The sequence below is a fragment of the Mesorhizobium sp. M0968 genome (assembly GCF_040319065.1).
Classification (GTDB): domain Bacteria; phylum Pseudomonadota; class Alphaproteobacteria; order Rhizobiales; family Rhizobiaceae; genus Mesorhizobium.
The window spans coordinates 1-222,088 of record NZ_JAMYNL010000009.1 but is presented as its reverse complement, the minus strand read 5'-3'; the positions used below and the strand labels follow the sequence as shown (position 1 = coordinate 222,088).

General features: G+C 63.0%; 217 protein-coding genes, 1 tRNA gene and 3 pseudogenes. 133 read left to right on the top strand and 88 right to left on the bottom strand.

The features are described from left to right. Positions 1-317: 317 nt before the first annotated feature. The 3 genes from NKH67_RS18715 to NKH67_RS18705 all read right to left on the bottom strand — a co-directional run bounded on the left by NKH67_RS18715 (position 318) and on the right by NKH67_RS18705 (position 3,506). Positions 318-1,499 (bottom strand): cystathionine gamma-synthase, encoded by a 1,182-nt coding sequence (locus NKH67_RS18715; RefSeq protein WP_352458589.1) that lies wholly within the window; start codon positions 1,497-1,499, stop codon positions 318-320. Further along, positions 1,496-2,920 (bottom strand): pyridoxal-phosphate dependent enzyme, encoded by a 1,425-nt coding sequence (locus NKH67_RS18710; RefSeq protein ID WP_352473972.1) that lies wholly within the window; start codon positions 2,918-2,920, stop codon positions 1,496-1,498. The genes NKH67_RS18715 and NKH67_RS18710 overlap by 4 nt, the downstream gene beginning before the upstream one ends. A 187-nt stretch (positions 2,921-3,107) precedes the next feature. Further along, on the bottom strand, positions 3,108-3,506 hold the full coding sequence (locus tag NKH67_RS18705) for a RidA family protein (RefSeq protein WP_352473973.1): 399 nt from the start codon (positions 3,504-3,506) through the stop codon (positions 3,108-3,110). Between the two features lie 157 nt (positions 3,507-3,663). Here NKH67_RS18705 and NKH67_RS18700 point away from each other — a divergent pair, with 157 nt between their 5' ends. Further along, positions 3,664-3,993, top strand: coding sequence for a hypothetical protein (locus NKH67_RS18700; protein WP_352458586.1), 330 nt, complete (start codon positions 3,664-3,666; stop codon positions 3,991-3,993). Further along, a complete protein-coding gene (locus NKH67_RS18695) occupies positions 3,990-4,637 on the top strand; it encodes a cysteine hydrolase family protein (protein ID WP_352473974.1) in 648 nt (215 codons plus the stop codon). The genes NKH67_RS18700 and NKH67_RS18695 overlap by 4 nt, the downstream gene beginning before the upstream one ends. Before the next feature lie 114 nt (positions 4,638-4,751). Here the strand turns inward: NKH67_RS18695 and NKH67_RS18690 are convergent, their stop codons facing one another. From NKH67_RS18690 to NKH67_RS18675, 4 genes are all read right to left on the bottom strand, one after another. After that, the gene (locus tag NKH67_RS18690; RefSeq protein WP_352473975.1) at positions 4,752-5,105 is read right to left on the bottom strand and encodes a winged helix-turn-helix transcriptional regulator; all 354 of its coding nucleotides are present in this window, start codon (positions 5,103-5,105) and stop codon (positions 4,752-4,754) included. 328 nt (positions 5,106-5,433) lie between these two features. Then, positions 5,434-6,780, bottom strand: a complete 1,347-nt coding sequence (locus NKH67_RS18685) for an FAD/NAD(P)-binding protein (RefSeq protein ID WP_352473976.1) — start codon at positions 6,778-6,780, stop codon at positions 5,434-5,436. A gap of 49 nt (positions 6,781-6,829) precedes the next feature. Continuing rightward, positions 6,830-7,282, bottom strand: a complete 453-nt coding sequence (locus NKH67_RS18680) for an RrF2 family transcriptional regulator (RefSeq protein ID WP_023675902.1) — start codon at positions 7,280-7,282, stop codon at positions 6,830-6,832. 147 nt (positions 7,283-7,429) lie between these two features. Next, positions 7,430-7,621 carry a hypothetical protein gene (locus NKH67_RS18675; RefSeq protein WP_352458582.1) on the bottom strand — a complete coding sequence of 64 codons (192 nt, stop codon included), beginning with the start codon at positions 7,619-7,621 and terminating at the stop codon, positions 7,430-7,432. A 338-nt stretch (positions 7,622-7,959) separates the two neighbouring features. Between NKH67_RS18675 and tauA the strand changes: the two genes are divergently transcribed. The 4 genes from tauA to NKH67_RS18655 all read left to right on the top strand — a co-directional run bounded on the left by tauA (position 7,960) and on the right by NKH67_RS18655 (position 10,923). After that, on the top strand, positions 7,960-8,973 hold the full coding sequence (gene tauA / locus NKH67_RS18670) for a taurine ABC transporter substrate-binding protein (RefSeq protein ID WP_352473978.1): 1,014 nt from the start codon (positions 7,960-7,962) through the stop codon (positions 8,971-8,973). A gap of 108 nt (positions 8,974-9,081) precedes the next feature. Then, the gene (locus NKH67_RS18665) at positions 9,082-9,855 is read left to right on the top strand and encodes a taurine ABC transporter ATP-binding protein (RefSeq protein ID WP_352473979.1); all 774 of its coding nucleotides are present in this window, start codon (positions 9,082-9,084) and stop codon (positions 9,853-9,855) included. Beyond that, entirely contained in the window at positions 9,852-10,715 is an 864-nt protein-coding gene (locus tag NKH67_RS18660; protein ID WP_352473980.1) for an ABC transporter permease subunit, read from the top strand. The genes NKH67_RS18665 and NKH67_RS18660 overlap by 4 nt, the downstream gene beginning before the upstream one ends. Before the next feature lie 19 nt (positions 10,716-10,734). Further along, positions 10,735-10,923, top strand: a complete 189-nt coding sequence (locus NKH67_RS18655; protein WP_352473982.1) for a hypothetical protein — start codon at positions 10,735-10,737, stop codon at positions 10,921-10,923. A 44-nt stretch (positions 10,924-10,967) separates the two neighbouring features. On the opposite strand, the gene NKH67_RS18650 is transcribed toward NKH67_RS18655, so the two are convergent. Continuing rightward, on the bottom strand, positions 10,968-11,153 hold the full coding sequence (locus NKH67_RS18650) for a hypothetical protein (RefSeq protein ID WP_352473983.1): 186 nt from the start codon (positions 11,151-11,153) through the stop codon (positions 10,968-10,970). Between the two features lie 305 nt (positions 11,154-11,458). On the opposite strand from NKH67_RS18650, the gene NKH67_RS18645 reads away from it, so the two are divergent. The 3 genes from NKH67_RS18645 to NKH67_RS18635 all read left to right on the top strand — a co-directional run bounded on the left by NKH67_RS18645 (position 11,459) and on the right by NKH67_RS18635 (position 14,182). Further along, positions 11,459-11,818 (top strand): septal ring lytic transglycosylase RlpA family protein, encoded by a 360-nt coding sequence (locus tag NKH67_RS18645; protein ID WP_352473985.1) that lies wholly within the window; start codon positions 11,459-11,461, stop codon positions 11,816-11,818. A gap of 256 nt (positions 11,819-12,074) precedes the next feature. Beyond that, positions 12,075-13,352, top strand: coding sequence for a polyhydroxyalkanoate depolymerase (locus NKH67_RS18640; RefSeq protein ID WP_352473986.1), 1,278 nt, complete (start codon positions 12,075-12,077; stop codon positions 13,350-13,352). Positions 13,353-13,564: 212 nt separating this feature from the next. Further along, positions 13,565-14,182: a transglutaminase-like cysteine peptidase gene (locus NKH67_RS18635; protein WP_352473987.1), complete on the top strand. Its 618-nt coding sequence runs from the start codon at positions 13,565-13,567 to the stop codon at positions 14,180-14,182. A gap of 27 nt (positions 14,183-14,209) precedes the next feature. On the opposite strand, the gene NKH67_RS18630 is transcribed toward NKH67_RS18635, so the two are convergent. Genes NKH67_RS18630 through NKH67_RS18615 form a run of 4 tightly spaced genes read right to left on the bottom strand, consistent with a single transcriptional unit; the run spans position 14,210 to position 17,002 of the window. After that, positions 14,210-14,578: a helix-turn-helix domain-containing protein gene (locus NKH67_RS18630; protein WP_352473989.1), complete on the bottom strand. Its 369-nt coding sequence runs from the start codon at positions 14,576-14,578 to the stop codon at positions 14,210-14,212. A gap of 53 nt (positions 14,579-14,631) precedes the next feature. After that, positions 14,632-15,168, bottom strand: a complete 537-nt coding sequence (locus NKH67_RS18625; protein ID WP_353031449.1) for a Smr/MutS family protein — start codon at positions 15,166-15,168, stop codon at positions 14,632-14,634. After that, positions 15,165-16,271 (bottom strand): murein transglycosylase A, encoded by a 1,107-nt coding sequence (gene mltA / locus NKH67_RS18620; protein WP_352500824.1) that lies wholly within the window; start codon positions 16,269-16,271, stop codon positions 15,165-15,167. Before mltA ends, NKH67_RS18625 begins: the two co-directional genes overlap by 4 nt. 23 nt (positions 16,272-16,294) lie before the next feature. Next, the gene (locus tag NKH67_RS18615) at positions 16,295-17,002 is read right to left on the bottom strand and encodes a Tim44/TimA family putative adaptor protein (protein ID WP_352697412.1); all 708 of its coding nucleotides are present in this window, start codon (positions 17,000-17,002) and stop codon (positions 16,295-16,297) included. Positions 17,003-17,201: 199 nt separating this feature from the next. Between NKH67_RS18615 and NKH67_RS18610 the strand changes: the two genes are divergently transcribed. Both NKH67_RS18610 and secB read left to right on the top strand, forming a co-directional pair. Continuing rightward, positions 17,202-17,693: an FxsA family protein gene (locus NKH67_RS18610; protein ID WP_023675916.1), complete on the top strand. Its 492-nt coding sequence runs from the start codon at positions 17,202-17,204 to the stop codon at positions 17,691-17,693. 113 nt (positions 17,694-17,806) lie between these two features. Beyond that, positions 17,807-18,307, top strand: a complete 501-nt coding sequence (gene secB, locus NKH67_RS18605; protein ID WP_023675917.1) for a protein-export chaperone SecB — start codon at positions 17,807-17,809, stop codon at positions 18,305-18,307. Between the two features lie 254 nt (positions 18,308-18,561). Here the strand turns inward: secB and dnaQ are convergent, their stop codons facing one another. From dnaQ to NKH67_RS18580, 5 genes are all read right to left on the bottom strand, one after another. Further along, positions 18,562-19,284, bottom strand: coding sequence for a DNA polymerase III subunit epsilon (gene dnaQ, locus NKH67_RS18600; RefSeq protein ID WP_352473994.1), 723 nt, complete (start codon positions 19,282-19,284; stop codon positions 18,562-18,564). Between the two features lie 86 nt (positions 19,285-19,370). Continuing rightward, positions 19,371-19,973 carry a dephospho-CoA kinase gene (coaE, locus tag NKH67_RS18595; RefSeq protein ID WP_352473995.1) on the bottom strand — a complete coding sequence of 201 codons (603 nt, stop codon included), beginning with the start codon at positions 19,971-19,973 and terminating at the stop codon, positions 19,371-19,373. Beyond that, positions 19,970-20,812: a shikimate dehydrogenase gene (locus NKH67_RS18590; RefSeq protein ID WP_352473996.1), complete on the bottom strand. Its 843-nt coding sequence runs from the start codon at positions 20,810-20,812 to the stop codon at positions 19,970-19,972. Before NKH67_RS18590 ends, coaE begins: the two co-directional genes overlap by 4 nt. After that, positions 20,805-21,404, bottom strand: a complete 600-nt coding sequence (locus NKH67_RS18585; protein WP_352473997.1) for a Maf-like protein — start codon at positions 21,402-21,404, stop codon at positions 20,805-20,807. The genes NKH67_RS18590 and NKH67_RS18585 overlap by 8 nt, the downstream gene beginning before the upstream one ends. A gap of 164 nt (positions 21,405-21,568) precedes the next feature. Further along, positions 21,569-22,387: a pyruvate, water dikinase regulatory protein gene (locus NKH67_RS18580; protein ID WP_254817949.1), complete on the bottom strand. Its 819-nt coding sequence runs from the start codon at positions 22,385-22,387 to the stop codon at positions 21,569-21,571. 401 nt (positions 22,388-22,788) lie between these two features. On the opposite strand from NKH67_RS18580, the gene hemE reads away from it, so the two are divergent. The 3 genes from hemE (at position 22,789) to rho (ending at position 25,797) form a co-directional block, all read left to right on the top strand. Then, the gene (gene hemE / locus NKH67_RS18575; RefSeq protein ID WP_352473998.1) at positions 22,789-23,817 is read left to right on the top strand and encodes a uroporphyrinogen decarboxylase; all 1,029 of its coding nucleotides are present in this window, start codon (positions 22,789-22,791) and stop codon (positions 23,815-23,817) included. Positions 23,818-23,819: 2 nt separating this feature from the next. After that, on the top strand, positions 23,820-24,365 hold the full coding sequence (gene hemJ, locus NKH67_RS18570; RefSeq protein WP_502893764.1) for a protoporphyrinogen oxidase HemJ: 546 nt from the start codon (positions 23,820-23,822) through the stop codon (positions 24,363-24,365). 166 nt (positions 24,366-24,531) lie between these two features. Next, positions 24,532-25,797, top strand: a complete 1,266-nt coding sequence (rho, locus tag NKH67_RS18565) for a transcription termination factor Rho (protein WP_023675925.1) — start codon at positions 24,532-24,534, stop codon at positions 25,795-25,797. 49 nt (positions 25,798-25,846) lie between these two features. Here rho and NKH67_RS18560 read toward each other — a convergent pair whose 3' ends face one another. Beyond that, complete coding sequence (locus NKH67_RS18560; RefSeq protein ID WP_353031446.1) at positions 25,847-27,865, bottom strand: thioredoxin domain-containing protein; 2,019 nt, start codon at positions 27,863-27,865, stop codon at positions 25,847-25,849. Between the two features lie 60 nt (positions 27,866-27,925). Here NKH67_RS18560 and mnmE point away from each other — a divergent pair, with 60 nt between their 5' ends. From mnmE to NKH67_RS18535, 5 genes are all read left to right on the top strand, one after another. After that, on the top strand, positions 27,926-29,254 hold the full coding sequence (gene mnmE, locus NKH67_RS18555; RefSeq protein ID WP_352474001.1) for a tRNA uridine-5-carboxymethylaminomethyl(34) synthesis GTPase MnmE: 1,329 nt from the start codon (positions 27,926-27,928) through the stop codon (positions 29,252-29,254). 383 nt (positions 29,255-29,637) lie between these two features. Next, positions 29,638-31,527, top strand: coding sequence for a tRNA uridine-5-carboxymethylaminomethyl(34) synthesis enzyme MnmG (mnmG, locus tag NKH67_RS18550; RefSeq protein ID WP_352474002.1), 1,890 nt, complete (start codon positions 29,638-29,640; stop codon positions 31,525-31,527). Beyond that, positions 31,524-32,165, top strand: coding sequence for a 16S rRNA (guanine(527)-N(7))-methyltransferase RsmG (gene rsmG, locus NKH67_RS18545; RefSeq protein WP_352474004.1), 642 nt, complete (start codon positions 31,524-31,526; stop codon positions 32,163-32,165). The genes mnmG and rsmG overlap by 4 nt, the downstream gene beginning before the upstream one ends. A 33-nt stretch (positions 32,166-32,198) precedes the next feature. Then, positions 32,199-32,999, top strand: coding sequence for a ParA family protein (locus NKH67_RS18540; protein WP_084642633.1), 801 nt, complete (start codon positions 32,199-32,201; stop codon positions 32,997-32,999). Positions 33,000-33,039: 40 nt separating this feature from the next. Then, complete coding sequence (locus NKH67_RS18535; RefSeq protein ID WP_352474005.1) at positions 33,040-33,921, top strand: ParB/RepB/Spo0J family partition protein; 882 nt, start codon at positions 33,040-33,042, stop codon at positions 33,919-33,921. A 230-nt stretch (positions 33,922-34,151) separates the two neighbouring features. On the opposite strand, the gene holA is transcribed toward NKH67_RS18535, so the two are convergent. Next, a complete protein-coding gene (gene holA, locus NKH67_RS18530; RefSeq protein ID WP_352500823.1) occupies positions 34,152-35,198 on the bottom strand; it encodes a DNA polymerase III subunit delta in 1,047 nt (348 codons plus the stop codon). A gap of 433 nt (positions 35,199-35,631) precedes the next feature. On the opposite strand from holA, the gene NKH67_RS18525 reads away from it, so the two are divergent. The 4 genes from NKH67_RS18525 to lpdA (NKH67_RS18510) all read left to right on the top strand — a co-directional run bounded on the left by NKH67_RS18525 (position 35,632) and on the right by lpdA (NKH67_RS18510) (position 40,939). Further along, complete coding sequence (locus NKH67_RS18525; RefSeq protein ID WP_352474007.1) at positions 35,632-36,864, top strand: 3-methyl-2-oxobutanoate dehydrogenase (2-methylpropanoyl-transferring) subunit alpha; 1,233 nt, start codon at positions 35,632-35,634, stop codon at positions 36,862-36,864. A 2-nt stretch (positions 36,865-36,866) separates the two neighbouring features. Then, complete coding sequence (locus NKH67_RS18520; protein WP_352474008.1) at positions 36,867-37,880, top strand: alpha-ketoacid dehydrogenase subunit beta; 1,014 nt, start codon at positions 36,867-36,869, stop codon at positions 37,878-37,880. 9 nt (positions 37,881-37,889) lie between these two features. Continuing rightward, the gene (locus NKH67_RS18515) at positions 37,890-39,281 is read left to right on the top strand and encodes a dihydrolipoamide acetyltransferase family protein (RefSeq protein WP_352500822.1); all 1,392 of its coding nucleotides are present in this window, start codon (positions 37,890-37,892) and stop codon (positions 39,279-39,281) included. Between the two features lie 263 nt (positions 39,282-39,544). Then, positions 39,545-40,939 (top strand): dihydrolipoyl dehydrogenase, encoded by a 1,395-nt coding sequence (lpdA, locus tag NKH67_RS18510; protein ID WP_352500821.1) that lies wholly within the window; start codon positions 39,545-39,547, stop codon positions 40,937-40,939. A gap of 168 nt (positions 40,940-41,107) precedes the next feature. Here the strand turns inward: lpdA (NKH67_RS18510) and NKH67_RS18505 are convergent, their stop codons facing one another. Beyond that, positions 41,108-42,211 carry a saccharopine dehydrogenase family protein gene (locus NKH67_RS18505; protein ID WP_352474011.1) on the bottom strand — a complete coding sequence of 368 codons (1,104 nt, stop codon included), beginning with the start codon at positions 42,209-42,211 and terminating at the stop codon, positions 41,108-41,110. Between the two features lie 123 nt (positions 42,212-42,334). Between NKH67_RS18505 and NKH67_RS18500 the strand changes: the two genes are divergently transcribed. The 3 genes from NKH67_RS18500 to NKH67_RS18490 all read left to right on the top strand — a co-directional run bounded on the left by NKH67_RS18500 (position 42,335) and on the right by NKH67_RS18490 (position 44,750). Continuing rightward, entirely contained in the window at positions 42,335-42,763 is a 429-nt protein-coding gene (locus NKH67_RS18500; RefSeq protein WP_352474012.1) for an Lrp/AsnC family transcriptional regulator, read from the top strand. A gap of 369 nt (positions 42,764-43,132) precedes the next feature. After that, positions 43,133-43,498, top strand: a complete 366-nt coding sequence (locus NKH67_RS18495) for a RidA family protein (RefSeq protein ID WP_023675940.1) — start codon at positions 43,133-43,135, stop codon at positions 43,496-43,498. Positions 43,499-43,520: 22 nt separating this feature from the next. Continuing rightward, entirely contained in the window at positions 43,521-44,750 is a 1,230-nt protein-coding gene (locus NKH67_RS18490) for an amidohydrolase/deacetylase family metallohydrolase (RefSeq protein WP_352474013.1), read from the top strand. A gap of 155 nt (positions 44,751-44,905) precedes the next feature. On the opposite strand, the gene NKH67_RS18485 is transcribed toward NKH67_RS18490, so the two are convergent. The 6 genes from NKH67_RS18485 to NKH67_RS18460 all read right to left on the bottom strand — a co-directional run bounded on the left by NKH67_RS18485 (position 44,906) and on the right by NKH67_RS18460 (position 53,208). Continuing rightward, positions 44,906-46,687 carry an NAD(P)-binding domain-containing protein gene (locus NKH67_RS18485; protein WP_352500820.1) on the bottom strand — a complete coding sequence of 594 codons (1,782 nt, stop codon included), beginning with the start codon at positions 46,685-46,687 and terminating at the stop codon, positions 44,906-44,908. Positions 46,688-46,826: 139 nt separating this feature from the next. Then, a complete protein-coding gene (locus tag NKH67_RS18480; RefSeq protein WP_352470903.1) occupies positions 46,827-48,860 on the bottom strand; it encodes an aldo/keto reductase in 2,034 nt (677 codons plus the stop codon). Between the two features lie 56 nt (positions 48,861-48,916). After that, positions 48,917-50,014, bottom strand: coding sequence for an ABC transporter ATP-binding protein (locus tag NKH67_RS18475; RefSeq protein ID WP_352470902.1), 1,098 nt, complete (start codon positions 50,012-50,014; stop codon positions 48,917-48,919). An 8-nt stretch (positions 50,015-50,022) separates the two neighbouring features. Further along, the gene (locus NKH67_RS18470; protein WP_023675945.1) at positions 50,023-50,874 is read right to left on the bottom strand and encodes a carbohydrate ABC transporter permease; all 852 of its coding nucleotides are present in this window, start codon (positions 50,872-50,874) and stop codon (positions 50,023-50,025) included. Beyond that, complete coding sequence (locus NKH67_RS18465) at positions 50,871-51,731, bottom strand: carbohydrate ABC transporter permease (RefSeq protein WP_254817930.1); 861 nt, start codon at positions 51,729-51,731, stop codon at positions 50,871-50,873. Before NKH67_RS18465 ends, NKH67_RS18470 begins: the two co-directional genes overlap by 4 nt. A gap of 205 nt (positions 51,732-51,936) precedes the next feature. Beyond that, the gene (locus tag NKH67_RS18460) at positions 51,937-53,208 is read right to left on the bottom strand and encodes an extracellular solute-binding protein (protein WP_352470901.1); all 1,272 of its coding nucleotides are present in this window, start codon (positions 53,206-53,208) and stop codon (positions 51,937-51,939) included. Between the two features lie 106 nt (positions 53,209-53,314). On the opposite strand from NKH67_RS18460, the gene NKH67_RS18455 reads away from it, so the two are divergent. Then, entirely contained in the window at positions 53,315-54,187 is an 873-nt protein-coding gene (locus NKH67_RS18455) for a helix-turn-helix domain-containing protein (protein ID WP_023675948.1), read from the top strand. 9 nt (positions 54,188-54,196) lie between these two features. Here the strand turns inward: NKH67_RS18455 and NKH67_RS18450 are convergent, their stop codons facing one another. Together NKH67_RS18450 and NKH67_RS18445 are read right to left on the bottom strand one after the other, a co-directional pair. Beyond that, a complete protein-coding gene (locus NKH67_RS18450; protein WP_352470900.1) occupies positions 54,197-55,435 on the bottom strand; it encodes a M24 family metallopeptidase in 1,239 nt (412 codons plus the stop codon). A gap of 190 nt (positions 55,436-55,625) precedes the next feature. Beyond that, entirely contained in the window at positions 55,626-55,964 is a 339-nt protein-coding gene (locus NKH67_RS18445) for a hypothetical protein (RefSeq protein WP_352470899.1), read from the bottom strand. A gap of 401 nt (positions 55,965-56,365) precedes the next feature. Between NKH67_RS18445 and NKH67_RS18440 the strand changes: the two are divergent. The 4 genes and pseudogenes from NKH67_RS18440 to NKH67_RS18425 all read left to right on the top strand — a co-directional run. Further along, positions 56,366-56,670: pseudogene (locus tag NKH67_RS18440) on the top strand (ferritin-like domain-containing protein); the annotation flags it as partial. A 491-nt stretch (positions 56,671-57,161) separates the two neighbouring features. Then, a complete protein-coding gene (locus NKH67_RS18435) occupies positions 57,162-58,376 on the top strand; it encodes a glycosyltransferase family protein (protein WP_352470898.1) in 1,215 nt (404 codons plus the stop codon). A gap of 1 nt (position 58,377) precedes the next feature. Further along, positions 58,378-59,622 (top strand): glycosyltransferase, encoded by a 1,245-nt coding sequence (locus tag NKH67_RS18430; RefSeq protein ID WP_352470897.1) that lies wholly within the window; start codon positions 58,378-58,380, stop codon positions 59,620-59,622. Next, the gene (locus NKH67_RS18425; RefSeq protein ID WP_023675953.1) at positions 59,619-60,797 is read left to right on the top strand and encodes a glycosyltransferase family protein; all 1,179 of its coding nucleotides are present in this window, start codon (positions 59,619-59,621) and stop codon (positions 60,795-60,797) included. Before NKH67_RS18430 ends, NKH67_RS18425 begins: the two co-directional genes overlap by 4 nt. A 210-nt stretch (positions 60,798-61,007) precedes the next feature. On the opposite strand, the gene NKH67_RS18420 is transcribed toward NKH67_RS18425, so the two are convergent. After that, positions 61,008-61,676: a class I SAM-dependent methyltransferase gene (locus NKH67_RS18420; protein WP_352470917.1), complete on the bottom strand. Its 669-nt coding sequence runs from the start codon at positions 61,674-61,676 to the stop codon at positions 61,008-61,010. 85 nt (positions 61,677-61,761) lie between these two features. On the opposite strand from NKH67_RS18420, the gene NKH67_RS18415 reads away from it, so the two are divergent. The 4 genes from NKH67_RS18415 to NKH67_RS18400 all read left to right on the top strand — a co-directional run bounded on the left by NKH67_RS18415 (position 61,762) and on the right by NKH67_RS18400 (position 66,447). Next, complete coding sequence (locus NKH67_RS18415) at positions 61,762-62,127, top strand: hypothetical protein (RefSeq protein ID WP_352470896.1); 366 nt, start codon at positions 61,762-61,764, stop codon at positions 62,125-62,127. 17 nt (positions 62,128-62,144) lie between these two features. Then, a complete protein-coding gene (locus NKH67_RS18410) occupies positions 62,145-64,859 on the top strand; it encodes an ABC transporter transmembrane domain-containing protein (protein ID WP_352500819.1) in 2,715 nt (904 codons plus the stop codon). Between the two features lie 157 nt (positions 64,860-65,016). After that, the gene (locus NKH67_RS18405; RefSeq protein WP_023675957.1) at positions 65,017-65,466 is read left to right on the top strand and encodes a cyclic nucleotide-binding domain-containing protein; all 450 of its coding nucleotides are present in this window, start codon (positions 65,017-65,019) and stop codon (positions 65,464-65,466) included. Between the two features lie 126 nt (positions 65,467-65,592). Further along, on the top strand, positions 65,593-66,447 hold the full coding sequence (locus NKH67_RS18400; RefSeq protein ID WP_352470894.1) for an MBL fold metallo-hydrolase: 855 nt from the start codon (positions 65,593-65,595) through the stop codon (positions 66,445-66,447). Between the two features lies 1 nt (position 66,448). Here the strand turns inward: NKH67_RS18400 and NKH67_RS18395 are convergent, their stop codons facing one another. Next, positions 66,449-67,273, bottom strand: coding sequence for a polysaccharide deacetylase family protein (locus NKH67_RS18395; RefSeq protein WP_352470893.1), 825 nt, complete (start codon positions 67,271-67,273; stop codon positions 66,449-66,451). Continuing rightward, complete coding sequence (locus tag NKH67_RS18390; protein ID WP_352470892.1) at positions 67,270-68,358, bottom strand: glycosyltransferase family 4 protein; 1,089 nt, start codon at positions 68,356-68,358, stop codon at positions 67,270-67,272. Before NKH67_RS18390 ends, NKH67_RS18395 begins: the two co-directional genes overlap by 4 nt. A 74-nt stretch (positions 68,359-68,432) precedes the next feature. Here NKH67_RS18390 and NKH67_RS18385 point away from each other — a divergent pair, with 74 nt between their 5' ends. From NKH67_RS18385 to NKH67_RS18350, 8 genes are all read left to right on the top strand, one after another. Further along, positions 68,433-69,611, top strand: a complete 1,179-nt coding sequence (locus NKH67_RS18385; protein ID WP_352470891.1) for a DUF3095 domain-containing protein — start codon at positions 68,433-68,435, stop codon at positions 69,609-69,611. A 104-nt stretch (positions 69,612-69,715) separates the two neighbouring features. Beyond that, complete coding sequence (locus tag NKH67_RS18380) at positions 69,716-71,059, top strand: nucleotide sugar dehydrogenase (RefSeq protein ID WP_352470890.1); 1,344 nt, start codon at positions 69,716-69,718, stop codon at positions 71,057-71,059. Between the two features lie 51 nt (positions 71,060-71,110). Then, complete coding sequence (locus NKH67_RS18375) at positions 71,111-72,451, top strand: adenylate/guanylate cyclase domain-containing protein (RefSeq protein ID WP_352470889.1); 1,341 nt, start codon at positions 71,111-71,113, stop codon at positions 72,449-72,451. A gap of 149 nt (positions 72,452-72,600) precedes the next feature. Next, positions 72,601-74,496, top strand: a complete 1,896-nt coding sequence (locus NKH67_RS18370; RefSeq protein WP_352500818.1) for an ABC transporter ATP-binding protein — start codon at positions 72,601-72,603, stop codon at positions 74,494-74,496. Beyond that, positions 74,493-76,391, top strand: a complete 1,899-nt coding sequence (locus NKH67_RS18365; protein WP_352470887.1) for an ABC transporter substrate-binding protein — start codon at positions 74,493-74,495, stop codon at positions 76,389-76,391. Before NKH67_RS18370 ends, NKH67_RS18365 begins: the two co-directional genes overlap by 4 nt. A 2-nt stretch (positions 76,392-76,393) precedes the next feature. Next, the gene (locus tag NKH67_RS18360; protein ID WP_023675966.1) at positions 76,394-77,392 is read left to right on the top strand and encodes an ABC transporter permease; all 999 of its coding nucleotides are present in this window, start codon (positions 76,394-76,396) and stop codon (positions 77,390-77,392) included. Further along, the gene (locus NKH67_RS18355; protein ID WP_352470886.1) at positions 77,389-78,570 is read left to right on the top strand and encodes an ABC transporter permease; all 1,182 of its coding nucleotides are present in this window, start codon (positions 77,389-77,391) and stop codon (positions 78,568-78,570) included. Before NKH67_RS18360 ends, NKH67_RS18355 begins: the two co-directional genes overlap by 4 nt. Positions 78,571-78,745: 175 nt before the next feature. Continuing rightward, the gene (locus NKH67_RS18350) at positions 78,746-79,225 is read left to right on the top strand and encodes a class I SAM-dependent methyltransferase (protein WP_352470885.1); all 480 of its coding nucleotides are present in this window, start codon (positions 78,746-78,748) and stop codon (positions 79,223-79,225) included. Positions 79,226-79,277: 52 nt separating this feature from the next. Here the strand turns inward: NKH67_RS18350 and NKH67_RS18345 are convergent, their stop codons facing one another. Beyond that, positions 79,278-80,693, bottom strand: coding sequence for an adenylate/guanylate cyclase domain-containing protein (locus NKH67_RS18345; RefSeq protein WP_352470884.1), 1,416 nt, complete (start codon positions 80,691-80,693; stop codon positions 79,278-79,280). A 203-nt stretch (positions 80,694-80,896) separates the two neighbouring features. On the opposite strand from NKH67_RS18345, the gene NKH67_RS18340 reads away from it, so the two are divergent. The 3 genes from NKH67_RS18340 to NKH67_RS18330 all read left to right on the top strand — a co-directional run bounded on the left by NKH67_RS18340 (position 80,897) and on the right by NKH67_RS18330 (position 83,909). Further along, on the top strand, positions 80,897-81,703 hold the full coding sequence (locus NKH67_RS18340; protein ID WP_352470883.1) for a hypothetical protein: 807 nt from the start codon (positions 80,897-80,899) through the stop codon (positions 81,701-81,703). A gap of 91 nt (positions 81,704-81,794) precedes the next feature. Further along, positions 81,795-82,319, top strand: coding sequence for a GNAT family N-acetyltransferase (locus NKH67_RS18335; protein ID WP_352470882.1), 525 nt, complete (start codon positions 81,795-81,797; stop codon positions 82,317-82,319). Positions 82,320-82,523: 204 nt separating this feature from the next. Continuing rightward, positions 82,524-83,909, top strand: coding sequence for a hypothetical protein (locus NKH67_RS18330; protein WP_352500817.1), 1,386 nt, complete (start codon positions 82,524-82,526; stop codon positions 83,907-83,909). 78 nt (positions 83,910-83,987) lie between these two features. Here the strand turns inward: NKH67_RS18330 and NKH67_RS18325 are convergent. Next, a pseudogene (locus tag NKH67_RS18325) lies at positions 83,988-84,192 on the bottom strand (adenylate/guanylate cyclase domain-containing protein); the annotation flags it as partial. A 177-nt stretch (positions 84,193-84,369) separates the two neighbouring features. On the opposite strand from NKH67_RS18325, the gene NKH67_RS18320 reads away from it, so the two are divergent. Both NKH67_RS18320 and NKH67_RS18315 read left to right on the top strand, forming a co-directional pair. Further along, positions 84,370-87,669, top strand: coding sequence for an adenylate/guanylate cyclase domain-containing protein (locus tag NKH67_RS18320; protein WP_352470880.1), 3,300 nt, complete (start codon positions 84,370-84,372; stop codon positions 87,667-87,669). 19 nt (positions 87,670-87,688) lie between these two features. Next, positions 87,689-88,369, top strand: a complete 681-nt coding sequence (locus NKH67_RS18315; RefSeq protein ID WP_352470916.1) for a peroxiredoxin-like family protein — start codon at positions 87,689-87,691, stop codon at positions 88,367-88,369. A gap of 86 nt (positions 88,370-88,455) precedes the next feature. On the opposite strand, the gene NKH67_RS18310 is transcribed toward NKH67_RS18315, so the two are convergent. Beyond that, complete coding sequence (locus NKH67_RS18310) at positions 88,456-91,428, bottom strand: trifunctional glycosyltransferase/class I SAM-dependent methyltransferase/polysaccharide deacetylase (RefSeq protein ID WP_352470879.1); 2,973 nt, start codon at positions 91,426-91,428, stop codon at positions 88,456-88,458. Positions 91,429-91,508: 80 nt separating this feature from the next. Beyond that, on the bottom strand, positions 91,509-91,640 hold the full coding sequence (locus NKH67_RS18305) for a glycosyltransferase (protein ID WP_352470878.1): 132 nt from the start codon (positions 91,638-91,640) through the stop codon (positions 91,509-91,511). 150 nt (positions 91,641-91,790) lie between these two features. On the opposite strand from NKH67_RS18305, the gene NKH67_RS18300 reads away from it, so the two are divergent. From NKH67_RS18300 to NKH67_RS18275, 6 genes are all read left to right on the top strand, one after another. Further along, entirely contained in the window at positions 91,791-92,009 is a 219-nt protein-coding gene (locus NKH67_RS18300) for a hypothetical protein (protein WP_352500816.1), read from the top strand. Between the two features lie 38 nt (positions 92,010-92,047). Further along, complete coding sequence (locus tag NKH67_RS18295; RefSeq protein ID WP_352470876.1) at positions 92,048-92,713, top strand: DUF3450 domain-containing protein; 666 nt, start codon at positions 92,048-92,050, stop codon at positions 92,711-92,713. A 7-nt stretch (positions 92,714-92,720) separates the two neighbouring features. After that, positions 92,721-95,378: an OmpA family protein gene (locus tag NKH67_RS18290; protein WP_352470875.1), complete on the top strand. Its 2,658-nt coding sequence runs from the start codon at positions 92,721-92,723 to the stop codon at positions 95,376-95,378. Between the two features lie 15 nt (positions 95,379-95,393). After that, complete coding sequence (locus tag NKH67_RS18285; protein WP_254818889.1) at positions 95,394-95,885, top strand: Rab family GTPase; 492 nt, start codon at positions 95,394-95,396, stop codon at positions 95,883-95,885. 3 nt (positions 95,886-95,888) lie between these two features. Then, entirely contained in the window at positions 95,889-96,959 is a 1,071-nt protein-coding gene (locus tag NKH67_RS18280) for an adenylate/guanylate cyclase domain-containing protein (RefSeq protein ID WP_352470874.1), read from the top strand. A 439-nt stretch (positions 96,960-97,398) separates the two neighbouring features. After that, positions 97,399-99,624 (top strand): mechanosensitive ion channel family protein, encoded by a 2,226-nt coding sequence (locus NKH67_RS18275; RefSeq protein WP_352470873.1) that lies wholly within the window; start codon positions 97,399-97,401, stop codon positions 99,622-99,624. Positions 99,625-99,756: 132 nt separating this feature from the next. On the opposite strand, the gene NKH67_RS18270 is transcribed toward NKH67_RS18275, so the two are convergent. Beyond that, a tRNA-Gly gene (locus tag NKH67_RS18270) sits at positions 99,757-99,831 on the bottom strand. Between the two features lie 230 nt (positions 99,832-100,061). On the opposite strand from NKH67_RS18270, the gene NKH67_RS18265 reads away from it, so the two are divergent. From NKH67_RS18265 to NKH67_RS18250, 4 genes are all read left to right on the top strand, one after another. Next, positions 100,062-100,559 (top strand): prolyl-tRNA synthetase associated domain-containing protein, encoded by a 498-nt coding sequence (locus NKH67_RS18265; protein ID WP_352470872.1) that lies wholly within the window; start codon positions 100,062-100,064, stop codon positions 100,557-100,559. 85 nt (positions 100,560-100,644) lie between these two features. Then, entirely contained in the window at positions 100,645-101,637 is a 993-nt protein-coding gene (trxA, locus tag NKH67_RS18260) for a thioredoxin (RefSeq protein ID WP_352470871.1), read from the top strand. Between the two features lie 163 nt (positions 101,638-101,800). Further along, positions 101,801-102,472 (top strand): LON peptidase substrate-binding domain-containing protein, encoded by a 672-nt coding sequence (locus tag NKH67_RS18255; RefSeq protein ID WP_352470870.1) that lies wholly within the window; start codon positions 101,801-101,803, stop codon positions 102,470-102,472. Positions 102,473-102,678: 206 nt separating this feature from the next. Next, positions 102,679-102,915 (top strand): Trm112 family protein, encoded by a 237-nt coding sequence (locus tag NKH67_RS18250; RefSeq protein WP_352470869.1) that lies wholly within the window; start codon positions 102,679-102,681, stop codon positions 102,913-102,915. 41 nt (positions 102,916-102,956) lie between these two features. Here the strand turns inward: NKH67_RS18250 and NKH67_RS18245 are convergent, their stop codons facing one another. The 3 genes from NKH67_RS18245 to NKH67_RS18235 are packed head-to-tail and all read right to left on the bottom strand — an operon-like array spanning position 102,957 to position 108,755. Then, a complete protein-coding gene (locus NKH67_RS18245; RefSeq protein ID WP_352470868.1) occupies positions 102,957-106,265 on the bottom strand; it encodes an error-prone DNA polymerase in 3,309 nt (1,102 codons plus the stop codon). Continuing rightward, positions 106,262-107,740 carry a DUF6504 family protein gene (locus NKH67_RS18240; RefSeq protein ID WP_352470867.1) on the bottom strand — a complete coding sequence of 493 codons (1,479 nt, stop codon included), beginning with the start codon at positions 107,738-107,740 and terminating at the stop codon, positions 106,262-106,264. The genes NKH67_RS18245 and NKH67_RS18240 overlap by 4 nt, the downstream gene beginning before the upstream one ends. Continuing rightward, on the bottom strand, positions 107,673-108,755 hold the full coding sequence (locus NKH67_RS18235) for an ImuA family protein (protein WP_353031435.1): 1,083 nt from the start codon (positions 108,753-108,755) through the stop codon (positions 107,673-107,675). Before NKH67_RS18235 ends, NKH67_RS18240 begins: the two co-directional genes overlap by 68 nt. Before the next feature lie 183 nt (positions 108,756-108,938). On the opposite strand from NKH67_RS18235, the gene NKH67_RS18230 reads away from it, so the two are divergent. Together NKH67_RS18230 and NKH67_RS18225 are read left to right on the top strand one after the other, a co-directional pair. Further along, a complete protein-coding gene (locus tag NKH67_RS18230) occupies positions 108,939-109,361 on the top strand; it encodes a metallopeptidase family protein (RefSeq protein WP_352470865.1) in 423 nt (140 codons plus the stop codon). A 7-nt stretch (positions 109,362-109,368) separates the two neighbouring features. Further along, positions 109,369-109,794, top strand: a complete 426-nt coding sequence (locus NKH67_RS18225) for a hypothetical protein (RefSeq protein ID WP_352470864.1) — start codon at positions 109,369-109,371, stop codon at positions 109,792-109,794. A gap of 11 nt (positions 109,795-109,805) precedes the next feature. On the opposite strand, the gene NKH67_RS18220 is transcribed toward NKH67_RS18225, so the two are convergent. Both NKH67_RS18220 and NKH67_RS18215 read right to left on the bottom strand, forming a co-directional pair. Next, on the bottom strand, positions 109,806-110,012 hold the full coding sequence (locus tag NKH67_RS18220) for a DUF1737 domain-containing protein (protein WP_352470863.1): 207 nt from the start codon (positions 110,010-110,012) through the stop codon (positions 109,806-109,808). A gap of 28 nt (positions 110,013-110,040) precedes the next feature. Continuing rightward, the gene (locus NKH67_RS18215; protein ID WP_352470862.1) at positions 110,041-110,922 is read right to left on the bottom strand and encodes an HpcH/HpaI aldolase/citrate lyase family protein; all 882 of its coding nucleotides are present in this window, start codon (positions 110,920-110,922) and stop codon (positions 110,041-110,043) included. A gap of 278 nt (positions 110,923-111,200) precedes the next feature. On the opposite strand from NKH67_RS18215, the gene NKH67_RS18210 reads away from it, so the two are divergent. From NKH67_RS18210 to NKH67_RS18195, 4 genes are read left to right on the top strand one after another with little or no spacing between them, the layout of a single operon-like run. Beyond that, entirely contained in the window at positions 111,201-112,751 is a 1,551-nt protein-coding gene (locus NKH67_RS18210; RefSeq protein WP_352470861.1) for a DUF4153 domain-containing protein, read from the top strand. A gap of 4 nt (positions 112,752-112,755) precedes the next feature. Further along, positions 112,756-113,448 (top strand): response regulator transcription factor, encoded by a 693-nt coding sequence (locus NKH67_RS18205; protein WP_352500815.1) that lies wholly within the window; start codon positions 112,756-112,758, stop codon positions 113,446-113,448. Continuing rightward, entirely contained in the window at positions 113,436-115,022 is a 1,587-nt protein-coding gene (locus NKH67_RS18200) for an ATP-binding protein (protein WP_352470859.1), read from the top strand. Before NKH67_RS18205 ends, NKH67_RS18200 begins: the two co-directional genes overlap by 13 nt. A 30-nt stretch (positions 115,023-115,052) precedes the next feature. Continuing rightward, entirely contained in the window at positions 115,053-116,219 is a 1,167-nt protein-coding gene (locus NKH67_RS18195) for an NAD(P)/FAD-dependent oxidoreductase (RefSeq protein ID WP_352470858.1), read from the top strand. 36 nt (positions 116,220-116,255) lie between these two features. Here NKH67_RS18195 and NKH67_RS18190 read toward each other — a convergent pair whose 3' ends face one another. The 4 genes from NKH67_RS18190 to NKH67_RS18175 all read right to left on the bottom strand — a co-directional run bounded on the left by NKH67_RS18190 (position 116,256) and on the right by NKH67_RS18175 (position 118,058). After that, the gene (locus NKH67_RS18190; protein WP_352470857.1) at positions 116,256-116,744 is read right to left on the bottom strand and encodes an SRPBCC family protein; all 489 of its coding nucleotides are present in this window, start codon (positions 116,742-116,744) and stop codon (positions 116,256-116,258) included. 38 nt (positions 116,745-116,782) lie between these two features. Further along, a complete protein-coding gene (locus NKH67_RS18185; protein ID WP_352470856.1) occupies positions 116,783-117,229 on the bottom strand; it encodes an SRPBCC family protein in 447 nt (148 codons plus the stop codon). After that, positions 117,229-117,540 carry an ArsR/SmtB family transcription factor gene (locus tag NKH67_RS18180; protein ID WP_352450226.1) on the bottom strand — a complete coding sequence of 104 codons (312 nt, stop codon included), beginning with the start codon at positions 117,538-117,540 and terminating at the stop codon, positions 117,229-117,231. The genes NKH67_RS18185 and NKH67_RS18180 overlap by 1 nt, the downstream gene beginning before the upstream one ends. Before the next feature lie 92 nt (positions 117,541-117,632). Then, positions 117,633-118,058 carry a GNAT family N-acetyltransferase gene (locus NKH67_RS18175; RefSeq protein WP_352450225.1) on the bottom strand — a complete coding sequence of 142 codons (426 nt, stop codon included), beginning with the start codon at positions 118,056-118,058 and terminating at the stop codon, positions 117,633-117,635. Positions 118,059-118,225: 167 nt separating this feature from the next. Here NKH67_RS18175 and leuD point away from each other — a divergent pair, with 167 nt between their 5' ends. From leuD to NKH67_RS18145, 6 genes are all read left to right on the top strand, one after another. Further along, entirely contained in the window at positions 118,226-118,831 is a 606-nt protein-coding gene (leuD, locus tag NKH67_RS18170; protein WP_292663076.1) for a 3-isopropylmalate dehydratase small subunit, read from the top strand. A gap of 54 nt (positions 118,832-118,885) precedes the next feature. After that, the gene (locus tag NKH67_RS18165) at positions 118,886-119,797 is read left to right on the top strand and encodes an Ivy family c-type lysozyme inhibitor (RefSeq protein ID WP_352470854.1); all 912 of its coding nucleotides are present in this window, start codon (positions 118,886-118,888) and stop codon (positions 119,795-119,797) included. A gap of 318 nt (positions 119,798-120,115) precedes the next feature. Further along, on the top strand, positions 120,116-120,499 hold the full coding sequence (locus NKH67_RS18160) for a RidA family protein (RefSeq protein ID WP_352470853.1): 384 nt from the start codon (positions 120,116-120,118) through the stop codon (positions 120,497-120,499). Positions 120,500-120,547: 48 nt separating this feature from the next. Further along, complete coding sequence (locus NKH67_RS18155; protein ID WP_352470852.1) at positions 120,548-120,901, top strand: VOC family protein; 354 nt, start codon at positions 120,548-120,550, stop codon at positions 120,899-120,901. A gap of 136 nt (positions 120,902-121,037) precedes the next feature. Then, entirely contained in the window at positions 121,038-122,141 is a 1,104-nt protein-coding gene (leuB, locus tag NKH67_RS18150; RefSeq protein WP_352470851.1) for a 3-isopropylmalate dehydrogenase, read from the top strand. 7 nt (positions 122,142-122,148) lie between these two features. Continuing rightward, entirely contained in the window at positions 122,149-122,505 is a 357-nt protein-coding gene (locus NKH67_RS18145) for a hypothetical protein (protein WP_352470850.1), read from the top strand. Between the two features lie 20 nt (positions 122,506-122,525). On the opposite strand, the gene NKH67_RS18140 is transcribed toward NKH67_RS18145, so the two are convergent. Both NKH67_RS18140 and NKH67_RS18135 read right to left on the bottom strand, forming a co-directional pair. Further along, a complete protein-coding gene (locus NKH67_RS18140) occupies positions 122,526-123,242 on the bottom strand; it encodes a DUF805 domain-containing protein (RefSeq protein WP_352470849.1) in 717 nt (238 codons plus the stop codon). An 88-nt stretch (positions 123,243-123,330) separates the two neighbouring features. Further along, positions 123,331-125,163 carry a DEAD/DEAH box helicase gene (locus tag NKH67_RS18135; RefSeq protein ID WP_352470848.1) on the bottom strand — a complete coding sequence of 611 codons (1,833 nt, stop codon included), beginning with the start codon at positions 125,161-125,163 and terminating at the stop codon, positions 123,331-123,333. 201 nt (positions 125,164-125,364) lie between these two features. Between NKH67_RS18135 and NKH67_RS18130 the strand changes: the two genes are divergently transcribed. Then, on the top strand, positions 125,365-125,514 hold the full coding sequence (locus NKH67_RS18130; protein WP_352450216.1) for a hypothetical protein: 150 nt from the start codon (positions 125,365-125,367) through the stop codon (positions 125,512-125,514). 105 nt (positions 125,515-125,619) lie between these two features. Beyond that, positions 125,620-126,654, top strand: coding sequence for an aspartate-semialdehyde dehydrogenase (locus tag NKH67_RS18125; RefSeq protein ID WP_352470847.1), 1,035 nt, complete (start codon positions 125,620-125,622; stop codon positions 126,652-126,654). Positions 126,655-127,050: 396 nt separating this feature from the next. Here NKH67_RS18125 and NKH67_RS18120 read toward each other — a convergent pair whose 3' ends face one another. Continuing rightward, positions 127,051-127,458 carry an ACT domain-containing protein gene (locus NKH67_RS18120; RefSeq protein WP_352470915.1) on the bottom strand — a complete coding sequence of 136 codons (408 nt, stop codon included), beginning with the start codon at positions 127,456-127,458 and terminating at the stop codon, positions 127,051-127,053. A gap of 255 nt (positions 127,459-127,713) precedes the next feature. Between NKH67_RS18120 and NKH67_RS18115 the strand changes: the two genes are divergently transcribed. Together NKH67_RS18115 and NKH67_RS18110 are read left to right on the top strand one after the other, a co-directional pair. Further along, positions 127,714-128,124, top strand: a complete 411-nt coding sequence (locus tag NKH67_RS18115; RefSeq protein WP_352470846.1) for a DoxX family protein — start codon at positions 127,714-127,716, stop codon at positions 128,122-128,124. A 190-nt stretch (positions 128,125-128,314) separates the two neighbouring features. Further along, positions 128,315-128,578, top strand: coding sequence for a YMGG-like glycine zipper-containing protein (locus tag NKH67_RS18110; protein WP_023680734.1), 264 nt, complete (start codon positions 128,315-128,317; stop codon positions 128,576-128,578). A 72-nt stretch (positions 128,579-128,650) separates the two neighbouring features. Here NKH67_RS18110 and rpsP read toward each other — a convergent pair whose 3' ends face one another. The 7 genes from rpsP to NKH67_RS18075 all read right to left on the bottom strand — a co-directional run bounded on the left by rpsP (position 128,651) and on the right by NKH67_RS18075 (position 134,672). Beyond that, the gene (gene rpsP / locus NKH67_RS18105; RefSeq protein WP_352470845.1) at positions 128,651-129,052 is read right to left on the bottom strand and encodes a 30S ribosomal protein S16; all 402 of its coding nucleotides are present in this window, start codon (positions 129,050-129,052) and stop codon (positions 128,651-128,653) included. A gap of 50 nt (positions 129,053-129,102) precedes the next feature. Beyond that, positions 129,103-129,429 (bottom strand): chorismate mutase, encoded by a 327-nt coding sequence (locus NKH67_RS18100; RefSeq protein ID WP_254817890.1) that lies wholly within the window; start codon positions 129,427-129,429, stop codon positions 129,103-129,105. Between the two features lie 7 nt (positions 129,430-129,436). Next, positions 129,437-131,065 (bottom strand): signal recognition particle protein, encoded by a 1,629-nt coding sequence (gene ffh / locus NKH67_RS18095; protein WP_352470844.1) that lies wholly within the window; start codon positions 131,063-131,065, stop codon positions 129,437-129,439. Positions 131,066-131,474: 409 nt separating this feature from the next. Beyond that, positions 131,475-132,443 (bottom strand): CPBP family intramembrane glutamic endopeptidase, encoded by a 969-nt coding sequence (locus tag NKH67_RS18090; protein WP_352470843.1) that lies wholly within the window; start codon positions 132,441-132,443, stop codon positions 131,475-131,477. Between the two features lie 147 nt (positions 132,444-132,590). Beyond that, complete coding sequence (locus NKH67_RS18085; protein WP_352470842.1) at positions 132,591-133,193, bottom strand: DUF1236 domain-containing protein; 603 nt, start codon at positions 133,191-133,193, stop codon at positions 132,591-132,593. A 63-nt stretch (positions 133,194-133,256) separates the two neighbouring features. Continuing rightward, complete coding sequence (locus NKH67_RS18080; RefSeq protein ID WP_352470841.1) at positions 133,257-134,351, bottom strand: zinc-binding metallopeptidase family protein; 1,095 nt, start codon at positions 134,349-134,351, stop codon at positions 133,257-133,259. Positions 134,352-134,441: 90 nt separating this feature from the next. After that, positions 134,442-134,672, bottom strand: a complete 231-nt coding sequence (locus tag NKH67_RS18075; RefSeq protein ID WP_352470840.1) for a hypothetical protein — start codon at positions 134,670-134,672, stop codon at positions 134,442-134,444. Between the two features lie 184 nt (positions 134,673-134,856). Between NKH67_RS18075 and NKH67_RS18070 the strand changes: the two genes are divergently transcribed. Then, positions 134,857-135,657 (top strand): lytic murein transglycosylase, encoded by an 801-nt coding sequence (locus NKH67_RS18070; protein WP_352470839.1) that lies wholly within the window; start codon positions 134,857-134,859, stop codon positions 135,655-135,657. Between the two features lie 108 nt (positions 135,658-135,765). Here the strand turns inward: NKH67_RS18070 and NKH67_RS18065 are convergent, their stop codons facing one another. Both NKH67_RS18065 and NKH67_RS18060 read right to left on the bottom strand, forming a co-directional pair. After that, positions 135,766-135,966, bottom strand: coding sequence for a hypothetical protein (locus tag NKH67_RS18065; protein WP_352470838.1), 201 nt, complete (start codon positions 135,964-135,966; stop codon positions 135,766-135,768). 736 nt (positions 135,967-136,702) lie between these two features. After that, complete coding sequence (locus NKH67_RS18060) at positions 136,703-137,926, bottom strand: argininosuccinate synthase (protein ID WP_352500814.1); 1,224 nt, start codon at positions 137,924-137,926, stop codon at positions 136,703-136,705. Between the two features lie 168 nt (positions 137,927-138,094). On the opposite strand from NKH67_RS18060, the gene NKH67_RS18055 reads away from it, so the two are divergent. Then, on the top strand, positions 138,095-138,736 hold the full coding sequence (locus tag NKH67_RS18055) for a LysE family translocator (RefSeq protein ID WP_352470836.1): 642 nt from the start codon (positions 138,095-138,097) through the stop codon (positions 138,734-138,736). On the opposite strand, the gene NKH67_RS18050 is transcribed toward NKH67_RS18055, so the two are convergent. From NKH67_RS18050 to NKH67_RS18035, 4 genes are all read right to left on the bottom strand, one after another. Next, on the bottom strand, positions 138,708-139,187 hold the full coding sequence (locus tag NKH67_RS18050) for a hypothetical protein (RefSeq protein ID WP_352470835.1): 480 nt from the start codon (positions 139,185-139,187) through the stop codon (positions 138,708-138,710). The genes NKH67_RS18055 and NKH67_RS18050 overlap by 29 nt on opposite strands. Continuing rightward, positions 139,184-139,609 (bottom strand): hypothetical protein, encoded by a 426-nt coding sequence (locus tag NKH67_RS18045; RefSeq protein WP_352470834.1) that lies wholly within the window; start codon positions 139,607-139,609, stop codon positions 139,184-139,186. Before NKH67_RS18045 ends, NKH67_RS18050 begins: the two co-directional genes overlap by 4 nt. Further along, positions 139,606-140,838 carry a dual-specificity RNA methyltransferase RlmN gene (rlmN, locus tag NKH67_RS18040; protein ID WP_352470833.1) on the bottom strand — a complete coding sequence of 411 codons (1,233 nt, stop codon included), beginning with the start codon at positions 140,836-140,838 and terminating at the stop codon, positions 139,606-139,608. The genes NKH67_RS18045 and rlmN overlap by 4 nt, the downstream gene beginning before the upstream one ends. Before the next feature lie 144 nt (positions 140,839-140,982). Beyond that, the gene (locus NKH67_RS18035) at positions 140,983-141,489 is read right to left on the bottom strand and encodes an invasion associated locus B family protein (protein WP_023721899.1); all 507 of its coding nucleotides are present in this window, start codon (positions 141,487-141,489) and stop codon (positions 140,983-140,985) included. A 360-nt stretch (positions 141,490-141,849) separates the two neighbouring features. On the opposite strand from NKH67_RS18035, the gene NKH67_RS18030 reads away from it, so the two are divergent. Further along, positions 141,850-142,458 (top strand): methyltransferase family protein, encoded by a 609-nt coding sequence (locus NKH67_RS18030; protein WP_352456357.1) that lies wholly within the window; start codon positions 141,850-141,852, stop codon positions 142,456-142,458. A 40-nt stretch (positions 142,459-142,498) separates the two neighbouring features. Here the strand turns inward: NKH67_RS18030 and NKH67_RS18025 are convergent, their stop codons facing one another. The 4 genes from NKH67_RS18025 to NKH67_RS18010 form a co-directional block, all read right to left on the bottom strand. Then, complete coding sequence (locus NKH67_RS18025) at positions 142,499-142,861, bottom strand: YkvA family protein (RefSeq protein ID WP_031212728.1); 363 nt, start codon at positions 142,859-142,861, stop codon at positions 142,499-142,501. Positions 142,862-142,953: 92 nt separating this feature from the next. Beyond that, entirely contained in the window at positions 142,954-143,250 is a 297-nt protein-coding gene (locus tag NKH67_RS18020; RefSeq protein WP_352470832.1) for a 4a-hydroxytetrahydrobiopterin dehydratase, read from the bottom strand. A 6-nt stretch (positions 143,251-143,256) separates the two neighbouring features. Further along, entirely contained in the window at positions 143,257-143,853 is a 597-nt protein-coding gene (thpR, locus tag NKH67_RS18015) for an RNA 2',3'-cyclic phosphodiesterase (RefSeq protein ID WP_352470831.1), read from the bottom strand. Between the two features lie 137 nt (positions 143,854-143,990). Further along, positions 143,991-144,635, bottom strand: coding sequence for an arylesterase (locus tag NKH67_RS18010; RefSeq protein WP_352450197.1), 645 nt, complete (start codon positions 144,633-144,635; stop codon positions 143,991-143,993). 107 nt (positions 144,636-144,742) lie between these two features. Here NKH67_RS18010 and NKH67_RS18005 point away from each other — a divergent pair, with 107 nt between their 5' ends. From NKH67_RS18005 to NKH67_RS17990, 4 genes are all read left to right on the top strand, one after another. Beyond that, positions 144,743-145,453, top strand: coding sequence for an ABC transporter ATP-binding protein (locus NKH67_RS18005; protein WP_352470830.1), 711 nt, complete (start codon positions 144,743-144,745; stop codon positions 145,451-145,453). Further along, positions 145,453-148,002, top strand: coding sequence for an ABC transporter permease (locus tag NKH67_RS18000; RefSeq protein ID WP_352470914.1), 2,550 nt, complete (start codon positions 145,453-145,455; stop codon positions 148,000-148,002). The genes NKH67_RS18005 and NKH67_RS18000 overlap by 1 nt, the downstream gene beginning before the upstream one ends. A gap of 219 nt (positions 148,003-148,221) precedes the next feature. Then, positions 148,222-149,001 carry a Bax inhibitor-1/YccA family protein gene (locus tag NKH67_RS17995; RefSeq protein WP_254817871.1) on the top strand — a complete coding sequence of 260 codons (780 nt, stop codon included), beginning with the start codon at positions 148,222-148,224 and terminating at the stop codon, positions 148,999-149,001. A 110-nt stretch (positions 149,002-149,111) separates the two neighbouring features. Next, entirely contained in the window at positions 149,112-149,681 is a 570-nt protein-coding gene (locus NKH67_RS17990; RefSeq protein ID WP_352470829.1) for a GNAT family N-acetyltransferase, read from the top strand. 4 nt (positions 149,682-149,685) lie between these two features. Here NKH67_RS17990 and NKH67_RS17985 read toward each other — a convergent pair whose 3' ends face one another. Both NKH67_RS17985 and NKH67_RS17980 read right to left on the bottom strand, forming a co-directional pair. Then, positions 149,686-150,072, bottom strand: coding sequence for a DUF2794 domain-containing protein (locus NKH67_RS17985; RefSeq protein ID WP_031212724.1), 387 nt, complete (start codon positions 150,070-150,072; stop codon positions 149,686-149,688). Positions 150,073-150,679: 607 nt separating this feature from the next. Continuing rightward, the gene (locus NKH67_RS17980) at positions 150,680-151,429 is read right to left on the bottom strand and encodes a DUF1223 domain-containing protein (protein WP_352470828.1); all 750 of its coding nucleotides are present in this window, start codon (positions 151,427-151,429) and stop codon (positions 150,680-150,682) included. Between the two features lie 175 nt (positions 151,430-151,604). Between NKH67_RS17980 and NKH67_RS17975 the strand changes: the two genes are divergently transcribed. Beyond that, complete coding sequence (locus NKH67_RS17975) at positions 151,605-152,285, top strand: ceramidase domain-containing protein (RefSeq protein ID WP_352470827.1); 681 nt, start codon at positions 151,605-151,607, stop codon at positions 152,283-152,285. Positions 152,286-152,377: 92 nt separating this feature from the next. On the opposite strand, the gene acnA is transcribed toward NKH67_RS17975, so the two are convergent. After that, entirely contained in the window at positions 152,378-155,068 is a 2,691-nt protein-coding gene (acnA, locus tag NKH67_RS17970; protein WP_352500813.1) for an aconitate hydratase AcnA, read from the bottom strand. Between the two features lie 282 nt (positions 155,069-155,350). Between acnA and ccmA the strand changes: the two genes are divergently transcribed. The 6 genes from ccmA (at position 155,351) to NKH67_RS17940 (ending at position 158,931) form a co-directional block, all read left to right on the top strand. Continuing rightward, on the top strand, positions 155,351-155,950 hold the full coding sequence (gene ccmA, locus NKH67_RS17965) for a heme ABC exporter ATP-binding protein CcmA (protein ID WP_352491649.1): 600 nt from the start codon (positions 155,351-155,353) through the stop codon (positions 155,948-155,950). Positions 155,951-155,987: 37 nt separating this feature from the next. Continuing rightward, positions 155,988-156,653 carry a heme exporter protein CcmB gene (gene ccmB, locus NKH67_RS17960; RefSeq protein WP_352470824.1) on the top strand — a complete coding sequence of 222 codons (666 nt, stop codon included), beginning with the start codon at positions 155,988-155,990 and terminating at the stop codon, positions 156,651-156,653. Next, on the top strand, positions 156,653-157,030 hold the full coding sequence (locus tag NKH67_RS17955; RefSeq protein ID WP_352470823.1) for an Imm50 family immunity protein: 378 nt from the start codon (positions 156,653-156,655) through the stop codon (positions 157,028-157,030). The genes ccmB and NKH67_RS17955 overlap by 1 nt, the downstream gene beginning before the upstream one ends. Before the next feature lie 102 nt (positions 157,031-157,132). Further along, complete coding sequence (gene ccmD, locus NKH67_RS17950; protein WP_352456348.1) at positions 157,133-157,300, top strand: heme exporter protein CcmD; 168 nt, start codon at positions 157,133-157,135, stop codon at positions 157,298-157,300. Further along, a complete protein-coding gene (locus tag NKH67_RS17945) occupies positions 157,297-157,872 on the top strand; it encodes a DsbE family thiol:disulfide interchange protein (protein ID WP_352491647.1) in 576 nt (191 codons plus the stop codon). Before ccmD ends, NKH67_RS17945 begins: the two co-directional genes overlap by 4 nt. A 15-nt stretch (positions 157,873-157,887) precedes the next feature. Then, positions 157,888-158,931, top strand: a complete 1,044-nt coding sequence (locus NKH67_RS17940; protein ID WP_352500812.1) for a DUF2332 domain-containing protein — start codon at positions 157,888-157,890, stop codon at positions 158,929-158,931. Positions 158,932-158,947: 16 nt separating this feature from the next. Here the strand turns inward: NKH67_RS17940 and NKH67_RS17935 are convergent, their stop codons facing one another. After that, complete coding sequence (locus tag NKH67_RS17935) at positions 158,948-159,115, bottom strand: hypothetical protein (protein WP_023721879.1); 168 nt, start codon at positions 159,113-159,115, stop codon at positions 158,948-158,950. A 264-nt stretch (positions 159,116-159,379) separates the two neighbouring features. Here NKH67_RS17935 and NKH67_RS17930 point away from each other — a divergent pair, with 264 nt between their 5' ends. Both NKH67_RS17930 and NKH67_RS17925 read left to right on the top strand, forming a co-directional pair. Beyond that, a complete protein-coding gene (locus NKH67_RS17930) occupies positions 159,380-160,297 on the top strand; it encodes an SMP-30/gluconolactonase/LRE family protein (RefSeq protein ID WP_352470820.1) in 918 nt (305 codons plus the stop codon). Positions 160,298-160,329: 32 nt separating this feature from the next. After that, positions 160,330-160,539, top strand: a complete 210-nt coding sequence (locus tag NKH67_RS17925; protein ID WP_352470819.1) for a tautomerase family protein — start codon at positions 160,330-160,332, stop codon at positions 160,537-160,539. 286 nt (positions 160,540-160,825) lie between these two features. Here NKH67_RS17925 and NKH67_RS17920 read toward each other — a convergent pair whose 3' ends face one another. From NKH67_RS17920 to NKH67_RS17885, 8 genes are all read right to left on the bottom strand, one after another. Further along, the gene (locus tag NKH67_RS17920) at positions 160,826-161,359 is read right to left on the bottom strand and encodes an NADPH-dependent FMN reductase (RefSeq protein ID WP_352470913.1); all 534 of its coding nucleotides are present in this window, start codon (positions 161,357-161,359) and stop codon (positions 160,826-160,828) included. Between the two features lie 40 nt (positions 161,360-161,399). Next, the gene (locus tag NKH67_RS17915) at positions 161,400-162,020 is read right to left on the bottom strand and encodes a pyridoxamine 5'-phosphate oxidase family protein (RefSeq protein ID WP_352470818.1); all 621 of its coding nucleotides are present in this window, start codon (positions 162,018-162,020) and stop codon (positions 161,400-161,402) included. Between the two features lie 90 nt (positions 162,021-162,110). Beyond that, positions 162,111-162,776 (bottom strand): septation protein A, encoded by a 666-nt coding sequence (locus NKH67_RS17910; RefSeq protein ID WP_352470912.1) that lies wholly within the window; start codon positions 162,774-162,776, stop codon positions 162,111-162,113. Between the two features lie 60 nt (positions 162,777-162,836). After that, positions 162,837-164,426, bottom strand: a complete 1,590-nt coding sequence (ftsY, locus tag NKH67_RS17905; protein WP_352470817.1) for a signal recognition particle-docking protein FtsY — start codon at positions 164,424-164,426, stop codon at positions 162,837-162,839. A gap of 11 nt (positions 164,427-164,437) precedes the next feature. Beyond that, positions 164,438-165,739 carry a tRNA (N(6)-L-threonylcarbamoyladenosine(37)-C(2))-methylthiotransferase MtaB gene (gene mtaB, locus NKH67_RS17900; protein WP_352470816.1) on the bottom strand — a complete coding sequence of 434 codons (1,302 nt, stop codon included), beginning with the start codon at positions 165,737-165,739 and terminating at the stop codon, positions 164,438-164,440. Next, entirely contained in the window at positions 165,739-166,623 is an 885-nt protein-coding gene (gene dapF, locus NKH67_RS17895) for a diaminopimelate epimerase (protein ID WP_352470815.1), read from the bottom strand. Before dapF ends, mtaB begins: the two co-directional genes overlap by 1 nt. A gap of 73 nt (positions 166,624-166,696) precedes the next feature. Continuing rightward, on the bottom strand, positions 166,697-166,858 hold the full coding sequence (locus tag NKH67_RS17890) for a DUF1328 family protein (protein ID WP_031195454.1): 162 nt from the start codon (positions 166,856-166,858) through the stop codon (positions 166,697-166,699). A gap of 70 nt (positions 166,859-166,928) precedes the next feature. Continuing rightward, positions 166,929-167,939, bottom strand: a complete 1,011-nt coding sequence (locus NKH67_RS17885; RefSeq protein ID WP_352470814.1) for an MBL fold metallo-hydrolase — start codon at positions 167,937-167,939, stop codon at positions 166,929-166,931. A 304-nt stretch (positions 167,940-168,243) separates the two neighbouring features. Here NKH67_RS17885 and NKH67_RS17880 point away from each other — a divergent pair, with 304 nt between their 5' ends. Continuing rightward, positions 168,244-168,783, top strand: coding sequence for a protease inhibitor Inh/omp19 family protein (locus NKH67_RS17880; protein ID WP_352470813.1), 540 nt, complete (start codon positions 168,244-168,246; stop codon positions 168,781-168,783). Positions 168,784-168,928: 145 nt separating this feature from the next. Continuing rightward, positions 168,929-170,131: a cell division protein ZapE gene (gene zapE, locus NKH67_RS17875; protein WP_352470812.1), complete on the top strand. Its 1,203-nt coding sequence runs from the start codon at positions 168,929-168,931 to the stop codon at positions 170,129-170,131. Here the strand turns inward: zapE and NKH67_RS17870 are convergent. Then, positions 170,099-170,590 carry a GNAT family N-acetyltransferase gene (locus tag NKH67_RS17870; protein WP_352470811.1) on the bottom strand — a complete coding sequence of 164 codons (492 nt, stop codon included), beginning with the start codon at positions 170,588-170,590 and terminating at the stop codon, positions 170,099-170,101. The genes zapE and NKH67_RS17870 overlap by 33 nt on opposite strands. 232 nt (positions 170,591-170,822) lie before the next feature. On the opposite strand from NKH67_RS17870, the gene mdh reads away from it, so the two are divergent. The 11 genes from mdh to lpdA (NKH67_RS17815) all read left to right on the top strand — a co-directional run bounded on the left by mdh (position 170,823) and on the right by lpdA (NKH67_RS17815) (position 182,390). Then, positions 170,823-171,791, top strand: a complete 969-nt coding sequence (mdh, locus tag NKH67_RS17865; RefSeq protein WP_352456335.1) for a malate dehydrogenase — start codon at positions 170,823-170,825, stop codon at positions 171,789-171,791. A gap of 41 nt (positions 171,792-171,832) precedes the next feature. Beyond that, positions 171,833-173,026 carry an ADP-forming succinate--CoA ligase subunit beta gene (gene sucC, locus NKH67_RS17860; protein WP_352470810.1) on the top strand — a complete coding sequence of 398 codons (1,194 nt, stop codon included), beginning with the start codon at positions 171,833-171,835 and terminating at the stop codon, positions 173,024-173,026. Positions 173,027-173,042: 16 nt separating this feature from the next. Beyond that, a complete protein-coding gene (locus NKH67_RS17855) occupies positions 173,043-173,426 on the top strand; it encodes a hypothetical protein (RefSeq protein ID WP_352470809.1) in 384 nt (127 codons plus the stop codon). Between the two features lie 4 nt (positions 173,427-173,430). Continuing rightward, positions 173,431-173,802 carry a cupin domain-containing protein gene (locus tag NKH67_RS17850; protein WP_352470808.1) on the top strand — a complete coding sequence of 124 codons (372 nt, stop codon included), beginning with the start codon at positions 173,431-173,433 and terminating at the stop codon, positions 173,800-173,802. Between the two features lie 2 nt (positions 173,803-173,804). Next, entirely contained in the window at positions 173,805-174,302 is a 498-nt protein-coding gene (locus tag NKH67_RS17845; protein WP_352470807.1) for a DUF1579 family protein, read from the top strand. Positions 174,303-174,314: 12 nt separating this feature from the next. Then, entirely contained in the window at positions 174,315-175,217 is a 903-nt protein-coding gene (gene sucD / locus NKH67_RS17840; RefSeq protein ID WP_352450172.1) for a succinate--CoA ligase subunit alpha, read from the top strand. Positions 175,218-175,343: 126 nt separating this feature from the next. Next, the gene (locus tag NKH67_RS17835; RefSeq protein ID WP_352470806.1) at positions 175,344-178,331 is read left to right on the top strand and encodes a 2-oxoglutarate dehydrogenase E1 component; all 2,988 of its coding nucleotides are present in this window, start codon (positions 175,344-175,346) and stop codon (positions 178,329-178,331) included. Between the two features lie 29 nt (positions 178,332-178,360). Continuing rightward, a complete protein-coding gene (gene odhB, locus NKH67_RS17830) occupies positions 178,361-179,662 on the top strand; it encodes a 2-oxoglutarate dehydrogenase complex dihydrolipoyllysine-residue succinyltransferase (protein ID WP_352470805.1) in 1,302 nt (433 codons plus the stop codon). 41 nt (positions 179,663-179,703) lie between these two features. After that, positions 179,704-180,213: a hypothetical protein gene (locus tag NKH67_RS17825; RefSeq protein ID WP_352470804.1), complete on the top strand. Its 510-nt coding sequence runs from the start codon at positions 179,704-179,706 to the stop codon at positions 180,211-180,213. Next, complete coding sequence (locus NKH67_RS17820) at positions 180,210-180,965, top strand: SDR family oxidoreductase (RefSeq protein ID WP_352470803.1); 756 nt, start codon at positions 180,210-180,212, stop codon at positions 180,963-180,965. The genes NKH67_RS17825 and NKH67_RS17820 overlap by 4 nt, the downstream gene beginning before the upstream one ends. A gap of 18 nt (positions 180,966-180,983) precedes the next feature. After that, on the top strand, positions 180,984-182,390 hold the full coding sequence (lpdA, locus tag NKH67_RS17815; RefSeq protein ID WP_352470802.1) for a dihydrolipoyl dehydrogenase: 1,407 nt from the start codon (positions 180,984-180,986) through the stop codon (positions 182,388-182,390). Between the two features lie 913 nt (positions 182,391-183,303). On the opposite strand, the pseudogene NKH67_RS17810 reads toward lpdA (NKH67_RS17815), so the two are convergent. Together NKH67_RS17810 and NKH67_RS17805 are read right to left on the bottom strand one after the other, a co-directional pair. Next, positions 183,304-184,370, bottom strand: a pseudogene (locus NKH67_RS17810) (TraB/GumN family protein). A gap of 85 nt (positions 184,371-184,455) precedes the next feature. Beyond that, on the bottom strand, positions 184,456-185,394 hold the full coding sequence (locus tag NKH67_RS17805; RefSeq protein ID WP_352470801.1) for a tyrosine recombinase XerC: 939 nt from the start codon (positions 185,392-185,394) through the stop codon (positions 184,456-184,458). 114 nt (positions 185,395-185,508) lie between these two features. On the opposite strand from NKH67_RS17805, the gene rimM reads away from it, so the two are divergent. After that, positions 185,509-186,108 (top strand): ribosome maturation factor RimM, encoded by a 600-nt coding sequence (rimM, locus tag NKH67_RS17800; protein ID WP_352470800.1) that lies wholly within the window; start codon positions 185,509-185,511, stop codon positions 186,106-186,108. Then, on the top strand, positions 186,105-186,803 hold the full coding sequence (gene trmD, locus NKH67_RS17795; protein WP_352470799.1) for a tRNA (guanosine(37)-N1)-methyltransferase TrmD: 699 nt from the start codon (positions 186,105-186,107) through the stop codon (positions 186,801-186,803). The genes rimM and trmD overlap by 4 nt, the downstream gene beginning before the upstream one ends. Here the strand turns inward: trmD and NKH67_RS17790 are convergent. After that, positions 186,785-187,537, bottom strand: a complete 753-nt coding sequence (locus tag NKH67_RS17790; RefSeq protein WP_352500810.1) for a sulfite exporter TauE/SafE family protein — start codon at positions 187,535-187,537, stop codon at positions 186,785-186,787. The two genes, trmD and NKH67_RS17790, sit on opposite strands and share 19 nt — an antisense overlap. Positions 187,538-187,903: 366 nt before the next feature. On the opposite strand from NKH67_RS17790, the gene rplS reads away from it, so the two are divergent. From rplS to leuC, 5 genes are all read left to right on the top strand, one after another. Then, complete coding sequence (gene rplS, locus NKH67_RS17785; RefSeq protein WP_254817835.1) at positions 187,904-188,443, top strand: 50S ribosomal protein L19; 540 nt, start codon at positions 187,904-187,906, stop codon at positions 188,441-188,443. 262 nt (positions 188,444-188,705) lie between these two features. Beyond that, positions 188,706-189,503, top strand: coding sequence for a transporter substrate-binding domain-containing protein (locus NKH67_RS17780; RefSeq protein WP_031212709.1), 798 nt, complete (start codon positions 188,706-188,708; stop codon positions 189,501-189,503). 266 nt (positions 189,504-189,769) lie between these two features. Next, positions 189,770-190,585: an amino acid ABC transporter permease gene (locus tag NKH67_RS17775; protein ID WP_352470797.1), complete on the top strand. Its 816-nt coding sequence runs from the start codon at positions 189,770-189,772 to the stop codon at positions 190,583-190,585. 52 nt (positions 190,586-190,637) lie between these two features. Then, positions 190,638-191,273, top strand: a complete 636-nt coding sequence (locus NKH67_RS17770; RefSeq protein ID WP_352470796.1) for a class I SAM-dependent DNA methyltransferase — start codon at positions 190,638-190,640, stop codon at positions 191,271-191,273. 249 nt (positions 191,274-191,522) lie between these two features. Continuing rightward, complete coding sequence (leuC, locus tag NKH67_RS17765; RefSeq protein ID WP_352470795.1) at positions 191,523-192,932, top strand: 3-isopropylmalate dehydratase large subunit; 1,410 nt, start codon at positions 191,523-191,525, stop codon at positions 192,930-192,932. Between the two features lie 58 nt (positions 192,933-192,990). On the opposite strand, the gene NKH67_RS17760 is transcribed toward leuC, so the two are convergent. Further along, entirely contained in the window at positions 192,991-193,302 is a 312-nt protein-coding gene (locus NKH67_RS17760) for a hypothetical protein (protein WP_023679773.1), read from the bottom strand. A gap of 160 nt (positions 193,303-193,462) precedes the next feature. On the opposite strand from NKH67_RS17760, the gene NKH67_RS17755 reads away from it, so the two are divergent. Continuing rightward, positions 193,463-194,659 (top strand): GGDEF domain-containing protein, encoded by a 1,197-nt coding sequence (locus NKH67_RS17755; RefSeq protein ID WP_352500809.1) that lies wholly within the window; start codon positions 193,463-193,465, stop codon positions 194,657-194,659. A gap of 75 nt (positions 194,660-194,734) precedes the next feature. Beyond that, positions 194,735-195,955 carry a GGDEF domain-containing protein gene (locus NKH67_RS17750; RefSeq protein ID WP_352470793.1) on the top strand — a complete coding sequence of 407 codons (1,221 nt, stop codon included), beginning with the start codon at positions 194,735-194,737 and terminating at the stop codon, positions 195,953-195,955. Here the strand turns inward: NKH67_RS17750 and NKH67_RS17745 are convergent. After that, positions 195,939-196,298, bottom strand: a complete 360-nt coding sequence (locus tag NKH67_RS17745; protein ID WP_352450158.1) for a hypothetical protein — start codon at positions 196,296-196,298, stop codon at positions 195,939-195,941. The two genes, NKH67_RS17750 and NKH67_RS17745, sit on opposite strands and share 17 nt — an antisense overlap. A 256-nt stretch (positions 196,299-196,554) precedes the next feature. On the opposite strand from NKH67_RS17745, the gene NKH67_RS17740 reads away from it, so the two are divergent. The 7 genes from NKH67_RS17740 to NKH67_RS17710 all read left to right on the top strand — a co-directional run bounded on the left by NKH67_RS17740 (position 196,555) and on the right by NKH67_RS17710 (position 201,950). Then, positions 196,555-196,935, top strand: coding sequence for a hypothetical protein (locus NKH67_RS17740; protein WP_352470792.1), 381 nt, complete (start codon positions 196,555-196,557; stop codon positions 196,933-196,935). A 242-nt stretch (positions 196,936-197,177) separates the two neighbouring features. Further along, complete coding sequence (gene sdhC, locus NKH67_RS17735; RefSeq protein WP_292663224.1) at positions 197,178-197,597, top strand: succinate dehydrogenase, cytochrome b556 subunit; 420 nt, start codon at positions 197,178-197,180, stop codon at positions 197,595-197,597. Position 197,598: 1 nt separating this feature from the next. Then, entirely contained in the window at positions 197,599-197,994 is a 396-nt protein-coding gene (sdhD, locus tag NKH67_RS17730; RefSeq protein WP_292663226.1) for a succinate dehydrogenase, hydrophobic membrane anchor protein, read from the top strand. Positions 197,995-197,998: 4 nt separating this feature from the next. Then, positions 197,999-199,837 (top strand): succinate dehydrogenase flavoprotein subunit, encoded by a 1,839-nt coding sequence (gene sdhA / locus NKH67_RS17725; protein WP_352470791.1) that lies wholly within the window; start codon positions 197,999-198,001, stop codon positions 199,835-199,837. A 1-nt stretch (position 199,838) separates the two neighbouring features. Continuing rightward, the gene (locus tag NKH67_RS17720) at positions 199,839-200,279 is read left to right on the top strand and encodes a DUF3052 family protein (RefSeq protein ID WP_352470790.1); all 441 of its coding nucleotides are present in this window, start codon (positions 199,839-199,841) and stop codon (positions 200,277-200,279) included. Then, the gene (locus tag NKH67_RS17715; protein WP_292663232.1) at positions 200,279-201,058 is read left to right on the top strand and encodes a succinate dehydrogenase iron-sulfur subunit; all 780 of its coding nucleotides are present in this window, start codon (positions 200,279-200,281) and stop codon (positions 201,056-201,058) included. The genes NKH67_RS17720 and NKH67_RS17715 overlap by 1 nt, the downstream gene beginning before the upstream one ends. A gap of 250 nt (positions 201,059-201,308) precedes the next feature. Then, on the top strand, positions 201,309-201,950 hold the full coding sequence (locus NKH67_RS17710; protein ID WP_352470789.1) for a YceH family protein: 642 nt from the start codon (positions 201,309-201,311) through the stop codon (positions 201,948-201,950). Positions 201,951-201,997: 47 nt separating this feature from the next. Here the strand turns inward: NKH67_RS17710 and NKH67_RS17705 are convergent, their stop codons facing one another. Beyond that, positions 201,998-202,423 (bottom strand): OsmC family protein, encoded by a 426-nt coding sequence (locus NKH67_RS17705; RefSeq protein WP_352470788.1) that lies wholly within the window; start codon positions 202,421-202,423, stop codon positions 201,998-202,000. A gap of 222 nt (positions 202,424-202,645) precedes the next feature. Between NKH67_RS17705 and NKH67_RS17700 the strand changes: the two genes are divergently transcribed. The 3 genes from NKH67_RS17700 (at position 202,646) to NKH67_RS17690 (ending at position 203,915) form a co-directional block, all read left to right on the top strand. Next, entirely contained in the window at positions 202,646-202,885 is a 240-nt protein-coding gene (locus NKH67_RS17700; protein WP_352450153.1) for a hypothetical protein, read from the top strand. A gap of 2 nt (positions 202,886-202,887) precedes the next feature. Next, a complete protein-coding gene (locus NKH67_RS17695; protein WP_352470787.1) occupies positions 202,888-203,244 on the top strand; it encodes a YciI family protein in 357 nt (118 codons plus the stop codon). Positions 203,245-203,387: 143 nt separating this feature from the next. After that, a complete protein-coding gene (locus NKH67_RS17690; protein WP_352470786.1) occupies positions 203,388-203,915 on the top strand; it encodes a hypothetical protein in 528 nt (175 codons plus the stop codon). Positions 203,916-203,946: 31 nt separating this feature from the next. Here NKH67_RS17690 and NKH67_RS17685 read toward each other — a convergent pair whose 3' ends face one another. Continuing rightward, entirely contained in the window at positions 203,947-205,191 is a 1,245-nt protein-coding gene (locus tag NKH67_RS17685; protein WP_352470911.1) for a ubiquinone biosynthesis hydroxylase, read from the bottom strand. Between the two features lie 100 nt (positions 205,192-205,291). Between NKH67_RS17685 and tesB the strand changes: the two genes are divergently transcribed. The 6 genes from tesB to NKH67_RS17655 all read left to right on the top strand — a co-directional run bounded on the left by tesB (position 205,292) and on the right by NKH67_RS17655 (position 212,855). Beyond that, positions 205,292-206,167 (top strand): acyl-CoA thioesterase II, encoded by an 876-nt coding sequence (gene tesB, locus NKH67_RS17680; protein WP_031212697.1) that lies wholly within the window; start codon positions 205,292-205,294, stop codon positions 206,165-206,167. A gap of 219 nt (positions 206,168-206,386) precedes the next feature. Beyond that, the gene (locus NKH67_RS17675; RefSeq protein ID WP_023679755.1) at positions 206,387-206,725 is read left to right on the top strand and encodes a P-II family nitrogen regulator; all 339 of its coding nucleotides are present in this window, start codon (positions 206,387-206,389) and stop codon (positions 206,723-206,725) included. 49 nt (positions 206,726-206,774) lie between these two features. Next, the gene (locus NKH67_RS17670; protein WP_502893763.1) at positions 206,775-208,097 is read left to right on the top strand and encodes an ammonium transporter; all 1,323 of its coding nucleotides are present in this window, start codon (positions 206,775-206,777) and stop codon (positions 208,095-208,097) included. A gap of 343 nt (positions 208,098-208,440) precedes the next feature. Beyond that, on the top strand, positions 208,441-211,098 hold the full coding sequence (locus NKH67_RS17665) for an FtsK/SpoIIIE family DNA translocase (protein WP_352470784.1): 2,658 nt from the start codon (positions 208,441-208,443) through the stop codon (positions 211,096-211,098). Between the two features lie 132 nt (positions 211,099-211,230). Further along, positions 211,231-211,914, top strand: a complete 684-nt coding sequence (locus tag NKH67_RS17660) for an outer membrane lipoprotein carrier protein LolA (RefSeq protein ID WP_352470783.1) — start codon at positions 211,231-211,233, stop codon at positions 211,912-211,914. A 134-nt stretch (positions 211,915-212,048) separates the two neighbouring features. Then, positions 212,049-212,855 (top strand): exodeoxyribonuclease III, encoded by an 807-nt coding sequence (locus tag NKH67_RS17655; protein WP_353031422.1) that lies wholly within the window; start codon positions 212,049-212,051, stop codon positions 212,853-212,855. A 12-nt stretch (positions 212,856-212,867) separates the two neighbouring features. Here the strand turns inward: NKH67_RS17655 and NKH67_RS17650 are convergent, their stop codons facing one another. Genes NKH67_RS17650 through NKH67_RS17640 form a run of 3 tightly spaced genes read right to left on the bottom strand, consistent with a single transcriptional unit; the run spans position 212,868 to position 216,047 of the window. Beyond that, positions 212,868-213,719: a TIGR01459 family HAD-type hydrolase gene (locus NKH67_RS17650; RefSeq protein ID WP_352470781.1), complete on the bottom strand. Its 852-nt coding sequence runs from the start codon at positions 213,717-213,719 to the stop codon at positions 212,868-212,870. Continuing rightward, the gene (locus NKH67_RS17645) at positions 213,716-215,002 is read right to left on the bottom strand and encodes an FGGY-family carbohydrate kinase (protein WP_352470780.1); all 1,287 of its coding nucleotides are present in this window, start codon (positions 215,000-215,002) and stop codon (positions 213,716-213,718) included. The genes NKH67_RS17650 and NKH67_RS17645 overlap by 4 nt, the downstream gene beginning before the upstream one ends. A 1-nt stretch (position 215,003) precedes the next feature. After that, positions 215,004-216,047, bottom strand: a complete 1,044-nt coding sequence (locus NKH67_RS17640) for a class II aldolase/adducin family protein (RefSeq protein WP_352470779.1) — start codon at positions 216,045-216,047, stop codon at positions 215,004-215,006. Positions 216,048-216,276: 229 nt separating this feature from the next. Here NKH67_RS17640 and NKH67_RS17635 point away from each other — a divergent pair, with 229 nt between their 5' ends. The 5 genes from NKH67_RS17635 (at position 216,277) to NKH67_RS17615 (ending at position 221,999) form a co-directional block, all read left to right on the top strand. After that, positions 216,277-217,059, top strand: coding sequence for a DeoR/GlpR family DNA-binding transcription regulator (locus NKH67_RS17635; RefSeq protein WP_023680486.1), 783 nt, complete (start codon positions 216,277-216,279; stop codon positions 217,057-217,059). Beyond that, entirely contained in the window at positions 217,056-218,435 is a 1,380-nt protein-coding gene (locus tag NKH67_RS17630) for an FGGY-family carbohydrate kinase (RefSeq protein ID WP_352470778.1), read from the top strand. Before NKH67_RS17635 ends, NKH67_RS17630 begins: the two co-directional genes overlap by 4 nt. Then, positions 218,432-219,976 carry a sugar ABC transporter ATP-binding protein gene (locus tag NKH67_RS17625; protein WP_352470777.1) on the top strand — a complete coding sequence of 515 codons (1,545 nt, stop codon included), beginning with the start codon at positions 218,432-218,434 and terminating at the stop codon, positions 219,974-219,976. Before NKH67_RS17630 ends, NKH67_RS17625 begins: the two co-directional genes overlap by 4 nt. A 20-nt stretch (positions 219,977-219,996) precedes the next feature. Further along, positions 219,997-220,974: an ABC transporter permease subunit gene (locus NKH67_RS17620; protein WP_502893762.1), complete on the top strand. Its 978-nt coding sequence runs from the start codon at positions 219,997-219,999 to the stop codon at positions 220,972-220,974. 86 nt (positions 220,975-221,060) lie between these two features. Then, positions 221,061-221,999, top strand: a complete 939-nt coding sequence (locus NKH67_RS17615) for an ABC transporter substrate-binding protein (protein WP_352470775.1) — start codon at positions 221,061-221,063, stop codon at positions 221,997-221,999. The last annotated feature ends 89 nt before the right edge of the window (positions 222,000-222,088 follow it).

Genomic DNA, 222,088 nt, shown 5'->3' with positions numbered 1-222,088 from the left:
ACTTCCATTGTGGACGCTCCCTCTCTTACGGTGGCTGTCAAACACCACCATTCTGGCACATCGATGCCGTCGAGGGGGCGTCCACCCCATCACTATCGATGCAGAATAAGCGCCGCTCGTTCGCGATCCTTCACGCCCCCTCTGTCCTGCCGGACATCTCCCCCACAAGCGGGGAGACGGCAGCTTCGCCGTCCCGTCCGTGTTTCAGCGTTGGAGGTTGGCGAAAGCGCAAGATGACGGCCAAATTCCCCCCTCGTGGCCGAGATGCCCGGTAGGGCGGAGGGGGGCGCTGTCCCGCCGACGTCTCGCTATCCGGCTCAACTGGCCAGCGCCTGATCCAGATCCGCGATCAGATCGTCGCCATCCTCGATCCCGGCCGACAGCCTTACCAGCGAATCCGAAATCCCGATCTCGGCGCGTTTTTTCGCCGGGATCGAGCCGTGCGTCATCAGCGCCGGGTGCTCGATCAGGCTTTCGACGCCGCCGAGGCTTTCGGCCAGCGTGAACAGTTGCGTATGTTCGAGGAAGCGTTTGGTGCCGGCGAGGTCGCGGTCGAGCTCGACCGTGATCATGCCGCCGAAGGCGTGCATCTGCCGCCTGGCGATGGCGTGCTGCGGGTGGCTGGGCAGGCCGGGATAGATGACACGGCGGATGTCGGGACGGCTTTCCAGCCAGTGCGCGATCTTCTGGCCGTTCGACGAATGACGCTCCATCCTCAGCGCCAGCGTCTTCAGTCCGCGCAGCGCCAGGAAACTGTCGAACGGCCCGGAAATGGCGCCGATGGCGTTCTGCAGAAATTTCAGCCGGTCAGCGAGATCCTTGTTGTCGCCGACCACGGCGACGCCGCCGACCATGTCGGAATGGCCGTTGAGGTATTTTGTCGTCGAATGGACCACGATGTCGATGCCGAGCTCCAGCGGCCGCTGCAGATAGGGGCTGCAGAAAGTGTTGTCGGCGACTGAGAGCACGCCTTTGCGCCTGGCAAGTGCTGCGACGCCTTCGAGGTCGACGACACGCAGCAGCGGGTTGGTCGGCGTCTCGACCCAGAGCATTTTGGTTTCCGGGCGGATCGCCGCCTCGACCGCGGCAAGATCGGTGAAGTCAACGAAGTCGACCTGGAGGTTGGCGGAGCGCTTGCGCACCCGCTCGAGCAGCCGAAACGTGCCGCCATAGATGTCGTCGGTGGCGACGATGTGGGCGCCGGAATCGAGCAGTTCGAAAATAGTGGCGATCGCTGCCAGCCCCGAAGCGAAGGCGAAGGCGGCTGTGCCGCTTTCGAGATCGGCCACAGCGCGTTCGAAGGCGAAGCGGGTCGGGTTCTGGCTGCGGGCATATTCAAAGCCCTTGTGCACGCCCGGGCTCTGCTGACCGTAGGTCGAAGTGGCATAGATCGGTACCATCACCGCGCCCGTCGTCGGGTCGTGGCTCTGGCCGCCATGGATGGTGCGCGTCGAAAAGGCGAGGCGGTTTTTGCCCGATACGGTGGCTTTGACGGTCATCGGGCGCGCCTCAGATGGTTGATCAGGTCGATGCGTGTTATCAGCCCGATGAATTCGTCGCCGTCGAAGACGATGGCGACCTCGTTGCGATCAAACACCGGCAGCAACGCGTCCAGCGTCTGGCTGGCTTGCAGCGTGTGCAGGGTAGAGGTCATGGCCGTACTGACCGGAGCCTTGAAGCGGTCCCAGCGGCTGTCATAGGGGCCTTCGACCTTGGCGAGGATATCGCTTTCGTCGATGATGCCGACGAGCTTGCCCTCGTCCAGCACGGGCAGCTGCGAAACGTCCGAGCGGCGCATGCGGCCATAGGCGTTGAGCAGGCTTTCGTCCGGACCGACATACACGGTGTCACCGGTGCGGTGCGAACGCATCACCAGATCGCGCAAATCGCCATGCTGCTCCTGCTCGGCAAGGCCCTGCTCGGCCAGCCAGAAGTCGTCGAACACTTTCGACAGATACTTGTTGCCGCTGTCGCAGACGAAGGTGACGACGCGCTTCGGCACGGTCTGCTCGCGGCAATAGCGGAGCGCTGCCGAAAGCAGCGTGCCGGACGACGAGCCGGCGAGGATGCCTTCCTTCGAAAGCAGGTCGCGCACCGCCAGCATGCTCTGCTTGTCGGGGATGGAATAGGCCTTCCTGACCAGCGACAGATCGGCATTGGGCGGGACGAAATCCTCGCCGATGCCTTCGACGGTCCAGCTCCCGGCCTCTATCATCTTGCCGGTCTTGATCAACGGCGCCAGCACCGAGCCGACCGGATCGGCCAAAATCATCTCGGTCTTCGGCGAGACCTTTGCGAAATAGCGGCCAAGCCCGGTCAGCGTGCCGCCGGAGCCGACACCGACGACAACCGCATCTACGTCGCCTTCGAGCTGTTGGAAGATTTCCGGTCCGGTCGTGGTTTCATGAGCCAGCGGATTGGCCGGATTGGCAAACTGGTTGGCATAGAAGGCGCCGGGCAGCTCGGCGGCGATCTTTTCGGCCATGTCCTGATAATATTCGGCATGACCCTTGCCGACATCGGAACGCGTCATCCGCACCTCCGCGCCGAGCGCCCGCAAATGCTGGATTTTTTCGCGCGACATCTTGTCGGGGACGACCAGGATGATGCGGTAGCCCTTGGGAATGCCGACCTGAGCGAGACCAAGACCGGTGTTGCCGGCGGTCGCCTCCACAATCGTCCCGCCGCGCTTCAGTTTGCCCTGTTTTTCGGCGGCGGCAATCATCGACAGCGCGATGCGGTCCTTGATCGAGCCGCCGGGATTCTGGCTTTCGAGCTTGATGAACAGCCGGCACTTGCCGATGTCGAATTTGGTCAGCTCGACGACCGGCGTCTGCCCGATCAGGTCGAGAACCGAGGCATAGGGCGGGCGCAGGCGGGACGATGCATCGTCCGGTGCCACGATCTTGTGCTTGCTCATGTCAGATGCTCCGTTGCCAGAATGAGCAACCGCCCTGGAAGACGGCAACCTACCGTCTTTTCCAGCCGTTTGCAGTTGGAAAGAAGATAGATCGTGCCAATCCGGCCGCCAGCAGGGGAATGGAATTTCGCGAAAGCTTCGTCGGCCTGCAGGCAGGGGCAAAAGATTTGCAGAACCCGCTTAGGGTTCAGGCGATCGCGGCCTGAGCTTCGATCTCGATCAGAAAATCCGGATTGCCGAGGCCGGCGACGCGCAGCACCTTGATGATCGGCGGCGCGCCACGGTTTGCCCAGAACGCCATCCAGGCGCCGAAGGCCGGCCCTATGTCCAGGTCGCCGGCGATATAGACCGAGAGGCTGACGAGGTCTTCAGGCTTTGCCCCACCGGCTTCCAGCACCTTTGCCAGGTTGGAAAGCGCCTGAGCGGTCTGCGCAGGGAGATCGTCCCTGGCGACGGTCCGGCCTTGCGCGTCGACGCCATTCTGGCCGCCGACCAGCACGATGCGCGCGGATGCCGGCAGCGACACGCCTTGTGAATAGGCCGGATTGCTGTGCATGCCCTCGGGGTTCAGCCTTTCGATGGTCACCGCACTTTTTCCTCCTCTTCAGCAAAAATTATCCCGCGGCCGCCCATAGGATCAACGGCAATCGTGCGGGCGTTTCAACGCACCATCTCGTTCGTTGCGGCCGCCGATTCGGCCATGCTACCCGGCGCTGGGCGAACAGCAATACAAGGAACGGCCGATGAAGATTCTTGCCTATGACAATTTCAAGCCCGGCGTCACGCTCGACGATTTGCGGCCTTATCTGCGCGACGAAGTGTCGAATGTCTGGCGGCTCTGGAAGGCGGGGATCGTGCGCGAGAATTATGCGCGCGCCGATATTGGCGGCGTCATCATCGTCTTCGAGCTCGACAGCGTCGCGGAAGCGCGGCGCTACACCGAGGACTTCCCGCTGTCCAAGGCCGGGCTGCTAGAATGGCACTTCATCGCCTTCGACGCGCCATTGCCGCTGGAATTCCTGTTCGATCCGACGGTCGATATCGCCAAGCCATGGGACCGGACTGCGGCATGATCCGGTCGAGCGACGGGATCGAAATCCCGGCCAGCCTGGCTGAGTGGTGCGATCCGCGCCGCACGGCGCTGGTGGTCTACGACATGCAGGTCGGCATCTGTCGGCAGGTGGCCGGCGCCGCCACCCTCGTCGAGCGCACCGGCACGGTGCTGGAAGCGGCGCGCGGGGCCGGAATGCGGGTGGCGTTCACGCGCCACCTGTCGCTGCCGCGCAAATGGATGGGCGCGACGCAGCTGCGCACCGCCATGGCCTGGCAGCGGCGCGACAGCCCCGACACGGTCGAGCCGTGGTTCCTGCGCGACGCCGAAGCGACGCGGATCGTGCCCGAGCTGGACCCCCGCGCGGACGAGGCGGTATTCGACAAGCTCACGATGTCGGCGTTCGATTCCACCGCGCTCGGCTTTGCCTTGCGCGACTGCGGCGTGCGCACGATAGCGCTCGCTGGCATCGCCATGGAGATCGGCATCGAGCCGACCGTTCGCCAGGCGACCGACAATGGCTTTGTCGCCGTGGTAATCGAGGATGCCTGTGGCTTCGGCAACCGCGAAGCGCGCGACCGCTCGATGGCAACGCTACGCTTCCTCGGCGAAGCCGTCGTCACCGACATCGCAAGCTTCTGCAGCGCGCTTGCCGGCGCGGGTTGAGGGCAATCGGCTTGCCGCGCGACCCACCGTTTCACGGCAACGCCGAACCGCTCCATCGCTTTGTCTTCACACATTACGGACGGAAAACCGCTCCGCGCTTTTCCCGGAATTGATCTAGGTGGTGGCTGCGCTGTCGGTGCGAAAGCGCACGCCTTCGGCGCGACCGTGCACGCTGCCCCAGTCGTAGAGCGCCTGGAGCGCGGCGGCGAGATCTTCACCGCGCCCGGTCAAGGCGTAGCGCCCCTTGCCGTCGGGCGACGTCTGGAGCGTGACGAAGCCGATCTCGACAAGCTCGGCCAGGCGCTGCGTCAGCATCTTGTCCGAGAGTGAGGGAATCAGCCGGCGCAGGTCGGAATAGCGCATCGGCTGTTCCTTGATGCGCGCCAGGATCACCGTCTTCCATTTGCCCCCGAGCGCGTCGAGCGCGAACTCGACCGGACAGCCGTAGAGTCTTCCGCGTTGGGTCATGCGCCATGGTAGGCAAGGCACGGTGACGACGAAAGCAGAATTTGCCCGGCCATCTGGCCAGGGTCGCGGCTCACGGCCTCGCCGACTACAAAATCCATGGAGGAGAACGAAGACGAGCGTGCGCGACATCAATCCGGTCGATGCGAGACGGCCGAAACGTGTGGCGTCATCGCCTGGCTGTCTCGACCACCACAGGCTGCTGGTCGGCTCTGGTGGAGCGAGCTCCCGCACCCTGGTTCGCCTTCACCGAACGCGGCTATGCGGTCGAGATCTTTTCACCCGGCGACAGCGGTCTTGCATCCGAGATCGCGTCAAGACAGAGGCGGCCTCATCCGAGCAAGCGCTTGCTCAGCCGCGCGCACTGCACGCGAATATCGGGAATGGCGTCGATTTCGAAGAAGGTGCCGCGCGTCAGTGGACCGACGGCGAGGATATTGGCGAATACCGTGCCGTCGCCGGCGATGACCTCGCAGTTCGCGGTCACGTCGAGGCCGAGGCGCAGCGGATCCGGCCGTGCCAGCCCACGCTCGACCAGCGACCGCACCACGCTGTTCGAGGTGGTCGAGATGTCCCTGGCGATGCCTGTGCAATCATAGATGCGGGTGACGTCGAACCTTTCGAGCTGCTGCGTGTGGCGCGACTGGACCTGTAGGCTGAAGCCGTCGCCGGCGGCGATCTCAACGACGCGGCCGGCGACAAGGCGGATGCGGCCCGCTTGCACCGCCTCGGCAACGCGGGCGTAGACTTCCGGCGCCATGCGATGGCGGTGGATGTCCCACCAGGCCTTGGTGTGCTCGACGAAGCGGCGCTTGGCCGAGGACGGCCAGTTCTGCCAGATCTTCTGGTTGAAGGGTCTCAGACCGTCGACGACGTCGCGCCAGTCGATGCCGGCCTTCTGGTTTTCCCGGATCAGGTCGCGGAACCAGCCGACGAAATAGGAAAGCTGGGTGCCGAGCGGAATGTCGGCAACGTCGAGCTTGATCGGATTGCCCTTGCGATGCGGCGAAGGCAGCAGGCCGCGCCGCGACACCGCGACGATCGCGCCGCGGTGGCCGCGCTGCTCGAGCGACAGGAAGGCATCGACCATGCTCAAGCCGGTGCCCAGCACCAGGACTCGGGCTTCGGGGTCGAGCGCAGTGTCCGCCTCGGATCCCATCCTGATCGCATGCCCCTGCCCCGCCCCCGGCTCTTCGTCGTGGCCGGTGGCGAGCACGGCAAGATGCGCAACCACGCTGGTGCCGTTGGCCAGCGCCACTTCGACGCCTGACGCGGTCGGCGAGATCGACAGGCTCTCCTCGCGGATCAAGCGCAGCCGGCCCGTCTGCTGCTCACGCGCCTCGAGCTCGTCGAGCAACTCCTTGAGATAGCGGGCGTAGACGCTGCGCGGCGCATAGACCGGCGCCTGTTCCGGCGTTGCCAGGCCGCGTTCAAGCAGCCAGCGCGAGAAATTGCCGGGATCGTCGGCATAGGCGCTCATGCCCGACGCGCTGACATTCAGCACATGCGCCGACAGCAGCGTTGAATAGGCCATGCCTTGCCCAAAATGCGGGCGTTTTTCGATCAGGCTGACACGTAGATCGGGATTGGGCGACTTCAGCAGATGAGCGGCAAGCACGACACCGCTGGCGCCGCCGCCGACAATGATGATCGAACTTGGCGTAGCGCGCCCGGTCATGCGCACACCAGCTGTCCTGGCGATCGTCGCCGGCTCAGGAGAGATTGGTTCAGGCCTGGATTTTCAACGCCGCCGAAAAATCCTCGTCGCCGGCGATGTCGCGCATTTCCGCGAGGCTGCGCTGATCCAGCACCTCGGCGATGGCCTGCCGGACCTCCAGCATCAGGTGTCGGACTTGGCATGTCGCCTCGTTGCAGTCTTCGCAGCGCTGATACTGGGTGCGGCTGGCGCAAGGAATGGGGGCAAGCGGCCCGTCGAGCACGCGCACGACGTGGCCGACCTTGATCTCGTCCGCTGGGCGTGCCAGCCGGTAGCCGCCTTCCTTGCCCTTGCGGCTCTGAACGAAACCGGCATTGCGCAATTCGCCAAGGATGGCATCGAGGAACTTCTTCGGAATATTGTTTCCTGTGGCGATGTCGTTGACGAAGGCGAGCTGTCCAACCGGCAGGCGCGCCAGATGGACGAGCGCCTTGAGGCCGTATTTACCTTTTTTCGTGAGCATAACCCGCACGTTTCTCTGTCATGCGATGGCGCAAGGCCACCGGTTGCGAAACGCCTGGCGTGCCTCCCCGCCGCGTCCAAGCTGTCACTACAGATAAATTCTAGTGACATGATATACAAGCCGAGAAACGTTGATTTTGCTTCGTTTTCACGCCGCAATGGCCATTTTGGCCGGGGCTTGTGCTCTTGCGAGCACAGGAGCCACCGCGAATGACACACCGGCAAACTGGCCGGCGGCAGGAATGTCCCGATCGGCGAGAATACCAACAGCAGCTTCTGCCCCTGAATTTGAAGGCCAAAGCATGCCGCGCGCGGCAACAAGGAGGGTGGCGTCGCTCATCGTCCTCTCCAATCCTTCAATGTCGATAAGGATACTAGACTTAACCGCGAACACAGGGAACTTGTTTCCAATTTCTTGGCTATCCACAGTATGGATTTGCCGATGCAGGGCGAAAACGGGAAAATCCTTGTTGCGCGCGAGGACGACGTGGAAGAGGTTCCCGGGCAAGGACGATGGTTCTCACCCGAGCCGTCACCCAGAAGCGCGCGAACTGCCATAGCCAGATGACTTTTTCTAACAAGACCGCACCGATTGGAAGGATTTAACTCTACAAGAACTATAGAGTTAGATGACTATGAAACGCAATCCGGGTTTTCCTCGTTTCCAAGGAGCGTTTCATGTCCACCATTTCGCGACGTATCGTTCTCTTGTCCTCGGCGGCCTTGGCTGGCGCCGCCTTTCTCGGCCCAGCCGATGCGCAGGACCTCAAGATCACTATCGGCTACCAGACGGTCGTCGAGCCCTCGAAGGTGCCGCAGGCCGACGGCGCCTATGAGAGCGCGACCAAGGCGGCAATCGACTGGCGGAAATTCGATTCCGGCGCCGACGTGATCGCCGCCATCGCTTCCGGATCGGTCGACATTGGCTATGTCGGTTCGAGCCCGCTGGCGGCGGCGGCGAGCCGCGAGCTTCCAATCCAGACAATCTTCATTGTCGGGCTGATCGGCGAATCCGAGGCCCTTGTCGCCCGCAACGGCGCCGGCATCGAGAAGGCCGCCGACCTTGCCGGCAGGAAGGTGGCGGTGCCCTTCGTTTCGACGACGCATTACAGCCTGCTTGCCGCGCTGAAGCATGAGGGTGTCGACCCGAAGTCGATCGATATTCTCAATTTGCGGCCACCGGAGATCGCGGCGGCATGGGCGCGCGGCGACATCGACGCCGCCTATGTCTGGGATCCGGCACTCGGCCAGATCAAGACTTCGGGCAAGGTCGTGCTGGATTCCTCGCAGGTCGCCGCCTGGGGCGCGCCGACCTTCGACGCCTGGATCGTGCGCACCGACTTCGCCGAAAGGAACCCGGAAGCGGTGCGCGACTTCGTCAAAGTAACGGGCGCAGCCTATGCCGAGTTCCTGGCCAAGCCGGACGCCTGGTCGGTGACGTCGCCGCAAGCGGCCAAGATCGCCACGATCACCGGCGCCAAGCTGGAGGACGTGCCGCAACTATTGAGGGGCTATGTCTTCCCGACGCTCGAGGAGCAAGCCTCGGACAAGTTCCTCCGTGGCGGCACGGTCAAGGCGGTCGAGGCGACATCGGCCTTCCTCAAGGAGCAGGGCAAGATCGACGCCGTGCTGCCGGATTATTCGAAATACGTGTCGTCGAAATATGTCAGCGAAGCGCTTGCCTCGAACTGACGCCAACGCGCGCGGTTCTCCTTCCCTGACGCCGCGTGCTCCCTGCCCCGAACCGCTTGCGAGGAGCGGCTTCGGGGCAGACAGATTCGGAATATCGGCGAGGTTCCCATGACGCATCTCGTGCTCGACAAGGTCTCGGTCCACTATGACGGTCAGCCGGCGCCGGCGGTCGAAAATGTGTCGATTGAGATCGCCAAGGATGACTTCGTTGTCCTGGTCGGCCGCTCCGGCTGCGGCAAGACCTCGTTGCTCAACGTCGCTGCGGGCCTGGTCGAGCCTGTGCGCGGACGCGCCACGATTGGCGGCCGGCCGATCACGGCGCCAGGCTCTGACCGCGCCGTCGTGTTCCAGAACGACGCGCTGTTTCCGTGGCTGACCGCGCGGGAAAATGTCGCCTTTGCGCTCAGGCTGCGCGGTGTCAGGGCCGCGGAACGGGCGCGGACTGCCGACGACCTTCTGGCGCTGGTGAAACTCGACGGCGCCGGCGACAAGCGCATCTGGGAGCTTTCCGGCGGCATGCGCCAGCGGGTCGGCCTGGCCCGGGCGCTGGCGGCCGAGCCGCAATTCCTGCTGCTCGACGAGCCGCTGGGCGCGCTCGATGCGCTGACACGCGAACGCATGCAGACAACGCTGCTCGATCTGTGGACGGCAAGCCAGGTCGGCGTGCTGATGGTCACGCACGGCATCGAGGAAGCCCTGGTGCTGGCAACCCGTATCATTGTGCTCGCTCCCAGCCCTGGCCGGGTGGTGTGGAGCTTCGAGACCGGCTTCAGCCGGCGCTATGCAGCCGGCGAGGCCATTCGCAGCATCAAGGCCGATCCCGCCTTCGCCGCAGCGCGCGGCGAGCTGACCGACGCGATCTTCGAAGGGGAGGCAGCATGACCGTTACCTCCTATACCGAGCGGCCGCAGCGCAAGGTCGACGACGGAGCCGACGCGCTGTCGGTGCCATGGTCGCGGCCGCGGCCGAGACGCAGCCGCGTTTCGGCCCGCGTGGTTAGCGCGATCACCATTCTGATGATGCTGGCGGCGTGGACGGCATCGGCCCGCCTGCAATTGGTGTCGCCGGTTTTCCTGCCGTCGCCTGTGGCAGTCTGGAACAAATTTGTCGTCGTCGCCCGTGACGGCTTTGTCGACGCAACGCTGCTCCAGCATATCGCCGCCAGCCTGTGGCGGGTGTTTGCGGCGCTGGTCGCGGCCGTTTTCGTCGGCGTTCCCATCGGGCTGGCTATCGGCATCAGCACGATCGGGCGCGGCATCTTCGATCCGCTGCTCGAATTCCTGCGGCCGATCCCGCCGCTCGCCTATCTGCCGCTGATCATTATCTGGTTCGGCATTGGCGAGCCGTCCAAGATCCTGGTGATTGCCATTGCCATGCTGGCGCCGGTTGCGCTGTCGACGGCATCGGGTGTTCGCGGCGTCTCGCAGGAGCGCATCAATGCAGCGCGCTCGCTTGGCGCCACGCAGCGCCAGGTGATCAGGCACGTCATCCTGCCCAGCGCGCTGCCCTCGATCCTGACCGGTCTGCGCATCGCGCTTGGCGCCGGCTGGTCGACGCTGGTCGCCGCCGAGCTGGTGGCCGCGACGCGCGGGCTCGGATTCATGATCCAGTCCGCTGCCCAGTTCCTCGTCACCGACGTGGTGGTGATGGGCATACTGGTGATCGCGGCCATTGCCTTCGTCCTCGAATTCATCATCCGCAGGATCGAGCGGGTTCTCGTCCCGTGGGCGGGGCGGGAGTAACCGGACCGGAGACGTGACGATGCCCCATTCCACCGCTGTACTGTTTGCGCATTTCGGCCATTGGCTCCGCCTGATCAAGGCCGGAGACAAACAGCCGCCTGAAGACGAACGCAAAACGCCGACGCCGGTGCATCTGGACGCCGAGCGCAACCGCCTGCCGCCGCGCGACGAAAGTTTCTACTGGGGTTGGCAGTACTGGTCGCGGTGAGCGGCCGCCACGGGTCCGCTGTGTGCTGCTCCGGCGGGCGCTGTTCAACCACGCGAGCGGTTTGCCCAGGCCAGGCCGACCAAGCCAACCAGCGCGGTCACGATGCCGGCATAGAGCCATTGCGACTGGCCGGTCATGAAGCTGCCCTGGACCCAACCGATGCCTTGCAATGACCACAGCACGCCGATGGCGAGCACAATCAAGGCCAGCAGATTTTTGATCAATCTCATCGCTAGAACTCCCTTCCAAGTCGATCATCAGCCGCATTCCGGCCGAAATGGAACAGCTAAAAGAAGCAGCCCAATCACGCCAACTTCTACTTAGATGCTAACCTCTGATCCTGCGCAAGACATGCGGAGATCGGTGAAAAGATCATCAAGGAAGCTGTGCCGCGCTGCGGGAAATCTCTGACAAATTGTTTCGCGTCGACTCCAAACGTGTAACATTGCCATGGAACCGACAGATCATTGCCGCATTTGCTGCCTCATTCGTCCCTAACCGCTGCGGGTCTGTCAACGGAGCCAGTCCCCAACACATGAACAAAAGCAACCAGACCGCGCTTGTCGCGGCCACGATCGCGGCTGGCCTGATGGTCGGCGCATCCACTGCCAGCGCCGCCGCTCAGTGCGGCCGTGCGTCCTGGTACTCACTGCATTCCAGAACCGCTTCCGGCGAACGCATGAACCCGTCGGCGCTGACCGCCGCGCATCGCAGCCTGCCGTTCGGCACCAAGCTGAAGGTGACCAATCGCAACAATGGCCGCAGTGTCGTCGTGCGCATCAACGACCGCGGCCCGTTCATCAAGGGGCGGATGCTCGATCTGTCGAAGGGCGCCGCCAGTCAGCTTGGCTTCATCAGCTCGGGCCATACGGCTGTCTGCATGGCACGGGTCTAACGGCCGCGACGGCCGGACACCGCCTTCGACGCTCGTCGCCAATAGCCGTGCTGCCTGCCAGGCCTTCGCAGGTGCACATTGAGCCGGCTGTTGCCGTTCCAGGCGGATTCTCAACGCCTTGGACGAAAGAACGAGCCTAAATCACGCAAGTTGACGTATTGCATCGCAGCAGATTGTTGCTAACTTCCCCGCAAAGGCATTCAAGGCTCGGCGCTGCTCGTCGGCCCTTCGATCGCAGTCGGCAGCGGGGTTCTCGATGTTCTACCAGCTCTACGAACTGAACCACGCCGCCTTGCAGCCGGCGCGCCTCTATGCCGATGCGGTGCGCCTGTTCTACTCCAATCCGCTCAATCCGGTCTCACACACGTCCTGGGGTCGCTCGGTTGCGGCAACGGCCGAACTGTTCGAGCGCACGACGCGCCGCTACGGCAAGCCGCAATTCGGCCTGACCAAGACCGTGGTCGACTGGAAAACCGTCGAGGTCAGCGAACATACCGTCTGGTCGCGGCCGTTCTGCAACCTGGTCCGTTTCGAGCGGGCGGTTCCTGCTGGGCGCCGGCCGGATCCGAAGCTGTTGATCGTCGCGCCGATGTCGGGCCACTACGCGACGCTGCTGCGCGGTACGGTTGAGGCGATGCTGCCCTATGCCGACGTGCATATCACCGACTGGGTCGACGCCCGCATGGTGCCGCTGGCCGACGGCAGCTTCGATCTTGACGACTATATCGACTACATCGTCGACATGCTGCATGCGCTGGGTCCCGACACCCATGTGATGGCGGTGTGCCAGCCTTCGGTGCCGGTGCTGGCGGCGGCGGCACTGATGGAAGCCAAGGGTGATCCGTTCGTGCCCTCGACGATGACGCTGATGGGCGGGCCGATCGACACGCGCCGCAATCCGACGGCGGTCAATCTGCTGGCGCAAGAAAAGGGCATCGACTGGTTCCGCGACAACGTCATCATGCGCGCGCCCTGGCCGGTGCCGGGCTTCGGCCGCGAGGTCTATCCTGGCTTCCTGCAGCTTTCGGGGTTCATGAGCATGAACCTCGACCGCCACATCATCGCCCACAAGGACTTTTTCATGCATCTGGTGAAGCATGACGGCGACAATGCCGAGAAGCACCGCGAGTTCTACGATGAATATCTGGCGGTGATGGATCTGACGGCGGAATTCTACCTGCAGACCGTCGACACCGTGTTTGTCCGCCAGGCCTTGCCCAAGGGCACGATGACGCATCGCGGCGTGGCGGTCGACCCTTCGGCGATCCGCAATGTCGCCCTGTTCACGGTCGAGGGCGAGAACGACGACATCTCCGGCCTCGGCCAGACCAAGGCTGCGCACGACCTGTGCATCAACATCCCGGCCGACAGGCACGCCCATTACATGCAGCCGGCGGTCGGCCATTATGGTGTGTTCAACGGCTCGCGCTTCCGCTCCGAAATCGTGCCGCGCATCGTCGACTTCATTACCAGCTACGGCCGTCAGAACCGTGTTGCGGTCAAGCCCAAGCTGGTCAGGACCGGCAAGAAATAGGCGACCAGTGATGATGCCTGTCAATCCGCATCAGGTCGGTCAATGCCAAAATCATCGGTTGGCGGGGCCGTGCGGCCGGTCGACCTGTTGCACAATAGTCGCGTTGGCGCCACGCGGGTAACCATGCCGCAAAAATCAATCCATCCTCATAATTGACACGGACTGTAAATACCCCTTAACGTTTCGTTAACAACAAGGGACAAGCGGGGACAATGATTTCCTCACCAATGGCGAGAACGCTGCGCCTGTGTGCGCTGGCCGGACTTACTGTGGCGGCAGGTTGGGCCGGTTCGGCCTCGGCAGCCAGCCCGATGATAACAGGTGGCCCGACCTCGCAGCCGATCGGCCATTATGATTTCTGCAAGAGCTACGCGTCCGAATGTTCGATCCGCCCGAAGGATCTGTCGCCCGCCAGCCTGACCGGCTCGCTGTGGCGCAAGCTGCTCAGCGTCACGACAAGGGTCAACGCCGCCGTCAAGCCGGAGAGCGACTTCGACATCTACGGCAAGGACGAGGTCTGGGCCTATCCCGACAAGGGCGTCGGCGATTGCGAGGACTATGTCCTGGAAAAGCGCCGTGAGCTGAATCGGCTGGGCGTCTCGTTTTCCGATCTGCTGATGACCGTCGTGCGCAAGCCGGATGGCGAAGGCCACGCCGTGCTGACGGTGCGCACCGACAAGGGCGACTACATCCTCGACAATCTGACCGACCAGGTCCGTTCCTGGGATCAGACCGGCTATCGTTTCCTCAAGCGGCAGGCGATCGACAATACCGGCCGCTGGGTGTCGATCCGCGGCGGCCAGCAGGTGCTGGTCGGCTCTGTCCAGTAACTCGGCTCTGTCCAGTAACAAGGCAGCTCATTTCGGTCGTGCCAGTGCGGCGCGGAGCGACGCAATGATGCGGCGAAGCTCGGCTTCGTCGAGCTTTTCGATGTTGTCGGCCAGGAGATTGGCAAGCTCGGTCGCCGCCGGGCTAAGGCCCGACGTGTCGAGCTTGACACGCGGATGCGAGGTTTCGGCCAGCCGCGCCAGTTCCTCGGCGTCGTCCCAGATGATGTTGAAATAGCCGATGATCTTCTGGATCAGCGTCCAGCTCGGCGCACCGCGGCGGCCGTGTTCCAGCGCCGAGAGATAGGCTGCGCTGACGCCGATCGCCTTGGCCATGTCCTTCTGGCTGACGCCGCGCTCGTTTCGCAGCACGCGAAGCTTTTCGCCGAACGGGGTCACAAGTGCACCTTCATGGGTGCATCCTCATAGGTGCGTCCCTCATCGGCGTGTCCTCATGAGCGCGCCCGCCGCAAGCGGATATAGAGCGCACCCGAGCCGCCATGTTTGCGGGCGGCATGGTCGTGGCTGGAGACGAGGGGCCGGAAGGCGGGTGTCGACAGCCATGACGGCACGGCGCGCCGCAAGACGCCATCGCCGCCCGACGAAGAGCCCTTGCCGGTGATCACCAGGACGTAGCGGATGCCGCCGGCATGCGCCCGGTGCAGAAAGGAAAACAGCAGCGAATAGGCTTCGTCCTGCGTCAGGCCATGCAGGTCGACGCGGCCCTCGATCGGCAGCCGGCCCTTCGACAGCTTGTCCAGCGTCGGTTCGTCGAGTGCGTGGGAGACATGCTGCGCCTTCGGCTTTGCAGCCGTGGCAGCATTGCCCGCGACCTGTGCCGGCGGCGGCGCCTGCCTGGTCTCGTCGATCTCCGGCCCGACGTGCGGAATTTCGACGGCGGTTCTGCCCTTCACCGGTTTTGCCGTGTGCGCCACCAGGTTCCACAGCACCCGGTCGTCCTCGCTCAGCCTGTCGATGCGCCGGGTCATCGGCCTGCTCCTGAAACCAGCGGCCGGGGGATCAGCGCATAAAAATCTGCGGCGTTGCGGATAACGCCGGCGATCTCGCCGGCAGCATCGCCCGACCCGGCAAACAGATCGCCGCGGGCCGGCCCGGTGATCGCCGAGCCGGTGTCCTGCGCGATCATCAGCCGCCGGAACGGTTTTCCGTCGAAAGCGGTCAGCGACGGCGCATCGATATGGAAGGGCGTGCCGAACGTGTGCAGCAGTCGGTCGACGGCGATCGAGCGGCCGGGGGTCAGCGCCACCTTGGCGGCAGCGATCGGGCCGAGCTCTGGGTCGTCGACGCCCATCTCGCGGAAGAAGATGTAGGAGCGGTTGCGCCAAAGGATCTCGTCGACGCGTTCCGGATGCGCCTTGAACCAGGCACGGATCGACTGCATCGTCACTTTCTCCAGCGGGATCTCGCCTTCCTCGCTCAAGATCTTGCCCGGTCCGGTAAAGCGCTGGCCGGATTTGGCGGCATAGGTGATGCGGCGAAGCCTGCCGTCGGTCATCTTGAGGCGTGCCGCGCCCTGCACGTGAATGAAGAAGGCGTCGACCTTGTCGGCGAGCCAGGCGATTTCCAGCCTTTTTCCGGCAAGCGCGCCGCGTTCGATCTCGCCGCGGTCGAAATATTCGACCGGGCCGTTCGGCGCCGCACGTGCGAAGGCGAGATAAGGATCCATGCCGGAAGGACGATTGCCGTCGTCGATGTCGACAAGGTCGGCCGGGCGGGCCAGCAATGGCACCGGAAACTGCTCCGTTCGCACCGGCGAGGCTTCGACCTCCGGCTCATAAAAGCCGGTGACCAGGCCGGGGCCACCATCTTCGGCATCGATACGGGCCGGAACGAAATGGCGCTCGAAAAAGCTTCGGGCCTGCAACCGATTCGCCGGCGAAACGGTGCGCGCTTCGGCATAGGCGTCGGCAAAGCCATTGTAATCGACGCCGAGCGCGCCGGAGCGGTAGGATTTGGTCAGGATATGAAAGGCCGACCGGCGAAAGGCGTCAAAGGCAGGGAGATGGTCGTCCTCGCCCCAGCCCGGCAATTCGCCAAAGGATTTTTCGCTGAAGGCTCGAGAAAGCGACACGACAGCCTCCGCCGCCGTCCAGTTCAGTCTTCTTCTTCGGTGGCGACGAGCTTCCAGTTCGGATCGCGCGAGCGCGCGTCACGAGCGAAGGTCCAGACATCCTTGACCTCGGCGACGGTTTCGGGATCGCCGTCGATGACGGCGCCGGCCTTGTCGCGGGTCGCCGAAATCAGTTCGCTGACGATGCGCAGCGTGATGTGCGCCTCGCTGCCCTTCATCTCGGCCGAAACGATGTCGGCCTTGTCGATGCCGACGAAGGAGGACTGGATCTTTTCGGCCTTCGCCTCGCGGTCGCCGATGGCCGCGACGAAGCCGTCATAGACCTCGCGCGACAAAAGGTTCTTCAGCGTTTTACGGTCGCCATCGGCGTAGGCCATGACGATCATCTCGGAGGCCATCTTGGCGCCGTCGACGAAGGTCTTCGGATCGAAGGTCGGATCATTGTCCTTGATCGCCCGCAGGCCCCGATTGAGATCGGTGTCCGGCTTGGCAAAGGCATCGATCGCCACATAGGCATCGGCCGCCGGCTCTCCCGCCAGGCGCTTGCGCGGCAGCGAGACCACGTTCTCGGGTTTCTGGGCGGCATCCTTGTCGTTTTTGCGCGCTGCCGTATATGGATCGAAGGGTGGGCGCTCGTTGCCCGTGCGTCGGCCAAGCACGTTGCGCAGCTGGAAGAAGATCACCACCGCCGCAATCAGAAAGAAAATCGTGCCGAAGTCGAAGAAGCCCATATCTTGCGCCAATCAATCCCTGCTTTGGCCGGACCAGCGGCCAAGCAAGGGCCGCGATCACATAGCGTTCAGTATCCAAAGCATATAGAACGCATGGCGCAATCATTCAAATCAAAGGCAGCCATACCTATCTAACAGCTCTGGTGCCAGCGGCGATTGCTCGCCGGCCGGCAAAACATCGAAAACGATCGGTCAAGATTTGCGTATTTCGCTGCTTCCCCTGTTCATTCTCGCGCTTCCGCTGCTGGAGATAGCCGGTTTCGTTATTGTCGGCCGCCAGGTCGGCGCGCTGGCGACAGTCGGCTTGGTGCTGGCCTCGAGTGTCGCCGGCGCCCTGCTGCTGCGGCACCAGGGTTTTGGCGTCATGGCCAGGGTCCGTGCCGAAATGGATGCCGGGCGTGATCCGAGCGGCCAGCTTGCGCATGGCGCCATGATCGTGCTGGCAGCGATCCTTTTGATCATCCCCGGCTTCATCTCGGATATTTTCGGCCTTCTGCTGTTCCTGCCGCCGGTGCGCGATCTTGCCTGGCGGATGCTGAAAGGCCGCATCGTGCTGGCAACCGATTTCAGCAGTGGTTTGCGGGCAAGGCAACGCGGCAAGACCATCGATCTCGACGACGGCGACTATTCGCGGGCCGACGACCATACGCGCGGGCCGGGTTCTCCCTGGCGCCGCCTCAAGGACGAGTAGCTGCAAGGCAACCGGCGTCTTTTGCAAACTTGTCTTGTCGGGCCGGCCATGATAGCGAACGCCCGAATTTCAATCCGGTCAGCAACGCTGCCCAGGCAAAAGGACCACAGCTTATGGCCAGCAACGACGACGCGCCGACCGGCGCAGCCAACGGTAATGGAAATGCGGCGCAGCCTTCGCTCAACGTGCTTGCGCAATATGTGAAGGACCTGTCCTTCGAAAGCCCCGGCGCACCGAACTCGTTGCGCGGCCGCGACAAGGCTCCCGGCATCGCCATCAATGTCAACGTCAACGCCAACCCGCTTTCGGACAAGCAGTTCGACGTCAATTTGACGCTGAACGCAAAAGCGTCGTTCGACCAGGAAGTGCTGTTCAACGTCGAGCTGGTCTATGGCGGCGTCTTCTCCATCAGCGGCTTCCCGCAGGAGCACATGCTGCCGATCCTGTTCATCGAATGCCCGCGGCTGCTGTTCCCGTTCGCCCGGCAGATCATCGCCGAGGCAACACGCAACGGGGGCTTCCCGCCGCTGATGCTAGACCCGATCGATTTCGCGCAGATGTTCCAGCAGAAGTTGGCCGAGGACCAGGCTGCCGCCAAGGTCAAGGTGAGCTGAAGCTGGTTAGCTCGCAGCGTTTGAAAAACCCGGCGCGAAGCCGGGTTTTTTGTTTGAGACGCCGGCGGGGCAGTACCCCCCTCTGGCCTGCCGGCCATCTCCCCCTCAAGGGGGGAGATCGGACTTCACGTCAGCCTTCGCCAATCCTTCATCGCCGCAGGAATGAGCGAGACGCTGGGTCTGCCAATCTCCCCCCTTGAGGGGGAGATGTCCGGCAGGACAGAGGGGGGCGCGAAGGATCACTCCGGTCAAAATCACTGTGCCGCGGAACTCGCTTCCGGGGGGACGCGCAGCCACAGCGCTTTTTCGCCGAGGCTGCCAACCATGCCTGCGTGTGCTGCGCGCTCGGCATCGGTCAGGCGCGACGGCAAGGCGATCGGCCGCACACCGATCGAAATATCGATGTCGTCGACATTCTGCCTGCCGCCCGCCGGAGTCAGGATGCTGTCGAGGATAAGGCTTGCCTGCTTGCCGCCGATGAGCTCGATATAGACCTCGGCCAGCAATTCCGAATCGAGCAGCGCGCCGTGCTTGGTGCGGCGGCCGTTGTCGATGCCGTAGCGGCGGCAGAGCGCGTCGAGCGAATTGGGGCCCATCGGATGCTTGCGGCGCGCCAGCGCCAGCGTGTCGACGATCCGTCCCGGATCGATGGCCGGATGGCCAAGCCGGCCGAATTCGAGATTGAGGAAGCCGATGTCGAAGCCGGCATTGTGCGCGACCAGTTTGGCGCCGTCGATGAAGGCCAGAAACTCCTCGGCGATCTCCATGAAAGTCGGCTTGCCCTGAAGATCGGCGGCGCTGATGCCGTGCACGGCCTGCGCCTCGTGATGGATCTGGCGGCCTTGCGGGTTGATGTATTTGTGGAAGGTTCGGCCGGTCGGGAAGCGGTTGACCAGCTCGACGCCGCCAAGCTCGATGACGCGGTCCTCGCGCGTGTCGAGGCCGGTGGTTTCCGTATCGAAGATGATCTCACGCATCGAATCAGTCCACTGGTGCCGGCATCATTCTAACCGAATCACACCAGGAACAAAATGGCAACAAGTAATGTGGGTCTGCAAGCCTCTTAACCAGGCCTGGCTGCCTTATCCACGACTAGTTCGGCGATGATGGCCTTGACGGCCGCGCGAGTGGCGTCAAAGCCCTGACCGGTGTCGATGACAAAGTCGGCGCGCCGGCGCTTTTCGGTGTCGGGAACCTGCCTGGCCAGGATCGACGCCAGTTTCTCCTCGTTCATGCCCGGCCGCGCCAGCACGCGGGCGCGCTGGACTTCGGGCGGCGCGGTGACGACCACGACCTTGTCGACGCGGTTGCGGCCGCCGGTCTCGAACAGCAGCGGTATATCGAGCACGGCAAGCGGCGCGCCGGCGGCACGATGTTCAGCCAGGAAGGCATCGGCGTCGGCACGGACCAGCGGATGGATGATCGCTTCCAGCCGTTTCAGCGCGGCGGCGTCGCCGAGCACCCGCTCCGCCAGTGCCGCGCGGTCGACCGCACCGGATCGGGTGGTGCCGGGAAAGGCCGCCTCGACCAAGGGCGCGGCCTTGCCGGCATAAAGGCGATGCACCGCCTCGTCGGAATCATGGACCGGCACGCCGGCCTCGGCGAACATCTTGGCCGCGGTCGATTTGCCCATGCCGATCGATCCGGTGAGGCCGAGCACGATCATTTTATCGCGCCGATATCGGCAGTAATTATTTGCCGCAGTTCGGCGGTGACTTCTGGCCTGATGCCGAACCACCGCTCGAAGCCGGGCACCGCCTGGTGCAGCAGCATGCCGAGCCCATCGACGGTTCTCAGGCCGCGCGCTTTGGCGGTAGCAAGCAGCGGCGTCTCCAGCGGCACGTAGACGATGTCGGTGACGATGGCGCGGTCCGGCAGTCTGCCTGGATCCGCGGACAGGCCTTCATTGCCATGCATGCCGAGCGCTGTCGTGTTGACCAGCAGGCCGGCATCTTCGAGCAATTCGCCGGTCGCCGCGAGGTTGTGGGCGGAAACGCCGGCACCGAAGCGGTCGCGCAGCTCCTGCGCCCTCGCAAGCGTCCGGTTGACGATGCGGATGTCGCTGACGCCGCGCTGCTTCAGCGCATGGATGACCGCGCGAGCGGCGCCGCCGGCACCGAGCACCACGGCGGGGCCGTTGGCCGCCCAGCCCGGTGCATATTCGTCCAGATTGGCGGCAAAGCCATGGGCATCGGTGTTGCCGCCGCACAATTCGCCATTCTCGAACCACAGTGTATTGACCGCACCGATCTGTTCGGCGTCGGCGTCACGCCGCTTGGCCAAAGCGAAGGCGGCTTCCTTGTGCGGGATGGTGACGTTGCCGCCGCGATAGCCTTGTGCCTGCAGCGTCTGCAGGAATTCGGCAAAGGCCTCCGGTGCAACGTCGATGGCCTCGTAGACGCCGTCGATGCCGTATTTCGCCAGCCAGTGGCCGTGGATCTTCGGAGACCTGGAATGCGCGATCGGGTGGCCGGTGACGAAGGCTTTTTTCGGGGCCTCAGCCATCGATCGCCCCGAACTCACGCAGCTTGGCCAGCACCGGCAAAAGTGGCAAGCCGACAATAGTAAAATAGTCGCCTTCGATTTTTTCGAACAGCTGGATGCCTTCGCCTTCGATCTGGTAAGCGCCGACGCTGGACAACGCTTTGGCGCCGACGCGCGCCAGATGGCGGCCGATGAAGGCCGGATCGAGCTTGCGCATGGTCAGGCTGGCGATGCCGACATGCCGCCACAGAACCTGGCCGTCACGGCCGAGCACGACGGCGCTGTTGAGATGATGCGTCTTGCCCGACAGCGCCAGCAGATGACGGCGCGCCCCTTCCATGTCGGCCGGCTTGTGGAACAGCTCGTCGCCGAGCGACAGCGTCTGGTCGCAGCCGAGCACCAGGGCGCCGGGCTTGCGCTCACTGACGTCGGTGGCCTTGGCTTCGGCGAGCACCAGGGCGACGTCCTCCGGCGACACGCCAGTATTCTGCAGCGGCGCCTCGAGCGCGCGCTCATCGACAGAGGCCGGAACCGCTTCGACAGTGACGCCGGCATTGACGAGCAGCGCCTTGCGGAACGGGCTGCCCGAGGCAAGGATGATTTTTTCAGCCATTTTTTCACCCGGTTCCTGACACTAGGGTGTGTCGAGATTCAGGTCAGGCCGAGCCGAAAACGGTGGCTTCCGAGAACCGGAGCGGAGCGTACTTTTCGTACGTGAGCACCGGAAGCGCAGGAAACCGCCGTTTGCAGGCCGGCATCACCTGAATATCACACGCCCTACCGCGTCTTGCCGCGCAGGGCAACGATGGCCGCCGCCGTCTCCTCGATCGAACGGCGGCTGACGTCGATCATCGGCCAGCCGTGCCGCGTGCATATCTGGCGGGCATAGGCGAGCTCTTCGGCGATCGCGGCGCGGTCGACATAGTCGGTCGGTTCGTAGGCGCTGGTGCCGAGAATGCGGTTCTGCCGGACCTGCGAGATCCGTTCGGCGGTGGCGACCAGGCCGACGATCAGCGGCCTCGTGGCATTGACCAGGCTTTCGGGCACCGGAACGCCGAGCACGATCGGGATGTTGGCGGTCTTGATGCCGCGATTGGCGAGATAGATGCTGGTCGGCGTCTTCGAGGTGCGGGAGATGCCGACGAGCACGATGTCGGCATCATCCATATTGGCCGGCAGCTGGCCATCGTCATGCTCCATGGTGAAGTTGAGCGCGTCGATGCGGCGGAAATATTCGGCGTCCAGCACATGCTGGGCACCGACGCGGCGGCCGGCCGGCGTGCCGAGATAGGACTGGAACACCGTCAGCACCGGTTCCAGCACCGAGACGCAAGGCAGGCCCATGGCCGCGCAGCGTTCGTCGATGCCGCGGGCAAGCTTCTGGTCGACCACCGTATAGAGGATGATGCCCGGCTCCTCCTCGATATCCTCGAACACCTTCGTCACCTGCTTTTCGGTGCGGATGAGCGGGTAGATATGTTCGATGGCGCGCGCGTCCTTGTATTGCGCGGAAGCCGCGCGGCCGGCGGCCAGCAGCGTTTCGCCGGTGGCGTCGGAAATCAGGTGAAGGTGAAAGAAGCTCTGCGGTTTGTTCACAGGATACATTCCAGGCTGTGGGCCGATGTGGATAAGCCGGGCGGGAAACTCGGCCACCGCAAAGCGACTGTATCAGATGGCGGTTTGTCCACAATTCGATGTGCTGTCGGCTTCTCCGGGCGGTTGGGGACAAGTCCGGGGACGGAGCTTTTTGCCTTCGCTTCATCCACAGGGGCAATTTCCCTGGCCTGGCGGCAACGCATTGACTCCAGTCGTAAATTCCCGACTTTCCACAAAGTCCTGCAATCCCGTTGGAGAAGCGCGCGACAATATGCTGGCTGGTCTTTTCGAGGGCAAAGCGGGACAGGAGACAACCACCACAACCAACAGACTCTTAGAATCATAAGATTCCTAAAAATAGAATATTTAATTATAGGGAAGCCTGGAAAGGCGAGCGCTCAATGCCTCAAGACCGGATCGTGCTGGACGTGTTGAGAGGCAAGGCGGCGTTTCCGCCGCCGCTCTGGATGATGCGCCAGGCCGGCCGCTATCTGCCGGAATACCGGGAGACGAGGAGACGGGCCGGATCCTTCCTCGATCTTTGCTACGACCCGGATCTCGCCGTCGAAGTGACGCTGCAGCCGATCGAACGCTTCGGCTTCGATGCATCGATCCTGTTTTCCGATATTCTTGTCGTGCCGCATGCGCTTGGCCGCGACGTGCGCTTCGAGGAAGGACGCGGCCCGCTGCTGACGCCGATCACGGCTGCGGAAATTGCGGCTCTCGACGGCGAAACGTTTCACGTGAATCTCGAGCCGGTCTACGAGACGGTGCGGCGGTTGCGCGCCAGACTGCCTGATGAAACGACGCTGATCGGCTTCTGCGGTGCGCCGTGGACGGTGGCGACCTACATGATTGCCGGCCACGGTACGCACGACCAGGCGCCGGCCAGGCTGTTCGGCTATCGCGAACCGACGGCGTTTCTTAGGCTACTGAAGGTGCTGGCCGATCATTCGGCTGCCTATCTGATCCGCCAGGTCGAGGCCGGCGCCGACGTGGTGCAGATCTTCGATTCGTGGTCAGGCGTGCTCGACGAAGCGTCTTTCGAATTGTTCTGCGTCGAGCCGGTGGCCTCGATCGTCCGGCAAGTGAAGGCTGTCCATCCCAATGTTCCGATCATCGGCTTTCCCAAGGGCGCGGGAGATCACTATCGAAGCTATCGCCAGAAGACCGGCGTGACCGGGCTGGGCCTCGACTGGACCGTGTCCTTGTCGAGCGCGAAGGAATTGCAGCGTGACGGCGCCGTGCAGGGCAATCTCGATCCGCTGAGGCTTGTAGCCGGCGGCAAGGCGCTTGACGACGGCGTGGGGGCGATCCTGAAGGCGCTGGGCGACGGGCCGCTGATCTTCAATCTCGGCCACGGCATCACGCCCGAGACGCCGCTCGCTCATGTCGAGCGGATGGTCAAGCTGGTGCGGAGCGCATCGTGACGATGATGGGCGCGGACAATGCGAACGGCACCAACACCGGTAAGGGCGCGATGCGCCGCGCGGCAATCGCGATCGTCATTTTCCTGGTGCTGGCCGGGCTGCTGTTGCTGTTCGGGCCCGATGATTTCTATCCCTGGGCGAAGGCGATCCATGTGATTGCCGTCATCTCCTGGATGGCTGGCATGCTCTATCTGCCGCGCTTGCTGGTCTATCATGCCGATGCCGAAAAAGGCTCCGTCCAGTCGGAGACTTTCAAGGTGATGGAGCGCCGCCTGCTGCGCGGCATCATCAATCCGGCAATGGTGATCACCTGGGCATTCGGCCTGTGGCTCGCCTGGAAAGGCTTTGGTTTTCAAGGCGGCTGGCTGCATGCCAAGATCGCTGCGGTGGTGGGCCTGTCGGCCGTGCATGGCTATCTCGCCGGCGCCGTCCGCAAATTTGCCGAAGACCGCAATGAAAAATCGGCAAGGCACTGGCGGATCGTCAATGAGATCCCTACATTGCTGATGATCGTCATCGTCGTCCTGGTAATCGTGAAACCGTTCTGACGTCTTCGGTTGCCCGCAAAAGGCGGCTTGCTCTTTCAACCGACCGACGATAAAAGACGGGTCTTCCTTCCCGTCATGCGCCGCCCATTTGTCGCTTCGGCCGCGCCCGGCATTTGTCGCATCCCGCCGATATTTTTCCCAAAGCTTACTCAGAGTCCGTCTAATGATGCAAGAAATGAAGCTCACAGAGTTCAAGAACAAGAAACCGCCAGAGCTGATCGCTTATGCGGAATCGCTCGAAGTCGAGAATGCCAGCGTCATGCGCAAGCAGGAGCTGATGTTCGCGATCCTGAAGAGGCTGGCGACCCAGGATATCGAGATCATCGGCGACGGCGTCGTCGAAGTGCTGCAGGACGGCTTTGGCTTCCTGCGCTCCGCCAATGCCAACTATCTGCCGGGTCCCGACGACATCTATATTTCACCGTCGCAGATCCGGCGGTTCTCGCTGAAGACCGGCGATACGGTCGAAGGGCCGATCCGCAGCCCGAAAGAGGGCGAGCGCTATTTCGCGCTGCTCAAGGTCAACACGATCAATTTCGACGACCCGGAAAAAATCCGCCACAAGATCCATTTCGACAATCTGACGCCGCTTTATCCGACCTCGCGGCTGAAGATGGAGATGGAGGTTCCGACCTCGAAGGACATTTCGGCGCGCGTCATCGACCTGGTGGCGCCGCTCGGCAAGGGCCAGCGCGCCCTGATCGTGGCGCAGCCGCGCACCGGCAAGACGGTGCTGCTGCAGAACATCGCCCATTCGATCACCACCAACCATCCGGAATGCTATTTGATCGTGCTTCTGATCGACGAGCGGCCGGAGGAAGTCACCGACATGCAGCGCTCGGTGAAGGGCGAGGTGGTGTCCTCGACCTTCGACGAGCCGGCGGTGCGCCACGTCCAGGTTGCCGAAATGGTCATCGAGAAGGCCAAGCGCCTGGTCGAGCACGGCCGTGACGTCGTCATCCTGCTGGATTCGATCACCCGCCTCGGCCGCGCCTACAACACCGTCGTGCCGTCATCCGGCAAGGTGCTGACCGGTGGTGTCGACGCCAACGCGCTGCAGCGGCCGAAGCGCTTCTTCGGTGCTGCCCGCAACATCGAGGAAGGCGGCTCGCTGACCATCATCGCCACGGCGCTGATCGATACCGGCAGCCGCATGGACGAGGTCATCTTCGAAGAGTTCAAGGGCACCGGCAATTCGGAAATCGTGCTCGACCGCAAGGTGGCGGACAAGCGCATCTATCCGGCCATGGACATCCTCAAATCCGGCACCCGCAAGGAAGACCTGCTGGTTCCGCGCCAGGACCTGCAGAAGATCTTCGTGCTGCGCCGCATCCTGGCACCGATGGGAACGACCGACGCCATCGAGTTCCTGATCGACAAGCTCAAGCAGACCAAGACCAACGCGGATTTCTTCGATTCGATGAATACGTAAAGGGGGCAAGGCGCTGTCCCGCCGGCGTTCCGGTTCTGTGCACCTCGACCTATCGACGGCGCAACTGCCGCTCGAGTTCCTCAGCGTCGGTTATCACCGGCAGGCAGACCTGCCCCGTGCAGAGCCAGGCGCCGGGCTCGGCCGTTGGCGGCAGGACGCCGCCTGGCAAGGCCGGCAGATTTGTCGCCGAGCCAACAGGCACGACGATGTCCACCCGGCGCGGGTCTGGATTTCGATTCGCAACCGGAACAAGCCTTAGAGTCTCGGGTCTATCCACGATCACCAGCTTCAGCGGTTCAAGCGCCAAGGCACAGGCATTGACTATACCCGCCTGGCCATAGCCCTGGTGCTCCGCCCGCCCGCCCGCGTGCTCTGCGACTGTCCAGGCTTTTTCCCAGAGATCGAGATCGCCCGAAAGCGACGACAATCGGACCAGAGCCTCGATGATCTGGCCGGTAGCGGAAGGAATGGCTTCGTCGACATCGCCGCGGATGCGGATCGGCACATCCGCGCTGTCGGACGCGGTCAGATAATAGCCGGTCTTGTCGCTGTCCCGGTGCCAAAGATCGAGTTGCTCAATGAAGTTCCCGGCGCGATCGATGTAGTCGGGATTGCCGGTCGCCTCGAACAGTGAGATGGCGGCGTTGGCCATGGCGGCATAGTCGCTCGACAGAGCCGGAAACAGCTTCTTTGCGCCGAGCATCGAATGCGGCAGGCGGCCGTCACGTCCGGCAGCCGCAATCGCGGCAAAGGCCGTTGCCGCCGCTTCGATCCAGTCGGATCGGCCAAGCGACCGTCCGGCCTCGGCAAGGGCTGCGATCATCAAGCCGTTCCAGTCGGTCAGGGCCTTGCCGTCACGCCCGGGCCGCACGCGCTGTTCCCTCGCTGCCAGCAGCCTTTGCTTGAGCGGAACCAGAAGGTCACGATCGACGACGCTCTGCGCCTGTTGAGCATCAGTCTGGCAAATGATCGGCTTGCCTTCCCAACCATGCGGATCGGCAAGCGTGAAGTATTTGAAAAACAATGCTGAATCGTAGCCAAAGGCTGCTTCTAGCTCATCCCTGCTCCAGGTGTAGAACAACCCCTCCTCGCCCTCGCTATCGGCATCAAGGCTGGCGGCGAAGGCATCGCCCTCGACTCGCATTTCGCGGAACAGCCAGGCAATCGTCTCTTCGATTCGCAGCCGGAACAATTCCTTGCCGGTTGACGCGTAGGCCCAATTGCACAAGCGGATGAGCTGGGCATTGTCGTAGAGCATTTTTTCGAAATGCGGGACCAGCCATTCGGCGTCGGTCGAGTAGCGGCTGAGTCCGCCGCCAATATGGTCATAGATGCCGCCGGCCAGCATCTTTTCGAGGCTGAGGAGAACGGCGTCGCGGTGCGATGCGGTGCCGTCGCGCAGCCAGGACAGCCAGAGGCTCTGCATGAACGGCGCGTTGGGGAATTTCGGCGCGCCGCGCAGACCGCCCAAATCGCGGTCGATCATGCCGTCAATGCCATTGGCGAGGTTCGCCAGCATGCCGCGGTCGAGCACGGCCTTGCCATGGCTGCCCGCCAGCCGCGTCTCGACATGCGTGGTCAGGCCGTCGGCACTCTGGTTAACGCTTTCTTTCTTCTCCCGCCAAGCCTTGTCAACCGCCTCCAGCACCTGGACGAAACCCGGCCGGCCGTAGCGGGCTTCGCGCGGAAAGTAAGTGCCGCCCCAGAACGGCTTGCCCTCCGGCGTCAGGAACATGGTCAGCGGCCAGCCGCCCTGCTCGCCCATCGAGGACAGCGCCGCCATGTAGATCTGGTCGATGTCGGGGCGCTCCTCGCGGTCGACCTTGATATTGACGAAGAGACGGTTCATGACGGCGGCGACGTCGTCGTTCTCGAAGCTCTCATGCGCCATGACGTGGCACCAATGGCACGCGGCGTAGCCGACAGAGAGCAGGATCGGACGCTGCAGCACCTTTGCTTCGGCCAGAGCGGCGGGCGACCATGGCCGCCAGTGCACTGGATTGCCGCTGTGCTGCTGCAGATAGGGGCTGGCCTCTTCGGCAAGCAGGTTTTGTGCAGGCAAGGTCACGGCGCTACTCGATGGCGGATTGAACAGGGCATAGCTAGGGCGCTTCGGCAGAGCGGGCAAATGATTTCAAAAGACTCCATCGTGGCGCTGTCGAGCGGGCGCCTGCCGGCCGGCATTGCGGTGATACGCATTTCCGGGCCGCAGAGTCGATTCGTAGTCGAAACGATTTCCGGATCGACTGTGCCAAACCGTGTTGCCACCTATCGCAAGTTCCGGGCGCCCGACGGATCGGTGCTGGACAGCGGCCTAGTCGTCTTCTTTGCTGGCCCCGACAGTTTTACCGGCGAGGACGTTGCAGAGCTCCATGTGCATGGCGGGCGCGCCGTTGTGGCGAGGATGCTGGAAACGATCGCCTCCTTCGACGGCGTCAGGCATGCCGAGCCTGGCGAATTCACCCGCCGCGCCTTTCTCAACGGCAAGCTCGATCTGGTCGAAACCGAGGCGCTGGCCGATCTCATCAACGCCGAAACGGAGGCGCAGCGGCGCTTTGCCGTTCACAACGCCCAAGGCGTGCAGAGCGAACTCTATCTGGGCTGGCGCCGACGGCTGATCCACGCCCGCGCGATGATCGAGGCCGAGATCGATTTTGCCGACGAGGACGACGTGCCGGGCTCGGTCGCCGACACAGTCTGGTCGGATGTTCAGGCCGTGATCGACGAAATCGAGCGCCATGTCGCAGGCTTCCGGGCTGCCGAGATCATCCGCGACGGGTTCGAAGTGGTAATCCTCGGCGCACCGAATGCCGGCAAGTCCAGCCTGTTCAACGCCTTGGCGCGGCGCGAAGCGGCCATCGTCACCGACGAGCCGGGCACGACCCGCGACCTGCTCGAGGTGGTACTGGACCTGGAAGGGGTGCGGGTCAGGGTAACCGACACCGCCGGTCTGCGCGAGGCGCCCGGCAAGATAGAGGCGATCGGCATCGAGAAGGCCAGGACCAAGGCGCACAGCGCCGATCTGCTGTTGCTGCTTGAGGATCTGGCGGAGCCAATCGCGATCGGTGTGCCGCCGGGCGACATTCAGGCGCTGAGGGTTGGAACAAAAATTGACCTGCTGGGGGGTAAATCGCCCTCGCCTGCGGTGCACTATGATTTCGCTATCTCGACGCGGGACGGCACGGGTCTGGCCGAACTGCTGGACGAGATCGGGCGTCGTGCCGCAGTCCAGATCGGCAAGGCCGGCGATATCCTGCCGTCGCGGCTGCGGCACGTCGAGCTGCTCAACGAGACGAAACGCTTCCTGCTCGCAGCAGTGGCCAGTGGTGATCGCGGGCAGGAGCTACGGGCCGAGGAACTGCGCCTGGCGGCGGATCGGCTTGGACGAATCGTCGGTGCGGTCGATGTCGAGGACATGCTCGATGTTATTTTTTCGCAGTTTTGTATCGGCAAATGACTCACGTGAAACATAGGGGAAGGGCCACACCGGGGTGATTCACGTGAAACACGGGCCCAGGAATAGGGGGATTGTTTCACGTGAAACGATCCCGCTCGTAGCGTCTCCCCTTCTCCCCTTGTGGGAGAAGGTGGCCGAGCGAAGCTCGGTCGGATGAGGGGTGTTCCAGCTTGGCAAAACCGCACTTCGTCCAGCACCCCTCAACCGTCTTGGCGCTGCGCGCCAATCCACCTTCTCCCACAAGGGGAGAAGGAAGACAGGGCGGCGCCAGGCAATCTCTGTCTGCATTGTCGGGAGCAGTCATGCGTCTGAAGCGCCCTGCATCCTTGACAGCGCGTGCCTCCAGGGACATGTGTCGGTCCACTTAAATTCGGGATTCTGAAATGACCAATCACTATGATGTGGTGGTGGTGGGTGGCGGCCATGCTGGGTGCGAGGCGGCCAGCGCTGCCGCGCGGGCTGGCGCCAGGACCGCGCTGGTGACGCTGCGCTTCGACACGATTGGCGTGATGTCCTGCAATCCGGCGATCGGCGGCCTCGGCAAGGGCCATCTGGTTCGTGAGATCGACGCCATGGACGGGCTGATGGGCCGCGTTGCCGATGCGGCCGGCATCCAGTTCCGTTTGCTCAACCGCCGCAAAGGGCCGGCGGTGCGCGGGCCACGGACGCAGGCCGACCGAAAACTCTATCGGCTCGCCATGCAGGCGGCGATTCGCGAACAGGCTGGCCTCGATGTCATCGAAGGCGAGGTGCTGGATTTCGAAATCAACATCCGGGAAATCGACGACGGACGCATCGCGGCGGTGCTGCTGGCGGATGGAAGCCGGCTCGCCTGCGGCGCCGTGGTGCTGACGACCGGCACTTTTCTGCGCGGGCTGATCCATATCGGCGAGAAGAAGATCGTCGCCGGCCGCATGAACGAGCAGGCGAGCATCGGCCTGTCGGCGACGATGAGCCGCGCCGGCTTCAAGCTCGGGCGGCTGAAGACCGGCACGCCGCCGCGGCTGGACGGCAGGACGATCGGTTGGGCGTCACTGGAGAGCCAGGCGGCGGACGAGGACCCCGTGCCGTTCTCGCTGCTGACCGATCGCATCGAAAATCCGCAGATCCATTGCGGCATCACCCGAACGACCAATGCGACGCACGAGCTGATTCGCGCCAATCTCGGCCGCTCGGCCATGTATTCGGGGTCGATCGAAGGCGTCGGGCCGCGTTATTGCCCGTCGATCGAAGACAAGATCGTCAAGTTCGGTGACCGCGAAGGCCACCAGATCTTTCTGGAGCCCGAAGGGCTGGACGACGACACGGTGTACCCGAACGGCATTTCGACCTCGCTGCCCGAGGACGTGCAGCTCGACATCCTGAAGACCATTCCGGGGCTGGAGCGGGCAACGATGCTGCAGCCGGGCTATGCCATCGAGTATGATCATGTCGATCCACGCGAGCTCAAGCCGACGCTGGAAACCAGGCGGATCGCCGGCTTGTTCCTCGCCGGACAGATCAACGGCACCACCGGCTACGAGGAGGCCGGTGCGCAAGGGCTGCTTGCCGGCTTGAATGCAGCGCGCAAGGCGTCGGCGAGCGAGGAAATCGTGCTCAGCCGCACCGAAGCCTATATCGGCGTGATGGTCGACGATTTGACCAGCCGCGGCATCGCCGAACCGTACCGCATGTTCACCTCGCGGGCCGAGTTCCGGCTATCGCTGCGAGCCGACAACGCCGATGAGCGGCTGACGCCACTGGCGATAAGGCTGGGGATTGCCTCGCCGGAGCGGATGCAGCGGTTCAACAATAGTATGCAAGACCTTGAGAAGGCGCGACAGCTCGCCCTCGGCACCACCATGACCCCCAATGAGGCAGCGCGCCATGGGCTCGAAATCAACCGGGACGGCGTCCGCCGCTCCGCCTATGAGTTGCTGGCCTATCCCGGCGTCGACATCGCCTGGCTGGCGCGGGCCGAGCCGGCTTTCGCGGCGATCGACAGCAAAACGGCCGAACGTCTTGAAACGGAAGCCAAATATTCTGTCTATCTCGACCGCCAGCAGGCCGATGTTTCGCAGATCAGGCATGAGGAGAGCAGGCTTATTCCCAAATCGCTCGACTTTGCTTCTGTTCCCGGCCTGTCGAACGAGTTGAAGCAGAAGATGCTGGCACGCCAGCCGCGCTCGATTGCCGATGCGCAACGCATGGAAGGCATGACGCCGGCGGCGCTGGCGATTATTGTCGCCCATGTCCGCAATGCCGAGGCGGCCGCGCGAAAGCAGGTCGCGTGAGCGCAGCGTCCTGGGCAAACCTCCAGGCGGCAGCGGGCCCGGTTTCACGTGAAACATTCGATCGCCTGGTCGAGTTCGAGGCCGTCTTCCAGAAATGGAACCGCCGGATCAATCTGGCCGCGCGATCGACGCAGGACGATGTCTGGCGCCGCCACATCCTCGACAGCGCGCAGCTGGCGCGAATCAAACCAGAGGCGAAGCGCTGGGTCGATCTCGGCTCCGGCGGTGGGTTTCCCGGCCTTGTGCTGGCCTTTTTGCTTGCCGAGCGGGACGGCGCCGGTATCGACCTGGTTGAAAGCAACCGGAAAAAAGCATCGTTCCTGCAAGCGGTCATCGGACAGTTCAGCCTGCCCGCCAAGGTTATCGCGCGCCGCATCGACGACAGCTATCCGCTTGTTCCTGCACCGCAAATCGTCACAGCCAGGGCACTCGCCTCGCTGCCCGACCTGCTCGACCTGGCGGCACCGTGGCTGACCAAGGGGTCGCGCGGCCTGTTTCACAAAGGCCGGGATTACCGCGCCGAAGTGGCAGAAAGCGCTCAACGATGGTCTTTCGATCTGGTAGAACATGCCAGTGCAACCGACGCACAGGGCGTCATTCTCGAAGTATCCGACTTGCGACAGCACCCTGGCTTGTGACCGGCGACCCAAATGAATTTCTGGCATAGACCCATGATGAAGAACGGCCCCCGAATCATCACCGTCGCCAACCAGAAGGGCGGCGTCGGCAAGACGACGACCGCCATCAATCTGGCCACCGCGCTGGCGGCCATAGGCGAACAGGTGCTGATCGTCGATCTCGACCCGCAGGGCAACGCCAGCACCGGGCTTGGCATCGACCGGCGCGACCGCACCGTCTCGTCCTATGATGTGCTGACCGGCGAGCTGGATCTCGAAGCGGCGGCGATCCCGACGGCGGTGCCTGGCCTGTCGATCGTACCGTCGACGCTCGACCTGCTCGGCATCGAGATGGAAATCGCCTCGGCGCCGGATCGAGTGCTGCGGCTGCGCAACGCGCTGCGGGCTTCGGCTGAGCGCTCGGCCAATTTCGGCTATGTGCTGATCGACTGCCCGCCGTCGCTCAACCTGCTGACACTGAATTCGATGGCTGCGGCCGATTCGGTGCTGGTGCCGCTGCAGTGCGAGTTTTTCGCGCTGGAGGGCCTGAGCCAGCTTTTGGAGACGGTCGAGCAGGTGCGCCGCTCGATCAACCCCGACCTGACGATCCAGGGCATCGTGCTGACCATGTTCGACGGGCGCAACAATCTCGCCAACCAGGTGGTGCAGGATGTGCGGGCGCATATGGGCGACAAGGTCTATGAAACCGTCATCCCGCGCAATGTCCGCGTTTCCGAGGCGCCGTCCTACGGCAAGCCGGCGATTCTCTACGACCTCAAATGCTCGGGCAGCCAGGCCTATCTGCAGCTTGCTTCGGAAGTCATCCGCCGCGAGCGCAAATTGCGTGCTGCCTGAACAATAAGCCGATTCGATACCGAAACGATCTGGACGGACAATGAACGAAGACCCTTCGAGAAAAAGACTGGGCCGGGGACTGGCGGCATTAATCGGCGAAATCGATCGCCCGGCGGCTCCGGAAAAGCCGGGCCTGGCGGCCGACGGCAAGGTGCCGATCGAGTTCCTCAGCCCCAATCCCAAAAACCCGCGCCGGCATTTTGGCGACGCCGACCTGACCGACCTCGCCCAGTCGATCCGCGAACATGGCGTGGTGCAGCCGGTGGTGGCGCGGCCGTCGAAAACCCAAACGGGCCGCTACGAGATCATCGCAGGCGAGCGTCGTTGGCGCGCGGCGCAACGCGCCGGGCTGACCGAAATCCCGATCATCGTACGCGACGTCAACGACCGCACGGCGCTCGAACTGGCGATCATCGAAAACGTCCAGCGCACCGACCTCAACCCGGTCGAGGAGGCGCTCGGCTACCAGCAGCTGATCGACGACCACGGCTATACCCAGGCCGATCTCGGCCAGGTGATCGGCAAGAGCCGCAGCCATGTCGCCAACACGTTGAGACTGCTCAAGCTGCCCGACGTCATCCGCGACATGCTGGTCGACGGCGCGCTCTCGGCCGGCCACGCCCGTACCCTGGTGACGGCCGACGACCCGGCCGGGCTCGCCAAGCGGATCATCGATGAAGGGCTTTCGGTGCGCCAGGCCGAGGCGCTGGCGCAAATGCCGGTCGGCGCGCCGTCGGCAAAACGCCAGCCCGCCGCACCGCCGCAAAAGGATGCCGACACGCTGGCGCTGGAGCGGCTGATGACCAGCACGATCGGCATGATCGTCACGATCGAGCACAACCAGCGCGGCGGCGTGATCAGCGTCGCCTACCGGACGCTGGAGCAGCTCGACGAGCTTTGCCGAAGGCTGAAGCGGGAGTAGGTAGGTTGCTAAAATTAACCGGCAAATAACGTTTTTGCTGCCGCGCGGTGATTGGCGAAATCGTCGAAGTAGTTGATCTCCCCCCTTGAGGGGGAGATGGCCGGCAGGCCAGAAGGGGTCGTCAAATTTCAAGCGCCCACCTCCTCTGTCTTCGCGGAAGGAGCTGGTGTTCTACGCGCTGTAACCCCCCTCTGTCGCCTTTGGCGACATCTCCTCCTCAAGGGGGGAGATCAGGTGCGCTGCGCCAGCCTGGCGCTCTCCACGGCGATGCCGAGCAGGGCCTGGCGTGCCAGCGCGACCGACAGATCCGGCCGCCGGCGTGTCTGCAGGACCGCCGTCTGCAGGCGGTTGAGGGCGCGCCCGAGCGCCTCGCTGCTCCAGCGTTCGAGGGCTTTCTCGACCAGCTTGCGCCTGGAGAAAAACACCGGCGGGCGCGCCGCGGCAACGACCGAAGCGGCATTGCGGCCGCCGGCGTCCATCTGGCCGCGCATCGCCTGGATCGCCTGCAACTGCCGCATCGCCGATGAAAGTACCAGAAAGGGCTGGCCGCCGGACTGGCAATGGCGGGTGAAGGCGGTGTCGAAATCGGCGATCCTGCCTTCGAGCAGGGCGTCGACCGCCGCGTCGAAGGAGAGGCCCGAGACATCGCCAGACGTCGCCTTGACGTCGTCGAGGCCGATTTCGGCCTGGCCATGCGCATAAAGCACAAGCTTTTCGATCTCGCCACGCGAGGCCAGCCGGTCGCCGCCGAGATTGCGGCGCAGCGCCTGCCGCGCCTCCAGCGTCATCGACATGCCGGCCTTGCGCAGTTCGTCGTCGATGACCGTGTCGATGTCCCTGGCCTCATCGGCGTAGCAAGGCAGAGCCATGGCATTGTCCGCCGCCTCCACCACGGCGCGCAGGCCGACGCCCTTCTTCAAGTCGCCGGCCTCGATGAGGATGATGGCGTCCCGCGCGGGCTCCGACGTCAGCGCCTTGACGTCATCGGCAAGCGCCTTCTGAGCGCCGGCGTTGCGCACCCATAGCAGGCGCCGCTCCGAAAACATCGGCACGGTGCGCGCCTCGTCGAGCAGACGGCCCTCGTCGCGATCGACTTCCGATCCGTCCAGCCTGACGACCGAGAACGGATCGTCGAGCGGCAGGCCGGTCTTGCCGGCAAAGGCCTTTGCCCGCTCGGCAACCAGCCCGCGATCGGGACCGTAAAGCAGCACGATCGAGACGCGCGGATCCGGCTTCGCGAGCCATGCATCGACCTCGTATGCTTTCTTTTGTGCCATGGGCGCTGATTAGCATGACACGGGCGCGGGGTGAACGGCGCCGCCCTCCTTTCCTTCTCCCCCTTGTGGGAGAAGGTGGATTGGCGCGCAGCGCCAAGACGGTTGAGGGGTGCTGGCCGGAGCGCTGTTGGTGCCAAGCTGGAACACCCCTCATCCGACCGAGCTTCGCTCGGCCACCTTCTCCCACAACAAGGGGAGAAGGAGGTGCTCGCGCCGCCCAACCCGACGCATTGCCTTATCTGGCGGGAAACCCGGCGCAATCATCTCCGAAATTGCGCGCCGGCGCGGAAGATCGACAAGAAATTTCGCCGACATATCTCCATCCTGTCTGCCGCGGGCAGCAGCCAGCGGCAGCGAAGCCTCGCCCGACGAATTGGCACTGGTCTGGCGGTGTGCAAGTATCCTGGCCGGGCAACAGTGGAGGACCGAGATCATGGCCGATGCCGGAATGCTGCGCTTCCATGTTCCGGAACCGGAAGTGCGGCCGGGCGGGACGCCGGATTTCTCCAATGTGAGCATTCCAAAAGCTGGCTCGGTGCCGCGCCCGAAGATCGACGTCGACCCGCGCGACATCCGCGATCTGGCCTTCTCGATCATCCGCGTGCTCAACCGCGCCGGCGAGGCGGTCGGGCCGTGGGCAGGGCTGCTTTCGGACGACGAGTTGCTGGAGGGGCTGCGCCATATGATGACGCTGCGCAGCTTCGATGCGCGCATGCAGATGGCGCAGCGCCAGGGCAAGACCTCTTTCTACATGCAGCATCTCGGCGAAGAGGCAGTGAGTTGCGCCTTCCGCAAGGCGCTGTCGCGGGGCGACATGAATTTTCCGACCTATCGGCAGGCCGGCCTGCTCATCGCCGACGGCTACCCGATGGTCACGATGATGAACCAGATCTATTCGAACGAGGCCGATCCGCTGAAAGGGCGGCAATTGCCGATCATGTATTCGTCGAAGGAGCACGGCTTCTTCTCGATCTCCGGCAATCTGGCGACGCAGTACATCCAGGCGGTCGGCTGGGCGATGGCTTCGGCGATCAGCAACGATTCAAAGATCGCCGCCGCGTGGATCGGCGACGGCTCGACCGCCGAGTCCGACTTCCATTCGGCGCTGGTGTTCGCCTCGACCTACAAGGCGCCGGTCGTGCTCAACGTCGTCAACAACCAGTGGGCGATCTCGACCTTCCAGGGCATCGCCCGCGGCGGCTCCGGTACTTTTGCCGCCCGTGGGCTCGGCTTCGGCATTCCGTCACTGCGCGTCGACGGCAACGACTATCTCGCCGTCCATGCGGTGGCCAAATGGGCGGCGGAACGGGCGCGCAGCAATCTCGGGCCGACGCTGGTCGAATACGTCACTTACCGCGTCGGCGCCCATTCGAGCTCCGACGACCCGTCGGCCTACCGGCCGAAGGCCGAGTCCGATGCCTGGCCGCTCGGCGACCCGATCGTCAGGCTGAAGAACCATCTCATCCAGCGCGGCGTCTGGTCGGACGAACGCCACGCCCAGGCCGAGGCGGAAATCCTCGACACGGTGATTTCGGCGCAGCGGGAGGCCGAGCGCCATGGCACGCTGCATGCCGGCGGCAAGCCCTCGACGCGCGACATGTTCGAGGGCGTCTATGCCGAGATGCCGCCGCATCTCAAGCGCCAGCGCCAACAGGCAGGGGTCTGACCATGCCGCGGCGGACCATGATCGAGGCGATCCGCGACGCCATGGACGTGTCGATGGCGCGCGACAGCCAAGTCATCGTGTTCGGCGAGGATGTCGGCTTCTTCGGCGGCGTCTTCCGCTGCACGCAAGGCCTGCAGGCGAAATACGGAAAGAGCCGCTGCTTCGATGCGCCGATCAGCGAATCCGGCATTGTCGGCGCGGCCATCGGCATGGCCGCCTACGGGCTGAAGCCTTGCGTCGAGGTGCAGTTTGCCGACTATGTTTATCCAGCCTATGACCAGATCGTCTCGGAAGCGGCGCGGCTGCGCTACCGGTCGAACGGCGATTTCACCTGCCCGATCGTCGTGAGAATGCCGACCGGCGGCGGCATTTTCGGCGGCCAGACCCACAGCCAGAGCCCGGAGGCGCTGTTCACCCACGTCTCCGGCCTGAAGGTCGTGGTGCCCTCGAACCCGCACGACGCCAAGGGCCTGCTGATCGCGGCGATCGAGGATCCGGACCCGGTGATCTTTCTGGAACCGAAGCGGCTTTATAACGGGCCGTTCGACGGTCATCACGAGCGGCCGGTAACGCCGTGGTCGAAACATGAGCTCGGCGAGGTTGCCGACGGCCATTACACGGTGCCGCTCGGCAAGGCGGTGATCCGACGGCCGGGTGCGGCGGTCACCGTGCTTGCCTACGGCACGATGGTCTATGTCGCCCGGGCGGCGGCCGAGGAGACCGGCATCGATGCCGAGATCATCGATCTGAGAACGCTGCTGCCGCTCGACCTCGAGACGATTGTCGCCTCGGTCAACAAGACCGGGCGCTGCGTGGTGGTGCACGAGGCGACGCTGACATCGGGGTTCGGTGCCGAACTTTCGGCGCTGGTCCAGGAGAACTGCTTCTACCATCTGGAAGCGCCGGTGGCGCGGGTCACCGGCTGGGACACGCCCTATCCGCATGCGCAGGAGTGGGACTATTTTCCTGGTCCTGCCCGGCTAGGCCGCGCGCTGGTCGAAACGGTGGAAGCCTGAGGGGGAACGATGGGCGAATATGTCATCAAGCTGCCCGATGTCGGCGAAGGCGTCGCCGAGGCCGAGCTCGTCGAATGGCAGGTCAAGGTCGGCGATCTCGTGCGCGAGGACGCCGTGCTTGCCGCTGTCATGACCGACAAGGCGACAGTCGAAATTCCGTCGCCCGTCGATGGCGAGATCGTCTGGTTGGGCGCCGAGATCGGCGACACGGTGGCGATCGGCTCGCCGATTGTCAGGTTGAAGGTGGCCGGCGAGGGAAATGTGAACGCAGGCGCGAAATCGGCGGAGGGTGAGGCGGCACCTACCCCCACCCCTAGCCCCTCCCCACAAGGGGGAGGGGGACGAGCTTCGGCCGCCAAAGCCGAAGCCAGGTCCAGCTCGCCCTTGGTCGGGCATGTGCCAAGAACCGAGGGCGCACGAACGGCGGATACGGAGTCCCCCTCCCCCTTGTGGGGAGGGGTTAGGGGTGGGGGTATTGCGCCGGCTTTCGGGGGTATAGCGCCGGTCGGTGCGCCGCGCCCCGAGGGCGAAAAGCCACTGGCCTCGCCGGCCGTCCGCCTCAGGGCGAAAGAGGCCGGCATCGACCTTCGGCAGGTCCCGGGAACCGGCCCGGCCGGCCGCATCCGGCACGAGGATATCGACGCCTTCCTGGCACGCGGACCGCAGCTCGCGAAGGCTCCTGGCCTCGCCCGCAACGAGGCGGTCGAGGACATCAAGATAATCGGGCTCAGGCGAAAGATCGCCGAGAAGATGACGCTGGCCAAGTCGCGCATCCCGCATATCACCTATGTCGAGGAGATCGACGTCACCGCGCTCGAGGATTTGCGCGCCGCGCTCAACAAGGAGAAGCGGCCCGGCGCGGACAGGCCGAAGCTGACGCTGCTGCCGTTCCTGATGCGGGCGATGGTCAAGGCAATCGCCGACCAGCCCAATGTCAACGCACTGTTCGACGACGAAGCCGGCATCGTCCACAAGCATGGCGGCGTCCATATCGGCATCGCCGCGCAGACGGCTTCCGGGCTGATGGTGCCGGTGGTCAAGCACGCCGAGGCGCGCGACATCTGGGACTGTGCAGCCGAGGTTGTCAGGCTGGCCGAGGCGGCAAAATCCGGCACGGCGACGCGTGACGAACTGTCGGGATCGACCATCACCATCACTTCGCTGGGCGCCATGGGCGGCGTGGCGACGACGCCGGTGATCAATCATCCGGAAGTGGCGATCGTCGGCGTCAACAAGATGATGGTGCGGCCGGTATGGGACGGCAGCCAGTTCATCCCGCGCAAGATGATGAACCTGTCCTCCAGCTTCGACCACCGCGTCATCGACGGCTGGGACGCGGCGGTGTTTATCCAGCGGATCAAGACGCTGCTGGAGACGCCGGCGCTGATTTTTGTGGACTGAGGAGATGAGAACGGTCGCAAAGGCCCCCTCGCCCGGCAGCATGGGGCGCCGGGACGCTGGCTCCCCCTTCTCCCCTTGTGGGAGAAGGTGTCGCCGAAGGCGACGGATGAGGGGTGCTCCAGCTTGGCACCTACCGCACTCCGTCCAACACCCCTCATCCGTCTCGGCGCTACGCGCCGATCCACCTTCTCCCACAGGGGGAGAAGGAAAGGCGCGCAGCGGCCGGATGGTGGGGCATTTATCCCCGAAAGGACGCAGCTGACATGAAGGAAATCTCCTGCAAGCTGCTGGTCATCGGCGCCGGTCCGGGCGGCTATGTCTGTGCCATCCGCGCCGGGCAGCTTGGCATCGACACGGTGATCGTCGAGGCAGGCAAACCGGGCGGAACTTGCCTCAATGTCGGCTGCATCCCGTCAAAGGCGCTGATCCATGCAGCCGAAGAGTTCGAAAAGCTCTCGCACATGGCTGGCGGCAAAAGTCCACTCGGCATAACGGTCGCGGCACCGTCGCTTGATCTCGCCGCGACCATTGCCTGGAAAGACGGCATCGTTAGCCGGCTGAACAACGGCGTCGCCGGCCTGCTGAAGAAAGCTGGCGTGAAGACGGTGCATGGCTGGGCGACATTTCGCGACGGCAAGACCGTTGCCGTCGAGACCGAGATCGGCATGCAGGTGATCCGAGCCGAAACGGTGGTGATAGCGACCGGCTCGGCGCCGGTCGAGCTGCCGTCGCTGCCGTTCGGCGGGCCGGTCATTTCGTCGACCGAGGCGCTGGCGCTGAGCGAAGTTCCGGAGAGGCTGGCGGTGGTCGGCGGCGGCTATATCGGGCTGGAACTCGGCATCGCCTTTGCCAAGCTGGGCGCCAAGGTGACCGTGGTCGAGGCGTTGCCGCGCGTGCTGGCGCAATATGATGCGGAACTGACCCGGCCGGTGGTGAAGCGGCTGGCCGAACTCGGCATCGAGGTGCTCGTGAACGCCAAGGCCAAGGGGCTGTCCACTAAGCGCGACGCGCTGCTGGTCGAGACGAATGGCGGCAAGAACGGCAAGATCGCTGCCGACAAGATGCTGGTCACGGTCGGTCGCAAGCCGGTGACCGAAGGCTGGGGGTTAGAGCAGATCGACCTCGACATGGCCGGACCCTTCATCCGCATCGACGACCAGTGCCGCAGCTCGATGCGGGGCATCTTTGCCATTGGCGACGTCACCGGCGAGCCGATGCTGGCGCATCGGGCCATGGCGCAAGGCGAAATGGTCGCCGAGATCGTTGCCGGCCACAAGCGCAGCTGGGACAGACGAGCGATCCCGGCTGTCTGTTTCACCGATCCGGAGCTGGTCACCGCAGGCCTGTCGCCGGAGGAGGCCAAGACCCGTGGCGAGATCAAGGTCGGACTGTTTCCCTTCACCGCCAATGGCCGGGCGATGACAAAGTTGGGCGAGGACGGATTCGTTCGGGTAGTGGCGCGGGCGGACAACCATCTGGTGCTTGGCATCCAGGCCGTCGGCCAGGGCGTGTCGGAGCTGTCCACTGCGTTTGGGCTGGCGCTGGAGATGGGTGCGACGCTGGAGGATATCGCCGGGACGATCCATTCCCATCCGACACAGGGCGAGGGTTTTCCGGAAGCGGCGCTGAAGGCGCTGCGGCGGGCGGTGCATGTCTGATGGCTCGCGCTCTCCCCCCTTGAGGGCGAGATGGCCGGCAGGCCAGAGGGGGTCGGTTCGACTGGATGCGACCTCCCTTGCGACAGATGGAGGTTGGCGCTCTACGCGAGGCGACCCCCTCTGTCGCCTTCGGCGACATCTCCCCCTCGAGGGGGGAGATTACGCAGCTCACCCTGCAAGCCGGCTAACCATTTCGTGCTGCGCATAGGCGCGGCCGAAGCGGTTGGCCAGGAACGCGTCGAGCGCGATGTCCTCCTGTTTGATGAAACCGCTTGCCGGCAAGGTGCCGTCGGCGAGCATGTCGAGCACGGCGCAGATCGCCGATGCGGTGGTGATCTGGATGGCGCTGCGCACCATTTCGCCGTCGCGCCTGGCGTAGATCTTGTTGGCGTAGGTTTCCTGCAGCAGACGGCCGTTCTTGCGGCCGCTGACGGTGACGAAGACTATGACGACGTCCTGCAGCGTCGCCGGCAGGGCGCTTTCGAAAATGTCCTTCAGCACGTCGCGGCGGTGGCGCAGGCCGAGGTCGTTGAGCAGCGCCTTCATGATCGCCGCATGGCCGGGATAGCGGATGGTGCGGTAGTTCAGCGTGCGCACTCTGCCCTTCAGCGTTTCGGCCAGCGTGCCCAGCCCGCCCGAGGTGTTGAACGCCTCATAGGTGACGCCGTCGAGCGAGAATTCTTCACGCTCCTCGAGCGGCGGCACTTCGATCAGCTCGCCTTCGACGATCGCCTCGCAAGGCTCGCAATATTCGTTGATGACGCCGTCGGTGCTCCAGGTCAGATTGTAGTTCAGCGCATTCGACGGGTATTGGGGCAGCGCGCCGACCCGCATGCGCACGCTTTCCAGCGTGTCGAAGCGGCTGGCGAGATCGTTGGCAACGATCGAGATGAAGCCCGGCGCCAAGCCGCATTGCGGGATGAAGGCGCTGCTGCCGGAACGAGCCAGTTCCTTGACCCGCCTGGTGCTGACGACGTCCTCGGTCAGATCGAGATAGTGCACGCCGGCGCTGGCCGCCGCCTCGGCGATGCGCGTGGTCAGATGGAAGGGCGCGGCGCTGAGCACCGCGAACTTGCCGGCCAAGGCCGCTTCGAGGGTGCCGGCGGCTTCGATGTCGAGTTCCAGCGTCTCGACCGTTTCAGGCAGTTCGGCCGCGCCGAGCTGCGCCGCCGAGCGGTCGACGAGCGTGACATGGTAGTTGCCCGTGGAAGCCAGCATCTCGGCAATGGTCGAGCCGATCTTGCCGGCGCCGACGACGATGATTTCCTTCATGACCGGTCCCTCGCGCCAATGCTAAATTCACGGTTAGAATCGCAGCTTGCCTGTCGAAAGGAAGCGTGAGATTGTACGAAACGCAGCCTCTCTTTGGGCAATGTGCCGGTAAGGTTCGTCGAAATGCTCAGCGATGCCGACCAGGCTCTGCTTTCCCTGCTGCGCACCAATGCGCGCGCCTCGACCGCCGAACTGGCGCGGCGGCTCGGCGTCTCACGAACCACGGTGCAAAGCCGGATCGAGCGGCTGGAACAGCGCGGCATCATCGCCGGCTACGGGGTCAGGCTGTCGCCGGATTACGAGCAGGGGCTGGTCAGGGCGCATGTCCTGCTCACCGTCACCCCCAAGCTTGCCGACAAGGTGGTGCGCAGCCTGCAGGCGCTGGCACCGGTTCGCACGCTGCACTCGGTCAGCGGCAATTTCGACATGATCGTCATCGTCGAGGCGCCGTCGATCAGGGATCTCGACACGCTTCTCGACCAGATCGGCGCCATGGACGGAGTCGAGCGCACGTCGTCGTCGATCATCCTGTCGACGCGGATCGACCGCTGAGCCGGCTGGTGTCGCGGGCCCAGACGCTGGCGGGACAGCGCCCAGGACAGCGCCCCCCCTCTGCCCTGCCGGGCATCTCCCCCTCCAGGGGGAAGATTGGATGTCACCGCGGCTTTCGCCAATCTCCAAGGTGGCTGAATGGATGCTATCGGCGAAGCTGCCGATCTCCCCACTAGAGGGGGAGATGCCAAGTGATCGCAAAGAGGGCAGGACAGAGGGGGCGCGAAGGATCACCAAGGGCGGTGATCGTTCTGGCGTTACCGCAGCAAAGCGATATAGGCTTTCAAAATGTGGATCGATGGCGTGCAGCCGCCCCCTATCTCTCGCAGCATCGCGCGTTCACCCAAAGAACCTAGACAGGAGGCCTCCTTGCCCAAGCAGTGTTTTGGAAAATCCCATGTGCCGTTGTCGCCGGCGGTCAGGGCCGGCGATTTCGTCTATGTCTCAGGCCAGGTGCCGGTCGGCACAGACGGGCTGGTGGTCAAGGGCGGCATCGCCGAACAGACCGAGCAGGTGCTGTCGAACGTCAAGGCGGCACTGGCGCTGGCCGGCTGTACCCTCGACGACGTAGTCAAGACGACCGTCTGGCTCGAAGACGCCCGCGATTTCGGCATTTTCAACACCGTCTATGCCAGGCATTTCCCGAAAGACCCGCCGGCGCGCACGACAGTGGAGTCGCGGCTGATGATCGACATCAAGATCGAGGTCGAGGCCGTTGCCTACAGGCCGGCCTGACGGGAAAGTGGAGACAGGCGCGATGCAATTCGATCTCCTGATAAAAGGCGGCCGCCTCATCGATCCGGCGTCCGGCCTCGACGCGCAGCGCGATCTGGCGATTGCCGACGGCCGTATCGCCGCGATCGACACCGAAATCCCCTTCGAACGTGCCGCCCGCGTCATCGATGCCACGGGCTCGATCGTCGCGCCGGGCCTGATCGACCTGCACAGCCATGTCTATTGGGGCGGCACGTCGCTCGGCGTCGATGCCGACCGGCTCGCCGCAAAGAGCGGCACCACCACCTTCATCGATGCCGGAAGTGCCGGCGCCGGCAATTTCCTCGGCTTTCGCTGCCACGTCATCGAGCGCTCGAAAGTCCGCATCCTGGCCTATGTCAACATTTCCTTTGCCGGCATATTCGGCTTCTCGCAGACCGTGGCGGTCGGCGAGTGTAGCGACCTCCGGCTCTGCGAACCGCGCGAGACGGTAGCGGCGGCTCGCGAGCACGCGGACGTGGTTGTCGGCGTCAAGGTCCGCTCGGGTCGCCATGCCGGCGGCACCAGCGGCATCGCGCCGGTCGATCTCGCGCTCGAAGCCGCCGACAAAGCCGGCCTGCCGCTGATGGCGCACATAGACGAGCCGCCGCCGGGCCGCTCGGAAGTGCTGCCGCGGCTGCGCAAGGGCGACATCCTCACCCACTGCTTCCGGCCGTTTCCCAACGCGCCGATCTTCGCCTCGGGGGCGGTGCGGCCAGATATGCGGCTGGCGCGCGAGCGCGGCGTCATCTTCGACATCGGCCACGGCATGGGCTCGTTCGATTTCGAAGTGGCGAAAGCGATGCTCAGCGAGGGGCTGGCGCCGGACGTGATCAGCAGCGACGTGCATCTCTACTGCGTCGACGGGCCGGCCTTCGACATCCTGGTCTGCATGTCGAAGCTGCTGGCGCTCGGCATGCCGCTGGTCGAGGTGCTGCGCGCCGCCACGCAGCGCCCTGCCGAAGCGATCGCCAGGCCCGATCTCGGCAGGCTGGCGGTGGGTGCGGTCGGCGACATCGCGGTGCTGCGGCTGCGTCCGGGCCGCTTCACCTTTGTCGATTCGGTCGGCGCCTCGCTGGTCGCCGAGCAAAGGCTGGTCTCGGACGGAATCGTGGTCGGCGGCAGCTGGTGGCCGAACGAGGCGGTGGACGATCTCGGCGAGACCGAACGCTTCGAAGCGCATGCGCACGACACGCATGTCGATGTTGTGAGCCGGCATTTCGGGCGTGGGTGATCTCCCCCCTTGAGGGGGAGATGTCGCCGAAGGCGACAGAGGGGGTCGGTTCGACCGGGCTCGTCTTCCTGCAACGGATGGAGGTTGGCGCTCGACGCGCGGCGACCCCCTCTGGCCTGCCGGCCATCTCCCCCTCAAAGGGGGAGATCACAGCTTCACCGCCCCGCCGCTCCATAAACCGGCGTCGCAATGCCTTCCATCCTCGCCTTGATCTGCAGCGCGACGAACTTCGAATAGAAGCGCGACAGCGCCAGGTTGCCGCCGTGGAACCACAGCGCTTCCTGTGCCGTCGGCTTCCACATGTTGCGCAATTCGCCTTGCCACGGACCCGGGTCGCCTTTCACGCCCGAGCCAATCCCCCAGCACGGGCCGACCTTGTCGGCGACTTCGCGCGAGACGATCGCCGCCACGGTTTCGTTCATCGAGAGATAGCCGGTGCAGGCGATGATTGCGTCGGCCGCCAGTTCGGTGCCGTCGTCGAAGAGGATGCCTGTCGGCGTCAGCGACTTGATCCCGACGCCGCTGCGGATGCCGATCTCGCCATCGATGATCAGGTCGCAAGCGCCGACATCGATGTAGAAGCCCGAGCCGGTGCGGTAGGCCTTCATCAGGAGCCCGGTCTCGTCGTCGCCGAAATCGATGGCGAAGCCGGCGCCGCGCAAGCGGTCGTAGAAGGCCGCGTCGCGCGCCTTGATGATGTCGTAAAGCGCCCGCTGGCCTTGCGGCAGCAGCGCGAACGGCGTCGAGGCGACGATCATGTCGGCCTTCTCGGTGGTAATGCCGCGGGCCAGCGCCTTTTCCGAAAAGATCTCGAAACCGATCTCCATCAGCGTGTCCGACTTGACCACCGTCGTCGGCGAGCGCTGGACCATGGTCACCTCGGCGCCGCTCTCCCAAAGATCGACGCTGACGTCATGGCCGGAACTTGCGGCGCCGATGACGGCGACCTTTTTGCCGCGGAATTTCTCGCCGCTGGAATACTGGTTGGAATGCAGGATCTCGCCGTTGAAGACATCGGCACCCGGCAGGTCGATGCGCCTGGGCGGGCCATAGGCGCCGGTCGCAAAGACGATATGCTTCGGCCTTAGCGTGATGCGCTCGCCGGCGCGATCGAGCTCGACCGTCCAGACCCTTTCGGTCTCGTCATAGGACGCGCTCACGCATGTCGTGGAGGTCCAGTAGTTGAGCTCCATGACGCGCGTATACATCTCCAGCCAGTCGCCCATCTTGTCCTTGGGCGTGAACACGGGCCAGTTCTCGGGAAACGGTATGTAGGGCAGATGGTCGTACCAGACCGGGTCGTGCAGCACGAGCGAGCGGTAGCGATTGCGCCAGGAATCGCCGGCCTGGGCGTTCTTCTCGATGACTATGGCCGGCACGGCCAATTGCCTGAGCCGGGCGCCCAGCATGATGCCGCCCTGGCCGCCGCCGATGACCAGGCAATAAGGCTGCTGGCCGGCGCCGAGTTCACGTGTCTCGCGCGCCCTCGCCTCGAGCCAGGTCTCGCGCTCCGGATCGGCCTTGTGGCGGACGCCCAGCGGCCGCGCCGGGCCCTTGCGCTCCTCAAACCCCTTGAGATCGCTCATCGCGGTAAACAGTGTCCGGCACTTGCCGTCCCTGAGACGCATGACGCCATGGCCCCACGCCGATGACGTCTCGAAAGAAAACCAGGCTTCGATCGTGCCCTCGTCCGAAGTCGCTTCGCCGCTGAGCTGCCACCGGGCAGGTTTTGTCGTTGCCACCGTCGCCGCCAGCATGTCGCGGATCGCGGCGCGGCCCTCCATCGTCCTGACGTTCCAGGTGAAGGTCAAGAGATCGCGCCAGTAGCAGTCCTCGACGAACAAATTGGTTGCCGCCTCGACGTCGCTGGCCTCGAGCGCCCGGGCAAAGGAATCGAGCCAGGTGGCCGCCTGTTTCGTCGGTGCGATGTCGAGCATCTGTCTTTCCTAACTTCCAGTGGCCTTTGCGCTGCCCTCATTCTTACCCTTTCCCGGATCTTTGCGGGAGAGGGTGAGGGCAGCGCAAACAGTCCGGAAGCTAAGGGCGCAGCGTAGGCCGAAGCGACTGCCGCTGCCGTCAGGCCCGCGCGCGGGCCTGATCCGAACCGCTATCCAGCCATGCAAGATCGTCCGGCGAAAGTGAAATGTCGAGCGCCTGGAGGCTGTCTTCCAATTCGTCGAGCGTGCGCGGCCCAATCAGCGGGACGGACGGAAAGGGCTGCGCCAGGACATAGGCGAGCGCGACGTGGATCGGGCTTTTGCCCAACCGTTTGGCGAGCTCGATGGCGCGGTCGCGACGGCCGAAATTCCTCTCCGAATACCAGACCCGGACCAGCTCCTCATTGTCGCGCCGGTCGCGGCCGGCGCGGTCGGTGAAGAAGCCGCGGCCCTGGCTCGACCAGGCGAAATTCGGCATCTGCCGGGCGGCGAGCCAGGCCTTCCATTCGTCGCTGGAGGAGGTGACGCAGCCTGCCCAGATCGGCTCCAGCATCTCGGCCAGCGAGAAATTGTTGGAAAGCGCGCCGGGCTTCTGCTTGCCGGTGCGCTCGGCGTAGGCAATCGCCTTGTCCATGCGTTCCATCGTCCAGTTCGAGCCGCCGAACGGACCGCGAATGCGGCCGGCCTTGACCTCGCGGTCCATCGCATCGACGAATTCGTCGACCGGCACATCCGGATTGTCGCGGTGCATGAAATAGACGTCGATATGGTCGGTCTGCAGCCGTTCGAGCGACTGGGTGAGCTGCTTGCCGATGACGTCGGGATAGCAGAGCGGCGAGTGCGCGCCCTTGCCGATGACCACCGACTGCTCGCGCACGCCGCGGTTCTTCAGCCACTGGCCGAGCAGCGTCTCGGTATAGCCGGAACCGTAGACGAAGGCGGTGTCGAACAGATTGCCGCCGGCCTCGAAATAGGCATCGAGCAGGATGGCGCCCGACGAAAAGGTGCGGAAATCCTCGAAGCCGAGCGCCAGGCACGAGGCCGGCCGCGGCAGGCCCGGAATGCTGCGCTTGGGGATGGCGGTTCCGCCGGAGCGCAGCTTCCGTCCGGAGATCGTGTTGACGCGCTTTGCCGGTTTCTCGATGTCGTATTCGAGCCCGATCGCGGCCCGCCATTTGTCGAGCACGCGCAGATTGCCGAGACTGTCGGCCCAGCCCATGCCGGGCCAGGCGAACTCCTGCTTTCCGCCGAGAATGGCCTCGCCGGCGGCGTCGACCTCAAATGCGTACAGCCAGCCGTCCTCCGTGACCTCGACCACCTCGGTGTCACCCGGACGGATGATGCGGATTTCGCCGGTGCCGCCTTGCTGGCCGCCGGCATACCAGAAATCCGCCACCTCGATGCGGCCTTTGCTGCCGACAATACGCAAGACATTGTCCTGAGCGAGCGAGATGCTGCAGGACACTTCCGCGACGATGCCGCTCGGAAAATGCAACAGCGCCGACGCCCATTCGTCGACGCCGGATTGGCCGAGATGCGCAGCGCCGACGACTTTGTCCGGCTCGGCGAAGGGCTTTCCCACTGCTGCGCCGGCAATCAGCCGCGCCATCGAGACGGGATAACCGCCGACATCGAGAATGCCGCCGCCGGCGAGATCCTTGGCGTAAAGCCGGTGCTCCGGCATGAAGCCCGGCATGGCGAAGCCGAAGCTGGATTTGATCATCTTGATGTCGCCGATCGCGCCGGCCCTGATCAGCTCGACCAGCCTGGCCGTCTGCGGATGCAGCCGGTACATGAAGGCTTCGCCGAGAAAGGTGCCGGCCTTGCGCGCGGCATGGATCATGGCGTCGGCTTCGAATGCGGTCAGGCCAAGCGGCTTTTCGCAAAGCACGTGCTTTCCGGCCTCGGCCGCCTTGATCGCCCATTCGGCATGGCTCGGATGCGGCGTCGAAATATAGATCGCGTCGACATCCGGATCGCCAACCAAAGCCTCGTAGCCGTCCAGGATGCGGGCGCCGGGGAAAGCCTCGGTGAGCCCCGACTTGCCGGGATTGCGCGCCCCTAAGGCGACCAATGTGCCGGTGCGCGAATGGGCGACGCCCCCGGCAAAAGCCTTGGCGATGTTGCCGGGCCCGAGAATGCCCCAGCGAACTTTTTCTGGTTTGGACGTCATGTCAAATCTCCGTGGGGTGGCCGCGAGCAATCGCGATCGGACAAAAGAAAGATGGGTTAGCGAATGCGTGCGCCGGTGGCGTCGAAGAGAAGCGAGCGGTCGGCTTTGATCGACACCACCAGGTCGTCGCCGTTCGCGCGATGCCGCGAGGCCTCGCGCTCGATGATCAGTTCCTCGCGTCCGCCACCGGTACCGGAATTGGCATAGACATAGCTCACCGATCCCAAGTGCTCGGCGACGTCGGCCTTGAGGGTAAGGTCGCAATCGCCCTGGCCGGCGTCGAAGAAATGCTCCGGCCGCACGCCAAGCACAACATCGCCGCCTGTTGCAGGCAAGGCATCCGAAAGCGGCTTGCGCAGTCGCGCGCCGCGATGATTGACCAGTTCGACGACCGCCGCACCGTTGTCGGCCCCGACCATTTTTGCCGCCAGGAAGTTCATTTTCGGCGAGCCGACGAAGCCGGCAACGAAGCGGTTGGCGGGGTCGTCGTAGAGATCGAGCGGCGCGCCGATCTGCTCGATATTGCCGGCGTTGAGCACGACGATCCTGTCGGCCAGCGTCATTGCCTCGGTCTGGTCGTGCGTCACATAGACCATGGTAACGCCGAGCTCCTTATGAAGGCGCGATATCTCGACGCGCATCTGCACCCGGAGCTCGGCATCGAGATTGCTGAGCGGTTCGTCGAACAGGAACACTTGCGGCTCACGCACGATGGCGCGGCCGATGGCGACGCGCTGGCGCTGGCCGCCCGACAATTGCCGCGGCCGCCGCTTCATCAGCTCGGCGATGCGCAGGATTTCGGAAGCCCGCTTCACCCGCCGCTCGGTATCTCCCTTGGGGTTGCCGGTCATTCTCAGGCCGAAGCTCAGATTCTGCTCGACCGTCATGTGCGGATAGAGCGCGTAGGACTGGAACACCATGGCGATGCCGCGATCGGCCGCCTCGACGTCGTTCACCACCTTGCCGCCAATGGCGATCTCGCCGTCGCTGATGTCCTCGAGCCCGGCGATCATCCGAAGCAGCGTGGACTTGCCGCAGCCGGAAGGGCCGACGAAGACGACGAATTCGCCGTCATCGATGTCGATATTGGCACCGTGGACGATCTCGAAGACGCCGAAGCGCTTGATGACGTTTTTGAGTGTGACTGCCGCCATGCTGATCCTTACTTGATGGCGCCGGCGGCGATGCCGGCAACGAAATGGCGCTGCAGAAGCACGAACACGACGAGCATTGGCGCCGTCAGCATCACCGCGCCCGCCATGATGCCGCCCCAGGACACCTTGGTGAGACCGATCAGCGTGCCGAGCGCCACGGGCGCGGTCATCGCGCCCGGCTTGGAATTGATCAGCAGCGGCCAGAGATAGTTGTTCCAGGAGGCAAGGAAGAGGATGATGGCGAGCGCCGCCAGCATCGGCCGCGCCAGAGGCAGTGCGACGAACAGGAATATCCGCCATTCCTTGACGCCCTCGACCTTGGCGGCGTCGAACAGCTCGTGCGGCATCATCGAAAAACTCTGCCGCATGAAGAGCACGCCCAGCGAATTGAACAGCGGCGGCACGATCAGCGCCACCCAGGTGTTGGCGAGCTTGAAGTCGCGCGCCACCATGATGAATTGCGGGATCAGCACGACCGCATAGGGCAGCGTGATGGTGCCGAAGATGATGGCGACGACCATGCCCTTGCCGAAGAAGTTGTAACGCGCCAGCGCCCAGCCGGCCATCGAGGTCAGCATCACCGACAGGAAGGTATAGGTCACCGCCACCGAGACGGAGATGCCGATGGCGCCGATGAAATTGGTGCCGCGCTGCAGATTGCTGACATTGTCGAGGAAATTGCCATGCGGCAAAAGCTCGATATCGGGGCTGAAGATGCCGTTGTCGGGCATCGTCGAAAAAACCACCATCATCCACAGCGGAAACAGCCAGACCAGTGCCAGCGGCGTCAGGAACAGATGCAGCGCGATGCTGCGTCCCAATCTGGCCTGGGAGCGGCTGACTCTTGAGTGCGAGGTCATTTCGGTTCCCTCGTCAGCCATATCTGCACCAGCGAAATGGCAATCGCCAGCCCGGCCATGGTGTAGGCGACGGCCGAAGCGTAGCCGAAATTGAGCGACCGGAAGCCCTGGCGGTAAAGCAGCAGCCCGAGCGTTTCGGTGCCGCCGCCCGGCCCGCCGCGCTCGGTGATCAGGAAGGGCTCGGTGAACAGCTGCATGGTGCCAATGATCGACAGCACGGCGCAGAACACGATGATCGGCTTGAGCAGCGGCAGCGTGATGTAGAAGAACTGTTTGACCTTGCTGACCCGGTCCAGGGTCGCCGCCTCGTAGACATCCTCGGGAATCGACTGCAGGCCGGCGAGCAGGATGATGGCGTTGTAGCCGGCCCAGCGCCACGTCACCGCCATCATGATCACCGCCATCGCCGGGGTGACATTGGTAAACCAGTCGACACTGGGCAGGCCGATGCTGTTCAGCAATTTGTTGATGATGCCGTAGTCGAGATTGAACATCAGCCGGAAAACCGCCGAATAGGCGACCTCGCCGACCACGACCGGCGCGAAGAAGGCAAAGCGGAACAGGCCACGGGCCTTGAGCAGTGGCGAATTCAAAAGCACCGCCATCACAATCGCCAGCGAAATCATCACCGGGACCTGGATGACAAGGATCAGCAATGTGTTCTTCAAGGCATTGAAGAAGGCCGGATCGCCGATCAGCCGGCCCCAGTTGAAGGTCGGCGCGAAGCGCCACGGCACGGTGCGCGTCGCCTGGAACGAGATCAGGAAGGAATCGATGATCGGCCACAGCCAGAAGATCGAAAAAATCAGCAGATACGGCGCGAGAAAGCGATACGCCGTGGCGTTCTGGTAGCGCATCGTTTTCCTCCTTTCTGCTTTCAAGTTCTTGCCTTCTCCCCTTGTGGGAGAAGGTGGATCGGCGCGTAGCGCAGAGACGGTTGAGGGGTGATGGCCGGAGTGCCGCCGGCGCCAAGCTGGAGCACCCCTCATCCGTCGCCTTCGGCGATACCTTCTCCCACAAGGGGAGAAGGGGAGCCGCGCGCTCGGAGCCGCCTCGTCTAGATCACGACTTGACCGGCAGGCCGGTCGCCGCGGCGATCTGGCTTGCGGCATCGTCGAGCGCTGCCTTGGCGTCGGGATAGCCGCCGGCCAGATATTTGGTCTGCACCGCGCGGATGATGATTTCGGCGTCGCTCTGGAACGGCGTGCCGCGGCTGGGGACGACCTTGGGCAAGGTGCCGAGGATGTCCTTCCACACGGCTTGGCCACCCCAATAGGGCAGGCCTTCGGAGACATAAGGGTCGTTGAGCGCCGAGATCAGCGACGGCACCAAGCCGAAGCCTTTCAGCATGGTGATCTGGCCCTCATTCGTCCCTAGCGTGTATTTCAGATAGGCGTAGGCGGCTTCCTTGTTGTTCGACACCGAGGTGATGGCGAGCGAGGAGCCGCCGAGATTGGCGGCGCGCGGACCGTCGGCGGTCAGGCTCGGCATCAGATAGACGCCCCATTTGCCTGCTCCATCGGGCGATTCGGTGCGCACGGTGCCTTCATACCAGCCGCCATACATCTGCGTGGCGACCTTGCCGGCGGTGTTGTTGGTGATCTTGGTGCTCCAGTCGGCAGAGGAAATGATGCCGGCATCCTTCATCTCCTTGATCTTGGTCATGGCATCGACGCATTTGGGCTGGTTGACCGTGATCGATTGCCCGTCGGCGGAGAAGTAGGCGCAACCCTGCTCGTTGGAGATCATGCGGAAGAATTCGGAATCGCCGTTGAAATCGGCGTTGGTCATCGTGACGCCGGGATTGGCGGCCTGGATTTTCTTGGCGGCGGCGATGAAGTCGTCCCAGGTCTTGATCGAGGACGGATCGACGCCAGCCTTCTCGTAGAAGTCGCGGCGGTAGAACATCGCCACTGGACCGGAATCCCAGGGCATCGCATAGGCCTTGTCGTCAACCTCGAGCTCGGTACGCTTGAAGTCGGGGAATTTTGCCTGGTCTTCCGCGGTGTAGCCGAGCGTATGCAGGTCGACGAAGCAATCCGGGAACTGGCTCCAGTAGTTTTCGGCTTCGCCGTTCTCGATCGTAACGATGTCAGGCAGCCCCTCGCCGCCGGCGGCACAGCCGGCGATTGATTTGTCGTAGGTCGGCTGGTTGCCAAGGTCCTCGACCGTCACCTTGATGTCGGGATACTGCTTGTTGAAGCCCGCTATGGTGGCCTTCAGCGACGAAGCGGCGATATTCCAGCTCCAGATCGTGATTTCACCGGACTGCGCAAAGGCCGGGCTGGAGCCCAAGGCAAGCGCGAGCGCGGCGCAGGTCAATTTTATGCGCATTGAAATCCTCCCATTTCAGTTGCTCTCTGTTTGCGAGCGTGGCTAGACTAGGCCTCGGGAAAGCCTTGTCCGCGACAAAGGGAATAAGAAATGAGCGGAAAGTAAGATGCCGGAAAGGCCGTTTTACCAGCCTGGCGCCAGCAGCGTGGAGGGCCTGCCGCTGCTGCTGCAGATGTTCCACACCCAGCCCCTGGTGATGCTAAAGCCGCATTGGCACGCCCAGGTCGAGGTGAATTTCATCGTGCGTGGCGCCGTGCATTACCGCATGGATGGGCACGGGCTTTCGCTTTCTGCGGGCGACATGTGCCTGTTCTGGGGCGGCCTGCCGCACCAGATGGACGAAGCCTCCGACGATGCCATCTATGCCGGCGCGCATTTGCCGCTGGTGCATTTCTTCCGGCTGCATTTGCCCGTCGAGGTCCGCAACAGACTGATGACCGGCGCGACACTGGTGACCGACGCCACCGACCGGTCGGACGACCACAATTTCGAGCGCTGGAACCGCTATGCCCGCTCCGGCGACCCGGTCAAGGCCGAGCATGCCGTCAACGAGCTTTTGCTGCGGCTGGAGCGGGTGCGCTTCGAGCCTTACCGGCTGGTGCCCGAAACCCCGGTCGAACAGGAGATAGGCAGTCCCTTCGATCAGCAATCGCTGCGCAATGTCGGGCGCATGTGCGACTTCATCGCCGAGAATTTCCTCTACGAAATCGATTGCGTCGACATCGCCGCGGCGGCCGATATCCATCCCAAATACGCCATGAGCATCTTCAAGAAATCGACCGGCATGACGCTCAATGAATATGTGAACTTGCTGCGCCTCAGCTACGCGCAGGCGCTGCTGATGCATCAGGATGCCAATGTGCTGCGCGTCGCCATGGAATCGGGCTTCGGCTCGCTCAGTGCCTTCAACAAGTCGTTCCGCAAGCTTTCCGGCATGTCGCCGTCGGATTTCCGCAGGGGCGTGGCCGGCGCCAGATAACGGCTGGATTCAAGCGATAATATCCAGGCGCCTCGGCAGGCGGTTCATCGGCGACGGCCCGTTGGCGGTGATCAGGAACTGGTCCTCGAGATTGAAGCTGGCGAGACCGTCGATGTAGAGCGGGATTTCGAATGCCAGCACCATGCCGGCCTCGATCACGACATTGCTGTCGGCCGAGATGAACGGCCATTGCTCGGAAAACACGGAATTGCCGACGCCGTGGCCGAAATGGCCGCGGCGATAGGAACGCAGGCCCTGGCGCGCCAGGCTTTCGCTGGCGGCGCGATGCACGGCGGCTAACGGCTTTCCGGGCATAAGCGCGGCAAGCCCGTCGGCGAAGGCGCGTTCGGCTATCGCATGCAATTCGGCCTGTTCGGGCGACGGCGGCCCGAAGGTGAAATTCCGCGACATATCCGAGGCATAGCCGTTCACGCTGCACACCATGTCGGCCCTCAGCGGATCGCCGGCGGCGGCGACGACGTCGGCGCCTTTTGGGCGAGCGCCCAGCGTGACGTACTCCGCCGTCGAGATTTGCTGCGACGACCCGGCGGCTGCATCCGCGACGCCTTGCCGGTAAAGCGCGACCAGCTCAGACTGACGCATGCCGGTCGTCGCATGCTGCTGCAGCCGCGACAGGCCGGCCTCCGACAGGGCGATGCCCTGCTGCAGAAGGTCGATCTCGCTCTGCGATTTGATTGCCCGCAGCCTGTCGAGAACCGGCGAGCCGTTGACCAGGGCAGTGCCCGGCAACATTGCCTGCATCGCGGAAAAATCGCTGGCCGAGACGAAATCCAGCTCGATGCCGAGCGTCGCACGCTCCAGCCCGAATTCTGCGAGGATCGTTTTCAGCTCGCGGACGGAGCGGGCAAGCTCGAAGGTCGCCGGACGTGAAAAACCGGGGGCGCGGCCAACCAGGCCGGCCTCGATGCGCTGCGCAACAGGCCGGTCGGCCGTCGCCGGCTCGAGCGACACCGATTCGATCCAGATCGCATGCGTGCGCAGCACGGCGCCGGCCATCGCCGCCCGGAGCTGGGCAGCCTGGAAATCCGCCACCACGACGCCGATCGGCAGGTCGCCTCGCTTGGGAATAACGACGAAACCGGCGCCGGCCCGCCGGAACAGGCCGGCCGGGCCGATCCAGGCACCGGTGGCATATTGGAACGCCTCGGGCTCGCAAAGCACCAGCGCCTCGATGCCGGCGCGCTGCATCAGGTCAGTTGCGCGCTCGCGGTCGACAAAGCCGGCCATGGGATCTCCTCGAATGCACTCGAATCCGACGCCGATGCGGCGGCGTTTGGCCTTAGCGTAGCTTCAGTGCCGCCGTGGAGCAGCTTTTTTCTGGAAGCGCTGTTCACCTTGAGAGTTCGTCGTCGGGAAACGAAAAAAGCCGCGGCGAACCACGGCTTTCAACGCGACAAGTGGTCTGTTTTTGGAATGCTTACTGGGTTTCGTCAGAGGTGTCGTCGGCAGTGTCTGCCGCGTCTTTCGCGGCCTTCCTGTCCAGCGCTGCCTGCAAGGCCAGCGTAGCCTGCGGTGAGGCCGGCGTCGTGGCAACGACCGCCATTGCATGAGCAACGCCGGTCGTCGACTTGTCCTTGGCCGCGGCGGAAGTGGCGGCTCCGTGTCCCTGCGAGCCGGCCCCGGCCGAGTTTCCGCCGTTACCGTTGCTGCCGCCATTGCCGTTGCCATTGCCATTGCCCCCGGGGGCAGCGAGTACCGGAGATGCGAGAAGGGTGAGAGCGGCTACGGTCGCGAATAGACAGGTGCGCGTTTTCATAGTTCCTCCTTCGAGTCGCCCTCCCGCCAGGATGGGTTTCAGATGAAAAACGTCAGGACTTTCGAATCCGAAAGTCGGCTGTTACCTAGCTTTGTTCAAATACAGTATTCTACAAGACGGACCTTGGTCCGAAATCGATACGCAAAAGTCCTGGATTTTATCGACAGCGTACTTCGGACGACCGCAGCGGCGGGATTTTTGCTGCCGGCAGATCCGGCGCCGCTACAGCGCAGTGTGCGTCAGCTGTCATCAGGCTGGGGTCGAGGAAACCTAGCTGCTCGGCCATCGGTGAGATCATTCAAGGCGATTGAGGAACATTCCACATTTCGTGAAGTTGGGAGCGCAGGTGCGCTTTTGAGGTGCCAAAATGTTTGATGCCGGCGGGCTTTTGGGAGGAAGCCATGATCCGCGTCACGCCTGCATTTCGTGTTTCGCGCCGCCGCGCGTTGCAGTTTGGCCTGGGAGCAACGCTCGCTTCGGCCACCGGCCTTGCCCCGATTTCCCGGGCCTATGCGCAGGATGAGGTCAAAGACGAAGACATTTTTTTCCGGTTCGCCCTCAATCTCGAATATATGCGGAAGCCGAATATTACCTGCGCGGTACAACCGGAAAAGGGATCGAAGACTCGGATACTGGCCCGAAGGCCGGCGCTGTCGTTGGCGGTAAACAGGTCAGCTTTGACACGCCTGCAATCGGCGAGTTCATGTGCCCATGGCGTCCAAAAAGCTAGTGAGTTCAATTGGCTCGCCCGAAAAGAGTCGAACTCCTGACCCTTAGATTCTGGTCTGAGAAGTCAAGATCTAGGCGGTTCGAACGTGTCCCATACTCCGTCAACGCTCCGGCTTCCCACCGCCAAGGCACATCATGGTTTAGGAGCTTGGCTTAGACGCTCGAAGTGAAGTACCCAGCCCATACCTTATTCCATTCTGGAGTTTCCACGTTTTTCGCAGCGGTCAAGGCCGCCGAGAATCCGAGATGGTCAATACCAGTGAAATGATGCAGGTTCTTCTGGACCACGTGGCAAGCAGGCCGCTGAGCAGACGTAGCTTCCTGGTTTCAGCATATGGACCCTCTTTGTAATACGAATTGAAAATTGCGCCCTCATGTTTCAGAACAGGTCGGTAGACCCGCGAGGATGATTTCGAATCCTGCGGGTCGCACGGTCCTCAAGGCGAGAATTCTAAGAGACGTTCAACAATGACCCAGCACGCAGAAAACGCTCGAATTCTCATGTACAGCCACGACACGTTCGGGCTCGGCCATTTGCAGCGCTGCCGGACTATCGCGCATTCGCTGGTCGAGGATTTCCGCGGACTTCAGGTGCTCATCATTTCGGGTGCGACTATCGCTGGCGCCTTCGATTACCGCGCCCGTGTCGACTTCGTGAAGATCCCCAGCGTCATCAAGCTGCGCAACGGCGAATACACCTCGCTGGAAAAGGACATCGATCTGCATGAGACGCTAAGGATGCGCCAGTCGATCATCCGCCATACAGCTGAGACCTTCCGGCCCGATATCTTCATCGTCGACAAGGAACCGCTCGGCCTGCGCGGTGAGATTGAGGACACGCTGTCCTACCTCAAGACGCGGGGCACCACGCTGGTGCTTGGCCTGCGCGAGGTGATGGATGCGCCGCATCTGCTCGAAGCAGAGTGGGCGCGCAGAGACGTGATGCGCAAGATAGGCGTCTTCTACGACAAGGTCTGGGCCTATGGTCCGCCGGATTTCTACGATCCGTTGACGGGCTTGAATGTGCCCCCGGCTGTCAGGGCAAAGATGAGGTTCGTCGGGTTCCTGCAACGGAGCCTGCAGCGGAACGAGTTGCCCGGCCACCGGCCCGAGGGCGACTATATCCTCGTTACTACCGGTGGCGGCGGTGACGGCGCCGATCTGATCCACGACGTCATCGATGCCTATCAGCAGGATCCGCAATTGCAGCATAGAGCCCTGATCGTGCTTGGGCCTTACATGCCGGCGCGCAAGCGCAACAAGCTGCTCAAGAAGGGGTCCAAGATCCCTTACATCAAGATCATCGAGTTCGACAACCGCATGGAAGACCTGATTGCCGGCGCCAAGGCGGTAGTGGCGATGGGCGGCTACAACACCTATTGCGAGATACTGTCTTTCGACAAGCCGGCGCTGATCGTGCCGCGCGTCGAGCCCCGCCGGGAACAACTGATCCGCGCACGGCGCGCAGCCGAACTCGGCCTCATCGAGATGCTTTTGCCGGAAGAAGCCGAGGATTCCCGGCGGTTTGCCGATGCACTGAAGGTGCTGCCGGACCGGCCCCGCCCATCGCAGAGCAATCCGCATCTGACGCTGGAAGGGCTGCCTCATATTTCCGAAATCGTCGCGGAACTGCTCGACCGGCGGGCCGGCCATCACCTTTCGGTCATTGAAGGAATGACCTGAGTTGCAACACCGCAAGATCGTCGTGGTTCTGAAGGGTTACCCGCGGCTGTCCGAAACCTTCATCGCGCAGGAACTGCTTGGTCTTGAGCGTGCGGGGTTCGACCTGATACTCGTCGCGCTCAGGCGGCCGACCGACGAAAAACGCCACCCCGTGCATGACGAGATCAAAGCGCCCATCCATTATCTGCCGGAATATCTGCATGAAGAGCCGCTGCGCGTGCTTCGCTCGCTGTTTGCCTATCTGCTGCGTCCGGGCTTCTGGCGCGCGCTCGGATCGCTGGCTGCCGATATGCCCCGCGACTTTACGCGCAATCGCGCACGGCGCTTCGGGCAAGCGCTCGTGCTGGCGGCCGAATGGCCGGAAAACGCAGGCTGGCTGCATGCACATTTCGCGCACACGCCTGCATCGGTGACGCGCTATGCCAGCCAGCTTCGTGGCCAGCCCTGGACCTGCTCTGCCCATGCCAAGGACATCTGGACTTCGGCGGACTGGGATCTGGCCGGCAAGCTTTCCTCGGCGCGCTGGACGGTCACCTGCACGAAAACCGGCTTCGACCGTCTGAAAAAACTCGCTAACGGCAACTCGTCTGTGCATCTGAGCTATCATGGGCTCGACCTTGATCGCTTCGGCAGTTTCGGCGAAGCGCGAAAGCAGCATGACGGCTCGGCTCCGGACGAACCGGTTGTCGTTCTGAGTGTCGGGCGAGCCGTTGAAAAGAAAGGTTACGATACGTTGCTGGAGGCCCTTGCCCTGCTGCCCGGCGATTTGGCGTGGCGTTTCGAGCATATCGGCGGCGGCGAAGAACTGGAACGGTTCAAGGCGCTGGCGCAAAAGCTCGGCCTGGATGGTCGCGTCTCTTGGAAAGGCGCGCTTGCGCAGGAGGAGGTGCTTGAGCACTACCGCCGCGCCGACATCTTCGCCCTGGCCTGCAGGATCACCGCAAATGGCGACCGCGACGGTCTGCCGAATGTTCTGGTGGAGGCGGCTAGCCAGCGGCTTGCCTGCGTGTCGACCGATATTTCCAGCGTGCCGGAGCTTTTATCGCCGGATGAAACCGGGTTGCTGGTTCCGACGGAAAACCCGATTGCCCTGGCACAGGCGCTGGAGCGCCTGATCCGAGATCCCGTGCTCCGCGACCGCCTCGGCGACGCCGCAGAGCGGCGCGTGCGCGCCAATTTCGATCACATGGCAAGCATTGGACAGCTCAAGGAACTGTTCGAGCGGGAGTGGCGGGCCGCCGAATGAAGCGGCTGCGCGCTTTCTTCTATGTCCAGCACTTGCTCGGCATCGGCCATCTCGCGCGCGCCAGCCGCATTGCGGCGGCTCTGGTCGATGACGGGTTTGACGTTACCGTCGTGACCGGCGGAGCGCCGATCGCCGGGTTTCCGGGATTGGGTGTACAATCTGTAACCCTGCCACCTGTCACCTCCGGTGATGAAGGATTTTCGGGACTTGTCGACCTGCAAGGCAACCCGATCGACGATGATTTCAAGAAATGGCGTTCAGAGATGCTGCTGCAGGCATTCCGGGATTGCAGGCCTGATATCGTCATTGTCGAGGCGTTTCCATTTGGACGCCGGCAGATGCGTTTCGAACTCTTGCCGCTGATCGAGGCGATCGACGCGACGTCGCCCAGACCGCTGCTGGCGACGTCCGTCCGTGATATCCTCCAGGAGCGCGTCAAGCTGGGCCGAAACGAGGAAACGGTCGATCTCATCAACAGGCATTTCGATCTTGTTATGGTCCACGGCGATCCGGCTTTCGCAACCATCGACAAGACATTTCCACTGGCTGGGGCGATCAGGGCCGAGGTCACCTACACGGGGCTCGTTGCCGCGCCGCCATCGCCCGCGGCCTCCGAGCGCTTCGACGTTCTGGTGTCGGTTGGCGGCGGGGCTGCCGGAAAGAGCCTTGTCAGATCCACCATCGCAGCGGCGCGGAATGCCAACAACGCTTGGAAATGGTGTTTGATCACCGGCCCAAACCTGCCGAAAGACGAGTTTGACGCGATCGCACGCGATGCCACGCCGGGCCTGTCCATCTTCCGGTTCCGCGAGGATTTCGCCAGCCTGCTGACCGGCGCCCGCCTGTCAGTCTCGCAGGCGGGTTACAACACGGTCTGCGATGTCCTGCGCGCGGGTTGTCGCTCCCTGCTCGTCCCATTTGCAGCCGGCGGGGAAACCGAACAGACGGTTCGCGCCCTGATGCTCGAAGAACTCGGTCTTGCAACGGTGCTGATGGAAAAGGACCTGACGCCTGAAGGTTTGGCGCAAGCGATCGAACAAGCGCTTGTGGAACCGACGCCATCCGCGCATCGTCTCGATCTGGAAGGCGCGCGTCGCTCCGCGCAAATCCTGCGCGAGCGGCATCGAACATGGTCCCTAAATGTGGGGCCCGGTTTCGGAAAAGTTCATGATTGAACAGACGATAGATCCTAGAGCGCTTCATCGTTTCACGCAGAACCGCTCTGTCTCTTTGTTTTGACGCAATTCCGGACGGAAAGCCGTTTCCACACTCCTGCAAATGCTCTAACGCGCGCCGCGCCTGGTGAGATTCGTGCGACGCGCTTCATGTCCTGTTTTTATGCGTGTCGTTGTCCCAAACCGCTACGCGCTTTTGGGCGAAATGCATTAAACAGTTCCAATCAGCATGAAGCGCGTATAATTTTTTGTCGGCAGTTCGCCGGAGAACCGCACCTCCCGTAGCGCCGCCATTTCCTCGAAGGCTGCAAGCGAAGCCACGCAGTTGATGTGCGTCGGCTCGCTGAAATAATCGTTCGATTGCAGCAGTACATTCGTGCCCGGCGGAAGCAGAGCAAGCCAGGCGCGCAGATCGGCTATGTGTTCGCAGCTCGTATTGATCATCAGATCGGGCCGCCCGGCCGCATAGTCGAGTGCGTACATATCTGCCGTCAGCGCCCGGAACCGGTCGCCGGCTTCCCGGTTGAGGGTCCGGGCGACCGGCGCGACTTCGGGATCGATGTCGATACTATCGACCGCCGCGATGTCGAAGCGGGCGTCGTTGAAAAGCATTGCCGGCAATACGCCGTACCATCCACCCAGAACCCATATGCGTCCGAAGCGGCCGCCGCCGCTTTCGAACAGCCTGTCGAGCGCCCACATCTTGCAGGCGACCTGCTTGTGGTTGAAGGCGTTGGCGATATCGGCCTTCGGATGCTTGGCGACGACCCGCGCCAGCCCTGCCACGAGAGGGCAGTTGACATAAGCAGCAATTCCCCGCGTGAGGTCTAAGGCTTGCTCGTGCCAGTCCATGGCATTGCGTGGTTGCGTGACATCCATCATAATTCGTCTTGTATGTTGGGATTTTGGGCGACACAACGCAATCTTGCCTCCCGCAAGACTGTTTGATTCCGCGGACGTGATCATGCTGCAAGCCGCTTGGCTATTGCCCGGTGCCGGAGAGAGCCTGTTGCATCTGTCCGGATCATCGGCGTCCATCCGCCAGCACCAGCCGCGCAGCTGCGGCCTCGTGCCGCTCGGCTGTTCGCCAAAGCCCTACGAAAGCCGCGGACCGTTTGGCCAGCCGCTGTCTTCGCCGATCAACAATGCCCATGTCGATGCCATCGACCATGCGTCGGAACTGGATCGCGCCGCCTCGCAGGTTTCTTGCATCGTTGAGCGCAGGACAATGTCCGTGCACAGCAGCTTCGAGCTTGTCGTTGGCGATGAAGAAATTGCCGATACGCCATTCGCCAGCAGGTGCTTTTACATCCTGCATCCTTCCAACTGAAGGGTCCACAGTCGCATATGGAAGCCAGCCTAGCCCGCTATATCTGGACGCACACCAAGAAGCAGCAACTCTGGATATTGATGATCGTCGTGCTTTCGATGATCCCGTATTTCATGTCCTTCGACCTGCCGAAGCTGATCGTCAACGGACCGATCCAAGGTCGCGGCTTCGAGCAACCGGGCGCGACCCAGCCATTCATGAGGCTACACTATAACCTGCCGTTCGTTGGAGAGGTCCAGTTCTTCTCCGGTTTTCAGCTCGACCGCAAGGAGACCCTGTTTGCCCTGAGCCTTGTGTTCCTCTTGCTAGTCGTCATCAACGGCCTGTTCAAATTCTACATCAACACCTACAAGGGCCGCCTCGGCGAACGCATGCTGCGGCGTATCCGCTTCGATCTGGTCGACCGTGTGCTGCGTTTTCCGCCGGTTTATTTCAAGCGGGTGAAATCCGCCGAAGTGGCGACCATGGTGAAGGACGAGGTGGAGCCGCTGGGCGGCTTCATCGGCGACGCCTTCCTGCAGCCGGTACTGCTCGGCGGCCAAGCGCTGACGGCCATGCTGTTCATCATGATCCAGAACGTCTGGCTCGGAATGATAGCGGTCGTGATCGTGGCGATCCAGATCGTGCTCATCCCGCGAATGCGGCGGCGGCTGATCGTGCTCGGGCGCCAACGGCAGTTGACCGCGCGCGCGCTTTCGGGCCGGGTTGGCGAAATCGTCGACGGCATCGGCGCGGTTCACGTCCACGATACATCAAACTACGAGCGCGCCGACATAGCTGCCCGGCTCGGGCTCATCTTCAAGATCCGCTTCGATCTTTACCAATGGAAATTCATGGTGAAGTTCCTCAACAATTTTCTCGCGCAGCTCACGCCCTTTCTGTTCTACATGATCGGCGGGTATCTGGTCCTTGAGGGGCGGCTGGACGTCGGCCAGCTCGTGGCCGTGATCGGCGCCTACAAGGACCTGCCCGGACCGATGAAGGAACTGATCGACTGGGATCAGGATCGGCAGGATGTCCAGGTCAAATATCAACAGGTCGTTGAACAGTTCACCGTCGAAGGTCTCATCGCGCCGAAAATCGGGGCATTGACGATCGACGATCCCGATCCGATGACCAAGCCGCTGTCGGCGATCAATCTGTCCGTAGCAGACGATGGTGGTGCAATGCTCCTCAACCGTATCTCCCTCCAGGTCAAGCCGGGTGAGACGGTGGCACTGGTCAGTACCGCAACAGGTGGAGCGGAGGCGCTTGCAGAAGCCTTCGCGCGGCTGACCTGGCCGGACAGCGGAAGGGTCGCTTCGGGCACCGACGACCTGCTTGAACTCCCCGAAGCAGTAACCGGCCGGCGCATGTCGTATGCCTCGTCGGATGTTTTCCTGTTCCAGGCAAGCCTCCGCGACAACCTGCTCTACGGGTTGAAGCATGCACCGCTGACATCGGTGCCTTATGACGGTGCTGCGGCAGATCAGCAACGCTGGAACATTCACGAGGCGCGCCGGTCGGGCAATCCGGATCTTGATATCCACAGCGACTGGATCAACTATGCTTCCGCTGGCGCTACCGGCCCGCACGACCTCTTTGAAGCCGTGCGCCGGGTGCTCGACGCGGTTGTTCTGTCGCGTGACATTCTGGATCTCGGCTTGCGCTCTTCGGCCGACCTCACGCGTCACACGGAGCTTGCCAGGCGGATCGTCGAACTGCGTGCGGCGCTGCGGACCCGGCTGGAACAAGAGGGGCTGAGCGGACTGGTGGTTCCTTTCGAACCGGGCGCCTACAACAAGGAAGCAACGATCGGCCAAAACCTGCTCTTCGGTGCTGCCGCCGGCCCCGAACTGGCCGACAGGGCCCTGGCGGCCAATCCCTATTTTGCTTCCGTGCTGAGGCAAGCCGGCCTCGACCGAACGCTCTACGAAATGGGCTTGGAGATCGCCAAACAGGCGATCGAGCTGTTTGCCGACCTGCCGCCCGATCACCAGTTCTTCCAGCAGCTCGCCTTCATGAGCGCGGAGGAGATACCCGCCTACGAAACCTTGCTGCAACGACTCAAGAACCGTCCCTACGAGGCGGTTTCGGAAAACGATCGCGCCATGATCGTTACCTTGAGCTTTGCCTACATCGAGCCCCGGCACCGCTTCGGCCTGCTGAGCGACGAGCTGATGAGCAAGATCGTCGCTGCACGCAACCGGTTCTATGAAGACCTGCCGCCCGAGCTGCACAATGCGGTCGAACGGTATGATCCTGCCAAATACATTGCCGCGGCCACCGTCATGGATAATGTCCTGTTCGGGCGTGTGGGCAACAATCATCCGGACGCGCCCGACCGCATACGCTCCATCGTCTATGACATTCTTGACGAACTGGGGCTTTATGGCGAACTTCTGGATGTCGGCCTGGACTTCAACGTCGGCTCCGGCGGCAGGCGCCTGACCGGTGGACAGCGACAGAAGCTCGATGTTGCCCGGGCCTTGCTCAAGCGTCCCGATTTTCTCATTCTCAACCGGCCGCTGTCGGCGCTCGATCAGCGCATGCAGGATAAGGTGCTGCGAAATGTGCTCGAGGAAGCCAGGCGCGACGGCCATTCGCCGGCAATTGTGTGGGTCGTGACGAGTCCGGCAATGGCGATGATGTTCGATCGCGTTATCGTCTTCGACTCGGGTCAATTGGCGGAAGACGGAACACACGAGACACTTTTGGCAGGGAACGGTATCTTCAAGGAACTGTTGTCATAGAGCAACGGATATTCAGATGGGATCATTCTGCCGGTGCACGACATCCGGCTCGCCACCTTTCGCGTGGTTTGTCTCGCCATCCCGGAAAGAGAATTGATTCCATCGGGGCGTCCGTTGCTCTAGTCTGGCAAACGCGAATTTTGGAAGGTTTGCGACAATGCTGCTCAAGGATGAAGTTGGAATGCTGCAACGCGTTCCCTTGTTCTCTGCCATCGAGCCGACAAAGCTCAAGCTGCTTGCGTTCACATCCGATCGTGTGAGCTACAGCGCCGGCCAGATCCTTTTCCGGCAGGGCGACGAGGGAGACGCCGCCTATGTCATCCTTTCAGGCAGAGCGGATATTCTTGTCGATTCCGACAGCGGACCGATAAAAGTTGCCGAACTGGAGCCAAATTCGATCGTTGGCGAGATCGCCATATTGTGCAACAGCTCCCGCACTGCCACCGTCAGAGCGGCAAGTCCGCTGGAAGCCCTGAGAATCCGCAAGGATCATTTCCTGAGGCTTATGAGGGAGTTCCCGGAAATGACCATCGAGATATTGCGGGTTCTTGCCGATCGCCTAAGCCATACGACCGCGGATCTGATCGACGCACGAAGCGCCAAATAACGAAGGACGTGCGCTCGATCCTCGCCGTCGTGACGGCACTGTCCTCTCGCTGAGAAGATCACCCGGAGAAAGCCTGTCTGTCTCGCCTAGCAGCAGTTGTTTGGATATGATGGGCGAAGGGGTAGCATGGACGACAACGTTTTCCTGGTCAGGTTTTGGGGTGTCCGCGGCAGCATTTCGGTATCAGGCCCAGAATTCTCTCGCTATGGCGGCAACTCAATCTGCGTCGAGATGCGATGCGGTAAGCACACGCTTCTGTTCGACGCAGGCTCTGGCCTACGGCCTGCCGGCGCGGCGCTTCAGGCGTTGGGCGTGACCGATTTCGACCTGCTTTTCACCCATTGCCATTACGATCACATCATCGGGCTGCCGTCTTTTGCGCCGATCTATGATCGGGGCGCCAAGGTTACGCTTTGGTCCGGGCATCTTGCAGGACACATGACGACCCGGCAGATGGTCGATGAGTTCATGCGGCCGCCGTGGTTTCCGGTGAAACTGGAGGCCTGCAAGGCAAGCCTCGACTATCGCGATTTCGTATCCGGAGACGTGCTTCGCCCGCGCGAAGGGGTGGTGGTCCGAACCGGCAGTCTTATGCATCCGGGCGGCTGCATAGGCTACCGGGTCGAATGGGGTGGCGGCGTCGTGGCGGTGATCACAGACACTGAGCACGACCCGGACAAACTCGATCAGACGGTGCTCGGCCTGATCGAAGATGCCGACCTTGTCATCTACGATTGCACCTACACCGAGGAGGAAATGGAACGCCGCCGCGGTTACGGGCACTCGACGTGGCAACAGGGCGTCAAACTCTGTGAGGCGGCAGGTGCGCGGAGGCTTGCGCTGTTTCACCACGATCCGACACGCACCGACAAGGAACTGGACAAGATCCAGAAACTGGCCAAGGACAGGTTTACCGGCGCTTTTGCCGCGCGGGATGGCCAGACGCTCAACATTCCAGTCTCATTGCGCAAAAAGCGCTGAGCTATTTTCCTCTATCTCTTTGTCTTGACGCAATTCCGGACGGAAACCGTTCACACTTTCCTGGAATTGTTCCACCGGCGCTGCGCCCGATCAATGTCCTGATCGGAAGCCATGCGCAGGCTTCAGTCTTTGCGGTGACTGTGAACAGCCGTTCGAGGAAGAGCCAGGCCGATTCATCATGTACGAGATGGTGGGTGAGCAGGCCCACCGGTTCGCCCCCATCGAATGCATGCTGCAATTGCGCGATGATAGCCTGAACCAATAGGCCATGATCGCGGCAGCCGTGCGTGCCATGCCAATCCATGATGTCGACATTGCTGTTGATGACCGCAAGTGAAGCCGGCCTTGGCGGCCCATAGACCGACAATGCCGAAAATCCTATCGATCCAAGGTCGGATACCAAGCCGGCGTCGATCCTGTTCCAGGGTGGTACCAGCATCGGAACAGCACGTGCGCCGTGCAGGCCGGTTACGTGCGCCAGCCCGCGAGCCAGATCATCGAGCACCGCCTCGCGTGGCCGATGCGCGCCGAGCTCCTGCTTCTTCTGGCCCTCGGGCGCATGATTTCGGTGCGCCCAGCCATGGATGGCGACCGTGGCATGCGGCGCCTCGTCAAGCCGAACGACAAGCTTCTCGTCAGTCAGGGCGGGAATGACGGCCAGAGTCACCGGAACCGCGAATTCACCAGTGAGGTCGAGCAACCGATCAAGCGCAGGCGTCGGATCCACGGCGTCATCGTCGCGCAGCCAGAACTCTGCCTTACGGTCCGCCCGTTGCCGGCTCGCCAGTTCCTCCACCAAGGGTTGCCAGATCTGATCGGATGTCATGAGACCGGGATCTTTGCAAGAAGTTCGGCCAGACGCGCCGCCGCAGCACCGATAGAACGTTCTTCGAGGATGAAACGTCTGGCTTCTGCGGCCATGATGGATCTTTCGTCGTTACGGGCCAGAAGCCTTTCAATGGCAGAAGCGAACGCCGCCACATCGCCCGGCGGGGTGAGAAACCCGGCCTGGCCATCCCGCACGACCTCCGGCACGCCGGCGATGTCCTGAGCCACAACCGGAAGGCCGGCGGCCTGTGCTTCAAGATAGGCAACACCATAGGCCTCGCCGAAACCCGGCCAGACGTAAATTCCCCCACTGTAGAGGACATCCGGCACGGCGGCTGGCTCAATCGCGCCAAGCCATTCGATGCGCTCGGCGGGCAAGCCGGCGAATTGCGCTTTGATCTCCTCGCGGGCAGGTCCGTCCCCGACGACCGACATCGTCCAGGGCAGGTGACCGATCGAACCGAGCGCCTGCGCCAGCATGCCATAGCTTTCGACTTTGTCGCCCGGGCGCATCATGGCGACGGTAACGAGGCGCGACGGACAACCCCGTGCCGGCGTTTCCCGGAATAGCGATGTGTCGATGAAGGGCGAAAGCATGCCGAAAGCGGCGTCGGGTACCGCATCTGCCAGTCCCTGACGATCCCTTTGCGTGAAGCAGATGTTCAGCGCCGCCTGTTCGACGGCTCGCGCCACCAACGCTTGCGTATCGGCCCACAAACCGGTGTTGCGCCGCCTCGAATAGGAGGCTTCCGCTGTCACATAGGGGACACCAAAGGCCAACGCCAGTTCGGGCCCGATCAGGTCGGGTGCCTTGTAATAGGGATGATAGGTGAACCACAGATCGGGCTTGCCGTCACGATCCCAAAGCCTTGCCAGCCGCGCGGCTTCCTCCCGGGCCTCGATCTTGAGCGCATCGAAACTTTTCGAATCCGGTTCGCGTAGATAGAAGCGCAATTCGGATGCCAATTCGACGCTATGCCTTCCATGCTCCAGTGCCTTGACCAGCATCCGTGCCATCTGGCGGTCGCCGGAGGCAACGGGATGATTGGGCGACTTCAGCGGCGCGTAGAAGGCAATTCGCATCGCCGGACCCTATCATCGGAAAGCCTGCGCAAGTCAATTTCGAAGCATGATCGACTTCACCCTCAAGCACTGGAATGTGCTATTTGATGCTCATGGAAACAGCTGCCGCGTCCGATCCGTTTGTCGCTTCTCTGCCGGTCTTCGCAAAGTTCGAAAGCGTTGCCGATATCGATAACTATCGGCCTCTCCCCGATGGCTGGGCGCTGGCCACCGCAGACATCGTCGGCTCGACCAAGGCGATCGAGGCGGGGCGCTATAAAACCGTCAATATGGCCGGTGCTAGCGTCATTTCGGCGCTGCTCAATGCGCTGGGTAGGCAAGATCTTCCCTTTGTCTTCGGCGGCGACGGTGCGCTCGTGGCGTTTCCCGGCTCGGCGCTGGAGATCACCCGCAACGCGCTGGCGGCTGTCCAGAGATGGGTGGCGGACGAACTGGACCTGACCTTGCGTGCCGCAATCGTGCCGATAAAGGATATAAGAGCGCAAGGCCTCGACGTTCGCGTGGCGAGGTTCCAGGCCTCCGATGCGGTCTTCTATGCCATGTTCGCCGGAGGTGGTGGCAGTTGGGCGGAAGCCGAGATGAAAGCGGGGCGCTACCGCATCGATCCTGCGCCGGCCGGCGCGCGGCCGGACCTGACCGGCCTCTCGTGCCGCTGGAACCCGATCGAAGCCCGCCATGGCGAAATCGTCTCGATCATAGCCATACCGGGGGCGTCGCGCGACTTGCGCGGTTTTCAGTTTCTGGTTTCCGACATCATCGCCCTTGCCGGCAGGCAGGAACGCGATGGCCACCCGGTGCCGGTGAACGGGCCGGACTACAGTATGCTGCCCGCCGGCCTCGATATCGAAGCGCGAGCCACGGCGCCGGCAGGACGGCGGTGGCTGTCGAAGCTGTGGATAGTGTTCCTGATGACTCTTACGGCTGTTACGGATAGATATGGCTGGACGATCGGCAGATTCGATCCGAAGATCTACAAACGCGAAGTGGCCAGCAATTCGGATTTCCGGAAGTTCGACGATGGCTTGAAGATGACCATCGACGTTGACGCGGATGTGTTGCAACGGATCGAGGACCGGCTGAAACAGGCGGAAGAGGCGGGCATCTGCAACTATGGCCTGCACCGCCAGAAATCGGCCTTGATGACATGCCTCGTCGCATCGCCGCTGCAGCGCGATCACGTTCATTTCATCGATGGCGCCGCCGGCGGCTATGCGATGGCTGCCGCAAGCCTTAAGGCGAAGGTGCCGGTCTGACGCTTGCGGACATCGATTTTCCGCAATATGCCTCGGGGCTCTTGTGAGCGGTGAGCCTCACCATGGAAGCGGACGGCCTGTCCGAATTGACGGGAAGCAGATTTTTGGACGCCTCACGATCGACATATGACCGTCTTCTGAACCGGATTTCGACGCGTGCCGCGCAAGTCGGCGTGATCGGACTGGGCTATGTCGGGTTGCCGCTGGCGGTTGCGATCGCACGCGCCGGCTTCCCGGTTTCCGGCTTCGACATCGAAGGCCAGAAGGTCGAGAGCCTGAACAACGGCCAATCCTACATCGAGGCGGTGACGTCGACAGCTCTTGCCGGCCAGGTGGCAAGCGGACAGTTCCGCGCCACTGCGGATTTTGCCGAACTGGCCGTCTGCGATGTCATCATCATCTGCGTTCCGACACCACTGACGAAACACCGCGAGCCGGATCTCTCCTTTGTCAGGAACACCGCAGGCACCATCGCGAAGCATCTGCGTCTCGGCCAGCTGATCGTGCTGGAATCGACCACCTATCCCGGCACCACCGACGACGTGATCAAGCCCATCCTGGAAAAAACCGGCTTGCAGTCGAGGATAGATTTCTTCCTCGGCTTCTCGCCCGAACGCGAGGATCCCGGCAACCGCAGCTTTGAAGTCGCGACGATCCCCAAGGTCGTGGCAGGTGACGGCATTGAAGCGGCGACGCTCGTGCAGGCTTTCTACCATGGCGTGGTCAAGACCGTCGTTCCGGTTTCCACCACGGCGACCGCCGAGGCGGTCAAGCTGACGGAAAACATCTTCCGCTCGGTCAACGTCGCCCTCGTCAACGAGTTGAAGATCGTGCTCGGTGCGATGGGAATCGACATCTGGGAGGTGATCGAGGCGGCAAAGACCAAGCCCTTCGGCTACATGCCTTTCTATCCCGGCCCTGGACTTGGCGGGCACTGCGTTCCGATCGATCCCTTCTACCTGACGTGGAAGGCTCGCGAATACGAACTGCCGACCCGCTTCATCGAGCTGGCGGCAGAGATCAACACGGCCATGCCGCGTCATGTGGTCGATGAACTGGCGAAGGCGCTGGACCGGCGCTGCGGCAAGGCGCTCAGCCGCTCGAGCATTCTCATCATCGGGCTCGCCTATAAGAAGAATGTGCCCGACATCCGCGAAAGCCCCTCATTGCGGCTCATTGAACTCATCGAGGAATGGGGCGGCAAGGCGGAATTCCACGATCCGCATGTTACCGAAATCCCGGCCACACGGGAGCATATGGCGATCAAGGGGCGTCGCTCGGTCGAATTGACCGAGGTGGCCTTGAAGGATTTCGACGCTGTCGTCGTTGCAACCGACCACGACGCGATCGACTATCAGGCGATCGCGGATCACGCTCTACTGATCGTCGACACACGCAATGTTTTTGGCCGCCTCGGGCTAGCCCGAGAGACGGTGGTGAAGGCCTGACGGCGTCCGAGCCGGCGAATTTGTGGCGGATCAAGGAGATTTCGAGATAGCATGAGCACAGCGCAAGCAGAAATTTCTGCCATTCTCATGGATAAGGTTGCCGATTGGCTGACCCAATCGGCGTTGGCGGGCAACGACCTGGAAACATTGGTAAGGGGCTTTTGTGAACGGCTGGCTGCTGCCGGCCTGCCGTTGAAGCGGGTGCATTTGAGCTTTTCGATGCTTCATCCGCTTTATGACGCGCTCGGCTTCACCTGGCTCCGCGGCCAGGGCCTGGAAGTGGAAGGCTTCCGCAAGGAGAACGGCGTTCATTCCGACAGATTCCTGACCAGCCCATACTACCATCTGCTCAGCCACAAGCTGGACCATCTGCGGCGCCGGCTCGACCCGTCGGTGCCGTCGGAATTTCCTGTTTTCGATGACCTCAAGCTGATGGGCGTCACCGATTACATGGCTTTTGTCCATCCCTTCAGCGGCAACACCAGTCAGGGCATGATCGGGTCTTGGTCCACCGACAGTGCTGCAGGCTTCAGCGACAGCATGATTTCGGCGCTGCTGCGCATCCAGAACCATCTCGCTATCGCAACCAAGATGGCGGTGCTCACCAAGCTTGCCGACAACATGATGACCACTTATCTCGGCGGCGACGCCGGCAGGCGCGTGCTCGAAGGCCAGATCAAGCGCGGCGAGGGTGATACAATCCGGGCGGCACTGGTCATGGGCGACATGCGCGGGTCGTCAAGACTTGCCGAAACCTCCGGCCGCGAAGTCTATATCGATACGCTGAACCAGTTTTTCGACGCCGCTGCTGCACCTTTCAATCGCAAGGGCGGGCAGATCATGAGTTTCATAGGTGATGGCTTCATTGCCGTCTACCCTTGCGCAAGGCACCGTTCGCAGTCCGAGATCGCCTGCCAGGCTGCTCTTGCGGCAGCGCACAAGGCCACCGCGCGCATGATGGATCTCAATCTGCGCAGAAAGCAGCAGGGATTGAGCGACATAAACTATGGTATCGGCCTGCATGTCGGCAATGTGATGTTCGGCAATGTCGGGCTTACCGACCGGCTCACATTCTCTGTCTTCGGCTCGGCTGTAAACGAGGTCCAGCGCCTCCAGACCCTGACCAAGAAATATCCGCACAGCGTTCTCGCCAGCAAAGACTTCGCCAGCTATTGCGGCGCCAACAACTGGCTGGCGCTCGGCATGGAGGAACTGGCGGGCATCAGGCAGAAGCTAACGGTGCTTTCACCCGATTTGTCGGGTGCTCTGTCGCTCGACGAAGATGGTGCGCTGGAGCCGATTTACGACCGAATATCGGACGCCGAGCAGGTCATGCTGCTTCATCGCAATGCCGCGCGGCCGTCCGCGGGCGACCCGAGGAAGCTCCAGTAACCGCCACGATCTGATCCGAACGCGTTTGGTATGCAGTCCGGTCGCCGGTTCCGCCAGGGAACTGGCGACTGTTCGAATCCAAGTTGCTCTAGGCTGGCAATGCGTTAGTCTCGCCTTCTGGACGTGCCAGAGTGGGGGCTGGTGTGAGAATGAATTTGGGCGTTGATCTGCTGCGGATCGAGGATGTTGGCATCTCTTTTGCCATTATAGGGGGACCGTTGCATGCTGTCAGGCGTGCAAATCTTCGCGTCCTGCCCGGCAAGGTTACCGCGCTTGTGGGCGAGTCCGGCTCCGGAAAATCGGTTCTCAGCCAGGCAGTGATGGGCATTTTGCCGAACACAGCCCATGTTCGCGGCCGTATCCTGTTTTCCGATCCAAAAAAGCCCGGTACGACGCAGGATATCCTGCAGATGCCGCGTGACGGAACCGAAATCCGGGCGTTGAGAGGCAGCCGCATCGGCAAGATATTTCAGGAGCCGATGACATCGCTGTCGCCGCTGCATACGATCGGCAATCAGGTCAGCGAATCACTGCAGATTCATACGCCCATGGCCCGGGTGGAGCGCAAGGCGCGGACCGAGGAAATGCTCGGCCTTGTCGGCTTTCCCAACCCCAAGCGCGCCTATGACATGTATCCCTTTGAACTTTCGGGAGGATTGCGTCAACGCGCCATGATCGCCATGGCGCTTATCTGCCGGCCCGCCCTGTTGATCGCCGACGAGCCGACGACGGCGTTGGACGTGACCATCCAGGCGCAAATCCTGCAATTGCTGCGCGAGCTTCAGACGAAGCTGAACATGGCGATGCTGCTGATCACGCACGACCTTGGCGTAGTCGCCAATGTCGCCGACGAGGTGGTGGTCATGTACCATGGCGAGATCATGGAAGCGGGACCCGTGGAGGCGATATTCCGCCGGCCGGGCCACCCTTACCTGAAGGGCCTGATGGCAGCCGTTCCGCATTTCGACCTGAAGCCCGGCGAAAGGCTAAAGGCGCTCCGCGAGGTGCCGGTGAATGTCGGGAACCTGCTCGGCAAGCAGACGGCGCCGGCATCGAAGGGGCCGAACGACCTCCTGCTATCGGTCAGCGATCTGACAAAGACCTTCACGATCCGCAAGTCCGGATGGTTCGGCGGAGATCATCAAACCTCTGTTCGCGCCGTGGACGGCGTGAGCTTTGATATCAGGCGGGGTGAGTGCCTGGGTCTTGTCGGCGAAAGCGGCTCCGGCAAAACCACCGTCAGCAAGATCCTCATGCGGGCTGTCACCCCTACCGGCGGCTCTGTGATCTTCAATGGCCGCGATGGCCCGATCGACGTCTTGGAAGCCGAGGGAGACGCCCTGCGCATGCTGCGCGCGAAAATCCAGATGGTATTCCAGGATCCGGTTTCGTCGCTTTCACCCCGCATGACGGTGGAGAACATTTTGAGCGAGCCGCTGGAAATCCATCGACGTGGCAATGCCGCGTCCCGACTCGCCACGGTCAAGAGCCTGATGCAGGCAATCGGGCTCGACCCGCGCTTCATAAAGCGTTATCCGCATAGTTTCTCCGGCGGGCAGCGTCAGCGTATCGGCATCGCGCGCGCGTTGGCGCTGGGGCCTGAACTCCTGATCTGCGACGAGCCGGTTTCGGCACTCGATGTCTCTGTCCAGGCGCAGATCCTGAACCTTCTGAAGGACCTGCAGAAGGAACTGGGCCTGACCTACCTGTTCATATCCCACAACCTCGCGGTGGTGGACTACATGGCAGACCGTATCGCGGTGATGTGCGGCGGGCGTATCGTCGAGCTCGCGCCGCGCGAAATTCTGCTTAGGAAACCGGTCCACCCCTACACGCGCTCATTGGTCGCCGCAGTACCTTTCCCCGATCTCGACAGGCCGATGGATTTCAAGACGCTGAAACTCAGCGGCGCTTCCGACACCAGCGCATGGGGACGGCAATTCCGCGACGAGGGCGACGAGGATATGCTGTCGCCGCTCGATCTTGGCGGCGGCCACGTCGTGCTGGCCCGACGTTCGGCCGATTTCAGCGAGCTACGCCATTGATCAGCCGGCGCACCGTCCTTGGACTCATGGCTTCGGCATTTCTGCCGGGCACGTTGCGCGCCGGCGATCTGGAGCCGGAATTTCTTGAGCCGCAGCTGAAGGCCAGAGCGCTGCCGGCACTCGCCGAACGCCTGCCCAAGCGCCCTCGCGCGTTGAACCTCGCCGCGATGGGCCGGCAGCCCGGCCAATATGGCGGCACGCTGCGCACGATCATCGGCAGCCAGAAAGACATCCGGATGATGACAATCTACGGGTACGCTCGCCTGGTCGGCTATGACGAAAAGCTTAACCTGCAAGCCGACATTCTCGAAAGTTTCGATGTAGCGGATGATCGTGTCTTCACTTTCAAGATACGAGAAGGACATAAATGGTCTGACGGTAGCCTGCTGACGTCGGAGGATTTTCGCTATTGCTGGGAAGATGTCTGGCTTAACGATGAGCTTTCGCAAGGCGGGCTCGCCCCGGCCCTGCTGGCGGACGGCAAGCCGCCACGCTTCGAGATCGTCGATCCGTTGACGGTCCGCTATAGTTGGGATGCGCCCAATCCCGACTTCCTGCCCAAGCTCGCCGCTGCTTCGCCCCTATCGCTTGTTCTGCCGGCCGCCTATCTCAAGCAGTTCCACAAGAAATACCAAGATCCATTCCGGCTCGCCGGCCTAATGAAGGAGAACCGGGCCCAGAAATGGACGCTCTTGCACATCCGCATGTCGCGGCAGTATCGCCCGGAGAACCCGGAACTGCCGACGCTCGATCCCTGGCAGAACCGGACCAAGCCGCCGGCTGAGCAGTTCGTCTTCGAGCGGAACCCGTTCTTTCATCGAATAGACGAGAATGGCCGGCAACTGCCTTATGTCGACCGGATTGTCATGAATGTCAGCTCGTCGGCGATCATTTCCGCCAAGACCGGTGCGGGCGAGAGCGACCTGCAAGGCATGGGAATTGACTTCACCGATTACTCCTTCCTGAAGGATGCGGAGAAGCGCTACCCGGTGAAGATGCATCTCTGGAAACGCACACAAGGTTCGCGGCTGGCGCTGCTGCCCAATCTGAATTGTGCCGACCAGGTGTGGCGTGGCCTTTTTCGTGACGTGCGCGTGCGCCGCGCACTTTCGCTCGCTGTGGACAGGCGCGAGATCAATTTGGCTGTGTTCTACGGATTGGCGCAGGAAAGTGCCGATACGGTCCTGCCGGAGAGCCCGCTCTACCGGCCGGAATTCGCGAAAGCCTGGGTCGCCCATGATCCCGACCAGGCCAATGCCCTGCTCGACGAGGTCGGGCTTCAGGCGCGTGACGATGACGGCCTGCGGATACTCCCCGACGGACGCCCGGCGCAGCTCGTAGTGGAAACGGCCGGCGAAAGCACGCTGGAAACCGACGCGCTCGAGCTCATCACCGATCACTGGCGCAAGATCGGCATCGCCCTGTTCATCCGGACTTCGCAGCGCGACATCTTCCGCAGCCGCGCGCTTGGTGGCCAGATCATGATGTCGATGTGGTCGGGCATCGACAATGGCGTGCCGACCGCCGACATGAACCCCTACCAACTCGCCCCCACCGTCGATGACCAGCTGCAATGGCCGCTCTGGGGTGCTCACTACTTGTCCCGTGGCAAGGTCGGCGAAGCGCCCGATCTTCCGCCCGTGGTCGAGTTGATGGCTTTACTCAAGCGCTGGAACGCATCGACCGAAGCCACGGAGCGCACCGAGATCTGGAATTCAATGCTGTCGATCTATACCGATCAGGTGTTTTCGATCGGCACGGTAAACGGAACGCATCAGCCGATTCTGGCATCCTCGCGGCTGCGCAATCTGCCTGACAAGGCGCTCTACGGCTACGACCCGACCGCCTATTTCGGTGTCTATATGCCGGATACATTCTGGCTTGGAGAGTCCTGAGCGTGCTTCGATATTTTGTCTGGCGTATCGCCGTGATGGTTCCAACGCTGCTGGTCATATCGGCACTGGTGTTCACGATCATCGAACTTCCCCCAGGCGACTATTTCGACAGCTATGTTGCCGAGCTTCGGGCTCAGGGCGAAGCGGTGGATTCCGATCGCATCGAGATGATGCGCAAGGAATATGGTTTCGACAAGCCACCGGTCATTCGCTACTTCTACTGGGTCGGCGGGATGCTGCACGGCGATTTCGGCTATTCCTTCGAATATGAGCTGCCGGTTCGCGACGTCGTCGGGGACCGAATGTGGCTGACGGTGCTGGTTTCCTTCGTCACGATCATCTTTACCTGGCTCATCGCCTTTCCGATCGGCATGTACTCCGCCACGCATCAATACAGCTGGGGCGACTACGGCCTGACTTTCTTCGGCCTTCTCGGCCTTGCGATTCCGAACTTCATGCTGGCGCTGATCCTGATGTATTTCGCCAACATCTGGTTCGGAACGTCTATCGGCCATCTCATGGACCAGCAATATCTCGGCGAGCCGATGAGCTGGGCCAAGGCGAAATCTATCCTCGCCCATCTCTGGATTCCGGTCTTGATCATCGGCACCGGGGGCACGGCAAGCATGATCCGGCGGCTGCGCGCCAATCTGCTCGATGAGCTACATAAGCAATATGTCGTGACCGCGCACGCCAAAGGCCTTCATCCCTTCAGGGCGCTGGTCAAATATCCGCTGCGCATGGCGCTCAATTTCTTCATTTCGGATATCGGCTCTATCCTGCCGGCCATCATCTCCGGTGCCGAAATCACGGCGATCGTGCTGTCTTTGGAAACGACCGGGCCGATGCTGATCAAGGCGCTGCAAAGCCAGGACATGTATCTCGCAGGGTCGTTCCTGATGTTCCTCGCCTTCCTGACGGTCATCGGCGTCCTGATTTCCGACCTGGCGCTGGCGCTACTTGATCCGCGAATTCGTTTGCAAGGCGGCAGCACCAAATGAACACGCAATCGCCGCTGCCCGCTCCGGGTGCCCCACTGCAACACTACGTTTCCATCGAGCCCTTTGACCTGCAGTCGGTCGAGGCGATGACGCCGGAGCAGGAGAAGGTCTTTCAGGCGTCGCAGTTGCGGCTGATGTGGTGGAAATTCCGTCGGCACCGGCTTGCCCTTGTATCCGGCATATTCCTGGCAGCGCTTTATTTCGGGATACTGATCTGCGAGTTCCTGGCGCCCTACGATCTGCACACGCGCAACATGGACTACATCTATTCGCCGCCGCAGCGGGTGCACCTGTTCCACAACGGCGAGTTCGTCGGGCCGTTCGTCTATGGCCGCCAGATGACGCTGGATATGGACACGCTCAAGCGGAACTACATCGAGAACCAGGATGATGTTCAGCGGATCCGTTTCTTCTGCAAGGGCGATAAGTACCGGTTCTGGGGCCTGATCGAAGGTGACAGGCATTTTGTCTGCCCCGCCGAAAACGGCCAGCTCTTTCTGGCCGGCACTGACAGGCTGGGGCGCGATGTGCTCTCGCGCATCATCTATGGCGCCCGCATTTCACTGACAATCGGCCTCGTGGGCATCAGTTTCAGCTTCCTGCTCGGCATTGTCATCGGCGGACTGGCCGGCTATCACGGCGGTATCTTCGACCTGATCGTCCAACGGATAATCGAAGTTCTGCAATCGATCCCCAGCATTCCGCTATGGCTGGCTCTGGCGGCGATCATGCCGATAACCTGGAGTCCGATCCTGATCTATTTCGGCATCACCGTCATCCTCGGGCTGCTCGACTGGACCGGACTGGCGCGGGCCGTGCGTTCAAAGCTTCTAGCTTTGCGCGAGGAGGATTACGTTCTGGCCGCGCAATTGATGGGCGCCAGAAGCAGCCGCATTATCGGGCGGCATCTCATTCCCGGCTTCATGTCGCATCTGATCGCGACGGCGACGATCTCCATACCCGGCATGATCCTGGGCGAGACGGCGCTGAGCTTCCTCGGGCTCGGCCTGAGGGCACCGATAACGAGCTGGGGCATCCTGCTCACCGAGGCGCGCAGCGTCAGCGTTATCGCGTTCTATCCATGGCTGCTTTTGCCGATGCTCCCCGTCGTTCTCGTCATCTTGGCGTTCAACTTCCTCGGCGACGGGTTGCGGGACGCCGCGGACCCCTACAAGTGAGATCGCTATTCCGCCGCGCGCAGCGCCGCCGACTCCACCCGGCATGATCCTTGTTGGCAGCCTGTTCGCCTGTTGCAGTGTTCATCGTTCGCCTCTACACGCGGCAAGACTCGTCGCGAAACGCTCTGCTCGGGGCAGTTGATTCCGTGGACTGGTTCAGGACATACAATCGCACATGAGTCGCCTCGACAGCTTCATCCGGAGGATGACCGCACAGCGCGACATACTCGATCATGTCTGCGCCGAGGTGGCGAAGATGGAGGGGCCCGTGCTCGAGCTCGGCCTCGGCAATGGCCGGACGTTCCACCATCTGCGCGAGCGCCTGCCCGGACGCCGGATCGTAGCGTTCGACCGCGCACTTGCCGCACACGCCAGCTCAATTCCCGAAGCTGAAAACCTCGTGCTCGGCGAAATACGCGAGACGGCGAGCAGGTTCATTGGCATCGACGCCGCTCTTGTTCATGCCGACATCGGCACCGGCTATGAAGATCGCGATGCAGTGATCTCTACCTGGCTTCCCGATCTAGCCGCGCGCCTGCTTCGCGTCGGCGGCATCGCGGTCAGCGGCACGCCGCTCGATCACCCGCAGTTGCAACGCCTCTCGCCGCCACCTTCGATTGCCGCCGATCGCTATTTTATCTGTAGGCGCGTGTGAGGGGCCGGGACGAGCCAGATTTTCGGGGGCCAAGTCTCCAGGGGCCAAGTCTTCAGGGGATCGTATATACCGCTATCTCCCGGTCAATGCCGCGCAGCGAGACCTCGTGGGGCACGGGCGTCAGCGCGTTCCTGTGTAAGAGATCGGCGGTGAGATTGTCGTCGACCACCGCTCGAGTGGCGAAGATCGCCTGTGCGTTGGCAAGGTTCTGCACCCGCGAAGCAATGTTGACCGTCTGGCCGAAATAGTCCTGTCGCTCATTCATCGACACGGCGATGCAGGGGCCGGCATGGACTCCGATCTTGAGCAGCAGATCCTCGCGGCCGCTCTTGTCGTTGAGCGTACGCATGGCATCGCGCATCCTGAGGGCTGCAGCAATCGCACGATCAGGCGTCGCGAAGGTCGCCATCACCGCATCACCGATCGTCTTCACCACCGCGCCTGCCTCCGCCGTGACGATCTCGTGCAGAACCTGGAAATGCTCGCGCACGAGATCGAAGGCTGAAAGGTCGCCCACCCGCTCGTAAAGCTCGGTCGATCCGCGCAGGTCGGTGAACAGGAACGTCAGGCTGGTGATCTTCAGGCGCTGGTTGATGTCGAGTGTATCCGTGCGATAGAGATCGCGGAACGTCTGGTTGGTGAGCAGGCGCTTGGCGGTCAGGAAGGGCCGGCGTTTTCCCAGGAAATCATGCAATGTCTGGCCGGCGATGAAGACTGTCGGCAGCACGCGGGTGTCGGTCCGGTTTTCCAGCGAAATGCGCAACGGGCCGGGTTGCATCTCCAGCGTCTGGTTCTGGACATGGTCGCGGTCGAAGGCCAAAGAGAGGCTCCGGCGCTCCTTTGTTGGTTCGCCCTTCCCGTCGATGAACTGCGCTGAATGGGTGACCGGCTCGAAGACGATGATGAATTCAGACGGAAGCTGTATGGTCAGAACCGCCTTTTCACCGGGCGCAAGCTCGATATCCTCCAGCGAGAACGCTTCCAGCTTTTTCACGAAATCCTCTTCCGGCAGATCGACGCCGGACGCCCAGTAGATCTGGCGGAAATATTCCGCCACCGGCAGTTCGTGTGGATTGTGTGCGGCAATCCTGCGCACGCGGGGACTGACGGTGAATGTCACCTCGACCATCTCGTCGAGAGTCGGTGAATAGCCCTCGGAGCACAGCGCGCAGGTGTATTCGTCCTTTTGCAGGGTTTTCAGCGTGGCGTTGGTGTCGAGCACGCCGCCGCAGCCGGGGCACAGAACATTCCAGGAAATGTCGAAGATGCCCACCCGCGCCGCATGGAGAAAGGCGCCTATTGCGCGCTCTTCGTCGAGGCCATGCTTGCTGGCGAAGGCTGGCGCATTGATGCGGCAAAGTTCGCGGTCCTCGCCCTCCGCGATGGTTCGCTTGATCGCGTCGATCGCCTGCGGATCGACATCGGCCGATTGTCGCAGAAGTGAGAATAGATCCTGAGCTTCGTTCATCGTGCAGGCTCCGGAAAATGCACCTCGAGGCGTTTTGACCGGACCGATCTTTGTCCGAGTATTCCATCTTACTTCGAAACGGACCGTACGGCCATTCGAATGGACAAGCCTGGTGACCGTTCAATTTCCATTCGGCGGATTTCAACCGGCCGCAAGCAGCACTATGATGGTCCATGGAGCATTCATCTTTGGGATTTTCTCCCATGCCGACATCAGACAATCCGCCATTTCCCGCGGTCCTGCGCCTTTTTTCTGCGGGGGTCATCGTTGTCCTGATCGTAGGCGCCGGCCTGTTTTTCATGCCTGCGCTGGTGAAATCGGGCTGGCCTTGGGCCGTCACGCCGTTCAATGCGCGCTTCCTCGGTGGCTTCTACACCGCCGAAATGGTCGTGATGGCGGCACTGCTGGTCTGGAATCGCTGGTCGCCCGGCAGGCTCGTGCTCGTCATGGCCTTCATCTTCACCGTCATCGTGTCGGTGGCTTCGTTCATCAATCTCGGCTATTTCAACTTCGAGCGCAAAGCGCCTTGGCTGTGGTTTTTGGTCTATCTTGCTTCGGCCGCGCTATCCGGGCTGTTCCTGTGGCGGGCCAGGGCCCGTCCTTCCGCAAAAGGCGTGACCTTAAATCTCGCATGGCGCGGCTACATGCCGGCGGAATCCGCGATCCTTGGGCTCTATGGCGTCGGCCTGTTGCTGTTTCCCCTGACATTCAGTGGCATCTGGCCATGGCCGATCGATGCCTTCCACGCTCAGGTCTACAGCGCCATCTTCCTCGCCGGTGCGGGCGGTATATATCTCGTCTGGAGAAGCGCGCCGCGCGAGGAACTGCTGGTGCTCGGGTTGGCGCAGTTTCTGGTTGGCCTGCTTGCCATCCTCGGCGTCGTCATCACCGACGCTGCGGTGCACCGGATCGACTGGACGGCGACCGGGACATTGTGCTGGCTCGCCCTTTTCGGCTGGATAGGCATCAGCGGCGTGTTCAAACTCTACGCTGCCTCCCGGTATTTTTAGCCCGCAATCGGTATCATAGGTCAGAGACGGCTGGATTTTCAGGTGGCGTCCGGTGCATCGTACCGGGCCGATTGCCTTCGCCGGGAACGCCATGACCAGCACGACCTCGCCACCCGCCGAGAAAATCCAGCCGCTGCTGCGGTCCGTCCGGTCAAGCGATGCGGAGGCGCTTTGCGCTATCTTCAACATGCCGGGCTTCCGCTGGGGCACGCTCAGGATGCCTTTCGAGATGGTGGAGCAGGTGGCGCGGCGCATTGCCAAGTCCGGCCCGGAAACCACCTGGATCGTTGCCGAGCTGGACGGCAAGGTCGTCGGCCATGGCAGCCTGGTCGTGCAAGGTTCACCGCGCCGTTCGCACATCGGCGAGATCAATATCGGCCTTGACGATGCCTTTGTCGGCAAAGGTATCGGCTCTGCCATACTTGGCGCGCTGCTTGACGTGGCCGACAACTGGCGCGCCCTGAAGCGAGTCGAATTGACCGTCTATGCCGACAACGAAGCGGCCCTCCGTCTCTATAAGAGCCACGGCTTTGAGATCGAAGGCCGGCATGTGAAGGCCGGCTTTACCGACGGGCAGTACCACGACCTCCTGAGCATGGCCCGGCTGCGGTTCTAAGATCCGCTGTTTGCCTTAGCTGTTTGGCCAATCTGACAATTCGTGCCGAGGCAGCGAACAGGGGATTGCTCAAGGAGAACTGCGTAGGATACGGTCATTTCGTCTCACACCACCTTGATCGAATTGACGATCTATGTGGGCCGGCCGCATCCAGCAAGTCTGGTCTCGCTTGGCGTTTACACCGCAAGCGGCTAGACGGGACCAATGACCGCCGTCTTTGATCCAACCCCTACCCCTCCGCGGGAAATTCTGGCTGTGCTGTCGCTGCTCTGCCCGGAGGTCGTGCGCGACATCGAGCAGAACTGGAATGCACCGGTTTCCGATTACGCCCGCCATCTGTGGCGGCCGGTGGCAAGGCCTGCATCGGGCCCGGCGATCGCTGCCCGCTCGATCCTGCGCGAAGTCCTGCATCAGCGCCTCGGTAGGATCATGCAGCCTGAGGAGATCGGCAAAGCCCTCGACGAGTTCGAGCACAGACCGGTGATTCAGTCCGGCCTGCACTGCTTGCTTCTGATGGACCGGATCACCTTCGATGCCCTTCTGCTTGCCTGGCTCGGCGCGGTCGAAAACGGGCTGTCGGCCTTCGTCGGCTTCATGGGAACGACGATGACCATGGAGACAGTTGGCCGGGAGGGGCCGGGATGGCTCGATGTCGGCGACGACAAGGTCAACCTGTTTGGCATGGGGCGCCACAAACTGTGCCGCAAAAGCGCCTGCGTGGCCGGTCCCGTCTCCATCAACAAGCGCGCGCTCGAAGCGGTGGGCGATGAAACGGATGCCAGCCGCTGGCTGGGCACACTGCTTGCCAGCCGGGACAAGGTGTTTGAAACCGCCGCCGATGCGCTGACTGAACTGAATGAGGATCTGGTCGCCAATTGGGATCGTGCCGGCATGGCCCTGCCGGTTTTCGTCGATGATCGGGTCGCCGCGGCTGCCATGGCGCGGCATCTAGAATATGACGGCAGCCTTCTTTCCAGGCTGCTGATTGAACCCGCAAGACGCCAGCGTCTCGAACATGCCTGGCAAGAGGCCGCATCGAGCCCATTTGGCAGATTCCTGCCCAATGCCACGGACTATTTCTGGGGCATCCGCGAGGAGCGCGTGCGCAAGCTCGTTCTCGAGAACGGGCACCTGATCGAGCCCGACAGGCCGCAAGGTCTTTCCATCCCGTTCGAGCGGCCGTATCTCAGGCAGGCGCTGCTGGACGGCGTGCTGCTGCCGAACTTGTTCCTGACGTTCCTCGTCCTTGCCATATTGCCGCGCGTGCGGGTCGTGGGCGGCCTGAGACAGATTGGCTATGTAGCGCTTTTCCACTCGATCCTTCTGGCCGTGCTGGACGAAAACGTGCCGGAAGAGCGCGATCTGGCCGCGGAACTGCAGGTTCGGGAAAATGCCTGGGGCATGCGGGTCATCGATGAAAAGATCTCAGTCCGCGAGCAGCTTGCCGTCCTGCCGGAAGGAGCGCTCTTCCCGGACCTGCTCCGGCAATACCGATTGAGGACATTTGCCGAGACGACCGACGACCTGAAACTGGTTCGCGAAAACGCCAGATGGCGCAAGATCGGCCAGGCAGAGATCAAGCCGACCTGAGCCTAATTCGCAACCGCAAGCGACGGCGATCCATCGGCGAGCCTCTGGCGTCTGACCCCGCCGCACAGGCCTCACCTGTCATTGCACCACACGGCCCTTGCGGAGCCCATCCACCACGTGTTCGAAATCGACCGGTTCTTGTGGCAGACCAAGACTTTGTAGCGGTATCCAGCGAATAGTCGCGATTGACGCGAAGCACCTCCTGCCATGGCGCGCGGGCCTCGGCGAAGCGGCCCAGATGACCGTAGCTGGCGGCCAGAAACGCGCGCGAGACGTCGGTGACAGCGCTTGCGAGCCAGCCGTTGCATCAGAGGTCATGGGTAGCGCTCTGCCACCGGACCCACACGGATCGCCCGCTGCCGCTTGCCCGTCGACGGCTATCGGTGCATCCTTGTGAATAGCCTGGCCGTGAAGTGCGAGCGAGATCACGCCGTCACGGCCACTAGTGAGGTCTTGTTCGATGGACTGCTCAGGCTGCGGTTTCGAGATTGAGGGCGGTTACGCCTTCTGTCCGAGGTGTGGCAGGCGCCAGCCCGTGCCATGCGCCAGTTGCGGCTACGCCTGCGCACCTGATTTCGAGTTCTGTCCGAAATGCGGGGCAAGCGTCGGTGCGCCCGCAAAGGCCGTCGAACGGCCTGCTCCGGCACCAAGCCGGACCATTGTGTCGCCTTCTCGAACTCCGTCGCTGCTTCCGAACATCGAAAGCGAAGAAGGGCTGCATCCCGTCTCTGACGCCGATCGCCGGACGGTAACGGTCCTGTTCGCCGACCTTTGCGGCTTTACGACACTCAGCGAGCAGCTCGACCCCGAGGTCATGCAAGCGCTGCAGAACAAACTGTTCAAGGAATTGACGGCGGCCGTGCGAAACTTTGGTGGGTTCGTCGACAAATTCATCGGCGATGCGCTGCTCGCTTTGTTCGGTGCGCCGGTCGCGCATGAGGACGATCCGGAACGCGCGCTTCGTGCCGCTCTCGACATGATCGCCCGGACGGCGCGGCTCGGCGAAAGCACCCCCCACTCCGGCTCGCCTCTGTTACTCCACATCGGCATAAACACTGGTCCGGTCGTTACTGGCGGATTGGGCATCGGCACCGCCAGATCCTATTCCGTGACCGGCGACACAGTGAATACGGCGCAACGCCTGCAATCGCTGGCCGCACCGGGTGAGGTGCTGGTAGGCGAGCTCACTCACAGGCTGACCCGGCATGCCTTCTCTTATGAGTCGCTGGGTGATGTCGTGTTTCGCGGCAAGGCTGGCAGCGTGCTCGTTCATCGACTGGACGCACCGCTAGCGGTGCCGCGTGCAGCGCGCGGGCTCGAGGCGCTCGGCCTCAGTGCGCCGCTAATAGGTCGTGGTGCGGAGCTCAATAGAATGATGGCGAGCCTTGACCAGGCGTGCGGCGGCTCGGCCCAACTTGTCCGCCTCGTCGGAGAAGCCGGCATCGGGAAATCGCGGCTGGTGAGTGAGTTCGTCGCCCGCGTCGGCGACGACGAGCGTTTTCGCAACGTCGCCGTGCGGCAGGCCACGTGCTCACCGCTGGGTGAACAATCTTTTGGCGCCTTGGGCGCAGTGGTGCGCAGCGCTGCCGGGATGATGCAAAACGACAATGGGGACGAAATGCGGGGGAAGCTCGCAGGCTTGCTTGCCGATCTCGGCCTGCAGGGCGAGGAGGCGAAGCGGCTGATGCCTTTGCTCTACCATGTGCTTGGCCTTGGCGACCCCGATGCCACCTTGCAGCATGTCGAGCCCGAGCAGCTGCGGCGGCAAATTCTCTACGCAGTCCGCACAATCATCGAACGGCGGCTTGCGTTGTCGCCGCTATTGATTGTCGTCGAAGACCTGCACTGGGCCGACGCCGTGTCGCTCGAGGCACTACGTTTCGTGATGGACAGGTTGGAACGCACGCGGTTGATGTTGCTGGTCACGCATCGTCCGGCGCCGGACAACGACCAGCTCGACTCAAGTCGGGTCAGTCACACAGCGCTCAGGCTTCCGCCACTCAACAATGATGACGGACGCAGCCTGCTGGCAGCGCTTTTCGGCGAGAGCTGGGTAAGCTCCGCGGGAGGGCTTCTCGACCAGATCCTCGAGCGCGCGGGCGGCAACCCCCTTTTTGTAGAGGAAATCGTTCGCGGCCTTATCGATCGCGGTGTACTGGTGCGAGAGGGCCAGCGATGGCGGACTGTGGCAGGCGAAGTCGCAACCGGCATCCCCGCCACTATCCAGGCAATGTTGCTTGCCCGCGTCGACCGGCTGCCCCAAGAGGTGCGCCGGTTGGCCCAGGAGGCCGCGGTAATCGGCCCGCGCTTCGATGCCACACTTCTGAAAACCGTGACAGCCGACCCCGGCCGGCTCGAAGCCGGCTGCGAACTGCTTTGCGATGCGGAAATCATCGAGGAAGTTGCCGGATCAGGCTCGGTCTCGTCTCAAAGCTACCGCTTTACGCAAACATTGCTGCAGGACGTGATCTACCAGAATCTGCTCCTGCAACGCCGGACCGAAATCCACGGGCGGATCGGTGCTGCCTTGGAGCAACTGTGCGGCGACGAGCCGGAACGGCTCGAGGATTTGACCGTGCTGGGTCATCATTTTGCACAGAGCGCCGAGCGGGAGAAGGGCGCGCATTACCTGCAGGCGGCAGGCGATCGCGCTCGCATGATATATGCCAACGACGACGCCCTTCGTTTCTACGAGCGAGCACTGACTGCGTTGGGCGCGATCGGGCAAACACCGCTCAAACTGGCAATTGCAGAGCGCATTGCCGATTTGAGCGGCCCGGCAGGCCGCCGTGAGATCGCGCACCACCACTACGAGACGGTGTTGCAGGCATACCGCGAGTCAGCCAATCGCGTCGCCTCGGCGCGAGTTTTGCGTAAGATCGGTCGGCTACTCTGGGATGTCGGCAAGCGGGACAAGGCAGAACCCCGCTATGCCGAGGCGGCAGCGCTCCTCGATGGAGCGGATGCCCCGATCGAGCAGGCGCATCTGTGGCAAGAACGTGGCCGACAGGCGTTCCGTAGCGGAGATCACGCTCTCGCGGCAAAATGGGCAGACGCGGCGCTGGATTGCGTAGGCACACTGACAACGGAGCATGTCTCCGAGATAAGGTGTGATGCCACTCTTGTGACCGCCGAGGCACTCAATACCAAGGCTGTCGCGCTGGCTCGCCTTGGGCGAAACCGTGAGGCCGTGCGTCAGGTTGAGCGTAGCATTGAATTGGCCGAAGCCGCCGGTCTGCTGGGCGCGGCCTGCCGCGGCTACACCAATCTCGGCGTGCTTTACACGACCATCGATCCCGCAAAGGCGATGGAGGTCTGTCGGCGCGGTCTTGAAGTGGCGCGCCGTATTGGTGATTTGGGTTTCCAGGCGCGCCTCCTCGCCAATCTGGCGGTCGCTTGTTGTACTTTCACGGATCGCTGTCCAACGGAGGGCGTACCCGCTGCCGAGAAGGCCATCGAGATCGACCGGGCGCTCGACCAGCGCGAGCACCTGCCGGTGCCTTTGATCGTGCTTGGGCAAATTCACCAGTGCAACGGCCGTCCGGACCTGGCGGTTGGGTTGTTCCACGAAGCACTGGACGTAGCTCGCGAAACGGGCGAACCCCAACTGCTGTTTCCGTGTTATGATGGTCTCGCAACGCTTAATCTCGATCTCGACAATCTGGCCGAGGCCGAACGCTACTTTTCCCTGGCGCAGGGTATATGCGCCCAGCACGGGCTCGACCCGGAAGCGCTTGTGGTGCTGCCTTTTCTCGACTAGCCGGGGTTGGAGGTTGGAAATGTCCGCGCGTAGTGACTTGGTGCCGCTTCAACCGGGCGACCGTGCGCCAAACGTGGTACTCGACGCCATTACCCAGGAAGGCAAGATCGCGCTTGACGATTTTCGCGGCCAAAAACCGGTGCTGGTCGGCCTGTTTCGAGGTCTGCATTGCGCGTTTTGCCGGCGCCATATCGCCGCCCAGGCGCGGCTTGATCCGGAGCTGCGCGAAAGGGGCGTGGAGAGCCTGACGGTGGTCAACACGCCGATCGAACGGGCGCGTCTCTATTTCCGCTACCATCCGATGCCGAATCTGCTTGCGGCCTCCGATCCTGAACGCGCTTCACATCGTGCTTTTGGACTGCCCAATCTCGAATTCACCCAAAACGAGACGAACTGGCCGTACAAGGTCTCGATGGCAGCGGCAAAGGATATGCGGGTCGACATACCAGGCGAGTTGCCCGGTCCTATGGATCCTCTTGCGGCCAGTGAAATGCTCAACAAGAGGGACCATTACGAGCTGACCGAAGCCGACGAGCAGATGCTAGCAACGGGACACGGACAATTGGTCGGTCAGTTCCTGCTGGACCGGCAGGGGATCGTCCGCTGGAGCTTCACGGAGGTTCCAGAGGGTGGGCGATACATGTTTGGGGCGCCAAGCCCGCAGGAGCTGATGTCAGCCGTATCCCAAGTCGCCCAATAGACTTGCGAACGAGGTAAGCGGGCGGGACACGGAACAAAAAAGCGGAACCAATTTGGTACGAATCTAGACACTGACAAGTTCACGGTTCATGCGAGCACGGCCTCGACAACGGCAACAAAGTCATCGAGCGAACGATCCCCACGAATCTCGATGCGCGGAAGGTCGATGGGATCGCAATCGAGGTCCGCCGGTCCGTGTCTGCCGCCGAAGCCGATTCGATAGCCGCACTCCTTGGCCAGCCTGCCAAGCCGTCGGTCGGTGACAGAGAAGGGTGCCGCGAACGCCGCGGTTGGCCGACCGGTCCACCGTTCGATGAACATACGAGAGCGCAGGAGCTCGGCGGCCAAGTCAGAGCTCGACAGACCATCGATCGCGCGATGCGTCGCCAGATGGCTTCCGAAGAACGCACCTTCGCCGGCGAGGCGTCGCACCGTCCCGGCGTCCATAAGCTGCGTCGGCGGGCCGCTGTAGGCGTCCCACTGTGCACTTTCACCCACCAAGTCCGTCACCAGGAACACTTCCGCGGTCAGGTCGTTCGCGCGCAAGGCCGGCCAGGCATGGTCGGCAAAGTTCTGGAAGCCGTCATCGAAGGTGATGAGCACTGGGCGGCCAACGAAAGGCTGACGGTTGGCGATGAACCATTCCAGCTGCTCGGAGCTAATCGCGTGAAAGCCATTGGCGCGCAGCCATGTCATTTGGCTGGCGAATGCGGCGGGCGCGAGCCGAAAACGGGCGAGCGCGGCCGGACCTTCATCGGAGACACTGTGATACATGAGGACAGGGATACGCTGCCGCCGCTCGCTATGTGCGACGTCGCGGCGCAAGGCCCGCGCCCCGCCCCAGACGATATTTCGTGCGACTCCGATTTCGACGGGTGCGCGGATTGGCACATGATCTATCGTCGGTTCCGTCGCCACGTCGCCTGGTGACAGGCGGCGGAAGCGGTCTATGCGGTAGAGCTCGGTCTGGATCGATTGCTCGAGAACGAGGCCGTGGCCCGCTGCCAGCGTCTCTGAGATCGCTTGTGCACCGAATGTGTTCCAGTCGAAGCCCGTCCTTTCAACATTGTCTCGTAGCACGAATGCGTGTGCGCTGATGAAACTGCCGCCAGGCGCCAACGCCTCAACAAGTTTTTTGGCGATGCGCCGCAACTCGGTGAGATCGTCCAGGTAGTAGAGCACTTCCGAACAGACGATCAGATCCATCTCGCCCGGCAGCGTGTCCGCAGAAAAATCCAGTACGCCGAACTCAACGTTCGGCTGATCGCTGCATCGCGCGCGCGCCCGCCCGACGGCTACGGCGGAGATGTCAGTTGCGGTCAAATGGCCCACGCGCGGCGCCAGCTGCCGCGTGAAGTGGCCCTCCGCGCAGGCCAGCTCAAGCGCCCGTCCGATGGGACCGGCAGGCAGAATTTCGAGCTGCCGCTCATATTTTTCCTGCTCATAGGGCGAACCGTAGTTCCAGGGATCCTCGATCGCAAAATGGCGATTCCAGAAAGATGTGCGGTCATTGTCGCGCCCATCCCCGGCCCGTGCACGGCGCGGCGCTGCAAAAGGCTCTTTAGTTTCGGTGCTCGACCGAACCAGCGCCTGCGCTTCCGCGGCCAATCCCGCAAGTTTGCCGAAATGGCTGTCCCGATCAGACCGGCGTCCCGCCATGGACAACAATGCCTCGGCTGCAGACATGTTTGACTTGTCGGCACCGGCGCCCTTTTGCGGTGCATCCACAGGCGATCGCCTCGCAAGTCGCGCGGCACTGTGCATAGGCCGCTCAGAGGGCAGGAAATTCAGGATCAATTCAATCCAATGACGCCTCGTCACTCTCCCGAGTACGCCGAACTGCACGAGAGCCTCGATCTGGCCATCCATCATCAGATGGGCATAGATTTGATCGATTCCTTTCGGTACTTCGATCGAGGCCGGATTTCGCGCGTCGACACGAATTCCAAGTGTCCGCGCCAGCCTGCGCGGCGCGGCAAGATCGTCGACATCGAGCAGCATTTGCTCAAAGTGATACTGCACGCGGCGAGCCGCGTCGGGATTATTCCAGACCTTGCCGAGTTCGAGGATCAACTCGGTGAGGGAAGCGCCGAACCTGTCCCACCTGGCAGCCAATTGCGCTGGCACCGACAGGCTTCCTACCATAAGGCCATCGACGGCCACCTTGGCGATCTCACGCGCCCACTTACGTCCTGCCGGGAGCGCGCGCAGGGACTGCGGGTTGATCGAGCGCGAGCCGCAGCCGCAATCCGATGCGGCGTTCCACAACGCGAACCACGCGAGTGCTTCTGAAGCGGTGTGGCCGTTCGCGTCGGTCGCTCCATTGGCGTGAGCCGATGCCGGGTGTTTGACCCTGGGATCGGCGGAAAAGCCGCGAGCGATCACGACTTCGCCATCTGCCAGCATCTGCGCCGAATTGCGGCTGAGCGCGTTGGGGCTGGCCCGATAGAAAGCGAGCGGCTCGTCGACCATCACCCAATTTTTGCCTAGACGTGCGAGGCGCTGCCACAGATCCCAGTCCTCGCAGGTGCGCAGCGACACGTCGAAACCGCCCAACTCGACAATTATCTCCCGATCGACCAGCAGCGCGTGAGTGCGGACGGCACACCGGCGGGCGAACGTTTCGAAGGGTTGAATCGCAACCTCCGTTGCGATGCTCGACGCCGTGAGTTCGCCATCGGGCATCACGCGTCGGGAACCGCAATAGGCAGCCACTGCATCGGGAGCGGATTTCAGTGCGGCCAGCATTTTGGCAAGGAAGCTGGCATCCACCCAATCGTCCGCATCCAGAAACATGAGCCAGTGGCCGCGCGCCTTCGAAATCCCGCTATTGCGCGCGCCGGCGGGGCTATGCGCGCAAGAGCTCAACATCCGAAATCGGGCATCGTGCTCTACATAACCGGCGATGATCGCAGGGGTGCGGTCCGTGGAGGCGTCGTCGACGATGATCGCCTCCCAATCCATTATTTCCTGATCAAGAAGGCAATCGAGTGAGCGCGCCAGCGTTACCTCCGCGTTGTGCGCAGGAACCACGATTGAAACCAAGGGATCATGCGCCACGCCGTCTTACCCGCGCCTGGTTCGAGGTAGAACAAGATGTGTTGATCTTTCTCGGCGTAGGCCGTCACAATCGACGACGATCAGTCCGTCGACCCATCGTCCATCACCACTATATCCAGTATCTGGCAGGTCTGCCGGCGGATGCCGGCACGCATTGTGCCGACGGTTTGCTCGGCATTGAGCATCGGTACCACACCGCCCTGCGGGAGCATCCTGGATCATCGAGCTTTCGTTTTCTTCGGCAAGAGTTGGCAAATGTCAAAACCGGATGACGGCATCGGCTGGCAGCACTGCCCTGTCAAGATAAGGGCGAATTGGAGGCGGGCAAAAAAGACTTGAACACAGGCTGAATGGCAGCGCGCATGCCCGACGGCTTGGAGCTGGGGTCGATGCGCCAGGGCATCTCCGCTCTCGCATTTCATCTGCATAAAGATGATCGCGGGCGAAGACGCGAGCGCGAGCTGATCCGGATCGAGCCGCATGTCGAAATCTACCCGAATGGGGACGTTCGAACCGACTTAAGCCGCGAAGATTCCGGCTTGCGGGTCGACAATTTTACTGGCAAGTTTACCAGTTGCTAAATTAGCGCTGTGGCAATGTTCAAAAGAAGGGGCATGGGATGGCCAAGGAATCTTCGAGTACCGCTTCTTCGGCAAATAAAGCGGACGCAAATCTGATAAGTAATGCAGACGGAAGCGGGCTGACCTTCATGGCGGGCCAGGCTCGCGAGAGCGGAGCCCCCGGCGACGCTGTAGGTGTCGACAAGATACGTGATCTGCTGTTCGGCAACCAGATGCAGGACTATGACCGCCGCTTTTCCAAGCTTGAAGAACGGGTCTTGCAGCGCTTCAAGGATGTCGAATCCGAGGCCAAGCGCAATCTTGAAATGTACGAGTCAAATGCAAAGAAGCAGGTTGACTCGCTTGCGGCGCAATTGCGGAACGAAAAAGACGCGCGAGCCGACGCCGATAAGGAGATTGATCGGAATCTTCGCGAGCAAAATCAGGCGCTCGAAAAGCAGGTGCGCGCGTTGTCGGATCAGTTGAGCGAGCTTGAGCGGGAAGTTGCGGACCGGATAAATCGAAACGATCATTTGCTGCGTGAGGAAATCAAGCAAAAGAATGAAAGCATTCAGATGCTGATGGAGAAAATGTTTTCCGATCTTGGCAATGTCAAGACCGACCGAAATCTTTTGGCTGGCCTGTTTGTTGAGGTTGCAAAATGTCTAAATCAGGATCCCGTCGGCAGCAAGAACAACTCGGAGCGTACCTGGAAAGTGAGTTGATCGGAACTTGACGTCGACTGTCGACCCAATCAGCCTCCCTCAAAGAGCAGCTTCGAACGATACAGAGATTGATCGCGAGGCGCTGGCTCGCCTTTTGATCGAAATTGCCCGGAACGTTGATCCGGACTATCGTGCGCGTCTCGACGGAATCCCAACCGCCGACCCTCGCATGGAAACGCTGCGCCAGTTGCTGGTCGGCCGCGAAATTTCGGAGCTTTCACGAGTTACGCACCTGCTCGACGAACCCGAGCAGCTTGCGGCTGCAGTGGGGAGCGTTCTCCCCAGTGCAGCCGCACGTGCGCCTCATGCGCAACTCGGAGAGGCCCTTGCGCCAGCTGTCGAGAGGGCCGTGCAACGGTCCATCCAGAAGAGCCCGCGTACGCTGACGGATATATTGTACCCGGTGTTTCTGCCGGCTATTCGCAAGTCGATCGGCGAAAAGATCGACCAGACCTTTCAATCGTTGAATGAAACTTTAAGACATATATTTACCTGGCACGGGCTCAAGTGGAGACTTGAAGCGTGGAGAACAGGAGCAAGCTTCTCAGAAGTTGTTCTTAAGCATTCTCTTGTTTATCGTGTAGAACACGTCTTTCTAATCAATCGCAATTCCGGGCTTTTGATAGCGCATGTAACTGCCGATAATGCAACTAGCGAAGATCCTCAACTCATTTCTTCTATGCTTAGTGCAATTCAAGATTTTGTAAAAGACTCATTTAACGAGAAAGAACAGAGCGGCCTGGATACCATTCGTTTCGGAGAGCTTCGTCTCTGGTCGGAAGTTGGACCGTTTGCGACCTTGGTTGCGGTGATCCGGGGAAATCCGCCGGAGGAATTACATGAAATAATTCGCGATGTATTGCTTCGCATCCATGATGAATGCTCACAGGCTCTAGAGCAGTTTGACGGCGACAGTTCGCAGTTGGCCGGCGTAGAGACGCAGTTGCAGACCTGCGTTGAACTGAAGCAGGAGGAATCAAACCAGGGATTTCCGTGGCTGGTCGTGGCTGCAGTCCTGCTGGTTTTGATTCCGGCAGGCGGTTGGTTCTTTCTTTCCTGGCAATCCGTGCAGCGCTGGCAGACCTATGTGTCGCGACTGGGGACCCAGCCGGGCATCATCGTTGCCGAACAAAAGGTGCGTGATGGCCAATTCTATATTGCCGGTCTGAGAGACCCGCTTGCCGCCGACCCGCAGTCGCTGTTGGCCGGAACGCAGGTCGATCCCGCCCGCGTTCATTCACAGTGGCAATTCTATCAGAGTCTTGATCCGGAGTTCGTATTGAAGCGGCTAACGGCGTCGCTGGTTCCGCCGGATTCAGTACGACTTTCGATCGTCAATGGTCGCATCGTTGCCGAGGGTGAGGCTCCCAACACCTGGATAGATCGGGCGCGCGCAGCGGCCCAACAACTTTCGGCAGGCGGACCGGAATTCGACATCTCCAGGGTTCGTGATGTGAGCCCCGAAGCACGCGCGGCGGAGCACTGGCAGACTTATGTGTCGCGACTGGAGGCCCAAGCGGGAATCATCGTCGCCCAACAAAAGGTGCGTGATGGCCAATTCTATATTGCCGGCCTGAGAGACCCGCTTGCCGCCGACCCGCAGGCTCTGCTGTCCGGAACGGAGGTAGATCCCGCCCGCGTTCATTCGCAGTGGCAATTCTATCAGAGCCTTGATCCGAAGTTCGTCCTGAAGCGGCTGATGGTATCGCTGACCCCGCCGGATTCAGTACGGCTTTCGATCGTCAAGGATCGCATCGTTGCCGAGGGTGAGGCTCCCGACATCTGGATAGACCGCGCACGCGCAGCGGCCCGACAGCTCTCGGCAGGCGGACCGGAATTCGACATCTCCAAGGTTCGTGATGTGAGCCCCGAGGCACGCGCGGCGGAGCACTGGCAGACTTATGTGTCGCGACTGGAGGCCCAAGCGGGAATCATCGTCGCCCAACAAACGGCCAGGGGGGGACATTTCTATATTTCCGGCCTGAGAGACCCGCAGGCCGCCGACCCGAAGGCTCTGCTGTCCGGAACAGGGGTCGATCCTGCTCGCGTTCATTCACAGTGGCAATTCTATCAAAGCCTTGATCCGAAGTTCGTGGTGAAGCGGCTGATGGCGTCGCTGACTCCGCCGGATTCAGTACGGCTTTCGATCATCAAGGATCGCATCGTTGCCCAGGGTGAAGCTCCTGCCGCCTGGATAGATCGGGCGCGGGTCGCCGCCCAACAGCTGTCCGCGGACGGACTCTCTCTAGAACTCTCCGAGCTGCGTGAGTTGACCCCTCCGCAACTCACTCATTTGAGGGAGGCTATTCAAGCGGTCAACATTTTCTTCGATTCTGGCAAGGCTGTACCGGGACCAGAGCAACTGCCGGTTCTCGACAAATTGGCGAATCAGTTGAAGGAATTGGCCGAGGACGCCCGCAAGGCAGGCGTAACAGCACAGTTCATGTTGACCGGCCATTCGGACGAGACGGGCCGTGAAACGGCCAAGTTGTCGATCAGCGCCGCGCGCGCGGAGACAGTTCGTGCGCTTCTCAAGAAGCGCGGCGTCGATCCGGAGTTGCTCTTGGTTCGCGGCGCGGGCACCTTTGAGCCAGCGGAGATTGAAAATAGCCGAACCGGGAACTCCGCCAACCGCAGAGTTTCGGTTACGGTAAACTTCCACTAGGCGGAGCCCAGGATATTGCAAAAGAAGATCTGTATGTTGGGCGGGTTCGCTGTCGGAAAGACGAGTCTGGTTCGCAGGTTTGTGCAAAGCATCTTTTCAGAAACCTACTTGACCACGGTGGGAGTGAAAATCGACAAGAAGAGTGTCGCATTCCCGGACAAAACCGTGGATCTGATTTTGTGGGATTTGGCCGGCGAAGACGATATCGGCTCATTCCGCGTCAGCTATGTGCGAGGTGCGAGTGGGCTCGTGCTTGTCGTCGATGGAACACGCGCTGCTACTCTTGCCGTTGCGCTCACGTTGCGCGAGCGGGCCGAGGCTGAATTCGGCGCTATGCCGTTTGTATTGCTGTTCAACAAATCCGATCTGGCCGATCGGTGGGCAATATCGGATAGTGAAATTGACGAACTGAGGCAACTTGGATGGCAAATCTATCTGACAAGTGCGCTTTCGGGCGAACATGTTGATGATGCGTTTCGTCAACTTGCTTCGATGGTCAGCAAATAAACCATGGATGTCTTGCCAAGAGAAGTTAGAAGCTGGATTTACGATTTCTTCTACAAGGAGCGCTCGGTCGCATATCTGAAAATCGACGCCCAGCTTTGCATAGCTGCGAAGGGCGGTAACGTTAACCATTACGGACTCTCGTCAGTTCGCATAGGTAAGCCTGTTGCCGAGCAGCTTGAATTCATGGAAGGTTTGTTGCCCTGCCCGGAGCTTCCATATGATATGGCCATGGTCGAACTGCCCAGCGGGCGTGTCGCGGACCTCCATCTTTTTGCTGACAATGCCTGCGTGTGGCTGCTCTTTCTTGACGCCACTGCCGAACGCGACAATAGGCAGCGGCTTCAACAGAAGGCTTATGAAATGACGCTTCTGCAAGAGAGGGAGCGTCAACTCAACGAGAAATTACAATCGACAAACGAGGCGTTGAGGGCGAGCCAAGAGGGATTGTCGCGTGAATACCAGCGCGCCGAAGCCCTACTCCTCAACATTCTTCCGGCGTCGATCGCGGAGCGGCTAAAAGCGCACGAACAAATTGCAGACAACCATGCGGAGGTGAGTGTGCTTTTTGCCGACATCGTCGGCTTTACGGAAAGAGCGCGGAGCGTCGGAGCCGTGACGACGCTCGCTATTTTAAATTACTTCTTCAAGGCGGCGGATCTGCTCTCGGAGCGATACGGCTGCGAAAAGATCAAGACAATCGGCGATTGTGTGATGGTGGTCGCTGGCCTGCCCACCGCGCGATCCGATCATGCGGAAGCCCTTGCGCACTATGCACTTGAACTGCGGAAGGCGGTTAAGCGCGAACGCTTCGCAGGAGAACCGATAAGACTCAGAATTGGAATTCACTCAGGACCAATCGTGGCGGGCGTCATAGGCAAAAGGCGGTTTGCCTATGACCTATGGGGCGACACCGTTAATCTCGCCGCACGTATCCAAACGTCCGCGGAGCCCGATGAAATCCGCATTTCGGATGCAACTCATCAACTGCTTGGACCAAATTTTGCTTGCGACCCACTCCAGGAAACGGAATTGCGTGGTACAGGTCGTGTGCGAATGTGGCGGCTCCCGGCCTGATTTGCCGCATGGCAGTGCCGACCCGGAAGCGCATTTCATCTCAAGCAACATCATGGTTTCGAATGTCCGCAGCGGTGCGCGAAGCAGTTGACCACCGAGCGACCGCCAAAGGTCTGTCCTGGTCAACTCAGGAAATCAGTTCCTGAGATTTAACGTCGATGCCCAGTCCATAGAACGGCCGGAGGCCTGGGACGAGGTCGGAATGTCCTGCCCCCGCGGCTAAATAAACACCGCCAAGTACCCGGCGCAACGGTCTGGCTCGGAACGATGACGTCTTGCACCGCAACATCGGTTTCTTCAAGGTAGGGCAACAACGGACATAGATGTCGTTGCTCGCCGATCTGACCGGAAGGTTAACAGCACGATGCCACTCATGACTCGACGATTGGGCGCCAGGAACCTGGCGCGCCCGGCACGGCGTCTCGGAGACCTGACTGCGATGTTTGCCCTGATTGCCAGGCCGCTCGTCTTTGGGATCGCCCTTTTGTTGGCTGGTCAGGCGCAGGCGCAGGCGCCGGCGACCGTCCCGCCTGAAAGGGTCAAACAGCTGCTCGAGCTTCTCGACGATCCGTCAGTGAAGGCCTGGGTGGCCGAACAGCGAAATCAGGACGCCGGATCAACGGGAGCGCCCGCCGAGAGAGGGGCTTCGCCGACCGACGCATCGTCCGGCGCTGTGGCCGCACCAGGCCAGATGAATACGATGGCATCCTCGACGCTCGATGGGATCAGGCATCATATCGAAAGAATCGTGCGAACTTTGCCCTTGCTGCCAGGCCAGTTCGCGCGCGTTCGGGCAGAGACGATGGAGGATATGTCCAGCAAGGGGCCTGCCGGCGTATTTGTGCTGATTGCAATGTTCATCGCTGCCGGCCTGGCACTCACTTGGGCAACATTCAAGCTCACCCGTCCATTTCGTCTTTGGATTATCGCGCAACTGAAGGATACGCCTGTTGGGCGAGCCAAGAAGATTGGTGGCCGCCTGCTTTATTCCAGCATGCTGATAGTCTCTTTCGCACTGGGCAGCGCCGGCGCGTTCATGTTGTTCGACTGGCCGATGCTTATCCGCGAGATTGTACTGACATTTCTGATGGCGGCAGTCGTTACATGGGGTGTGCGCATGTACGTCATGGCCATGCTCGTCCCTTCCTTCATGAACGTCGAGAACGCCGTCGAGGTTCGTGCTTTGCCGATCACCAACGAAGCGGCTGACCATTGGTCCTATTGGCTACCCCGGATCGTCGGCGTCTTCGCCTTCTTCGGCGCCGCGTTTATCCTCTTGCCAGGTCTCGGCATCGATCAGGACGGAATGATGGTCCTGTCACTGGGCGCCGATTTCGTGCTGCTGTTGCTCCTGCTGCTCGCCATTTGGCGTCGGCCAAGAACGCAGCGAGACGGTGCGCGCCACATCGGTCACACGGAAGCGACATGGCTATTGACTGCTTATTTCGTCGTCCTGTTCCTGCAGCGTATCGCTGGCCTTTATACATACTTCTGGTTCACCTTCGCCGCATTCTTCCTGCCTTTGGCAATCGTGGTGACGCAGCGCGGGGTTAATTTCGTTCTGCGGCCAGGTTCGGAAGATGTCGGCCGGCCCACGATCCCGGCGGTGACGATCGCTGTCATCGATCGCGGAATCCGAATGATTTTCATCCTGGCGGCGGCTTACCTTCTCGCACGTGTCTGGGGTCTGGACATGCAATCCATGCGGGGCAGTGATACGACGACAACATTCATATTGCGCGGCTTGATCAATGTCGTGGTCATTGCCCTTGCCGCCGACTTCGGCTGGTCGATCATCAAAGCTTTGATCGAACGAAAGCTGGGCATCGAAACACCGCACCCTGTGATCAGCGACGAGGACGTCCCGATCCTCGATCCGCAGCAGGCGCGGCTGCATACGCTCTTGCCGATCCTCCAGAATATTCTGCTCGCATCGATCATCGTGATGGCGGTGCTTATGATGCTCGCCTCGCTGGGTATCCAGATCGGCCCATTGATCGCCGGCGCTGGCGTCGTCGGCGTCGCCGTGGGCTTTGGGGCACAAACCATTGTCAAGGACGTCATTTCAGGCGTGTTTTTTCTGCTCGATGATGCGTTCCGTGTTGGCGAATACATTTCATCGGGCAATTACAAGGGTACTGTGGAAAGCTTTTCGCTGCGCTCGGTGAAGCTGCGCCACCATCGTGGTCCGCTGTTCACAATACCTTTCGGTGAACTCGGGGCAGTCCAGAACCAGAGCCGTGACTGGGTTATCGACAAATTCAACATCACCGTTGGTTATGACACCGATATCGACTTCGCTCGCAAGCTGATCAAGCGGATCGGCCTCGAACTGGCGGAAGATCCCGAGTTCAAACACTGGGTGCTCGACCCGATCAAGATGCAGGGCGTACAGGAGTTCGGCGAATACGGCATCGTATTGAGGGTCAAGGCCACAACCAAGCCGGGAGGTGCCTTCGGTATGAAACGCAAATTTTATGTACGCCTCCGCCAGGTCTTCAAGGAACAGGGCATCGAACTCCCATTTCCGACCGTCCAGGTCCAGGGGCTACAGAACCAACATGGGGCAGAGAATGCACCGTTGGAGATCACGCCCGAGTTGAAAATGGCCGTCGCGCAGTCGCACACTATTCGGCGCAGAAAAAAAGCTAGCACAACGGAATAGAAGAGCTGTGACACCTGCTGGTCACAGTGCGGCTTTCCGCGCATCGCTCATGGCAGGGACACTCTTTTCGCCACGTAAGCAAAAGGCGCCCCGAAAGGCGCCTCTTAATCGCTTGGTTCCCCTCAAGGAAACTGGAGCGGGTGAAGCGATTCGAACGCTCGACCCCAACCTTGGCAAGGTTGTGCTCTACCCCTGAGCTACACCCGCTCGCGCGGCTTTTGGGCCGCAAGCCGCGCCTATATGGCTGAAGAGCGCGGCGATTGCAACAGGGAATTCGCAGGCTTTTTGCTTCGTCGACAATGCGGACAAGCCTCCTGCGAGACGTCGCAAGGCAATCGCCCCCGCGTTGCGCGACGGGCTTGTCTTGGCAGCATCATTGGCCGTAAACGGCGTTAGCCGAACAAGCAGTTGAAAGCGGGCCATCAGAAGAAAGACCGATGCCGAAGACCGAAGCCGAACTTTTCGCCTTTCTCGCCGGACTCGGGATCGAGGTATCGACGCGGCGGCATCCGCCGCTGTTCACGGTCGCCGATTCGCAGGCGCTGCGCGGCGAGATTGCCGGCGGCCACACCAAGAACCTGTTCCTCAAGGACAAGAAGGACAATTTCTTCCTGGTCAGCGTCGACGAGGAGGCGGTGGTCGATCTCAAGCAGATCCACCATCTGATCGGCGCTACCGGGCGCGTGTCCTTCGGCCGGCCGGAGATGCTGATGGAGCTTCTCGGCGTCGTCCCGGGCGCGGTCACGGTGTTCGGGCTGATCAACGACACCGAGCGAAGGATCAAGGTCGTGTTGGACGAGGAGCTGATGAGCCATGCGGTGGTCAATGCCCACCCGCTGACCAACGAAGCGACGACTTCCATCGCTGCCGCGGACCTGGTCAAATTCGTCGAGGCAACCGGACATGATGCTGTTATCTTGAAAGTCTCGGCATGATCGCCACATGGGTGACTGAAACCGGGTTCTAAAGAAGGATGTTGCGCCCGTCCCTTGGCCGGCGGCGCGACCGAAAGGCGACGAGATGAGTGATAGCAACCCCTTTGGCGGCCCATTTGGCAGCAATGGCGGCCGGTATGCCACCACCGTGCAATATGGCGGCACCGATGCCGCGCGTGAGAAGGTCGCGCTTGCGGAGGCGCCGGCCGACGTCATCAAGGACACAACGACCGCTGGATTTGCCGCCGACGTGATCCAGGAATCGCGTCACCAGCCGGTGCTGGTCGATTTCTGGGCGCCGTGGTGCGGCCCTTGCAAGCAATTGACGCCGCTGCTGGAGAAGGCGGTGAAAGCCGCCGGTGGCAAGGTCAAGCTGGTCAAGATGAATATCGACGACCATCCATCGATCGCCGGCCAGCTTGGCATCCAGTCGATACCGGCGGTCATTGCCTTCAAGGACGGCCAGCCGGTCGACGGCTTCATGGGCGCCATTCCCGAGAGTCAGATCACGCAATTCATCCAGAAGGTCGGCGGCAAGAACGGCGGTGCGCCGCAAGTTGCCGAGGCGCTGGCCGCGGCCGCCGAAGCGCGCGACGCCGGGGACGTGCAGACGGCGGCCGACATTTACGATGCCATCCTGGAACAGGCGCCGGAGACGATCGAGGCGATCGCTGGCTTGGGCGATCTGCTGTTCGAGGCCGGCGATGCCGAAGGTGCCGAGGCGGTGCTGGCGCGGGCGCCGGAAGCAAAGAAGGATACGCCCCAACTCGCCGCGCTGCGGGCCAAGATGGCGCTCGCCGCGCAAGCAGCAGTGCTCGGCAATCCGGCGGAACTGGAACGGCGGCTGGCCGAAAATCCCGGGGATCACCAGGCACGGTTCGAGCTTGCCATGATCCAGAACGCCAAGGGTGATCGCATGGCGGCGGCCGACAATCTGCTGGCGATCATCAAGGCCGATCGCTCGTGGAACGACGACGGCGCCAGAACCCAGTTGCTGCAGCTCTTCGAGGCATGGGGCATGACCGACGAAGCAACGCTGTCGGCACGGCGCAAACTGTCGTCGCTGCTGTTTTCCTGAGCCGGCGCAGACTGTTTTGTCGCGCGGGCTTGCGGTGGGCCGCGGCTGCGCCAGATTAGGTTTTCGGACGGCGTTCGATTTCAGGTTTCCGGTGTTGCGCCTTGTGCCGGCCGGGAGGAGACGGATTTGGTGCGCTTCCTGACAAAGCGATCGGAGGATTGAGGTGCAGGCGGGAAACGCGCATTACCGGCTCGCTGCGGACTTACCGTCGACCATGCCGATCTTTCCGCTTGAGGGCGCATTGCTGCTGCCGGGAGGCCGCATGCCGCTCAACATCTTCGAGCCGCGCTATCTGCAGATGGTCGACGAGGCGATCGCCGGGCCGCGGCTGATCGGCATGATCCAGCCCAGCCTTAACGGTGCGCTGCGTCCCGACGGCGAGCCGGAGCTCTGCAATGTCGGCTGCGCCGGGCGCATCATTGCGCTGTCCGAGAGCGGCGACGGCCGTTACCTGATTTCGCTGCAGGGCGTGTGCCGGTTCCGTATTGTCCAGGAGCTCACGGTCAAAACACCGTTCCGGCAGTGCCGGTTGGCACCCTTTCTCGCCGATCTCGACGAGGAGCAGGCAGACGCCGAGATCGACCGGCCGGCGCTGCTCAAAGCGTTTCGCGCCTATCTGCAGGCTAACGATCTGGAGGCCGACTGGGAAAGCGTCAGCCGCGCCGAAAACGCCATGCTGGTCAACGCACTGTCGATGATGGCGCCCTACGGGCCGGCCGAGAAACAGGCGCTGCTCGAAGCGGCCGATCTGAAGACACGCGCCGAGACCCTGATCGCCATCACCGAAATGGCGCTGGCGCGCGACAATGAGGATTTCGGTTCGAGTTTGCAGTAGGTTCTTGCCTTCTCCCCTTGTGGGAGAAGGTGGATCGGCGCGCAGCGCCGAGACGGTTGAGGGGTGTTGGAAGGATCGCCGTCGGTGCCAAGCTGGAACACCCCTCATCCGACCGAGCTTCGCTCGGCCACCTTCTCCAACAAGGAGAGAAGGGGAAGTCCGCGCTCGAACCCTTAACCGATTGCCTTGTGGAAAGGATGGATCGAATGGCGGATGGACGTGACGGGAACAGGACTGTCGACCCCAAGCTGCTGGAACTCTTGGCCTGCCCGCTGACCAAGGGGCCGCTTGCCTGGGATCCGGAGCGCGGCGAGCTTATCTCGCGGGTGGCAAAGCTTGCCTATCCGGTGCGGGACGGCATTCCGATCATGCTGCCATCGGAAGCGCGTGTCATCACCATAGATGATGCCATGCCACCGCCGCGCCTGGGTGGAACACCCTGAGTGTGCGGTTCAGAGCCGCTCCGTCGCGATCTTTCGCGCCTCTATTGAAAATTGCGCCCTTTGGGCATGACCTTCTCTGCCTTTCCCAATAGTTCCGTTTGCGCGATGCTGCCAGGCTGAGCCTCGTCTGCACTGCTCGACAGTCTGTCCGCAGGCCTTGCCTGCTCAAGCAGCACCGACAGCCACGGCGTCAGATCCTCGACCTTCTCGGCGACGATATGGATGACGTCCGATTCCGATTGCAGCTTGCCGGTGACGCGGATGAGACGCGCGCCCATGACGATGGGGCGGAAGCGGTCAAAAGTCCTTTCCCAGAAAATGATGTTGGCGACCGCATTCTCGTCTTCCAGCGTCAGGAAAATCGCCTTGCCATTGCCCGGCCGCTGCCGCACCAGCACGAGGCCGGCGACCGAAACGCGCCGGCCGTCCCGCACCTGGCCGAGCCGCACATTGGGCGTGACGCCGGAACGATCCAGCCTTTGACGCAGGAAGGCGACCGGGTGCGCCTTCAGCGACAGGCCAAGCGAGCGGTAGTCGTGGACGACGTGCTCGCCGAGCGGCATTGTCGGGAGCCTGGTTGCAGGCTCCAGATCGCGCAAGCGGATCGCCGGCTGGTCGAACAGCGGCAGCTTTTCGGCGGCACTCTTGCCGTCGAGCGCGCGGACCGCCCATAGAGCGTCGCGACGGTTCAATCCAAGCGACCGGAAAGCGTCGGCCTGCGCCAGTTTTTCGATCTCGTCGACGTTGAGGCCCGAGCGCAGCCAGACGTCGCGTACGGATGCATAGCCGGCGCCGCGCCTCGACACAAACGCTTCCATGCGCTCCTTCGACAGACCCTTGACCTGGCGAAAGCCGAGCCGGACGGCATGGCTGGTCCGGATGACGCCGCGCATCTGGGCATGGCGGTCAAGGATACGATCCGGATCGAAAGGCGATTTCTCCAAGGCGCAATCCCAGCCGGAAAAATTGACGTCGACCTCGCGGATCTCGACGCCGTGGTCATGCGCGTCGCGGACAAGCTGGGCCGGCTGGTAAAACCCCATCGGCTGGGAATTCAGGATCGCGGCGCAGAACACGTCGGGATAGAAGGTCTTGAACCAGCAGGAGGCATAGACCAGCAGGGCGAAGGAGGCGGCGTGGCTCTCGGGAAAGCCGTATTCGCCAAAACCCTCGATCTGCTTGAAGCAACGCTCTGCGAAGTCTTTTTCGTAGCCCTTGGCGACCATGCCGTCGACCATTCTCTTGCGGTAATTGCCGATCGTGCCGGTGCGCTTGAATGTCGCCATGGCGCGGCGCAGTTCATCGGCCTCGCCCGGCCTGAAGCCGCCAGCAACGATGGCGATCTTCATCGCCTGCTCCTGGAACAGCGGCACGCCCAGCGTCCTGCCGAGTATTTTTTCCAGTTCCGGCTTGGGATATTCGGGTTTCTCCTTGCCTTGCCGGCGGCGCAGGTAAGGGTGGACCATGTCGCCCTGGATCGGGCCGGGCCGCACGATCGCCACCTCGATGACGAGGTCGTAAAAGCTTTTCGGCCGCAGCCGCGGCAGCATCGACATCTGCGCGCGCGATTCGATCTGGAAGACGCCGATCGTGTCGGCACGGCAGATCATGTCGTAGACATGCTTGTCCTCGGCAGGCAGAGTGGCCAGCACATAGGGCAGGCCGTACTCGTCCCGCGCCTGCGGATAATGATCCTGGAGCAGGGTGAAGGCGCGCTGCAGGCAGGTCAGCATGCCGAGCGCCAGCACGTCCACTTTAAGGATTTTCACCGCGTCGAGATCGTCCTTGTCCCACTCGACCATCTTGCGCTCGTCCATCGCCGTCTTGACGATGGGCACGATCTCGTCGAGCCGGTCCCGGGTGATGACGAAACCGCCGACATGCTGCGACAAATGACGGGGAAAGCCCATGATCTCGTTGGCGCATTCGATCACATGCCTTGTCGATGGATCGGTCTGATCGAGGCCGCCGGCCTTTGTCTCCTTTTCGCCGAGCTCCGAGGTCGACCAGCCCCAGATCGAACTGGACAGCGCGCTCCGGACGTCGTCCGACAGGCCCATCGCCTTGGCCACTTCGCGCATCGCCGAGCGGCCCCGGTAGCTGACGACGGCGGCGGCCAGCGCGGTGCGCTTGGTGCTGTATTTGGAATAGATGTACTGGATGACCTCCTCGCGCTTTTCATGCTCGAAATCGACGTCGATGTCGGGGGGCTCGTTTCTTTCCTCGGAAATGAAGCGCTCGAAAAGCGTTTCGATCCTGTCCGGGCCGACTTCGGTGATGCCAATGCAGAAGCAGACGATCGAGTTGGCGGCAGAGCCGCGCCCCTGGCAGAGAATGTTCTGGCTGCGGGCGAATTTGACGATGTCGTGGACAGTCAGGAAATAGCGCGCGTAGTTCAGGCGCTCGATCAGAGCGAGCTCCTCCTCGATGCGCTGCGTCACAAAAGCGGGCACGCCCGAGGGGTAGCGGATGGCGGCTCCCTCCTTGGCCAGCCTTTCCAGTTCGGCCTGCGGCCCAAGACCCGATACCGTCGGCTCGTCGGGATAGTTGTATTGCAGGTCACTGAGCGAGAAGGTCAGCTCGCCGGCAAAACGCAGCGTTTCCGCCAGCGCTTGCGGATGCCTGCGGAAAAGCCGTGCCATCTCCAGCGGCGGCTTTAAGTGACGCTCGGCATTGGCCGCCAGCTCCAGCCCCACCTCGGCGACGGGCACATTGAGGCGGATCGCCGTCAGCACGTCCTGCAGCGGGCGCCGTTCCGACGTATGGTAGAGAACATCGTTGGTCGCCATCAACGGGATGCCGGCCAGCTCCGCCATCGCCGCCGCCTGCTCGATACGGAAGCGGTCGTTGCCGCGGTAATCCGGCGAAACCGCAAGCCACAGGTTTTCACCGAAACGATCCTTGAGCCGGCTAAGGAGTGCGAGGCTGGTTTCCGCGTCCGCCGACACATCCGGCAGTATGGCGAGCGACAGGAGATCGCCCCATTCGAGAAGATCGCTCTGTTTGAGGAGCGTCGCCCCTTTTTCGTTCTCGTCACGCAGATTGGCCTGCGTCAGCATGCGGCAGAGATGACCCCAGCCCTTGCGATCCTGCGGGTAGGCGAGGATGTCCGGCGTGCGGTCGCAAAAAACCAGGCGGCAGCCGGGATGATAGGAAACACCCTCCACCTTGGCCTGCTGCCAGGCGCGCACCACGCCCGCCACCGTGTTGCGGTCGGCGAGACCGATCGCCGAAAACCCCAGGAATTTTGCCGCGACCACCAGCTCCTCCGGTTTCGAGGCACCGCGCAGAAACGAGAAGTTCGACTGGATGCCGAATTCGGCATAGGGGTTGGCCGTCAGCGCATTCATGCGAAGATCCCATGCATGAACCAGCGCGGCGAGGGCTGCGAGGCGCCGTAAAGGCCCTGGCGATAGAGCCAGTAACGGCGGCCATCGGCATCCTCGATGCGGAAATAATCCCGGGTCGGGGCATCTTCTCGTCCCGCCGCCCCTCGCCACCATTCCGGCGCGATGCGCTCCGGCCCTTCGGCGCGCGCGACCCGATAGAGCGCGCGCCGCCAGCGGAAGTTCAAAGGCGGGCCTTCCGGCATTTCGGTGGCCGGCACCTCGATCGGCTCGGGCGCACGGAAAAGCCGGATCGGCCGTTCCGGCTGGAAGACGGTCGTGGGAGCGTCCTTCGCCTTGTCCGGCTGCTTCGGCGGCGAGCTTCTCTGCGGCGCCTCCGTGAAGGGAAGGGTGGCGACGGCGCGCTCCGGCAAATGGCTCTCGACGGCGACCGGCTTCAAGACCGCGCCTTCGCCGAGCCGGGCGCGAATGCGGTCGGCAAAAAGCGCGATATCGGCACCGTCGTCGCTCGTCTCGCCGGCAAGGTCGGCCTGCTGCATGTCGAAGGCGGCGGCGGTCAGCACCGAAAGGCGCACGAGATCGAAGCCATAGCCGGCGTCGATATCCTGTTCGAGCGCGGCAAGCCTTTCGTGGAACAATTTCTGGATCAGCCGCGGCTCGCGCAGAGGCCGCGAGGTGCCGACGGCGATACGGCTGACGCCGCCATCGACGCGGAAAAGCAGCAGCGCCAGCCGCCTTGCGCCTTCGCCGCGACGCTCGAGGTCGCTCTTCAAGGTGGTCGCCAGCATGCCGGTCAGCCGCTCGATGTCCTCGGTCAGCATGATCGGCTCGGCAAGGTGACGCTCGACCGAAAGCGGTGCCACCGGCAGGCGCGGCGACACGGCCTCCTCGAGGCGGCCAAGCGCCTGGTCGAGGCGCAAGAGCAGCGATGCGCCGAAGCGGCGGGCCAGCGGCGCGCGCGGTGCCGCCATGACGGCGCCCGCCGTGCGCAGGCCGACGCTTTCGAGGCTGGCGCGTACCTCCGGGTCGATGCGCAGCGCCGCCAGCGGCAAGGGCGCGAGAAGCGCTTCCTCCTCACCATCGGGCACGATGCGGTCGCCAGCAAACCGCGCCGCCGCCCAGGCAGCACCAGGCGTGGCGGCAAGCCCGGCGCGGACATCGAAGCCCTGATGGAAAAAACGCGACAGGATATCGTCCAGCATCGAGCGTTCGCCGCCGAAAAGATGGGTGCAGCCGGTGACGTCGAGATAGAGGCCGTCGGTCCCGTCAAGCGCCACCAGCGGGGTATAGCGGTCGCACCAGTCGGCGAGGCCTTCGAGCAGGCGCCGGTCGGCCTCCGGATCGGCCTCCACGATGTCGATCGAGGGATGCATGGCGCGTGCGTCGGCTATGCCCATGCCGCGCTTCAGATTAAGCGCCTCGGCCCGCTCGTCGAGGGCGGCGATGCGCTGGGCGTTCCGGTCGCGGTGACTGATCACCAGCGGCAGGTGATCCGACGGCCGGGAACGCCAGGACCGCCCCAGACGCTGCCGCAGGATCCTCTCGGCGGCGAGATGCGGAAACCACAGCGATAGGATTCTTTGGCCGTTCTGGGGTCCATTCCTGAGACCTTCCTTGCTCGCCCCGTCTTTCTTCGAATATGCGTTCATCGGGGTTCCACTCCAGTGTGAATTTTCCGGGCAAGGCCGTGCGGCTCTTGCCGATAGCGACGGTGAAGGCGGGTCGGCCGATCGAGCCGGCGAGCGGCCCGGCAAGCGTCTTACGCGTTGCCGCCGGTGCCGCCGACAGGATGAGGCGGACGGGCGCTGCCGTCGGTTCGGGCTCGCCGGCCTGGCGCAGCAGGAACAGCGGCCGGCCCGCACTCTGCGCGCGGGCGTGCAGCCGCCGCGTCGCGGTGAGGTCAAGCCGCTGCGGGCTGCCGCGGATTTCGAGGATGACGGCGGCCAGCGCCGTCATCCGGGCAGCCTCCTCGGCGATCCACAGCGCATCGAGCAGCCTTGGCGCCTCGGAAAACAGCAATTGCTCCGGCTCGATGCCGAAGAAGGCGTGAAGCCCCCTGGCATAGGGAAAGCCGGCCTCGCGGAAAACCTCTGATGTGCCGATCCACAGCACCGGCAATCGCGGCCCCTGGCTTAGGATCAGGCTGACGAGCGACAAGGCAAAACCGGCAACGGCCCCGGCATCGCGGGTCGCGGCGCCATGAAACTCGCTCACCGCCGCCTTCGGCAGGCCGCCGCTCAGCGCAGCATCGAGGCGCTCGGCGCCGGTGCGCAAAAACGCATCGGGCGGCGCCACGGCAAGGCCGCGCCGGACAATGGTCAGATTCCGAGCGGGTGTCGGATGCCGAGAGGGTGTCAGACTCTGACGAGGGACATCCGCGTCAAACGACGAACTGGCCGGCGCCTCCAGGCGCTCGGGCAAGGTCCCTTCGATCTTCGCGATCTGGCGGCGCAGGGCAAAAACAGTCTCCCGCGCCACGGCGCTTGTCGCCATGACGGTCAGCTTCCACTCACACTTGTTCCTGTTATGTTCTCTAGGATTCCAGAGGTCGCCCGAAGAGTCAAGCGGAGTCATGGGGAATTTATTCCTGTAGTGGGGGCATGGCACGGGCACTCCAGCCCGACCATTTGCCGAGTCCGGCCTGAAAGCCTATATGCCGGGATCAAAGGACAAAGCATGGCTCGCATCTACCAAACACGCATCTGGCACGACCAGCTTTCGCCAACGATGGAGGAAATCGAGCTCCTGGCGCTGGAGGCCTATGCCCATCTGCCGGAGGACTTTCGCAAGTTGACCGGCGAGATCGTCATTCAGATCGCCGAATTCCCGACCGACGAGATCATGGACGACCTTTCGCTGGAAACGCCCTTCGACCTGCTCGGCCTGTTCGAGGGGCGCGGCATCGCCGAGCGCTGGAATCCGCAGACCGGCGAGGGGCCGAACCGCATCACCCTCTATCGTCGCGCCATCCTCGACTACTGGGCCGAGAACGAGGAAACGCTGGGCGACATCGTCACCCATGTGCTGATCCACGAGATCGGCCACCATTTCGGCCTGTCGGACGACGATATGGAGAAGATCGAGGACGCGGCTGAATAGCACTCAGATGACAGAAGCAGAATTTGCTGATCTGATCGATTGCAATTGGCCGTATCACGACATTTCACTGAGCCGGGAACTAATCGAATCCGCAGTGAGGATTTCGCCGAATGCCGCGTTCTTAGCACTTAGCGAGCTTTGCCATCTGCCCGCAAGTGCTGCCGTCGAGCCCGCCATTCTCCTAGCTCTGGTCGACTTTTGGCTATCCGAAGTCGACCACCCGGTGGCATCTTTGACTGCAGAATGCGCGATCTCCTTGATCGAACGCAAGCGACTGCCGGTTCCCGAGATACTTACGAAGATGGGTTACGTCTCCGGTTATCCCGGTCTCCTTGCAGCGCTATCGATACTCTATTTCAGCTGCGATGACGTCGACGGGCTCGCAGACGCGCGGCTCAACGAAATCAGAGCCGTCTGGGAAAGGCTGCCGTAGCCGGTAGCTCCCTACCAATCGCTGAGCTTGGTGTCGGGGCCGTATTCCTGGCCCTCGATGTCCTTCACCACGGCCTGGCCGCAGCGCATGGTCTTGGCTTCCTGGTCATAGGCATAGGTCGGCGAGCCGAACAGGTGCCAGCCCTTGTTCAACGCCGCCGTCACCTTGTGGCAGAAGCTGGAATCGTCCGGACCGGACAGAAAACGGTAGAGTTTCATTCTTCAATCCTGTCGTCAGTTGCGTTAGTCATGCGCGAACAGCGGCGGCCTTCGCCAGCAGTTTTTCGGCCTGCGCCAGATGCAGCCGCTCGACCATCTTGCCGTTCAGCGCAACTACCGCCCTACCGGTATTTTGGGCGAGCGCGAAGGCATCCTTGACCGCGCGCGCTTCGGCTATTGCTTCGGGCGACGGTGCAAAGGCGCGGTTCGCGGCTTCGATCTGAGCCGGATGGATCAGCGACTTGCCGTCAAAACCCATGGCGGCCGCTTCCGTGCACTCGCGCGCAAACCCGTCCATATCGCGAAAATCATTGAAGACACCATCGAGCAGGTCGAGGCCGCCGGCGCGCGCGGCGAGCACCATCTGCATCAGCCATGGAACGAGATAGCGCCGATCGGGCGTGGCGAGAATGCCGGTGTCCTTGACCAGGTCGTTCGTTCCGGCAACGAAACAAACCAGTCGAGAGGCCGGGTCGCGGCCGAGCTCAGCGATCGGCCCGATATTGAGCAGCGCCCTGGGCGTCTCGATCATCGCCCATAGCTTGACTTCGTCGGCGATAAAATTGTCGTCGAGCACGTCGCCGGCCTCGAGAATGTCGCGCGGCGTGTCGACCTTGGGCAGCAGGATGGCGTCGGGCGAGCATTTTGCCGCGGCCAGCAGGTCGGCGCCGCCCCACTCGCTCGACAGCGCATTGATGCGCACGACCATCTCGCAGCGCCGGTTGGAACGGCCGGCGAAAATCGCCGCCAGCTTTTCGCGCGCGGAAGGCTTGTCGGCCGGGGCGACGGCGTCCTCGAGATCGATGACGACGGTATCGCAGGCCAGCGATTGGATCTTGGCCAGCGCCTTGTCGTTCGAAGCCGGGACGTAAAGCACCGAGCGGCGCGGGCGGTAGCTTTCGGTGGTCATCTCCGATCTATGCCGTCTGCAGCGGGCCGAGGCAAGCCGTGCATAAAAACTGCACGCAACTTCGGAAAATCTCCTCGTCTCCGCCCCGCTTGCCACCCGACCGGATGCGACAAGGGCGGCATGCAAGAGCAAACGAACTCCCGTTGGTCCCTGCCGTACCGGCTTCGCCGCGAAAGCTGGTGGCTCGTCGATCCGCCCCGGACTTCGGTAAACCTCCTCCCTTTCGTCCGGAAATCCCCGCCCACCGGCCGCATCAAAGCCGCCGAGAAAGCCCGATCATGATAGTATTGCTCCCGGCGGCGCCGAGCTATTGCAACCGCTTCGGCGTTGCCGTCCTGCTCGTCGCGCTGGCCGATTTTTTCTTCTATGGCCAACCGGCGGGCATCACGCTTTTCCTGTTCGGCGTTGCGATTGCCGCGGCGAGCATGGCTCTCCATCCTCTCGGCTCCTTCAACGATGGCAAATTCTGGTTCAAGCCGGTTGCGCTGCTCATGGCGCTGCTGCCGCTTGTGGAAAATGTCAGCGCACTGTCCGTCTCGATCGCGCTGGCGGGGCTGGCCATCTTCGCGCTTTCACTGGCCGGACGGTTGCGGCGCGGCCTTGCCCGTATTGCCGGCCAACTCTCGCTGTTCCTGGTTGCAACGCCATTTCGGCTCGTTCTTGATTTCTTCCGCTGGCGCACGGCGGCGCGGCGGCTTGGCCGGCGGCGCGTGCGCCTTGCGGCGATCGCCGTCTGGGTCATGCCGCTGGGCCTCGGCGCAGTGTTCCTCGCGCTGTTCGGCGCCGCCAATCCCGTCATCGAATACTGGTTTTCGCTGATTGATCTCTTCGCCCTGCTCAACCTCATGCAGTTGCCGCGTCTTGCCTTCTGGCTATTCGCGCTCGCCGGCGTATGGGCCTTTCTGCGGCCGCGCCTGCCGCGGCTTCTCCGGCATATTCCCCGGTTGGGAACGCCTGCCAGCACACCGACGAGGCCAGCCATAAGTCCCACGATCGAAGACATCGTCTTCGGCAAGGCCGCTATCCTCCGCGCGCTCGTCGTCTTCAACATCCTGTTCGCGGTGCAGAGCGCACTCGACGCCACCTATCTGTGGGGCGGCATCGCGCTTCCCGACGGGCTGACCTATGCCGCCTACGCGCATCGCGGCGCCTATCCGCTGATCGTCACGGCGCTGCTGGCCGCCGGCTTCGTGCTGGCGGCGCTGCGGCCGGGAAGCGCGACCTCCGGCGACCCGCTCATCCGCCGGCTGGTTTATGCCTGGGTGGCGCAGAACATCCTCCTGGTGATCTCGTCGATCCTGCGGCTCGATCTCTATATCGGTATCTATGCGCTGACCTATTGGCGTGTCGCTGCGTTCGTCTGGATGGGGCTGGTGGCGGCGGGCCTTGTCCTGATCATGGCCCGCATCGCGCGCGAAAAGTCCAACGAATGGCTGCTTGCCGCCAATCTTCTGACGCTATCGGCGACGCTCTATGCTTGCTCGTTCATCAACTTTGCCGCGCTGATCGCCAACTACAATGTCGACCATTGCTTCGAAATGACCGGCCAAGGCACCCAGCTCGACGTCTGGTACTTGCGCTCGCTCGGGCCCGGCGCCTTGCCGGCGCTCGATCGCTTCGTCCAGCACCAGAGCAGGACGGTTTCCGCGGAGGATGCCTCCATCCGCGAACTCGCCGGCTGGTATGCACAGGACGAAGCACGCTTCCGCGCCGGCCAGGAGAACTGGCGGGGCTGGAGCTTTCGTGACTGGCGGCTCAACCGCGCCCTCGACAGGCGTGGCCCGTTCGTGGTTCCTCCGATGTCCGAACCCTTCATGCCGGGCCGCTGATTTGATGCCGCACCACATACTGGTCGCCGACGACGACCCGCACATTCGCGAAATCATCTGCTTCGCGCTGGAAAAGGCCGGCATGAAAACGCTGGCGGTGCAGGACGGCGCGGCTGCCTTGCAGGCGATAGAGCGCCATGCGCCCGATCTCGTCGTGCTCGACATCGGCATGCCGGAAATGGACGGGCTGGAAGTGTGCCGGCGGCTGCGCCACACATCCGACCTGCCGGTGCTGTTCCTGTCCGCGCGGGATGAAGAGATCGACCGCGTGCTCGGGCTGGAGATGGGCGGCGATGATTATGTCACCAAGCCGTTCAGCCCGCGCGAGCTGGTCGCCCGCGTCAACGTCATTCTGCGCCGCGCTCGGCCCACGCCGGAACCAGCCGACGACCGGCAATTCTCGCATGGCAGACTGTTGCTGGTTCCGGCAAGCCATACAGCCAGCTTCGACGGCAAGCCGCTGGCGCTGACGTCGATCGAATTCGCGATCCTGAAAGGCTTTTTGGCGCGGCCGGCGCATGTGCTTGGCCGCGACATGGTGATGGCCAACGCCTATGCGGCCAATATCCATGTCGCAGACCGCACCGTCGACAGCCACATCCGCAATATCCGCGCCAAGCTGGCGGCCGTCGGCTGCGTCGATGCGATCGAGACCGTGCACGGCGTCGGTTTTCGGCTGGGCGGATGCGGCGCGTGAGCGCCCAAGAACTGATTGGCAGCAAATGGCGGCCTCGCCTCGCCACGGTCGTCATCGCCATCCTGATCATGGTGATGGCACTGCCGCTGGCCGGCCTGTTTTTCTTCCGGCTCTACGAGAATCAGCTGATCCGGCAAACCGAGGCCGAGCTGATCGCCCAAGGCGCCGCCCTTGGCGCGATCTATGCGCAAGAGGTTCGCGAGGCCGGCATTGCCCCGGAAAAGCTAGGCGCACCCGTGCCTTCACCCAACACCAGCGATCGGGCCTCTCCCTACCAGCCGATCGAACCGGGCCTCGATCTTGCGTCCGACGGGATCCTGCCGACCCGGCCCGCGGCCACCGCGGCCAGCGCCGATCCCGCGTTCGCTTCAATCGGCGCACGCCTGTCGGGCATTCTTGCCGAGACGCAGAAGACCACGCTCGCCGGCTTCCGGCTGCTCGATCCCAGAGGCGTGGTCATCGCCGGCCGTGAGGAGGCCGGCCTGTCGCTCGCGGCTGTCGAAGAGGTTCGCGCAGCGCTTGCCGGCCGCTACGCCAGCGCGCTCAGGCTGCGGGTTCCCGACCAGCCGTCGCCGCCGCTCTATTCGGTCAGCCGCGGCACCAAGGTTCGCGTCTTCGTCGCCATGCCGGTTGCGGTCTCCGGCAAGGTCGCCGGCGTCGTCTATCTGTCGCGGACGCCGAACAACATCGTCAAGCATCTCTATGGCGAGCGCGGCAAGGTGGCGCTGGCGGCAATCGCCATCCTCGGCGGCGCGCTGCTGATCGGGCTGGTCTTCCTGCGCGCCGTCAGCCGTCCGATCTATGCGCTGATGGAACGCACGAAACGCATCGCCGCCGGCGACCGCGCGGCGATCAGGCCGCTCGATCACCACGGCACGCGCGAAATGGGTGAACTCTCTGCTGCTTTCCTCGACATGGCCGAAAAGCTGCACGCACGCTCCGACGGCATCCAGACCTTTGCCACCCACGTCTCGCACGAGCTCAAATCGCCGCTGACGGCGATCCAGGGGGCCGCCGAACTGCTGCGCGATTCGGGCAGCGCGATGGACGAGGCCGAGCGGCGGCGCTTTTCGGCCAATATCGTCACCGATGCCGGCCGGCTCAATCTGCTGGTGCGCCGCCTGCTCGACCTGGCGCGCGCCGAAAATCTCGAACCGAGCGGCGAAAACACGTCGCTCACGGCTGCACTGGCGCTGCTGCCGGCCGACGACAGGCTGGCGGTGCGCGTCGAGGCGGGCACCGAGATCGGGCTGCGCATATCGGCCGAAAACGCTGCGATCGTGCTGGCCAATCTCATCGACAATTCGGCGCGGCACGGCGCGACGCTGGTATCGGTCACAGCCGCAAAAGCGGACGGCAAGGCCACCATCGTGGTCGCTGACGACGGCGCCGGCATTTCGCCCAGCAACCGAGGCCGCATCTTCGAGCCGTTCTTCACCACGCGCCGCGATTCCGGCGGCACCGGCATGGGCCTCGGCATCGTGCTGGCCCTCCTGAAAGCGCATGATGGCACGATCCGGCTGGTTGACTCGGCGAGCGGCACGCGCTTCGAGATCATCCTGCCGGCGGCGTGACTCGGCGATTCAGACCGGAAGGGCGAAAAGGTGCATTACGACATCGTCATCATCGGCGGAGCCATCGTCGGCTCGTCGGTTGCCTATTACCTGCGCAAGGAAGGGTTTTCGGGCTCGATCGCGCTTGTCGAGCGCGACCCGCAATTTTCCCGCGCCGCGACCACGCTGTCCTGCGCCTCAATCCGCCAGCAGTTCTCGATCCCGGAAAACATCCGGCTGTCGCAATTCACGCTGAAACTGTTCCGGCGGCTCAGGGAAGAGTTTGGCGCGGACGCCGATATCGGCTTTCGCGAAGGCGGCTACCTCATCCTTGCCGGCGAGAACGGGCTGCCGATCCTGCGGGCCAACCACGAGGCGCAGATGGCCGAGGGCGCCGACATCGTGCTCGAGGATGCCGAGGCGCTCGTCCGCCGCTTTCCGTGGCTGTCGGTCGAGGGCATTTCCGCCGGCGCCTATGGCCGCAGCGGCGAAGGCTGGTTCGACGCGCATGCGATGCTGATGCTGTTCCGCAAGGCACTGCGAAGCAAGAACATTGATTTCATCACAGCGTCGGTGACCGGTATCGAGCGGCAGGGGAAGCGCGTCGCCGGTGTGACCCTCGACAATGGCGAGCGGCTCGAGGCCGGCACCGTCGTTAACGCCGCCGGGCCGAATGCCGGCAAGGTGGCAGCAATGGCCGGGCTGGCGCTGCCGGTGGAGCCGCGCAAGCGCAATGTCTTCGTCTTCGAGGCGCGCGAAAAATATGACGACATGCCGCTGCTGGTCGACCCGAGCGGCATCTATGTCCGGCCGGAGGGCTCGGTCTACATCACCGGGGGCGCCGAGGCGGAAGAGGGCGAAGGACCGGCCGATCCCGCCGACTTCGACCCCGACTGGCCGCTGTTCGAAGAGGTGATCTGGCCGGTGCTGGCGACCCGCATTCCAGCCTTCGAGGCGATCAAGCCGACGCGCGCCTGGGTCGGCCATTACGACTACAACACGCTCGACCAGAACGCGGTGATCGGCCCGCACCCGGAGGTCGGCAATTTCCTCTTCGCCAACGGGTTTTCCGGTCACGGCTTGCAGCAGGCTCCGGCGGTCGGCAAGGCGCTGGCCGAACTGATAGTGCATGGCGGCTATCGCACGGTGGATTGCTCGGCGTTCGGGTACAGCCGGGTCGCCGACGGGCGGCCGTTTCGGGAATTGAATGTAATTTAACGCTGGCGCGAAGGGATGCTACCGTTGCTTGGTGGATTAAGCCGCCGCCAAGCCGCCCGTACCAAGATACGCCTGAAGCCAGCCCAGCACCCGGGCCCAGCCTTCGGCATGCTTCGTTGCGGCAGCAGCGATGCCGGCGAAGCCGCCATGGCAGATGGTGACGCGTGTGCCGCCGGCGATCGGCTCCAGCAGCCAGGCGACTTTGGTTTCGCGGCGGCCAAGCGTCGGATGGTCCCAGTCGTATCTCCGCGTCTGCACGATCCGGCGCGGCTCTTCGATCTCCAGGAATTCGCCGCTGGCGGGCAGGTGTCTGCCGGCCGCCGTCTCGACGGTGACGCTCCAGCGGCCGCCGACGCGGAGGTCGGCCGCCCATCCGGTCATCCTGCAGGTCCTGGCGGACCCCCACCAGCGCTCGACGTCGCGTGTAACGAGGGCGTCAAATATCCGCTCGGGCGGCGCGCGAACATCGGCGCTCGCCATAACGGTCTCGCCATTGGTCATGCTGTGCACCGCGGAACTGTACATCGCCCTGCCTCCAGAAACGTTTCGCTATCGAAACGACCTCAAGCCTTCGACGCCGGGCGCGACAGGCCTTTGCCGGTTTCGAGCAGGCTCTTCAGGCTGGACAGGATGAGCGGCCAGCCGTTCGCCACATGGCCAAGCAGCTTGTGCGGTCCATCGGCTTCATGTGTGATGGCGAGCTTCATCATCTCGCCCTCCTGCTCGATGGCGAAGGTGCAGCGTGTGTAGCCGTCCGCCTTGACCTCGGGCATGAACTCGTTGCGCCATTTGAGCACGATGCGCTTGGGTGGATCGATCTCGAGGACCTCGCCGCTGTCGGTGACGCGGCCGTCGGTGTAAACCATCTTCCACGCCGAACCTTGTTTCCAGTCGCTTAGCATCTGAGCGCCGAGGAAATATTGCCGCTGGAACTCCGGCTCGGTCAGTGCTTGCCAGAGTTTTTCGGGCGAAGTGCGGATGTAGGTGACATAAACGAAAATGTTGCTCATCAGTCTTCCCTTTCGAGGCGTTTCTTCAAATCGCCGAGGGCGCCCAGTCGCCCCCGCTCGAATTTGCCGATCCAGCGTTCGGCGATCTCGTTGATGGGAACGGGATTCAGATAATGTTGCTTCTCGCGTCCCTTGCGGATGGTGGCGACGAGGTTCGCTTCTTCCAGGATCGCCAGATGCTTGGTCACCGCCTGGCGCGTCATGTCCATCTCACCGCACAGCGCGTTCAGCGTCTGCCCGTTCCTGGCATGAAGGCTGTCCAGCAATCGCCGGCGTGTCGGGTCGGCCAAGGCGCGAAAGACGGCATCCATGCTCATGACTCTAATATGCAACCATTTGGTTGCATGTCAAGAGGCAGAACCGTAGCCAAGAATGCGCGGGTTGAGGTCGCTGGGAGTGGATTTCAGCGCTTGCGGCCGAACCAGAATGCGTTGGGCATGCGCTCCATGCCGATACGCTCATAGAAGCCGACGGCGTCGGGTATGGAGATCAGGCTGATGGCAACGGAAGGTCCGAGTTGCCGGCGTGCCTCATCCATCAGACCCTTGCCGATACCCAGCCCTTGCGCCGATGCAGAAACAGCGAGCTCGGAGATATAGCAGACCCAGGAAAAGTCGGTGATGCCGCGAGCGACACCAACCAGCGGCTTGCCCGGTGCATCGATGCGCGCGGTGAGCACCAGGTCGGCACTCGTGAGCATCGCCTTCAAACGGGCATGATCATCGACGGGCCGTGTCTCGCCGAGGCCGGATTCCACCAGAACGCGGCGGAACTCGGCGATGCCGAGGCCCGGTTCGCTGGCGTAAAGGATCGTGGATCGCGTTGTCATGTCGACAAAAGTGCACCATGGGCCGGTGGTTTTGAAGCTGTTTTGTACCGATTTTGTGTTTCGATCGACGACGGAAGTCCAAAAACAGCCGTCTTTTATTTGCCCGCGGCATTGTGTAAACCGAGCGCCAGCAATTCCCCGCAACGAGAAGAAGACGGGCAAGAACCATGGAAAAATTCACCAAGCTCACCGGTGTCGCCGCGCCGATGCCGATCGTCAATGTCGACACCGACATGATCATCCCCAAGGATTATCTCAAGACGATCAAGCGCACGGGGCTCGGCACCGGCCTGTTCGCCGAAATGCGCTACAAGGACGACGGCTCGGAAAACCCGGACTTCGTGCTCAACAAGCCGGCCTACCGCAAGGCGCAGATCCTGGTCGCCGGCGACAATTTCGGGTGCGGCTCGAGCCGGGAACATGCGCCGTGGGCGCTGCTCGATTTCGGCATCCGCTGCGTCATCTCGACCTCGTTCGCCGACATTTTCTACAACAACTGCTTCAAGAACGGCATCCTGCCGATCACCGTCAGCCCGGAAGACCTGGAGAAGCTGATGGACGATGCCTCGCGCGGTTCCAACGCGACGCTGTCGGTTGATCTCGAAGCCAAGGAAATCCGCGGGCCGGACGGCGGCGTGGTCAAGTTCGACCTCGACGAATTCAAGCGCCACTGCCTCTTGAACGGCCTCGACGATATCGGCCTGACCATGGAGAAGGCCGGCGCCATCGCTTCGTTCGAGAAGAAGAACGCCGAGCTGCGGCCCTGGGCATAGGCTCTAAAGCCGCCGACGGTCGGCCTCTACGCCAAGTGTCCGGGGAGGGATTTGATGACACGCTTGCTTGTTGCCGCTGCCTGCGGACTGCCGCTGATGCTGCTGCCCCCGGCGAGCGTCTATGCCCAGACGCAGACGCCCGCCACGGAAGCGCCAGCGGCAGATCAAGGCGCCAGCGACACAGCCGCCGCCGACGATGACAAGCAGGCGCCGATCCCGTTCGAGGGCGGCCAATTGACTATCACCCAGGAGGAAGAGTACGGGGAACGGGTGCTCGCCTTCGACGGCAAGGAACTGGCGCGCAATTACGACGTCTTCTTCGACAAGATCGTCGAGGTCGGCGGCGTCAAGGTGGCGCTGGTCGATGTCGGCGACGGCGGCAATCAATGCGGCCCGGCCAAGGTGATCGTGTGGAAGCCGGAAGGCGGCACGATCCAGACGACCACGGTCGAGCAGGATGAATGCGGCGCGCCGCCGGCCGCGATCTCCGACAGCGCCGTCTATTTCGTACCCTATCTGCTGCCGGGCGATTCCAAGCCGGCGCTGCAATGGTCGCCGACGGCCGGACTGACGACTTCCGGCAATCTGACCTACATGCCGGAGCCGGGCACCGACTGGAAGGACGTTGATCCGTCGAAATACGACAACATCATCGACGCCTTCCACAATGAAGCGGTCTACAAACTAGCCGAGACACTGCTTGGCAAGGACATGCCCGACATGGCGACCAGCCTGCTGGTCGGCGGCGGCACGGAAAAAACCGCGTCGGGCGCCTTTTTTGCCAGCGGCTGCGTGCCGCATGATTGCGGCGGCAATGACGGCTTCATGGCGGTCGACCCGGTCAACCAGAAGCTCTATTTCGCGCGCCGCGGCGACAAGCCCGAGCCGGACGCGTGGCCAGCGGTGAGTACATGGCCGGCCGACGTCAAGGAAGCGCTGGACAAGGCGCTGGGGTCGGCGAATTAGGTTTTTTGCGCGGCGCGGCGACTACCCTGCTTTCGTCATCCTCGGGCTTGACCCGAGGATCCGTGCCGTAACATCGGCCGAAGTGTGCAGCGAAACAGAATTCTGAACCGTTGTGTCGCTCGGATGTCACGGCATGGATCCTGGGGTCTGCGCCGCGTCGCTTCGCTCCTTGCTTCGCCCCAGGATGACGACTGGAGAGATGTTCTGGCCAATCTCCAAGGTCTGCGCTTCCACGTCGTAACAACAATCGGTTGCCTCTGGCCCATGGCCGGGTGGACCCTATACCTTCAGGATGGCCGCAACCACTGCGAGGAAGCCATGCGAAAACTGATCTCCACCGGTTCGCCCTTCGAGAAGACCGCCGGCTATTCGCGCGCCGTGGTGCAGGGCGACTGGTGTTTCGTGTCCGGAACGACCGGCTACGATTATGCGACCATGTCGATGCCGGAGACCGTAGAGGCACAAACGCGCAATTGCTTGGCGACGATCGCCAAGGCGCTCGGGGACGGCGGCTTCGAGATGGCCGATGTGGTGCGGGCACATTACTATATTACCGATGCGGCTTTCGTGGATGTGGTGTTCCCGATCCTCGGCGAGGCCTTTGGCGAGATCAGGCCGGCGGCAACGATGATCGTGTGTCAGCTCAACAAGCCGGAGATGAAGATCGAGATCGAGGTGACGGCGCTGCGGCGCACAGCCTGATGCCTGTCACGGTTGCGAAAACGACACGGTTAGCACGAGGATCGGCCCATGGCGAAGGTCAGGCGCATCGTTGCAAACATAGACACGCAGGATATCGCGGCGGCAAAACCCTTCTATCAGGATGTGCTCGGCCTCGATCTCAAGATGGATATGGGCTGGATCGCTACCTACGGCTCGCAAGAGACGATGTCCGTGCAGGTCAGTTTCATGGCCGAAGGGGGATCAGGAACGCCGGTGCCGGACATCTCTATCGAAGTCGACGACGTCGATGCCGCGCTTGAAAGCATGAGGACGGCCGGCTTTGCCATCGAATACGGTCCGGCGGACGAACCCTGGGGCGTGCGTCGCTTCTTCGTACGCGACCCGTTCGGCAGGCTGGTCAATATCCTTTCGCATCTCTAGGCATTTTGTCTTGAGCATCGGATTTTCCCAAAACCGGTTTCCACTTTTGGGTCCGATGCTCTGAACCGCAGGCTTGCGCGCCGGCCGCTTGGCGTTTAGCAAGGCCGCGGCTCACGACACAATCAGGACGGTTCTCATGGCTTCGAAAAATCTTCTCCTGCTTGCCGGCGACGGTATCGGCCCCGAGGCGATGGCCGAGGTGAAGAAATTGATCGCCGGCATGAACGACAGCCTCGGCAGCGATTTCGCCACCGACGAGGGCCTTGTCGGCGGTTGCGCTTACGACGCACATGGCGCGGCAATTTCCGATGCCGACATGGCCAAGGCAATGGCGGCTGACGCGGTGCTGTTCGGCGCCGTCGGCGGGCCGAAATGGGATGCCGTGCCTTACGAGGTGCGCCCGGAGGCGGGTCTGCTGCGGCTGCGCAAGGACATGGAGCTGTTTGCCAATCTCAGGCCGGCAATCTGCTATCCGGCGCTGGCGGCGTCCTCCTCGCTGAAGCAGGAGGTGGTCGAGGGGCTCGATATCCTGATCGTGCGCGAGCTCACCGGCGGCGTCTATTTCGGCGAGCCTAAGCAGATCATCGACCTCGGCAACGGCCAGAAGCGCGGCATCGACACCCAAATATACGATACGTTCGAGATCGAGCGCATTTCGGGCGTTGCCTTCGAATTGGCACGCACGCGCAAGAACCACGTCACCTCGATGGAAAAGCGCAATGTGATGAAGTCGGGCGTGCTGTGGAACGAGGTCGTCACCCAGACGCACAAGGCCAGGTATGCCGACGTCAAGCTCGATCACATGTTGGCCGATGCCGGCGGCATGCAGCTGGTGCGCTGGCCGAAGCAGTTCGACGTCATCGTCACCGACAATCTGTTCGGCGACATGCTGTCCGACATCGCCGCCATGCTGACCGGCTCGATCGGCATGCTGCCGTCGGCCTCGCTCGGCGCGCCGGATGCGAAGACGAAAAAGCGCAAGGCGCTCTACGAGCCGGTGCACGGCTCGGCGCCCGACATCGCCGGCAAGGGTATCGCCAATCCGATCGCCATGATCGCCTCCTTCGCCATGTGCATGCGCTATTCCTTCGGCATGGTTGAAGAGGCCGACCGGCTGGAAGGCGCGATCGCCGCCGTGCTCGATCAGGGCTTGCGCACCAGGGATATTCATTCGCCGGGGATGACCGAGGTCGGCACGACCGAGATGGGCGACGCGATCATCGCCAAGTTTCTGGGGTGACAGGTGTATGGGTGAGGTGCAGCGCGCCATTGAAAGGGATCTTCTCGGCGAGCACCAACGCCAGGCTGAGTTTCGCGGCGATCAACACCTCGCGCCATTGCTGCAGTTCATCTGCGACCGATATCAGGTCGAAAAGAGCGATCTCTACCTGCTAGAAGTCATTCCCGATCAATACGAGTTGTGTCTCTTGATCTGGCTTTGGCCGGATAGGGTGGTCGACTGCGAAATCGCCTATGAAGGGTCTACATTCGAGGTTGTCGGGACGGAAACGATCCAGACCCACAAGAAGACCCTTCGTGGTCATTTCGCGAAGGACTTCAAGATCATCGAACGCATCGCCTTGAGCGAACACAAGCAGCTTTAGCAGAACCAGCTCAGGTGAGGTTATGCGGTCTTGATCCCCTCCGGCACCGGACCCCACTGGTTTTCGCGCGGCTGCGTCGGGATCAGCGCAAAGACCAGGATGATCAGGCTGCCGAAGGTCGGGACCAGGAAAAGCAGAAAGAGCCAGCCGGTCAGGCCGGTATCGTGCAGGCGACGCACGTTGAGCCCGAACCACGGCAGGGCTGTCGCCAGCAGGAAGAGACCGGAAAGGCCGACCGTCACTGCCGGCAATTCACTGTTGTCGAGATTGCCCATGGCGTCGTCGATAAAGACGCCGAGTCCTATGACCACGATCAGCGCGATCGTCCAGAACAGACAATAGCCCCAATACTCCTTGCGGCGGGCACGGCCGGCGAAGTTGAAGTAATTCTCGGTCAGACCCCACCAGAAGTAGCTCCACAGGCCAGCCGATTCGGCCGGACTTTGTTCAGCGGAACGGCCGAAATGTTGCGGCTGACGTGCCGCGGGCGCATTGCCGGCCTGAGTTGGGGCGGCGGTTGCAGTGGAGGCGTCGGCGGGCGCACTGGCAGGTTGGGCGCGGATCGAAAAAACATCGCGTGCCCGTCCGCCAGCCGGCTGGAATTCGACGGTCGTACCTCCGGCAACCGATGCTTCGCGGCGCAAATCTTCGCGCGCCAAAGTGTAGCGGTTGCCGTCGGCTCCGGTGATGAAGCCGAAACCCTGGTCTTCGTCGTAATGAAGAACTTCGCCGCGCATGTCCTGCCCACCCCCATTTCCCCGCCCCAGACTGTGCAAAGTTCCGGCAGACCGCAAGGGGCGTGCGGAAATGGAGAGTGCTGGCTATTTACCCCGGCCGTTTCTTCGATTTCTTGTGTTTCGCAGGTCCGCCTTCGAACTTCGCCTTGGCCGGTTTCCCGGCCCAGGGCTTCGCCTCGAATGCCGGGCGCTGGTCGGCCGGTGCGCGCTTCTCGAATTTGGGCGTGTTCTGATCGAAGGTGCGCTTGCCGCGGTGCGGCTTCTTGTCGGGTCGTGGTTCCTGGTAGCCGGCCCGCGACAAATCCGGCGTGCCATCCAGCCGCTTGACCGCAATGTTGCCCTGCAGCTTGCGGTCGGGGCCGATCGCAGCGAGGAAACGCTCGGCCCAGTCCGCCGCGATCTGCACGAAGGTTTCCTCCGGCTGCATCTTGATGGCGCCGATCTCGCGCTTGGAAATGCCGCCTGTCCGGCACAGCATCGGGATCAGCCAGCGTGGCTCGGCATTCTGCCGGCGTCCGACCGACAGCGAGAACCAGACGCTGTCGCCGAAATCGTCGCGGCGGCTCGGTGCCTCATCCCGGCGCGCAAATTTTTCGGCCGACGGCGTGAACGGTGCCACGTCGAGAAGATCCTCCGGCGCCGAGTGGCTGGAGCGGCACATTCGCACGAAGGCGGCGGCAACCTGTTCGGGCCCGTGCTGATCGAGAAGCACCTCGACGAAGCCGCGCTCCTCATCCTTCATAGGCTCGCTGAAGACCGGATCAGCGAGAATGCGCTCATCGTCGCGCCGTATCACGTCGTCGGCCGACGGCGGGCTCGCCCAGGTTGCCGCAAGGCCGGCACTTTGCAGCAGCCGCTCGGTGCGCCGGCGGGCATTGTTGGGCACGATCAGCGCGCTGACGCCCTTGCGTCCCGCACGACCCGTGCGTCCGCTTCGGTGCAGGAGCGTCTCCGGGTTGGTCGGCAGGTCGGCATGGATCACCAGCTCGAGATTGGGCAAGTCGATGCCGCGTGCCGCGACGTCGGTGGCGATGCAGACCTTGGCGCGGCCGTCGCGCATCGCCTGCAGCGCGTGGCTGCGCTCGTTCTGGCTAAGCTCGCCGGACAGCGCCACGACGGAAAAGTTGCGATTGTTGAAGCGCGCCGTCAGATGGTTGACGGCGGCGCGGGTGTTGCAGAACACCAATGCATTCTTGGCCTCGTAGTAGCGAAGCACGTTGATGATGGCGTTTTCGCGGTCCGCCTGGGCGACGCTCAGCGCCCGGTATTCGATGTCGAGATGCTGCTTTTCCTCGCCGGAGGCCGAGATGCGCACAGCATCGCGCTGGTAGCCCTTGGCCAGCGTGGCGATGGAGCGCGGCACGGTCGCGGAAAACATCAGCGTGCGGCGATCGGCGGGTGCGGCATCGAGGATGAATTCCAGATCCTCGCGAAAGCCGAGATCGAGCATCTCGTCGGCCTCGTCGAGCACCACTGCCTTGAGCGCCGACATGTCGAGCGAATTGCGGGTGATGTGATCGCGCAGGCGGCCGGGCGTGCCCACGACGATATGGGCGCCGCGCTCCAGCACGCGCCGTTCGGTGCGCATGTCCATGCCGCCGACGCAGGACGCCACCGTGGCGCCGGTCAGTTCGTAGAGCCATTCCAGCTCGCGCGTTACTTGCAGGGCCAACTCCCGCGTCGGCGCCACGGCCAGCGCCAGGGGTGCCGCCGCGTGGGAAAAGCGCTCCGCGCCATCGAGAAGGGTCGGCGCCAAAGCCAGACCGAAGGCGACGGTCTTGCCGGAGCCGGTCTGGGCCGAAACCAGCGCATCGGCCTGGCCAAGCTCGAGAACGGCGTTCTGCACCGGCGTCAGCTCGACATAGCCGCGTTTTTCCAGCGCCTTTGCCAGCGCGGGAACAATAGCTTCGAAGTTGGACATCTTGCTCTTTCGAAATTCGGATTCTGAATACCCGGCGACGGGTCAAATGTCGGCATGCGCCACAGACGGGCGCCACGAGCCAGACGATGCTCGTTCGTACTTGGTGCCGCCGTCATTGTACAGGGCGGGCGGGTCGGCCTGCTTGCGATTGACTCTAGACGTAAACCGCGTAAAAGCCGGCACCGAACGGGATAGTTTTCGATGCGCGGCCTTTTGATGGCGCTTTCTGCCTTCGACATCCCCGGCCCCAATGCGAACCATTGGGCCGGGCGCGTCGCTGCGTCTCCTCGTTCCAGCAAAATCACGTTCTTGCTCAAAAAAACCGGCAAAACGACCACCAAAACGGTCTGATTCCCTTGGCCTAACCACCCCTCCCGGGTCCGGCCCGGGGGTTGAAACCCGCATCGGCCGGCGGGTTTTCTCCAGAAACCGAGCGGAGAGGGACAGGAGATTTCGATGAGTTTCAAGGTTGCGATCGTCGGCGCCACGGGCAATGTGGGCCGGGAAATGCTCAACATACTGGAGGAACGCGGCTTTCCGGTGAGCGAGGTGGTGGCGCTGGCCTCGCGGCGCAGCCAGGGCACGGAAGTGTCGTTCGGCGACCGCACGCTGAAGGTCAGGGCGCTCGACCAATATGATTTTTCCGACACCGACATCTGCATCATGTCGGCCGGCGGCAACGTCTCCAAGGAATGGTCGCCGAAGATCGGCAAGCAGGGCTGCGTCGTCATCGACAATTCGTCGGCCTTCCGCTACGACCAGGACGTGCCGCTGATCGTTCCGGAAGTGAACCCGGATGCGATCTCGCTGTTCACGCGCAAGAACATCATTGCCAACCCGAACTGCTCGACGGCGCAGCTGGTCGTGGCGCTGAAGCCGCTGCATGACGCGGCCACCATCAAGCGCGTCGTCGTCGCCACCTACCAGTCGGTCTCCGGCGCCGGCAAGGAAGGCATGGACGAATTGTTCACGCAGACGCGCGCGGTGTTCGTCGCCGACCAGGTCGACATCAAGAAGTTCACCAAGCGTATCGCCTTCAACGTCATCCCGCATATCGACGTCTTCCTCGACGACGGCTTCACCAAGGAAGAGTGGAAGATGGTGGCCGAGACCAAGAAGATGCTCGACCCGAAGATCAAGCTGACGGCGACCTGCGTGCGCGTGCCGGTGTTCATCGGCCATTCGGAAGCGGTCAACATCGAGTTCGAGAAGCCGATCACCGCCGATGAGGCGCGCGAGATCCTGCGCGAGGCGCCGGGCTGCCAGGTCATCGACAAGCGCGAGGACGGCGGCTACATCACGCCGCTGGAATCGGCCGGCGAGGACGCCACCTTCATCTCGCGTATCCGCGAGGACTCGACCATCGACAACGGCCTGTCGATGTGGATCGTCTCCGACAATCTGCGCAAGGGCGCGGCACTCAATGCGGTGCAGATCGCCGAACTGCTGGTCGAGCGCGGGCTGATCCAGCCGAAGAAGAAGGCGGCATAGTTCGCTCACGGCCGTATCGCCGCTAGCGCGGCTGGCCTCCGCGGGGGCGCCGGACGACCGGCGGCCTGCGGTCGCAGGCTCGGCCTTCGGCCGCGATTTTTGCTCAGCTTGCTTTTTCTCTCACGGCCGTATCGCTGCTGTCGCGGCTGGCCTCCGCGGGGGCGCCGGACGACCGGCGGCCTGCGGTCGCAGGCTCGGCCTTCGGCGGTTGTTTCGCTCAAGGCCGTATCGCCGCTACGCGGCTGGCCTCCGCGGGGGCGCCGGAAGGCCGGCGGCCCGCAGTCGCGGGCTCGGCCTTCGGCCGTTTGCGCCCTTCTCGCCGTTCACGGGGAGAAGGTTCCGGCAGGCGTATGAGGGGCAGCGCAGGCGTCTCAAATAGGCAGCAAGGCGCCGGTGTCACAGCCGGTTCTCCTCCGCTAGGTCCAACAGCAACTCCAGCGCCTCCTCCGCCCGGTCGGCGGGCACGAACAGGTGATCGTGGTAGAAGGCCGAGACCGGATTGACGCCGATGCCGGCGGTGGCCAGCCGCGCGGTGATGGCGGCGAGGAAGCCGACCGCTTCCAGCGACGAATGGATGTTCAGCGTCAGCATCCGGCAGCGGAACACGGTTTTCAGTCCAGCGGCCTTGGCATGGTCTTCAAGCACGATCAGCGTCGTGCCCTCGCGCTCGCGAAATAGCATCACCGGGTGGAGCCTGTCGGGAACGGGCGCATGGGGTGGCAACGTGGTGAAGACATGAACGCCGGCAAGCAATTCCGGCGTCATTGCCGCCAGCAACTGTTTCAGGTCGGTCTCTCCGGCCATCGGTTGCTTTCGCTGTGCGATCAGGCTGCTGCTGCCGTCGCGCGCTCGGAAGACACCTCTACGGATTTTCAATAACGCCCTCCACCTCACCCCGCAAGGTGGACTTGGCCAGGTTCGTTGCTGACTGAACGTACACACCCAAGGTTCGCCCCTGGAGTGAAAAGAATTGGAGGCATGTCGGATCGCCGTCATGGGCCGCGTCCTTGGTTCGAGCTGGCGGAGAGCCAGTGCTCACAACGACCGGAGGGAACATCAATGACCATGTCTCAGGCAGCACCCGTCTCATCGCGTGCCTTGTGGGCCGGCCGCGTGCTCAGCGCCGTAGTCGTGCTGTTCATGATCTTCGACGGCGTCATCAAGCTACCGCCGCTCGAAATCGTCACCCAGACCATGGTGCAGCTCGGCTGGCCGGCCGATGCCAATGTCTCGCGTATGCTCGGCACCATTGGATTGGTCTCGACAGCGCTTTACGCGCTGCCACGCACCTCGGTGCTCGGCGCCATCCTGCTCACCGCTTATCTCGGCGGCGCCGTCGCCACGCATGTGCGTATCGGCAGCCCTTTGTTCTCGCACATACTGTTCGGCGTCTATCTCGGCGCCGTCCTCTGGGGTGGCCTGTATCTGCGCGATCCAAGGGTGCGCGCGTTATTCCCGTTCAGCCAGTAGCGCGACATCGAAAGCCGCTCGATGGTGGCCAGGCCGCCAGAGCGGGCGCGGTCTGCCGCCGCCTTTCTACTCTTTGGATCAAATTGAGCGCCGCCGGGCGGCAGCCGATCTTCTTCTTTGGATCAAATCGCCTGGTTGCGAGTTAGGGGGTGCAGCGGCGAGGACGGCACCCTGTTGGAGAGGAACGACAATGAAAAAGGTGATGATCTTGATGGCCCTGCTGGTGCCGCTCGGTGCCTGCTCCCGTACTGAGCAAGGCGCGGCAGTTGGTGGCCTGGGCGGTGCGGCGGTCGGCGCTGCTGTGGCCGGCAACCCGACCAAGGGCGCGGTGATCGGCGGTGCGGCCGGCGCTTTGGCCGGTGCGCTGATCGGCCGTGCCAGCGAAAGCGGCCAATGCCGTTATCGCGATCGTAACGGTCGTGTCTACGTTGCGAGTTGCCCGGAAGGCTATTGATCGGGCCGCATCATATGGATGTAATAGCAAAACGGCGGGCAGGGCCCGCCGTTTCGTGGTTGTGGAGATGATTTATTCGGCACTGGCGGCTTCCGCCTCGGCCGGCGCGGCTGCAGCGGCGACAACGGCCGCGGCGGCATCTTCCTGCGCCTTCTTCAGCAAGGCTGCGCGCTCCTGCGCCTTCTTGCCGGGCTCGGCCTTCTTCGGGTTGGAGCGGGCTTCGCGCTTGGCGATGCCGGCTTCATCGAGGAAGCGCAGCACGCGGTCGGTCGGCTGGGCGCCATGCGACAGCCAATGCTTGACGCGCTCGGCGTCGACCTTGACGCGTTCGCCGTCCTTGGGCAGCAGCGGATTCCACGAGCCGAGCGACTCGATGAAACGGCCGTCGCGCGGCGAACGCGCGTCGGCGACGACGACATGGTAATAGGGACGCTTCTTCGAGCCCGCACGGGCCAATCGGATTTTCAGTGGCATTTCTTTTCTCCTAAAAGCTCTGATCTGGTTGATCGGTTGGTGGCTGGTCCTCAGCCGGTTTTCGTCACGCCGTTGGATGCGGCGATCTGCTCGTGATGGCGGATCACTTCGCGGACGACGAAGTTCAGGAATTTCTCCGCGAAATCCGGGTCGAGATGGGCGTCCTTCGCCAGTTGGCGAAGACGGGCGATCTGCTCCTGCTCGCGCGCCGGGTCGGCAGGCGGCAGGCCATGTTCCGCCTTCAGCACGCCGACTGCCTTGGTGCAGCGGAAGCGCTCGGCCAGCATGTGGATCAGCGCCGCGTCGATATTGTCAATAGAGGCGCGATAATTGGCCAGCGCCGCACGCGCGTCCGCCATGTCCTTCTCTTCGTTCATGGCGCCCTCACTTCTTCTTGCCGAGGCCATTCTTGCCAAGCATTGGCAGCCCGCCACCGCCCGGCAGGCCGGGAAGTTTCATGCCGCCGGGCAGCCCAGGCAGGCCACCGCCACCGGGAAGACCACCGGGCAGGCCCTTCATGCCGCCGAGCCCGGCGGCCTGCGCCTGCTTCTGCAAGGCTTCGAGCTGCTTGGGGTCCATCTTGGAGAGGTCCGGCATGCCGCCGCCCATCATGCCGCCTCCGGGACCGCCTGGGCCGCCAGGCATCATGCCGCCGAGCCCCATCTTGGAAGCGAGGCCGCCCATCATGCCGCGCATCAGGCCGCCGCCTTTGCCCTTGCCGCCCATCGCCTTCATCATGTCGGCCATGCCGCGATGCATCTTTAACAGTTTGTTGATTTCGGCCGCGTCGGTACCCGAGCCGGCGGCGATGCGCTTCTTGCGCGAGTGCTTCAGAATATCGGGGTTGGCGCGCTCGGTCTTGGTCATCGACGAGATGATGGCGAGCTGGCGGCCGAACATCTTGTCGTCGAGACCGGCGGCGGCCATCTGGTCCTTCATCTTGCCCATGCCGGGCATCATGCCCATGATGCCGCCCATGCCACCCATTTTCGACATTTGCTGAAGCTGGCCGGCGAGGTCGTTCAGGTCGAACTTGCCCGACTGCATCTTCCTGGCCATCGCCGCCGCCTGCTCGGCGTCGATGTTCTCGGCCGCCTTTTCGACGAGGCTGACGATGTCGCCCATGCCGAGGATGCGGTCGGCGATGCGCTTGGGGTGGAATTCCTCCAGCGCGTCCATTTTTTCGCCGGTGCCGATCAGCTTGATCGGCTTGCCGGTGACGGCGCGCATCGAGAGCGCCGCACCACCGCGGCCGTCGCCGTCCATGCGGGTCAGCACGAGGCCGGTGATGCCGACGCGCTCGTCGAAGCTTTTTGCCAGATTGACGGCGTCCTGGCCGGTCAGCGAATCGGCGACCAGCAGGATCTCGTGCGGCGACGACATCTTCTTGATGTCGGCCATCTCGACCATCAACGGCTCGTCGATATGGGTGCGGCCGGCGGTATCGAGGATGACGACGTCATGGCCGCCGAGCTTGGCCGCCTGCACGGCGCGGCGGGCGATATCGACCGGCGTCTGGCCGGCGACGATCGGCAATGTGGCGACCTTGACCTGCTCGCCGAGCTGGCGGAGCTGCTCTTGCGCGGCGGGACGCCGCGTGTCGAGCGAGGCCATCAAAACCTTCTTGTTTTGACGGTCGGTGAGGCGCCTGGCGATCTTGGCCGAGGTCGTCGTCTTGCCCGAACCCTGCAAGCCGATCATCATGATGACGACCGGAGCCGGTGCATTGAGGTCGATGGCGACGCCCTCGGCGCCGAGCATCTCGACCAGTTCGTCATGGACGATCTTGACGACCATCTGGCCGGGCTTGATCGACTTGACCACGGCGGCGCCGACGGCCTTCTCGCGCACCTTGTCGGTGAAGGAACGCACAACTTCCAGCGCCACGTCGGCCTCGAGCAACGCACGGCGCACCTCGCGCAACGCCGCCGAGACATCGGCCTCCGACAAGGCGCCGCGGCCGGTGAGGCCGTTCAGGATCGAACCAAGGCGCTCTTGCAGGGACTCAAACATTGGTCAACCCGCCGCGCGACAGCGCCTTGGATTCATTTTGACCCCTGTCGGGCCGAAGGCCCTCCACGCCTCTTGTGCGTTCCTGTAGCGATTCAAACATTCTTTTTCCTTTTCCCTGGCACCCGGATGATGCCCGAGAGGTAATGCGTTCGCGCCAACTGTCCAAGCAAAAGCCGGTCCGGGCAAAGCCCAAAGCCAAAAAGCACCCGGGGGCGCACAGCGCTGCCGGGTGTTGGCCTCCGGGATCGATTTACAGCACTTCACCTCAAAGAGGTTTCGGCGTCCCGGTCGGTTTGCTCGGAGGAATACTCGTCGCGGAATTCGCGGCGTGTAGACAGGAAATCGGCCGCAGAGTCAAGCTTTGGTCAAGCTTTGCGTCAAATAGCTCAGGACGACCAGGCAATGCACATCAGCGCACGCTGCCGGCGCGCGCCATATCCGGCTCGACCTTCAGCGGTGAGCGCGGATGTAAAAGCAGCAGAACGGTCAACAGGCTGCTGACGATGCCGATCGAAGCGATGAGGACGGCGTCTGAAGTCGTCCAGCCCGCGGCTTCGAGCGGCTTGGCGTTGAACAGGGCGAAGGAATTATAGCTTTGCTGGTGCGAAATCAGCAGGAAGCCGGTCAGATTGTTGCCGAGATGGGCGCCAAAGCCGGCACCGAGATTGCCGGTTGCATAGACCAGAAGCGTCAGCAGCAGCGCAAAGGCGGCGATCGAGGCCAGCACGCAGGCATTGATGGCAGCGCTTGAACCTGGGCTCCAGTGCAGGGAGGTGAACAGCAATCCCGGCAGCAGCGCCCAGATGAAAGGGTTCTGGAACCGGCTCGCCAGGCCCCTGAGCAGATAACCGCGAAACAGCATCTCCTCCGACGACGTTTGCAGAAAGGTCAGGGCGGCGATCGGGATCAGGAACAAAAGCCACGCGGACAGGCCGATCGCGCCGCGCGCGATGTCGGGCTGCAAACCATAAAGCAGGATCTCGGAAAGCAGCGAGGTGATCAGCACCGCGGTCAGTCCTTTCAGGACCCCCGACCAAGAAATGCGCCGGCTGACGCCAATCAGGGCTGTCAGCTTCTCGCGATGGATCCAGCGCATGGCAGCCCAAAGGCCGAGCCAGATTCCGGCAAATGAAGCCAGCGCCGCAAGGATGCCTGCAGGAGAGGCCATGAAATCCTGCACCGCTCCCCCACCTGGCGGGGCGGTGCCAGACGATGCCTGCCAAACGGCAAAGGCATAGGTGCCGCCGAACAGCACGGCGGCTGTGGTTCCGAGCCAGAACAGGATGACGACCACCGCTCCAAGCAGAAGCCGCGGCAAAGTGGTCTTGTTGTTGGCGGTCTGCCGGTACTGTTGGAAGGCGGTTGGGTCGATCGTCACGCGGGCTCGCTGGCTGGTGCTTCGGCTCGCAAGGTCTAGAACATCGGCCCCAATGTGGAAACCGGTATTGCAGCGGCAATACCGGCTTGTGGCAATGTCGGGAGTGCGAGCGGCCGCCATTACAGGGCGACCGCCCTGTTTGTATCGTCAGCGCACGACGTACACGATACGCCGGCTGCCCGGATCGACCAGTGCCGGCTGGCCGTTCACATAGACGTACCGGTAATCATAGTCCGGAATCTCGCGCAGCTCGACGGTGTCAGGCAACGTCGCGCCCGTCACCACCTCGCCCTCGAGATAGACCGGATCGAGCCGATGCGTACGTACATAGGTACGGATCTCGGCCGGCGGTCTCCGGATAGGCTCGATCGCCTCGCCGGCGACGATTGCTCCGGTATAGCTGTCGGAATACTCGACGCTATCGGCGGGCGGCGTCACGACGGCAATGTCGGCGCTGGCCGGACGCTGTGTCAGGACCACACGGCTGCCGCCGAAATCGGCCGTCACATAGTCGGAATAGACCCAGCCCTGGCCGTTAGCCTCGGCGATGGTGCACCATTTGCTGTTGGCGATGCAGCCGTCGAGCGTCGCCGACTGGCCGGCCGCAAGCACGCCGATCACCGGATATTGCGGGCCGGGGCCGGCGCGTACATTGAGATCAGTGATGGCCGAGACGGCGGTGTCGGCCAAGGCAGAGCCCGACATCGCCATGAGCGCTCCGGCCACCGCCGGAAACAATATGCGTTTCATGGTCTTCTCTCCGTTTCACAGTCCCTTGGCACGGAAAACGAAGCAAAGCCGCATGCGTTCCGGCTAAAAGGCTTCGGCCGGCTCACGATTTGTTCCAGTCGTTTTCGGCAGGTCGGTCAAAAGCTCGTGAACAAAAGCAAGTTTTTGCGCCGCCACGTCCGAGATGACGAAGGGATAGAGATCGGGCAGGCCCATGCAGCGGTTGATCGAGTTGGACGCCTCCGACAGCACCAGCCAGCGGTCGAGAATCCTTTCGAAGGGCTCTGGGCTGGCGGCGGGTTCCGATGGTGCCGGCTGCAACTTGCCGCCGGTATCGGCGCGCGGCAGCTCGTTGGCTTCAACGGTTTCCAGCCGGCCGAGCGGGAAATTCAGGGCATGCACCATCTCCAGCGTGTCCGTGATGTGCATGTGATGCGCCCATGTCTCGGCCCAGTCCTCCCATGGGTGCGACGTCGCATAGGCCGAGATATGGCGCTGCTGCCAGTCGGGCGGCGCGCCATCGGCATAATAGGTCTTCAGCGCCTGTTCGTAGCCGGCGCGCTCGTCGCCGAACAAAGCGCGAAAACCGGCAAGCTTTTGCAAATCGTCGCGGATCAGGCGGTCCCAGTAATAATGGCCGAGCTCATGGCGGAAATGGCCGAGCAGCGTGCGGTAGTTCTCGCCCATCTCGACGCGCCGCCGTTCGCGCTCTGCCGAATCCGCCTCGGCGACGTTGAGCGTGATCCGGCCGTTGTCATGACCGGTCAGGATACGCTCGCCGCCCGGACCGCCGCCGATCGGATCGGCAAGAAAATCGAAAGCGAGACCGATCTCGTCGCCAACGTCCTGCTTGGGTGCGACCGGCAGGCCGAAGGCGAGCAGCGAATAGACGGCACGCTTCTTTGCCGCCTCGACACGGATCCAGCGGCGGCGATTGCCGTCGACCGACAGATCCGGGATCAGCTGGTTCAGCGCACAGGCGCGGCAGAAGGCGTGGCCGGGCTCCGCCATCCAGTTGCAGGCGCATTCGTCGGCATTGGTGCAATGGAAGACCTCGGCCCCGGACAGCGCGAAGCGCGCATGCTCGGGATCGTAGAGCACGAGGCTGGCGCAGTTCAGGCATTGCGCGTTCTCGAAATAGAGACGGTGGCCGCACTGCGGGCAGTCGAAAAGCTTCATTGGCGTCTCAAATCATTCGAAATGCGGAGGACGATACGAGCAGGAGAACGCCAAACGCCTGTCAGCTGCCGACGTTCCTGCCGGCAGATGCTATTTTGCCGCAAGCTGGGCGACGACCTCCTTGGCCACTGCCTCGCCCGACAATCTGGCGCCGCCGCAGGTCTGCATCAGCGGACAGGCCAAATGCTCGCCGGCGAAGAAGATCTTTTCCGCCACGGGCTGCATCAGCGTGGCGCGCTTGCGAGTGGCCGGGCCGCGCCGCCGCATAGCATACAAACCGCTCAGCGCCCCGCCGATGATCACGACATCAAGGTCTTCCATGCTTATTCTGTCCCGCCACAATAATTACTTGATCGTAGGCAAATTCCCGGGCGTCCGCCAGTGTGGTGGATTTGAGGTTCCTGCTGTATTGAGTGCATCGGCGTGGCGCCGGGGCAGTGACAAGCAGGTGTTTCGCAGGCAAGTTCGCAATTGGGAACGTGATTCAGGCAACCAGGAGAGCAGCATGGCATTTCTTGCCAAGGGGAAGATGTTTGTAGTGGCCACGGTGGTGGCGGTGCTTGCGCTGGCGACGGGCGCGCAGGCGGCGGCCAGCTGTGGCAAGAGCGGCGCCGGCTTCGAGGCATGGAAACCGGAGTTCGCCGCGGAGGCGAAGGCCGACGGTGTCGGCTCGAAGGGTCTGGCCGCTCTGGCTCGCGCAACCTACGCGACAAAGACGATCTCCGTCGACCGCGCCATCCATAAGGCTTTCAGCGGCTCGGTGGAAGCTTTCATGAAGCGCCGTGGCGCGTCCGCGATCATTGCCAGGGGCCGTGCGCTGAAGAAGGCCAATGCTGCGCTGTTCGACAAGATCGAACGGAATTACGGCGTGTCGCCGGGCGTGTTGCTCGCCATCTGGGGCATGGAGACCGGCTTCGGTTCCGCCATGGGCAACCAGAATACGGTCTCCGCCATTTTAACGCTGGCCTATGACTGTCGCCGTCCGGAGTTCTTCTACCCGCATGCCATTGCGGCCCTGAAGCTGGTTGATCGCGGAGCGTTGAGCGCCTCGTCGGTCGGTGCCGCGCACGGCGAGATTGGCCACACGCAGTTCCTGCCCGGAAATGTTTTGACGTATGGTGTCGGAAACAAAAATCTGCGCGACAAGAGCACTGCGTTGGCTTCCACCGCCAACTTCCTCAAGAGTCATGGTTGGCGGGCCGGCGCGAGCGCGCAGGCGAATATGGGCGCAATCGCTGGCTGGAATTCCGCGAGCGTCTATCAACAGGCCATCGCCCGCATGGCCACGGCGATCGATGCCGACTGACAGGGCCCTCTAGAGCTTTGTTTTAACGCAATTCCGGACGGAAAACCGTTTCACACTTTTCCTGGAATTGCTCTATTCGACAGAAAGCCCTGCCAAGCCTCGGGCTTTCTATTTCACGTTGAGCGCGTAGGAGCAGCCGGCGAGCACGTTCTCACCAAGGAATTTGTCCGGTGGCGCGAGTTCGGGTGCGATGCCGAGTTCGCGGGCAAGGTCCGGTGCGGAAACGCCGTCGAGAACCGGCATCGGCCCGGTCGCGGCAAAGACGACGGACGCCGTTTCGCGCCCGAATACGCGAAGCGGGGCCGGCAATTCATATTGCTTGAGGAAAGGATTGCCGGAAGAAACGTCGTTCCAGCCGAGCTTTGCGGGCGTATCGGGGCGGTCGCTCAGCCAAAGGGCAAAACCACTATAGGTCGGAACGTCAGCCCTGCACTCGACCAGCGCGGGAAGGTCAAGGGAGGGGGGGCATCGTTGGCTTTGGCGACGGCCAAGTTCGCCAGGACAGCCAACGTGGGCAGGAAACCAGCTCCAAGCGTGGCCAAGCGCCTGGGCACATCACGCTCAATAATGCACGTAGCCGCTCAACGGGCATTTCTGGGAAATGGGAATCTGGAAGGGGCCGTCAAAACTTTTGCAGGTACGGAATTTGGAATTCCGCGGCGCCGGGGTAGCCGCTTTTGGCTTGTCCCCGATGACCGTCGGGACTCTGGGACCCTGCGCGTAGCCGCTCAACGGGCATTTCTGGGAAGCGGGAATCTGGAAGGGGCCGTCAAAACTTTTGCAAGTATGGACCTTGGATGTTTGCCCCGCCGGGACTTGCGTGGACTGACCCGCGGTAAAGACGGCCACCGCCGCAAGCAGAAGAAAAAGTCTGTTTTTCACTGTCAAAGCCCTCCGACCCGCACGAGAAGTAAGATCAAATCACGGAAAGGTCAAACAGGAAACGATCTGAAATCGCGGCTTCTATTATATTAGAGACGCCAAATAAAACCCGGTGTCCTCACCGGGTTCCTAACTCATCTAAGCATTGGGCCTGTTGGGAATATCAACTCTTGCGATTGCGCGCCGCCAGTGTCCGCAGCCTCAGCGCGTTGAGGCGGATGAAACCTTCTGCATCCTTCTGGTCGTAGGCGCCGCGGTCGTCCTCGAAGGTGACCAGCGCGTCGGAATAGAGCGTCTTCCTCGACTTGCGGCCGGTGACAATGACGTTGCCCTTGTAGAGCTTCAGCCGCACCGTGCCTTCGACGTCTTCCTGGCTCTTGTCGATCATCGCCTGCAGCATCAGCCGCTCGGGCGCGAACCAGAAGCCGTTGTAGATCAGCTCGGCGTAGCGCGGCATGAACTCGTCCTTGAGGTGGGCCGCACCACGGTCGAGCGTGATCGATTCGATCGCCCGATGGGCGGCGATCAGGATGGTGCCGCCGGGGGTCTCGTAAACGCCGCGCGATTTCATGCCGACGAAACGGTTCTCGACCAGGTCGAGCCTGCCGATGCCGTTGTCCCGGCCGAGATCGTTCAGCGCCGCCAGCATCGTCGCCGGCGAGAGTTTCTTGCCGTCGAGCGCGATCGGATCGCCCTTGAGGAATTCGATCTCGATCTCGGTGACCTCATCCGGCGCATCCATCGGCGAGATGGTGCGCTGGTGGACGAATTCCGGCGGCTCGCTCCACGGGTCCTCCAGCACCTTGCCCTCGGAGGAGGAGTGCAGCAGGTTAGCGTCGACGGAAAACGGCGCGTCGCCCTTCTTGTCCTTCGGCACCGGGATCTGGTGCTGCTCGGCGAAATTGATGAGATCGGTGCGCGACTTGAACGACCAGTCGCGCCAGGGCGCGATAACCTTGATGTCGGGGTTGAGCGCATAGGCTGAGAGCTCGAAACGAACCTGGTCGTTACCCTTGCCGGTGGCGCCATGCGCGATGGCATCGGCGCCGGTCTCTTTTGCGATCTCGACAAGATGTTTCGAAATCAGCGGCCGAGCGATCGAGGTGCCGAGCAGATAGGTGCCTTCATAGACGGCGTTGGCGCGGAACATCGGAAAGACGAAATCGGATACGAACTCCTCGCGGACATCGACGATGCGGATGTCCTTGATGCCCATCATCTCGGCCTTGCGCCTGGCCGGCTCCAGCTCGCCACCCTGGCCTAGATCGGCGGTGAAGGTGACGACCTCGGCGCCGAGCTCGGTCTGCAGCCATTTCAGGATGATCGAGGTATCAAGGCCGCCGGAATAGGCGAGCACGACTTTCTTGACGGCTTTTGCTTTCGACATGGTGGGCAGTTCCGCGACAGGGGTTCTTCGCGGGCGAGGTATCACGGCGTTTTAGGCCAGCGCAAGGGACGAACGATGCCTGGACCAGATGCTTCATCTCCAAGAGGCTGGCGAGGACACGGCTCTTGCGCTATGGCTGCGCCGTCTTTTGCCGCTACGAGACGAGCCATGTCCTTCATCCCCGACAGTACGACGCTTATCCAGTTCTCCATCGCCACCTTCATCCTGGCGATCACGCCCGGGCCTGACATGACGCTGTTCGTCTCGCGCACGCTGAGCCAGGGCCGTGCCACCGGCTTTGCCTCCATGGCCGGCGCCTTGTGCGGCACGCTGATTCACACCACGCTGGTGGTGGTCGGCGTCTCGGCGCTGATCGTCGCCTCGCCGATGGCGTTCTTCGTGCTGAAGATTTTTGGCGCCGGCTATCTGGTCTTCCTGGCATGGCAGGCGATCACAAAAGGGTCGGCGTTTTCACCGGAGAAGAAGAGCGGGCCGCAGATCTCGCTGTTCCGCAGCTGGGCGGCGGGGCTCGGGGTCAATCTGCTCAACCCGAAGATCATCCTGTTCTTCATGACCTTCCTGCCGCAATTCGTCTCCGCGCATGATCCCGACGCGCCGGGAAAGCTGTTCTTCCTCGGCGCGATGTTCGTCGTGCTGGCGATCCCGGTAACGGCGCCGATGGTGCTGGCGGCGGAAAAATTCTCGGCCGTGATGAAATCCAGCCCGCGTGTGACCCGCGTCGTCGACTATCTGTTTGCCGGAGTTTTTTCGGCCTTCGCGCTCAAGATCCTGACGGCCCAGGCGAAATAGGGCGTCCGATCTGACGCCAGCTTCCGGCCGAGCGCCCGGCGCTCAGCCAGTAGAAAATACCGCCGACCATGCCGCAGCCGATCACCGCCAGCATGACGCTGGTATTGGTAACCTCGAAATTGGCATCGGCCGTCTGGTGGACGAAGCCAAGGAAGACCGCCGCCACCGCTGCGCCCGCCAGCGCATAGAACAGCCAGTCACGCCGGCCAAGGATCTCGGAGACGAGGATGGCGATGGCGGCCGGCATGAAGGCGAAATAGGCGACGAACAGCGCGACGAAGGGGATTGAAAACCACAGCGCCGCCTGCGCCGCCGGTTGCGTCTCGTCCGTTATCAGCCCAAGAGACGCCAGGAACATGACGTTAAGGAAGGCGCTTGCCGCCAGCGAAGCAACGCCGTAGCCGACAAGGATGACGGCGAAGCGGATCAGATAGGCGACGAGGCGGTTCACGCGAATTGTCCGGGCATTTGCAGGAACCGGCTCTCGACCAGGCGATAGACGGCTCCTGCCAAGCTTCCCGCAATGATTAGGGCCACCAACACGTCAACGTCCGGTGGCCTCTGTGCCGACGGATGCAGTTTCCAGACCGCAAATACGCACGTCCCAACGAAAGCTCCCCCGACGACAAAAAGAATCCAGCGTCTCGCCTCGAGAACTTGGGAAGCAATGACCATCGGGATTGCCAGCGGTGCGCCAAAGATGCCTGCGATCATCGCTCCAAGCAGCAACAGCGACCAACTATCTCGAGTGGACAGGAAAGCGGGAACACGCCACCACATCAGTGCATCGAGCAGGAAAAAGACCAGAGACATGGTGAAGGCAGCCAGGGCGTAGCAGAGCAAAGTCACTGCCAATCGCCTGAGGTATTTCACGCCTCGCCATGCCCCGCGATCATCATCGCTTCCAGCGCCAGCCGGTCGACCTTGCGCATGCGCTCGGAGTCCGACTTGAGCTGGCCGCAGGCGGCCAGGATGTCGCGGCCGCGCGGCGTGCGGATCGGCGAGGCATAGCCGGCATTGTTGATGTAATCGGCGAATTTCTCGATCGTTTCCCAGTCCGAGCACTGGTAGTTGGTGCCCGGCCACGGGTTGAACGGGATCAGATTGATCTTGGCCGGAATGCCCTTGAGCAGCTTGATCAGCGCCTTGGCGTCGTCGATGGAATCGTTGACGTCCTTCAGCATGACATATTCGAAGGTGATCCGCTTGGCGTTCGACAGGCCTGGATAGGCGCGGCAGGCAGCGATCAGATCCTTCAGCGGATACTTCTTGTTGATGGGCACCAAGAGATCGCGCAAATCGTCATTGGTGGCGTGCAGCGAGATCGCCAGCATGACGCCGATCTCCTCGCCGGTGCGGAAGATTTCGGGCACGACGCCGGAGGTCGACAGCGTGATGCGCCTCTTCGACAGGGAAAGCCCGTCGCCGTCGGATGCGATCAGCAGCGCCTTCTTCACCGCCTCGAAATTGTAGAGCGGCTCGCCCATGCCCATCATGACGACGTTGGACACTCTCCTGCCCTCGGCCGGCACGATGGCGCCGTCGGGCGTATCGCGGTCGGGGAAGTCGCCGAGCCGGTCGCGGGCGGTCAAGAGCTGGGCGAGGATTTCCTCCGCCGTCAGGTTGCGCACCAGCTTCTGCGTGCCGGTGTGGCAGAAGGAGCAGGTCAGCGTGCAGCCGACCTGCGAAGAGATGCACAGCGTGCCGCGGCCTTCTTCGGGAATGTAGACGGTCTCGATCTCGACCGGCCGGCCAGCGCCGCGCGGCGGAAAGCGGAACAGCCATTTGCGCGTTCCGTCGGAGGAAATCTGCTCCTCGACGATCTCGGGCCTGGCAACGGTGAAATGCGTGTCGAGGGCGGCGCGCAGATCCTTGGAGATATTGAACATGCCGGCAAAGTCGGAAACGCCGCGCACATAGATCCAATGCCAGAGCTGTTGGGCGCGCATTTTCGCCTGGCGCTCCGGCACGATGCCGGCGGCGACGAGGGCGGCCCCGAGTTCGGCGCGCGTCAAGCCGATCAGCGACGGCTTTTCAGGCGTCGTGCGGGTGCGCAACGCGTCACGCGCGCCTTCGGCGGTAAGATCGAATGTAAGGGTCATTGTTGCGCCAATATAAGCGATTTGCGGCCGAATACAGCATCGTGCCCGAAATCAAGCGCGGCGCATAGCACAGGTTAGCGGCGGAGTCATGCCGGGGTTCTTCCTTCTCCCCTTGTGGGAGAAGGGAAGACCGCGCCTAACCGCCTACTTGCACTTGGCGATCGAGGCCAGCGCCGCCGAGATGCCCTTCAGCGAGAAGACGTAGGTGGTGGTGTTGCCGCGGCCGGACTTGGCCGACACCTTCATGTCGGTGCCGGTCTTCATCGCGGCTATCAGCACCGGCTCCTCGGCGGCGTTCTCGACCCAGGCCGACTTGCCGCGCGTGAACATCGAAAAAGACTTCTTGTCGATGGTGACGGTGGCCTTGGAACCTTCCTGGAAGGTATAGCCGGCGATGAATTGCGGCTCGTAGGACACTTGCTGCCCAGGCCGCTGGCTGACGAAGAAGAACATGTCGCCGTGATCGAGCGTCGGCGGCTGCTTGTCGGTTGGCACCGTCAGGACATAGCAGACCTTGCCGCCGCCCGACGCCTGATAACTGTAGGTGCCCCAGGCATTATGCTGGCCGATCTTGGTTGCCGACTGCGCCAGCGCAGGCGCCGTCAAGGCCACCAGGGCCAGGCTGGAAACTATAGCAATCAATCCGCGCATCGCTTTTCCCGTATTCCACTGGTGCGGCGGCAGGCCGGCTCGGCGTCCTGCCCGTCGCTTCATTTTGATTTAATCTGGGTTACCAAACGGTGAAATTCCCCTGAGAAAAGGATGTTCACGCCAGGAAACCGCCGCCGTCTTCACGCTGCCGCTCGAAAAAGCGGCTGGCGCAATGTCCCTGCCGCGACTTGGAGGCCACGAAAACGGCAAGAGTTTGACTTTTCAAGCAGCTAGGTCTTGCCGCGATTCTCGCTTTTTGAGGTGCGTGACGAATTTCCCTGCAGGCGGTACCATGTCTGCGTTCGCCGCTACGGCGCTCGGCCAGGGTGCCCTCCCTGGCGGCTTACGGGAGATTTGGCCATGGCCGTTTCCGAGACAGTCCTGATCCTCGCGGGCGGCACAGCCGTCCTGGCGATTGTGTTCGGCATTCGTGTCGCCATGCGGCGGACGGCCGGTGGCGCGGTGCGCCGGTCGGATGCCGGGGAGACGGCGGGCGGATCGGGCGCGCCCGACGTGGCCGGGGTCATTGCGCTGCCGCCTTTGATCTTCCTTGGCTTCCTGGTGGCGGCAACCGTGCTCGAGGTGCTCGTGCCGCTCCCGGTCATGGCCGGGCAGGCGCTCGCCCGCTATCTGACCGGCGCTGTGCTCGCGGTGTGCGGCTTCGTGTTCATCTTTATGGCGGCGGGCCGCTTTCAGGCCGCTGGCACCAACATACCACCGACCTTGCCGACGACGGCGCTGGTCGTCGACGGTATCTATCGGCGCACCAGGAATCCGTTCTATCTGGGAACGACCCTCGTCTATCTGGGCCTCGGCGTCGCGGCCGGAAGTCTTTGGGCTATCGCGCTCGTCATCCCCCTGCTGTGGGTGATCAATACCGGCGTTATCGCGCCGGAAGAGCGCTATCTCGAGCGGAAGTTCGGAGATGCCTATCGCGCCTACAAGGCGCGGGTGCGGCGGTGGGTTTGACGGCCGGAAAGTCTCGCGCGATTTTTTGCGCCGTACCGGCTCAGCTCTTGTCGGCGATGGCCTGCCTGGCGGCGAGCCGGTGCGCCGGCGTGATGTGGGCGCTGACGGCGGTAATCGCGGCGGTCAGCACGGCGATGTCGTCGGTGAAGCCTAGCCCAAGGATGAAATCGGGGATGACGTCCGTCGGCAGCACGAAATAGCCGAGCGCAGCAAGCAAGGTGCCCTTGGCGCGAAGCGGCGTCTTCTTGTCCATGGCACAGTAATAGGCGGCGACCACCTCTTCCATGAACGGGATCTGCCGGGCGGCCTTCTTCGCCGTACGCCAGAACTTTTCGCGCACTTCGCTCTCGTTGCCCGGCTTGCTGCCGAGGCCGAAGAAATCAAAACCGGATTTTTGCGCCATCAACCTCTCCTTGCGGCCGTCGCGTGGCTTCACGCGTGACCGCGAGGCAAAATGTGGTGAAAGCCGAACCTCGCTGCAAGGTGCAGACAGGCTCAGCCGCCGAAATAGCGGTTCATTTTCCTGGCCAGATCGAAATCCAGCGCGGTCAGGCCGCCGGCGTCGTGCGTGCTGAGCGTCACGTTTACCGTCTTATAGACGTTCGACCAGTCGGGATGGTGGTCCATCTTCTCCGCGGCCAGGGCGACGCGGGCCATGAAGGCAAAGGCTTCGGAGAAATTCTTGAAGGTGAAGGTGCGGGTGATCGAGCCGCCATCCTTGGCCAGCGACCAGCCGTCGAGGCCGGCAAGTTCGGCGCGGATCGCTTCTTTTGCTAGTTTCTCCCTGGCCATGTCCGTCTACCGCATGATCCGCGAAGCGTCGGCGCCGCCGACCAAACGGCTGGCGACGCGGTTGTCAGCACCTGAAAGCGGCCAGGCCTCCTCGACGACGTAAGGCCCGCCGCCGACCGAATCGCGCGACGACATCAGCACGAAGCGGCCGACCCGGAACGGCAGCGTCGAAAAATTGCCGCGTGCCGACAGGTACTGGGCGACGTCGAGCGGGCTCGAATTGCGCAGGCGGGCCAGCGTCACATGCGGCATGAACTTGCGCGGGTCGGCCGGAATGCCGAGCCGCTGGCAGATGCGCTCGATCTCGGCCTGCAATGCGGAAAGATCGGGCGAAGCGGCGACCCCGGCCCACACCGCATGCGGCTTCTTCTGGCCGAAGGCGCCGACGCCGGACAGCGTCAGCGGGAAGGACGGGCGGTGAACACGGTCAAGCGCATTGGCGATGTCGTCGGCGACATGGCCCTCGACATCGCCGATGAAGCGCAGCGTCAGATGATAGTTTTCGACGTCGATCCAGCGGGCTCCCGGCAGGCCGCCCCTGAGCAGGGACAGCGAAAGAGCGGCATCACGCGGTATCTCGAGGGCGGTAAAAAGACGCGGCATGGGAAGCCTCCTGTCCTCGAATCGAACTCTTGCCCCTAGCGAATCATCGATATTCAAACGGGGCAAGGGGTTTGTTGGTCGCAGGCCTGCCTAAAAGCTTCCCTTGCGGAAGGTGTTGCGACGGCGAACCCTCGCCTTCAGGAATTGCCCCGGACCGCTTCAATGGTCTTCTCCACACTGGGCAGGATACCCTCGACGATACGGTCGACGCCTCGGGCGTTCGGATGAAGGCCGTCCTCGAGTTGCAGGACGGATTGACCGGCGATGCCCTCGAGAAAGAAAGGATAGAGCGGCACGCCATATTTTTCAGCCAGTCGCGGAAAGGTCGCGTCGAAGGCGTTCTGGTAGTCGGCGCCGAGATTGGGCGCCGCGCGCATTCCGGCAAGCAAAACGGCGATCTTGCGCTGCTTCAGCTTTGCCAGCATGGCGTCCAGGTTCTTTTCCGCTATGGCGGGCGAAACGCCGCGCAGCATGTCGTTGGCGCCGAGCTCCAGGATGACCAGTTGCGTGCCGTCCGGCACCGACCAGTCGAGCCGCGACAGACCGCCGCTCGTCGTATCGCCGGAGACGCCGGCGTTGGCGACCGTGACATCGTAGCCCTTGGCGCGCAGCGCCGCCTGCAGCTTCTCGGTGAAGCCCTGACCTGGCCCGAGGCCATAACCCGCCATCAGGCTGTCGCCGAAACCGACAATGGTGAATGGTTCAGCACGCGCCGACGAAATGGCGCCGCAAATGGCGAGGAAAAGGGCGAACGCTGCGGCAAAGGTGTGTTTGAAAGCCATGCGGCCGGCCCCATATGACCAGGAACATCTGTTGGCGAAGGCAGGTTTTCGTCTTTGTCGAGCATCGGATGCACTAGCCTTCATCCCCCATATAGGACGATTTGATTTTGGAAGAAGCCGTCATTTCGCTGAAAAACGTATCGCTGACGCTCGGCGAAGGTGCATCCTCGGTCCATGTGCTGAAGGGCGTCAGCCTCGATGTGGCGGGCGGCGAAGCGACAGGCATCGTTGGACCTTCAGGTTCGGGAAAGTCGACATTGCTGATGGTTTTGGCCGGGCTTGAAAGGGTCGATTCGGGCACGGTCCGAATTGCCGGCGAGCTGCTCAACGGCAAAAGCGAAGATCAGATCGCATCGTTTCGGGGACGAAACATCGGCATCGTGTTCCAGTCTTTCCATCTCATCCCCAATATGACGGCGCTGGAAAACGTTGCGGTCCCGCTGGAGCTTGCCGGCCATGTCGATCCATTCGGCGTGGCGGCACGCGAGCTGGCGGCGGTGGGCTTGAGCGATCGCGTCACCCATTACCCCGGCGAATTGTCTGGCGGCGAGCAGCAGCGCGTGGCGATCGCCCGGGCGCTGGCACCGTCGCCACGCATCCTGATCGCCGACGAGCCGACCGGCAATCTCGACCAGGCGACGGGGCGGCACGTCGCCGACCTGCTGTTTGCCAAGGCGGCCGAACGCGGCATGACGCTGGTGCTGGTCACGCATGACCCGGTACTCGCGGCGCGCTGCTCGCGCCAGGTGTCGATGCGGTCGGGGCTGATCGAAGACGCGCCTAAGCCGGCCACCAGGGCTGGCAGGATGACCGCATGATGCCGCTGGCGCGCACGCTGAGGCTCGCCTTTCGGTTTTCGCTGCGAGAAATGCGTGGCGGGCTGTCCGGCTTCCTGATCTTCCTTGCCTGCATCGCGCTCGGCGTCGCTGCGATCGGCGGCGTCAATTCGGTGGCGCAGGCTATTTCCGCCGGTGTTGCCGACCAGGGCCAGACGCTGCTCGGCGGTGATCTCCGCTTCCAGCTCAACCAACGCGATCCGACCAGAGCCGAACGCAGCTTCCTCGACCGGCTTGGCACGGTTTCGCACAGTGCCAATATGCGCTCGATGGCGAGGCTCGAGGACGGCTCCGACCAGGCGCTGGTCGAGGCCAAGGCGGTCGACGGCGCCTATCCGCTCTACGGCGCGCTGGAGACCGAGCCGGTGCTGTCGCGAGAAGATCTGTTCGGCGAAAAATCCGGGGTCTTCGGCGCCGCCGCGCCGGACCTCTTGTTCGAGCGGCTGAACCTTGGCATCGGTGACCGGCTGAAGCTCGGCAGCGCGACGTTCGAGCTGCGTGCCAGGCTGGTCAACGAGCCGGATGCAGTGTCGGATGGCTTCGGTTTTGCGCCGCGGCTGATGGTGTCGACCGACGGGCTTGCCGCTTCCGGCCTGATCCAGCCGGGCAGCCTGGTCGAGAACGCCTATAAGGTCCGCCTGCCTGGCGGCACCACTGAGGCACTGATCAAGGCGATCCAGGAGCAGGCGGCAAACCAGTTCCCGCAGGCCGGCTGGTCGATCCGCACCCGCAGCAACGCGGCGCCGGCGCTGTCCTCCAACATCGAACGGTTCTCGCAATTCCTGACTCTGGTTGGGTTGACGGCGCTGGTGGTCGGCGGCGTCGGCGTGGCCAATGCGGTGCGTGCCTATCTCGACGGCAAGCGCGGCGTCATCGCCACCTTCAAGAGCCTGGGGGCTTCGGGCGGCTTCGTCTTTGCCGTCTATCTGGTGCAGATCCTGATGATCGCCGCCCTCGGCATCACGCTAGGCCTTGTGCTTGGCGCGCTGATGCCGTTCGCGGCCAGCGCCGCACTCCAATCGGTCATTCCAGTGCCGGCGGAAGGTGGGTTCTATCCCGGCGCCCTCGGCATGGCAGCGCTGTTCGGGCTGCTGGTGACGCTGGCTTTCGCCTTGCTGCCGCTCGGCCGCGCCCGCGACGTGCCGGCAACGGCGCTGTTTCGCGAAATGGGTTTCGAGGGCCGCGGTTTTCCCCGCCCGCTCTATATCGCCGCGGCATTGGGCATCGCGCTGTTGCTCGCGGTACTGGCGATCCTGTTTTCCGGCGACCGCCGTATTGCCTCGATCTTCGTTGGCGCCACGATCTTTTCGTTCCTGGTGCTGCGTGTGGTCGGCTCGCTGGTGCAGTGGGCGGCGAAGAAAAGCCCGCGCGTGCGCTCGACCGCGCTCAGGCTCGCCATCGGCAACATCCATCGGCCTGGCGCCTTGACGCCGTCCGTGGTGCTGTCGTTGGGACTCGGGCTGACGCTGCTGGTGACGCTGGCGTTGATCGACGGCAATCTCAGGCGGCAGATCTCGGGCAGCCTGCCGGAAAGGGCACCGAACTTCTTCTTCGTCGATATCCAGAGCAGTGACGTCGATGCCTTCTCCGCGCTGGTCGGCAAAGAGGCACCGCAAGGCAGGCTGATCAAGGTGCCGATGTTGCGCGGCCGGGTGATGGCGCTCAACGGCGTCAATGTCGACAAGGTCAAGGTTCCGGCCGAAGGCGCCTGGGTACTGCGCGGCGACCGTGGCCTGACCTATGACGCAAAGCTGCCGGAGAATGCGACGCTGACCGAGGGCAGCTGGTGGCCGGAGAACTATGCCGGCGAGCCGCTGGTCTCGTTTTCCGCCGAGGAAGGCAAAGAGATCGGGCTGAAGCTCGGCGACACCATCACCGTCAACGTGCTCGGCCGCAACATCACGGCCAAGATCGCCAATTTCCGCCAGGTCGAATGGGAAACCATAGGCATCAATTTCGTCATGGTGTTCTCGCCCAACACGTTCGCCGGTGCGCCGCATGGCTGGTTGGCGACGCTGACCGAGACGAATGCGTCGGCAGCCGACGATGCGCATCTTCTCAACGCCGTCACGCGTGCCTTTCCCGCGGTGACGACGGTCAGGGTCAAGGACGCGCTCGAAATCGTCAACCGGCTGGTGGCGCAGCTCGGCACAGCAATCAGGGCAGCAGCGGGGGTGGCGTTGATCGCCTCGGTGCTGGTGCTGGCCGGGGCGCTCGCCGCCAGCAACCGGGCTCGCATTCACGACGCGGTGGTGCTGAAGACCCTGGGTGCGACCAGAAAAACGCTGATCGCCGCGTTTTCGCTGGAATACATGCTGATCGGCCTTGCTACCGCGATCTTCGCGCTGGCGGCGGGCGCTGTGGCGGCATGGTTCGTCGTCGCGCGCATCATGACGCTGCCATCGCACTTCATGCCCGAGGTGGCGGTGGCGACCATCGGCTTTTCGCTGGTGGTCACGGTCGGCATCGGCCTTGCCGGCACGTGGCGGGTGCTGGGCCACAAGGCGGCGCCGGTGCTGCGGAATCTTTGAGCCAGAGCCGGTTTCGATTAAATCTCGGTAATGTTCCGGGCGGGAAGGCCAATAAAACCGTATCTCCGGCACTTCACGGAGCATTACGCTTGGTTACGGTCTTGTCCTTTACGCCAAGAACCATCATATTTCGGCGCAGGCATGCTGGAGCCCCGCCAGCGGCGCCTGGGTTCAAAAGGACCTGACACCGGACGGGGCAGAAGCAATATGAGGATTTCCATGGCTGATCCCGTTCGCAATTATCAGACGCGCGCCGTGCCCGGCGCCGGCGTCGATGCTGCCATCGACCAGGGCCTGCGGGCCTACATGATTAAGGTCTACAATCTGATGGGGCTTGGCCTCCTCATCACCGGCCTTGCCGCGGTCGGCACAATCATGCTGGCCACTACCAGCGATCCCGCCTCGGCGGTCGCGACGTTGCCAAGCGGCGAGATGCTGACCTCGTTCGGCTACGCGATCTTCGGCTCGCCGCTGAAATGGCTGGTGATCTTCGCCCCGCTGGCAGCGGTGATGTTCCTGTCGTTCCGCGTCCAGTCGATGAGCGTTTCGGCCGCGCAGACGACATTCTGGGTCTACGCCGGCCTCGTCGGCCTGTCGCTGTCGTCGATCTTCCTGGTCTACACCACCGCCAGCATCTCGCAGACCTTCTTCGCCACCGCCGCCGCCTTTGGCGGGCTGTCGCTCTACGGCTACACGACCAAGCGCGATCTCTCGGCGTTCGGGTCGTTCCTGGTCATGGGCCTGGTCGGCCTGATCATCGCGATGGTGATCAACATCTTCCTGCAGTCGTCGGCGCTTTCCTTCGCCGTTTCGGCGATCGGCGTGCTGATCTTCGCTGGCCTCACCGCCTACGACACGCAGAACATCAAGGAGATGTACTTCGAGGGCGACGAGACCGATGTCGCCGGCCGCAAGGCGATCATGGGCGCATTGAGGCTCTATCTCGACTTCATCAACCTGTTTATGTTTCTGCTGCAGTTCATGGGCGACCGTCGCTAAGTACGGTTTTCCTGGACCAGCGAGTTTGGAAAGGGCGGCCCAATGGCCGCCCTTTTCTTTTGTCCCGGCTTTTGCTGTGATATAGGGCAGATGAACGACGTGCCTAAATTATGAGCAGCATCACGATACGCGCCGCGACATTGGCCGACCTTGACCAGATCACGGAAATCTATGCCGACGCGGTGATAAACGGCACGGCGAGCTACGAACTCGAACCGCCGAGCCGCGCCGAGATGGGCACGCGCTTCGACACTCTGATGGCGGGCGGCTTTCCCTATCTCGTTGCGGAAAAGGCCGGCGCCGTGCTCGGCTATGCCTATGCCGGGGCGTTCCGGCCGCGCCCGGCCTACCGCTTCGTCGTCGAGGATTCCGTCTATGTCGCGCCCGAGGCCAAAGGGCAAGGCGTCGGGCTGCTCTTGATGCAAGGGCTGATCGAAGCGGCCAAGGCGGCGGGTTTTCGCCAGATCATCGCGGTGATCGGCGACGGCCGGCCCGACAGCGCCTCGGTAAGGTTGCACGAGAAGCTCGGCTTTCGTCATTCCGGCCGCCTGGAAGGCTCAGGCTATAAGCACGGACGCTGGCTGGACACGGTTTTCATGCAGCTGCCGATCAACGGCGGGGCGTCCATCCCGCCTGATCCGCAATCGCTGCCCGAGCGCAAGTTCCGCCTGCAAAAATAAAGGGTTACGCCTCGACCAGCTTCAGTGTTCGGTCGAACACGCCAAGCACCCGGCCGAGTTCCTGGCCGCGCTTGAGGATGCGCCCGCCGGCGGCGATGACGGCGAACGCGCCTTGCCGGCGCGCCAGCTTCGGATCCTTGACGATCTGGAAAAGCGGCACTTCGCTGGTGCGGCGGAAGACGGAAAAAACGGCGCGGTCGGCGAGATGGTCGATGGCATAGTCGCGCCACTCATTGGCGGCAACCATACGGCCGTAGAGCCTGAGGATCTGGTCCAGTTCGCGCCGGTCGAACCGCACCGGCTGGTCGAGGCGTTCGCGTCTTGCCTCATGCAGCGGGATCAATATTGCGGATGCGTCCCCATCCTCCGTCCCGCTGCTGCGATCAGTCATGCCTGGATCCTCGCAATGAATCGTACGCCGACCAAAGTTGGCGCTTTCGTTGCCGAATTGCAAGGCCCGGCCGGGCAACGGCAGCACCGCGCGGTTTCTCCAGCGTCCAGTCACGTTTGCGAAACGCCTGTTGAAATTGGTGATGCTTTGCCACAATCCTGCCCTTTTTTATCCGTGCTCATGCCCCAATGTCCGACGAATTTACCGGCGTTGCCTGAGACGGTTCGGTCCGGCACCGGCTCGTAAACCCCAAGCCCCCCGCCCACGGGTCTGCGTCGGATCGAACCAACCTCGGTTTTTCCTTGGAAAGATCGGGTGCGACGATCCCAAAACCTAAATGACCGGCGTCAGAAGCAAGCTGACGCCGGTTTTTTATTGGCCGTGGCGATGCGATCCATCCAGATAGGCTGTCGTCGGAGGCTTGAGCGCGGTTATCCCTTCTCCCCTTGTGGGAGAAGGTGTCGCCGAAGGCGACGGATGAGGGGTGTTCCAGCTTGGCAATTTCCTTGAAATCGCCGCCGCCTCAATTCTTCCAGCACCCCTCAACCGTCTCGGCGCTGCGCGCCGATCCACCTTCTCCCACAAGGGGAGAAGGAGAGGTCCCCGCTTAAGGCTTGCGGATAAAGGCTGCGCCCAGGATCGGCCCGGGCATGCCGTCCTTGCCGACCGACTGCAGCAGCACGGCGCAGCCGCCCTTCTTGGCGATCTCGCTCATCGGCAGTTCGTAGCGCTGCGCCTTGCCGTGCCACATGCCGGCGGTCTGGATGCTGGAGACGGCGTTCCAGTAGGTCATGCTGCGGCCGCTGTTTTCGCCCTTGCCGATCTTTATCGTCTGCGGCGGATTGAAATAGACGATGACGACATGCGCGTCGGTTGGGCCGGTCACAGCGTCGCCGGCATCGATCATGACGCGATCGCTGGTCCGGCTGACCTTGATGCCGACGCGCATGCCTTCGCCGACCCTCTCCATGCGGGCCAGCGCGCCGTCGACTTCCTTGCGGCTGGCGCCGTTGACATGGCTGCGGCCGTTTATGACGGCTTGCGGGGTGTAGACGGAACGACTGCCGAAGGCGCGCATATACTCGTATTGCCGCTCGGTATTTTCCTTGCGGCTCAGCGTGTCCTGCCAGCCGAGGTAATCCCAATAATCGACATGATAGGCGAGCGCGACGATGTCCTCTTTGGCGGCGAGCTCGGCGAAGAATTCATCTGCCGGCGGACAGGAGTTGCATCCCTGGCTGGTGAAGAGCTCGACGACGCCTAATGGCTTGTCGGTTGGCTCGGCAAGGGCCCTGCCGGCAAACGCCGAGAGGGCCAGCGCAAGGGCCGCAAGCCGCAATGGTCTTCGAGATGGCATAGCCGTTCCGATCCCGCCGGTGACGCCGGCTTTGTTCTGGTTGTCGAAATATGTGGCAGAAGCGGCAGTCAACGGGAAGTCACGTTGCGGTGAAATTTTGCCGTTGCAACCGCTGGCAAGGGCGCAATAGGTGGACTTGCACTTTACGATGGAAGCGATTCGGGCGGCAATCAGCATGTGGCAATCTCTCCTGGCGCCGGTCGACCTCTATTGCGAACGGACGGGGCCGGAATTCTGGGCCGAGCCGCTCAATGCGCTGAGCAATCTGGCTTTTTTTGCCGCCGGGCTATGGGGTGTCTGGCAGGTGCGCAAGCGCGGCACCGGCACCTTCGCCGAAGTGCTGGCCTGGTGGGTGGTGGCGATCGGCGTCGGCTCGTCGCTGTTCCACACCTTTGCCAACCGTGGCACGGTCTGGGCCGACGTGCTGCCGATCGCCGGGTTCACGCTGGCCTACACGCTGTTCAACCTGCGGCGTTTTCTCGGCATGAAATGGGGCAAGGCGATCGCCATTTTCGTCGCCTTCTATGCCGTCGCCGGGCTGGTGACCTTTGCCGTGCCCGACTGGCTGCGCCAGGCGTCGAACGGGACGACCGGCTATCTGCCGCCCTTCCTGGCGCTCGCCTTCTTCGGCGCCATGGTGGCGGCCAGCGGCAACCGTGCCGGCTGGTACAATCTGGCGGGCTCGGCGATCTTCGTCGTGTCGGTCATCTGCCGGATGATCGATCCGCTGGTCTGCGGCGGCTTTCCGCTCGGCACGCATTTCCTGTGGCACATATTCAACGGGCTGATGCTCGGCGTGCTGCTGGCGGCGACAGCGCGGTTCGGAAAGCCGGGAATTAGGGCAGTAGGGCAGTAGGGCAGTAGGGCAGTAGGGCAGTAGGGCAGTAGGGGATAAGTCGCTTCTCCTTGCTTCACCCTACTGCCCTACTCCCTTATTGCCCTACTCCCTTAAGCGGCCAGATCGCGCAGCACGTATTGCAGGATGCCGCCATTCTTGAAGTAGTCGAGCTCGTCCAGCGTATCGATGCGGCAGATGATCGGAACCTCTTTGACGCTGCCGTCGCCGTAGGTGATCCTGGCGATCATCTTCTGCCGCGGCTTGATGTTCCCCAGTCCGTCGATCTCGACCAGTTCGTCGCCCTTGAGGTTGAGCGAGGCCCATGAGGTGCCTTCCTCGAAGACGAAGGGGATCACGCCCATGCCGACCAAATTGGAGCGGTGGATGCGCTCGAAGGACTGGGCGATGACCGCGCGGACGCCCAGCAAATTGGTGCCCTTGGCCGCCCAGTCACGCGACGAGCCGTTGCCATATTCGACGCCGGCGAAGATGACCAGCGGCACGCCTTCCTTCTTGTATCGCATGGCGGCGTCGTAGATCGATTCCTCTTCTTTCGACGGGTAATGGATGGTGTAGCCGCCCTCGCGGCCGTTCTCGCCCAGCATGTGGTTGCGGATGCGGATGTTGGCGAAGGTGCCGCGCATCATTACCTCATGATTGCCGCGGCGCGTGCCGTACTGGTTGAAATCGGCGACGCCGACGCCGTGGTCGGTGAGGTACTTGCCGGCCGGCGAGGCCGCCTTGATCGAACCGGCCGGCGAAATGTGGTCGGTGGTGATCTTGTCGCCGAACAGACCGAGCACACGCGCGCCCTTGATATCGCCGATCTTGCCGAAGCCCGACGTCATGCCGGCGAAATAGGGCGGGTTCTGCACATAGGTGGAATTGTCGTCCCAGGCATAGGTCTGGCCTTCCGGCGCCTTGACGTTCTGCCAGTACTCGTCGCCCTTGAAGACGTCTGCATATTTGCGGGCGAACAATTCGCGCGTGACGTTCTTCTCGATGAATTCCTGGATCTCGACCGAACTCGGCCAGATATCCTTGAGATAGACCGGATTGCCGTTGCGATCCTCGCCGAGCGGTTCGGTGGTCAGATCCTTGGTCACGGTCCCGGCCAGCGCGTGGGCGACGACCAGTGGCGGCGAGGCGAGATAGTTCGCTTGCACGTCGGGCGAGACGCGGCCTTCGAAATTGCGGTTGCCGGACAAGACTGCCGCAGCAATCAAGCCCTTATCGTTGATGGTCTTGGAGATCGGCGCCGGCAATGGGCCGGAATTGCCGATGCAGGTGGTGCAGCCGAAGCCGACCAGGTTGAAGCCGATCTGGTCGAGCTCCTTCTGCAGGCCGGATTTCTCGAGATATTCGGCGACGACCTGGCTGCCCGGCGCCAATGAGGTCTTGACCCACGGCTTCTGCTTGAGGCCGAGCCGGTTGGCATTGCGCGCCAACAGCCCGGCGCCGATCAGCACGCTCGGGTTCGATGTGTTGGTGCAGGAGGTGATGGCGGCGATGACCACATCGCCATGGCCAAGATCGTAGCTCGTGCCCTCGACGGCATAGCGCTTGTCGATTTCGGCGGCCTTCCTGTATTCGGACTCCATGGCCTTGGCGAAGCCAGCCGGAATGTCTTCAAGTGCGACCCGGCCTTCCGGCCGCTTCGGGCCGGCCATCGACGGGACGACACTGCCGAGATCGAGCTCCAGCAGGTCGGTGAAGACCGGATCGGCCGAGCCGGCATCGCGCCACAAGCCTTGCGCCTTCGAATAGGCCTCGACCAGGGCGATGCGGCTTTCGTCGCGACCGGACATTGTCAGATAGCGGATGGTTTCGCTGTCGACCGGGAAGAAGCCGCAGGTGGCGCCATATTCCGGCGCCATGTTGCCGATGGTGGCGCGGTCGGCCAGCGTCATGTTGGACAGGCCCGGCCCGAAGAATTCGACGAACTTGCCGACGACGCCCTTCTTGCGCAGCATCTGGGTGACGGTGAGCACCAGGTCGGTGGCGGTGACGCCTTCCCTCAGCCTGCCGGTGAGCCGGAAGCCGATGACTTCAGGCAGCAGCATCGAGACCGGCTGGCCAAGCATCGCGGCCTCCGCCTCGATGCCGCCGACGCCCCAGCCGAGCACGCCGAGGCCGTTGATCATCGTGGTATGTGAATCGGTGCCGACGCAGGTGTCGGGATAGGCGGTGGTCTCGCCGTCTTCGCTGTTGGTCCACACGACCTGGCCGAGATATTCGAGATTGACCTGATGGCAGATGCCGGTGCCGGGCGGCACGACGCGGAAATTGCGGAACGCCTGCTGGCCCCATTTCAGGAACTTGTAGCGTTCCTCGTTGCGCTCATATTCAAGCTCGACATTGCGAGCGAAAGCCAACGGCGTGCCGAATTCGTCGACGATGACCGAGTGGTCGATGACCAGATCGACCGGCACCAGCGGATTGATCTTTTGCGGATCGCCGCCGAGCGAGGCCATGGCGTCGCGCATGGCGGCAAGGTCGACCACGGCTGGAACGCCGGTGAAATCCTGCATCAGCACGCGAGCCGGGCGATAGGCGATCTCGACGCCGGCGGTGCCCCGGTCAGTCAGCCAGCCGGCGACCGCCTGGATGCTCTCCTTGGTAACGGAACGGCCGTCCTCGTTGCGCAGCAGATTCTCCAGCAGCACCTTCATCGAATAGGGCAATTGGGCAATACCGGTGAGGCCGTTCTTTTCGGCCTCGACAAGGTCATAGTAAATGTACTCGGTGCCGCTGGCGGTCAGCGTGCGGCGGCAATTGAAGCTGTCGAGTGATTTGGACACGTGCGATCCCTAACTGTCGGTTGCCGGAAGGGAACGGACGCCAGTGGGCATGCAAATCACGCGCAAAGGTGCGGGTACGGCCATTTCCGCTATCCGTTCCCAAGCGTCCGGGCCGTTCAAGGCGGCACGCGCGCTGGTTCGGCGCAAATTCGGTTCCCGTGCCGACCGCTGGCACGGATGATGCGGATATAGAGAATTTTCTGGAATAGTTCTAGACACGGAATCGCCATTTTTGCTGCGGCGCACCGAAGCCGCGCCTGAACTTTCGGCGAAGGGGGACGGATGCGGCTGATCGCCGAAAATCTGGGCGGCGAACGCGGCGGCGAGACGGTATTTTCCGGCATCGAATTCGCGCTGGGGGATGGCCAGGCGCTGGTCGTCACCGGGCCGAACGGCGCCGGCAAATCGACGCTGCTCAGGATCGTCGCCGGACTGTTGCCGGTGGCGGCAGGCCGTGTGCGGCTCGAAGGTGGTGGCGAAGACTTTCCGTCGGCCGCCTCGGCGTGTCACTATCTCGGCCACCTCAACGCGATGAAGACGGCGCTGAGCGTTACGGAAAACCTGTGCTTCTGGCGCGATTTTTCGGGCGCCGGTTCCGCGGGTGTTGAAGAGGCGCTGGAAACCGTCGGGCTGGGCGGCATCGGCCATCTGCCTTTCGGCTATCTCTCGACCGGGCAACGTCGCCGCGCGGCGATTGCAAAACTGCTGGTAAGCCACCGGCCATTGTGGCTGCTCGATGAGCCGACGGCAGGACTGGACAAGGCTTCGGAGGAGAGATTCGGCGAATTGATGGGGAAACACCTCGAGAGTGGGGGGATCGTGGTTGCGGCGACGCATTTGCCGCTGGGGATCGAGGGAAAGGAATTGAGGATGACCGGCTGATGTTGGCATTCCTTCACGGGCGAAAGCATCTCACATCATGCTAGCCCTCTTCCTGCGCGACATCCGCCTGAGTATCCGCGCCGGCGGCGGGGCGCTTACCGGCGTGATTTTCTTTCTCGCCGTTATCGCGACCATCCCCTTCGGCGTCGGTCCCGAGCTGAAGCTGCTGGCCCGCATCGGCCCGGCGATCCTGTGGATCGCCGCATTGCTGGCCTGCTTGCTCGGCCTCGACCGGCTGTTCCAGGCCGACCGCGAGGACGGCTCGCTCGATCTTCTGGTGCTTGGCAACGACCGGCACATGCTGGCCTTGACCGTTCTGACGAAATGCCTGGCGCATTGGGCGGGAAGCGTGCTGCCGCTGGTCATCGCCGCTCCCTTGCTCGGCCTGTTCATGAACATGGAGCCCATCGGCATCGGTGCGACGGCGCTGACGCTTCTGGTCGGTACGCCGGCGATCACCTTCATCGGTGCCGCCGGTGCCGCGGTGGCGGTGGCGCTGCCGCGCGGGGGCCTGCTGATCTCGGTGCTGGTGCTGCCGCTAACCATTCCCGTGCTGATCTTCGGCGTATCAGCAAGCTATGGCGCGGTGGCGAACCCCGATCCTTTTCTGCAGCCCTTCCTCATTCTCGCCGCGCTGACCCTGTTCCTTGCCGTGCTCGGGCCGGTGGCGGCGGCGCTGGCGCTTCGGCACGGAACGGATTGATGTGGCCGCTGCGCATAGAGAACCCGATCTTTCTCCAGACAATCTACGGCAACTATCCGGACCTGTCTTCCGTCGAGGTAACCAAGGCCGAAATCAATCGTGAAGGGCCTAGCATGTACCTTTCCTTCATCTCGACCGTCCTCCCCTACCGGCCCCCCGCCAAATGGGCGGCGTTCAATGCCGTGTCTTTCGGGCTTGAGTTCATCGCGGTCGAATCGATTAGCCTTCGCAAGTTCCGGAGCCATGGCTGGAGTGCAATCAGGATGTGGGATGACGCCGGTAGAATCCTGCTTACCTGCGAAGGGGCTGTCAGGCTGTCTCTGACGTGCCAATACATGCGTATCAAAAACATATCAGGTGTTTTGCGTTCGCAGTGACCTTCGGCTTGCGATAACCGCAAATCTGCCGCAGACCCGTTCATTGCGACAAACAGCCGGTGAGGCTATGAATTCCGCCGTGAGAAGCCTTGGATCGGGAAAATGAGCGTTCACGCCCTTTATGTCACCGCCGCCTATGCGATCACGGCCGTGGTGCTGGGTGGGCTGATCGGCTGGATTCTGCTCGACCAGCGCGGCCGCAAGCGAGAGCTTGCCGAGCTGGAGGCATCCGGCGTGCGCCGGCGCTCCGATAAGGCAGTAAAATCATGAGCACGGAAACCCAAACACCGGCGCGCCGCCGCCTGATCGTGCTGCTGCCGCTGGTGGTCTTTCTCGGGCTGGCGGGATTGTTCCTGGCGCAGCTTTTGTCCGGGCGCGACGTGTCGGAAGTGCCGTCAGCGCTGATCGGCCTGCCGGCGCCGCAGACCAACCTGCCGGCGCTCGAAGGCACCAATTTGCCGGGCCTCGATTCAAAACAGTTCGCCGGCAAGGTGACGCTGGTCAACGTCTTCGCGTCCTGGTGCGCGCCGTGCCGCGAAGAGCATCCTGTGCTGCTGGCGCTGTCGCAGGACAGACGCTTCGTCATGGCGGCGCTGAACTACAAGGACCAGCCGGAAAACGCCCGTCGGTTCCTTGGCGATCTCGGCAATCCATTCCAGGCGATCGGCGTCGACCAAGCCGGACGCACGGCGATCGACTGGGGTGTCTACGGCGTGCCGGAAACCTTCGTCATCGGCAAGGATGGCAAGATCGCCTATAAGCATGTCGGGCCGCTGACGCCGGACTCGGCGCGGACGCTGCTGTTACCCGAAATCGAGAAGGCGCTCGCGGCTCCGGGCTGAGACACCTGAAACGCGATGGACGAACGAGACATCCGCGATCATTTTCTGGCACAGGCGAAAGCCTGCGATGGACTTGGCTCGCCTTTCACCGCGAATTTATGCCGTGCGCTCGCTAAGGTTCTCGACGCAAACACCAGGACCGGGCAGGCGGTGCTCGGTTGGCCGGGCGACGCGCGCGCCGACGCCCTCGCATTGCGGCTTTGCGGCGCGCTGCATGGGTTGGTCCTGACGGGTGCCAATGAGCGATTGGCACTGATCTATCCGCCCAACCAGACAAGCGAATCCGAGATCGCGGCGGTGCTGCCGGAGGCAATTGCGCGATCCGACGAGCGGATCGTCGCCGGCCTCGCCGGTGCGCCGCAGACCAATGAAATCGCCCGGTCGGCGATGCTGCTGCCTGGATTTCTGACGGTCGCGCGGGAAACCGGCCTGCCGCTGGACTTGTGCGAGATTGGCGCCAGCGCTGGGCTCAATCTCCTGTTCGACAGCTTTCACTACCGCTACGGCGATGCCGAGTGGGGCGACCGGACCTCCACCGTTCGGTTGGCGCCGGAGGTGCGCGGACTCGCTGTTCCGCTTGGTAGAGCGATCGACGTCCGCCACCGCGCCGGCTGTGACATCGCGCCGGTAGATGTCGCCGACGCAGCCACACGGTTACGGCTTCGGTCTTACGTCTGGGCCGATCAGGCTACGCGGCTGGCCCGGCTCGACGCTGCGCTGTCACTTGCCGAAAAGTTTCGACCGCCACTTGTCAAAGCGGACGCGGCGGATTTTGTCGGGAAGGCGCTGGCCGCGCGGCAGGAGGGTGGCGCTTTTGTGCTCTATCATTCGATCATGTGGCAATACCTGCCGCGGGCGACCAAGGATGCGATCATCGTCGCCCTGGAGCAGGCGGGCAGACAGGCCACGGCCGCTGCGCCTATCGCAAGGCTGAGGATGGAGCCGCGCGATCCCACAAACAATTGGGCGGTACTCAGCCTGACTTTATGGCCGGGCGGCGAGACGCACCGCCTGGCCCATTGCGATTACCACGGCCGCTGGATCGAATGGGTGGGCTAAGCCCGATCCCATTCACTCAGCCGTAGATCTGCTTGTGGACCTGGTAGAGCATTTCTGAGCGGTCGGCGCGCATGTCGGCGAGGTCGCGGCTGCTGAAGCTGTCGATTTCGGCGACGAGGCGGTTGTAATGCCGGCGCTTGGCGATGCTGGCGCGAGCGCGGCTCATGAGGCTGTCGATGATCATAGCGAGTTTCCTTTTGCGCCGCATTTCGCGGCCAGTTGTTCCTCCCTTGATCGATACGGAGCATGACATAGTTATGGTGCGTTGCAAAAATAAGATGTTGCAATGCACCATTGCGCTGGGCGCATAGCCGGTTAACGGGATGTGACCTGCCGTCCGGGCCAGCATTCGCTTCCATAATGCTTCAGACGCATCATCGATCTTGCCATATCGATCGCAGGCTGGCTTGATCGCGCCCTTGCCAAGCGACTGCTACCGGGAGGAACCATGGCCAGCGAATTCTACGAAGTTCTCGATCCGCGCTTTTCGCGGCTTTTCAACGGCAATGCACAGGTGGACAGGCTGTTTACCGGCTGCCGATGGGCGGAAGGACCGGCCTGGTTTGCAGCCGGGCGCTATGTGGTTTGGTCCGACATCCCGAACAATCGCATGCTGCGTTACGACGAGACCGACGGCAGCGTCAGCGTGTTCCGTCAGCCGTCCGGCAATTCCAACGGCAACACCGTCGACCGGCAAGGCCGGCTGGTTACTTGCGAGCATTCCGGCCGCCGCGTCAGCCGCACCGAGCATGACGGCTCGGTCATCACCATCACCGACAAATGGCGCGGCAAGCGGCTGAACTCGCCCAATGACGCGGTGGTCAAGTCCGATGGCTCGATCTGGTTCACCGATCCGAGCTACGGCATCGATACCGATTACGAGGGCGACAAGGCCGAAAGCGAGATCGGCGCCTGCCATGTCTACCGGGTCGATCCCGGCACCGGCGAGACCGAGGCGGTGATCACCGACATGGTCAGGCCCAACGGGCTCGCCTTCTCGCTCGACGAGAGCAAGCTCTATGTCGCAGATACCGGCCGCACGCATGGTGCGCAAAACCCAGCGCACATCCGGGTGTTCAATGTCGGCCAGGGCGGCAAGACGGTCTCAGGCGAAAAGGTCTTTGCCGACTGCACCGCCGGCCTGTTCGACGGTTTCAGGCTGGATGCGGACGGCCGCATCTGGACCAGCACCGCCGACGGGGTCCATTGCTACGATCCAGACGGGACGCTGATCGGCAAGGTCAAGGTACCAGAAGTCGTTGCTAATTGCGTGTTCGGCGGCAACAAGCTGAACTGCCTCTACATCGCCGGCACCACATCGCTCTACATGGTCCGGCTCATGGTCAACGGCGCCAAAACCTACTGAGCGGCTGCCAAGCATATGCAAGGGAGGGAACCATGCCATTCGTGAATATCCGCCTGGTCAAGGAGGTGATTGCCGACGACCCGGCCGGCAAAAAGGCCGCGATCGCCGCCCAGGTGACAGCGGCCATCACCGGCGTCACCGGCCTGACCAACAACGATGTCTGGGTGGTTTTCGAGGAGGTCGCTGCACGCGACTGGTTCGTCGGCGGGACCGACGTCGAGACGCGGAGACGGAAGGGCTAATCTCCCGACGGAACGGCAGCGAGGCGGAAGTTTGCGAGAGGCCTGCGGGACAGCGCCCCCTCTGCCCTGCCGGCCATCTCCCCCACGAGGGCCCACTTGGGGGAGATCGGCAGCTTCGTCGCCTAGCCCGTCTTTCACCGTTGGAGGTTGGCGAAAGCGGGGATGACGGCCAATCTCCCTCCAAGAGGGGGAGATGTCCGGCAGGACAGAGGGGGGCGCGAAGGATCGCCGACGCTCGCTTCGCGTTCGCTCTGCCCTGGGATAACGACAGCACGATGGCCGCCACTTAACGCGAGCGGATGAACTCCGCGAAGGCGGATAGGGCATCGCGCATCGTCAGCCGGTTTTCCGGCTGCGATAAGATATCCTCCACCTCCGGCGGCTTCTTGCCGAGCAGCGCTATTTCGAGCGCTGCCTCCCCATAGAGCGCGAAAGACATTGTCCGCATGACCTCGGCCAGTGCGGCGCGGGCAAACAGCGAGCGCGGCGAGGCGTGGACCAGCATGGCCGGTTTGCCGACGGCGGCATCGCGCGACACCAGCCAGTCGAGCGCGTTCTTCAGGCCGCCTGGCATACCGTGGGCATATTCCGGGCAGGAGACAATGAGGCCGTCAGCGGCGGTGACCGCGTCGATCAGCGCCGCTGCTTGCGGCGGCGTCCGCTCGCCTTCGTCGTCGGGGTTGAAGATCGGCAGCCGGCCAAGTCCATCGTAGACGGAGACGTGACAGTCCGGCGGCGCGTTTTGCGCGAGTGCCGCGACCAGGGCCGAATTGGTCGAGGCGGCGCGCAGGCTGCCGGAGATGGCGAGGATGTTCAGCAAAGGAATGGAGACCGGCTTGGGCGATTCGTTGCCGGGCACGCTACCACATGGTCTCCCTGTATTCCTCATCCAGCCAGCGGTCGGTCGCCTCGGCCGAATCGGCGAGCGCCAGCTGGTCGCGCAGGATCTGGCCGAGCGTCGGCAGCGTCGCGCGGTCGTACCAGCTCTCCGGCTTCCACAGTTCGGAGCGCATGAAGGCCTTGGCGCAATGCATATAGGCGGCCTTGACCGTCACCACGACGACGCTTTGCGGCGCCTTGCCGTCGACCGCCAGCCGCTCGCGTAACGCCGCATCGACGGTTATGCGGGCATCGCCGTTGACACGCAGCGTCTCGTTCATGCCGGGAATGAGGAAGAGCAGCCCGACCGAGGGATTGAGAAGGATGTTGTCCAGCGTGTCGAGCCGGTTGTTGCCCGGCCGGTCGGGGATGGCGATGGTCTTCTCGTCGAGCACTGCCACAAAACCCGGCCTGTCGCCCTTGGGCGTCACATCGGCATTGCCGGCGCCGTCGGACGAGCCGATCAGCACGAACGGGCTCTTGCCGATGAATGAACGGCAGTGGCCGTCCAATGTCTTCAATTCCTTGCGGATCGAGCCGTCGGTCAGCCGAGGCGTCTTGTAGATCGTCCTCAACTCGTCGCGCGTGGTGATGAATTCCATGCCCCTCTCCCCTTATTCTGATGCAATTCCCTAGGGAAAACGCTACGCGCTTTTCCCGGGAAAACCGCTACACACTTTCCTGGAATTGCTCTATTTGCCGGCCTTCTCTTCCTTGCCGGCCTTGTCCTCGAGCGAATGGCGCAGGATCAACGGCATTTGGCTTAACGTGAAGACAAGGGTAATGGGAATCGTGCCCCAGACCTTGAAATAAAGCCAGGCTTCCTCAGAAAAGTTGCGCCACACGATCTCGTTCAGCGCAGCCAGAAAAAGGAAGAAGAGTCCCCATCGGAAAGTGAGCTTGCGCCAGCCTTCGGCGTCGAGATTGAAGGCGGAATCAAAGACATAGCCCAACAGCGATCTGCCAAACGCCAACCCGCCAAGCAACGTGATGCCGAACAGGCTGTTGATGATTGTCGGCTTCATGAAAGCGAAGGTCTTGTCCTGCAGCCACAGCGCCAGCGCGCCAAACACAAACACCACGATGGCCGAGACCAACGGCATGATCGGCCAGCTGCGCGTCAAAATCCACGAAACGCTGAGCGATAGCGCCGTCGCCACCATAAAGAACGCTGTGGCAATCAGGATAGGCTCGCCGATATGGCCGAGGATCGGAAACTTCCCGACAAGCCACGCGCCGCGGATGGTGGTGAAAAAGAACACCAGGCCAGGCCCGAGTTCGAGCAGGAATTTCAGGCCGGGGTTCAACGTCCTGCGTCGCGGATCGGACGGGTCGCCTTCGAGGATGGGTGGGTTCATAGCGTCCTTCTTACGCATGATCCAATCCAAAGAGCCTGCAACTTTTCGGAATCATGCTCGTCAAGCCACTCCAGCGATCGCCCTGGCGAATTCGCTTGCGGAAAAGGGTTCGAGGTCGTCGACCTGTTCGCCGACGCCGATGAAATAGACCGGCAATTTGTGCTTTGCCGCGATCGCCACCAGAATACCGCCGCGCGCCGTGCCGTCCAGCTTGGTCATTACCAGGCCGTTGACGCCGGCGACATTGCGGAAGATCTCGACCTGGTTGAGCGCATTCTGGCCGGTGGTGGCATCGACCGTCTGCAGCACGGTGTGCGGCGCTTCCGGATCGAGCTTGCCCAGTACCCGGACGATCTTTTCCAGTTCCGCCATCAGTTCGGTCTTGTTCTGCAGCCGCCCGGCGGTGTCGATGATCAGCACGTCGGAGCCGGCCTCCTTCGCGCGCTCGAATGCATCGTAGGCGAGGCCGGCGGCATCGGCGCCGAGCTTCGAGGCAATGACCGGCGAGTTGGTACGCTCGCCCCAGATCTTCAGCTGCTCGATCGCGGCGGCGCGAAAAGTGTCGCCGGCGGCGAGCATCACCGAGAGGCCGCCATCGGTCAGCTTTGCCGCCAGCTTGCCGATGGTTGTGGTCTTGCCGGTGCCGTTGACACCGACGACCAGGATGACATGCGGCTTGTGGCTGAGATCGAGTTCTAGCGGCATGGCGACATGGGTCAGTACCTTCTCCACCTCGGCCGCCATGATGGCGCGGACTTCGGTGTCGGAGACGTCCTTGCCGTAGCGGCTGGCGGAGAGCGCGTCGGTAACGCGCAAAGCCGTCTCCATGCCGAGATCGGCGCGGATCAGCACATCCTCCAGGTCCTGCAGCGTATCCTCGTCAAGCTTCCGCTTGGTGAAGACGCCGGCGATGTTGCCCGACAACTCCCGGGAAGACCGGGCAAGCCCGTCTCGCATGCGCTGGAACCAGGAACGCCTCGGCGCCGGTTCGGGCGCCTTCTGCGGCTCGGCTTTCTGCTCGACCTTCTTGGTTACGGTGACTTTGCCGGGGGCGGGCTTTGGCTCCGGCGCTGGTTGCGGAACGGCTTCCGGCTCGGGCTTTACCTCCCCCTCGATGGGAGGGTGGGGCGCCGGCACGACCTCCGGTTCGGGCGCGATCTCGGTCAAGATCGGTTTCGTCTCGGCCGGCGCTGGCTGGCGGATCGGGGGCGGTATTTCGGCGGGCGGGACTTCGTGCACTGGCGCTGCTGAGGGAGCCTCGGTGGGCACTACCGGCACTTCGACGGGTGCAGGTTCCGGCTGGGAGGGGACGATTTCTGGCTGCTGCGGCTCGGCCCGGATCTCCTCCGGTTCCTCAGCAGGCGTTTCCGGCTCGGGTGGAATGGTCGGCGGCGGCTCAGGCTTCTGCTCTTCCGGCGCCGGTTGCGGTGCCGGAGGCAACTCTGGTTCGACTGGCGGTGGAGGTACGGCTTCGACTTCGGGCCGCGATTCTTCGCGTTTCAAAAACTCCGGGACGGCCTGCTCGGCGGCCGGTTTCAGCGCCTCCAGTTCGTCCCATTTGATCGGCGGCAGCGGCGCGGCCTCGTCGGGCCGCTCCTCGACGACTTCCTTCTTGCCGAACGAAAATATCTTCTTGAAAAACCCAGCCATGTCTTGCGCTCTCAGGCGGCGCGGGCGGCAAGCGGCGCGGCGATCAGTCGGATACCGTCATGGCCGGCGATATCAGCCTCGACAATGTCGCCCGGAGCGCCGGCAGAGACCGCGGCCAGCGTAAACCCTTCGGTGCGGCCAAGGCCGTCACGCTCGACCAGGATCGACTGATGCGTTCCAGCGAGCGAGGCAAGATGGCGGCGATAGGCGGCCTCGCCGGCGGCGCGCAGGCGTGCCGCGCGTTGCTTGACGACGTCGCGGCGGAGCTGCGGCATGCGCGCGGCGGGCGTGCCCTGGCGCGGCGAAAACGGGAAGACGTGGAGATGCGTCAGGCCGCATTCCTCGACGATCTCCAGCGAGTTTTCGAACATGGCGTCCGTCTCGGTCGGGAAGCCGGCGATGATGTCGGCGCCGAAAACAATGCCGGGGCGCAGTTTGCGCACATCCTCGCAAAAGCGGATCGACTGGTCGCGGCTGTGCCGGCGCTTCATCCGCTTCAGGATCATGTCGTCACCCGATTGCAGCGACAGATGCAGATGCGGCATCAGCCTCGGCTCGGTGGCGATGGCGTCCAGCAGATCGTCGTCGGCTTCGATCGAGTCGATCGAGGAAAGCCGCAGGCGTTTCACGTCTGGCACCTGCTTCAGGATGGTCTTGACCAATTTGCCGAGCTTCGGTGCGCCCGGCAGATCGGCGCCAAAACTGGTCATGTCCACGCCCGTCAGCACGATCTCGGCATAACCATTGCCGACGAGTCGCTTGATCTGCTCGACCACGGCGCCCATCGGCACCGAGCGCGAATTGCCGCGACCGTACGGAATGATGCAGAAGGTGCAGCGGTGGTCGCAGCCGTTCTGCACCTGGACAAAAGCGCGCGCCCGGCCCTCGATGGCGTCGACCATGTGGGCGGCCGTCTCGCGCACCGAAAAGATATCGTTGACGCGCGCCTTCTCAGTGTCGTTGATGCCGAAATCCGGCAGCGCGCGATAGGAATGCGCCTTCAGCTTTTCCTCATTGCCGAGGACGAGATCGACCTCGTCCATGGCGACGAAATCCTGCGGGACGGTCTGCGCGGCGCAGCCGGTGACGATGATGCGGGCGGCCGGGTTCTCACGGCGGGCTTTTCTGATCGACTGCTTGGCCTGGCGTACAGCCTCGCCGGTGACGGCGCAGGTGTTGAAGATGATGGCACCGCCTTCGAGCCCGCCGAGGCCCGCACTTTCGGCTTCACGCCGCATCACCTCGGATTCATAGGTGTTCAGCCGGCAGCCAAAGGTGACGACCTCGATACCCTTGTTGCCAAGAGGAGCCATCAGGCGGCGCTTTCGGTGTCGCGCGCCCACGCCCCGGTCGACGGATCGAAGCTGCCGGAAAATTCCCATTCGGCGGCACCGGTGAGGATGACGTGGTCGTCGTCGCGCCACAAAACATGCAGCGAGCCGCCGCCGGGCGTCATCAGCGTGACGCCGCGGCCGGTACGCCGGGTGCGGGACGCAGCGACCACAGCGGCGCAAGCAGCCGTGCCGCAGGCCTTGGTCAGACCGGCGCCGCGCTCCCAGGTGCGGATGGCCATGGTCTCCGGCGAGGTCACCTGCGCGATGGTGATGTTGGCGCGCTCGGGGAAGATCGGGTGGTTTTCGAGCAGCGGGCCGAAGCGCTCGAGCTCGTACGACCAGACGTCGCGGTCGACCCAGAAGATGGCGTGCGGATTGCCCATCGAGACGACCGACGGCGAATGCAGCACCGGAGCATCGATCGGGCCGATCTGCAGCTCGATCATGCGGGTGTCGCGGAATTCCTCGGCCAGCGGGATGTCCTGCCAGCCAAAGCGCGGCCTGCCCATGTCGACCGAGATCATTCCGTCGGCATGTTCCTCGGCATTGAGGATGCCGGCGACTGTTTCAAAGGCAAATGTCTTCTGGCCGGTCTCGGCGGCGAGCGCCTGGACGACACAACGCATGCCGTTGCCGCAGGCTTGCGCCCTGGTTCCGTCGGAATTCAAGATGTCGATGAAAAAGGCGGTGCCCGGCGTCCTGGGGTCGTGGATCGCCATGATCTGGTCGAACCTGGTCGCCGCATCGGCATTAAGCGCGACGGCTGCCGCAGGCGTCACGCGATCGGCACGGCCACGCATATCGGCAACGATGATTTCGTTGCCGATGCCGTTCATCTTGGCGAAAGGGGCCGCGCTTGCCATCGATCGAAAGGTCTCTTGCCGTTTGGCGCCTATATGGCGGATAGCGGCAGAAATTACCAGCGCGGCGTGATTTTCAAGTCACCGCGAAGACGCCAAGCACGATCAGCAGGAAGATGATCAGCACGATGCCGATGAGGATGCGCGCGCCGGTGGCGGCGGCTCCGGCCAGTGCCGGCATGCCGAGCAGGCTCGCCGCGGCCGCGATAATCAAAAGAATGATGATCCACCTGATCATGAGAGACACCTCGCAGGCGACAGGTTTGAACACCTACAAACGTCTATGTGATGCCTTAGGTTCCGCCGCGCTAGACCGCCGGCACGTCCCAGACTTCGCCCGGCCGCAAGGCGCGAAAACGTTGCCGCGGCAGGCCGGCAGCATCGAGCGCTTCGCCGAGCTTTCTGGGCGGCTCGTCGATCGGCTCGTTGGTGAGCCGGAACGTGCCCCAGTGACAGCCGGCTGCATAGGCGGCGTTGCACAAAAGCATGCCTTGCACCGCCTCCTCCGGATCCTGGTGATGTGGCGCCATGAACCAGCGCGGCTCGTAGGCGCCGATCGGCAGGATGGCGAGGCGGAAGCCGCCGTGCTTTTGCGCCATCAGCCGGTAATTGATGCCACCGTGGAAGCCGGTATCGCCGGCGAAATAGATCTTTGCGTCGGGCGTCTCGACGACGAAACCCGCCCACAGCGCCATGCGCCGGTCGCGAGTACCGCGGGCCGACCAGTGGTGCACCGGCTCGACATGGACGGCGACGCCATCGCCGATATCGACCCGGTCGCCCCAGTCATGCGCGGAAAGCCTCATACGGGGCACGGCAGCGCCGATGATCGTGTCGTTGCCGAGCGGCGTCAGCAGCAGCGGGTCGTGTCTTGTCTTCAGGCGCTTCAGCGTGGCGAGGTCGAGATGGTCGTAATGGTTGTGACTGACCAGCACGAGGTCGATCGGCGGCAAATGCGAAAACGCGATGCCCGGCGGATTGACGCGTTTCGGCCCGGCGAAGGAGAGCGGCGAGACGCGTCGCGACCAGACCGGGTCGGTCAGGATGTTCAGGCCGGCTGTCTGGACGAGCAGCGAGGAATGACCGACCATGGTGAGGCGCAGCGCAGAACCATCGATGCGCTCGACCGGTCTTGCCGGTGGAAACGGGCTCGGATCCGCCGCCGGCCATTTCGAGCGCTCGCGGTTCAATTGCCATTTCAACAGATCGGCAAAGCGACCGGGCGGCCGTCCGTCGGGATTGAAGAACAAGGTGCCGTCGAAATGATCGCTGGGCGGCCCGCTGTAATAGCGGTTGGCGGCTCTCTTTCTCGCGGCCAAGAAATCGGCTCCCTGCAGTTTGCTGATCCCAAGAGATAATGCCGGCGCCGGCCCGCACAAGCATTTGAGGTGAACGCCAAGGATTTGGCGCCAGCGCGCCGTATCGAATCAACCGGAGGTGTCGGCCAAACGGCCAAGGCGTAACGCAATTTCAGACAATGTGCATTTTGCGACAAATTTGCAACATTACCGGCGCAAACCGTATTTTAACCATATCGGGTTGAAATTTCGCCACCTTCTCCATCTTGGTGAGGGGGACATTGCGCGGACGGCACCCCCAGCCCGATCCGACGGAGGTTGAAGAATGAAATTTTCGAAAACCGGCCCGCTGGCCGTATCGTTGGCCGTGCTCGTTGCGAGCGGCTGTTCAACCTCACGGTTCACATCGATGGACGAGCAGCAGCCGGCGCCGCTGGAAGCTGCGCCCGCCGGCAAGGTGACTGCAAACCAGCTGCCGCCACCGGCGACACCCGGCCCGGCCGACCCGTCGAAATTTCCGACCGCGCCGCAGAACACGCAGGTCGCCTCGCTGCCGCCCGACGGAACGGCGCCGGCCGGTGCGGCCGATCTGACCGCGTCCAGCGTCGCCGGCGTGTGGAAGGCAAGCGTGTCCGGCCAGAGCTGTCAGGTGGCGACGCCGCAGACCAAATTCGGTTCGGGCTACCGCGCCGGACCGCTGCATTGCCCGGCGCCGCTCGACGGCATCAAATCCTGGAACGTCGCCGGCAAACAGCTGACGCTCTTTGACGAGAATGGCGGCACGCTGGCACGGCTCTATTCTTCGGGCGGCGAGAAATTCGACGGCCAGACTTCCAACGGCCTGCCGATCTCGCTTACAAGGTAAGTGAACGGCCCCCCATTGTTACGCAATTCCGGACAGAAAACCGCTACACACTTTTCTTGGAATTGCTCTCTTTTGTTTTTTACGCAATTCCGGACAGAAAACCGCTGCACACTTTTCTTGGAATTGCTCCGGAACGACGTGACCAATGCATCTGCGTGACGGCCTCCAGACTCATGCGACCGTCAAGCAGCGCTATGACCATCTGGTCGAGACGGGCGCCATCGGGCGCGATCCGGCGCAGGAGCGGATCGCCGCTGCGCTCGACCGGCTGATCGAAGAGATATCGGCAAAGCGGCTGGCGCAGAAATCAAGCGCGCTGGGGTGGTTGTTCGCCCGCAAGCGCGAGGTGCACGAGGCGGTCAAGGGCCTTTATATCCATGGCGGCGTCGGCCGCGGCAAGACCATGCTGATGGACATGTTTTTCGAGCTGCTGCCGGTGCGGCGCAAGCGCCGGGTGCATTTCAACGACTTCATGGCCGACGTGCAGGACCGCATCCAGAAGCACCGACAGGCTCGCAAGAACGGCACGGCCAAGGAGGACGATCCGATCCCGCCGGTGGCGCGCGCGCTGGCCGAGGAAGCCTGGGTGCTATGCTTCGACGAGTTCTCCGTCACCGACATCGCCGATGCGATGATCCTGTCAAGGTTGTTTTCGGCGTTGTTTGCCAATGGCGTGGTGCTGGTTGCCACTTCCAATGTTGCGCCGCAGGATCTCTACCGCGACGGCCTGAACCGTCAGTTGTTTTTGCCGTTTGTCGCTATCCTGGAGCGCCACGCGCAGGTGCTGGCGCTTGACGCCGACAAGGATTACCGCCTCGACAAGCTCAGCCGCATGCCGGTCTACGTCACCCCGGCCGATGCCGCCGCCGACCATGCGCTCGACGACGCGTGGGCGGTGATGACACATGGCAGGCCGACGGCCGAGACGATGCTGACGGTGAAGGGCCGGCACGTCATGGTGCCGCGGGCTGCAGGGGAGGCTGCGCGGTTTTCCTTCGCCGATCTCTGCGAGAGGCCGCTCGGCGCCCGCGACTATCTGGCCATGGCCAGCCGTTTCTCGACCATCTTCATCGACCATGTGCCGGTGCTCGGCGAAGGCAAGCGCAACGAAGCCAAGCGCTTCATCCTGCTGGTCGATACGCTCTACGATCATCATGTACGGCTTGTGATGAGCGCCGCGGCACCGCCGGCGCAGCTCTATACGGCCAAGCGCGGCAACGAAGTCTTCGAGTTCGAGCGCACCGCATCGCGGCTGATCGAGATGCAGAGCCACGACTGGCTGGAGGACTGGGCGGAGAGGCAGAGGGCGCAGGGATCATCGACGGAGGCACGGCAGGCACAGGCGTGAGGGATAGTACCGAAGGTGGCGCTGCCGCCGGCGCCTATAATTGATAACATACATGACCAACCCCTCCGCCGGCCCATGCGGCTCTTTTCGCGACTCGTAAAATGCGCGAGCAGCAACATTGTCCGGCTCGGTGCCGACCCACGCCTCCTCACAATGCTCGCGACCGAGTGCGAACATGGCGCCGAGCATCCTCGTCGCAATGCCCTGGCGTTGAAAGGCCGGCGCCACGCCGACCTCGTCTACGTAGAGTTCGCTCACCTTGTCCGGGTGGCGGTGGATGACGGCTGCGCATTGGCCAACGACGATGCCGTCGGCGAGGGCCACGACCATGAAATGACAGGGCTCCGCGAGATAGGCGGAGGGCCGATCCGGCCTGACCGGCTCGTCGAAGACTTCATCGGCAACCCGCATCACAAGGGCGTCATCGTCAGGAAACAGCCTTCTGATTTCCAGTGCCATTGTGTAGAATTCCTCTAGTCGGCTTCAGAATTTTGACGTTTACGTAATTCCCATTGTTTCTAACCGATTGAAATTACTCACTCCAAAATAATCGTTTGAATTTTTGTGCGGCCGGGGCTATTGCGTGCGGCGAATTTCGCGGTTCCGCAGCATTCCGGCCTCTTCCTCCGACGCCGTCATCAAATCGTCAAGGATTTGGGCGCCGTCATAGTCAAAGGGAAAACATCCTGACATGGCACGCAACAAGATAGCGCTCATCGGCTCGGGCATGATCGGCGGCACCCTCGCCCACATGGTCGGCCTCAAGGATCTCGGCGACGTCGTGCTGTTCGATATCGCCGAAGGCATCCCCCAAGGCAAGGGACTGGACATCGCGCAGTCGTCGCCGGTCGATGGGTTCGACTCGAGGCTGACCGGCGTCAACGACTATGCCGGCATCGAGGGCGCCGATGTCTGCATCGTCACCGCCGGCGTGCCGCGTAAGCCCGGCATGAGCCGCGACGATCTTCTAGGCATCAATCTGAAGGTGATGGAGCAGGTCGGCGCCGGCCTCAAGAAATACGCGCCGAAAGCCTTCGTCATCTGCATCACCAATCCGCTCGACGCCATGGTCTGGGCGCTGCAGAAGTTTTCCGGCCTGCCCAAGAGCCATGTCGTCGGCATGGCCGGCGTGCTCGACAGTTCGCGCTTTCGTTATTTCCTGGCCGAGGAATTCAAGGTCTCGGTCGAGGACGTCACCGCCTTCGTGCTCGGCGGCCATGGCGATTCCATGGTGCCGATGATCCGCTATTCGACGGTTGCCGGCATCCCGCTGCCCGACCTCATCAAGATGGGCTGGACCTCGAAAGAGCGGCTCGACCAGATCGTGCAGCGCACCCGCGACGGCGGCGCCGAGATCGTCGGCCTGCTCAAGACCGGCTCTGCCTTTTATGCGCCGGCCGCCTCGGCCATCGCCATGGCCGAAGCCTATCTCAAGGACAAGAAGCGGGTGCTGCCCTGTGCGGCGTACCTCTCCGGCCAATATGGCGTCAAGAACACCTATGTCGGCGTTCCCGTGGTAATCGGCGCCGGCGGCGTCGAGCGGATCATCGAGATCGAGCTCGCGAAGAGCGAGCAGAAGATGTTCGACAATTCGGTCGCGGCGGTGCAGGGCCTGTGCGACGCCTGCGTCAAGATCGCTCCGCATCTCGCGGCCAAGTAAGCCGGTAACCAAGCCCGCCAAGCAAGCTGGAGACATAGCGCATGAACATCCATGAGTATCAGGGCAAGGCGCTGCTGAAAGGCTTTGGCGCACCCGTGGCCGAGGGCGTGCCGGTGTTCAAGGCGAGCGAGGCGGAAGCTGCCGCCAAGGCGCTGCCCGGCCCACTCTATGTGGTCAAGAGCCAGATCCATGCCGGCGGCCGCGGCAAGGGCAAGTTCAGGGAGCTCGGCCCCGATGCCAAGGGCGGCGTCAGGCTGGCGAAGTCGGTGGCCGAGGTCGTCGCCAACGCCAAGGAGATGCTCGGCCATACGCTGGTCACCAAGCAGACCGGCCCGGCCGGCAAGCAGGTCAACCGGCTCTATATCGAGGACGGCGCCGACATCGAGCGCGAGCTCTATCTGTCGATCCTGGTCGACCGCTCGGTCGGGCGCGTCGCCTTCGTCGTCTCGACCGAGGGCGGCATGGACATCGAGGCGGTCGCCCACGACACGCCGGAAAAGATCATCACCGTCGCTATCGACCCGGAAAAGGGCGTGACTGCGGACGATGTGAGGAAGCTCAACGCGGCGCTGAAGCTCGACGGCGACGCCGCCAAGGATGGCGCCACGCTGTTCCCCATCCTCTACAAGGCCTTTGTCGAGAAGGACATGAGCCTGCTCGAGGTCAACCCTTTGATCGTCATGAGGAGCGGCCGGCTGCGCGTTCTCGACGCCAAAGTGTCGTTCGACAACAATGCGCTGTTCCGCCACCCCGACGTGCTCGAATTGCGCGACACCACCGAAGAGGACGAGAAGGAGATCGAGGCGTCGAAATACGACCTCGCCTATGTCGCGCTCGACGGCAATATCGGCTGCATGGTCAACGGCGCCGGCCTTGCCATGGCAACGATGGACATCATCAAGCTCTATGGCGCCGAGCCGGCCAACTTCCTCGATGTCGGCGGCGGCGCGTCGAAAGAAAAGGTGACGGCGGCGTTCAAGATCATCACCAAGGATCCGGCGGTCAAAGGCATCCTGATCAACATCTTCGGCGGCATCATGAAGTGCGACATCATCGCCGAGGGCGTCATCGCCGCGGTCAAGGAGGTCGGCCTGCAAGTGCCGCTGGTGGTGCGGCTGGAAGGCACCAATGCCGAGCTCGGCAAGAAGATCATCAACGACAGCGGGCTGAACGTGGTGTCGGCCGATGACCTCGATGACGCGGCCAAGAAGATCGTGGCGGCGGTGAAGGGCTGAAACTAGGAGTGGTAGATTGAGTGGCTTCCCAATTCACTGGGAGGAAGAAGTTCAGACCATTGATCAGTTGGTCGGGTGCCCCTATTCGGCCGAAGAAATCGAGCAGTATCTTTGGGAGTGCCACTATCATTGGAAGCTGGATGAAAAACCAATGCACTACAAAGTGCAGGGTGCAGTCGCTGAAGCGACAGAAGATGAACGACATTTCTGGCTGTACCAAGCATCAGATGAGATTAGGCGTGAGTGGTACATTATTGTTGGAACTGGCAAGAGCCCATTCAAATCCACCATGAAAATGAGAGGCTGGATGTATGCCGAAGAGAACGTTCTCGGACTTACGCCTGATCGTTATTTGAGAGACCAGATCGCGTTGCAGATAGCAAATGACAAGAGGGAATGAGCCTGTGCCTCCGCATAAGATAAACCTCGTCGAGGCGGCGGATGCGAAGATCAAGAAGGCCTTCGATCCGCATATTGCCGGCGATGTCAACGATTCCCAAGTCAAGATCGCCAAATTCGGCGATGTCTTCGACTGGCACGCGCATGACAATGAAGACGAAGCATTCCTGGTGCTGCGCGGCCGCATCGCCATCGATTTCCGCGACGGCACGGTTGAGCTTGGCAGCGGCGAGTTCATCGTTGTGCCGCGCGCCGTCGAGCACCGTCCGCGCTCACTGAGCGAGGAGCCTGTCGTGCTGATGTTCGAGCCGGCGACGACGCTCAACACCGGCAACGCTAAGAGCGACCTCACCGTCGCCGATCTCAAGCGGCTCTGACCATGAACGCTGCGCCCTTCTCCTCACTCTCGGCCGATCACCAGCGCCTGGGGGCGCTGGTCGGAGCGTGGCGCGGCGAGGAAGAGGTGTCGGCCACGAAATGGGCCGATGGCGGAACAGCGAGTTCGGAAATACTGGCAGAGGCACAGTTCGGCGGCTTGTTCATAGTGCAGCGCTATCGCCAGCGCCGCGACGGCACGGTTTCGTTCGGCGCGTACAGCGTGTTCGGCTTCGACCAGCAAAACAAAATCGTCACCATGCACCAGTTCGATTCGATGGGTTTCGTGCCGATGTCGCCGGCCAAAGGCAGCTGGAACGGCACGGAGCTGGTTCTGGAGCGGTCGTCGCAGCGCGGCTCCGCGCGTGTGACTTATATTTTCGACAATGCCGATGCCTTCCGCATGCGACTGCATTTCAAACCTGCCGGCGGCGATGGCTGGCAAGACATGGTGAGCGGCGTCTACCGGCGCGTCTCGCCTTCCTCGATCAACGGTTTTTAGAAAAGGGCTCCGATGTCCATTCTCGTCGACAAGAACACCAAGGTGCTGGTGCAGGGCCTGACTGGCAAGACCGGCACGTTTCACACTGAACAGGCGCTCGCCTATCACGGCACAAAGATGGTCGGCGGCATCCACCCCAAGAAGGGCGGCGAAACCTGGACCGGCGCCAAGGGCGAGGCGCTTCCGATCTTCGCCACCGTAGCCGAAGGCAAGGCCAGGACCGGCGCCAACGCTTCGGTCGTCTACGTGCCGCCGGCGGGTGCTGCCGAAGCGATCCTGGAAGCGATCGAGGCCGAGATCCCGCTGATCGTCTGCATCACCGAGGGCATACCGGTGATGGACATGATCAAGGTCAAGGCGAGGCTCGACCGTTCGACGTCGCGGCTGATCGGGCCGAACTGCCCCGGCGTGCTGACCCCCGACGAATGCAAGATCGGCATCATGCCCGGCAACATCTTCCGCAAGGGCTCGGTCGGCGTTGTTTCCCGCTCGGGAACGCTTACCTATGAGGCGGTGTTCCAGACCACCAATGTCGGCCTCGGCCAGACCACCGCCGTCGGCATCGGCGGCGATCCGGTCAAAGGCACGGAGTTCATCGACGTGCTGGAGATGTTCCTCGCCGACGACGAGACCAAGTCGATCATCATGATCGGTGAAATCGGCGGTTCGGCCGAGGAAGACGCCGCGCAATTCCTCAAGGACGAGGCAAAGCGCGGCCGCAGCAAGCCGATGGCCGGCTTCATCGCCGGGCGCACCGCGCCGGCGGGCCGCACCATGGGCCATGCGGGCGCGGTCATCTCCGGCGGCAAGGGCGGCGCGGAAGACAAGATCGCGGCGATGGAATCGGCCGGCATCAAGGTTTCGCCGTCGCCGGCCCGGCTCGGCACGACGCTGGTCGAGGCGATCAAGGGTTAGGGGAGTAAGGGAGTACGGGAATAGGGGAGTAGGGAACAAGACGAGGGCATTTGCCCTACTCCCTTACTCCCCTATTCCCTTACTCCCCTCCAACAAAGGAGACGAAGCAAAGGCTTCGACAGTGACATGGCAAGACAAGATCAGGCCAACGACCAATTTTCGCTTACCTCTTTCCTCTATGGCGGCAATGCCGATTATATCGACGCGCTCTATGCCGCCTATGAGGACGATCCCGCTTCGGTCGATCCCGAATGGCAGGACTTCTTCGCGGCGCTGAAGGATGACGCCGGCGACGTGCGCAGGAACGCCAAGGGCGCCTCTTGGGCCAAGCCCTCCTGGCCGATGCAGGCCAATGGCGAGCTGGTCTCGGCGCTGGACGGCAATTGGGGCCTGGTCGAAAAGCACATCGAAAAGAAGGTCAAGGACAGGGCGGCCGGCAACGGCGCAGCGCTTTCCGACGCCGACGTGCATCAGGCGACGCGCGATTCCGTCCGCGCCATCATGATGATCCGCGCCTTCCGCATGCGCGGCCACCTGCACGCCAATCTCGATCCGCTGGGCATTGCCAAGCCGCTGGAGGATTACAACGAGCTGTCGCCGGAGAATTACGGCTTCACCGAAGCCGACTACGACCGGCCGATCTTCCTCGACAATGTGCTCGGGCTGGAATTCGGCACCATCCGGCAGATGCTCGATATCCTGACCCGGACCTATTGCTCGACGCTCGGCGTCGAATTCATGCATATTTCCGATCCCGAGGAGAAGGCCTGGATCCAGGCGCGCATCGAGGGCACCGACAAGGAGATCTCCTTCACCGCAGCCGGCAAGAAGGCGATCCTGCAGAAGCTGGTCGAGGCGGAAGGCTTCGAGCAGTTCATCGACGTCAAGTACAAGGGCACCAAGCGCTTCGGCCTCGATGGCGGCGAGTCGCTGATCCCGGCGCTGGAGCAGATCATCAAGCGCGGCGGCCAGCTCGGCATGAAGGAGATCGTGCTCGGAATGGCGCATCGCGGCCGGCTGAACGTGCTGTCGCAGGTGATGGCCAAGCCGCACCGCGCCATTTTCCATGAGTTCAAGGGCGGCTCCGCCGCGCCCGACGAGGTCGAGGGCTCGGGCGACGTGAAGTACCATCTCGGCGCCTCGTCGGACCGGGAGTTCGACGGCAACAAGGTGCATCTGTCGCTGACCGCCAACCCGTCGCATCTGGAAATCGTCGATCCGGTGGTGATGGGCAAGGCGCGTGCCAAGCAGGATTATCTGTTCGGCCGCAGCCGCGAGGAGATCGTGCCGCTGGAAGAGCGTGCCAAGGTGCTGCCGTTGCTGCTGCATGGCGACGCCGCCTTTGCCGGCCAGGGCGTGATTGCCGAAATCCTCGGCCTGTCGGGCCTGCGTGGCCACCGCGTCGCCGGCACGCTGCATTTCATCATCAACAACCAGATCGGCTTCACCACCAACCCGCGCTTTTCGCGCTCGTCGCCCTATCCGTCCGACGTAGCCAAGATGATCGAGGCGCCGATCTTCCACGTCAATGGCGACGATCCGGAAGCGGTGGTCCATGCGACCAAGGTGGCGATCGAATTCCGCATGAAGTTCCACAAGCCTGTCGTGGTGGACATGTTCTGCTACCGCCGCTTCGGCCACAATGAGGGCGACGAGCCCGCCTTCACCCAACCGATCATGTATCGCAAGATCCGCAACCAGAAGACGACGGTGCAGATCTATGCCGACCGGCTGATTTCCGAAGGCCACATCACCCAGGCCGAGTTCGAAAAGATGAAGGCCGATTGGCGGGCGCATCTCGAGCAGGAATTCGAGGTGGGCCAGCATTACAAGCCGAACAAGGCGGACTGGCTGGACGGCGCGTGGTCCGGCCTGCGCTCGGCCGACAACCAGGACGAACAGCGGCGCGGCAAGACCGCCGTGCCGGTCAAGATGCTGAAGGAGATCGGCAAGAAACTGACCGAGGTGCCGAAGGATTTCGAGGCGCACAGGACGATCATCCGCTTCCTCGACAACCGCCGCCAGGCGATCGAGTCCGGCGAAGGCATCGACTGGTCGACGGCCGAGGCGCTGGCCTTCGGCGCCATCCTGCTCGACGGCAATCCGATCCGGCTGTCCGGACAGGATTCGGAGCGCGGCACCTTCTCGCAGCGCCATTCCGTGCTCTACGACCAGCGCGACGAGACACGCTACATTCCGCTCAACAATCTGTCGGCGGCGCAGGCCGGCTTCGAGGTCATCAACTCGATGCTGTCGGAAGAGGCCGTGCTCGGCTTCGAATATGGCTACTCGCTGGCCGAGCCGAAGGCGCTGACGCTGTGGGAAGCGCAGTTCGGCGACTTCGCCAACGGCGCCCAGGTGGTGTTCGACCAGTTCATCTCGTCGGGCGAGCGCAAATGGCTCAGAATGTCGGGCCTCGTCTGCCTGCTGCCGCATGGCTATGAAGGCCAGGGGCCGGAGCATTCGTCGGCCCGGCTCGAGCGCTTCCTGCAGCTTTGCGCCGAAGACAATATGCAGGTCGCCAACGTCACGACGCCGGCCAATTACTTCCACATCTTGCGCCGGCAATTGAAGCGGGACTTCCGTAAGCCGCTGATCCTGATGACGCCGAAGTCGCTGCTGCGCCACAAGCGGGCGGTATCGACGCTGCCGGAAATGTCGGGCGAAAGCGCCTTTCACCGGCTGTTGTGGGACGACGCGCAGCTGCTGTCAGGCCAGGCCATCAAGCTCACCAAGGATTCGAAAATCCGCCGTGTCGTGCTCTGTTCGGGCAAGGTCTATTACGACCTCTACGAAGAGCGCGAGAAGCGCGGCATCAACGACATCTATTTGCTGCGCGTCGAGCAGCTCTATCCGTTCCCGGCCAAGGCGCTGATCACCGAACTGTCGCGCTTTCGCAATGCCGAGATGGTGTGGTGCCAGGAGGAGCCCAAGAACATGGGCGCATGGTCGTTCATCGACCCGTATCTCGAATGGGTGCTGGCGCATATCGACGCCAAGCATCAGCGGGTGCGCTATACCGGCCGGCCAGCCGCCGCCTCGCCGGCGACCGGATTGATGTCGAAGCATCTCGCCCAGCTTGCCGCCTTGCTCGACGACGCGCTTGGTGAATAGAACAGAACCGAAAGAAACGGACAGGCACAATGGCAACCGAAATCCGCGTCCCGACACTTGGTGAATCCGTCACCGAGGCGACCATCGGCAAATGGTTCAAGAAGGTCGGCGACGCGATCGCCGCCGATGAGCCGCTGGTCGAACTCGAAACCGACAAGGTGACGGTGGAAGTGCCGGCCGCCGCCGCGGGCACGCTCGCCGAGATCGCCGTCAAGGAAGGCGAGACGGTCGGCGTCGGCGCACTGCTCGGCACGATTTCGGCGGGCGCCGGCGCGGCAGCCAATGCCGCCGCCGCTCCGGCGGACAAACAGGATGCGGTATCGCAGGCTTCGGCTCCCACCGCAGCCTCGAGCGTCAAGCAGGCCGCTGCCGAGACGGCCAAGATCGCCGGCGACGCCGGCGCGATCGAGACGCGCACAATGCCGCCGGCGCCGTCGGCGGCAAAGCTGCTGGCCGAGCACAATCTCGCGGTCGACCAGGTATCGGGCTCGGGTAAGCGCGGCCAGGTGCTGAAAGGCGATGTGCTCGACCTTATCGCCAGGGGCGCGCCGTCGCAGCCGGCCGAAATGCCGAAGGCAGCGCCTGTACCGGCACCCGTTGCCGCGCGCGCGCCGTCCCCGGCCGACGATGCGTCGCGCGAGGAGCGCGTGCGCATGACCAAGCTGCGCCAGACGATCGCGCGCCGCCTCAAGGAAGCGCAATCGACCGCCGCCATGCTGACCACATTCAACGAGGTCGACATGAGCGCGGTGATGGCGCTGAGGGGCAAATACAAGGACGTGTTCGAGAAGAAGCACGGCGTGAAGCTCGGCTTCATGGGCTTCTTCACCAAGGCCGTCACCCATGCGCTGAAGGAGATCCCGTCGGTCAATGCCGAGATCGACGGCACCGATATCATCTTCAAGAACTACGCTCATATCGGCGTTGCCGTCGGTACCGAGAAAGGCCTTGTCGTGCCGGTTGTGCGCAATGCCGACCAGATGTCGATCGCCGAAATCGAGAAGGACATCGGCAGGCTGGGGCTTGCGGCGCGCGACGGCAAGCTGTCGGTCGCCGATATGCAAGGCGGCACGTTCACGATTTCCAACGGTGGCGTTTACGGGTCGCTGATGTCGACGCCGATCCTCAATGCGCCGCAGTCGGGCATTTTGGGCATGCACAAGATCCAGGAGCGGCCGGTGGTGGTCGGCGGCCAGATCGTGATCCGGCCGATGATGTATCTGGCGCTGTCCTACGACCACCGCATCGTCGACGGCAAGGAAGCGGTGACCTTCCTGGTCCGCGTCAAGGAAAGCCTGGAGGATCCTGAGCGGCTGGTGCTCGACCTCTAGGGGCGGCCGACGTGAGCCGGAGCATGGATCTGCGCCGCCGGATGAGTTCGTCTCGTTTCCGGTCCGGTTTGTTTGTCACAATCTGCGCACTCGGCGTTCAGACGGTCTCCGCGGCCCTCGCCGCCTGCCCGCTCGAGCTCGCCGTCTATGGCGATCCTGAAAACGCCGCCGAGATCGATTTCAGGCCGACCGGCGAGTCGACCGCCGTCACCAACAGCTTCAAGATGGTGCTCGACAAGGGCGTCGTGCTCGACGGCATCGTCATGTGGACCGAGAGCGCGGCGCGGCCGCATGGCTCGCTGATGTACAAATGCCCGGCCGGCGACGTCACCGGCGACGAGCTCGCCGCCTGCACCGTGTGGGAGGGCGTCATCTACACTGCCGACGACCAGGGCAATGTCGCGTTGCTGCCGGGCGAAGGAAAGGATGCGCCGAAGAAGCTGATCCTGCCCGATCTGGGAGCGTCGTTGCAGATGTCGGCGGCCTACGGCGCCAACGGCTTTTCCAAGGTGCCCTGGGACGTCTTTGCCCTGAAAGGATGTCAGGAATGAGCGCGAGCGGAAAGATCCTGCTGGTGACCGGCGGCAGCCGCGGCATCGGCGCCGCTACATGCAGGCTTGCCGCCAGGGCCGGCTATCGTATTGCGGTCAATTACATGTCGAATGCAAAAGCCGCCGAAACGGTGGTCGCCGACATCGAGGCTGCTGGCGGAGAAGCCTTTGCGGTCAAGGGCGATGTCGGCAGCGAGACGGACGTGTTGGCCATGTTCGAGGCTGTCGATGCCCGTTTCGGTCGGCTCGACGCGCTCGTCAACAATGCCGGCGTGGTCGACCAGAGCGCGCGCGTCGACGAGCTGAGCGCTGCGAGGCTGGAGCGCATGATGCGCATCAATGTGATCGCGCCGATGCTTTGCGCCCGCGAGGCGGTGAAGCGGATGTCGACCAGGCATGGCGGCAAGGGCGGTGCCATCGCCAACGTTTCTTCGATCGCGGCAAGGCTTGGCGGGCCGGGTCAATATGTCGACTACGCCGCCTCCAAGGGCGCGGTCGATTCCTTCACCGTCGGGCTTGCCCGCGAAGTGGCCGGCGAAGGCATTCGTGTCAACGCGGTCAGCCCGGGCATCATCGACACCGAAATTCATGCCTCCGGCGGTCAGCCGGATCGGGCCGAGAGAATGCGCAAGGTGGTGCCTATGCAGCGCGTCGGCACCGCCGAGGAAGTCGCAGCCGCAATTCTCTGGCTGCTGTCGGACGAGGCGTCCTACACAACCGGCGCCAATCTGGAAATCGGCGGCGGCCGCTAAAGCAAAAGGGACAGTATCATGGCCTATGACGTCGTTATCATCGGATCGGGACCAGGCGGCTATGTCTGCGCCATCAAGGCGGCGCAGCTCGGTCTGAAGACGGCGGTGGTCGAAAAGAACCCGACCTTCGGCGGTACCTGCCTCAACATCGGCTGCATCCCGTCAAAGGCGCTGCTGCATGCGTCCGAGATGTTTGCCGAGGCCGGCCATTCCTTCGAGGCGCTCGGCGTCGAGATCGGCGCGCCCAAGCTCAACCTTGGGAAGATGATGGCACACAAGGATGCGACGGTGACGGCCAACGTCAATGGCGTCGCCTTCCTGTTCAAGAAGAACAAGATCGACAGTTTTCGTGGCATCGGCAAGGTGGTTGCGGCCGGCAAGGTGTCGGTGACCTCCGATGACGGCAAGGTCGAGGAGATCGAGACCAAGAACATCGTCATCGCCACCGGCTCCGACGTCGCCGGCATTCCCGGCGTCAAGGTCGATTTCGATGAGAAGGTGATCGTCTCGTCGACCGGCGCGCTGTCGCTGGACAAGGTGCCGGGCCATCTGGTGGTGGTCGGCGGTGGTGTCATCGGTCTGGAGCTCGGCTCGGTATGGGCGCGGCTCGGCGCCAAGGTCACCGTGGTCGAGTTCCTCGACACCATCCTGGGCGGCATGGATGGCGAGGTCTCCAAGCAGTTCCAGCGCCTGCTGTCGAAGCAGGGCTTTGAATTCAGGCTGGGCGCCAAGGTGACCGGCGTCGCCAAGGCCAAGAAGGGGGCGACGGTTACCTTCGAGCCGGTCAAGGGCGGAGCAGCCGAGACGATCGAGGCGGACGCGGTGCTGATTGCGACGGGACGACGGGCCTATTCGGACGCTCTCGGGCTGAAGGAGGCAGGCGTCGACGTCGACGAGCGCGGCCGGGTCAAGACCGACGGCCATCTCAGGACCAACGTGCCCGGCATCTACGCCATCGGCGATGTCATCGCCGGGCCGATGCTTGCCCACAAGGCCGAAGACGAGGGCGTGGCGGTGGCCGAGACCATCGCCGGCCAGGCCGGTCATGTGAACTATGACGTGATTCCGAGCGTCGTCTACACCACGCCGGAAATCGCCACGATCGGCAAGACCGAAGAAGAATTGAAGAAGGCCGGCATCGACTACAAGGCCGGAAAATTCCCGTTCAGCGCCAATGGCCGCGCGCGCGCCATGCTGCACACCGACGGCTTTGTGAAAATCCTGGCCGACAAGGCCAGCGACCGTGTACTCGGCGTCCACATCGTCGGCTTCGGCGCCGGCGAGATGATCCACGAGGCGGCCGTGCTGATGGAATTTGGCGGCTCGTCGGAAGACCTAGCCCGCACCTGTCACGCCCATCCGACAATGTCGGAAGCGGTAAAGGAGGCGGCATTGGCGACGTTCTTCAAGCCGATCCATATCTGAGCGGTTGAATCGCAGGCGACGGTGGCGATTGGCGAAATAGCCAATCTCCCCCAAGTGGCCCCAAGTGGGGAGATGTCCGGCAGGACAGAGAGGGGCGCGAAGGATCACCAGACGGCTTCCATTCTCAACCGCAGATGGATTCCAGGGTCTCCGCGATGTCGCTTCGCTCCTGCTCCTCGCTGGATGACGAAGATGAAGTTGGCCCATGGCTAATCGCAGCTCAGAGCATCGACGGCTGCTCCCCAAAAAAACGGCCCGCCTTTCAGCGGACCGTTCATATATTAAATCAGCAGTCTGATTACTGAGCCGGTGCCGGCGCTGGTGCTGGTGCCGGGGCTGGCGCAGGGGCCGGAGCCGGTGTTGCCGGGGCCGGAGCCGGAGCGGGTGTTGCCGGAGCTGGCGCAGGAGCCGGTTCGGCTGGTTTCATCGGCTCGGCCGGCGCTGGGGCGGGAGCTGGTGTGCTGGCTGCGGGCGGTTCGGCAGGCGCAGGTGCCTCGCTACGTCTTCCAAAAACATAATAGGCGACAATTGCCAGGATAACGACGACCAGGGCAATCAGCCAGCCGCTGCCGCCGCCGCTTGGCCGTGCGGAGCCCGGCGAGGTGAATGGGTCGTTCGGATTGGGTGTGTTCGCCATAAAAGTGTCCTCCGTGGATGAAAAACATCAAGTAATAGCCATCAACGTACAATCGTTGAATCGGTTTCACATTAGGCGTTGAAAACGCCGAAAACAGGGCAATTCTGATCCGGAATCGCTCGCAGGCATGCATTTCCACCGCAAAATGGGTTCGATCGAGCCAAACCGAACCTTTTTCGGTTTCTTGGCACGAAGCGCGGCTGATCCGCCGGCGCGCCACGCGTAAGGGCTGATCCCGCCTCGGCAATGATTCGGTGTGCAACTCCGCCGTGTCGTTCAGTTGACGGCGGTCACCGTATAGCCGGTCTTGCGGAAACCCTCGACCAAGCCTTGCGCTCCGGGAAGGTGCATGGCGCCGACCGCCATGAAGACATTGCCGTGGGCGAGGATCGGCGCTGCACGATCGACCATCACCTTGTTGCGGCTGGTGATCATGGTCTGCTCGAATTCGGCGTAACCCGATTGGTCGTCGACCTGTTCGGGGACGACAGCCCGAAACAGCGGTACATACATGCCAGTGTCGCCACGCCGGTAAAGCACGATCATGGTTTCGTTGACGTCGTTCACCTTGTCGCCAAGCTTCAGCGTATCGACCAGCCCCTTCAGGTGAAAGGCGATCGGCAGCGAAGCCATGGCGCGCAGCTGGTCGGCGATTGTCTCCAGCCCCTCAACCGATTTGCCCGAAGCCTCGGCGTCCTTGGCAAGCTTGACGTCGAGCACCGGCGCACCGCCAGCCTGGCGGGCTACTTCGCATGCAGGTAGCGCCACCATCGCCGACAGCAACCAGGGTTTCATCTTGGCGACGGTCGCTGGCGGGCGCCACGCGCATCGAGCGCCTTGTTGACCACCGCCGCATCCTCCGGCGACAGCAGCGACGAAAGCGTCGTCTTGTCGGTGAACATCATCAGATCCGGCTCTTTCAGCATTGCTGCCATCATCTTCTGCTTGTCGAGCACTTCGGTGGTCTCGATGATGACGGTGCCAGCCGCATCGAATGCCTTCTGCGCGGCGGGTGGCAGCGTGGTGACGCGCGGGTCGGTAACGTGCATGGTGCCGAACAGGAAGGACGGTTTTTCGCCCGATTTTTCGAGCTTCCACAGCAGGCCCTTGCCGTTCGGCGTCGCTGCCGCCTCCGCCTCGATCTTGCGGTAGGCAGCCGGGTCGTCCTTTTGCAGCGCGCTCAGCATATCGCTACCGGTGCAGGCCGAAGTCTCGGCGCGTGCCTTGCCCGCCGCGAGCAGCGCGACGATGAGGAAAGAGAGGAAAAACAGGGCGTTCAGCGCGACGAGCAGCTTCAGCGACACATGGGTCGCGCGGTCGGCGATGGCGATGAGGCGTTTCATGCTGCGGTTCTAGGCGCAAAAAGCGGCAAAACGGTTAACCGGCGCATCAAAATTGTTGCGAGATGGCCACCGACACATGCATCGATCACGCACGAGGATGAGCTGCTTCGTAAATCTCGAGCAGCCTGGCGGTGTCGACGCCGGTGTATATCTGGGTTGTCGACAGGCTGGCGTGGCCGAGCAACTCCTGGATGGTGCGCAGGTCGCCGCCGCGCCCTAGCAGATGCGTGGCGAAGGAATGGCGCAGCGCATGCGGCGTCGCCGTGTCGGGCAGGTTGAGCGCCGAGCGCAGCTTGGCCATGTCGCGCTGGACGATTGCCGGGTTGAGTGGGCCGCCGCGGGCACCGCGAAACAGCAGGCCCTTGGGATCGAGATGCCAAGGGCAGAGGCGGCGGTATTCGGCAATCGCCCGCAGCGCCACCGGCAGCACCGGCACCAGCCGGGTCTTGCCACCCTTGCCGGTGACGCGCAGCACGGTATCACCAGGTGAGGAAAGATCGGCGCTCGACAGGCCGAGCGCCTCGGAAATCCGCAAACCGGACCCATAGAGCAGGGTCAGCACGGCGGCGTTGCGCGCGGCAATCCACGGCTCCTCCGCCAGTTGGCCTTCCACCGAGACGACGTGTTTTGCATCGCTTGCGGTCAGCGGCTTGGGCAGCGATTTCGGCTGCCGCGGCGCGCGCAAGGCTGTCGCACCTGCCGCATTGGCGAGGCCGCGCCTTTCCAGGAAACGCAACAGCGAGCGGATGCCGGCCAGCCCGCGCCCGAGCGTACGGGCGCCGGCGCCCTCGGCACGGCGGGCAGCGAGAAAGCCGCGCAAATCGGCGGGGCGCAGATCGGCGATGTCGGAAATGCCGGGCGAGCCGCCGCAATGGCCGGTCAGGAAATGCAGGAACTGGCGTGTGTCGCGCTCATAAGCCTCGACGGTTTCGGGCGATAGCCGGCGTTCGCGCGCCAGCATCTTCAGCCAGGCCTCGCGCGCCGCCTGCAGGTCGGGTTTTGCCGATATGAGGAATTCCTGCATTGCACTCTTCCAGTTCCCGCCATCTTCCGGCACGCGGGTTAGGAAGCGGTGAAGAGCGGCGTCATTGAAATGACGACGGGCTGGGGTTAGAGCAAAGCAAAGGATTTTCCGCAGATGAGCAAGCCGCAAAACCCCGTCCAGATGGCCGTGATCGGTGCCGCGCACGGCATCAAGGGCGAATTGCGCGTCAAGAGCTTTACCGGCGACCCGCTGGCGCTGGCCGATTACGGTCCCCTCTACGCCAGGGACGGCCGCGCCTTCCAGATCGTTGACATCAGGCCCGCCAACACCGTGGTGGTGGTGCGCTTCAAAGGCGTCAACGACCGCAATGCCGCCGAGGCGCTGGCCGGCACCGAATTGTTCGTCGATCGTTCGGTGTTGCCCGATGAGGGCGAAGAGGATGAATTCTACCATGCCGACCTCGTCGGACTGGAGGTCAAGGACGACACCGGTGCGGTCGTCGGCAAGGTCGTCGCCGTGCACAATTTCGGCGGCGGCGACATTCTCGACGTGACGCTGGCGGGGCGCAAGAGCGTGCTCATCCCGTTCACTCAGGCCGCCGTTCCGGAAGTGTCGATCGCCGGCGGCTTTGTCCGCGTTGATCCAGCCGCCGCAGGTTTGGTCGAGGATGAGGACGGCGAGCCTCCCGCTGACGACGGTTTCGACCCCAGGGGCAGGCCGCGCGGGCCGAGGGACGCCGGAGGCAACCGGTGAGTTTTTCGGCTTCGGTGCTGACGCTCTATCCCGAGATGTTTCCCGGCGCGCTTGGCCTGTCGCTGGCCGGCCGCGCCCTCGAGACCGGCATTTGGTCGCTCGAAACGATCCAGATCCGCGACTTTGCCAGCGATCGTCACCGTACCGTCGATGACACGCCGGCCGGCGGCGGCGCCGGCATGGTGATGCGGGCAGACGTGCTGGCCAGCGCCATTGACCATGCCTCGCCGGCAGCCGATCCACGTCCGCGCCTGCTGATGAGCCCGCGCGGCAAGCCGCTGAACCAGGCACGCGTGCGCGAACTCGCCGCTGGGCCGGGTGCCGTGATCGTCTGCGGCCGCTTCGAAGGCGTCGACCAGCGGGTCATTGAGGCGCGCGGCCTCGAAGAAGTTTCGATCGGCGACTTCATCCTGTCCGGCGGCGAGCCGGCGGCACTCGTGCTGCTCGACGCCGTGGTGCGCCTGCTGCCCGGCGTCATGGGCAATGCGGTATCGGGCGAGGAAGAGAGCTTTGAAAACGGCCTGCTCGAACATCCGCATTACACACGGCCGCAGGAATTCGAGGGGCGGCCGATCCCCGAAGTGCTGATTTCGGGCAATCACAGGAAGATCGCGGCGTGGCGGCGGGCCGAAGCGGAGAGGCTGACGAAGGAGCGACGACCGGATCTTTCAGCCGCTCAGCCCTTATCGAAATAGTAGAAAGCCAGGAACAGGCCGACGGCGATGACGAAGCCGCGCACCGCGTTCTGCGGCACGCGCCTGGCGATCCAGACGCCGGCATAGCCGCCCAGCGCGCCACCCGGGATCATGATGATCGCCTGCAGCCAGGCAATGACGCCGCCCGAGACGAAGACGAGGATGGCAACCGCAGCGATGACTACGGCCAGCATGTTCTTCAGTGCGTTCAGCCGGTGATAGTCGCCGGACTGGGTGAGACCGAGCGTCGCCAGCATCATGACGCCCATGCCGGCGCCGAAGAAGCCGCCATAGACGGCGGTGGCGAACTGCGCCAGCGACCCGACCAGCGAACCTACCGCGGCCTCATGCCCCGGCTTGGGCGCCGGCTTCAGCCATGGCCCGGCAGCGAACAATGCGGTTGCCGCCAGCAGCAGCCACGGCACCAAGGCGCGGAACGACGGGTTGTCGAGCCCTAGAAGGATGAGCGCGCCAGACAGCGCACCGAGAGCCGAAATGAGGCTGAGCAGCAGTGCGCCACGCCAGAAATGCTTGATGTCGTGCCAATAGGCGAGCGTCGAGGTGATGTAGCCAGGAAATTGCGTCACCGACGATGTCGCATTGGCGACGATCGGCGGCAGGCCGGCCAGGGTCATGGCGCCAAAGGTTATGAACGTGCCGCCGCCGGCAACGGCATTGACCGCGCCTGATAGAAAGCCGGCGAGAAAGAGCAGGACCGCGTCCAAGATTGGCATGAGGGTGTCGTCGCTGGAGGAAAATGCTTATCTTCCGGCTTAGGAAGCTTGACGCGCGGGCGCAACCCCCTGGACCACAAGCGATCACGGGATTGCCACAGCGGCCTCAGCCAAAAAGAAACAGCGCCAAAAAAGAAACAGCGAAGGCGTGACAAAGCGCCGAAATAGCTGTATGTGCGCGCCGAACCGGAAGAAAATATGCCAAGAGCGATCTTCTGGCCCGTCAACAATGACGGTGTAGTCGCCCCTGCCCGATGTTCTCGAACAGAAGTTCTCGAACGAAGGGCATAGCCGAGCGGTCGATGCGACTGCAAGGCGAGTGTCGGACGCTCTGACTGTCGGAAGAACAAGAAGTGGATTATTGAGATGGACATCCTCCGTCAGCTCGAGGCCGAGCAGGCCGCCAAGATCGAAGCCAAGCGCAAGCTCCCCGAATTCCAGCCCGGCGATACCGTGCGCGTCCAGGTCCGTGTGACCGAAGGCACCCGCACCCGCGTCCAGGCCTATGAGGGCGTCGTCATCGCCCGCGCCGGCGCCGGCTTCCAGGAAAACTTCACCGTCCGCAAGATCTCCTACGGCGAAGGCGTGGAGCGGGTGTTCCCGGTCTATTCACCGATGGTCGAAGGCGTCGAGATCGTGCGCCGCGGCAAGGTGCGTCGCGCCAAGCTGTACTATTTGCGTGACCGTCGCGGCAAATCGGCCCGCATTTCGGAAAACACCGGCGTGCGCGCCCGCAAGCTGAACGACGAAGAGCGCGATGCGCTGAACGCCGAGAAGGCGCGCATCGAGGCCGAGAAAGTGGCCGCCGCCCAGGCGCTGGCCGCCGAGAAGGCCGCGCAGGACGCCGCCGAGAAAAAGGCCGCCGACGAGGCCGCCAAGGCCGCGGAAGCAGCTGCCGCCGAATAAGGCTCTTCAAGAACGTATTTTCGGAAAGGCGGCTTCGGCCGCCTTTTTGTTTCGCGAGGCGGATTCTATTTTGCCGGGCTGCATCGGCCGCAATCGATACGGATCGTTCCGTAATGCCGCCGTTGAAAGCATTGAAATCCATTTTCGTGCCGAACGCCGCATCGGAGCGGCTTGCAAGGCGCCGGCGGAAAGCTAAAGTCGGCGCCGGATTTCCTGCATGCCTCGGCCGATCGAGGCGGTTCAGTTCCTGGGGAGCATCGTCATGATCAATTCGAAACTGCTGCTGGCCGGCCTGCTGGCTTGCCTTCTCGTGCCTGTCGCGGCTCTGGCGCAGGCGCTGCCCGACCTCGGGGGCAAGAAAGTGGTGGTGGTGACCGAAAACGCCTATCCGCCGCTGCAGTTCATCGATGCCAAGACCGGCAAGCAGATCGGTTGGGAATATGACGCGATGAACGAGATCGCCAAACGGCTGAATTTCAAGGTCGAGTACCAGAATACCTCCTGGGACGCGATGATCCAGGCGGTTTCCGACAATCAGTACAACATCGGCATGACCGGCATCACCATCAAGGACGACCGCAAGCAGAAGGTCGATTTCTCCGATCCGTATATGCGCTCGGAACAGTTCATGCTGGTGCGCGGCGACGAGAAGCGCTTCACCGATGCAAAGACGTTCGCCGCCTTCAAGGACGGGCTGATCGGCGCGCAGGCCGGCACCACGCCCTTCTACACCGCCGTCTACAGCGTGCTCGACGGCAACGAGCAGAACCCGCGCATCAAGCTGTTCGAGACATTCGGCGCGACGGTGCAGGCGCTGAAGGCCGGCGACGTCGACGTCGTGCTCACCGACGGCACTGCCGGCAAGGGCTATGTCGATGCGTCCAATGGCGGCCTTAAGCTGATCGGCGGCCCACTCGGCACCGAGGATTTCGGCTTCATCTTCCCCAAGGGCTCCGACCTGGTGAAGCCGGTCAACGCGGCAATCGCCGCGCTCAAGGCCGACGGTACGCTCGACGCGCTCAACAAGAAGTGGTTCCTTGATTACAAGATGGGGCAGTAGGCCCGCTTGTTGCGCGCATTTCATGACGATTGTGCGCGGGAACTCGCGCTGACTCTGCGCTCGTACACCCCCCTCTGTCCTGCCGGACATCTCCCCCTCAAGGGGGGAGATCGGATTTCGCATCGGCTTTCGCCAATTTTCAGTGTTGCAGAACGGGCCGCGAGGTCAAAGCTGCCGATCTCCCCCCTTGAGGGGGAGATGGCCGGCAGGCCAGAGGGGGGTGTGACAGAACGCTGCCTTCGTGACTCTGTTATCGGTACCGCTTGATGCCGTCGGCGCCTCTCGCCTCAGCCAAATCCGACTTCCCGTGGTGGCTTGCCGTGGCCGTGGCGATCGCCTTGGCCGCCGCCATCTTCATCGCTGCCAGCGACGTCTATGCCCAGGTCTTCGCAACCGTCGCCAAGGGCATCGGCGTCACCATCTTCGTCACGGTGGTCGCCTTCGCGCTGGCTTGCGCGATCGGCCTCGGCGTCGCGCTGATGGGCCTGTCGGGCTCACGCTGGCTCAGCCAGATCGCCCGCTTGTACGTCGAGATCATCCGCGGCGTGCCGATGCTGGTGCTGTTGTTCTGGATCGCCTTTGCCGGCGCGCCGGCCTTCGTCGCGGCATGGAACGCGCTGATGGCGCCGCTGCAAAGCGCCGGCCTCTTCGGTGAGCTGCTGGTACGCGACGTGTCGTTGCTTTGGCGCGCCGTCATGGCGCTGACCATCGGCTATTCGGCCTTCATCTCGGAGGTGTTCCGCGCCGGTATCCAGGCGGTCGAGAAGGGGCAGATCGAAGCGGCCAAGGCGCTCGGGCTGACGCGCACCCAGCGCTTCCGGCTGGTCATCTTTCCGCAGGCGATCCGCACTATCCTGCCGCCGCTCGGCAATGATTTCGTCGCCATGGTCAAGGATTCCTCGCTGGTCTCGGTGCTCGGCGTCGCCGACATCACCCAGATGGGCAAGATCTACGCCGCCGGCTCGTTCCGCTTCTTCGAAACCTATTCGATCGTCGCCTATATCTATCTCATCCTGACCGTCGGCCTGTCGTTGGCCTTGCGGGCGCTGGAGAAGCGGCTGCGCCACCAGCATGGGGAATAGAAGGCAGGCGAAAACGGCGCTACCATCGAGCGGACGCGACCGGGGAGGACCCATGATCATCGACAAGGCCAATGCGGCGCTGGAAGCGGTCTATACGGCCGACACGCCCGAGACGCTCGCCAAGGCCTATGCGCAATGGGCCGCGACCTATGACGGCGAAACCGCGGCGCTCGGCTATCTCCTGCCGTTCCTGATCACCGCCTGGGTGGCGCGCCATGTGCCGCCGGGCGAAGGGCCGGTGCTCGACGCCGGTTGCGGCACCGGCCTGTCGGGGCCGTCGCTCAAGGCACTCGGCTACCACGATATTGCCGGGCTCGACCTGTCGCAGGACATGCTGAAAATCGCCGGCAGCCGGCAGGCCTACAGCGAGCTGAAACAGGCGATGCTCGGCGGGCCATTGCCTTGGGCGGACGGGTATTTCCGCGCCTTTTTCTCGACCGGCGTGTTCACCATCAGCCACGCACCGGCGTCGGGCCTGCATGAACTGATACGCATCACCAGGACGGGCGGCCACGCCATCTTCACGGTCCGCGACCAGGTGTTTGAAAGCGGCGGGTTCAAGGCCGTGTTTGGCGAACTGGAGCAGGCGAAAAAATGGCGGCCGGTCGAGGAGAGCCCGTGGTTCCGCTGCTATGCAATCGCCGAGCCCGACGCGCTGGTGAAGACGTTTGTGTTCAAGGTGCTGTGAAGCGCCTGCGAAGGCAGACGCGATTGCTGAAAAGCCAAAACATTGATATGAGCAGCGCCATGGAAGAGCTTTTTGGCGATCCGGCCTATAAAGGTTTCGTGCTGCAGGACAGGAAACGCCTGCCGTCGCGATTTTCCGCGCGCGTTTCCGGCGCTCTGACCAGCCGACTTCGCTAGGGCAGACTCGCCAGGCTGCTTCGCCGGGCCGATCGGCGTCCTTTTCCCTTTTTAAATCGACGGATTTACGCACATGAGCGCACCGCGCACCCTCTACGACAAGATTTTCGACGACCATGTCGTCGACCGCCAGGACGACGGCACCTGCCTGCTCTATATCGACCGCCATCTGGTCCACGAAGTCACCAGCCCGCAGGCTTTCGAAGGCCTGCGCATGACCGGCCGCAAGGTTCGGCATCCGGAAAAGACGCTGGCCGTGGTCGACCACAATGTGTCGACCTCGCCCGAGCGCAAGTTCGGCATCAAGAACGAGGAAAGCCGCATCCAGGTCGAGGCGCTGGCCAAGAACGCCAAGGATTTCGGTATCGAATATTATTCCGAGAAGGATATCCGCCAGGGCATCGTCCACATCATCGGTCCCGAGCAAGGCTTTACGCTGCCCGGCATGACCATCGTCTGCGGCGACAGCCACACCTCGACGCATGGCGCGTTCGGGGCGCTGGCGCATGGCATCGGCACCTCGGAAGTCGAGCATGTGCTGGCGACGCAGACGCTGATTCAGCGCAAGGCCAAGAACATGCTGGTGCGCGTCGACGGCGCACTGCCGGAAGGCGTCACCGCCAAGGACATCATCCTTGCCATCATCGGCGAGATCGGCACGGCCGGCGGCACCGGCTATGTCATCGAATATGCCGGCGAGGCAATCCGTGCGCTGTCGATGGAAGGCCGCATGACGATCTGCAACATGTCGATCGAAGCCGGCGCGCGCGCCGGCCTGATCGCGCCCGACGAGACCACCTTCGCCTATGTCAAGGACAAGCCGCGCGCCCCCAAGGGCGAAGCCTGGGACGCCGCGCTCGCCTACTGGAAGACGCTGCAGTCCGACGAAGGCGCGCATTTCAACAAGGTGGTCGTGCTCGACGCGGCAAAGCTGCCGCCGATCGTCTCCTGGGGCTCCTCGCCCGAGGACGTGGTCTCGGTGCAAGGCATCGTGCCGAACCCGGACGACATCACTGATGAGAACAAGCGCACCTCCAAGCAGCGCGCACTCGACTATATGGGCCTGAAGCCGGGCACCAAGATCACCGATATCGAACTCGATCGCGTCTTCATCGGCTCCTGCACCAATGGCCGCATCGAGGATCTGCGCGCCGCCGCCAAGGTGATCGAGGGCAGACAAGTCAATCCGCGGGTCAGTGCGATGATCGTGCCGGGCTCCGGCCTGGTCAAGGAACAGGCAGAGGCCGAAGGCCTCGACAAGATCTTTGTCGCCGCCGGCTTTGACTGGCGTGAGCCGGGCTGCTCGATGTGCCTTGCCATGAACGACGACCGGCTGAAGCCGCATGAGCGCTGCGCCTCGACCTCGAATCGCAATTTCGAGGGGCGCCAAGGCTTCAAGGGCCGGACGCATCTGGTGTCGCCGGCAATGGCCGCGGCGGCGGCGATCGCCGGCCATTTCGTCGACATCCGCGAGTGGAAATAGGGCAGGCGCGCGCAGTCGGATATGAGGAGCCCGAGCCGCAATGCGGTTCGGGCATTCTTCAGTCGGGCCGCCTGACGAATTCGTGGAATCCCTCACGGCGGCCGGGTTGGTCCTTTGCGACGACCAGCGCCAGTTGGCGCTCGTCGAAGAGTTTGAACCATTCGTCCCATTCGACCAGTTCGTAGCCGCCGGCATTGACCGGGCGTTCGGCCTCATCCTGGTCCTGGTAGGCATGCTGGCCGAAGACCAGCCTCAGCATGGGCTGCGTTCCGGCTTCGGGCGACACGTCGACGATCGCCGGAAAGCCGGCGCGTGCCGCGGCCCATGAGCGAATTGCATCGTGATCGGTCAGCATGATCGTGTCGGCCATCGGAGCGTCTCCTGGTTGCCGTCGTGAAACGCCGCTCGCCGTTCGCGGTTCCGCCCAGCGGCTTTGTCGACGCACCTGTCGTATATTCGCTTTCGCTTAACCGCTTGTTTGGGCTTCCGCTCTAAGGTCCTCCAAGGGAAGCGAGGGGAAATTACAGCGCTTGGACACCGGCCTGCTCATAGCGCTGCTCAATCCAGGCATCGCCCTCACACTCGGCGCGGCATTTCTCGTGCTGTGGTTCTATCAGCGCCACCGTCCCTATCTGGCTGTGCTGGCGGCGGGCTACTCGGCCTCGGCCGCAGGCTTCCTGCTCCAGCATTTCACGCTGCCGGTCGGCATGGCGCCGACCAAGCTCATCTCGATCCTGTGCTTCACCTTCGCCACCTGCTGTCTCGCCGGCGCGGTCATTGCGCGCTATGGGCGGCGCGTGCCTTACCCGGCGGTCGGCATTCTGGCCTGCGGCGGCCTGGCCGCGTTCTCGTGGTTTCTTTTTGCCCGGCCGGATCTCACCTGGCGCATCCTTGCCATCAATTTCAGCTTCGGCGGCATCAGCCTGGTTGTCGCCGCCGAGTTGCGCGTGGTGCGCAACAACGGCCCGACGGAAATGATCCTGTTCGTGCTGTCGCTGCTTTCCGGCCTGAACTTCCTGGGGCGGACGCTTGCCGTCGTCATCGCGCATGGGCCGTTCACCAGCTATGAAGGGCTTTACTCCTCGTCCTACTGGACGACGGCTCTGCTGTCGCATGCATTGCTGTCGCTGCTTATTGCGCTTTGCCTGTTCGGCGCCGCCGCGCTCGATGTGATGAAGGCCCTGAAGACCGAAACCCTGACAGACCCGCTGTCGGGCCTGCTCAACCGCCGCGGCTTCGAGGAGCGCGCCATGCTGGTCCTGCAGCACTGTGCCACGGCGCAATTGCCGGTTGCGCTGGTGCTTGCCGATCTCGATCATTTCAAGGCGCTCAACGATCAGCATGGCCACGCGGCCGGCGATCGCGTCATCGCCGACTTCGCTGCCAAGCTTCTGTGGGCTGCAGGTACGCGCGGCGTTGCCGGCCGTATCGGCGGCGAAGAGTTCGCCGTGCTGTTGCCGCTCAGCGACCTTGGCGCGGCAAGACTGTTTGCCGAAGCCATTCGCACGGTCTATTCGGCGGGCAGAATCGACGGACTTCCGCCCGACACAAGAGTGACCGCGAGCTTCGGCGTGGCCGCCCGCACCAGCGACGAAGGGCTGGACCCGCTGATGCGCCGCGCCGACGAAGCGCTCTACAAAGCCAAAAGGAGTGGCCGCGACAGCGTATACCTGTCCTATCAGCGGCCTGAAACGGTCGTCCTTCCCAATAGGACCAGTGCTGGCTGAGCGTCAGCGACGGCTTCGAATTAACGTCTTTTTCGCGCGTTGGTGATTTGCTGTTCGGGGGAGTGCCAAAACGCCATGGGCAGCGCTAATTTCATCCTGCTGATCAACCTGTTCGTTGCCGGGCTGCTGGCGGCGGCCTTCATGACGATCGCGGTCTATGACGCCGGCCGGGTGTCGGCACGCTGGCTGGCGTTCGGCTATGTGCTCGGCACGGCTTATTTCGCGATCGAGTTCAGCATTCCTGCCTTCGACAATGCGCGCCCCGTGGTTGTCGCCGCCTTTGCCGCCTTCCTTGGCGCTACCGTCGCCTTCAATGGCGGGCTTGCCCATAAATACCGCGTTTCGCCGCCTTGGCCGCCGATGCTGTTCTTCCTGGTCTTCGCCACCCTCGCGGTCTACTTCGTGCAGGACCTGCCACGCCAATCGTTCGTGCGAATGGCGGCCTACCAGCTTCCCTATGCGGCCATGCAGTTCACCGGGCTGGCGATCGTCTTGTCGTCCAGGCAAAGACGCGAGCGGCTCGACTATATGCTGATGGCTGTCCTTGCGGCCAGCACCTTGCAGTTCGCCAGCAAACCCTTCATCGCCCATGCGCTTGGTGGCTGGGGCGCCAACCCGCAATCTTATGCGCAGACCAGCTATGCGTTGGTGTCGCAGTCGGTCGGCACCGTGTTCGGCCTGGCGCTTGCGCTGGTGACATTGGCTATCCTGGTCCGCGACGTGCTCGCCGAGGCGACGTCGAAATCGGAAACCGACACGCTTTCGCGGCTGCTCAACCGTGGGGGCTTCGAGCGCCATGCCGAGATCGCACTGCGTGACGCCATGCGGCGCGCCGTTCCAGCGGCACTGGTCATTGCCGATCTCGACCATTTCAAGCGCATCAACGATACTTACGGCCACGCGTCGGGCGATCGGGTCATCGAGACCTTTGCCGGTTTTCTCCGCGATGCCGCGGCCGACCATCATGTCGCCGGCCGCATCGGCGGCGAGGAATTCGCGATTTTCCTGCCGGGGACCAATCTAGCCGCCGCCCGGCTCTTTGCCGAGGGCACGCGGAGCGCCTTCGGTGCCACGCCGATCGACTGCCTGCCCGCGGATCACCGCTGCAGCGCCAGCTTCGGCGTTGCCGAGCTTGGTCCGGGCGAAAGCTTTTCCGACCTGTTGCGGCGCGCCGACAAAGCGCTCTATCAGGCGAAGGGCAGCGGTCGCGATTGCGTGCGTGTCTCGGTGGGGCCGGCTGTTGCCCTGCCGGCGCCGTCAACCAAGGGCGGCGTGGCCGTCAGCGGCAGGGGCTGAGCTCCGGCATTTCGCCGTCGGAGAGGCCGTACATATAGCTGCGGCCCTTGACGAAAACCGGCGGCCTATAGCAGTCGCCGCCGCGGACATCGTCCGATTCGTTTTCGTAGATCACGTCGGGCTGGCCGGCGCTGGTGTAGTCGGACAATTCCTTGGCCAGCTTGCCCTCGCCAACGAGGATACGCTTGTAGCCGGCGGCGCTGTCGATGACGAGATTGCCGAAGGAATCGGCATAGACGCGGTCATGATGGCGCGTCCCGGCGAATGCCGGTGCGACGACGCCGACGGCGAGCGCCGCCAATAGGAACCAGGGAAGGCGCGATCCTGCTGAATTCGAATGCATGGCGTGCTGCTCCAGTTGCTGAGAGGCAAGCCTCCTCGAATCAGAAATTAACCTTTTATTAACCTTTGTTAAGAGGGCAACCGCAGCACGGGCGAGGTCTCGGAAAATATGGTTAATACCCGATCGCCCACCGGCCATCATTCGGCCACGCCTTGTTCCCACCATTCCCAGCATCGGGCGCGACTCAAAAAGCATGAAATCCGGTGGCTTGCCGGAGCATCGCGGCGGGCTCGATACGCGGTGGGGAAGGCAGCAAATGAGATTACGCCGCACGTTTCGGATGGCGCTGGCCATTCCGCCGCTGCTGGCTGCAGCCGCCTGCGCGCCGCAGACCAGCGCGCCCAAGCTCGGCAACACGGCCGCCGCTTCCGTGTCGCTTGCTCCGGCTGCTAGCGAACCGACGGCACCGCAGCCGCGCACAGCTACTTACAACTGCGCCGACGGCAGCGTGATGACCATCGAGAATCTCGGCACGTCGGTGCGCGTCCTCGGCCAGAACGGCGCCAGCGCCGAGCTGCCGGCCTCACCGGCCAATCAGACCAGCCGTTACGGCGAGGCGCATGACGCAATCGTGATCGATGGGCGTGAGGCGCTGGTGATGAAGGGCGGTGCACCACCGCTGGCCTGCAAGCGCTGACCCGCCCCTTGCGCCAGCCATATTTTGCAGTGCAGCGACATTGTACCGGCGCAAGGCGACAGTCCTAATCGATTGAAGCTGAAAGCCTCGCTCTCATCAGACTAAATTACGTTTTCGAAACGGTTTTCCGGCTTTGACGCGGTGCAAAAAGAGCATTAGAAACCGGCTGTCCGAAGTCGCAACCGGAAGCGGTAATGCCGCATTCCCACCTGAGGCTCCAGAGACGCCGAACTGGGGGAGCCATGAGCAAATCACCAGCCACCCGCGAATTTGCCAGACGTGAACGGCCGCTTTCGCCGCATCTGACCGTCTATCGGCCGCCGATCACCATGACGATGTCGATCGTCCACCGCATCACCGGCGGGGCGCTCTATTTCGGCACGCTGCTGGTCGCGCTGTGGCTGATGGCGGCGGCGAGCTCGGAGGCGACCTTCAATGCCGTCAACTGGGCCTTCGGCTCGTGGCTGGGACGGCTGGTGCTGTTCGGCTACAGCTGGGCGCTGATGCACCACATGCTGGGCGGTGTGCGCCATCTTATCTGGGACACTGGGGCAGGGCTGGAAAAGCATACGGCATCGAGGATCGCCTGGGCGACGCTTGCCGGCTCGGTCACGTTGACGCTGCTGATCTGGATCGCCGGCTACATGGCGCGGGGAGCCTGACATGAACGGCAAGAACACCGACATGCGCACGCCGCTGGCCAAGGTCCGCGGCCTCGGTTCCGCCCGCGAGGGCACCGGCCATTTCTGGCGCCAGCGGCTGACGGCGATCTCCAACATCCCCCTGGTCCTGTTCTTCGTCGGCTTCCTGATCGCACTCAACGGCGCCAGCTATCTCGAGGTGCGCGCCGCACTTGCCAATCCGTTCGTTGCACTGGTGCTGGCGCTGGTGCTGTTGTCGGTGCTCTACCACATGCGGCTCGGCATGCAGGCGATCATCGAAGACTATGTGCATGGCGAAGGCACCAGGCTGGCGCTGCTCGCCCTCAACACATTCTTTCCCGTAGTCGTCGGCGTCGCTTCGGTCTTCGCCCTGCTTAAACTGGCATTTGGAGGCTGATTTTTTGGCCAAGGACGCGAAGAACGCCAACACGGCTTCCGCCTATAGCTATGTCGATCACAAATTCGACGTCGTGGTCGTCGGCGCCGGCGGCGCCGGCCTGCGCGCCGCGCTCGGCATGGCCGAACAGGGCCTGCGCACCGCCTGCATCACCAAAGTGTTCCCGACGCGCTCGCATACGGTTGCGGCGCAGGGCGGCATCGCCGCCTCGCTCGCCAATATGGGTCCCGACAACTGGCAGTGGCATCTCTTCGACACCGTCAAAGGCTCAGATTGGCTGGGCGACACCGACGCTCAAGAATACATGGTGCGCGAAGCGCCGGCGGCGGTCTACGAGCTCGAGCACTACGGCGTTCCCTTCAGCCGCACCGAGGACGGGAAAATCTACCAGCGGCCGTTCGGCGGCATGATGATGAATTTCGGCGAGGGGCCGCCGGTGCAGCGCACCTGTGCGGCCGCCGACCGCACCGGCCACGCCATGCTGCACACGCTCTACGGCCAGTCGCTGAAGCACAATGCGCAGTTCTTCATCGAGTATTTCGCGCTCGACCTGATCATGGAGCCGGACGGCACCTGCACCGGCGTCGTCGCCTGGAACCTCGACGACGGCACCATCCACCGTTTTTCGGCCAAGATGGTGGTGCTGGCGACCGGCGGCTATGGCCGCGCCTATTTCTCGGCCACCTCGGCGCATACCTGCACCGGCGATGGCGGCGGCATGGCCGCACGCGCAGGCCTGGCGCTGCAGGACATGGAGTTCGTGCAGTTCCACCCGACCGGCATCTACGGCGCCGGCTGCCTGATCACCGAGGGCGCGCGCGGCGAGGGCGGCTATCTCGTCAATTCCGAGGGCGAGCGCTTCATGGAACGCTACGCGCCGTCGGCCAAGGATCTGGCTTCGCGCGACGTGGTCTCGCGCTGCATGACGCTGGAAATCCGCGAGGGCCGCGGCGTCGGCCCGAAGAAGGATCACATTTTCCTGCATCTCGACCATCTCGACCCGGCCGTTCTGCACGAGAGGCTTCCGGGTATTTCGGAATCGGCAAAGATCTTTGCCGGCGTGGACCTGACCAAGGAGCCGATCCCGGTGCTGCCGACGGTCCACTACAATATGGGCGGCGTGCCGACCAATTACTGGGGCGAGGTGCTGAACCCGACGGCGTCGAATCCGGACCAGGTGTCGCCCGGGCTGATGGCGGTCGGCGAAGCCGGCTGCGCCTCGGTGCACGGCGCCAACCGGCTTGGTTCGAACTCGCTGATCGACCTGGTGGTGTTCGGCCGCGCGGCGGCAATCCGGGCCGGCCAGGTGATCGACCGCACATCGGCGATCCCTTCGCCCAACGAGACCGCCGTCGAAAAGATAATGGACCGCTTCGACCGGCTGCGTCACGCCAACGGCTCGACGCCGACAGCGGTTTTGCGCGAAAAGATGCAGAAGGCGATGCAGGAGGACGCGGCGGTGTTCCGCACCCAGGAATCGCTGGAAAGCGGCTGCAGGCGCATTTCGCAGATCTGGGGTGAACTCGGCGACGTCAAGGTGTTCGACCGCTCGATGATCTGGAACTCCGACCTGGTCGAGACGCTGGAGCTGGAAAACCTGATGGCCAACGCCATCACCACCGTCTACGGCGCCGAGGCGCGCAAGGAAAGCCGCGGCGCGCACGCGCGGGAGGACTTTTCGGCCCGCGACGACGCCAACTGGCGCAAGCATACGCTGGCCCGGCTCAACGAGGCCGGCGAGGTGGCGCTCACCTACCGGCCGGTGCACACCGAAACGCTGCTCAAGGAAGCAGACGGCGGCATCAACCCGGCCAAGATCGCGCCGAAGGCCAGGGTGTATTGAGATGAGGCTGCTGGCGGTTGCGGGATATTCCGGCACGCCCCTTCCGGCCAAGCTCGGCCTGAAGGACGGGATGATTGCCGCTTTCGTCGCCTTGCCGGCCGAACTCGAGGATTTGGCCGAAGCCGTGGATTTTGCCGAGCTCGATCGGCTGGCCAACTGGTCGGCGATTTCGGGCGTTCATGAGAAATACGATGCCGTACATGCTTTCACCCGGCAGCGCGTCGAGATCGAGGACCGTCTTGGCGACGTCGAAGCGGCAATCAAGCGGGACGGCATGGTCTGGGTGTCATGGCCGAAGAAGGCATCGAAAGTGCCGACCGACGTCACCGAGGACGTTATCCGCACAGAGGCGCTGAAGCTCGACCTTGTCGACGTCAAGGTCGCCGCCGTGAACGAGATCTGGTCCGGGCTGAAGCTCGTCATCCGAAAGGACCTGAGGTAATGGTCGAACTCACGCTTCCGAAAAACTCGAAGATCATGGCCGGAAAAACTTGGCCGAAGCCGGAGGGCGCGACCAACCTGCGCGAATATCGCATCTACCGCTGGTCGCCGGACGATGACGAGAACCCGCGCATGGATACGTATTTCGTCGACATGGACGATTGCGGGCCGATGGTGCTCGACGCGCTGCTCTGGATCAAGAACAAGATCGATCCGACGCTGACGCTGCGCCGCTCCTGCCGCGAAGGCATTTGCGGCTCGTGCGCCATGAACATCGACGGGTCGAACACGCTGGCCTGCACCAAGGGCTGCGACGACATTTCCGGCGCGATCAAGGTCTATCCGCTACCGCACATGGCCGTGGTCAAGGACCTGGTGCCCGACCTCACCAATTTCTACGCCCAGCACGCCTCGATCGAGCCGTGGCTGAAGACGGTGTCGCCCGAGCCGGCCAAGGAATGGCTGCAGAGCCATGAGGACCGCGAAAAGCTCGACGGGCTCTACGAGTGCATATTGTGCGCCTGCTGCTCGACCTCCTGCCCGAGCTACTGGTGGAACGGCGAGCGCTATCTCGGCCCGGCGACGCTGCTGCAGGCCTATCGCTGGCTGATCGATTCCAGGGACGAGGCGACGGGGGAGCGGCTCGACAATCTCGAAGACCCGTTCCGGCTCTATCGCTGCCACACCATCATGAACTGCGCCCAGACTTGCCCCAAGGGGCTCAACCCGGCCAAGGCGATCGCCGAGATCAAGAAGATGATGGTGGAGCGACGGGTTTAGGCGGCGGGCGGGTTGCAGCCGAGATCGTCTCGTCCGCAGCGATCCTTCGCGCCCCCCTCTGTCCTGCCGGACATCTCCCCCCTTGAGGCCCCTTGAGGGGGGAGATTAGCAGCTTGGAGGACAGCGCCCTTTCTGCAGCCTTGAAAAGTGGCGAAGCGGTGATGACAGCCAATCTCCCCACTAGAGGGGGAGATGTCCGGCAGGACAGAGGGGGGCGCTGTCCCGCCGAGTTCGAAAGGATAGCAAACTTATGACCGATTCCGACCTTCCCATCCTCTCTCCCATCGAAGCCCGCGTGCTCGGCTGCCTGATCGAGAAGAAGGAGCTGACGCCGGACGTCTATCCGCTGACGCTCAATGCGGCACATGCGGCGGCCAACCAGAAGACGGCGCGCGAGCCGGTAATGTCGGTCGAGCTTGCCGAGGTCAGGCGGGCGCTTGGCCAGCTGGAGCAGAAGGGCCTCGTCAGGCAAGTGTTCGCGTCGCGCGTCGAGCGCTACGAGCATATCGTGGCGCAGCGCTTTTCCCTGACCTCGGCGCAGATCGCGCTGCTCGGCCTGTTGCTGCTGCGCGGCCCGCAGACGGCCTATGAATTGCTGGCGCGAAGCGAGCGCATGGCGCGGCTGCCGTCGATCGACGAGCTTCGCGGCAATCTCGATCTGCTGATCGGCCGCCGGCCACCGCTGGTGCAGCAGATCGATCGCGGCCCAGGCCAGCGCGAGGATCGCTACGTCCATCTGCTCAGCGGGCCGCCGCAGCTGTCGGCTGCCGCAGCACCCCTGCAGTCGTCCTCGCCGGCGTCGGATATGGAAATGCGCGTGCGGGCCCTCGAGGAGGAGGTCGCGGCATTGCGCGCCCGCCTCGACGCGCTCGTTGGCGAAAAAAGCCAATAATCATTCGAGAGGGGGCGCGAAGGATCGCCCGCTTCGCAGACCAGCTCTCACCCGAGCCTGGCGTCGAGCGATACTTTGATGGCGCCGAGCGCTTTCGAGACCGGGCATTCGGCCTTGGCCTTCTCGGCCAATTCCTTGAACTTGGCGGCATCAATGCCCGGTACCTTGCCGACCAGCGTGATCGCGCTGCCGGTGATGCCGGTGCCGGGGACCAGCGTTACTACGGCCTTGGCGTCGAGCTCGGCAGCCGGAGTGCCGTTCTCGGCGAGAAAATGCGAAAGCTGCATGGCGTAGCAGCCGGCATGGGCGGCGGCGATCAGCTCTTCCGGGTTTGTGCCGGATTTGCCGCTTTCATCCTCGAAACGCGTCTTGGCCGAATAGGGTGTGCCCTTCAGCACCCCGCTCTGGGTTTCGAGTGTGCCCTTGCCTTCCTTGAAACTGCCTTTCCAAACGGCGTTGGCGGTGCGGTCCATCAATTCCTCCTTGATTGTCGTGGCTGAGCCCGTGATCGGCATCCAGTCGACTATAGCGCGCGCGGGAGCGAAGGCCACCCACGCTTTCGTATCGGCGGCGGCGTGACACATCATGTCGAGCGAAAAAAATTCGAAAAAAATATGCGTGCAAAAATGTCGACTTCCATCTGTCCCGGCCGTCCTGCGGGCGGCCATGGACTTGGTGGCCGGATGGAGGACCACATGAACAATCTGTTTTCTGCTCACTGGACAAGCACCGGCCACAGGGCCGGTGAACAACAAGCCGACTGGTCGCGCCTGCAGCCTTCCGGCTTCGGCCGACTGCTTGCGGCGATTGCCATCATTGGGATTGCGGTATCTCTTCTCGACTATGCTGCGGCCGGTCTCGATTCTGCGGCAGGCAAGGGCTCCGCGGAGATTTCCGTAGCCTCGTCTTCGGCTTCAAGCCAGGAATGGAGATAAAAATGAAGTATGTTTGCCTGGTCTATGGTGAAGAAAAAGATCTCTACGCAATGACCCCCGAGAGGCTGGCCAAGCTCGACGCCGATTCGATGGCCCATGACCGGTCATTGGACCAACGCGGGATGCTGATCATCGCGCAGGCGCTGCAATCGGTGAAAACGTCGAAAACCGTTCGCAGGCGCAAGGGCAAGCGGCTGGTCACCGACGGCCCCTTCGCCGAAACCAAGGAGCAGTTGCTCGGTTTCGTCATGATCGAGGCCGAGAGCCTCGACGAGGCGCTGGGGATCGCGGGCGAGATTCCGCTCGCCGAAATCGGCACGATCGAGGTGCGGGCGATCTACAAGGTGCCCGGGTCATAGAGATGTCTCGATAAGTTCCTCCGCGGAGCGGTGGCGACCAACGACTGGCATGGGCTTTCGTTTTCTTCGCCGGACGCAACTTTTGCGTGTTGAAGCGAAGCAATACTTCTCCTATCGTCGCCGAGATCGGGGGATTTCGGGGCATGCATATATTGATTGCAGCAATCGGCCTGCTCGGAGCAGCGGGCTTCTGGTGGTACCGGCTGAAGATCATGAACGACGCGGCGCGTGAGGTTGCCGACGTGGTTGGCCGCGTCCAGGGCAACGTCCGCCGCAAGAAACTGCGCAAGCAGGCGGCGCTCTCGCCGCTGACGGCGATCGACGATCCGGTCGTCGCCGCCGCGACGCTGATCACCGCCATCGTTTCCGAACATGGTCCTGTGCTGCCGCAACGCGAAGCTGCCATTCGATCGGTGATCTCGGAGATTGCCGACAAAAAACAGACCGATGAAGCGGTGATCTACGCCAAATGGGCGGCATCGCAAATCGACGACGCCACGGTCGTCATCGACAAGCTGGCACCGTTCCTGCGCGAACGGCTCGACGCGGTCGAAAGGAGCGATCTGCTGCGGATGGTCAGCCGTGCGGCGGAAGCCGGCGGACAAAACCTGCAGATTCCCGACCAGCGCATGCTGCGGCTGCGCCAGAAGCTGGGCTTCGAGGTCAACTGACCGAACGGCCAGTAACGCGCACTTGCCAAGCCTAAATCGCCTCGCCCTTCAACAGTTTCGGCGTGTCGCCGGACAGACCCGACGCCTGGCGGATGAAAAACCCCTTCAGCCGCGGCATGCGCTCGACGAGGCCGAGGCCGATGTCGCGCAAAGTGCGCAGCGGGCCGAAATCGTTGGAAAACATCCGGTTCAGCACATCGGTGGTGATGCCCATCTGCACCGTGTCGAAACGCCGCCATTGCTGGTAGCGCTCGAGCACGTCGAGCGCGCCGATGTCCTGGCCGAGCCGGTCGGCCTCGACCACCACTTCGGCCAGCGCCGCCACGTCCTTGAAGCCGAGATTGAGACCCTGGCCGGCGATCGGGTGGATGCCGTGGGCGGCGTCGCCGGCCAAGGCGATGCGCGGCGCGACGAAGGCGCGCGCAATGATCAGCCCGAGCGGCCAGGCACGCGGCTTGTCGGCGATATGGATTTCGCCGAGTTTCAGGCCAAAGCGCTGCTCGAGCTCATATTCCAGGACCAGCGTGTCGCCACTGACCAGTTTCTCGGCATCCTGCGACCGTTCGACCCAGACGATCGACGAGCGGTTGGTGCCGTCCTTGCCCGGCTTGAGCGGCAGCGTGGCAAACGGGCCCGCGGGAAGGAAATGCTCTTCGGCGCGGCCGTTGTGCGGCCGCTCGTGCGCCACCGTGCAGACGATGCCGGACTGGCCATACTCCCATTTCACCGTCTTGATGCCGGCCATGTCGCGCAGCTTCGAATTGACGCCGTCGGCGGCAACCAGCAGCCGCGCCTTCAGCGTCGCGCCGTCGGCAAGATGCACGGTGATGCCGGCGCCGTTGATGTCGAAGGCGCTGACGGCGACGCCTTCGATGATGCCGATGCCGAGTTGTTCGGCGCGCCGGCGCAAGGCGCCGTTCAAATCCTTGTTGGCAACCATATGCGCAAAGGGTTCGCCGGGCGCGACCTCGCCGTCGAAAGTGAGGAACACCGGGCGGACCGGATCGGATGTGCGCGAATCGGTGACGATCATTTCGGTGATCGCCTGCGCCCCCGGCGCGATCTCGTTCCAGACGCCGAGCTGGTCGAGCATGCGGCACGCGGCGGCGGCAATCGCCGAGGCGCGGCCGTCCTTCTGCCAGACCCTGGCGGGTGCCGCATCGACGACGGCGACGGCGAGGCTCGGCCGCGCCTGCTTCAGCGACACGGCGGCGGCTAGGCCGACATAACCGGCGCCGGCGACCAGAACATCGAGCGAATTCTTGCTGTCGACCATGGCAATTCCTTTCGCAGCCTGACTGTCGCCGGGCATTCCGCCCTTGACTGCCCGCTGTTCCTGTCGGAAACCGCCATGGTAATTTTGCGGCGAGGTCAAGATGACGGCAGCCATGGACGAGCTTCTCGGCATTCTCGACCTCGAGCAGCTGGAACACAACCTGTATCGTGGTCGCAGCCCCAAGCTCGATTGGCAGCGCATCTTCGGCGGCCAGACCATCGCCCAGGCGCTGGTCGCCGCGCAGCGAACGGTCGAGCCCGAGCGCCACGTGCATTCGCTGCATGGCTATTTCATGCGGCCGGGCGACACCAAGGTGCCTATCATCTACGAGGTCGACCGCATCCGTGACGGCGGCTCCTTCACCACGCGCCGCGTCGTGGCGATCCAGCACGGCCAGGCGATCTTTTCGCTGGAAGCCTCGTTCCAGCAGGATGAGGTCGGCCTGGAACATCAGGTGCCGATGCCGCAGGACGTGCCGGCGCCCGACACGTTGCTGTCGCAGCGCGAATTGCTGGGCAAGTTCGGCGAAGCCGTGCCCGACGGCATCAAGCGCTATTGGGAGCGCGACCGGCCGATCGAGATGAAGCCGGTGATGCTGAAGCATTATACCAGCCGGGAAAAGCTCGAGCCGAAGCAGAACATCTGGATCCGCACCACCGGCCCGGTGCCGGCCGACCGCGCCACGCAGGCGGCCGTGCTCGCTTACCTCTCGGATATGACGCTGCTCGACACCTCGACCTTTGCTCATGGCCGCGCCATTTTCGATCGTGATATCCAGGCAGCCAGCCTCGACCACGCCATGTGGTTCCACCGCAGCCATCCGCTCGACGACTGGATGCTGTACACGCAAGACAGTCCGTCGACGCAAGGATCGCGTGGCTTTACCCGCGGCTCGCTGTTTGCCCGCGACGGCACCTTGATCGCCTCGGTTGCCCAAGAAGGACTCATCCGGCTGAAGCGGCCGCCTGCGGAGTAGGCATTTTTCGAAATTTGCCTATTTTTTAAGCATATGCACTGCCGCGCCTGTGAACAGGCAGCTGCCAGACCTTCTCGATTTCGTTGTTTAACAACAGCTTAACACCCTGCTTCGGCAATTGGCACGGAGCTTGAATCCTAGCGGGCACTCTCCGGCTCTCATGGGGATCGGCGAAGTCGTGCAAACGCGGGGACCCGCAACAGCAAAGGGTGAAACCTTATGAAGATCGTGATGGCAATCATAAAGCCGTTCAAGCTCGACGAGGTGCGCGAGGCGCTCACCGCAGTCGGCATCCAGGGCCTGACCGTCACCGAAGTAAAAGGCTACGGACGTCAGAAGGGTCACACGGAAATCTATCGCGGGGCGGAATACGCGGTCAGCTTCCTGCCGAAGATCAAGATCGAAGTCGCGGTCGCTGTCGACATGGTCGACAAGGCCGTCGAAGCCATCACCGCGGCGGCCAAGACCGGCCAGATCGGCGACGGCAAGATCTTCGTTTTCGGCATCGACCAGGCGGTGCGCATTCGCACCGGCGAAACAGACACCGACGCGCTTTGAGCTGCGGATACGTATTCCAATGGAGAGTTCAATGAATATTCCTTCTACCTTGAAGATAACGGGACGCGCGGCCGTTTTAAGTTCGCTCGCTCTCGCTGCACTGGGCACGGTTGCTGCGTTCGCGCAGGAAGCGGCACCGGCGGCACCGGCTGCCCCTGCGCCCGCGCTCGACACCGGCAACACAGCCTGGATGCTGACCTCGACGGCGCTGGTGCTGATGATGACCGTACCGGGCCTGGCGCTGTTTTATGGCGGCATGGTGCGCAAAAAGAACGTGCTCGCCACCATCATGCAGAGCTTTGCCATCACCTGCCTGGTGACGGTGCTGTGGTTCATGTTCGGCTACTCGCTGGCCTTCTCGGATGGCGGCGGCATGAATGCCTATCTCGGCGGCTTCTCGAAGTTCTTCCACAACGGCATCACCACCTCCTCGCTGTGGCTGCCGGGCGTGGCGAACATTCCTGAGTTCGTCTTCTCGATGTTCCAGATGACCTTCGCCATCATCACGCCGGCGCTGATTGCCGGCGCCTTCGCCGAACGCATGAAGTTCTCGGCGCTTCTCATCTTCATGGGCGCGTGGCTGCTGGTGGTCTACGCCCCGATCGCGCACTGGGTGTGGGGCGGCGGCTTCCTCGGCACAGCCGGCGTTCTCGATTTCGCCGGCGGCACGGTCGTTCACATCAACGCCGGCGTTGCCGGCCTGGTCTGCGCGCTGGTTCTCGGCAAACGTGAAGGCTACGGCACCACCAACATGGCGCCGCACAACCTCGTCTACTCCGTCATCGGCGCTTCGCTGCTGTGGGTCGGCTGGTTCGGCTTCAACGCCGGCTCGGAACTGGCCGCCGACGGCCTTGCCGGTGCCGCGATGCTGAACACCCAGGTTGCCGCTGCCGCTGCGGCGCTCGCCTGGATGTTCGCCGAATGGATCGTCGCCAAGAAGCCGAGCGTGCTTGGCATCATCTCGGGCGCCGTCGCCGGCCTGGTCGCGGTGACGCCGGCTTCCGGTTTCGTCAATCCGACCGGCGCCTTCATCGTCGGCATCGTCGCCGGCGTGCTCTGCTACGTCTCGGCCGTCAAGCTCAAGCACGCGTTCGGCTATGACGACTCGCTCGATGCATTCGGCGTGCACGGCATCGGCGGCATCATCGGTGCATTGCTGACCGGCGTGCTCGCCGATCCGGCGATCAACAGCCTTGGCTCGGGTGCCTCTGTCGGCAAGCAGCTCTACGGTATCGTCTTCACCATCCTGTGGACGGCGATCGCGAGCTTCGTGATCCTCTATATCGTCAAGGCGCTGGTCGGCCTGCGTCCTTCCACCCAGGAAGAGGTCGAAGGCCTCGACATCAGCCAGCACGGCGAAGTGGTGCCGTGAGGTTTATTGGCTGGCACCGGCGTTTTGCCGGTGCCGGGAAGATCCCGTCGTGATGCTCCCGAAAGGGCTCACGCCTTGAGGCCCGGAAACCTTCCGGGCCTCTTTTTTGTGTGCAGGCGGCCGTTATGGCTCGATCATACAATCGCTTGATCAAGGTGGCTCGATCCGCCGGCGGCGTGAAACAGCGGCCGCAACGCTCCGAACTGTGGTGGCGGTCGCCCGTTCCGGTGACGCAGAATGCCCATGGTTAATGCGCCCTTAACCTTCCCGCCGCTAGTCTGACAGCCGAATCTGCCGTGTTGCGCGTCCGCGCCCGGCCGGGCAACGACAGACGAGGAAAAGCATGCGTTCAGGGGCTTCAGCACCGCTTGCGCTGGCCGATACGGAGCACGGCATCCGGTCGTTCGCGAGGCGCCAGGTCGGGCGGCTGGTCGGTGCCGGGCTGTTTGCTCTGGTTGGTTTCGGCGTCGCCGCCCTTGCCACCTGGAACGTCGCCGATCCGAGCTTTTCGCACGCCACCGACAATATCGTCACCAATGCAATGGGTTATGCCGGCGCCGTCTTTTCCGACATTGCCATGCAGTTCTTCGGACTTGCCGCCGTTGCGGCGCTGGTGCCGGCGGTGATCTGGGGATTTCTGCTGTTTACCGCGCGCGGCGTCGACCGGCTGCCGAAACGGGCACTGGCCTGGTTCGGGTTTTCGCTGCTTGGCGCGGCAATTGCCGGCTGCGTGGTGCCGCCCAAGACCTGGCCGCTGCCGACCGGCCTCGGCGGCGTCTTCGGCGACATGGTGCTCAATATCCCGGGCCTGGTCATCGGCGGCTATCCGACCGGCCTCGTCGCCAGCGTGCTCGCCGTGCTCCTGGCAGCGCCGGCGCTGTGGGTATTCTTGTATGGCTCGGCGCTGATTTCGCGCAAGAACGGCTTTGCCGTCCTCGAACAGCCCGCAGTGCCCGATCCGCAGGACGACCTGCTTTTCGACAATGAAGAGGACGAGGGCGACGAAGGTATATTGGCGCTTGGCGCCATCACCCACTGGTGGCTGTCGCTGCGGGCCTATCTGCGCCGCCGCGCCGCGCGCCGGCGCGAGCGCGACGATTTCGAGCCGGAGATGGAACCGCGCCCCAGCGCCTGGCGGCGGGCGGCCGAACGGGTCGAATCGGCCGAGTTCGCCGAGGCGCGGATGAGCCCGGGCGGGCGCGCCCGCGTCGAGCCGGAATTCTTCGCCGCCATGGTCAACGACCGCAGTGCCTCGATCGACCCTGACGATGCCGACGTCTTCGATAACGACGATAATGACGACGACATGGATTTCGCGCCCGAGCCGGCCGGCCAGCGCCGCGCCGCGCCAACGGCCAGGGTGCAGAACTTCCGTTCCGACGCGGCGACACGCGTCGAGGCGCCGGCGCCGCGGCCGGCCCCCGGCGCCCGCGTCCAGCGCGAGGCGCAGACTTCGCTGATCGGCTCGGAAAAATTCGAGATGCCGTCGCTGCACTTCCTGTCGGAACCAAAGAACGTGGTGCGCGACGCCAGCCTGTCCAAGGACGCGCTGGAGCAGAACGCCCGCCTGCTTGAGGGCGTGCTGGAGGATTTCGGCGTCAAGGGCGAAATCATCCATGTGCGTCCGGGTCCGGTCGTCACGCTCTACGAGCTGGAACCGGCGCCCGGCATCAAATCGTCGCGGGTCATCGGCCTGTCCGACGACATCGCCCGCTCGATGAGCGCCATCGCCTGCCGTGTCGCCGTGGTGCCCGGCCGCAACGCGATCGGCATCGAGTTGCCGAACGCCAGGCGCGAGACGGTCTATTTGCGCGAGATCATGGCCAGCCGCGATTTCGAAACCACCAAGGCCAAGCTGGCGCTGGCGCTGGGCAAGACCATCAATGGCGAGGCGGTGATCGTCGACATCGCCAAGATGCCGCACGTGTTGGTCGCCGGCACCACCGGCTCGGGCAAGTCCGTCGCCATCAACACCATGATCCTGTCGCTGCTCTACCGGCTGACGCCGCAGGACTGCCGGCTGATCATGATCGATCCAAAGATGCTGGAGCTCTCGGTCTATGACGGCATTCCGCATCTTCTGACGCCGGTCGTCACCGATCCGAAGAAGGCGGTGGTGGCGCTGAAATGGACCGTGCGGGAGATGGAGGACCGCTACCGCAAGATGTCCAAGGTCGGCGTCCGCAACATCGACGGCTTCAACGCGCGCGTGCAGCAGGCCGAGAAAAAGGGCGAAAGGATCTCGCGCACCGTGCAGACCGGCTTCGACCGCCAAACCGGCGAGGCGATCTACGAGACGGAGAACCTCGACCTCGAGCCGATGCCCTACATCGTCGTCATCATCGACGAGATGGCCGATTTGATGATGGTCGCCGGCAAGGACATCGAAGGCGCGGTGCAGCGCCTGGCGCAGATGGCGCGCGCCGCTGGCATCCATGTCATCATGGCGACGCAGCGGCCGTCGGTCGATGTCATCACCGGCACCATCAAGGCGAATTTCCCGACCCGCATCTCCTTCCAGGTGACATCGAAGATCGACAGCCGCACCATCCTGGGCGAGCAGGGCGCCGAACAGCTGCTCGGCATGGGCGACATGCTCTACATGGCCGGCGGCGGCCGCATCCAGCGCGTGCACGGTCCCTTCGTCTCCGACGACGAGGTGGAGAGGATTGTCGCGCATCTGAAATTGCAGGGCGTGCCGGAATATCTCGACGCCATCACCGAGGACGACGACAAGGATGACGATGAGCCGACGGGCAAAGGCAGTGGCGGCGGCGACGGCGGTAATTTCGAGGATTCCGACGATCCCTACGACCAGGCGGTCGCGGTGGTGCTGCGCGACGGCAAGGCCTCTACCAGCTACATCCAGCGCCGGCTCGGCATCGGCTACAACCGCGCCGCCTCGATCATCGAGAAGATGGAGAAGGAAGGCATTGTCGGCCCGGCCAACCATGCCGGAAAACGCGAAATCCTGGTGCCGACGGAGGACGACAAGTTCTAGAGCGCGTCCGCGCCGGCAACTTTGAACCTTTTGGCGCGTTGCAACGACGGGCGCCGTGCGGCCGCCAAACTTAAGCCCAACTGGGGGGCCAGACCAATATAACGAGCAAGCAATCAGATGATGGTGACCGGCATGAAAAACGCAACTCTCGCCCCAAGCAGGGATTTCGCCCCAACCCGCCGGCAGGTGCTCGGCCTCGGCCTGGTCCTGGCCGGTGCGGCGGCCGCCAACCTCGTGCCCGGCGTCCAGTTGCTGGCGTCGGCGCAAGCAGCGGTTCCGGCGACGGCGCAGAAGATCGCCGATCATTTCTCCTCGGTCAAATCGATGAGCGGCGAGTTCGTGCAGTTCGGACCCAAGGGCGAGCAGACCGGCGGCAAGTTCTTTCTGGAACGGCCGGGCAAGATCCGCTTCAATTACGACGGCGCCTCGAATTTCAGAGTGATTTCCGATGGCAAGTCGGTGGTCATCCTCAACAAGAAGCTGCGGACCTCCGACCTCTATCCGCTGTCGAAGACGCCGCTGAAGCTGCTGCTCGACGACAAGATCGATCTGTCGGGCGGGCGCGTCAGAAGCGTCAAGGAAGAGGACGATCTCACCACCATCCAGCTTGCCGACAAATCGGTGTTCGGCAATTCGAAGATCACCATGATGTTCGATCCGAAATCTTATGAATTGCGGCAGTGGACCATCACCGATGCGCAAGGCAAGGACACGACGGTGATGATCTTCAACACCAAGGAGGGCGTCAGCTTCGCCCCCGACACCTTCGCCATCGACTATACGGCGAACCGCGAGCTGAACACCAAGACGCGGTAACTTCCTACTGCTGCGGGATGGTTTTTCCGCGTTGGTGCGGGCGGCTTGTTTTTGCGGTGCGCGGCTGGCAGTAGTTTCCGCGATTGACTTCCGTCGGAGCCATCCGGCGGATCTTGCGTTGTCCGGAACCCCACATGCCGTTTTCCGTCGCTACCTGGAACATCAACTCCGTCCGGCTGCGCATGCCGATCGTCGAGCGCCTGGGGGTGGCGCAGGCGCCGGACGTGCTCTGCCTGCAGGAAACCAAGGTTCCGGACGAATTGTTTCCGGAGAAGGCGTTCCGCAAGCTCGGCTACGAGCACATCGCCTTCCATGGCCAGAAGGGCTATCACGGCGTTGCCACCATAGCGCGGCGGCCGATCGAGGTGGTCGAAAAGCGCCGCTTCTGCGAGATCGACGACAGCCGGCATCTGTCGGTCACCGTCAACGCCGGCGGCAAAACGATCCTGCTGCACAATTTCTACGTTCCGGCCGGCGGCGACGAGCCCGACCCGGCCGTCAACCGCAAGTTCAAGCACAAGCTCGATTTCGTTGCCGAGATGAACGCCGTGCGGGCCGAGCATGACGAGCACTCCGGCTCGATCCTGGTCGGCGACCTCAACATCGCGCCGCTCGAGCACGATGTCTGGTCGCACAAGCAGCTCCTCAATGTCGTCAGCCATACGCCGGTCGAGACGGAAAACTTCGAGGCAATGCGGCTCGCCGGCGACTGGATCGACCTGATGCGGCTCAATGTACCTTACGAGGAGAAACTCTACACCTGGTGGAGCTATCGCGCCCAGGATTGGCAGGCCTCAAATCGCGGCCGCCGCCTCGACCATGTCTGGTCGTCGCCAAACCTGGTGCCGCATTTTGCCGGCTATGAAATCCTGCGGCCGGCGCGCGGCTGGGAACGGCCCTCGGACCATGTGCCGGTGATCGGGCGTTTCAACCTGGATTAGCTTTGTCTCGCCTCAGCGAAACCTGAAGCTATCCGCGATGTAGTCGGGACGGGCATTCAGCGTGGCGAAAACGTCCTCCAGGTCAGGCGCCCCCGCCAATATGCCCGACAGGACCAGCGTCGTCGCGAGACCGACGCCGTTGCCGCCGGCGATGTCGTGCTCGACGCTGTCGCCGACGCAGACCACGCTGTCGCGCTCCGGGTGGCCCGCCAGTGCCAGCGCTGCCTCGAATATCTGCGGATTGGGCTTGCCAATGCGCGACACGCTGCCGCCGAGGCTCTCATAGAGATCGGCGAGCCGGCCGGCGCCGAAGCGAGGGCCGACGGCAGTCAGCATGATCTTGTCGGGATTGGTGCAGAAGCATGGCACCCGCCGCGCCGCCGCCGGACCAAGAAGCCGGCGATAATGGTCGAGGTCGTAGCGATCGCCCTCGCTGGCGGAAATCAGCACCAGTTCGGCATCGTCGCCGTCCTTGGCCAGGACGAAGGGCAGGCCGTCGACAGCCGAACGGTCATTGTCGCGGCGGATCAGCAGGCATTTTGTCTGCGGGCGCAGGGCTCCGGATGCTGCCATTTGGTGGAAAGAGCGCCACGCCACCTCGCCGGAGGAGACAAAGTGATCCCAGCTTCCCGGTTCGAAGCCGAGCTTCAGCAGGCGGTGCTCATTGGGTTGCGCCCGCTTGCCGGAATTCGAGATCAGTACGATGGTCTTGCCGGCGCGCTTGAGTGCCGACAACGCTTCGACAGCACCTGGATAGGCGCTGGTGCCGTCGTGCAGCACACCAAATTGGTCGAGCAGGAACACCTGATAGCGGTCGGTCAGCGCGGCGATGCCGTCGAGGTGTTGAATTGCCTTGGTCGTCATAAAAGCCCCGCTGCGCTTGCGCCCATCAGCGCCAGCCGCGCCGTGCCGGCAGCGGCCTCCTCCGAAAGAGCCGGTACGAGAGCGACGCCAAGCTTGCGCTGCCGGATCGCTGTCCAGGCCGGATTGGCCGCACCGCCGCCGACGCTCCTGACCGATGTCAGCCGAGGGGCGCCGAGTTCGGCAAGCCGGCGATAGCCGAGCGCTTCGATCGCCGCAATACCCTCGAACATCGCTTTCAGATAGTCGGCGTCGTCGGCGGGCCGCGGCTCGAGGCGCGGCGGCAGCGCCGGATCGGCTATGGGGAAGCGTTCGCCCGGCGCCGGCAGCGGGTAATAATCGAGGCCGGTCTTCGTCGCCGGGTCGATTTTTTTGCTGAGTTCGACAATGCGGGCGACGGGGAAATGCTGGGCCAGCACCTTGCCGCCGGAGTTCGAGGCGCCGCCCGCCAGGTAGGTGTCACCCAGCCGATGGCTGTAAATGCCGAATTGCGGCGCCGAGATCGGCCGGTCGCAGAGGATCTTGATGGTCAGCGACGAGCCGAGCGCGGTAACGCCGTCGCCCGCGGCACTGGCACCGGTCGCCAGGAATGAGGCGCAGCCATCCGTCGTGCCGGCAACGACAACCACGTCGCGCGGCAGGCCGAACATCTTCGCAGCGCCGGCGGTGAGCGTGTCCGTGACATCGCCCGGCCGCACGACGCGGGGCAGGAATTCCATGCGCACGCCAGTCGCCGCGATCCAGTCCGGCCAGCGCCGGGCCCCGACGTCGTAGCCGGTCTTCAGGGCATTGTTCTCGTCGCTGACATCGAAGCGGCCGGAAAACTGTCCGGCGATCCAGTCTGCCTGGTGCAGCACAGTGGCGACGCCGGGCAGGTGCTGGAAAGACAGCGCCTTGGCGAGACCGGAGGTTGCCCCGAGTGCAGCGCTCGTTGCCGGTGCCGCGCCGGCTATTGCTGTCAGAATAGTGTCGTCAGCGACCTTGTCGTTGTACATCAGCGGTTCGGCCAGCGGCCGCCCGGCGCCGTCGACCGGCAGCAGCGTGCCCGACGTACCGTCGACGGCGATCGAGCGCACTGCCGCGCGATCGATACATTTGAGCAGTTCCGCCAACGTCGCGCCGACCGCCTCCCACCATATGGCGGGGTCGCGGCCGTTCGGCCCAAATCGCTCGAGGGCAATAGCGGAATGCGCGGCAATGGAAAAGTCCGGACGCATGGCGACGGCGCGCGCGCCGGATGTGCCGATGTCGATGCCGATGGCAAGCGGACCAGACGAACGCGGCATGTCAGCTGCCTCCGGCATTGAGTTTCTGGCGATATTTTTCGGCGTCCCAGTTGATCAGCTCGTCATTCTCCGCCGCTGTCAGATAATTCAGCTTCGCCGAGACATCGATCCGCGCCGTCACGTCGGAAAGGCAGCGCTGCATGGCGTCGGCACCGGCGCCGGCGTCGCCGCGCATCAGCACGCCGAGTCCAGGAAACAGGATCGCCACGGGTGCGGCGCCGCAGCGCTCGATGACGCGCTTCACACCCTCGTCCGGTCTCGCCACGACCGAGCCTTCGCCGAGAAAGATGACGTGGTCGGGGTAGAGGCTTCCACCCGAAGCCATGCGGCAGCTTTCGGGGTCGATCGCCACCGCATGCGCCTCAACGTCCGCCGGCAATCTGTAGTCGCTGTCGCCGGCGCGCGCCGTCAATGCCGCGATGTCCGGTTCCGCCACCTGGCGCGGCGGCCGCGCCAACAGTCGTGTCACGCGCCGCAGCAGCATGTCGGCCGCGGCGACGGTCTCGGCTGCAACGACCAGGCCGTGATTGCCGAGGATCAGGATATCCACGCCTGGCCGAAGGCGCTCGGCGATACCCTGCGCGAGCGGCAGTCCCGGCCGGCGATAGGGAATATACGCCCATTGATGGCCGTTGAGCCGCCTGGCCGCCTCGGCCTCGCAGTCGGCCTGCACGGCCAGCGAAATGGTCTCGACGCAGTGAACATGCAGAACGATGCGCTGCGGCATCAGCGCATGCACGGTGGTCTCGATCGACGGGCGCAAGCCGCGCGCGTTGAGGGCGTCGACAGTGAAGGCCTGCGGCTGTTCGGCGGCCGGGTCGCGCCGTTTGATGGCGTCGAGCAATGGCGGGATGCCGACCGGCACCATGATGTCGGCGATGAGCGCGTCCTTCAGCCAGGTGCCGGAGGCCTTGATCCAGAGCGTGTCGCCGGCTTTCAGCGAGGTGTTGCCGCCGGCGGCCTGGGTCAGATGCGGGTCGCTGCCGATGGCGGCCGAAAGCGACCGCAGCGCTGCCAGTTCCTGCGCATCCGCACTGATCGTCATCGAAATTCCTCTACAATCCGGCCGCGTGGCCCACGGCTTTGGACGTCCCGGTGCCGGGACGAAGACCCATGCTGGTATCGCAGATGCGAGTAAGTTACGTCAACAGTGATGTTATCGCGTCAAATCAGGCTTGCAATCCGAGGGCCGTTGAGTAAGTTGCACCAATTGCCATGCAAAACGGCAACGCCGTGCAAAATGCTTGGGAGGCAAGCGCATTGGGAGGTAAGGGTTGAGCGACTCCGGCCGCCAGCGTCAGATTGTCGAGCTTTTGCGGGACCGGCCTTTCGCATCGGTGCGCGAGCTGCAGGAGCGGCTTGGCGTATCGGCGGCGACGGTGCGGCGCGACATCGACAAGATCGACGAGGCTGGCGAAGCGCGCAAGGTCTATGGCGGCATCTCGGCGCTCGATGGCGCTTCGCAAGCCGGCGTCGCCTATGCCAGGCCCTATGACGAGAACCGCGACCTCGCCGTCGAGGCCAAGCGGCAGATCGCCGCTCTCGCCGCCACCATGGTGCGCGACGGCGACGCGGTCATCGTGCATGGCGGTTCGACCTGCTTCCATCTCGGCGTCAAGCTCGCCGACCGCAACATCCGGCTCTACACCAACTCGATGCCGCTCGCGGCCTATCTCAGCGACCACGGCCATTGCAGCCTCACCGTCGCCGGCGGCGAACTGCACCGCGAGCCGGGCATCATCCATTCGCTGACGCAGACGGTGCCGTTCTACGCCTCGAAGTTCTTTCTCGGCGCGCAAGGCATCGGCCAGGAAGGCCTTCTGGAATCGCACCCGCTGCTGGTCCGCTCGATCGTCGAGCTCAGCCTCTGCGCCGACCAGATCGTCGTGCTGGCCGACAGCCGAAAACTGTCGATCCACGCGCGCAATGTGGCACTGCCGCTGTCGCGGATCGGCACGCTAGTCACCGATGACGGCCTGTCCGAGACAGATGCCCGCATGCTCGAAGATGCCGGCGTCATGGTGCGGATCGCGGCTTCCTCGGGAGGCGCCCAGTGAACATCGCCGTCCTCGATTTCGGCAAGACCAATTCGAAGCTGTTCGTCTTCGGCCAGGACGGACAGATCCTCGACGAGCGCCGCAGCCAGCCGAGCTGGATCCGCAAAGGCGGCTTCAGCGTGCTCGACGAGCCAGCGCTGCACGACTGGGCGGCCCGCGCCATCGATGATGCAGTCGACACGCATGGCGTGGAAGGGCTGATGGTATCCGGCCATGGCTGCACCTTCGCGTTGGTCGACGAAGCCGCGCTGACGCATCCGATCCTCGATTACGAGCAGGAACCACCAGCTGAAATCGCCGCGCAGATCGACCGCCGCATTCCGGATTTTGCCGAGACCTTTTCGCCGCGCCTGCCGCTTGGCTTCAACTACGGCCGCCACATGTTGTGGCTGAAGCAGGTGGAGCCCGGTGCCTTCGCCACAGCGAAATCGATCCTCGGCTACCCCCAATATTGGAGCTGGCGGTTTGGCGGCCGGCCGGTATCGGAAGTGTCGTATCTTGGCTGCCACTCGCATTTATGGGCGCCGCGCAAACGCGATTTCAGCTCGCTGGTCGATGCCGAGGGCTGGCGCGGCCAGATGCCCGCCTTCGAGCGCGCCGGCGCGGTGATCGGCGAGCAGCGCTTCGGCCAGGCCGCGAAGCCAGTCGCCATCCATAATGGCGTCCACGACAGCAATGCCGCGCTCCATGCCTACCGCCGGCAGCAGCTCGGGCCGGTGACCGTGGTCTCGACCGGCACCTGGGTGGTCGTGCTCAATCCCGACTGCCCGCTCGACGCACTCGACGGCGAGCGCGACATGCTGGTCAATGTCGATGTCGATGGCGGCCCGGTGCCAACCGTCCGCTTCATGGGTGGGCGCGAATTCGCCACGATCAGCGCTGGCTGGCAGGGCGCAATCGCGCCGTCATCGATACAACGGGTGATCGACGCCGGCATTATGGCGCTGCCGAGCTTCGCGCCCGGCGGCCCGATGCCGCACCGCCGCGGCGAACTGGTCGGGCGTACGCCCAATGCCGAGGAACGCGCGGCCATGGCGCTGCTCTATGTCGCGCTGATGGTCGATCTGTGCCTCGAGTTGATCCATTCGGACAACACAGTGATCGTCGACGGCGGCCTGAACAATGGCGGGCTGCTTGCCGCGTTGCTGGCGCAGTTGCGGCCCGGGCAGGCTTTCCTGCAGGGCGCAACGCTGGAGGGCAGCGCCACCGGTGCTGCCGCACTTGCCTTCGAAAGCGTCGGACGCGAGTTTGCCACCGAAGCGCCGGAGGCGGTGCATGCGGCAAGTTTCAGCGGCCTTGCCGGCTATCGCAACGACTGGCGCGGCCTTGCCGCCGACCGGGCTGTGGCCAGCGCAGCTGTAGGAGGTGCGCGATGAGCGCCGCCGCCCGGATCGAGACGGTGCGCCAGCCGGTGCTGGAGATGCGCCACATCTCCAAGACGTTCGCTGCGATCCGCGCCTTGCACGATGTGTCGCTGACAGTTCACGCCGGCGAGCTGCACGCGCTGATGGGCGAAAACGGTGCCGGCAAGTCGACGCTGATGAAGGTGCTGTCCGGCGCCTACCGGCCGGACCCCGGCGGCGAAATCCTGATCGACGGCGTGCCGGCCGCGACGGGCGACCCGATCAAGGCGCGCGCCGCCGGCATTGCGGTCATCTATCAGGAGTTGTCGCTGGCGCCTAATCTGTCGGTAGCGCAGAACATTTTTCTCGGCAACGAGCCGCGACGGTTCGGCGTTGTCGACCGCGAGCAGTGCAATCGGCGCGCCAGCGAGATCATCGCGCGGCTCGGCGTGACCTTCTCGGCGCGCACTCCGGTCGCAAGCCTGTCGCTCGGCGAGCGACAGCTGGTGGAAATCGCCCGCGCGCTGTCGACCAATGCGCGCATCATCGTCATGGACGAGCCGACCACGTCGCTGACCTCGCGTGAGACCGACCGGCTGTTCGAGGTGATTGCGACGCTGAAGTCGCAAGGCATCGCCATCATCTACATCAGCCACCGCATGGAAGAGGTCTACCAGCTCGCCGACCGCGTCAGCGTGCTACGCGACAGCGGCTATGTCGGCACGCTCGACCGCGCCGACCTGAACGCCTCGCGCCTGGTATCGATGATGGTCGGGCGCGATCTGTCGACGTTCTACAAGAAGGATCACCGTCCGCCGGATAGCAAGCGCGCCATCGCGCTGTCGGTGCGCGGCATGTCGGGCGGCAATCTCATAAACAATTGTTCCTTCGACCTCCACAAGGGCGAGGTGCTGGCACTGGCCGGCCTGGTCGGCTCGGGCCGCACCGAACTGGCACGGCTGATCTTCGGCGCCGACAGGCACACATCAGGCACGCTGGAGCTCGGCGGCAAACCGATATCCATCGGTTCGCCGAGCGAGGCGCTCGATGCCGGCATCGCCTACCTGACCGAGGACCGCAAGCAACTTGGCCTGTTTCTCGACATGTCGATCTCCGACAATATCAGCATGGGCGTGCTGGCAAAGGACGCGAAGGCCGGCGGTTTGCGCGACTTCACGGCTGCCGAAAAGCGCGCCGCCAAGGCGGTGTCAGACCTCTCCATCCGCACCAGCTCGGTGCAGGCCAATGCCGGCTCGCTGTCGGGCGGCAACCAGCAGAAGGTGCTGCTCGCCCGCCTGCTGGAAACCGAGCCGCAGGTCGTCATCCTCGATGAGCCGACCCGCGGCGTCGATGTCGGGGCCAAGTCGGAAATCTATCGGCTGATCGACAACCTGGCCAAGAAAGGCATCGCCATCCTGATGATCTCCAGCGAACTGCCGGAGGTGATCGGCATCGCCGACCGCGTGCTGGTGATGCGCGACGGCACCATTGCCGGCGAGGTGACGGCGTCGGAGGGCGAGCCGCTGCGGCAGGAAGCGATCATGGAACTTGCAACGGGAGCGGCTCAGCGATGACCGACAAGGTGGCCGACACGATGAAAGCGGACGACCGGGCGGTCGGCAGGAGCACGAGGTGGCGTACCGCCATCGCCGCACTCGGCATGCTGCCGATCCTGATCCTGCTGGCGGTCGGCTTCCAGTTCATCAATCCGCGCTTTTTCACCCAGACCAATCTGCTGATCGTCATGCAGCAATCGTCGATCAACATCGTGCTGGCCGCCGGCATGACCTTCGTCATCCTGACCGGCGGCATCGACCTGTCCGTCGGCTCGATCCTTGCCGCCTCGGCGATGGTGGCGGTGATGGTGTCGCTGGTGCCCGATTGGGGACTGCTGGGCGTGCCCGCGGCCATTCTCGTCGGGCTCGGTTTCGGCGTCATCAACGGGCTGCTGATCGCCTATATCAAGCTGCCGCCCTTCATCGTCACGCTGGGATCGCTGACCGCCGTGCGCGGCGTCGCCCGCCTGCTCGGCCAGGACACGACGGTGTTCAACCCGGACCTGCCGTTCGACTTCATCGGCAACGGTTCGCTGTTCGGCATTCCGTGGCTGGTAATCATCGCGCTGGCGGTCGTCGTCCTGTCCTGGCTGGTGCTCAAGCGCACCGTGCTCGGCACCTGGATCTACGCCGTCGGCGGCAACGCCGAGGCCGCCAGGCTGACCGGCATCAAGGTGCCGCTGGTGCTGCTCTTCGTCTACGGCGTTTCCGGCCTTCTGGCCGGCCTTGGCGGCGCCATGTCGGCGGCCCGGCTCTATGCCGCCAACGGGCTTCAGCTCGGCCAGTCCTACGAACTCGACGCCATTGCCGCAGTCATCCTCGGCGGCACCAGTTTCGTCGGCGGTGTCGGCTCGATCTGGGGCACGCTGATCGGCGGCCTGATCATCGCCGTGCTGTCCAACGGGCTCATCCTCGCCGGTGTTTCGGACATCTGGCAGTACATCATCAAGGGATTGGTCATCATCGTGGCGGTCGCCCTCGACCGTTACCGGCTCCAGGCAGGAGCAAGAACGTGATGGCCCTTAGTCGCCGGCATCCAACGAGCCGGTTTCATGTGTAACGCACCGTGAGAGGCGCGGGGCATCAGGAGGAAAATAAAACAATGAAGACCATCGCTAAACTGCTCTGCGGCGTCGCCCTTGCGGCCGCCGTCATCGCGCCGGCGTCGGCAAAGGATCTGAACAAGGTCGGCATCTCGGTCGGACTGCTCGGCAACCCGTTCTTCGTCGCCACCATCAAGGGCATCGAGGACGCGGCCAAGAAGATCAACCCGAATGTGCAGGTGACCTCGGTATCGGCCGACTACGATCTCAACAAGCAGGTATCGCAGGTCGATTCCTTCATCGCTGCCGGTGTCGACGTCATCATGCTCAACGCAGTCGATGCCAAGGCGATCGCGCCGGCGGTGAAGAAGGCGCAGGCGGCCGGCATCGTCGTTGCCGCTTTCGACGTTTCGGCGCCGGGCGCCGACGTCACCGTGATGACCAACAACGTCAAGGCCGGCGAAGAGGCGTGCCAGTATCTGGTCGATAATACCGGCGGCAAGGGCGACTATGTCATCCTCAATGGCCCGGCCTCGTCGTCGATCCTGGAGCGCGTCAAGGGCTGCAAGGACGTGCTGGCAAAGCACCCCGACATCAAGATCCTTTCCGACGACCAGAACGCCGAAGGCTCGCGTGACGGCGGCCTGAAAGTGTTCCAGTCGCTGCTGACGCGTTTCGACAAGATCGACGCGGTCTTCGCGATCAACGATCCGACGGCGATCGGCGCCCAGCTTGCGGCCAAGCAGCTCAACCGCTCGGAGTTCATCTTCACCGCGGTCGACGGCGCACCCGATATCGAGAAGGAACTCGCCTCCGGCACGTCGATGATCAAGGCCTCGGCCTCGCAGGATCCCTATGTGATGGCCGGCCAGTCGCTGACGATGGCGGCTGACCTGCTTGCCGGCAAGAAGCCGGCCGAGCCGACGGTGCTGCTCGACCCGAAGCTGATCACGGCCGACAATTTGAAGGATTACAAGGGCTGGACCGCAGCTCGCTAAGCCTCCCAAGCCTGGTGGGGGCCGGGGGGGCGCGCCCGCCCGGTTTTTTGTGGCGTGGGTTTGGAAAAACACGGGTGGGGGGTGGGGTT

Coding starts and splice junctions, on each gene's coding strand:
- NKH67_RS18715 (WP_352458589.1), bottom strand. CDS start 1,499: ATGACCGTCAAAGCCACCGTATCGGGCAAAAACCGCCTCGCCTTTTCG.
- NKH67_RS18710 (WP_352473972.1), bottom strand. CDS start 2,920: ATGAGCAAGCACAAGATCGTGGCACCGGACGATGCATCGTCCCGCCTG.
- NKH67_RS18700 (WP_352458586.1), top strand. CDS start 3,664: ATGAAGATTCTTGCCTATGACAATTTCAAGCCCGGCGTCACGCTCGAC.
- NKH67_RS18695 (WP_352473974.1), top strand. CDS start 3,990: ATGATCCGGTCGAGCGACGGGATCGAAATCCCGGCCAGCCTGGCTGAG.
- NKH67_RS18690 (WP_352473975.1), bottom strand. CDS start 5,105: ATGACCCAACGCGGAAGACTCTACGGCTGTCCGGTCGAGTTCGCGCTC.
- NKH67_RS18685 (WP_352473976.1), bottom strand. CDS start 6,780: ATGACCGGGCGCGCTACGCCAAGTTCGATCATCATTGTCGGCGGCGGC.
- NKH67_RS18680 (WP_023675902.1), bottom strand. CDS start 7,282: ATGCTCACGAAAAAAGGTAAATACGGCCTCAAGGCGCTCGTCCATCTG.
- NKH67_RS18675 (WP_352458582.1), bottom strand. CDS start 7,621: ATGAGCGACGCCACCCTCCTTGTTGCCGCGCGCGGCATGCTTTGGCCT.
- tauA (WP_352473978.1), top strand. CDS start 7,960: ATGTCCACCATTTCGCGACGTATCGTTCTCTTGTCCTCGGCGGCCTTG.
- NKH67_RS18665 (WP_352473979.1), top strand. CDS start 9,082: ATGACGCATCTCGTGCTCGACAAGGTCTCGGTCCACTATGACGGTCAG.
- NKH67_RS18660 (WP_352473980.1), top strand. CDS start 9,852: ATGACCGTTACCTCCTATACCGAGCGGCCGCAGCGCAAGGTCGACGAC.
- NKH67_RS18655 (WP_352473982.1), top strand. CDS start 10,735: ATGCCCCATTCCACCGCTGTACTGTTTGCGCATTTCGGCCATTGGCTC.
- NKH67_RS18650 (WP_352473983.1), bottom strand. CDS start 11,153: ATGAGATTGATCAAAAATCTGCTGGCCTTGATTGTGCTCGCCATCGGC.
- NKH67_RS18645 (WP_352473985.1), top strand. CDS start 11,459: ATGAACAAAAGCAACCAGACCGCGCTTGTCGCGGCCACGATCGCGGCT.
- NKH67_RS18640 (WP_352473986.1), top strand. CDS start 12,075: ATGTTCTACCAGCTCTACGAACTGAACCACGCCGCCTTGCAGCCGGCG.
- NKH67_RS18635 (WP_352473987.1), top strand. CDS start 13,565: ATGATTTCCTCACCAATGGCGAGAACGCTGCGCCTGTGTGCGCTGGCC.
- NKH67_RS18625 (WP_353031449.1), bottom strand. CDS start 15,168: ATGACCCGGCGCATCGACAGGCTGAGCGAGGACGACCGGGTGCTGTGG.
- NKH67_RS18615 (WP_352697412.1), bottom strand. CDS start 17,002: ATGGGCTTCTTCGACTTCGGCACGATTTTCTTTCTGATTGCGGCGGTG.
- secB (WP_023675917.1), top strand. CDS start 17,807: ATGGCCAGCAACGACGACGCGCCGACCGGCGCAGCCAACGGTAATGGA.
- dnaQ (WP_352473994.1), bottom strand. CDS start 19,284: ATGCGTGAGATCATCTTCGATACGGAAACCACCGGCCTCGACACGCGC.
- coaE (WP_352473995.1), bottom strand. CDS start 19,973: ATGATCGTGCTCGGCCTCACCGGATCGATCGGCATGGGCAAATCGACC.
- NKH67_RS18590 (WP_352473996.1), bottom strand. CDS start 20,812: ATGGCTGAGGCCCCGAAAAAAGCCTTCGTCACCGGCCACCCGATCGCG.
- NKH67_RS18585 (WP_352473997.1), bottom strand. CDS start 21,404: ATGGCTGAAAAAATCATCCTTGCCTCGGGCAGCCCGTTCCGCAAGGCG.
- hemE (WP_352473998.1), top strand. CDS start 22,789: ATGCCTCAAGACCGGATCGTGCTGGACGTGTTGAGAGGCAAGGCGGCG.
- hemJ (WP_502893764.1), top strand. CDS start 23,820: ATGATGGGCGCGGACAATGCGAACGGCACCAACACCGGTAAGGGCGCG.
- rho (WP_023675925.1), top strand. CDS start 24,532: ATGCAAGAAATGAAGCTCACAGAGTTCAAGAACAAGAAACCGCCAGAG.
- mnmE (WP_352474001.1), top strand. CDS start 27,926: ATGATTTCAAAAGACTCCATCGTGGCGCTGTCGAGCGGGCGCCTGCCG.
- mnmG (WP_352474002.1), top strand. CDS start 29,638: ATGACCAATCACTATGATGTGGTGGTGGTGGGTGGCGGCCATGCTGGG.
- NKH67_RS18540 (WP_084642633.1), top strand. CDS start 32,199: ATGATGAAGAACGGCCCCCGAATCATCACCGTCGCCAACCAGAAGGGC.
- NKH67_RS18535 (WP_352474005.1), top strand. CDS start 33,040: ATGAACGAAGACCCTTCGAGAAAAAGACTGGGCCGGGGACTGGCGGCA.
- holA (WP_352500823.1), bottom strand. CDS start 35,198: ATGGCACAAAAGAAAGCATACGAGGTCGATGCATGGCTCGCGAAGCCG.
- NKH67_RS18525 (WP_352474007.1), top strand. CDS start 35,632: ATGGCCGATGCCGGAATGCTGCGCTTCCATGTTCCGGAACCGGAAGTG.
- NKH67_RS18520 (WP_352474008.1), top strand. CDS start 36,867: ATGCCGCGGCGGACCATGATCGAGGCGATCCGCGACGCCATGGACGTG.
- NKH67_RS18515 (WP_352500822.1), top strand. CDS start 37,890: ATGGGCGAATATGTCATCAAGCTGCCCGATGTCGGCGAAGGCGTCGCC.
- lpdA (WP_352500821.1), top strand. CDS start 39,545: ATGAAGGAAATCTCCTGCAAGCTGCTGGTCATCGGCGCCGGTCCGGGC.
- NKH67_RS18505 (WP_352474011.1), bottom strand. CDS start 42,211: ATGAAGGAAATCATCGTCGTCGGCGCCGGCAAGATCGGCTCGACCATT.
- NKH67_RS18500 (WP_352474012.1), top strand. CDS start 42,335: ATGCTCAGCGATGCCGACCAGGCTCTGCTTTCCCTGCTGCGCACCAAT.
- NKH67_RS18490 (WP_352474013.1), top strand. CDS start 43,521: ATGCAATTCGATCTCCTGATAAAAGGCGGCCGCCTCATCGATCCGGCG.
- NKH67_RS18485 (WP_352500820.1), bottom strand. CDS start 46,687: ATGCTCGACATCGCACCGACGAAACAGGCGGCCACCTGGCTCGATTCC.
- NKH67_RS18480 (WP_352470903.1), bottom strand. CDS start 48,860: ATGACGTCCAAACCAGAAAAAGTTCGCTGGGGCATTCTCGGGCCCGGC.
- NKH67_RS18475 (WP_352470902.1), bottom strand. CDS start 50,014: ATGGCGGCAGTCACACTCAAAAACGTCATCAAGCGCTTCGGCGTCTTC.
- NKH67_RS18470 (WP_023675945.1), bottom strand. CDS start 50,874: ATGACCTCGCACTCAAGAGTCAGCCGCTCCCAGGCCAGATTGGGACGC.
- NKH67_RS18465 (WP_254817930.1), bottom strand. CDS start 51,731: ATGCGCTACCAGAACGCCACGGCGTATCGCTTTCTCGCGCCGTATCTG.
- NKH67_RS18460 (WP_352470901.1), bottom strand. CDS start 53,208: ATGCGCATAAAATTGACCTGCGCCGCGCTCGCGCTTGCCTTGGGCTCC.
- NKH67_RS18455 (WP_023675948.1), top strand. CDS start 53,315: ATGCCGGAAAGGCCGTTTTACCAGCCTGGCGCCAGCAGCGTGGAGGGC.
- NKH67_RS18450 (WP_352470900.1), bottom strand. CDS start 55,435: ATGGCCGGCTTTGTCGACCGCGAGCGCGCAACTGACCTGATGCAGCGC.
- NKH67_RS18445 (WP_352470899.1), bottom strand. CDS start 55,964: ATGAAAACGCGCACCTGTCTATTCGCGACCGTAGCCGCTCTCACCCTT.
- NKH67_RS18435 (WP_352470898.1), top strand. CDS start 57,162: ATGACCCAGCACGCAGAAAACGCTCGAATTCTCATGTACAGCCACGAC.
- NKH67_RS18425 (WP_023675953.1), top strand. CDS start 59,619: ATGAAGCGGCTGCGCGCTTTCTTCTATGTCCAGCACTTGCTCGGCATC.
- NKH67_RS18420 (WP_352470917.1), bottom strand. CDS start 61,676: ATGGATGTCACGCAACCACGCAATGCCATGGACTGGCACGAGCAAGCC.
- NKH67_RS18415 (WP_352470896.1), top strand. CDS start 61,762: ATGCTGCAAGCCGCTTGGCTATTGCCCGGTGCCGGAGAGAGCCTGTTG.
- NKH67_RS18410 (WP_352500819.1), top strand. CDS start 62,145: ATGGAAGCCAGCCTAGCCCGCTATATCTGGACGCACACCAAGAAGCAG.
- NKH67_RS18405 (WP_023675957.1), top strand. CDS start 65,017: ATGCTGCTCAAGGATGAAGTTGGAATGCTGCAACGCGTTCCCTTGTTC.
- NKH67_RS18400 (WP_352470894.1), top strand. CDS start 65,593: ATGGACGACAACGTTTTCCTGGTCAGGTTTTGGGGTGTCCGCGGCAGC.
- NKH67_RS18395 (WP_352470893.1), bottom strand. CDS start 67,273: ATGACATCCGATCAGATCTGGCAACCCTTGGTGGAGGAACTGGCGAGC.
- NKH67_RS18390 (WP_352470892.1), bottom strand. CDS start 68,358: ATGCGAATTGCCTTCTACGCGCCGCTGAAGTCGCCCAATCATCCCGTT.
- NKH67_RS18385 (WP_352470891.1), top strand. CDS start 68,433: ATGTGCTATTTGATGCTCATGGAAACAGCTGCCGCGTCCGATCCGTTT.
- NKH67_RS18375 (WP_352470889.1), top strand. CDS start 71,111: ATGAGCACAGCGCAAGCAGAAATTTCTGCCATTCTCATGGATAAGGTT.
- NKH67_RS18370 (WP_352500818.1), top strand. CDS start 72,601: ATGAATTTGGGCGTTGATCTGCTGCGGATCGAGGATGTTGGCATCTCT.
- NKH67_RS18355 (WP_352470886.1), top strand. CDS start 77,389: ATGAACACGCAATCGCCGCTGCCCGCTCCGGGTGCCCCACTGCAACAC.
- NKH67_RS18350 (WP_352470885.1), top strand. CDS start 78,746: ATGAGTCGCCTCGACAGCTTCATCCGGAGGATGACCGCACAGCGCGAC.
- NKH67_RS18345 (WP_352470884.1), bottom strand. CDS start 80,693: ATGAACGAAGCTCAGGATCTATTCTCACTTCTGCGACAATCGGCCGAT.
- NKH67_RS18340 (WP_352470883.1), top strand. CDS start 80,897: ATGCCGACATCAGACAATCCGCCATTTCCCGCGGTCCTGCGCCTTTTT.
- NKH67_RS18335 (WP_352470882.1), top strand. CDS start 81,795: ATGACCAGCACGACCTCGCCACCCGCCGAGAAAATCCAGCCGCTGCTG.
- NKH67_RS18330 (WP_352500817.1), top strand. CDS start 82,524: ATGACCGCCGTCTTTGATCCAACCCCTACCCCTCCGCGGGAAATTCTG.
- NKH67_RS18320 (WP_352470880.1), top strand. CDS start 84,370: ATGGACTGCTCAGGCTGCGGTTTCGAGATTGAGGGCGGTTACGCCTTC.
- NKH67_RS18315 (WP_352470916.1), top strand. CDS start 87,689: ATGTCCGCGCGTAGTGACTTGGTGCCGCTTCAACCGGGCGACCGTGCG.
- NKH67_RS18305 (WP_352470878.1), bottom strand. CDS start 91,640: ATGCTCCCGCAGGGCGGTGTGGTACCGATGCTCAATGCCGAGCAAACC.
- NKH67_RS18300 (WP_352500816.1), top strand. CDS start 91,791: ATGCCCGACGGCTTGGAGCTGGGGTCGATGCGCCAGGGCATCTCCGCT.
- NKH67_RS18295 (WP_352470876.1), top strand. CDS start 92,048: ATGGCCAAGGAATCTTCGAGTACCGCTTCTTCGGCAAATAAAGCGGAC.
- NKH67_RS18280 (WP_352470874.1), top strand. CDS start 95,889: ATGGATGTCTTGCCAAGAGAAGTTAGAAGCTGGATTTACGATTTCTTC.
- NKH67_RS18275 (WP_352470873.1), top strand. CDS start 97,399: ATGTTTGCCCTGATTGCCAGGCCGCTCGTCTTTGGGATCGCCCTTTTG.
- NKH67_RS18265 (WP_352470872.1), top strand. CDS start 100,062: ATGCCGAAGACCGAAGCCGAACTTTTCGCCTTTCTCGCCGGACTCGGG.
- trxA (WP_352470871.1), top strand. CDS start 100,645: ATGAGTGATAGCAACCCCTTTGGCGGCCCATTTGGCAGCAATGGCGGC.
- NKH67_RS18250 (WP_352470869.1), top strand. CDS start 102,679: ATGGCGGATGGACGTGACGGGAACAGGACTGTCGACCCCAAGCTGCTG.
- NKH67_RS18245 (WP_352470868.1), bottom strand. CDS start 106,265: ATGAATGCGCTGACGGCCAACCCCTATGCCGAATTCGGCATCCAGTCG.
- NKH67_RS18235 (WP_353031435.1), bottom strand. CDS start 108,755: ATGGCGACAAGCGCCGTGGCGCGGGAGACTGTTTTTGCCCTGCGCCGC.
- NKH67_RS18230 (WP_352470865.1), top strand. CDS start 108,939: ATGGCTCGCATCTACCAAACACGCATCTGGCACGACCAGCTTTCGCCA.
- NKH67_RS18225 (WP_352470864.1), top strand. CDS start 109,369: ATGACAGAAGCAGAATTTGCTGATCTGATCGATTGCAATTGGCCGTAT.
- NKH67_RS18220 (WP_352470863.1), bottom strand. CDS start 110,012: ATGAAACTCTACCGTTTTCTGTCCGGTCCGGACGATTCCAGCTTCTGC.
- NKH67_RS18215 (WP_352470862.1), bottom strand. CDS start 110,922: ATGACCACCGAAAGCTACCGCCCGCGCCGCTCGGTGCTTTACGTCCCG.
- NKH67_RS18210 (WP_352470861.1), top strand. CDS start 111,201: ATGATAGTATTGCTCCCGGCGGCGCCGAGCTATTGCAACCGCTTCGGC.
- NKH67_RS18205 (WP_352500815.1), top strand. CDS start 112,756: ATGCCGCACCACATACTGGTCGCCGACGACGACCCGCACATTCGCGAA.
- NKH67_RS18200 (WP_352470859.1), top strand. CDS start 113,436: ATGCGGCGCGTGAGCGCCCAAGAACTGATTGGCAGCAAATGGCGGCCT.
- NKH67_RS18190 (WP_352470857.1), bottom strand. CDS start 116,744: ATGTACAGTTCCGCGGTGCACAGCATGACCAATGGCGAGACCGTTATG.
- NKH67_RS18185 (WP_352470856.1), bottom strand. CDS start 117,229: ATGAGCAACATTTTCGTTTATGTCACCTACATCCGCACTTCGCCCGAA.
- NKH67_RS18180 (WP_352450226.1), bottom strand. CDS start 117,540: ATGGATGCCGTCTTTCGCGCCTTGGCCGACCCGACACGCCGGCGATTG.
- NKH67_RS18175 (WP_352450225.1), bottom strand. CDS start 118,058: ATGACAACGCGATCCACGATCCTTTACGCCAGCGAACCGGGCCTCGGC.
- leuD (WP_292663076.1), top strand. CDS start 118,226: ATGGAAAAATTCACCAAGCTCACCGGTGTCGCCGCGCCGATGCCGATC.
- NKH67_RS18165 (WP_352470854.1), top strand. CDS start 118,886: ATGACACGCTTGCTTGTTGCCGCTGCCTGCGGACTGCCGCTGATGCTG.
- NKH67_RS18160 (WP_352470853.1), top strand. CDS start 120,116: ATGCGAAAACTGATCTCCACCGGTTCGCCCTTCGAGAAGACCGCCGGC.
- NKH67_RS18155 (WP_352470852.1), top strand. CDS start 120,548: ATGGCGAAGGTCAGGCGCATCGTTGCAAACATAGACACGCAGGATATC.
- leuB (WP_352470851.1), top strand. CDS start 121,038: ATGGCTTCGAAAAATCTTCTCCTGCTTGCCGGCGACGGTATCGGCCCC.
- NKH67_RS18145 (WP_352470850.1), top strand. CDS start 122,149: ATGGGTGAGGTGCAGCGCGCCATTGAAAGGGATCTTCTCGGCGAGCAC.
- NKH67_RS18140 (WP_352470849.1), bottom strand. CDS start 123,242: ATGCGCGGCGAAGTTCTTCATTACGACGAAGACCAGGGTTTCGGCTTC.
- NKH67_RS18135 (WP_352470848.1), bottom strand. CDS start 125,163: ATGTCCAACTTCGAAGCTATTGTTCCCGCGCTGGCAAAGGCGCTGGAA.
- NKH67_RS18130 (WP_352450216.1), top strand. CDS start 125,365: ATGCGCGGCCTTTTGATGGCGCTTTCTGCCTTCGACATCCCCGGCCCC.
- NKH67_RS18125 (WP_352470847.1), top strand. CDS start 125,620: ATGAGTTTCAAGGTTGCGATCGTCGGCGCCACGGGCAATGTGGGCCGG.
- NKH67_RS18120 (WP_352470915.1), bottom strand. CDS start 127,458: ATGGCCGGAGAGACCGACCTGAAACAGTTGCTGGCGGCAATGACGCCG.
- NKH67_RS18115 (WP_352470846.1), top strand. CDS start 127,714: ATGACCATGTCTCAGGCAGCACCCGTCTCATCGCGTGCCTTGTGGGCC.
- NKH67_RS18110 (WP_023680734.1), top strand. CDS start 128,315: ATGAAAAAGGTGATGATCTTGATGGCCCTGCTGGTGCCGCTCGGTGCC.
- rpsP (WP_352470845.1), bottom strand. CDS start 129,052: ATGCCACTGAAAATCCGATTGGCCCGTGCGGGCTCGAAGAAGCGTCCC.
- NKH67_RS18100 (WP_254817890.1), bottom strand. CDS start 129,429: ATGAACGAAGAGAAGGACATGGCGGACGCGCGTGCGGCGCTGGCCAAT.
- ffh (WP_352470844.1), bottom strand. CDS start 131,065: ATGTTTGAGTCCCTGCAAGAGCGCCTTGGTTCGATCCTGAACGGCCTC.
- NKH67_RS18085 (WP_352470842.1), bottom strand. CDS start 133,193: ATGAAACGCATATTGTTTCCGGCGGTGGCCGGAGCGCTCATGGCGATG.
- NKH67_RS18080 (WP_352470841.1), bottom strand. CDS start 134,351: ATGAAGCTTTTCGACTGCCCGCAGTGCGGCCACCGTCTCTATTTCGAG.
- NKH67_RS18075 (WP_352470840.1), bottom strand. CDS start 134,672: ATGGAAGACCTTGATGTCGTGATCATCGGCGGGGCGCTGAGCGGTTTG.
- NKH67_RS18070 (WP_352470839.1), top strand. CDS start 134,857: ATGGCATTTCTTGCCAAGGGGAAGATGTTTGTAGTGGCCACGGTGGTG.
- NKH67_RS18060 (WP_352500814.1), bottom strand. CDS start 137,926: ATGTCGAAAGCAAAAGCCGTCAAGAAAGTCGTGCTCGCCTATTCCGGC.
- NKH67_RS18055 (WP_352470836.1), top strand. CDS start 138,095: ATGTCCTTCATCCCCGACAGTACGACGCTTATCCAGTTCTCCATCGCC.
- rlmN (WP_352470833.1), bottom strand. CDS start 140,838: ATGACCCTTACATTCGATCTTACCGCCGAAGGCGCGCGTGACGCGTTG.
- NKH67_RS18035 (WP_023721899.1), bottom strand. CDS start 141,489: ATGCGCGGATTGATTGCTATAGTTTCCAGCCTGGCCCTGGTGGCCTTG.
- NKH67_RS18030 (WP_352456357.1), top strand. CDS start 141,850: ATGGCCGTTTCCGAGACAGTCCTGATCCTCGCGGGCGGCACAGCCGTC.
- NKH67_RS18025 (WP_031212728.1), bottom strand. CDS start 142,861: ATGGCGCAAAAATCCGGTTTTGATTTCTTCGGCCTCGGCAGCAAGCCG.
- NKH67_RS18020 (WP_352470832.1), bottom strand. CDS start 143,250: ATGGCCAGGGAGAAACTAGCAAAAGAAGCGATCCGCGCCGAACTTGCC.
- thpR (WP_352470831.1), bottom strand. CDS start 143,853: ATGCCGCGTCTTTTTACCGCCCTCGAGATACCGCGTGATGCCGCTCTT.
- NKH67_RS18010 (WP_352450197.1), bottom strand. CDS start 144,635: ATGGCTTTCAAACACACCTTTGCCGCAGCGTTCGCCCTTTTCCTCGCC.
- NKH67_RS18000 (WP_352470914.1), top strand. CDS start 145,453: ATGCCGCTGGCGCGCACGCTGAGGCTCGCCTTTCGGTTTTCGCTGCGA.
- NKH67_RS17995 (WP_254817871.1), top strand. CDS start 148,222: ATGGCTGATCCCGTTCGCAATTATCAGACGCGCGCCGTGCCCGGCGCC.
- NKH67_RS17990 (WP_352470829.1), top strand. CDS start 149,112: ATGAGCAGCATCACGATACGCGCCGCGACATTGGCCGACCTTGACCAG.
- NKH67_RS17985 (WP_031212724.1), bottom strand. CDS start 150,072: ATGACTGATCGCAGCAGCGGGACGGAGGATGGGGACGCATCCGCAATA.
- NKH67_RS17980 (WP_352470828.1), bottom strand. CDS start 151,429: ATGCCATCTCGAAGACCATTGCGGCTTGCGGCCCTTGCGCTGGCCCTC.
- NKH67_RS17975 (WP_352470827.1), top strand. CDS start 151,605: ATGTGGCAATCTCTCCTGGCGCCGGTCGACCTCTATTGCGAACGGACG.
- ccmA (WP_352491649.1), top strand. CDS start 155,351: ATGCGGCTGATCGCCGAAAATCTGGGCGGCGAACGCGGCGGCGAGACG.
- ccmB (WP_352470824.1), top strand. CDS start 155,988: ATGCTAGCCCTCTTCCTGCGCGACATCCGCCTGAGTATCCGCGCCGGC.
- NKH67_RS17955 (WP_352470823.1), top strand. CDS start 156,653: ATGTGGCCGCTGCGCATAGAGAACCCGATCTTTCTCCAGACAATCTAC.
- ccmD (WP_352456348.1), top strand. CDS start 157,133: ATGAGCGTTCACGCCCTTTATGTCACCGCCGCCTATGCGATCACGGCC.
- NKH67_RS17945 (WP_352491647.1), top strand. CDS start 157,297: ATGAGCACGGAAACCCAAACACCGGCGCGCCGCCGCCTGATCGTGCTG.
- NKH67_RS17940 (WP_352500812.1), top strand. CDS start 157,888: ATGGACGAACGAGACATCCGCGATCATTTTCTGGCACAGGCGAAAGCC.
- NKH67_RS17935 (WP_023721879.1), bottom strand. CDS start 159,115: ATGATCATCGACAGCCTCATGAGCCGCGCTCGCGCCAGCATCGCCAAG.
- NKH67_RS17930 (WP_352470820.1), top strand. CDS start 159,380: ATGGCCAGCGAATTCTACGAAGTTCTCGATCCGCGCTTTTCGCGGCTT.
- NKH67_RS17925 (WP_352470819.1), top strand. CDS start 160,330: ATGCCATTCGTGAATATCCGCCTGGTCAAGGAGGTGATTGCCGACGAC.
- NKH67_RS17915 (WP_352470818.1), bottom strand. CDS start 162,020: ATGGAATTCATCACCACGCGCGACGAGTTGAGGACGATCTACAAGACG.
- NKH67_RS17910 (WP_352470912.1), bottom strand. CDS start 162,776: ATGAACCCACCCATCCTCGAAGGCGACCCGTCCGATCCGCGACGCAGG.
- ftsY (WP_352470817.1), bottom strand. CDS start 164,426: ATGGCTGGGTTTTTCAAGAAGATATTTTCGTTCGGCAAGAAGGAAGTC.
- mtaB (WP_352470816.1), bottom strand. CDS start 165,739: ATGGCTCCTCTTGGCAACAAGGGTATCGAGGTCGTCACCTTTGGCTGC.
- dapF (WP_352470815.1), bottom strand. CDS start 166,623: ATGGCAAGCGCGGCCCCTTTCGCCAAGATGAACGGCATCGGCAACGAA.
- NKH67_RS17890 (WP_031195454.1), bottom strand. CDS start 166,858: ATGATCAGGTGGATCATCATTCTTTTGATTATCGCGGCCGCGGCGAGC.
- NKH67_RS17880 (WP_352470813.1), top strand. CDS start 168,244: ATGAAATTTTCGAAAACCGGCCCGCTGGCCGTATCGTTGGCCGTGCTC.
- zapE (WP_352470812.1), top strand. CDS start 168,929: ATGCATCTGCGTGACGGCCTCCAGACTCATGCGACCGTCAAGCAGCGC.
- NKH67_RS17870 (WP_352470811.1), bottom strand. CDS start 170,590: ATGGCACTGGAAATCAGAAGGCTGTTTCCTGACGATGACGCCCTTGTG.
- mdh (WP_352456335.1), top strand. CDS start 170,823: ATGGCACGCAACAAGATAGCGCTCATCGGCTCGGGCATGATCGGCGGC.
- sucC (WP_352470810.1), top strand. CDS start 171,833: ATGAACATCCATGAGTATCAGGGCAAGGCGCTGCTGAAAGGCTTTGGC.
- NKH67_RS17845 (WP_352470807.1), top strand. CDS start 173,805: ATGAACGCTGCGCCCTTCTCCTCACTCTCGGCCGATCACCAGCGCCTG.
- sucD (WP_352450172.1), top strand. CDS start 174,315: ATGTCCATTCTCGTCGACAAGAACACCAAGGTGCTGGTGCAGGGCCTG.
- NKH67_RS17835 (WP_352470806.1), top strand. CDS start 175,344: ATGGCAAGACAAGATCAGGCCAACGACCAATTTTCGCTTACCTCTTTC.
- odhB (WP_352470805.1), top strand. CDS start 178,361: ATGGCAACCGAAATCCGCGTCCCGACACTTGGTGAATCCGTCACCGAG.
- NKH67_RS17825 (WP_352470804.1), top strand. CDS start 179,704: ATGAGTTCGTCTCGTTTCCGGTCCGGTTTGTTTGTCACAATCTGCGCA.
- NKH67_RS17820 (WP_352470803.1), top strand. CDS start 180,210: ATGAGCGCGAGCGGAAAGATCCTGCTGGTGACCGGCGGCAGCCGCGGC.
- lpdA (WP_352470802.1), top strand. CDS start 180,984: ATGGCCTATGACGTCGTTATCATCGGATCGGGACCAGGCGGCTATGTC.
- NKH67_RS17805 (WP_352470801.1), bottom strand. CDS start 185,394: ATGCAGGAATTCCTCATATCGGCAAAACCCGACCTGCAGGCGGCGCGC.
- rimM (WP_352470800.1), top strand. CDS start 185,509: ATGAGCAAGCCGCAAAACCCCGTCCAGATGGCCGTGATCGGTGCCGCG.
- NKH67_RS17790 (WP_352500810.1), bottom strand. CDS start 187,537: ATGCCAATCTTGGACGCGGTCCTGCTCTTTCTCGCCGGCTTTCTATCA.
- rplS (WP_254817835.1), top strand. CDS start 187,904: ATGGACATCCTCCGTCAGCTCGAGGCCGAGCAGGCCGCCAAGATCGAA.
- NKH67_RS17780 (WP_031212709.1), top strand. CDS start 188,706: ATGATCAATTCGAAACTGCTGCTGGCCGGCCTGCTGGCTTGCCTTCTC.
- NKH67_RS17775 (WP_352470797.1), top strand. CDS start 189,770: ATGCCGTCGGCGCCTCTCGCCTCAGCCAAATCCGACTTCCCGTGGTGG.
- NKH67_RS17770 (WP_352470796.1), top strand. CDS start 190,638: ATGATCATCGACAAGGCCAATGCGGCGCTGGAAGCGGTCTATACGGCC.
- leuC (WP_352470795.1), top strand. CDS start 191,523: ATGAGCGCACCGCGCACCCTCTACGACAAGATTTTCGACGACCATGTC.
- NKH67_RS17760 (WP_023679773.1), bottom strand. CDS start 193,302: ATGGCCGACACGATCATGCTGACCGATCACGATGCAATTCGCTCATGG.
- NKH67_RS17750 (WP_352470793.1), top strand. CDS start 194,735: ATGGGCAGCGCTAATTTCATCCTGCTGATCAACCTGTTCGTTGCCGGG.
- NKH67_RS17745 (WP_352450158.1), bottom strand. CDS start 196,298: ATGCATTCGAATTCAGCAGGATCGCGCCTTCCCTGGTTCCTATTGGCG.
- NKH67_RS17740 (WP_352470792.1), top strand. CDS start 196,555: ATGAGATTACGCCGCACGTTTCGGATGGCGCTGGCCATTCCGCCGCTG.
- sdhC (WP_292663224.1), top strand. CDS start 197,178: ATGAGCAAATCACCAGCCACCCGCGAATTTGCCAGACGTGAACGGCCG.
- sdhD (WP_292663226.1), top strand. CDS start 197,599: ATGAACGGCAAGAACACCGACATGCGCACGCCGCTGGCCAAGGTCCGC.
- NKH67_RS17720 (WP_352470790.1), top strand. CDS start 199,839: ATGAGGCTGCTGGCGGTTGCGGGATATTCCGGCACGCCCCTTCCGGCC.
- NKH67_RS17715 (WP_292663232.1), top strand. CDS start 200,279: ATGGTCGAACTCACGCTTCCGAAAAACTCGAAGATCATGGCCGGAAAA.
- NKH67_RS17710 (WP_352470789.1), top strand. CDS start 201,309: ATGACCGATTCCGACCTTCCCATCCTCTCTCCCATCGAAGCCCGCGTG.
- NKH67_RS17705 (WP_352470788.1), bottom strand. CDS start 202,423: ATGGACCGCACCGCCAACGCCGTTTGGAAAGGCAGTTTCAAGGAAGGC.
- NKH67_RS17700 (WP_352450153.1), top strand. CDS start 202,646: ATGAACAATCTGTTTTCTGCTCACTGGACAAGCACCGGCCACAGGGCC.
- NKH67_RS17695 (WP_352470787.1), top strand. CDS start 202,888: ATGAAGTATGTTTGCCTGGTCTATGGTGAAGAAAAAGATCTCTACGCA.
- NKH67_RS17690 (WP_352470786.1), top strand. CDS start 203,388: ATGCATATATTGATTGCAGCAATCGGCCTGCTCGGAGCAGCGGGCTTC.
- NKH67_RS17685 (WP_352470911.1), bottom strand. CDS start 205,191: ATGGTCGACAGCAAGAATTCGCTCGATGTTCTGGTCGCCGGCGCCGGT.
- tesB (WP_031212697.1), top strand. CDS start 205,292: ATGACGGCAGCCATGGACGAGCTTCTCGGCATTCTCGACCTCGAGCAG.
- NKH67_RS17675 (WP_023679755.1), top strand. CDS start 206,387: ATGAAGATCGTGATGGCAATCATAAAGCCGTTCAAGCTCGACGAGGTG.
- NKH67_RS17665 (WP_352470784.1), top strand. CDS start 208,441: ATGCGTTCAGGGGCTTCAGCACCGCTTGCGCTGGCCGATACGGAGCAC.
- NKH67_RS17660 (WP_352470783.1), top strand. CDS start 211,231: ATGAAAAACGCAACTCTCGCCCCAAGCAGGGATTTCGCCCCAACCCGC.
- NKH67_RS17655 (WP_353031422.1), top strand. CDS start 212,049: ATGCCGTTTTCCGTCGCTACCTGGAACATCAACTCCGTCCGGCTGCGC.
- NKH67_RS17650 (WP_352470781.1), bottom strand. CDS start 213,719: ATGACGACCAAGGCAATTCAACACCTCGACGGCATCGCCGCGCTGACC.
- NKH67_RS17645 (WP_352470780.1), bottom strand. CDS start 215,002: ATGCCGCGTTCGTCTGGTCCGCTTGCCATCGGCATCGACATCGGCACA.
- NKH67_RS17640 (WP_352470779.1), bottom strand. CDS start 216,047: ATGACGATCAGTGCGGATGCGCAGGAACTGGCAGCGCTGCGGTCGCTT.
- NKH67_RS17625 (WP_352470777.1), top strand. CDS start 218,432: ATGAGCGCCGCCGCCCGGATCGAGACGGTGCGCCAGCCGGTGCTGGAG.
- NKH67_RS17620 (WP_502893762.1), top strand. CDS start 219,997: ATGAAAGCGGACGACCGGGCGGTCGGCAGGAGCACGAGGTGGCGTACC.
- NKH67_RS17615 (WP_352470775.1), top strand. CDS start 221,061: ATGAAGACCATCGCTAAACTGCTCTGCGGCGTCGCCCTTGCGGCCGCC.